This is a genomic window from Streptomyces sp. NPDC021020 (genome assembly GCF_044333285.1).
GTDB lineage: Bacteria > Actinomycetota > Actinomycetes > Streptomycetales > Streptomycetaceae > Actinacidiphila.
Window position 1 is genome coordinate 170258 of the sequence record NZ_JBIRQQ010000009.1, and the last position, 218645, is coordinate 388902.

General features: G+C 73.6%; 192 protein-coding genes, 1 tRNA gene, 2 pseudogenes and 1 riboswitch (1 of these 196 cut by a window edge). Of the genes and pseudogenes, 113 read left to right on the forward strand and 82 right to left on the reverse strand.

The genetic code is table 11. The features are described 5' to 3' along the window. The 6 genes from pyk to ACH4SL_RS26845 form a co-directional block, all read left to right on the forward strand. Nucleotides 1-1045: the 3' portion of a pyruvate kinase gene (gene pyk / locus ACH4SL_RS26820; RefSeq protein ID WP_398449958.1), read on the forward strand. Its footprint begins 398 nt before the window's first position; only the last 1045 of its 1443 coding nucleotides appear in the window; its start codon lies off the left edge, out of view; it ends in the stop codon at nt 1043-1045. Between the two features lie 496 nt (nt 1046-1541). Then, a complete protein-coding gene (locus tag ACH4SL_RS26825; RefSeq protein ID WP_398449961.1) occupies nt 1542-2807 on the forward strand; it encodes a branched-chain amino acid ABC transporter substrate-binding protein in 1266 nt (421 codons plus the stop codon). A 146-nt stretch (nt 2808-2953) separates the two neighbouring features. Continuing rightward, nucleotides 2954-3883: a branched-chain amino acid ABC transporter permease gene (locus ACH4SL_RS26830; RefSeq protein WP_398449963.1), complete on the forward strand. Its 930-nt coding sequence runs from the start codon at nt 2954-2956 to the stop codon at nt 3881-3883. A gap of 4 nt (nt 3884-3887) precedes the next feature. Continuing rightward, nucleotides 3888-5762: a branched-chain amino acid ABC transporter permease gene (locus ACH4SL_RS26835; protein ID WP_398449965.1), complete on the forward strand. Its 1875-nt coding sequence runs from the start codon at nt 3888-3890 to the stop codon at nt 5760-5762. Between the two features lie 8 nt (nt 5763-5770). Beyond that, nucleotides 5771-6754, forward strand: a complete 984-nt coding sequence (locus ACH4SL_RS26840; RefSeq protein WP_398449967.1) for an ABC transporter ATP-binding protein — start codon at nt 5771-5773, stop codon at nt 6752-6754. Next, complete coding sequence (locus ACH4SL_RS26845) at nt 6751-7467, forward strand: ABC transporter ATP-binding protein (protein WP_398449969.1); 717 nt, start codon at nt 6751-6753, stop codon at nt 7465-7467. The genes ACH4SL_RS26840 and ACH4SL_RS26845 overlap by 4 nt, the downstream gene beginning before the upstream one ends. 76 nt (nt 7468-7543) lie before the next feature. Here the strand turns inward: ACH4SL_RS26845 and ACH4SL_RS26850 are convergent, their stop codons facing one another. Beyond that, nucleotides 7544-8107, reverse strand: a complete 564-nt coding sequence (locus tag ACH4SL_RS26850; protein ID WP_398450335.1) for an ANTAR domain-containing response regulator — start codon at nt 8105-8107, stop codon at nt 7544-7546. 205 nt (nt 8108-8312) lie between these two features. On the opposite strand from ACH4SL_RS26850, the gene ACH4SL_RS26855 reads away from it, so the two are divergent. Together ACH4SL_RS26855 and ACH4SL_RS26860 are read left to right on the forward strand one after the other, a co-directional pair. Beyond that, nucleotides 8313-8396: transfer RNA gene (locus ACH4SL_RS26855), tRNA-Leu, on the forward strand. A 64-nt stretch (nt 8397-8460) separates the two neighbouring features. After that, the gene (locus ACH4SL_RS26860) at nt 8461-9099 is read left to right on the forward strand and encodes a helix-turn-helix domain-containing protein (protein ID WP_398449971.1); all 639 of its coding nucleotides are present in this window, start codon (nt 8461-8463) and stop codon (nt 9097-9099) included. 7 nt (nt 9100-9106) lie between these two features. Here ACH4SL_RS26860 and ACH4SL_RS26865 read toward each other — a convergent pair whose 3' ends face one another. Then, complete coding sequence (locus ACH4SL_RS26865; RefSeq protein ID WP_398449973.1) at nt 9107-9580, reverse strand: PaaI family thioesterase; 474 nt, start codon at nt 9578-9580, stop codon at nt 9107-9109. A gap of 87 nt (nt 9581-9667) precedes the next feature. Next, a complete protein-coding gene (locus ACH4SL_RS26870; protein ID WP_398449975.1) occupies nt 9668-11971 on the reverse strand; it encodes an FdhF/YdeP family oxidoreductase in 2304 nt (767 codons plus the stop codon). A 114-nt stretch (nt 11972-12085) separates the two neighbouring features. Here ACH4SL_RS26870 and polA point away from each other — a divergent pair, with 114 nt between their 5' ends. Together polA and ACH4SL_RS26880 are read left to right on the forward strand one after the other, a co-directional pair. Further along, entirely contained in the window at nt 12086-14800 is a 2715-nt protein-coding gene (gene polA / locus ACH4SL_RS26875; protein WP_398449977.1) for a DNA polymerase I, read from the forward strand. Between the two features lie 221 nt (nt 14801-15021). Beyond that, nucleotides 15022-16338: a lytic murein transglycosylase gene (locus ACH4SL_RS26880; RefSeq protein ID WP_398449979.1), complete on the forward strand. Its 1317-nt coding sequence runs from the start codon at nt 15022-15024 to the stop codon at nt 16336-16338. A gap of 646 nt (nt 16339-16984) precedes the next feature. Here the strand turns inward: ACH4SL_RS26880 and ACH4SL_RS26885 are convergent. Continuing rightward, nucleotides 16985-19618: an ATP-dependent RNA helicase gene (locus ACH4SL_RS26885; RefSeq protein WP_398449981.1), complete on the reverse strand. Its 2634-nt coding sequence runs from the start codon at nt 19616-19618 to the stop codon at nt 16985-16987. After that, nucleotides 19615-20448: a class I SAM-dependent methyltransferase gene (locus ACH4SL_RS26890; RefSeq protein ID WP_398449983.1), complete on the reverse strand. Its 834-nt coding sequence runs from the start codon at nt 20446-20448 to the stop codon at nt 19615-19617. Before ACH4SL_RS26890 ends, ACH4SL_RS26885 begins: the two co-directional genes overlap by 4 nt. Before the next feature lie 285 nt (nt 20449-20733). Between ACH4SL_RS26890 and rpsA the strand changes: the two genes are divergently transcribed. The 6 genes from rpsA (at nt 20734) to ACH4SL_RS26920 (ending at nt 26854) form a co-directional block, all read left to right on the forward strand. After that, complete coding sequence (gene rpsA / locus ACH4SL_RS26895; protein ID WP_398449985.1) at nt 20734-22233, forward strand: 30S ribosomal protein S1; 1500 nt, start codon at nt 20734-20736, stop codon at nt 22231-22233. Nucleotides 22234-22394: 161 nt separating this feature from the next. Continuing rightward, nucleotides 22395-23333 carry a PAC2 family protein gene (locus tag ACH4SL_RS26900; protein WP_398449987.1) on the forward strand — a complete coding sequence of 313 codons (939 nt, stop codon included), beginning with the start codon at nt 22395-22397 and terminating at the stop codon, nt 23331-23333. Nucleotides 23334-23388: 55 nt separating this feature from the next. After that, complete coding sequence (gene coaE, locus ACH4SL_RS26905; RefSeq protein ID WP_398449989.1) at nt 23389-24018, forward strand: dephospho-CoA kinase; 630 nt, start codon at nt 23389-23391, stop codon at nt 24016-24018. 85 nt (nt 24019-24103) lie between these two features. Further along, entirely contained in the window at nt 24104-24466 is a 363-nt protein-coding gene (locus ACH4SL_RS26910; RefSeq protein WP_398449991.1) for a tetratricopeptide repeat protein, read from the forward strand. 235 nt (nt 24467-24701) lie between these two features. Beyond that, nucleotides 24702-25850, forward strand: coding sequence for a type III polyketide synthase (locus tag ACH4SL_RS26915; protein WP_398449993.1), 1149 nt, complete (start codon nt 24702-24704; stop codon nt 25848-25850). Then, nucleotides 25847-26854, forward strand: coding sequence for a methyltransferase (locus tag ACH4SL_RS26920; protein ID WP_398449995.1), 1008 nt, complete (start codon nt 25847-25849; stop codon nt 26852-26854). Before ACH4SL_RS26915 ends, ACH4SL_RS26920 begins: the two co-directional genes overlap by 4 nt. Nucleotides 26855-26923: 69 nt before the next feature. Here the strand turns inward: ACH4SL_RS26920 and ACH4SL_RS26925 are convergent, their stop codons facing one another. Together ACH4SL_RS26925 and ACH4SL_RS26930 are read right to left on the reverse strand one after the other, a co-directional pair. Further along, entirely contained in the window at nt 26924-28066 is a 1143-nt protein-coding gene (locus tag ACH4SL_RS26925) for a DegT/DnrJ/EryC1/StrS family aminotransferase (protein WP_398449998.1), read from the reverse strand. A 23-nt stretch (nt 28067-28089) separates the two neighbouring features. After that, entirely contained in the window at nt 28090-28614 is a 525-nt protein-coding gene (locus ACH4SL_RS26930) for a cupin domain-containing protein (RefSeq protein ID WP_398449999.1), read from the reverse strand. 278 nt (nt 28615-28892) lie between these two features. Here ACH4SL_RS26930 and ACH4SL_RS26935 point away from each other — a divergent pair, with 278 nt between their 5' ends. The 4 genes from ACH4SL_RS26935 to ACH4SL_RS26950 all read left to right on the forward strand — a co-directional run bounded on the left by ACH4SL_RS26935 (nt 28893) and on the right by ACH4SL_RS26950 (nt 38219). After that, nucleotides 28893-29990 (forward strand): polyprenyl synthetase family protein, encoded by a 1098-nt coding sequence (locus ACH4SL_RS26935; RefSeq protein WP_398450001.1) that lies wholly within the window; start codon nt 28893-28895, stop codon nt 29988-29990. A gap of 197 nt (nt 29991-30187) precedes the next feature. Beyond that, nucleotides 30188-31810: an AMP-binding protein gene (locus ACH4SL_RS26940; RefSeq protein ID WP_398450003.1), complete on the forward strand. Its 1623-nt coding sequence runs from the start codon at nt 30188-30190 to the stop codon at nt 31808-31810. Nucleotides 31811-31937: 127 nt separating this feature from the next. Further along, nucleotides 31938-35036 carry an AMP-binding protein gene (locus tag ACH4SL_RS26945; RefSeq protein ID WP_398450005.1) on the forward strand — a complete coding sequence of 1033 codons (3099 nt, stop codon included), beginning with the start codon at nt 31938-31940 and terminating at the stop codon, nt 35034-35036. Nucleotides 35037-35144: 108 nt separating this feature from the next. Further along, complete coding sequence (locus tag ACH4SL_RS26950; RefSeq protein ID WP_398450007.1) at nt 35145-38219, forward strand: AfsR/SARP family transcriptional regulator; 3075 nt, start codon at nt 35145-35147, stop codon at nt 38217-38219. 21 nt (nt 38220-38240) lie between these two features. Here ACH4SL_RS26950 and ACH4SL_RS26955 read toward each other — a convergent pair whose 3' ends face one another. Then, nucleotides 38241-38363 (reverse strand): hypothetical protein, encoded by a 123-nt coding sequence (locus ACH4SL_RS26955; RefSeq protein WP_398450009.1) that lies wholly within the window; start codon nt 38361-38363, stop codon nt 38241-38243. A gap of 212 nt (nt 38364-38575) precedes the next feature. Between ACH4SL_RS26955 and ACH4SL_RS26960 the strand changes: the two genes are divergently transcribed. From ACH4SL_RS26960 to ACH4SL_RS26990, 7 genes are all read left to right on the forward strand, one after another. Continuing rightward, nucleotides 38576-40408 carry a BTAD domain-containing putative transcriptional regulator gene (locus ACH4SL_RS26960; RefSeq protein WP_398450011.1) on the forward strand — a complete coding sequence of 611 codons (1833 nt, stop codon included), beginning with the start codon at nt 38576-38578 and terminating at the stop codon, nt 40406-40408. Nucleotides 40409-40525: 117 nt separating this feature from the next. Next, complete coding sequence (locus tag ACH4SL_RS26965) at nt 40526-41458, forward strand: aromatic prenyltransferase (RefSeq protein WP_398450013.1); 933 nt, start codon at nt 40526-40528, stop codon at nt 41456-41458. Nucleotides 41459-41596: 138 nt separating this feature from the next. Further along, on the forward strand, nt 41597-43354 hold the full coding sequence (locus ACH4SL_RS26970; protein ID WP_398450015.1) for an FAD-dependent monooxygenase: 1758 nt from the start codon (nt 41597-41599) through the stop codon (nt 43352-43354). 160 nt (nt 43355-43514) lie between these two features. Beyond that, nucleotides 43515-45056, forward strand: coding sequence for an FAD-binding oxidoreductase (locus ACH4SL_RS26975; RefSeq protein ID WP_398450017.1), 1542 nt, complete (start codon nt 43515-43517; stop codon nt 45054-45056). 106 nt (nt 45057-45162) lie between these two features. Then, nucleotides 45163-46800, forward strand: a complete 1638-nt coding sequence (locus tag ACH4SL_RS26980; protein ID WP_398450019.1) for a prenyltransferase/squalene oxidase repeat-containing protein — start codon at nt 45163-45165, stop codon at nt 46798-46800. 113 nt (nt 46801-46913) lie between these two features. Further along, nucleotides 46914-49004, forward strand: coding sequence for an MMPL family transporter (locus ACH4SL_RS26985; RefSeq protein ID WP_398450021.1), 2091 nt, complete (start codon nt 46914-46916; stop codon nt 49002-49004). Between the two features lie 120 nt (nt 49005-49124). After that, nucleotides 49125-50399: a BTAD domain-containing putative transcriptional regulator gene (locus ACH4SL_RS26990; RefSeq protein ID WP_398450023.1), complete on the forward strand. Its 1275-nt coding sequence runs from the start codon at nt 49125-49127 to the stop codon at nt 50397-50399. Between the two features lie 28 nt (nt 50400-50427). Here ACH4SL_RS26990 and ACH4SL_RS26995 read toward each other — a convergent pair whose 3' ends face one another. Continuing rightward, complete coding sequence (locus tag ACH4SL_RS26995; protein WP_398450025.1) at nt 50428-50955, reverse strand: methylated-DNA--[protein]-cysteine S-methyltransferase; 528 nt, start codon at nt 50953-50955, stop codon at nt 50428-50430. A gap of 104 nt (nt 50956-51059) precedes the next feature. On the opposite strand from ACH4SL_RS26995, the gene uvrB reads away from it, so the two are divergent. The 5 genes from uvrB to ACH4SL_RS27020 all read left to right on the forward strand — a co-directional run bounded on the left by uvrB (nt 51060) and on the right by ACH4SL_RS27020 (nt 58265). Continuing rightward, on the forward strand, nt 51060-53162 hold the full coding sequence (gene uvrB, locus ACH4SL_RS27000) for an excinuclease ABC subunit UvrB (protein ID WP_398450027.1): 2103 nt from the start codon (nt 51060-51062) through the stop codon (nt 53160-53162). Between the two features lie 120 nt (nt 53163-53282). Further along, nucleotides 53283-53861 carry a TerD family protein gene (locus tag ACH4SL_RS27005; RefSeq protein WP_398450336.1) on the forward strand — a complete coding sequence of 193 codons (579 nt, stop codon included), beginning with the start codon at nt 53283-53285 and terminating at the stop codon, nt 53859-53861. Between the two features lie 139 nt (nt 53862-54000). Beyond that, nucleotides 54001-55980, forward strand: a complete 1980-nt coding sequence (locus ACH4SL_RS27010; protein ID WP_398450029.1) for a TerD family protein — start codon at nt 54001-54003, stop codon at nt 55978-55980. Nucleotides 55981-56120: 140 nt separating this feature from the next. Beyond that, entirely contained in the window at nt 56121-57176 is a 1056-nt protein-coding gene (locus ACH4SL_RS27015; RefSeq protein WP_398450031.1) for a TerC family protein, read from the forward strand. A 75-nt stretch (nt 57177-57251) separates the two neighbouring features. Then, nucleotides 57252-58265, forward strand: a complete 1014-nt coding sequence (locus ACH4SL_RS27020; protein ID WP_398450033.1) for a cytochrome c oxidase assembly protein — start codon at nt 57252-57254, stop codon at nt 58263-58265. Between the two features lie 10 nt (nt 58266-58275). On the opposite strand, the gene ACH4SL_RS27025 is transcribed toward ACH4SL_RS27020, so the two are convergent. Together ACH4SL_RS27025 and ACH4SL_RS27030 are read right to left on the reverse strand one after the other, a co-directional pair. Next, entirely contained in the window at nt 58276-58932 is a 657-nt protein-coding gene (locus tag ACH4SL_RS27025; RefSeq protein ID WP_398450035.1) for an MBL fold metallo-hydrolase, read from the reverse strand. Nucleotides 58933-58936: 4 nt separating this feature from the next. After that, nucleotides 58937-59671, reverse strand: coding sequence for a maleylpyruvate isomerase family mycothiol-dependent enzyme (locus ACH4SL_RS27030; RefSeq protein ID WP_398450037.1), 735 nt, complete (start codon nt 59669-59671; stop codon nt 58937-58939). 267 nt (nt 59672-59938) lie between these two features. Between ACH4SL_RS27030 and uvrA the strand changes: the two genes are divergently transcribed. The 11 genes from uvrA to ACH4SL_RS27085 all read left to right on the forward strand — a co-directional run bounded on the left by uvrA (nt 59939) and on the right by ACH4SL_RS27085 (nt 72880). Next, nucleotides 59939-62926 (forward strand): excinuclease ABC subunit UvrA, encoded by a 2988-nt coding sequence (gene uvrA, locus ACH4SL_RS27035; RefSeq protein WP_398450039.1) that lies wholly within the window; start codon nt 59939-59941, stop codon nt 62924-62926. Beyond that, nucleotides 62926-63357 carry a Rieske (2Fe-2S) protein gene (locus ACH4SL_RS27040; RefSeq protein WP_398450041.1) on the forward strand — a complete coding sequence of 144 codons (432 nt, stop codon included), beginning with the start codon at nt 62926-62928 and terminating at the stop codon, nt 63355-63357. The genes uvrA and ACH4SL_RS27040 overlap by 1 nt, the downstream gene beginning before the upstream one ends. Nucleotides 63358-63453: 96 nt before the next feature. Continuing rightward, nucleotides 63454-65631 (forward strand): excinuclease ABC subunit UvrC, encoded by a 2178-nt coding sequence (uvrC, locus tag ACH4SL_RS27045; RefSeq protein ID WP_398450043.1) that lies wholly within the window; start codon nt 63454-63456, stop codon nt 65629-65631. 68 nt (nt 65632-65699) lie between these two features. Continuing rightward, nucleotides 65700-66602, forward strand: coding sequence for an RNase adapter RapZ (gene rapZ / locus ACH4SL_RS27050; protein ID WP_031521021.1), 903 nt, complete (start codon nt 65700-65702; stop codon nt 66600-66602). A gap of 2 nt (nt 66603-66604) precedes the next feature. Next, nucleotides 66605-67621, forward strand: a complete 1017-nt coding sequence (gene yvcK, locus ACH4SL_RS27055) for a uridine diphosphate-N-acetylglucosamine-binding protein YvcK (protein WP_398450046.1) — start codon at nt 66605-66607, stop codon at nt 67619-67621. Next, nucleotides 67612-68589 (forward strand): DNA-binding protein WhiA, encoded by a 978-nt coding sequence (gene whiA / locus ACH4SL_RS27060; protein ID WP_398450048.1) that lies wholly within the window; start codon nt 67612-67614, stop codon nt 68587-68589. Before yvcK ends, whiA begins: the two co-directional genes overlap by 10 nt. Nucleotides 68590-68793: 204 nt before the next feature. Further along, nucleotides 68794-69798 (forward strand): type I glyceraldehyde-3-phosphate dehydrogenase, encoded by a 1005-nt coding sequence (gene gap, locus ACH4SL_RS27065; RefSeq protein ID WP_398450050.1) that lies wholly within the window; start codon nt 68794-68796, stop codon nt 69796-69798. A 192-nt stretch (nt 69799-69990) separates the two neighbouring features. Next, nucleotides 69991-71214 (forward strand): phosphoglycerate kinase, encoded by a 1224-nt coding sequence (locus ACH4SL_RS27070; RefSeq protein ID WP_398450052.1) that lies wholly within the window; start codon nt 69991-69993, stop codon nt 71212-71214. Nucleotides 71215-71232: 18 nt separating this feature from the next. After that, nucleotides 71233-72015 carry a triose-phosphate isomerase gene (gene tpiA, locus ACH4SL_RS27075; protein ID WP_398450054.1) on the forward strand — a complete coding sequence of 261 codons (783 nt, stop codon included), beginning with the start codon at nt 71233-71235 and terminating at the stop codon, nt 72013-72015. 105 nt (nt 72016-72120) lie between these two features. Continuing rightward, complete coding sequence (gene secG / locus ACH4SL_RS27080) at nt 72121-72351, forward strand: preprotein translocase subunit SecG (protein WP_398450338.1); 231 nt, start codon at nt 72121-72123, stop codon at nt 72349-72351. A 193-nt stretch (nt 72352-72544) separates the two neighbouring features. Further along, nucleotides 72545-72880, forward strand: a complete 336-nt coding sequence (locus ACH4SL_RS27085; RefSeq protein ID WP_078862516.1) for an RNA polymerase-binding protein RbpA — start codon at nt 72545-72547, stop codon at nt 72878-72880. Between the two features lie 48 nt (nt 72881-72928). On the opposite strand, the gene ACH4SL_RS27090 is transcribed toward ACH4SL_RS27085, so the two are convergent. Continuing rightward, nucleotides 72929-73816 (reverse strand): MurR/RpiR family transcriptional regulator, encoded by an 888-nt coding sequence (locus tag ACH4SL_RS27090; RefSeq protein WP_398450056.1) that lies wholly within the window; start codon nt 73814-73816, stop codon nt 72929-72931. Nucleotides 73817-73961: 145 nt separating this feature from the next. On the opposite strand from ACH4SL_RS27090, the gene ACH4SL_RS27095 reads away from it, so the two are divergent. The 3 genes from ACH4SL_RS27095 (at nt 73962) to pgi (ending at nt 77792) form a co-directional block, all read left to right on the forward strand. Then, the gene (locus ACH4SL_RS27095) at nt 73962-75119 is read left to right on the forward strand and encodes an N-acetylglucosamine kinase (protein WP_398450058.1); all 1158 of its coding nucleotides are present in this window, start codon (nt 73962-73964) and stop codon (nt 75117-75119) included. A gap of 132 nt (nt 75120-75251) precedes the next feature. After that, nucleotides 75252-76016 carry a sugar isomerase domain-containing protein gene (locus ACH4SL_RS27100; protein WP_398450060.1) on the forward strand — a complete coding sequence of 255 codons (765 nt, stop codon included), beginning with the start codon at nt 75252-75254 and terminating at the stop codon, nt 76014-76016. 108 nt (nt 76017-76124) lie between these two features. Beyond that, complete coding sequence (pgi, locus tag ACH4SL_RS27105) at nt 76125-77792, forward strand: glucose-6-phosphate isomerase (protein ID WP_398450062.1); 1668 nt, start codon at nt 76125-76127, stop codon at nt 77790-77792. A 188-nt stretch (nt 77793-77980) separates the two neighbouring features. On the opposite strand, the gene pgl is transcribed toward pgi, so the two are convergent. From pgl to tkt, 5 genes are read right to left on the reverse strand one after another with little or no spacing between them, the layout of a single operon-like run. Continuing rightward, on the reverse strand, nt 77981-78736 hold the full coding sequence (gene pgl / locus ACH4SL_RS27110; RefSeq protein ID WP_398450064.1) for a 6-phosphogluconolactonase: 756 nt from the start codon (nt 78734-78736) through the stop codon (nt 77981-77983). Beyond that, nucleotides 78733-79788: a glucose-6-phosphate dehydrogenase assembly protein OpcA gene (opcA, locus tag ACH4SL_RS27115; RefSeq protein WP_398450066.1), complete on the reverse strand. Its 1056-nt coding sequence runs from the start codon at nt 79786-79788 to the stop codon at nt 78733-78735. The genes pgl and opcA overlap by 4 nt, the downstream gene beginning before the upstream one ends. Beyond that, nucleotides 79785-81335, reverse strand: a complete 1551-nt coding sequence (gene zwf / locus ACH4SL_RS27120) for a glucose-6-phosphate dehydrogenase (RefSeq protein WP_398450068.1) — start codon at nt 81333-81335, stop codon at nt 79785-79787. Before zwf ends, opcA begins: the two co-directional genes overlap by 4 nt. Before the next feature lies 1 nt (nt 81336). After that, a complete protein-coding gene (gene tal / locus ACH4SL_RS27125) occupies nt 81337-82455 on the reverse strand; it encodes a transaldolase (RefSeq protein ID WP_398450070.1) in 1119 nt (372 codons plus the stop codon). 36 nt (nt 82456-82491) lie between these two features. Then, on the reverse strand, nt 82492-84579 hold the full coding sequence (gene tkt, locus ACH4SL_RS27130; RefSeq protein ID WP_398450072.1) for a transketolase: 2088 nt from the start codon (nt 84577-84579) through the stop codon (nt 82492-82494). Between the two features lie 397 nt (nt 84580-84976). Between tkt and ACH4SL_RS27135 the strand changes: the two genes are divergently transcribed. The 3 genes from ACH4SL_RS27135 (at nt 84977) to ACH4SL_RS27145 (ending at nt 87622) form a co-directional block, all read left to right on the forward strand. Further along, the gene (locus ACH4SL_RS27135; protein ID WP_398450074.1) at nt 84977-85921 is read left to right on the forward strand and encodes a heme o synthase; all 945 of its coding nucleotides are present in this window, start codon (nt 84977-84979) and stop codon (nt 85919-85921) included. Between the two features lie 293 nt (nt 85922-86214). After that, nucleotides 86215-86523, forward strand: a complete 309-nt coding sequence (locus tag ACH4SL_RS27140) for a hypothetical protein (protein WP_398450076.1) — start codon at nt 86215-86217, stop codon at nt 86521-86523. Between the two features lie 67 nt (nt 86524-86590). Next, nucleotides 86591-87622 (forward strand): amidohydrolase, encoded by a 1032-nt coding sequence (locus ACH4SL_RS27145; protein ID WP_398450078.1) that lies wholly within the window; start codon nt 86591-86593, stop codon nt 87620-87622. 128 nt (nt 87623-87750) lie between these two features. On the opposite strand, the gene ACH4SL_RS27150 is transcribed toward ACH4SL_RS27145, so the two are convergent. The 3 genes from ACH4SL_RS27150 to ACH4SL_RS27160 form a co-directional block, all read right to left on the reverse strand. Further along, nucleotides 87751-88758: a heme A synthase gene (locus tag ACH4SL_RS27150; RefSeq protein ID WP_398450080.1), complete on the reverse strand. Its 1008-nt coding sequence runs from the start codon at nt 88756-88758 to the stop codon at nt 87751-87753. Nucleotides 88759-88823: 65 nt separating this feature from the next. Beyond that, nucleotides 88824-89633 carry an ABC transporter permease gene (locus ACH4SL_RS27155; RefSeq protein WP_398450082.1) on the reverse strand — a complete coding sequence of 270 codons (810 nt, stop codon included), beginning with the start codon at nt 89631-89633 and terminating at the stop codon, nt 88824-88826. Further along, nucleotides 89630-90565, reverse strand: a complete 936-nt coding sequence (locus tag ACH4SL_RS27160) for an ABC transporter ATP-binding protein (RefSeq protein ID WP_398450084.1) — start codon at nt 90563-90565, stop codon at nt 89630-89632. Before ACH4SL_RS27160 ends, ACH4SL_RS27155 begins: the two co-directional genes overlap by 4 nt. Nucleotides 90566-90698: 133 nt before the next feature. Here ACH4SL_RS27160 and ACH4SL_RS27165 point away from each other — a divergent pair, with 133 nt between their 5' ends. The 8 genes from ACH4SL_RS27165 to ACH4SL_RS27200 all read left to right on the forward strand — a co-directional run bounded on the left by ACH4SL_RS27165 (nt 90699) and on the right by ACH4SL_RS27200 (nt 97316). Beyond that, on the forward strand, nt 90699-91475 hold the full coding sequence (locus ACH4SL_RS27165; RefSeq protein WP_398450086.1) for a helix-turn-helix transcriptional regulator: 777 nt from the start codon (nt 90699-90701) through the stop codon (nt 91473-91475). Further along, nucleotides 91472-92893 carry a Fe-S cluster assembly protein SufB gene (gene sufB / locus ACH4SL_RS27170; RefSeq protein WP_398450088.1) on the forward strand — a complete coding sequence of 474 codons (1422 nt, stop codon included), beginning with the start codon at nt 91472-91474 and terminating at the stop codon, nt 92891-92893. Before ACH4SL_RS27165 ends, sufB begins: the two co-directional genes overlap by 4 nt. Before the next feature lie 68 nt (nt 92894-92961). Further along, nucleotides 92962-94131, forward strand: coding sequence for a Fe-S cluster assembly protein SufD (gene sufD / locus ACH4SL_RS27175; protein ID WP_398450090.1), 1170 nt, complete (start codon nt 92962-92964; stop codon nt 94129-94131). Next, entirely contained in the window at nt 94128-94457 is a 330-nt protein-coding gene (locus ACH4SL_RS27180; protein WP_398450092.1) for a non-heme iron oxygenase ferredoxin subunit, read from the forward strand. The genes sufD and ACH4SL_RS27180 overlap by 4 nt, the downstream gene beginning before the upstream one ends. Before the next feature lie 7 nt (nt 94458-94464). Next, entirely contained in the window at nt 94465-95229 is a 765-nt protein-coding gene (gene sufC / locus ACH4SL_RS27185; protein WP_398450094.1) for a Fe-S cluster assembly ATPase SufC, read from the forward strand. 26 nt (nt 95230-95255) lie between these two features. Further along, a complete protein-coding gene (locus ACH4SL_RS27190) occupies nt 95256-96503 on the forward strand; it encodes a cysteine desulfurase (protein WP_398450340.1) in 1248 nt (415 codons plus the stop codon). A gap of 13 nt (nt 96504-96516) precedes the next feature. Further along, on the forward strand, nt 96517-96981 hold the full coding sequence (sufU, locus tag ACH4SL_RS27195; RefSeq protein ID WP_398450096.1) for a Fe-S cluster assembly sulfur transfer protein SufU: 465 nt from the start codon (nt 96517-96519) through the stop codon (nt 96979-96981). After that, the gene (locus ACH4SL_RS27200; protein WP_398450098.1) at nt 96978-97316 is read left to right on the forward strand and encodes a metal-sulfur cluster assembly factor; all 339 of its coding nucleotides are present in this window, start codon (nt 96978-96980) and stop codon (nt 97314-97316) included. Before sufU ends, ACH4SL_RS27200 begins: the two co-directional genes overlap by 4 nt. Before the next feature lie 51 nt (nt 97317-97367). On the opposite strand, the gene ACH4SL_RS27205 is transcribed toward ACH4SL_RS27200, so the two are convergent. Beyond that, a complete protein-coding gene (locus tag ACH4SL_RS27205) occupies nt 97368-98972 on the reverse strand; it encodes an MFS transporter (protein WP_398450100.1) in 1605 nt (534 codons plus the stop codon). A 92-nt stretch (nt 98973-99064) separates the two neighbouring features. Here ACH4SL_RS27205 and ACH4SL_RS27210 point away from each other — a divergent pair, with 92 nt between their 5' ends. Further along, complete coding sequence (locus ACH4SL_RS27210) at nt 99065-99709, forward strand: TetR/AcrR family transcriptional regulator (RefSeq protein WP_398450102.1); 645 nt, start codon at nt 99065-99067, stop codon at nt 99707-99709. A 138-nt stretch (nt 99710-99847) separates the two neighbouring features. On the opposite strand, the gene ACH4SL_RS27215 is transcribed toward ACH4SL_RS27210, so the two are convergent. Then, nucleotides 99848-100639, reverse strand: a complete 792-nt coding sequence (locus ACH4SL_RS27215; RefSeq protein WP_398450104.1) for an alpha/beta fold hydrolase — start codon at nt 100637-100639, stop codon at nt 99848-99850. Nucleotides 100640-100750: 111 nt separating this feature from the next. On the opposite strand from ACH4SL_RS27215, the gene ACH4SL_RS27220 reads away from it, so the two are divergent. Then, nucleotides 100751-102553 carry a DUF2264 domain-containing protein gene (locus ACH4SL_RS27220; protein ID WP_398450106.1) on the forward strand — a complete coding sequence of 601 codons (1803 nt, stop codon included), beginning with the start codon at nt 100751-100753 and terminating at the stop codon, nt 102551-102553. A 26-nt stretch (nt 102554-102579) separates the two neighbouring features. Here the strand turns inward: ACH4SL_RS27220 and ACH4SL_RS27225 are convergent, their stop codons facing one another. Further along, the gene (locus ACH4SL_RS27225; RefSeq protein WP_398450108.1) at nt 102580-102975 is read right to left on the reverse strand and encodes a cupin domain-containing protein; all 396 of its coding nucleotides are present in this window, start codon (nt 102973-102975) and stop codon (nt 102580-102582) included. Between the two features lie 52 nt (nt 102976-103027). On the opposite strand from ACH4SL_RS27225, the gene ACH4SL_RS27230 reads away from it, so the two are divergent. After that, nucleotides 103028-103990, forward strand: coding sequence for a helix-turn-helix domain-containing protein (locus ACH4SL_RS27230; protein ID WP_398450110.1), 963 nt, complete (start codon nt 103028-103030; stop codon nt 103988-103990). A gap of 393 nt (nt 103991-104383) precedes the next feature. Beyond that, nucleotides 104384-105364: a 2,3,4,5-tetrahydropyridine-2,6-dicarboxylate N-succinyltransferase gene (dapD, locus tag ACH4SL_RS27235; protein WP_398450112.1), complete on the forward strand. Its 981-nt coding sequence runs from the start codon at nt 104384-104386 to the stop codon at nt 105362-105364. Nucleotides 105365-105383: 19 nt separating this feature from the next. On the opposite strand, the gene ACH4SL_RS27240 is transcribed toward dapD, so the two are convergent. Next, the gene (locus ACH4SL_RS27240) at nt 105384-107039 is read right to left on the reverse strand and encodes a hypothetical protein (RefSeq protein WP_398450114.1); all 1656 of its coding nucleotides are present in this window, start codon (nt 107037-107039) and stop codon (nt 105384-105386) included. Nucleotides 107040-107461: 422 nt separating this feature from the next. On the opposite strand from ACH4SL_RS27240, the gene ACH4SL_RS27245 reads away from it, so the two are divergent. Together ACH4SL_RS27245 and ACH4SL_RS27250 are read left to right on the forward strand one after the other, a co-directional pair. Next, complete coding sequence (locus ACH4SL_RS27245; RefSeq protein ID WP_398450116.1) at nt 107462-108931, forward strand: hypothetical protein; 1470 nt, start codon at nt 107462-107464, stop codon at nt 108929-108931. A 108-nt stretch (nt 108932-109039) separates the two neighbouring features. After that, nucleotides 109040-109546 (forward strand): hypothetical protein, encoded by a 507-nt coding sequence (locus ACH4SL_RS27250; protein ID WP_398450118.1) that lies wholly within the window; start codon nt 109040-109042, stop codon nt 109544-109546. Between the two features lie 89 nt (nt 109547-109635). Here the strand turns inward: ACH4SL_RS27250 and ACH4SL_RS27255 are convergent, their stop codons facing one another. Further along, nucleotides 109636-110076, reverse strand: coding sequence for a MarR family winged helix-turn-helix transcriptional regulator (locus ACH4SL_RS27255; protein ID WP_398450120.1), 441 nt, complete (start codon nt 110074-110076; stop codon nt 109636-109638). Between the two features lie 103 nt (nt 110077-110179). Between ACH4SL_RS27255 and ACH4SL_RS27260 the strand changes: the two are divergent. Beyond that, a pseudogene (locus tag ACH4SL_RS27260) lies at nt 110180-111105 on the forward strand (zinc-binding alcohol dehydrogenase family protein). Nucleotides 111106-111170: 65 nt separating this feature from the next. Here the strand turns inward: ACH4SL_RS27260 and ACH4SL_RS27265 are convergent. From ACH4SL_RS27265 to ACH4SL_RS27285, 5 genes are all read right to left on the reverse strand, one after another. Next, nucleotides 111171-111815: an HNH endonuclease family protein gene (locus ACH4SL_RS27265; RefSeq protein ID WP_398450122.1), complete on the reverse strand. Its 645-nt coding sequence runs from the start codon at nt 111813-111815 to the stop codon at nt 111171-111173. A 302-nt stretch (nt 111816-112117) separates the two neighbouring features. Further along, complete coding sequence (locus ACH4SL_RS27270; protein WP_398450342.1) at nt 112118-113329, reverse strand: TerD family protein; 1212 nt, start codon at nt 113327-113329, stop codon at nt 112118-112120. A 79-nt stretch (nt 113330-113408) separates the two neighbouring features. After that, nucleotides 113409-113627: a DUF397 domain-containing protein gene (locus ACH4SL_RS27275; RefSeq protein WP_398450124.1), complete on the reverse strand. Its 219-nt coding sequence runs from the start codon at nt 113625-113627 to the stop codon at nt 113409-113411. Further along, nucleotides 113627-113854, reverse strand: a complete 228-nt coding sequence (locus ACH4SL_RS27280) for a DUF397 domain-containing protein (protein WP_398450126.1) — start codon at nt 113852-113854, stop codon at nt 113627-113629. The genes ACH4SL_RS27275 and ACH4SL_RS27280 overlap by 1 nt, the downstream gene beginning before the upstream one ends. A gap of 87 nt (nt 113855-113941) precedes the next feature. After that, the gene (locus ACH4SL_RS27285; RefSeq protein ID WP_398450128.1) at nt 113942-114379 is read right to left on the reverse strand and encodes an ATP-binding protein; all 438 of its coding nucleotides are present in this window, start codon (nt 114377-114379) and stop codon (nt 113942-113944) included. A 313-nt stretch (nt 114380-114692) separates the two neighbouring features. Here ACH4SL_RS27285 and ACH4SL_RS27290 point away from each other — a divergent pair, with 313 nt between their 5' ends. Together ACH4SL_RS27290 and ACH4SL_RS27295 are read left to right on the forward strand one after the other, a co-directional pair. Then, nucleotides 114693-115544: a helix-turn-helix domain-containing protein gene (locus tag ACH4SL_RS27290; RefSeq protein ID WP_398450130.1), complete on the forward strand. Its 852-nt coding sequence runs from the start codon at nt 114693-114695 to the stop codon at nt 115542-115544. A gap of 25 nt (nt 115545-115569) precedes the next feature. After that, entirely contained in the window at nt 115570-115779 is a 210-nt protein-coding gene (locus ACH4SL_RS27295) for a DUF397 domain-containing protein (RefSeq protein WP_398450132.1), read from the forward strand. A gap of 41 nt (nt 115780-115820) precedes the next feature. Here ACH4SL_RS27295 and ACH4SL_RS27300 read toward each other — a convergent pair whose 3' ends face one another. Both ACH4SL_RS27300 and tnpA read right to left on the reverse strand, forming a co-directional pair. Continuing rightward, a complete protein-coding gene (locus ACH4SL_RS27300; RefSeq protein ID WP_398450134.1) occupies nt 115821-116462 on the reverse strand; it encodes a nucleotidyltransferase domain-containing protein in 642 nt (213 codons plus the stop codon). Between the two features lie 112 nt (nt 116463-116574). Next, nucleotides 116575-117006, reverse strand: coding sequence for an IS200/IS605 family transposase (tnpA, locus tag ACH4SL_RS27305; RefSeq protein WP_398450136.1), 432 nt, complete (start codon nt 117004-117006; stop codon nt 116575-116577). Nucleotides 117007-117030: 24 nt separating this feature from the next. Between tnpA and ACH4SL_RS27310 the strand changes: the two genes are divergently transcribed. Both ACH4SL_RS27310 and ACH4SL_RS27315 read left to right on the forward strand, forming a co-directional pair. Continuing rightward, nucleotides 117031-118254 carry an RNA-guided endonuclease InsQ/TnpB family protein gene (locus tag ACH4SL_RS27310; protein WP_398450344.1) on the forward strand — a complete coding sequence of 408 codons (1224 nt, stop codon included), beginning with the start codon at nt 117031-117033 and terminating at the stop codon, nt 118252-118254. A 107-nt stretch (nt 118255-118361) separates the two neighbouring features. Then, on the forward strand, nt 118362-118661 hold the full coding sequence (locus ACH4SL_RS27315) for a DUF6087 family protein (protein ID WP_398450138.1): 300 nt from the start codon (nt 118362-118364) through the stop codon (nt 118659-118661). 64 nt (nt 118662-118725) lie between these two features. Here ACH4SL_RS27315 and ACH4SL_RS27320 read toward each other — a convergent pair whose 3' ends face one another. Then, nucleotides 118726-119121 (reverse strand): hypothetical protein, encoded by a 396-nt coding sequence (locus ACH4SL_RS27320; protein WP_398450140.1) that lies wholly within the window; start codon nt 119119-119121, stop codon nt 118726-118728. Nucleotides 119122-119292: 171 nt separating this feature from the next. Here ACH4SL_RS27320 and ACH4SL_RS27325 point away from each other — a divergent pair, with 171 nt between their 5' ends. Next, the gene (locus ACH4SL_RS27325) at nt 119293-119970 is read left to right on the forward strand and encodes a formylglycine-generating enzyme family protein (protein WP_398450142.1); all 678 of its coding nucleotides are present in this window, start codon (nt 119293-119295) and stop codon (nt 119968-119970) included. Here the strand turns inward: ACH4SL_RS27325 and ACH4SL_RS27330 are convergent. From ACH4SL_RS27330 to ACH4SL_RS27345, 4 genes are all read right to left on the reverse strand, one after another. After that, entirely contained in the window at nt 119956-120957 is a 1002-nt protein-coding gene (locus tag ACH4SL_RS27330; protein ID WP_398450144.1) for a helix-turn-helix domain-containing protein, read from the reverse strand. The genes ACH4SL_RS27325 and ACH4SL_RS27330 overlap by 15 nt on opposite strands. A 167-nt stretch (nt 120958-121124) precedes the next feature. Continuing rightward, nucleotides 121125-121559: a pentapeptide repeat-containing protein gene (locus ACH4SL_RS27335; RefSeq protein ID WP_398450146.1), complete on the reverse strand. Its 435-nt coding sequence runs from the start codon at nt 121557-121559 to the stop codon at nt 121125-121127. 56 nt (nt 121560-121615) lie between these two features. After that, the gene (locus tag ACH4SL_RS27340; protein ID WP_398450148.1) at nt 121616-122791 is read right to left on the reverse strand and encodes a macrolide family glycosyltransferase; all 1176 of its coding nucleotides are present in this window, start codon (nt 122789-122791) and stop codon (nt 121616-121618) included. Nucleotides 122792-122986: 195 nt separating this feature from the next. Further along, nucleotides 122987-123469 (reverse strand): NUDIX hydrolase, encoded by a 483-nt coding sequence (locus tag ACH4SL_RS27345; protein ID WP_398450150.1) that lies wholly within the window; start codon nt 123467-123469, stop codon nt 122987-122989. A 132-nt stretch (nt 123470-123601) separates the two neighbouring features. Between ACH4SL_RS27345 and ACH4SL_RS27350 the strand changes: the two genes are divergently transcribed. After that, a complete protein-coding gene (locus tag ACH4SL_RS27350) occupies nt 123602-124366 on the forward strand; it encodes an MgtC/SapB family protein (protein WP_398450152.1) in 765 nt (254 codons plus the stop codon). 20 nt (nt 124367-124386) lie between these two features. On the opposite strand, the gene ACH4SL_RS27355 is transcribed toward ACH4SL_RS27350, so the two are convergent. Continuing rightward, nucleotides 124387-125196, reverse strand: coding sequence for an NAD-dependent epimerase/dehydratase family protein (locus ACH4SL_RS27355; RefSeq protein ID WP_398450154.1), 810 nt, complete (start codon nt 125194-125196; stop codon nt 124387-124389). A 275-nt stretch (nt 125197-125471) separates the two neighbouring features. Here ACH4SL_RS27355 and ACH4SL_RS27360 point away from each other — a divergent pair, with 275 nt between their 5' ends. Together ACH4SL_RS27360 and ACH4SL_RS27365 are read left to right on the forward strand one after the other, a co-directional pair. Next, entirely contained in the window at nt 125472-126404 is a 933-nt protein-coding gene (locus ACH4SL_RS27360; protein WP_398450156.1) for a 5-dehydro-4-deoxyglucarate dehydratase, read from the forward strand. A 1-nt stretch (nt 126405) separates the two neighbouring features. Next, nucleotides 126406-127587, forward strand: a complete 1182-nt coding sequence (locus ACH4SL_RS27365; protein ID WP_398450158.1) for a hypothetical protein — start codon at nt 126406-126408, stop codon at nt 127585-127587. Nucleotides 127588-127842: 255 nt separating this feature from the next. Here ACH4SL_RS27365 and ACH4SL_RS27370 read toward each other — a convergent pair whose 3' ends face one another. From ACH4SL_RS27370 to ACH4SL_RS27385, 4 genes and pseudogenes are all read right to left on the reverse strand, one after another. Further along, nucleotides 127843-128736: a hypothetical protein gene (locus ACH4SL_RS27370; RefSeq protein ID WP_398450160.1), complete on the reverse strand. Its 894-nt coding sequence runs from the start codon at nt 128734-128736 to the stop codon at nt 127843-127845. Between the two features lie 200 nt (nt 128737-128936). Continuing rightward, nucleotides 128937-129440: pseudogene (locus tag ACH4SL_RS27375) on the reverse strand (SigE family RNA polymerase sigma factor); the annotation flags it as partial. A gap of 203 nt (nt 129441-129643) precedes the next feature. Further along, nucleotides 129644-130474, reverse strand: a complete 831-nt coding sequence (locus ACH4SL_RS27380) for a class I SAM-dependent methyltransferase (RefSeq protein WP_398450162.1) — start codon at nt 130472-130474, stop codon at nt 129644-129646. 112 nt (nt 130475-130586) lie between these two features. Next, nucleotides 130587-131357 (reverse strand): IclR family transcriptional regulator, encoded by a 771-nt coding sequence (locus ACH4SL_RS27385; protein ID WP_398450164.1) that lies wholly within the window; start codon nt 131355-131357, stop codon nt 130587-130589. A gap of 141 nt (nt 131358-131498) precedes the next feature. On the opposite strand from ACH4SL_RS27385, the gene ACH4SL_RS27390 reads away from it, so the two are divergent. Further along, nucleotides 131499-133028 carry an aldehyde dehydrogenase (NADP(+)) gene (locus ACH4SL_RS27390; RefSeq protein WP_398450166.1) on the forward strand — a complete coding sequence of 510 codons (1530 nt, stop codon included), beginning with the start codon at nt 131499-131501 and terminating at the stop codon, nt 133026-133028. 221 nt (nt 133029-133249) lie between these two features. Then, complete coding sequence (locus ACH4SL_RS27395; RefSeq protein ID WP_398450168.1) at nt 133250-133714, forward strand: GNAT family N-acetyltransferase; 465 nt, start codon at nt 133250-133252, stop codon at nt 133712-133714. 57 nt (nt 133715-133771) lie between these two features. Here ACH4SL_RS27395 and ACH4SL_RS27400 read toward each other — a convergent pair whose 3' ends face one another. Then, nucleotides 133772-134413, reverse strand: coding sequence for an NAD(P)H-binding protein (locus ACH4SL_RS27400; protein WP_398450170.1), 642 nt, complete (start codon nt 134411-134413; stop codon nt 133772-133774). A 344-nt stretch (nt 134414-134757) separates the two neighbouring features. Here ACH4SL_RS27400 and ACH4SL_RS27405 point away from each other — a divergent pair, with 344 nt between their 5' ends. Continuing rightward, nucleotides 134758-135144 carry a winged helix-turn-helix transcriptional regulator gene (locus ACH4SL_RS27405; protein WP_398450172.1) on the forward strand — a complete coding sequence of 129 codons (387 nt, stop codon included), beginning with the start codon at nt 134758-134760 and terminating at the stop codon, nt 135142-135144. 18 nt (nt 135145-135162) lie between these two features. Here the strand turns inward: ACH4SL_RS27405 and ACH4SL_RS27410 are convergent, their stop codons facing one another. Continuing rightward, nucleotides 135163-136596, reverse strand: a complete 1434-nt coding sequence (locus tag ACH4SL_RS27410; protein ID WP_398450174.1) for an MFS transporter — start codon at nt 136594-136596, stop codon at nt 135163-135165. Nucleotides 136597-136667: 71 nt separating this feature from the next. Between ACH4SL_RS27410 and ACH4SL_RS27415 the strand changes: the two genes are divergently transcribed. The 4 genes from ACH4SL_RS27415 (at nt 136668) to ACH4SL_RS27430 (ending at nt 143711) form a co-directional block, all read left to right on the forward strand. Continuing rightward, nucleotides 136668-137657 carry a GlxA family transcriptional regulator gene (locus tag ACH4SL_RS27415; RefSeq protein ID WP_398450176.1) on the forward strand — a complete coding sequence of 330 codons (990 nt, stop codon included), beginning with the start codon at nt 136668-136670 and terminating at the stop codon, nt 137655-137657. A 30-nt stretch (nt 137658-137687) separates the two neighbouring features. Then, nucleotides 137688-138767 carry an amidohydrolase family protein gene (locus ACH4SL_RS27420; RefSeq protein WP_398450178.1) on the forward strand — a complete coding sequence of 360 codons (1080 nt, stop codon included), beginning with the start codon at nt 137688-137690 and terminating at the stop codon, nt 138765-138767. A 408-nt stretch (nt 138768-139175) separates the two neighbouring features. Then, the gene (locus ACH4SL_RS27425) at nt 139176-140441 is read left to right on the forward strand and encodes an SCO1860 family LAETG-anchored protein (RefSeq protein WP_398450180.1); all 1266 of its coding nucleotides are present in this window, start codon (nt 139176-139178) and stop codon (nt 140439-140441) included. A 216-nt stretch (nt 140442-140657) separates the two neighbouring features. Then, nucleotides 140658-143711: an ABC transporter substrate-binding protein gene (locus ACH4SL_RS27430; protein WP_398450183.1), complete on the forward strand. Its 3054-nt coding sequence runs from the start codon at nt 140658-140660 to the stop codon at nt 143709-143711. Between the two features lie 18 nt (nt 143712-143729). Here the strand turns inward: ACH4SL_RS27430 and cobC are convergent, their stop codons facing one another. The 14 genes from cobC to ACH4SL_RS27500 all read right to left on the reverse strand — a co-directional run bounded on the left by cobC (nt 143730) and on the right by ACH4SL_RS27500 (nt 164161). Then, a complete protein-coding gene (gene cobC, locus ACH4SL_RS27435; RefSeq protein ID WP_398450185.1) occupies nt 143730-144791 on the reverse strand; it encodes an Rv2231c family pyridoxal phosphate-dependent protein CobC in 1062 nt (353 codons plus the stop codon). Beyond that, nucleotides 144775-145674 (reverse strand): sirohydrochlorin chelatase, encoded by a 900-nt coding sequence (locus tag ACH4SL_RS27440; RefSeq protein ID WP_398450187.1) that lies wholly within the window; start codon nt 145672-145674, stop codon nt 144775-144777. Before ACH4SL_RS27440 ends, cobC begins: the two co-directional genes overlap by 17 nt. Continuing rightward, a complete protein-coding gene (cobJ, locus tag ACH4SL_RS27445; RefSeq protein ID WP_398450189.1) occupies nt 145671-148325 on the reverse strand; it encodes a precorrin-3B C(17)-methyltransferase in 2655 nt (884 codons plus the stop codon). Before cobJ ends, ACH4SL_RS27440 begins: the two co-directional genes overlap by 4 nt. After that, nucleotides 148322-149563, reverse strand: coding sequence for a precorrin-6y C5,15-methyltransferase (decarboxylating) subunit CbiE (gene cbiE / locus ACH4SL_RS27450; RefSeq protein ID WP_398450346.1), 1242 nt, complete (start codon nt 149561-149563; stop codon nt 148322-148324). The genes cobJ and cbiE overlap by 4 nt, the downstream gene beginning before the upstream one ends. A 298-nt stretch (nt 149564-149861) precedes the next feature. After that, on the reverse strand, nt 149862-150662 hold the full coding sequence (cobM, locus tag ACH4SL_RS27455; RefSeq protein WP_398450192.1) for a precorrin-4 C(11)-methyltransferase: 801 nt from the start codon (nt 150660-150662) through the stop codon (nt 149862-149864). A gap of 442 nt (nt 150663-151104) precedes the next feature. Further along, nucleotides 151105-151839, reverse strand: coding sequence for a precorrin-2 C(20)-methyltransferase (cobI, locus tag ACH4SL_RS27460; RefSeq protein WP_398450194.1), 735 nt, complete (start codon nt 151837-151839; stop codon nt 151105-151107). After that, the gene (locus ACH4SL_RS27465) at nt 151830-153290 is read right to left on the reverse strand and encodes a cobyrinate a,c-diamide synthase (RefSeq protein WP_398450196.1); all 1461 of its coding nucleotides are present in this window, start codon (nt 153288-153290) and stop codon (nt 151830-151832) included. Before ACH4SL_RS27465 ends, cobI begins: the two co-directional genes overlap by 10 nt. Further along, nucleotides 153284-153880: a cob(I)yrinic acid a,c-diamide adenosyltransferase gene (gene cobO, locus ACH4SL_RS27470; RefSeq protein ID WP_398450198.1), complete on the reverse strand. Its 597-nt coding sequence runs from the start codon at nt 153878-153880 to the stop codon at nt 153284-153286. The genes ACH4SL_RS27465 and cobO overlap by 7 nt, the downstream gene beginning before the upstream one ends. Beyond that, entirely contained in the window at nt 153880-155937 is a 2058-nt protein-coding gene (locus ACH4SL_RS27475; protein ID WP_398450200.1) for a putative cobaltochelatase, read from the reverse strand. The genes cobO and ACH4SL_RS27475 overlap by 1 nt, the downstream gene beginning before the upstream one ends. 220 nt (nt 155938-156157) lie before the next feature. Then, entirely contained in the window at nt 156158-159820 is a 3663-nt protein-coding gene (gene cobN, locus ACH4SL_RS27480) for a cobaltochelatase subunit CobN (RefSeq protein WP_398450202.1), read from the reverse strand. Beyond that, nucleotides 159817-161298, reverse strand: a complete 1482-nt coding sequence (locus ACH4SL_RS27485) for a cobyric acid synthase (RefSeq protein WP_398450348.1) — start codon at nt 161296-161298, stop codon at nt 159817-159819. Before ACH4SL_RS27485 ends, cobN begins: the two co-directional genes overlap by 4 nt. Nucleotides 161299-161306: 8 nt before the next feature. Continuing rightward, entirely contained in the window at nt 161307-162323 is a 1017-nt protein-coding gene (locus ACH4SL_RS27490) for a cobalamin biosynthesis protein (protein ID WP_398450204.1), read from the reverse strand. A 122-nt stretch (nt 162324-162445) separates the two neighbouring features. Continuing rightward, a riboswitch (cobalamin riboswitch) is annotated at nt 162446-162577 on the reverse strand. A 148-nt stretch (nt 162578-162725) separates the two neighbouring features. Then, entirely contained in the window at nt 162726-162938 is a 213-nt protein-coding gene (locus ACH4SL_RS27495) for a hypothetical protein (protein WP_398450206.1), read from the reverse strand. Nucleotides 162939-162949: 11 nt separating this feature from the next. Further along, the gene (locus ACH4SL_RS27500; RefSeq protein ID WP_398450208.1) at nt 162950-164161 is read right to left on the reverse strand and encodes an anion permease; all 1212 of its coding nucleotides are present in this window, start codon (nt 164159-164161) and stop codon (nt 162950-162952) included. 222 nt (nt 164162-164383) lie between these two features. Between ACH4SL_RS27500 and ACH4SL_RS27505 the strand changes: the two genes are divergently transcribed. The 6 genes from ACH4SL_RS27505 to ACH4SL_RS27530 all read left to right on the forward strand — a co-directional run bounded on the left by ACH4SL_RS27505 (nt 164384) and on the right by ACH4SL_RS27530 (nt 171395). Next, nucleotides 164384-165025 carry a class II aldolase/adducin family protein gene (locus ACH4SL_RS27505; RefSeq protein ID WP_398450210.1) on the forward strand — a complete coding sequence of 214 codons (642 nt, stop codon included), beginning with the start codon at nt 164384-164386 and terminating at the stop codon, nt 165023-165025. 425 nt (nt 165026-165450) lie between these two features. Next, nucleotides 165451-166569 (forward strand): alpha/beta hydrolase, encoded by a 1119-nt coding sequence (locus ACH4SL_RS27510; RefSeq protein ID WP_398450212.1) that lies wholly within the window; start codon nt 165451-165453, stop codon nt 166567-166569. Nucleotides 166570-166633: 64 nt separating this feature from the next. After that, a complete protein-coding gene (locus ACH4SL_RS27515) occupies nt 166634-168004 on the forward strand; it encodes a hypothetical protein (RefSeq protein ID WP_398450214.1) in 1371 nt (456 codons plus the stop codon). A 268-nt stretch (nt 168005-168272) separates the two neighbouring features. Continuing rightward, entirely contained in the window at nt 168273-169871 is a 1599-nt protein-coding gene (gene abc-f, locus ACH4SL_RS27520) for a ribosomal protection-like ABC-F family protein (protein WP_398450216.1), read from the forward strand. Nucleotides 169872-170284: 413 nt separating this feature from the next. After that, nucleotides 170285-170506: a helix-turn-helix domain-containing protein gene (locus tag ACH4SL_RS27525; RefSeq protein ID WP_031522969.1), complete on the forward strand. Its 222-nt coding sequence runs from the start codon at nt 170285-170287 to the stop codon at nt 170504-170506. A gap of 91 nt (nt 170507-170597) precedes the next feature. Next, nucleotides 170598-171395, forward strand: coding sequence for an enoyl-CoA hydratase/isomerase family protein (locus ACH4SL_RS27530; protein WP_398450218.1), 798 nt, complete (start codon nt 170598-170600; stop codon nt 171393-171395). A 31-nt stretch (nt 171396-171426) separates the two neighbouring features. On the opposite strand, the gene ACH4SL_RS27535 is transcribed toward ACH4SL_RS27530, so the two are convergent. Beyond that, nucleotides 171427-172311, reverse strand: a complete 885-nt coding sequence (locus tag ACH4SL_RS27535) for a nucleopolyhedrovirus P10 family protein (protein WP_398450220.1) — start codon at nt 172309-172311, stop codon at nt 171427-171429. A gap of 137 nt (nt 172312-172448) precedes the next feature. Here ACH4SL_RS27535 and ACH4SL_RS27540 point away from each other — a divergent pair, with 137 nt between their 5' ends. From ACH4SL_RS27540 to amaP, 5 genes are read left to right on the forward strand one after another with little or no spacing between them, the layout of a single operon-like run. Then, nucleotides 172449-172958 (forward strand): Asp23/Gls24 family envelope stress response protein, encoded by a 510-nt coding sequence (locus ACH4SL_RS27540; protein ID WP_398450222.1) that lies wholly within the window; start codon nt 172449-172451, stop codon nt 172956-172958. Between the two features lie 55 nt (nt 172959-173013). Next, nucleotides 173014-173214, forward strand: coding sequence for a hypothetical protein (locus ACH4SL_RS27545; protein WP_031522979.1), 201 nt, complete (start codon nt 173014-173016; stop codon nt 173212-173214). Then, nucleotides 173214-173582 (forward strand): Asp23/Gls24 family envelope stress response protein, encoded by a 369-nt coding sequence (locus tag ACH4SL_RS27550; RefSeq protein ID WP_398450225.1) that lies wholly within the window; start codon nt 173214-173216, stop codon nt 173580-173582. The genes ACH4SL_RS27545 and ACH4SL_RS27550 overlap by 1 nt, the downstream gene beginning before the upstream one ends. Next, nucleotides 173579-174271, forward strand: coding sequence for a DUF6286 domain-containing protein (locus ACH4SL_RS27555; RefSeq protein WP_398450227.1), 693 nt, complete (start codon nt 173579-173581; stop codon nt 174269-174271). The genes ACH4SL_RS27550 and ACH4SL_RS27555 overlap by 4 nt, the downstream gene beginning before the upstream one ends. Nucleotides 174272-174278: 7 nt before the next feature. Beyond that, the gene (gene amaP / locus ACH4SL_RS27560; protein ID WP_398450229.1) at nt 174279-174875 is read left to right on the forward strand and encodes an alkaline shock response membrane anchor protein AmaP; all 597 of its coding nucleotides are present in this window, start codon (nt 174279-174281) and stop codon (nt 174873-174875) included. Nucleotides 174876-174890: 15 nt separating this feature from the next. Here amaP and ACH4SL_RS27565 read toward each other — a convergent pair whose 3' ends face one another. The 5 genes from ACH4SL_RS27565 to ACH4SL_RS27585 form a co-directional block, all read right to left on the reverse strand. Further along, nucleotides 174891-175652 (reverse strand): SDR family oxidoreductase, encoded by a 762-nt coding sequence (locus ACH4SL_RS27565; RefSeq protein WP_398450231.1) that lies wholly within the window; start codon nt 175650-175652, stop codon nt 174891-174893. 1 nt (nt 175653) lies between these two features. Beyond that, nucleotides 175654-177447: a glycoside hydrolase family 15 protein gene (locus tag ACH4SL_RS27570; RefSeq protein ID WP_398450233.1), complete on the reverse strand. Its 1794-nt coding sequence runs from the start codon at nt 177445-177447 to the stop codon at nt 175654-175656. Between the two features lie 48 nt (nt 177448-177495). Beyond that, nucleotides 177496-178356, reverse strand: coding sequence for an SURF1 family protein (locus ACH4SL_RS27575; RefSeq protein ID WP_398450235.1), 861 nt, complete (start codon nt 178354-178356; stop codon nt 177496-177498). A gap of 83 nt (nt 178357-178439) precedes the next feature. Then, on the reverse strand, nt 178440-178691 hold the full coding sequence (locus ACH4SL_RS27580; RefSeq protein WP_398450237.1) for a hypothetical protein: 252 nt from the start codon (nt 178689-178691) through the stop codon (nt 178440-178442). 104 nt (nt 178692-178795) lie between these two features. Continuing rightward, nucleotides 178796-179788: a DEDDh family exonuclease gene (locus ACH4SL_RS27585; RefSeq protein WP_398450239.1), complete on the reverse strand. Its 993-nt coding sequence runs from the start codon at nt 179786-179788 to the stop codon at nt 178796-178798. A 151-nt stretch (nt 179789-179939) separates the two neighbouring features. On the opposite strand from ACH4SL_RS27585, the gene ACH4SL_RS27590 reads away from it, so the two are divergent. From ACH4SL_RS27590 to moaA, 3 genes are all read left to right on the forward strand, one after another. Then, complete coding sequence (locus ACH4SL_RS27590; protein WP_398450241.1) at nt 179940-180842, forward strand: sterol desaturase family protein; 903 nt, start codon at nt 179940-179942, stop codon at nt 180840-180842. Continuing rightward, complete coding sequence (locus tag ACH4SL_RS27595) at nt 180839-181567, forward strand: lysoplasmalogenase (protein WP_398450243.1); 729 nt, start codon at nt 180839-180841, stop codon at nt 181565-181567. The genes ACH4SL_RS27590 and ACH4SL_RS27595 overlap by 4 nt, the downstream gene beginning before the upstream one ends. Before the next feature lie 121 nt (nt 181568-181688). Then, nucleotides 181689-182678, forward strand: coding sequence for a GTP 3',8-cyclase MoaA (gene moaA / locus ACH4SL_RS27600; RefSeq protein ID WP_398450245.1), 990 nt, complete (start codon nt 181689-181691; stop codon nt 182676-182678). Between the two features lie 67 nt (nt 182679-182745). On the opposite strand, the gene ACH4SL_RS27605 is transcribed toward moaA, so the two are convergent. Continuing rightward, nucleotides 182746-183018 (reverse strand): hypothetical protein, encoded by a 273-nt coding sequence (locus tag ACH4SL_RS27605; protein ID WP_398450349.1) that lies wholly within the window; start codon nt 183016-183018, stop codon nt 182746-182748. Between the two features lie 316 nt (nt 183019-183334). Then, nucleotides 183335-183685: a DUF3099 domain-containing protein gene (locus ACH4SL_RS27610; RefSeq protein WP_398450247.1), complete on the reverse strand. Its 351-nt coding sequence runs from the start codon at nt 183683-183685 to the stop codon at nt 183335-183337. A 259-nt stretch (nt 183686-183944) separates the two neighbouring features. On the opposite strand from ACH4SL_RS27610, the gene ACH4SL_RS27615 reads away from it, so the two are divergent. Further along, complete coding sequence (locus tag ACH4SL_RS27615; protein WP_398450249.1) at nt 183945-184235, forward strand: GlsB/YeaQ/YmgE family stress response membrane protein; 291 nt, start codon at nt 183945-183947, stop codon at nt 184233-184235. A gap of 94 nt (nt 184236-184329) precedes the next feature. Here ACH4SL_RS27615 and ACH4SL_RS27620 read toward each other — a convergent pair whose 3' ends face one another. Genes ACH4SL_RS27620 through ACH4SL_RS27630 form a run of 3 tightly spaced genes read right to left on the reverse strand, consistent with a single transcriptional unit; the run spans nt 184330 to nt 187822 of the window. Next, a complete protein-coding gene (locus ACH4SL_RS27620) occupies nt 184330-184881 on the reverse strand; it encodes an RNA 2'-phosphotransferase (RefSeq protein WP_398450251.1) in 552 nt (183 codons plus the stop codon). A 26-nt stretch (nt 184882-184907) separates the two neighbouring features. Then, nucleotides 184908-186302, reverse strand: a complete 1395-nt coding sequence (locus ACH4SL_RS27625) for a metallopeptidase TldD-related protein (protein ID WP_398450253.1) — start codon at nt 186300-186302, stop codon at nt 184908-184910. Further along, nucleotides 186299-187822: a TldD/PmbA family protein gene (locus ACH4SL_RS27630; protein WP_398450351.1), complete on the reverse strand. Its 1524-nt coding sequence runs from the start codon at nt 187820-187822 to the stop codon at nt 186299-186301. The genes ACH4SL_RS27625 and ACH4SL_RS27630 overlap by 4 nt, the downstream gene beginning before the upstream one ends. A gap of 251 nt (nt 187823-188073) precedes the next feature. On the opposite strand from ACH4SL_RS27630, the gene ACH4SL_RS27635 reads away from it, so the two are divergent. The 6 genes from ACH4SL_RS27635 (at nt 188074) to fabI (ending at nt 192999) form a co-directional block, all read left to right on the forward strand. Then, the gene (locus ACH4SL_RS27635) at nt 188074-188493 is read left to right on the forward strand and encodes a globin domain-containing protein (protein ID WP_398450255.1); all 420 of its coding nucleotides are present in this window, start codon (nt 188074-188076) and stop codon (nt 188491-188493) included. 88 nt (nt 188494-188581) lie between these two features. After that, a complete protein-coding gene (locus ACH4SL_RS27640) occupies nt 188582-189688 on the forward strand; it encodes a globin domain-containing protein (RefSeq protein WP_398450257.1) in 1107 nt (368 codons plus the stop codon). A 46-nt stretch (nt 189689-189734) separates the two neighbouring features. Further along, entirely contained in the window at nt 189735-190259 is a 525-nt protein-coding gene (locus ACH4SL_RS27645) for a DivIVA domain-containing protein (RefSeq protein WP_398450259.1), read from the forward strand. 208 nt (nt 190260-190467) lie between these two features. Beyond that, complete coding sequence (locus tag ACH4SL_RS27650) at nt 190468-191376, forward strand: lytic polysaccharide monooxygenase (protein WP_398450261.1); 909 nt, start codon at nt 190468-190470, stop codon at nt 191374-191376. A gap of 127 nt (nt 191377-191503) precedes the next feature. Then, nucleotides 191504-192223 (forward strand): 3-oxoacyl-[acyl-carrier-protein] reductase, encoded by a 720-nt coding sequence (fabG, locus tag ACH4SL_RS27655; protein ID WP_398450263.1) that lies wholly within the window; start codon nt 191504-191506, stop codon nt 192221-192223. Nucleotides 192224-192228: 5 nt separating this feature from the next. Beyond that, nucleotides 192229-192999 (forward strand): enoyl-ACP reductase FabI, encoded by a 771-nt coding sequence (fabI, locus tag ACH4SL_RS27660; RefSeq protein WP_031523945.1) that lies wholly within the window; start codon nt 192229-192231, stop codon nt 192997-192999. Between the two features lie 470 nt (nt 193000-193469). Here fabI and ACH4SL_RS27665 read toward each other — a convergent pair whose 3' ends face one another. Continuing rightward, the gene (locus ACH4SL_RS27665; protein ID WP_398450266.1) at nt 193470-194168 is read right to left on the reverse strand and encodes a FadR/GntR family transcriptional regulator; all 699 of its coding nucleotides are present in this window, start codon (nt 194166-194168) and stop codon (nt 193470-193472) included. A 22-nt stretch (nt 194169-194190) separates the two neighbouring features. Here ACH4SL_RS27665 and ACH4SL_RS27670 point away from each other — a divergent pair, with 22 nt between their 5' ends. From ACH4SL_RS27670 to ACH4SL_RS27685, 4 genes are all read left to right on the forward strand, one after another. Beyond that, nucleotides 194191-195708, forward strand: coding sequence for a CynX/NimT family MFS transporter (locus ACH4SL_RS27670; RefSeq protein ID WP_398450268.1), 1518 nt, complete (start codon nt 194191-194193; stop codon nt 195706-195708). Nucleotides 195709-195763: 55 nt separating this feature from the next. Next, nucleotides 195764-195886: an SGM_5486 family transporter-associated protein gene (locus tag ACH4SL_RS27675; protein ID WP_251490045.1), complete on the forward strand. Its 123-nt coding sequence runs from the start codon at nt 195764-195766 to the stop codon at nt 195884-195886. A 254-nt stretch (nt 195887-196140) separates the two neighbouring features. Then, on the forward strand, nt 196141-196392 hold the full coding sequence (locus ACH4SL_RS27680) for a hypothetical protein (protein ID WP_398450270.1): 252 nt from the start codon (nt 196141-196143) through the stop codon (nt 196390-196392). A 105-nt stretch (nt 196393-196497) separates the two neighbouring features. Then, nucleotides 196498-197019: a SixA phosphatase family protein gene (locus ACH4SL_RS27685; protein ID WP_398450272.1), complete on the forward strand. Its 522-nt coding sequence runs from the start codon at nt 196498-196500 to the stop codon at nt 197017-197019. Nucleotides 197020-197028: 9 nt separating this feature from the next. On the opposite strand, the gene ACH4SL_RS27690 is transcribed toward ACH4SL_RS27685, so the two are convergent. The 5 genes from ACH4SL_RS27690 to serB form a co-directional block, all read right to left on the reverse strand. Next, nucleotides 197029-197364, reverse strand: a complete 336-nt coding sequence (locus tag ACH4SL_RS27690; protein ID WP_398450274.1) for a hypothetical protein — start codon at nt 197362-197364, stop codon at nt 197029-197031. Continuing rightward, nucleotides 197361-198866, reverse strand: coding sequence for a C2 family cysteine protease (locus ACH4SL_RS27695; protein ID WP_398450276.1), 1506 nt, complete (start codon nt 198864-198866; stop codon nt 197361-197363). The genes ACH4SL_RS27690 and ACH4SL_RS27695 overlap by 4 nt, the downstream gene beginning before the upstream one ends. Continuing rightward, the gene (locus tag ACH4SL_RS27700) at nt 198863-199225 is read right to left on the reverse strand and encodes a hypothetical protein (protein ID WP_398450278.1); all 363 of its coding nucleotides are present in this window, start codon (nt 199223-199225) and stop codon (nt 198863-198865) included. The genes ACH4SL_RS27695 and ACH4SL_RS27700 overlap by 4 nt, the downstream gene beginning before the upstream one ends. A gap of 99 nt (nt 199226-199324) precedes the next feature. After that, nucleotides 199325-200113, reverse strand: coding sequence for a hypothetical protein (locus ACH4SL_RS27705; RefSeq protein ID WP_398450280.1), 789 nt, complete (start codon nt 200111-200113; stop codon nt 199325-199327). A 33-nt stretch (nt 200114-200146) separates the two neighbouring features. Beyond that, nucleotides 200147-201415 carry a phosphoserine phosphatase SerB gene (serB, locus tag ACH4SL_RS27710; protein WP_398450282.1) on the reverse strand — a complete coding sequence of 423 codons (1269 nt, stop codon included), beginning with the start codon at nt 201413-201415 and terminating at the stop codon, nt 200147-200149. Between the two features lie 239 nt (nt 201416-201654). Here serB and ACH4SL_RS27715 point away from each other — a divergent pair, with 239 nt between their 5' ends. Further along, nucleotides 201655-204345 carry an FHA domain-containing protein gene (locus ACH4SL_RS27715; protein WP_398450284.1) on the forward strand — a complete coding sequence of 897 codons (2691 nt, stop codon included), beginning with the start codon at nt 201655-201657 and terminating at the stop codon, nt 204343-204345. A 100-nt stretch (nt 204346-204445) separates the two neighbouring features. On the opposite strand, the gene ACH4SL_RS27720 is transcribed toward ACH4SL_RS27715, so the two are convergent. The 3 genes from ACH4SL_RS27720 to ACH4SL_RS27730 form a co-directional block, all read right to left on the reverse strand. Next, on the reverse strand, nt 204446-205288 hold the full coding sequence (locus tag ACH4SL_RS27720; protein ID WP_398450287.1) for a transglycosylase SLT domain-containing protein: 843 nt from the start codon (nt 205286-205288) through the stop codon (nt 204446-204448). Between the two features lie 267 nt (nt 205289-205555). Next, nucleotides 205556-206569, reverse strand: coding sequence for an S-adenosylmethionine:tRNA ribosyltransferase-isomerase (locus tag ACH4SL_RS27725; RefSeq protein WP_398450290.1), 1014 nt, complete (start codon nt 206567-206569; stop codon nt 205556-205558). A gap of 143 nt (nt 206570-206712) precedes the next feature. Next, on the reverse strand, nt 206713-207420 hold the full coding sequence (locus ACH4SL_RS27730; RefSeq protein ID WP_398450292.1) for an SDR family NAD(P)-dependent oxidoreductase: 708 nt from the start codon (nt 207418-207420) through the stop codon (nt 206713-206715). Nucleotides 207421-207667: 247 nt separating this feature from the next. Here ACH4SL_RS27730 and ACH4SL_RS27735 point away from each other — a divergent pair, with 247 nt between their 5' ends. Both ACH4SL_RS27735 and ACH4SL_RS27740 read left to right on the forward strand, forming a co-directional pair. Further along, on the forward strand, nt 207668-208819 hold the full coding sequence (locus tag ACH4SL_RS27735; RefSeq protein WP_398450294.1) for a GAF domain-containing sensor histidine kinase: 1152 nt from the start codon (nt 207668-207670) through the stop codon (nt 208817-208819). Further along, entirely contained in the window at nt 208812-209462 is a 651-nt protein-coding gene (locus ACH4SL_RS27740) for a response regulator (protein WP_398450296.1), read from the forward strand. The genes ACH4SL_RS27735 and ACH4SL_RS27740 overlap by 8 nt, the downstream gene beginning before the upstream one ends. Nucleotides 209463-209478: 16 nt before the next feature. Here ACH4SL_RS27740 and ACH4SL_RS27745 read toward each other — a convergent pair whose 3' ends face one another. After that, nucleotides 209479-210270 carry a hypothetical protein gene (locus ACH4SL_RS27745; protein ID WP_398450298.1) on the reverse strand — a complete coding sequence of 264 codons (792 nt, stop codon included), beginning with the start codon at nt 210268-210270 and terminating at the stop codon, nt 209479-209481. Nucleotides 210271-210395: 125 nt separating this feature from the next. Here ACH4SL_RS27745 and ACH4SL_RS27750 point away from each other — a divergent pair, with 125 nt between their 5' ends. The 4 genes from ACH4SL_RS27750 to ACH4SL_RS27765 all read left to right on the forward strand — a co-directional run bounded on the left by ACH4SL_RS27750 (nt 210396) and on the right by ACH4SL_RS27765 (nt 213723). Then, nucleotides 210396-211187: an ABC transporter ATP-binding protein gene (locus ACH4SL_RS27750; protein ID WP_398450300.1), complete on the forward strand. Its 792-nt coding sequence runs from the start codon at nt 210396-210398 to the stop codon at nt 211185-211187. Nucleotides 211188-211290: 103 nt separating this feature from the next. Then, nucleotides 211291-211713 carry an NfeD family protein gene (locus ACH4SL_RS27755; protein WP_398450302.1) on the forward strand — a complete coding sequence of 141 codons (423 nt, stop codon included), beginning with the start codon at nt 211291-211293 and terminating at the stop codon, nt 211711-211713. A 144-nt stretch (nt 211714-211857) separates the two neighbouring features. Beyond that, nucleotides 211858-212817 carry an SPFH domain-containing protein gene (locus tag ACH4SL_RS27760; RefSeq protein ID WP_398450304.1) on the forward strand — a complete coding sequence of 320 codons (960 nt, stop codon included), beginning with the start codon at nt 211858-211860 and terminating at the stop codon, nt 212815-212817. 138 nt (nt 212818-212955) lie between these two features. Then, entirely contained in the window at nt 212956-213723 is a 768-nt protein-coding gene (locus ACH4SL_RS27765) for a sulfite exporter TauE/SafE family protein (RefSeq protein WP_398450306.1), read from the forward strand. 77 nt (nt 213724-213800) lie between these two features. Here the strand turns inward: ACH4SL_RS27765 and ACH4SL_RS27770 are convergent, their stop codons facing one another. From ACH4SL_RS27770 to ACH4SL_RS27780, 3 genes are all read right to left on the reverse strand, one after another. Next, entirely contained in the window at nt 213801-214304 is a 504-nt protein-coding gene (locus ACH4SL_RS27770; protein ID WP_398450308.1) for an HNH endonuclease, read from the reverse strand. Between the two features lie 500 nt (nt 214305-214804). Further along, entirely contained in the window at nt 214805-215341 is a 537-nt protein-coding gene (locus tag ACH4SL_RS27775) for a YbhB/YbcL family Raf kinase inhibitor-like protein (RefSeq protein WP_398450310.1), read from the reverse strand. Between the two features lie 62 nt (nt 215342-215403). Continuing rightward, entirely contained in the window at nt 215404-216195 is a 792-nt protein-coding gene (locus ACH4SL_RS27780; protein ID WP_398450312.1) for a sporulation protein, read from the reverse strand. Between the two features lie 111 nt (nt 216196-216306). On the opposite strand from ACH4SL_RS27780, the gene ACH4SL_RS27785 reads away from it, so the two are divergent. Continuing rightward, nucleotides 216307-216942 (forward strand): DNA-3-methyladenine glycosylase, encoded by a 636-nt coding sequence (locus ACH4SL_RS27785; protein WP_398450314.1) that lies wholly within the window; start codon nt 216307-216309, stop codon nt 216940-216942. 63 nt (nt 216943-217005) lie between these two features. Further along, nucleotides 217006-218268: a tyrosine--tRNA ligase gene (tyrS, locus tag ACH4SL_RS27790; RefSeq protein WP_398450316.1), complete on the forward strand. Its 1263-nt coding sequence runs from the start codon at nt 217006-217008 to the stop codon at nt 218266-218268. Nucleotides 218269-218645: the final 377 nt, after the last annotated feature.

Below are 218645 nucleotides of genomic sequence, written 5' to 3' on the forward strand. Positions count from 1 at the left end.
GGACGTCGAGGGGCCGCGGGTGCACACCATGTGCATCGAGGGCGGCCTGGTCTCCGACAACAAGGGCCTCAACCTGCCGGGTGTCGCGGTGTCCGTGCCGGCGCTGTCCGACAAGGACATCCGCGACCTGCGCTGGGCGCTGCGCACCGGTGCGGACGTCGTCGCGCTGTCCTTCGTGCGCTCCGGGCGGGACGTGGACGACGTGCTGCGGGTGATGGCCGAGGAGGGCCGCCGGGTCCCGGTGATCGCCAAGATCGAGAAGCCGCAGGCGGTCGACAACCTCGAAGAGATCGTCGACGCCTTCGACGGCATCATGGTGGCCCGCGGCGACCTGGGCGTGGAGATGCCGCTGGAGGCGGTGCCGCTGGTGCAGAAACGTGCGGTCGCGCTGGCCCGCAGGAACGCCAAGCCGGTCATCGTCGCCACCCAGATGCTGGACTCGATGATCGACAACTCCCGCCCCACGCGCGCCGAGGCCAGCGACGTGGCCAACGCGGTCATGGACGGCACGGACGCGGTCATGCTGTCCGGCGAGACCAGCGTCGGCAAGTACCCGATCGCGACCGTCAAGACCATGGCGCGGATCGTCCGGGCGGCCGAGGAGGACATGCTCACGGCCGGCCTCGCGCCGCTCACCGACTCCTCCAAGCCGCGCACCCAGGGCGGCGCGGTGGCCAGGGCGGCCGCCGAGATGGGCGACTTCCTGGACGCCCGCTTCCTGGTCGCCTTCACGCAGTCCGGCGACACCGTCCGCCGGCTGTCCCGCTACCGCTCGCCGATCCCGGTGCTGGCCTTCACCCCGGAGCCGTCCACCCGCTCCCAGCTCACCCTGACCTGGGGGGTGGAGACCTTCCTCGGCCCGATGGTGCAGACGACCGACGAGATGGTCCGGCAGGTGGACGAGGAGCTGCTGCGGATCGGCCGCTGCAAGAAGGGCGACGTCGTGGTCATCACGGCGGGCTCGCCGCCCGGAATGCCCGGCACCACCAATATGGTCCGGGTCCACCACATCGGTGTCGATGAGCTACCGCCGCGTAATGGGTGAACTCGAAATAGCTCCTGACTTCTTCCGCGCCCCCGCCGGCCACCGCCCGCGGGGGCGCGGTTTTTCGCCCGTCCCCGCCCCTCCAGGTATTTGCCCCTCGACTGCAATTAACGCTGCGTAACGCGCGCGCAATAAACATTCCCGGCGTCCGGCCGCACGGCCCGCCGCGGTCCCGGCCCGCCCTCCCCCGTGGCGGCGGCGCGGCCCGCGGTGGCCCGGGGAGCCTTGCCCCACACGGGAAGTGCGGTTTTCACTCTCCGGGCGCCTCGGTGGCAAGTGGGCTATGTACGAAAAGTCCCATGGAATCTCAAGAGAAGCTCAAGAGTTTCGGATCGGCATAACAAGACAGTCACACTCTTGGCCACACCTATGCCGAATGGCGCGAACCAGGCCTAGAGTCACGGCCAGTCACCGCGCCACCGGATTTGTCAGTTCGGGTTCCGCGCGCGACTTCGGCTTCTCATCAGAGAAGCCGTGTCAGGGGAAAGGACTGACCGTGCGACAGCGTTCCTTGCTGATTCTGACCTCCGTGGTCGCCGCCGGAGCCCTCACGCTCTCCGCGTGCGGCTCGCGCAGCGACGACGACAAAAAGGGCGGGGACAGCGGCGGCACCGGCAGCAGCAGCGCTGCCTCCGGCGACAACATCACGGTGGTAATCGGTGTCGACGCACCGCTCACCGGTGCCAACTCCGCCACCGGCCTGGGCATCCAGTACGGCGTCAAGCTCGCCGTCGACGACGCCAACGCCAAGAAGCTCGTCCCCGGCGTGACCTTCCAGGTCAAGGCGCTGGACGACAAGGCGAACCCGGCCAACGGCCAGCAGAACGCCACGGCGTTCGTCTCCGACAAGAGCGTCATAGCCGCCGTCGGCCCGCTGAACTCCAACGTGGCCCTGACGATGCAGCAGGTCTTCAACGACGCCAACATGGTGGAGATCTCGCCCTCCAACACCAACCCGGCGCTGACGCAGGGCAAGGACTGGGCGTCCGGCAAGAAGGTGCGCGCCTTCAAGACCTACTTCCGCACCGCCACCACCGACGCCAACCAGGGCAACTTCGCCGCCGACTACGCGGTCAACACGCTCAAGAAGAAGAGCGCGTTCGTCGTCGACGACAAGCAGACCTACGGCGCGGGCCTCGCGGCGATCTTCAACGGCAAGTTCGCCTCGCTGGGCGGCAAGGTCGTCGGCACCGACCACATCAACACCGGCGAGAACGACTACTCCACCCTCGTCACCAAGATCAAGAACTCGCACGCCGACATGCTCTACTACGGCGGCCAGTACGACGAGTCCGAGCTGATCACCAAGCAGCTCAAGGCGGCCGGCGTGAACATCCCGCTCATGGGCGGCGACGGCATGTACTCCGACACGTACATCAAGACCGCCGGCAAGGCCGCCGAGGGCGACATCGCGACCTCCGTCGGCGTGCCCGTCGACACCCTGCCCGCCGCGCAGGAGTTCATCAAGGCGTACAAGGCGAACAAGTACCCCGGTGACTACGGCACCTACGGCGGCTACTCGTACGACGCCGCCACCGCCATCATCAAGGCGGTCGGCGACGTGGTCCAGGCCAACGGCGGCAAGCTGCCGGACGACGCCCGCGCGAAGGTCGTCGAGGGCGTGCAGAAGGCCGACTTCGACGGCATCGCCGGCCACATCTCCTTCGACGAGTTCGGCGACACCACCAACAAGCAGCTCACGGTCTACCAGGTCAAGAACGGCAAGTGGGTGGCGGTCAAGTCCGGCGTCTACACCGGCTGACCGACCCGGCACCACCCGGGCCGCGCGGTCGGTCGCACCGACCGCGCGGCCCGCAGCACATCCGGGCCCCGGCGACCCCGCGGGGCCCGCCCCCGGTCCCACCCTGTCACCCGTCCCCGTCCACCCAGCGACATGGAGGCCATGCGGTGCACACCCTGCCGCAACAGCTGGCCAACGGGCTGTTCATCGGCTCGATGTACGGGCTCATCGCCATCGGTTACACGATGGTGTACGGCATCGTCCAGCTCATCAACTTCGCCCACGGCGAGATCTACATGACCGGCGCCTTCGGCGCGCTCGCGGTCTACACGAACCTTCCCGACGGCATGTCCATATGGGCGGCGCTGCCGCTCATGCTGGCCGGCGGCGCCCTCGTGTCCGTCCTGATCGCGGTCGGCGCGGAACGCCTCGCGTACCGCCCGCTGCGGGGCGCGCCACGGCTGGCACCGCTGATCACCGCCATCGGCCTCTCCCTCGCGCTCCAGCAGGCGGTCTTCCTCTGGTACCCGAACGCCACCGCGGGCAAGCACTTCCCGCAGCTGCCCGGTGGCCCGTTCCACGTGGGCTCCGTGGACATCCAGTCCGGTGACATCTTCCTGGTGGCCGCGGCAGTGGTGTGCATGACCGCGCTCGCCGGCTTCGTCCGCACCTCGCGCACCGGCCGGGCGATGCAGGCCACCGCGCAGGACCCGGACACCGCGAAGCTGATGGGCATAGACACCAACCGCATCATCGTGATCGCCTTCGCCATCGGCGGCTTCTTCGCCGCGGTCGCCGGTCTCGCCTCCGGCCTGAAGTACGGCCAGATCAAGTACGACATCGGCTTCCAGGCGGGCCTGAAGGCCTTCACCGCCGCCGTCCTCGGCGGCATCGGCAACATCTACGGAGCCATGCTCGGCGGCCTCGTCCTCGGCGTCGCCGAGTCGTGCTCCTCCGCGTACATCTCCAACATCCCCGGCATGCAGCAGCTCGGCGGCAGCGAGTGGGCCAACGTCTGGGCGTTCGTCCTGCTCATCGTGGTGCTGCTGGTCCGGCCGCAGGGCCTGCTCGGCGAACGCGTAGCGGACAGGGCGTGATCGTATGACCGACCTTCCCACCACCGCACAGGTACTGCCCGTCACCGACCCGGACGGCGTCCGCGTCCTGAGGTACCTGCCGCTGCCCTTCGCCGCGGCGCGGCTGCTGGTGCTGCTCGGCGCCGCGGTGTCGATCGCCTCGACCTTCATGTCGTGGACGTACACCACCGACTTCCCGGGCGACCTGACCGTCAGCGGCTACCCCGGCGGCCTGCAGATCATGACGCTGATCGCCGCGATCCTGACCGCCGTCGTCTCGCTGGGCGCCTTCCGGGTGCCCGGCCTGGGCTGGCTCAACCCGAGCCGCTCGTACAACTCGGTGCTGCTGCTGGCCGTGGGCACGTTCGGCACCACCTGGTACACCGTCATCGACATCGCGGCCAAGCTGCACGGCCTGGCCAACCTCGACCCCGGCGGCTGGATCGCCGCCGCCGGCAGCGCGGTCCTGGTGATCGGCGCGCTCGGGCTGCCCGCCCACCGCCCGCCGCTGGAGGTGGACGACGACTACGCCGAGCCCGGCCTGTTCGCCTCCGCGCGCCTCGTCCGCCTTTACCACCTGCTGCGCGGCCTGCGGGTCACCAACGCCGAGCTCAAGGTGGCCGACCCGCGGCGGCTCAACGTCTGGCTCCAGCGGCTGGCGATCGTCGTCGTCTTCGCGGCCGGGGTGAAGGTCCTCACCTACGGCCTGGCCACCAGCTACAGCGACATCTTCATCGGCTTCATGATCGTCGTCTGCTTCTCCTTCTGGGGCCTGGCCGGCGCCGGGCTCACCCGGCAGTTCCAGCAGATCACCCGGCAGAACAAGATCTTCTCCTCCAGCGCCTGCATCGTCGCGGCCATCGCCTACCCGTTCGTCCAGAACGACGAGCACTGGGCCAACCTCGGCGTCAACATCCTCATCGTCGGCACCGTCGCCCTCGGCCTGAACATCGTCGTCGGCCTCACCGGCCTGCTCGACCTCGGGTACGTCGCCTTCCTCGGCGTCGGCGCCTACACCGCGGCCCTGGTCTCCGGCTCGCAGTACTCGATCTGGTCCGGCACGCAGTTCCCGTTCTGGGCCGCCGCCCTCACCGGAGCCGCCGCGGCCCTGATCTTCGGCGTGCTGATCGGCGCCCCGACGCTGCGGCTGCGCGGCGACTACCTGGCCATCGTCACGCTCGGCTTCGGAGAGATCTTCCGTATCGTCGTCAACAACCTCGACGGCGTGAGCGGCCCGAAGATCACCAACGGCCCCAACGGCATCGCCGTCATCCCGGACCTGTCGATCTTCGGCTACAACCTCGGCAAGACCCACGACGTCGGCGGCTTCGAACTCGGCAGGTTCGCCAACTACTACCTGCTGATGCTGCTGATCACCGTCATCGTGGTGCTGGTCTTCACCCGCGCCGCCGACTCCCGGATCGGCCGCTCGTGGATCGCCATCCGCGAGGACGAGACCGCGGCCACCGCGATGGGCATCAACGGCTTCCGGGTCAAGCTCATCGCCTTCGCCCTCGGCGCGTGCCTGGCGGGCCTGGCCGGCACCGTCAGCGCGCACGTCACCAACTCCGTGGTGCCCACCCCGTACGTCTTCTCCGGCTCGACACCGCCGAACTCCGCCTTCCTGCTCGCCGCCGTCGTCCTCGGCGGCATGGGTACGGTCAGCGGTCCGATCCTGGGCGCGTCGCTGCTCTTCCTGATCCCGGAGAAGCTGGACTTCCTCGCCAAGTACGAGCTGTTCGCCTTCGGTCTCGCGCTGGTCCTGATCATGCGGCTGCGGCCGGAGGGCATCATCGCCAACCGGCGCAGGCAGCTGGAGTTCCACGAGGACGAGGCCACCGCGCCCGGCAAGCGCACCCTCGGCGACGACACCGTATCCGTCGGCACGGCGGGGGCGTGAAGGACACCATGACCACCACCATTCCGCACCAGTCCGCCCCGCGCGACGAGACCGGCGGGCCGCTGCTCCAGGCCAGCGGTGTCGTCATGCGGTTCGGCGGTCTGACCGCCGTCCGCGATGTCGACCTCACCGTCAACTCCGGGGAGATCGTCGGGCTCATCGGCCCCAACGGCGCCGGCAAGACCACCTTCTTCAACTGCCTCACCGGCCTGTACGTCCCGACCGAGGGCACCGTCAGCTACCGCGGCACGGTGCTGCCGCCCAAGCCGCACCTGGTCACCAAGGCCGGCATCGCCCGCACCTTCCAGAACATCCGGCTCTTCGCCAACATGACGGTGCTGGAGAACGTCCTGGTCGGGCGGCACACCAGGACCAAGGAGGGGCTGATCTCGGCGATCATCCGCGGCCCCGGCTACCACCGCGCGGAGGCCGCCTCGCGGGCCCGGGCGATGGAGCTGCTGGAATTCACCGGACTCGCCGCCAAGGCCGACCACCTCGCCCGCAACCTGCCCTACGGCGAGCAGCGCAAGCTGGAGATCGCCCGGGCGCTCGCGAGCGAGCCCGGCCTGCTGCTGCTCGACGAGCCGACCGCGGGCATGAACCCGCAGGAGACCCGGGCCACCGAGGAGCTGGTCTTCGCGGTCCGCGACCAGGGCATCGCCGTGCTCGTCATCGAGCACGACATGCGCTTCATCTTCAACCTGTGCGACCGGGTCGCCGTGCTCGTACAGGGCGAGAAGCTGGTCGAGGGCAGCTCCGAGGTCGTCCAGCAGGACGAGCGGGTCATCGCCGCGTACCTCGGTGAGCCCTTCGACACGGGCGGCGAGCAGGAGCAGCCGGAGGCCGCTCCGGAGCCCACGCCGGAGGCCGCTCCGGAGCCCGCACCGGAACCTTCGCCGGAGCCCCCGGCGGATCGGGAGCCCATGCGGGAGCCGGAACCCGGACCGGAGCCGGAGCAGGCGCAGGACGAGCAGCAGGAGAACGACAAATGACCGCACTGCTCGAAGTGGACAACCTGCGCGTCGCGTACGGCAAGATCGAGGCCGTCAAGGGCATCTCGTTCTCCGTCGAGGCCGGCCAGGTCGTCACCCTCATCGGCACCAACGGCGCGGGCAAGACCACCACCCTGCGCACCCTCAGCGGGCTGCTCCGGCCCGTCGGCGGGAAGATCGTCTTCGACGGGCGCCCGCTGCACCGCGAACCCGCCCACCGGATCGTGGCGCTGGGCCTGGCCCACTCGCCCGAGGGCAGGCACATCTTCCCCAGCCTGACCATCGAGCAGAACCTCCAGCTCGGCGCGTACCTCCGCAAGGACGCCGCCGGGATCACGCAGGACATCGAGCGCGCCTACACGCTCTTCCCGATCCTCGGCGAGCGCCGCAAGCAGGCCGCGGGCACCCTGTCCGGCGGCGAGCAGCAGATGCTGGCGATGGGCCGGGCGCTGATGTGCCGGCCCAAGCTGCTGATGCTGGACGAGCCGTCGATGGGCCTGTCGCCGATCATGATGCAGAAGATCATGGCGACGATCAAGGAGCTCAAGGAGCAGGGCACCACGATCCTGCTCGTCGAGCAGAACGCGCAGGCCGCGCTGTCGCTGGCCGACCACGCGCACGTCATGGAGGTCGGCACCATCAAGCTCTCCGGCACCGGCGCGGAGCTGCTGAACGACGAGGGCGTCCGCAAGACCTACCTCGGCGAGGACTGAGCCGCGCCCGTACGCGAGGGGCCGCACCCGGCGATCCGGGTGCGGCCCCTCGCGTACGGGCCTGACGTCGCGGGCGCTACTCGCCCGCGACCTCCTCGATCACGGCCTGCGCGACCGCCTGCATCGACATCCGGCGGTCCATCGACGTCTTCTGGATCCAGCGGAAGGCGGCCGGCTCCGTCAGGCCGTACTTCGTCTGCAGCACGCTCTTCGCGCGGTCCACGAGCTTGCGCGTCTCCAGCCGCTGCGCGAGGTCGGCCACCTCGTCCTCCAGCGCCCGCAGCTCCTGGAAGCGGCTGACCGCCATCTCGATCGCCGGCACCAGGTCGCTCTTGCTGAACGGCTTGACCAGATACGCCATCGCGCCCGCGTCCCGCGCCCGCTCCACCAGCTCGCGCTGCGAGAAGGCGGTGAGCATCAGCACCGGCGCGAGCTTCGCGCCCGCGATGCGCTCGGCCGCCGAGATCCCGTCCAGGACGGGCATCTTCACGTCCAGGATCACCAGATCCGGGCGGTGCTCCTCGGCGAGTTTGACCGCCACCTCCCCGTCGCCCGCCTCCCCGACGACCGCGTAGCCCTCCTCCTCCAGCATCTCCTTGAGGTCCAGCCGGATCAGCGCCTCGTCCTCCGCGATCACCACCCGGGTGGTCTGCGGCGGTACGTGCGACTGCGCCGCAGACTGCTCGGACGGCTGGTCGGCGGGGCTGTCGGTCTGCTCGCCGGACTGCGCGGCGGACTCGTCGGGGGCGCTCACGGTGCTCCTCGGTTCAGGCGGGGTGCTGCTACTAGAGCCTACCCAGCTGTGGCGGCACCCAGCTACGCGGTAAGCTGATCCCGGTACTCCGGCCGGGTTGGCGCAACAGGTTGACGCGGGAGCCTCAAAAGCTTCTGTCCGAAAGGACATGTGGGTTCGAATCCCATACCCGGTACCCATCACTGTGCGACTTTCGGTAAAGATGTCTTTCTAAAGATCACTGCACAGAGTGAACGCGTATGCGAATCCATGACCCTGCCTGCTACGTATGCGGCGGAGCCAGTCTCGACCTTGCCGCCTACGGCTATCTCCTGGGGCTTTACCTGGGAGACGGCCACATCATCCAGTACGCCAAGCACCGAGTGCCCAGCTTGACGATCACCTGTGACGACCGCTGGCCCGGTCTCATGGACGCGGCCGAGGACTCGATGCGCGCGGTCCTGCCGGGAAACCGCACGTGCCGTGTCAAGTCGACAGGCTGCCACGACGTGAAGATCTATTCCCGTCACCTGTGGTGTCTCTTTCCCCAGCACGGCCCCGGCAGAAAACACGAGCGGGACATCGCGCTCGCACTTTGGCAGCAGCAGATCGTCGATGCCCACCCGTGGGAGTTCATCAGAGGGCTGGTCCACTCCGACGGTTGCAGGGTGACGAACTGGACGGAGCACGTGCGAGGCGGCGAGCGGCGGCGCTACGAATACCCGCGCTATTTCTTCACCAACACCTCCCAGGACATCCGCGGGCTCTTCTGCGCCGCTCTCGATCACGTCGGCGTCGCGTGGACGGTCACCCGTCGAGGCGGCCGACCGCACAACGTCTCTGTCGCCCGCCGGGCCTCCGTGGAGCTCATGGATCTGCACGTCGGGGCCAAGCACTGAGGCAAGGTCACGCCGTCACCGCGGGGGCGGCCGGGCGGAGCATGCAGGTCAGGCGGGCGGTGCAGACGCGCTTGCCGGAGTCGTCGTCGGTGATCACGATCTCGTAGGTGGCCGAGGAGCGGCCGCGGTGGACCGGGGTCGCGGTGCCGGTGACCTGGCCCTGGCGCATGCCGCGGTGGTGGGTCGCGTTGAGGTCCACGCCCACCGCGATCTTGCTGGGGCCGCCGTGCAGCATCGCGCCGACCGAGCCCAGGGTCTCCGCCAGCACCGCGGAGGCACCGCCGTGCAGCAGGCCGTACGGCTGGGTGTTGCCCTCCACCGGCATCGTGCCGACCACCTGGTCCGGTGAGGCCTCCAGGATGCGGATGTTCATCCGCTCGCCCAGGTGGCCGGCCGAGAAGAGCGCCTGCAGGTCGATGCCGAGCCCGGCGTACTGCTCCAGGATCTCCTGCGGGAAACGGGTGACGGTCTGCTCGCCCATGCGCTCGGCTCCGATCGGCCTCTACGTCGCTGCCGTGGTGGGTGTACCGGGCAGCCTTGTCCCTCGTTTTCTACCGCACGGGCGCGGTCACGGGCGTGCCGGGTCGGCCGGGGCGCCCTCGCGGGACCGCTCCAGCCGGATGACGACGGACTTGGCGGCGGGCGTGTTGCTGGTCTCGGCCGTGTGGTCCAGCGGTATCAGCACGTTGGTCTCGGGGTAGTAGGCGGCGGCGCAGCCGCGCGGTGTGGGGTAGTGGACGACCCGGAAGCCGTCCGCGCGCCGCTCGGAGCCGTCCTTCCACTCGCTGACCAGGTCGGCGTACTCGCCGTCGGCCAGCCCGGCGGCGGCCGCGTCGTCGGCGTGCACCAGCACCACCCGGCGGCCTCCCTTGATCCCGCGGTAGCGGTCGTCGAGGCCGTAGATCGTGGTGTTGTACTGGTCGTGCGAGCGCAGCGTCTGGAGCAGCAGCCGGCCCTCGGGCACGGTGGGGTATTCCAGCGGCGCGGCCGTGAAGTTGGCCTTGCCGGTGGCGGTGGGGAAGGTGCGCGAGTCGCGCGGGCCGTGCGGCAGCGTGAAGCCGCCGGGGCGGCGCACCTTGGTGTTGAAGTCGTCGAAGCCGGGGACGACGCGGGCGATACGGTCGCGGATCAGGTCGTAGTCGTGCTCGAACTCCGCCCACGGCACCCGGCTCCGGTCGCCGAACACCGCGCGGGCCAGCCGGGAGACGATCGCGGGCTCCGACAGCAGCTGCGGCGAGGCCGGCGGCAGCCCGCCGCGTGAGGCGTGCACCATGCCCATCGAGTCCTCGACGCTCACGAACTGCGGGCCGGCCGCCTGCACGTCCTTCTCGGTGCGGCCCAGGGTGGGCAGGATCAGCGCGCGGGCGCCGGTCACCGCGTGCGAGCGGTTGAGCTTCGTCGAGACGTGCACGGTCAGCCGGGCGCGGCGCATCGCCGCCTCGGTGACGTCGGTGTCGGGGGAGGCCGCGACGAAGTTGCCGCCCATCGCGAAAAAGACCTTGGCCTGCCCGTCGCGCAGCGCGCGGATCGCCCGCACCACGTCCAGGCCGTGCTCGCGTGGCGGCGCGAAGCCGAACTCCTTCTCCAGGGCGTCCAGGAAGGCCGCGGCGGGCCGCTCGAAGATGCCCATCGTGCGGTCGCCCTGCACATTGCTGTGCCCGCGCACCGGGCACACCCCCGCGCCCGGCCGGCCCACGTTGCCGCGCAGCAGCAGGAAGTTGACGACCTCGCGGATCGTCGGCACCGCGTGCTTGTGCTGGGTCAGGCCCATCGCCCAGCACACCACGACGCTCGACGCGTCCCGCACCATGGTGTGCAGCTGCTCGATCGCGGCCCGCTCCAGGCCGGTGGCGCGCTCGACCTCCGCCCAGTCTGCGGCGCGGGCGGCGGCCTCGTAGTCGGCGAAGCCGTGGGTGTGCTCGGCGATGAAGGCGCGGTCCAGCGCGTCCGCCTCGATCAGCAGCCGGCCCAACGCCCGGAAGAGCGCCTGGTCGCCGCCCAGCCGTACGGGCAGGAAGAGGTCGGTGAGCTTGGTGCCGGGCCCGGCGAGGCCCCCGGCGGTCTGGGGGTTGCGGAAGCGCTCCATGCCCGCCTCGGGCAGCGGGTTGACGGTGACGATTTTCGCGCCGCCGCGCTTGGCCTTCTCCAGGGCCGACAGCATCCGCGGGTGGTTCGTGCCCGGGTTCTGGCCCGCCACGATGATCAGCTCGGCGCGGTGCAGGTCGTCGAGCAGCACGCTGCCCTTGCCGACGCCGAGGGTCTCGGTCAGGGCCGAGCCGGACGACTCGTGGCACATGTTGGAGCAGTCCGGCAGGTTGTTGGTGCCGAACTCGCGGGCGAAGAGCTGGAAGAGGAAGGCGGCCTCGTTGCTGGTGCGGCCGGAGGTGTAGAAGACGGCCTCGTCGGGCGAGCCGAGCGCGTGCAGTTCCTCGGCGATCAGCTCGAAGGCCCGCTCCCACGGCACGGCCTCGTAGCGCTCGGCGCCGTCCGCCAGGTACATCGGCTGGGTGATCCGGCCCTGCTGCCCGAGCCAGTAGCCGCTGCGCCGGGCGAGGTCGGCGACCGGGTGCGCGGCGAAGAAGTCGGGTGTGACGCGGCGCAGCGTCGCCTCCTCGGCGACGGCCTTGGCGCCGTTCTCGCAGAATTCGAAGGTGTGCCGGTGGTCCGGCTCCGGCCACGCGCACCCGGGGCAGTCGAAACCGCCCTTCTGGTTGACCTTGAGCAGCGTGAGCGCCGCCCGCCGGGCGCCCATCTGCGCCCCGGCCGCCTTCATCGTGTGCCCGACCGCCGGCAACCCGGCGGCGGCCTTCTTCGGCGCGCTGACGTGCGGCGCGTCCTGGACGGGATCACCTTCGGGAGCCTTCTTCGCCATACCGACGATCCTGCCACCGATCGGTGGGGGCCGCGCCAGGGGTGCGACGGCGGATCACCGCCCGGGACCCGGCGGAATCCGGGATTGTCGGTGGCGCGTGGGAGGATCGCTCACGTGGCAACGAAAGCATCGAAGACGACGACCGACCGCCCCCGCCTGATGCTGCTGGACGGGCATTCGCTGGCGTACCGGGCGTTCTACGCGCTGCCCGTGGAGAATTTCACCACCGCCACGGGGCAGCCGACGAACGCGATCTACGGCTTCACGTCCATGCTGTCGAACACGCTGCGTGACGAGCAGCCGACGCATCTGGCGGTCGCCTTCGACGTCTCCCGCAAGACGTGGCGCTTCGACGAGTATCCGGAGTACAAGGCGACACGTACCAAGACGCCCGACGAGTTCCGCAGCCAGGTGGAGCTGATCGGCGAGCTGCTGGACTCGATGGGGGTGCGGCGCTTCGCCGTCGAGGGCTTCGAGGCGGACGACATCATCGCCACCCTCGCCACCCAGGCCGAGGAGCTCGGCTACGAGGTCCTGATCGTCACCGGCGACCGCGACTCCTTCCAGCTGGTCAGCGACCACGTCACCGTGCTCTACCCGACCAAGGGCGTGTCCGAGCTGACGCGCTACACCCCGGCGAAGGTCGAGGAGAAGTACGGCCTCACCCCGCGGCAGTATCCGGACTTCGCGGCGCTGCGCGGCGACCCGTCCGACAACCTGCCCGGCATCCCCGGTGTGGGGCCGAAGACGGCGACGAAGTGGATCACCGAGTTCGGCTCCTTCGAGGCGCTGGTCGAGCGGGCGGACGAGGTCAAGGGCAAGGCCGGCGAGGCGCTGCGCGAGCACCTGGACGCGGTCAAGCTCAACCGGCGGCTGACGGAGATGGTCAAGGACGTCGCGCTGCCCGTCGGCCCCGAGGGCCTGGAGCGGGTGCCGTACGACCGCGCCGCGGTCACCGGCGTGCTCGACGTGCTGGAATTCCGCCACGCCAACTTCCGCGACCGGCTCTTCGCCGCCGACCCCGGCGAGGCCGAGGAGGAGGTGGAGGTCGCCGAGGGCGTCGCCGTCGAGGGCACGGTGCTGGCCGCGGGCGACCTGCCGGAGTGGATCGCCGGGCACAGCGGGGTGCCGGTCGGTCTCGCCACCGTCGACACCTGGGCACTGGGCGCCGGCAGCGTCACCCAGATCGCGCTGGCCACCGCCGAGGACGCCGCGTGGTTCGACCCCGCGCAGCTCGACGAGGCCGACGAGCGGGCCTTCGCCGGCTGGCTCGCCGACCCCGCCCGCCCCAAGGTGCTGCACAACGCCAAGAACACCGCCCGCGTCTTCGCCGAGCACGGCTGGACGGTCGACGGGGTGTCGATGGACACCGCGCTCGCCGCCTACCTGATCAAGCCGGGCCGCCGCTCCTTCGCGCTGGACGTGCTGTCGGTGGAATACCTGGGCCGCGAGCTGGCCCCGGTCGACACCGGCAGCGGGCAGCTCGCCTTCGGCGAGGAGGGGGACGAGGAGGGCGCGGCCGCCGCGGGCGCCCTGATGGTGCAGGCCCGCACGGTGCTCGACCTCGGCGAGGTCTTCGGCGCCCGGCTGCCCGAGGTCGGCGCCGCCGAGCTGCTGCACGACCTGGAGCTGCCGACGTCCGCACTGCTGGCGAAGATGGAGCGGGCCGGCATCGCCGCCGACCGGGCCCATCTGGAGGGCCTGGAGCAGCAGTTCGCCGCCGCCGTCCAGCACGCGGTGGGCGAGGCGCACGCCTCGGTGGGCCACGAGTTCAACCTCGGCTCGCCCAAGCAGCTCCAGGAGGTGCTGTTCGGCGAGCTGGGCCTGCCCAAGACCAAGAAGACCAAGACCGGCTACACCACGGACGCCGACGCGCTCGCCTGGCTCGCCGCGCAGACCGAGCACGAGCTGCCGGTCATCATGCTCCGGCACCGCGAGCAGGCCAAGCTGCGCGTCACCGTCGAGGGCCTGGTCAAGACGGTCGCCCCGGACGGGCGGATCCACACCACCTTCAGCCAGACCGTCGCCGCGACCGGCCGGCTGTCGTCCACCGACCCCAACCTGCAGAACGTCCCGGTCCGCACCGACGAGGGCCGCGCCATCCGCCGCGGCTTCGTCGTCGGCGCGGGCTACGAGTCGCTGCTGACGGCCGACTACAGCCAGATCGAGCTGCGCGTCATGGCCCACCTGTCCGAGGACGAGGGCCTTGTCGCGGCCTTCACCTCCGGCGAGGACCTGCACACCACCGTCGGCTCCCAGGTCTTCGGCGTCGGGCGGGACGCGGTCGACGCGGAGATGCGCCGCAAGATCAAGGCGATGTCCTACGGCCTGGCGTACGGCTTGTCGGCCTTCGGCCTGTCGCAGCAGCTGGGCATCGAGGCCGCCGAGGCGCGCGCCCTCATGGAGACGTACTTCGAGCGCTTCGGCGGGGTGCGCGACTACCTGCACCGCGTCGTCGAGGAGGCCCGCGTCACCGGCTACACCGAGACGCTGCTCGGCCGCCGCCGCTACCTGCCCGACCTCAACAGCGACAACCGGCAGCGCCGCGAGATGGCCGAGCGCATGGCGCTCAACGCGCCGATCCAGGGCTCGGCCGCGGACATCGTCAAACTCGCGATGCTGCGGGTCGACGAGGCGCTCACCAAGGAGCAGCTGGCGTCCCGCATGCTGCTCCAGGTGCACGACGAGATCGTGCTCGAAGTCGCCCCCGGCGAGCGGGCCGCGGTCGAGGAGCTGGTGCGCCGCGAGATGGCCGGCGCGTACCCGCTGCGCGCGCCGCTGGACGTGTCGGTGGGTGACGGTCCCGACTGGGAGTCCGCCGCCCACTGAGCCGCGCGCGGCGGGGCGGCGCACTCCGGTGCGCGCCCCGCCGCCCCGGCGACCACCAGATGGACGGGGGGAGAACGGCGGGCGGTGACAAGCCGACCGTGCCCGTTTGCGCACATTTTGAGTACGTCCGGACGGTGGTCACGTGCCGCAAGTTGCCGTAGGGTCGGCGGAGTTGTGGCGCCGGAGACGGCGCACTCCGCACCTGGGAGGGGAAGCACCCTATGGCAGCGCGGCGTTACGGCCGAAGGCTACGCAGGGGAGCGGCCGGCACGGCGGTTGCCGCCGCGGCGATGGCGGCGCTCAGCGCGTCGCAGGCACCGGGGTTCCTCCCGGTCGCCCACGCCGCCCCCGCGCACACCGAGCAGCAGACGCCCGCGGCCGCGCCACCCGGGCCGGCCATCGACGGTGACACGCCCTACATCACCGACATGCCGCCGCTGAACACCCCCACCGGACCGCCGCTGGTCTCCCCGACACCGGGAGCCCCCGGCGGTCCTTCGGTGAACGTCCCCACCGACGGCTCCGGCCTGCCCGCGACCGTGCTCGCCGCCTACCAGCGCGCCGAGGCCTCCGTCGCCGAGAGCGACCCCGGCTGCCACCTGCCCTGGGAACTCCTCGCCGCCATCGGCCAGGTCGAGTCCAACCAGGCCCGGCACGGCGCGGTCGACGCGAACGGCACCACCTACAAGCCGATCCTCGGGCCCGTCCTCGACGGCAACGGCTTCGCGAACATCAGCGACACGGACGGCGGCCGCTACGACGGGGACCCGGTCCACGACCGGGCCGTCGGGCCCATGCAGTTCATCCCCTCGACGTGGGAGCGCTGGGGAGCCGACGGCAACGGCGACGGCAGCGACGACCCGAACAACATCTACGACGCCGCGCTCGCCGCCGCGCACTACCTGTGCGCCGACGGGCGGGACCTCGCGGTGCCGGCCCAGATGGACCGGGCGATCCTCGGCTACAACCACTCGCAGGCGTACCTCACGCTGGTGCGCGCCTGGTACGACCACTTCACGCAGGGCGGGGCGGTCTCCGTGCCCGACGCCCCCGGTACGCCGGAGGCTCCGGCCACGCCCGGCAAGCCGGCCACCACGCCGCCCCCGGCGGAAACCGGCGGCGAGTCGACGACCCCGGTCGACCCCGGCGGCACCGTCACCCCGCCCCCGACGGACGGCGGCACGACGACCCCGCCCCCGACCCTGCCCCCCACGGACGGCGGCACCACCCCGCCCCCCACGGACGGGTCGGGCGACCCGACGACCCCGCCCCCCACGGACGGCGGCACGACGGAGCCCACGGACCCGGCGGACCCGGGAGACCCGACCACGCCGCCCGTCTGCGAGTCCCCGACCCCGACGGACTCGGGGACACCGACCCCGACTCCCACGGATACGGGTGAGCCGACGGACGATCCGTGTGCGACGACGACGCCGACGCCCGAGGAGACCCCGTCGTCCGGGGAGCCGTCCCCTTCGGCCTCGGCTTCGGCCTCGCAGCCGGCGACCGCTGCCGCGGCGGGGTCCTCCGAGAGCTGAACTCTTCCCGGGGGGCGCCCCGGGGTGCCCCTTGCGGTGGCTGCCGCGACCTCCCCCCGGCGGGGGCTGGTCGCGCCGTTCCCCGCGCCCCTTTCCCGCCGGGCTGCCACGTTCCGCTGCCGCGGGACCTTGCGGCCGGTGGGTGGCTGGTCGCGCAGTTCCCCGCGCCCCTGATTTGTTGCCCAGCGCGGCATGCGCAAGCCCCTGACGGGCGCTTTCCCCTGCGGGGGGGGCGGGCTTGCGGGGGAGGGCGAGCGTTTTAGGGGCGCGTGGGGGTACCTCCCAGGCGAAGCTCTGGGGGAGAACGGAGCGCTCAGCCCCCACCGGGGGAGAGGCGGCAGGCCACGGCAAGTGGCAATCACCTGAGCGCGCTCAGCCCCCCACCGGGGGAGAGGCGATCTGCCACGCCAAGTGGCAACCACCCAAGGGGCGCGGGGAACTGCGCGCTCAGCCCCCGCCGGCGGAAGGCAGCAGGCCACGCCAAGTGGCAACCACCCAGGGGCGCGGGGAACTGCGCGCTCAGCCCCCGCCGGGGGAAAGGCAGCACGCCACGGCAAGTGGCAACCACCTGAGCGCCTCAGCCCCCGCCGGGGGAAGCCGCGACGGGACGGGGCAGCTCGGGGGTACCCCCAGCCCCCGCGGATGCTCAGGCGCGGGGGTTGAGGCGGCGCGTAGGGGCCGTGGCGGAGGGGTCCTCCGGCCACGGATGGCGGGGGTAGCGCCCGCGGAGTTCCGCGCGCACCGCGGGGTAGCCGGTGCGCCAGAAGGACGCGAGGTCCGCGGTCACCGCGGCGGGGCGGCCCGCGGGCGAGAGGAGATGGACGAGGACGGGGACGCCCGCGACGCGCGGGGTGTCCGCGAGGCCGAACATCTCCTGGAGCTTCACCGCGAGGACGGGCTGCTCACCCGTGTAGTCGACGCGGATCCGCGACCCGCTCGGCACCTCCAGGCGTTCGGGCGCCAGCTCCGCGAAGCGCGCCGCCTCGCCCGACGCCCAGGGCAGCAGCCGCGGGAGCGCGCGGCCCGCGTCCGTACGCTCCAGGTCGGCGCGGCGGCGGGCGGTGGCCAGTTCGGGGCCGAGCCATTCCGGGGCGCGCTCCAGCAGGGCGCCCTCGGCGACGTCCGGCCACGGCTCGCCCAGCACACGGTGCAGGAACGCCATCCGCTGCCGCAGCTCCACGGCCTCCCGGGACCAGCGCAGCAGCCCCGTGCCCTCGGCGGCGAGCCCGTCGAGGAGGGCGCCGCGCACCGCGTCGGGGCCGGGGGAGCGCAGCGGGACCGACTCCAGCTCCACCGCGCCGAGCCGTTCCACCCGCCGGGCCACCACGTCGCCCTGCGCCCAGCGGACCTCCTCGTACGCCTCCAGGGCCCACGCGGCCGCGGCCCGCGCGGTCGTCCCGTCGGCCACCGCGGCGAGCCGCACCCGTGCCGCCGCCGGGCCCGCGGCACGGTCGGCGACCGCGACGGCCACCCACTCGGCGCCGCCGAGCGCGTCCCCGACGTCCGCGGCGGTGCCGGACACCATCAGGTACCCGCCCCCTGTCCGCCGCCGCGCCAGCCGCTCGGGGAAGGCCAGCGCGACGACGAGCCCGGCGGCGTCGTCGTCACTGAGCACCGGCCGCCGACCGCCGTCCACGGCCCGCCCCGAGGACGCGGCCTCGGCACCGGCTCGCGTGCTGCCGTCCGGGGTCGCCGTCCCGGCCTCGGCCTCGGGACGCGGGGTGCCGTCCGAGGTCGCCGCCCCGGCCTCGGCACCCCCGAGCGGGGTGCTCTCCGTGCGGAGAGCCGCCTCCAGGCGGCGGGATTCCGCGCGCCAGCGGGGGGCGTACGCGTCGGTCGCGCGGCGGGCGGTGTGCCAGGCGGCGGTCAGGTCGGGGCCGTACGCGGTGGGGACCTCCTCGGAGAGGAGGGCGGTGAGTTCGGCGGCGCGGGTGGGGCCGACCGCGGGGGCGGCGTCGAGGAGGGCGCGGGCCAGCCGGGGGTGGAGGCCGAGGCGGGTGAGGCGGCGGCCGCGCGGGGTGGCGCGGCCCGCGTCGTCGACGGCGTCCAGTGTGCGCAGCGTGGCGCAGGCGGCGGCCAGCGCGCCGGGCGGCGGCGGGTCCAGCAGGGCGAGGCCCGTCGCGTCCGGCTCGCCCCAGCAGGCGGCCTGGAGGGCGAAGGCGGTGAGGTCGGCGAGGGCGATCTCCGGCTCGGGCTGCCGGGCCAGCCGGTCGTGCTCGGCCTGCGACCAGCAGCGGAAGACCGTGCCGGGCGCCTCCCGCCCGGCCCGCCCGGCGCGCTGCTCGGCGGCCGCCCGCGACACCCGCACCGTGGTGAGCGCGCCCAGCCCGCGCGCGTGGTCGGTGCGCGGCTCGCGCGCCAGGCCGCTGTCGACGACCGCCCGCACACCCGGCACGGTCAGGCTGGACTCGGCCACCGACGTGGCGAGCAGCACCCGGCGCCGCCCGCCCGGCGCGAGCGCGGCCTCCTGCACGGCGGCCGGCGCCCGCCCGTGCAGCTGGAGCACGTCGACGCCGAGGCCGCCCAGCATCCTGGCGACGCGGGCGATCTCCCCGGCGCCGGGGAGGAAGCACAGCACGTCGCCCTCGGTGCCGGCGAGCGCGGTACGGACGACGGCGGCGACGTGCGCGAGCAGCGCCGGGTCCACGCTCATGCCGTGCGGCGGCCGTACCGGGCGCGGCGGCGGCGCCCACCGGACGGCCACGGGGTGCAGCACGCCCGCCGCCTCGACGACGGGCGCCCCGCCGAGCAGCGCGGACCACGCCGCCGTGTCGGTCGTCGCGGACGCGGCGACGAGCCGCAGCTCGGGGCGCAGCGCGGCGCGTACGTCGAGCAGGAAGGCCATCGCGGTGTCGGCGTCCAGGTGCCGCTCGTGGCATTCGTCGAGGACGACGGTGCCGACGCCGGGCAGCTCCGGGTCGCGCTGGAGGCGCGGGAGCAGCACGCCGGTGGTCACGACCTCGACGGCGGTCGCGGCGGAGACCTTCCGGTCACCGCGCACGGTGTAGCCGACCGTGTCGCCGACCCGCTCGCCCAGCAGCCACGCCATCCGCAGCGCCGCCGCCCGGGCGGCCATCCGCCGCGGCTCGGCGACGACGACCCGCCCGCCGCCCGCCGCGGCCAGCTCCAGCGGCACCAGCGTCGTCTTCCCCGTCCCGGGCGGTGCGGCGAGCACCGCGCACCCCTCCCGCGCGAGCGCGTCCAGCAGTTCGGGCACGACCGCGGCGACCGGCAGCCCCCGCCCCTCCGCCCGCACGGCGAACCGCCCGGCCCCGCTCATACGCCGCCTTCATCCCCGCGGGACGCGGCCACGCACACGAAGATCGCCGTCCCCGGCAGCAGGCGGCCGCGCAGCGGGGACCAGCCGCCCCACTCCTGGGTGTTCCAGTCGGGCCACTCCGGTTCCACCAGGTCGACCAGGCGCAGGCCCGAGGCGGTGAGCGCGCGGACCTGGTCGCCGAGGGTGCGGTGGTGCTCGACGTAGACGGCCAGGCCCCGGTCGTCCTGCTCGACGTAGGGGCGGCGGTCGAAGTAGGAGCCGGACACCGTCAGGCCCTCCTCGTCCGGCTCGTCGGGGAAGGCCCAGCGCACGGGGTGGGTGACGGAGAAGACCCAGCGGCCCCCCGGGCGCAGTACCCGGCGGACCTCGCGGTGCACGCGCGCGACGTCGGCGACGAAGGGCAGCGCTCCGTACGCCGAGCACGCGAGGTCGAAGGAGGCGTCGGCGAAGGGCAGGAAGCCCGCGTCGGCCTCGACGAGGGGGACGGGGGCCTCGTCCGCCAGGCGCCGGGCGTGCTGGAGCTGGCGGTGCGAGAGGTCCAGCGCGACCGGGCGCGCGCCCTGCGCGGCCAGCCAGCGCGAGCACTGCGCGGCCCCGGCGCCGATCTCCAGCACCGCCTTGCCGCGCAGCTCGGCCGCCGGGCCGAGGAGGGCGGCGTCCGCCTCGTCCAGGCCCTCGGGGCCCCAGACGAAGCGGGCGTCGCCGAGGAAGTCGCCGTGCTCGCGCTGGTAGTCGTCGGCGTTGCGGTCCCACCAGCCCCGGCTGGCCCGGCTGCTCTCCGTGGTCCCCGCGTTGCGCCGGGTCGCTTCGGGTTCGGGTCCTTGGATCATGGCGGCAGTCGTCGTACTCTCTGAAAAGACCTGCGGACGGGGGGCTTACGCCGGTTTGGTTCGTTACGCGCCCGGTGGGCTCTTCGTGCATTGACCCTGCCCGGCTGCCCCCGTATGCTACAAGTTGCGCTGCTAGCCTGCGCGCCTCAGACGGAGCAGGCCACGCTCGACACCGCCGCAGTCTCCCGGCCCCCCTTGGGTGGGCCGGAGCCACGGGTGGGACCGAAAAAGGCTTCGGCGTAGCAGTACCTACGACTTACTGTCCGTACCGGAGTCCTTTCCCTAATGACGAGCAGCACCGAGGCCCCTCGTACCACCCCGCAGGTGGCGGTCAACGACATCGGCAACGAGGAAGCCTTCCTCGCGGCGATCGACGAGACGATCAAGTACTTCAATGACGGCGACATCGTCGACGGCGTCATCGTGAAGGTCGACCGGGACGAGGTCCTGCTCGACATCGGTTACAAGACCGAAGGTGTCATCCCCTCCCGCGAGCTGTCCATCAAGCACGACGTCGACCCCAACGAGGTCGTCGCCGTGGGCGATGAGATCGAGGCCCTGGTCCTCCAGAAGGAGGACAAGGAAGGCCGCCTGATCCTCTCGAAGAAGCGCGCCCAGTACGAGCGCGCCTGGGGCACCATCGAGAAGATCAAGGAAGAGGACGGCATCGTCACCGGTACCGTCATCGAGGTCGTCAAGGGTGGTCTCATCCTCGACATCGGCCTGCGCGGCTTCCTCCCGGCGTCCCTGGTCGAGATGCGCCGCGTGCGCGACCTCCAGCCCTACGTGGGCAAGGAGCTCGAGGCCAAGATCATCGAGCTGGACAAGAACCGCAACAACGTGGTCCTGTCCCGCCGTGCCTGGCTGGAGCAGACCCAGAGCGAGGTCCGCCAGACCTTCCTCACCACCCTGCAGAAGGGCCAGGTGCGCTCCGGCGTCGTCTCCTCCATCGTCAACTTCGGTGCGTTCGTGGACCTCGGCGGTGTCGACGGTCTGGTGCACGTCTCGGAGCTGTCCTGGAAGCACATCGACCACCCCTCCGAGGTCGTCGAGGTCGGCCAGGAGGTCACGGTCGAGGTCCTGGACGTCGACATGGACCGCGAGCGCGTCTCCCTGTCGCTGAAGGCGACGCAGGAAGACCCGTGGCAGCAGTTCGCCCGTACGCACCAGATCGGGCAGGTCGTGCCCGGCAAGGTCACCAAGCTGGTTCCGTTCGGTGCGTTCGTCCGGGTGGACGAGGGCATCGAGGGCCTGGTCCACATCTCCGAGCTGGCCGAGCGCCACGTGGAGATCCCGGAGCAGGTCGTCCAGGTCAACGACGAGATCTTCGTCAAGGTCATCGACATCGACCTGGAGCGCCGCCGTATCTCGCTGTCCCTCAAGCAGGCCAACGAGTCCTTCGGCGCCGACCCGGCCTCGGTCGACTTCGACCCGACGCTGTACGGCATGGCCGCGTCGTACGACGACCAGGGGAATTACATCTACCCCGAGGGCTTCGACCCCGAGACCAACGACTGGCTCGAGGGCTACGACAAGCAGCGCGAGGAGTGGGAGGCCCAGTACGCCACGGCCCAGACCCGCTTCGAGCAGCACCAGGCCCAGGTCATCAAGTCCCGCGAGGCCGACGAGCAGGCCGCTGCCGAGGCCGGCAGCGCCGCCCCGGCGGCCGGCGGCGCGAGCTCCGGCGGTTCGTACTCCTCGGAGTCGGACGACAACTCCGGTGCCCTCGCCTCCGACGAGGCGCTCGCCGCCCTCCGCGAGAAGCTGGCCGGCGGCCAGAGCTGACCCACGGCCCAGGGCTGAGGCCCAGGGCCACCGCGGCCCCGCACCCCTTCCGGGGGGTGCGGGGCCGCACCGCGTTCCCCGCCGTTCCCGCCCCGGCGGGGGCGGGAATGGCGGGCCGGAGTTGTTCGTTGTGGTGACAGATAACGAGGAGGACGATCATCGTGCTGGATCCGCAAGGGCTGTACGAGTACGTGCCGGGCGGGGCCGAGGCCGTCGACGAGGCGGTCGGGGACACCGGACCGGTGCTGCTCTACCACTTCGAGGGGTTCATGGACGCCGGCGAGGCCGGCGAGCAGATCAGCGAGCAGCTGCTGGACCGGCTCGACAACCAGCTCGTCGCCCGCTTCGACGCCGATCGGCTGGTCGACTACCGGGCCCGCCGCCCGATCATGACGTTCGAGCGCGACCACTGGTCGTCCTACGAGCCGCCGTCGATCGATCTCTACCTGCTGCGCGACACCACCGGCACCCCGTTCCTGCTGCTCACCGGCTCCGAGCCGGATGTCGAGTGGGAGCGCTTCGCGACCGCGGTGCTCCAGGTCATCGAGCGCCTCGGGGTCCGTATCGCCATCAACTTCCACGGCATCCCGATGGGCGTGCCGCACACCCGCCCGGTCGGCCTGACGCCGCACGGCAACCGGGTCGACCTGGTGCCCGGCCACCGCGCGTGGTTCGACGAGGCGCAGGTCCCCGGCAGCGCGGCCGCGCTCGTCGAGCTGCGGCTCGCCGAGGCCGGGCGCGACGTGCTGGGCGTCGCCGCGCACGTACCGCACTACCTGGCGCGCTCCCCGTACCCGGACGCGGCACTCGCCGTGCTGGAGGCGGTCACCGCGGCCACCGGCCTGGTGCTGCCCGAGATCGCCCACGCGCTGCGCAACGAGGCGCACACGGTGCGGGTCGAGATCGACCGGCAGGTCGCGGAGGGCGACGGCGAGCTGGTCTCGGTGGTGCGCGGCCTGGAGAGCCAGTACGACGCCGTGGCCGGCATGGACAGCCGGGAGAACCTGATCGCCGAGCCCGTCGACCTGCCTTCGGCCGACGATCTGGCGGCGGAGTTCGAGCGCTTCCTCGCCGACCGCGAGGACGACGGCGGGCGCTGAGCCGTACGGGAGGCGGGGCCGACGGCTCCGGGCGGGGCCGGATAGGCTGGCCGGCATGCTGACAGTGGGGCTGACCGGCGGGATCGGGGCCGGCAAGAGCGAGGTCGCACGGCTGCTCGTCTCCTACGGGGCGATCCTGGTGGACGCCGACCGGATCGCCCGGGAGGTCGTCGAGCCGGGCACCGCGGGGCTGGCCGCGGTCGTCGCGGAGTTCGGGCCCGGGGTGCTCGCGCCGGACGGCTCGCTCGACCGGCCGCGGCTCGGCGCGATCGTCTTCGCCGACGAGGAGCGCCGCAGGGCCCTGAACGCGATCGTGCACCCGCTGGTCGGCGCCCGCTCCGCCGAGCTCCAGCAGGGCGCCGGGCCCGGCGACATCGTGCTGCACGACGTCCCGCTGCTCACCGAGAACGGTCTGGCCCCGCGCTACGACCTGGTCGTGGTGGTCGACGCCGAGCCGGACACCCAGCTGGAGCGGCTGGTGCGGCTGCGCGGGATGACGCCGGACGAGGCGCGGGCGCGGATGGCCGCGCAGGCCCGCCGGGCGGACCGGCTGGCCGTGGCGGATCTGGTGATCGACAACAACGGCCCGCTGGAGGCGCTGGAGCCGCAGGTCAAGGCGGTGTGGACGGAGCTGCGCGAGCGGCTGGCGGCCAAGCGGAGCGGCGAGGACGCGCCGCGGCCGTAGCGGGAATGCGGTTGCCGGTCGGCGCGTTGGGTATGTCTGTCCCGACGATCATTCGTCCCCGTGCCCGATGTCAGGGAGGCGGACAGTGCCCGAGCGCACCCCGGAAACCCATGTGATCGACTTCCGCGCCGCCGAGCAGCTGCTCGCGGCGCGCGACCCGCGCGGCGCCGTGAAGCTCCTGGACCCGGTCGTCGCCGCCCACCCGGAGAACACCGCGGCCCGGCTGCTGCGGGCCCGCGCGTTCTTCCTCGCCGCGCAACTGCGGCCCGCGGAGCTGGAATTCCAGGTCGTCCTGGAGCGCGAGCCGGACAACGCGTTCGCCCACTTCGCGCTGGGCCGCACCCTGGAGCGGGCCGACCGCCCCGCCGAGGCCCAGCGGCACTTCCGGCTGGCCGCGGCGCTCGACCCGCGGCCGGACTACCTGGCCGCGGCCCGCTTCGAGCAGTAGCCCGCCTCACCCCCGTCACCACGCGGCGCCCGCCGGAGAGATCCGGCGGGCGCCGCGTCGTGCTGTCCCCCTCCCGGCGAGAGGCGGGCGGTGCGCGGCAAGTCGGCGCCAAGGCGCGGGCAAGCCGGCCGTACGACATTGACACGGCCAAAAACAGAGGGCAGAGGTCAGAGCGCGAAGGCGAGAGGCCAGAGGCAGGGGAATGTCTTCTATTTCTGAGAGGCAGGCGCCGGACATGCCGATCTTGTGCAAGCCCGCGGTGCGCGTACCCGAATACACCATCACCATGGAGCAGACCCTGGAATTCGCCAGGAAAGCCCATGCGGGAAAGCCGCAGCTTCCGCTTGCGCTCCGGCTGATACAGAACACCGGGGTCCGCAAGCGGCACATCGTGCAGCCCATCGAGAAGACGCTCGAACACCCGGGGTTCGAGGAACGCAACAAGATCTACGAGGCCGAGTCGAAGAAGCGCTGCCCCGAGGTCATCGAGGACGCGCTCGCCAACGCGCGGCTGCGCGCCGAGGACATCGACGCGATCGTCTACGTCTCGTGCACCGGATTCATGATGCCCTCGCTCACGGCGTGGCTCATCAACACCATGGGTTTCCGATTCGACACCCGGCAGATTCCCATCGCCCAGCTCGGCTGCGCGGCGGGCGGCGCGGCGATCAACCGCGCCCATGACTTCTGCATGGCGCACCCCGACAGCAATGTGCTGATCGTCTCGTGCGAGCTGTGCTCGCTGTGCTACCAGCCCTCGGCAGACGACATCGGCTCGCTGCTGTCCGACGGCCTGTTCGGGGACGCGGTCGCGGCCGCCGTGGTGCGGGGGCACGGTGACGCGGGCGTCAGCGGTGTGCGGCTGGAGCGCAACGCCTCCTACCTCATCCCGAACACCGAGGAGTGGATCTCCTACGCGGTGCGGGACACCGGCTTCCACTTCCAGCTCGACAAGCGCGTGCCGGGCACCATGGAGCCGCTCGCCCCGGTGCTGCGCCAGCTCGCCGCGGGCTACGGCTGGAACGCCTCCGACCTGGACTTCTACATCATCCACGCGGGCGGCCCGCGCATCCTGGACGACCTCGCGAAATTCCTGGAGGTCGACCGCACGGTCTTCCGGCACAGCTGGAGCACCCTGACCGAGTACGGCAACATCGCCAGCGCCGTCGTCTTCGACGCGCTGCGCCGCCGGTTCGAGGAGGACCGGCCGCTGACGACCGGCGCCACCGGCGTCATCGCCGGCTTCGGCCCCGGCATCACCGCCGAGATGGCCCTCGGCACCTGGACCGACGGCCTCACGTCCGACAGCACGGCATCACACGACGACACCGCGGAGCTGGCCGGCGTGGCCGCGTCGCTCCCGTACGCGGGGAGGATCTCATGAGCGGCGCGGCACACGGCGGGCCCGACTCGCAGCGCATCATGCGGCTGATCAACGGCTACTGGGCCACCGGGATCATGGGCACGGCGGCGCAGTACCGGGTCTTCACCCACCTGGAGGAGGGGGCCGGCACCGCCGGGCGGGTCGCCGAGCGGGCCGGGATCGCGCCGCGCGGCGCGCAGGCGCTGCTGGACGGCCTGGTCGCGCTGGGCGTGGTCGTGGTGGAGGAGGGCCGCTACCGCAACACCCCGGAGGCGTCGGCCTTCCTGGTGGAGGGCCGGCCCGCGTCGCTCACCGGCTTCGCCAAGCTGAAGCTGGGCCACATCGGTTCGATGGCGACGCTGCCCGACGCCGTACGCGACGGCGGGCCGACGTCGAACGTCGTCGTCGAGGTCGCCGACAACCCGCACTGGGAGAACCTGGTGCAGGCCATCGCGGCGCAGTCCGTACCGGTCGCGCACATCGCCGCCGCGGAGCTGGGGCTGGCCGACGCCGGGAAGGTCTCGATCCTCGACATCGGCGGCGGCTCGGGCATCTGCTCGGCCATCTGGCTCGCGCTCAACCCGGACGCCCGCTCCACCCAGATCGACTGGGCGCCGATCAACGCGATCGCCCGCCGGCTGCTGGCCGAGAAGGGCGTGGGCGACCGGGTCGAGCACGTCGACGGCGACTTCCACACCGTCGACTTCGGCAACGGCGAGCACGACGTGGTGGTGTACTCCAACATCGCCCACCAGGAAGGCCCCGAGGACAACGCGGCGGTCTTCGCCCGGATCCGCCGGGCGCTGCGGCCCGGCGGCACGCTCGTCGTCTCCGACTACGTCGTCGACGACGACCGCAGCGGCCCGCCCTTCGCGCTGACCTTCGCCGGCGAGATGCTCATCAAGTCCCGGCACGGCAGCACCTGGCGCCGCGGCGACTACCACGCCTGGCTGACCGCCGCGGGCTTCGAGGACGTCCGCTTCGTGGAGACCTCCTCCCCGACGGTCCTGGTGCTCGCCCGCTGACCGGGCCCGTACCCACGACGAAGCCCGGCCGGATCTCCTCCGGCCGGGCTTCGTCGTGGGAAGGGCGCGTCAGTTCGCGCGCAGGTTGTTCTTCAGCTCCGCCCGCAGCGTGTGCGCGACCTGCTCGACCTGGTCCTCGGTCAGCTCGGCGTGCATCGGGATGGCGAGGTTCCGCGCGAAGAGGTCCGCCGACACCGGGCAGCTGCGCTCCGAGGCGTACACCGGCTGGAGGTGGGTGGCCCAGGCGCCCTGGCCGCAGCCGATGCCCTGGGCGCGCAGCGCGCCGGCGAGCCCGGCGCGGTCCACCCGCGGGTCGAGGGTCACCAGGTAGGACTGCCACGCGTGGGTGCGGTCGGCCGGCACGTGCGGCAGCGTCAGCAGCTCGTCGTCGCCGAGCAGTTCGGCGTAGGCCGCGGCGGCCCTGTTGCGCCGCTGGAGCAGCTCGTCGACCCGGTCCAGCTGCACCTGGAGGATGGCGGCGGCGATGTCGGAGAGCTTGTAGTTGTAGCCGATGTCGGTGAAGACCGGGATCGGCAGGCCGACGACCTGCGCCTGGTCGTAGATGCTGCCGATGCCGAACGACGACCGCAGCCGGGCGTCCGCGCCGATCACCGGGTCGGCGGCGAGCAGCGCGCCGCCCTCGCCGCTGGTGGCGCCCTTGCGGCCGTGGAAGGACAGGCACGCCACCGGCGCCAGCGAGCCCGCCGGGCGGCCCCGGTAGGTCGCGCCGACCGCGCAGGCCGCGTCCTCCACGACGAACAGGCCGTGGGCGTCGGCCAGTTCCATCAGCTCGGTGTAGTCGGCGGGCATCCCGAGGGTGTCCACCGCGATGATGCCGACCGTGCGCGGCCCGACGAGGGCCGCCACGGCCGCCGGGTCGACCGTGCCGGTGTCCGCCCGTACGTCCGCGAAGACCGGGGTCGCGCCGACGTAGCGCACCGCGTGCGCGGGGGCGGGGAAGGTGTAGTCGGCGACGATCACCTCGTCGCCGGGCTCCACGCCGAGCGCCAGCATGGCCAGGTGGAGGGCCGCGCCGCAGTTGCTCACCGCGACCGCGTCGCCCACGCCGTACCGTTCGGCGAGCATGGCCTCCAGGGCCTTGCCGCGCGGGCCCTGGCCGGCCGGCCAGCCGGAGGCGAACACCTCGGCGACGGCGGCGAGTTCCCGCTCGCCCAGGCTCGGGTGCACCAGCGGGATGCTGTCCTTGCTCATCAGTGCCGACCTTTCGTGTGGCGTCACGCCGTGGGCGGGGTGTAGCGGAGCGGGGTGATCTGCTGGACGTCGTAGCGCTTGCGCATGGCCTCCACCGCGCCGGAGTCGACCGTCCTGCCCGCCGCGAAGATCTCGACGATCTCCTCGAAGTACAGCTCGTGGTCGGGCGAGGGGTAGTTGTGGAAGAGCATGCGGGCCGGTTTGTCCGAGGCGTTGCGGAAGGCGTGCGGGGTGTTCGGCGGCACGAACATGCAGGCGCCCTCGGCCGCGCGGACCGCCGTGTCGCCGTCCTTCGACGTCCAGTCGTGCCAGGTGTCCTCGGTCCGCTCGGTCGGCTCGAACGCGAGCAGCTGCAGCTCGCCCTCCAGGACGTAGAAGAACTCCTGCGAGTTGGCGTGGACGTGCGCGCCGACGTCGAACCCCGGCGGCACGACGACCTCGAAGACGGAGACGATGGAGCCGTCCGCGGCGGTGGCCTTGAAGGTGACGTCCTGCGCCTTCGTGACGAGTCTGCGGCCGTGGCCGGGCGGAAGGATGAGACCGCTCATGTGATGTCGCTTCCTCGGGTTCGATGCGGGCGGGCCCGCGCGGCGGAAGGGCGGCGGAGCGCCCCGCGTGCGCAGCCGCGCCCCTGGCCGACCCTCCCGGCCGCAACTAGTCGCCCACTGGTCCCGCGATTGGCGCCGGACCCGCCAAGCCGGGGCCAACCCGCCACGAAGACCGCTGCAAGCGGGCCTGCCGAGAATCCGGTCAGCGGTCCGTCGAGCACATCGGGGACGACTGCACCCGTACGGAATCCAGCACGTGGTGGGATGAGGGGGAAACCATGCCGTCCGCCCTGGGACGAGTTCTGACGGAAGCGGCGACCGCACAGCGGGACGCCGGTGACCAGGAGACCTGCGAGAAACTGCTGGCCCGTGTCGACCGGCGGATCGAGGAGCTGCTGAGCGCGGAGACAGCGCGCTGGAGCGAGGTGGACGCCCGTGTCGCGGTGCCCGTGGGGGCCGTGGCCGAGCTGGTCTCGGCGGGCGGCAAGCGGCTGCGCCCGCTGTTCTGCGTCACCGGCTACCTCGCGGCGGGCGGTGACTCCGCCGACGGCACCGAGGACACCGTCGTCGACGCCGCCGCCGCGGTGGAGCTGCTGCACGCCTTCGCGCTGATCCACGACGACATCATGGACAACTCGCCCAGCAGGCGCGGCGTCCCGACCGTCCACGCCAAATACACCGACGTGCACGCGCTGCGCGGCTGGGCGGGCGAGTCCCGCCGGTACGGCGAGGGCGTCGCGATGCTCGCCGGGGACCTGGCGCTCGCCTACGCCAACCGGCTCGCGGGTACCCTGACCGGCGCCGCCGCCGAGGTGTGGCACGAGCTGGTCGCCGAGATGATCGTCGGCCAGCAGCTGGACATCGCGCTGGCCGCCGAGGTCAAGCCCGACCCGCGGCTGGCCCGCTGGGTCGCGGTCTGCAAGTCCGGCCGCTACACCATCCACCGCCCGCTCGCGCTCGGCGCGGCCATCGCGGGGCGCCCCGGGCTCGACCCGGTCTTCGAGGCGTACGGCGTCGCGGCCGGCGAGGCCTTCCAGCTGCGCGACGACCTGCTCGACGCGTTCGGCGAGTCCGCGGCGACCGGCAAGCCGACCGGGCTCGACCTCGACGAGCACAAGATGACGCTGCTGATCGCCCTGGCCGCGGCCAAGGACCCGCAGGTCGCCCGGCTCGTCGAGGACAGCAGGAACAGCGACTGGAATCCCGCGGAGCTGCGCGCCGCGCTGCTCGCCTCCGGGGTCCGCGCGGACGTCGAGGAGCAGATCGACGCGCTCGTCGCCGACGCCTACGGGGCTCTCGCCGACTCCCCGCTGCCGACCGGCTGGCGGCTGCGGCTGGAGGAGCTGGCCGACATGGTCGCCTACCGCGACCGCTGACCGGGCGCCGCACGGCGCCGTACACCGCCGTGCGGCGCCGCCCGCCCCCCGTACCGCCGCCCGGCCGCAACGGAGCCGCACGGGCGCACATTCGGCACCAAGTCCGGTGCAGGACGCTGTGCTTCACCGGCACCCGAGAACACCGAACCGCCGTCCGCTGCCCTTACCGGAACGAGGCGGGCCCGGAGGGAGATCTGATGGGAAGCACGTTGCTGGACAAGCTGGATTCCGGAACGCGGAGCGCCACGGACCAGGAGTCCCTGCACAAGACCGGCCTCTACCTCGGCGTCGTGCCGGAGCGGGCCGCGCTCGTCCGCGGCGGCACGCCGGTCACGCTCGACCACGACCTCGACGCGCTGCCCGAGGCCGGCCGCCGGCTGACCGTGGCCGGGCTCGCTGGCCACGCCGCCGACTTCGCCAACCGGCTCGCCGCGGCCGGGGTGCGCCCCGGCGGCCACGTGGTGGTCTGCAAGGCCCCCAACTTCGACCTGTGGCTGCTGGCGACCGCGGTGGAGCGCATCGGCGCCGTGCCCGTCATGCTCTCCCACCACCTGGACTCCGCGGCGCTGTCCGCCCTGATGGGCCGGCTGGACCGGCCGCACCTGATCACCGACGCGCCCAAGCTGCGCGCGCTGACCGAGGACGGCGTCGACCTCGACGCGCTGACCGCGGGCGTCATCGGGATCGGCGAGACCGGCCCGGGCGCGACCCGGCTCGCCGACCTCGACGGCGGCACGCCCGTCAAGCCGGTGCTGCGCGGCCTGGACGAGCCCGCCATGATCACCCACACCTCGGGCACCACCGGGCTGCCCAAGCTCGTCGTGCACACCCCGCGGACCATGCGCACCCGGCTGCGCCCGCAGCTCTTCCTGCTCGGCATGATGCGCAAGCGCGGCACCGTCGCCGTCCACATCCCCTTCGGCCACTCCCGGACCTTCGCGGCGCTGTCGCTGTGCTTCCTCAAGGGAATGCCGGTGCTCGCGGTGAACGACGGCAGGCCGGACGCCGTCGCGGAGTTCTTCGTCCAGCACCGCCCCTGGCTCATCGAGGCGCTGCCCAACTCCTTCCTGGCCTGGGAGCAGCTGACCGACGACCGCCGCAGGCCCTTCGCCTCGGTCAAGTACTTCAGCAGCACCTTCGACGCGATCCACCCGCGCACCGTGCGGCGGCTGCTGCACTCCTCCGCGCAGCGCGCGCAGTTCTTCCAGATCTACGGCCAGAGCGAGGTCGGCCCGGCCGCCGGCCGCCCGTACTTCCGGAAGTTCGCGCACCGGATGGACGGCCGCTGCATGGGCTTCGCCCTGCCGGGCAGCGCGAAGGTGCGGGTGGTGAGCCGGGACGGCAAGCGGCCCTCGCAGGCGAACCCCGGCTACATCGACGTCCGCTGGGACGGCATCGCCAAGACCTACCACGGCGAGCAGGACCGCTACGACGAGAACGTGCACGACGGCTGGTGGCGCACCGGGGACGTCGGCTACCGCACCCGCTTCGGCTGCCTGCACATGCTGGACCGGGAGTTCGACACGATCGAGGGCGTCGGCAGCAACCTGGAGGTCGAGGACGACATCCTCGACAAGCTGGAGGAGCTGGCCGAACTCGTCGTCGTGCCGGGACCGGACGCCCAGGCCGTCCCGGTGGTCTGCACCCACCGCGACGAGCCGCTCGACATGGACCGCTGGCGCGCCGCCACGACGGCCTACCCGCAGCTCGCCGAGCCGGTGCAGATCCCGCTGGCCGAGCTGCCGCGCACCGCGACGCTCAAGACCCGCCGGGTCGAGCTGTCCCGGCGGCTGGAGGACGAGCTGGCGAAGCGGCCCTGACCGCCCGCGCCGGGCGCCTCCACCCGCGGCCGGACCGGGACGGCTCCCGGTCCGGCCGCCGCCGTGCGCCGCGACCCACTCCCCGACCCACCCCCGGGTGGCGTCCCCGGATCCGACAGGAGCGACCTTGTCAGAACAGCAGACCGCCGACCCCGCGGAACGGCGCGTCGTGCTCAACGGCGAGGGGCAGCACTCGATCTGGTGGATCGACCGTGAACTGCCCGCCGGCTGGCACGCGGAGGGGACCACCGGGTCGCGCGAGCGGTGCCTCGCGTACATCCAGGAGGTGTGGAAGGACCTGCGGCCGCTGAGCTTCCACGAGGGCCCGCAGCGCCGGGCGCCCGGGGGGCGCGCACGGGCGGCCGGTGCGGCGCCCCCGCCGCCCGGCGGCCCCGCGCCGTCCGCCGGCGGCGCGGCGGCGCACCGCCGTCCGGAGCCGCCGGGGGCTGTGCCGCCGGGGGCCGCGTCGTCCGGGGCCGTGCCGCCGGGGGCTGTGCATCCTGGGGCAATGCCGTCCGGGGCTGTGCCGCCGGGGGCCGTGCCGTCCGGGGCCGCGCATCCTGCCGGTCCCGCGCGGACGGCACGTGGCGGCTCGGCCCAGCATGCCGGCTCGGCCCAGCATGCCGGTGCGGGCGGTGCGGGCGGTGCGGGCGGTGCGGGCGGTGCGGGCGGTGCCGGCGGTCCCGGCGCGTCCGGCGAGGCCGCCGCCTCCGCCCCCGAGCCGCTTCCCGTACTGCTCGCGCGGCAGGCGCGGCGGGAGCCCGGGGCGGTCGCGGTGGAGGGGGACGGCTTCGCCCTCACCTTCGGGGGGCTGGACGACGCGTCCGACCGGTGGGCCCGCTTACTGCGCTCGCGCGGGGTGGGACGCGGCGCCCTGGTCGGGGTCCTCCTCGGCCGGGGCGCCGATCTGCACGCCGTGACGCTGGGCGCGTGGAAGGCCCGGGCCGGCTGCGTACCGCTGGACCCGGACTTCCCCGCGGCCCGGCTGCGGCTGCTGCTCGCCGACGCCGGGGCGCGCGTGCTCGTCACCGAACTCGGCCACGGCGCCGACGGCCTCGACAGCTTCGACGGCGTCGTGCTGTACGCCGACGACCCGGAGGTCGTCCGCGCGCTCGCCGCGCCCCTCGCGGAGGCGGACACGGACGCGGAGCCGCCCGAGCCCCCGGAGCCCGACGACGTCGCGCTGGTGGCCCACGCCCCCACCGTGGCCGGGCGCCCCTACCCCGTCGCCGTCACGCACCGCGGGCTCGCGGACCATGTGGCCTGGGCCGGGCGGGAGCTGGCCGGGGCGCGGGGAGGCGGCACCGCGGTCTTCTGCTCGGTCGCCTCCGAGATGACGGCCACCGGGCTGTGGGCCCCGCTCGCGGCCGGGCAGCGGGTGGTGCTCGCCCCGCGGGCACTGGACCTGGCGCACCTGGGGGAGTGGCTCACGGGGGCCGGTCCCTTCGCCTTCCTGCACCTGACGCCGAGCCATCTCGACCTGCTCGTCCGGCAGTGCGGCCCGGCGGTGGTCGCGTCGCTCGCCGGGACGTTCGTGGTCGCGGGCGGCAGCACGCCCGGCCCCGCCGCGGCGCGGCTCACCGAATTCCTCGGCCGCGGGCGGCTGCTGCCCGCGTACGGCTCGGTCGAGACGTCGTACGGCAGCTGCCCCGACCCGGTACGTCCCGGCGCGGACAGCCGGATCCGGGTGCTCGACGGCGACGGGCGGCAGGTCCCGGCGGGCGAGGTCGGCGAGCTGTACGTGGCCGGTCCCGGTGTGGCCCTCGGCTACGTCGGGCGGGCCGCGCTGACCGCCGAGCGCTTCCTGCCCGACCCGTACGGCCCGCCCGGCACCCGGATGTTCCGCACCGGGCAGCTGGTGCGGCGCACCGCGGCGGGGGAGGCCGAGCCGCTCGGCCGCACCGACCGGCAGGTGTGGATCGGCGGGCACCGCGCCGACCCGGCGGAGGCCGAGGAGGCGCTGTACGACCACCCGTGCGTCGACGAGGCCGTCGTGGTGGGGGTGCGGGCGGCCTCCGGCGACGTCCGGCTCGCCGCCTACGTGGTGCCGCGCCCCGGCGCGCAGGGTCTGGACGCGGCGGCGCTGGCCGCGCACTGCCGGCGGCTGCTGCCGGACCACCTGGTCCCCGCGAGCCTCGCGCTGCTCGGCGAGCTGCCACGGGCCGCCGACGGGCGGGTGGACCTCGCGGCGCTGCCGCGGCCCGGCGGCCCGCTGCTGGACGCCCCGCGCAGGGCCGCGCGCAGCGGCCGGCACCTCGCCTTCGGCGGGCGCCCGCTGGCCGAGCTGCTCGCGGACTGCCGGGTGCCCGGCGCCTCCGTGGCGGTGCTCGACGCGGGCGGCCTGGTCGCGGTCGAGGCCGCGGGCGACGACGGGGAGGGCCGGCCGGTCACCCCGCGCACCGCCTTCCCGGCGGGGGGCCTGAGCCGGCACGTCACGGCGCTGGGCGTGCTGCGGCTGGCGGACGAGGGGCTGCTCGACCTGGACGCGGCCCTGAACGCCCCGCCGGACGCCGCCCCGGACACCGGTGCCCGCCGCCCGACCCTCGCGGACCTGCTGGGCAACCGCTTCGGCGCGGCCGGCGCGGGCCTGCTGCCGGCGCTGCTGGAGGAGGTCACGGGCGAGCCGTTCGGGCTGCTGATGCGGCGCCTGGTGCTGGGGCCGCTGGGCCTGGACGACAGCTGCTTCGGCGGCCCGCCGCCCCGCAGCGGCGGCCGGACCGGCGCCCCGGCGGCGCGCATCGGCCACGACGCGCTGGGTCGCCCGCTGCCGGGCACGCAGCCGGAGCCGGACACCGAGCCGGACGCGGGCACCGCGGAGCTGTGGACGACCGCCGCCGACCTGGCCAAGGTGGCGCTGGAGGTCCGCCGCTCCGCCCACGGCGTCCCGCTCGCCCTGCTCACCGCGGAGACCGCGGCCCGCATGCTCACCCCGAGCCCGGAGGATCTCTACGGGCTCGGCACGATGGTCGACGTCCTCGGCTCCGACACCGAGTTCGGGCACGAGGGGGCGCCGGCCGGCCACTACGCCGTGTCGACGCTGCGGCTGCGCACCGGCAGCGGTCTGGTCGTCCTGGCCAACGGCCGCGCGGGCGAGCTGCTGCGCCGGGAGATCGCCGTCAGGCTGCGGGCCGGACGCCGGCTGACCGAAAGGTCCCGGCCATCGGGTGACGGAAAGTTATGGCTCCTGGAAGAGGCGCAGGGAACGGGTTGGCTGACCGGCACGTAGCGTGAAGTGGCTCAACTGTGTTGTCGAGACGAAAACTTGTACGCAGAATGGCTCTGCAATGTCTCCCGTGGGGGACGGGGCGCGGATGCGCCTCGGGAAGGGGACGGTGTGTCGACCCGGCTATCGTTTCAGGTGCTGGGCCCGCTCAAAGTGAGCGCGGACGGCAGGTCGCTGCAACTGCGCAGCGCGCGGCAGCGAACGATTCTGGCCGTGCTGCTGCTCACCCCCGGGCGCGTGGTATCCGTCGACTCCCTGGCCGAGGCCGTCTGGCACAGCGAACCCCCGGCGACCGCACGCAACCAGATCGCCATCTGCGTCTCCGCCCTGCGCAAGACCTTCCGCGACGAGGCCCGCGTCGAGGGCCTCATCGAGACCGTGCCGCCCGGCTACGTGCTGCACACCGCGGGCCACTACGTCGACGTGGTCGACCTGTACGAGTCGGCTGCCGCCGCGGGGGCGGCAGCCGAGGCGGGCGACCCGGACGCGGCCGCGTCCCGCTTCGAGAACGCCCTGGCGCTGTGGGACGGCCCGGTGCTCGACGGCATGGACGGCGGCTCCCTCACCGAGGTGGTGCGCCGCCTCACCGAGCTGAAGGTCGACCTGGCCGAGGAGTACGCCGCCGTCCAGCTCCGGCAGGGCCGCTACCGCTCCGTCGTGGAGAGCCTGGGCCCGCTGGTCGCCGAACACCCGTTGCGCGAGCACGCCCGGGCCGTCCTCATGCAGGCCTACCACCTGTCGGGGCGCCGCTCCGAGGCGCTCGGCTGCTACCGCGAGGGGCGCCGCGTCCTCATCGCCGAGCTGGGCGTCGAGCCGGGCGCCGAGCTCCAGGAGCTGCACCGCACCGTGCTGGAGGGCGACGGCCCCGCGCCGGTGCGCCCCCCGGCCCCCGCCCCCGCGCCCCCCGCCGTGCCCGCGCCCCTCGCGGTGGCCGCCGCGCCGGAGACCGTCCCCGCGCCCGCGCCGGCCGCGACCCCCGCCGTACCGCACCAGCTCCCGCTGCCGCCCGAGCCGTTCGTCGGCCGGGAGGCGGAACTCGAACTGCTCGGCCGGCTCGTGCAGCCCGCGCTCGGCCCCGGCGGCGGCCTGCCGGTGCGCATCGCGGCGATCTGCGGGGCCGCCGGTGTCGGCAAGAGCGCGCTCGCCCAGCACTGGGCCGACCGCGTCGCCCAGCGCTTCCCCGACGGGCAGATCTACCTGGATCTGCAGGGCCTGCGCACCCACGGCGGGGTCACCCCCGAGGCCGCCCTCGACCGGGCGCTGCGCGCGCTCGGCGTGCCCGGCGCGTCGATCCCGGAGGGCATCCAGGACCGGGCGGCGCTCTACCGCAGCACCCTGGACGGCAAGCGGCTGCTGATCGTCCTGGACAACGCCGGCTCGCTGGAGCAGATCCGCCCGCTGCTGCCCGGCCGCGGCCCCTCCCGCGCGCTCTTCACCAGCCGCGACCCCTTCAACGGGCTGGCCGGCGCGGTCGCCGCGGTCCGTATCGAGCTGCACGGGATGAGCACGACCGAATCCCTCAACCTGCTCGCCGCCACCATCGGCGACCAGCGGGTGGCGGCCGAACCCGCGGCCGCGCGGCGCCTGGTGGACCTGTGCGACCGGTTACCGCTGGCCCTGCGCATCGTCGCGACCCGGCTGCTGTCCGACCACCAGTGGTCGCTGCGCCGGATGGTCGCGCGCATGGAGGACCGCCGGGAGCGGCTGGACGTCGTCAGCCCCGGCGAGAGCGGGGTGCGCTCCAGCCTGTGGCTCAGCTACCGCGCGCTGTCGGTGCAGGCCGCGCGCCTGTACCGGCAGTTGAGCGTGCTCGACGTGCCGGACTTCCCGCCGTGGATCGGCGCGCCCATCCTCGGCGTCCCCCCGGGGGTGTCCGAGGAGCTGCTGCACCAGCTCGCCGGGGCGCAGCTGCTGGAGCGCTGCTCGGTGCGCGGCGGCGGCACGCGCTTCCGCATCCCGGAGCTGATGCGGCTGTTCGCCCAGGAGCGCTGCCTGGCCGAGGACGGTGTGCAGGAGCGCGAGCAGACGCTGGACCGCGTGCTGTCCGCCATGCTCACGCTCGTCTACGCGGCCCAGGAGCAGCTGTACGGCAAGGGCGAGGTCGCCCCGCACGTCCCGGCGCACATCCAGGAGCTGCCCGGCGGCGCGGTGAGCGAGCTGGTGTCCGACCCCATCGAGTGGTTCGAGGGCGAGCGCGAGGCGCTCGGCGCGCTCGTGGCGCAGGCCGCGCGCGACGGCCAGGAGGGCCGCGCGTGGGTCCTGGCCATCGGGTCCGTGCCCTTCTTCGAGACCCGCAACTACCTGGAGGACTGGCGCCGGGCCGCCGACAGCGCCCTGGAGGGCGCGCAGCGCGCCGGTGACACCCACGGCGCCGGCACCATGCTGCGCTCGCTGGGCACGCTCGCCATCTACCAGCGCCGCTACGACGAGGCGCGCGAGCGGCTGCTGACCGCCCTCGACCTGCTGGAGCAGACCGACGACACCCAGGGCCGCGCCATCGTGCGGCGCAACCTCGCCGTCTGCGCCCGCTTCTGCGGCGAGCTGGCCGAGGCCGCGCGCTACTGCGAGGCCTCCCTCGTCCTCTTCCGGCAGGCCGGCGACTCCTCGGGCCTCTCGCACGCGCTGGGCCTGCTCGCGCAGATCGAGATCGAGCAGGGCAACCCCGAGCGCGGGGTGGAGCTGAGCAACCAGGCGATCGAGGTCAGCTACGAGGCCGGGTCGCTGCGCAGCCGCACCCAGAATCTCTACCGGCTCGCCGAGGCGCTGCTCAGCGCCGGGCAGTCGGAGCAGGCCGAGCGGGTGTGCCACGACGTCGTGGGCCTCACCCGCGGCCAGCGTGACCGGCTGGGCGAGGCCCACGCGCTGTGCGTGCTCGGCGAGGCGCAGTGGCGGCAGAACGAGCCGCACAAGGCGCGCGCGAGCCTGCTGCGCGCCCTGCGGGCCGCCGAGGAGGTCAACGACCGCTTCCTCCAGGCCCGGATCACCACCAACCTCGCCTGCGCCGAGGCCCTGTGCGGCGGTACGGGCGCGGACGCGCCCCTGGCCTGGGCCCAGCAGGAATTCCGCTCGCTCAACGCCCCGGTGTGGGTGCGGCGTGCGGGCCGGCTGCGCGAGGTCCTGGAGTCCCACGGCGCCGACAGCCCCGTCGAGGGGCTGGAACTGGCCCGGCTGCTCAGCGGCTGCTGAATTCTCCGCCGGGCTTCCGGATCATGTCCAGGGCAGATCGTTGGTGCCCATACCGGCGCTCAGGACGTTCAGTGCGACGAGCAGCGGCATAAACAGCAGTGCGGAGCCGGCGAACGTGGCTGCGACGGTGCGGAACTTGCGCATGTCTGACTCCCCGTGTGGTGTGAGCAATTCCCCTGTGCAGCATTTCTGGGATCACTTTAGGCGGGCTCGCTTTTGGGGTGATTTCCCGGCGATTTCGGCTACTCGAAATCGACTCGATAATGCGGTAATAGGACGGCCGGATAGGTTGCGGAGGCAATTTCTTACGGGGACATCCAGGGGATGGGGAATGCACTGTGCCGAACATCGCAGGCGTGGCCGCAGCGCCCGCCGAGGGGACCGCGGAGGCAGACCGGGGCGGCGGAGCGAACGGATCACTCGAATTCCGCCTGCTGGGCCCGGTCTCCGTGAGCAGAGCGGGCCAGGCGGTCCCGCTGCCCGGAACGAAAATCCACACCGTACTCGCGGTCCTGCTGCTCGCCCGCGGCACTCTGGTCGCCGACGGCCGGCTGAGCGCCGCATTGTGGGGCGACACGCCGCCGCCCACGTCGAACTCCCAGATCTACACCTATGTGTCACGGCTGCGGAAAGTCCTCGGGCAGCCGGTGCAGATCTCCCGTAAAGGCCCGGGATACGTCCTCGACGTCCGCGACGCCGAGGTCGACCTCTTCTCCTTCGAACGGCTCGACCGCATGGGCCGCCGGGCACTGAAGGAGAACCGCTACGAGGAGGCGGGCCGGCTGCTCGGCAGCGCGCTCGGCTGCTGGAGCGGGCACGCCCTGGACAACGTCACCGAGCATCTGCTCCAGTCCGAGCGGCCGCGGCTGGAATTCCTCCGCGCCGAGGCGCTGGAGCGCCGTATCCAGGCCGACCTGGCACTCGGCCGGCACCGCTCGCTGGTGCCCGAACTGCTCTCCCTGGTGGCCCGCTTCCCCATGGAGGAGAACCTCCGCGCCCACCTCATCACCGCGCTGCACCGCTCCGACCGGCAGGCCGAGGCCGTCCAGGTCTACGGCGAGGGCCGCCGCATCCTCGACGAGCAGCTCGGCGTGGTGCCCGGCCAGCAGCTCAGCCGCGCCTACCTGCGGATCCTGCGCGGCGAGGGCGGCAGCAGCACCGCGCAGCGCCGCCCGCTGGTGGTGCTGCCCGTCCGGGACGGCGCCGTGACCGGCCGCACCACCGAGGCCGCCCGGCTCAGGTCGCTGCTGCTGCGCCGCTCCGCCGGGCCCACCGCGCGGCTGCGGGCCGCGCTCGTCACCGGGATGCCCGGCAGCGGCAAGACCGCGCTGGCCGCCGAGGTCGCGTACTCCTGCGCCCGGGCCTTCCCCGACGGCGTGGTCCACGCCGACCTCCAGGACGCCGAAGGCGCCGCCCGGCCACCCGCCGACGTCCTCGCCGAGCTGCTGTCCGCGCTCGGCGAGAGCGGGCAGGGCCCCGGCCGCGACCTCAACGACCTGGTGCGCCGCTACCGCGCCCGTACCGCGTCCTCCCGGCTGCTCGTGGTGCTGGACGACGCCTCCAGCGACGCCCAGCTCACCGCGCTGCTGCCGGCCGGCACGGACACCGCGCTGCTCGTCACCAGCCGCCGCCGGCTGGTGACCGTGCCCGCCACCTCCACCGTCTCGCTGGAACCGCTCGCCGACGAGGACGCGGTCGCGCTGCTCGCCGAGACCGTCGGCGCCGAGCGCATCCGCGCCGAACTGCCCGCCGCCCGCGACCTGGTGCGCTATTGCGCCGGGCTGCCGCTCGCGGTGCGCATCGCCGGCACCCGGCTCGCCGCCCGCCCGCACTGGCCCGTCGCCCGGCTCGCCGCGCAGCTCGCCGACCCGCGCACCCGGCTCGCCGCGCTCTCCTACGGCGACCTCGAACTGGCCCGCTCCCTCAACCGGGCGCTGTCCCGGCTGAGCCCCGCCACCGCGGCCGTCCTGCCGTGGCTCGCGGCGGTCGGCGGCGGCCCGTTCACCGCCCGGCTGGCCGGCGAGGTGATCGGCCTGGCCGAACCCGAGGACGCGCTGGAGGAGCTCGTCGACGCCTGCCTGCTGACGTCCGAGCCCGGCGGGCCCGCCCTCGGCGAGGACCGCTACCGCTTCCACCCGCTCGTCCTGCTGCACGCCGCCGCACTGCCCCGGAAGGAGCTTCCCCGATGACCCCGCGCCACCACCGTGCGCCCGACCCGCACCAAGCCGGCGGCAAGTCCCGCAAGAGGCCTGATCAAGATGCATGGCAGAGGCTGACCGCCATGAAGCCCATGGGTGGTGACCGCCATGAGTGAGGCGGCTGTGAAGAGTCAGGAGAGCGCCGCGCAGGCGCTGCACTCGGCCATCGAGGAAGCGGCCGGGATCCTGGAAGTGGACTATCCGCGCGACAGGGTGCAGCGCATCCTGGACCTGTACGGCGGGGATCTCGCCCAGGCCGTCGTCGCGTTCCGGGTGTCGACCGGAGCGGGCCGGGCCGGCGAGCTGGACTGCCGGTTCACGGTGCCGCAGGGCACCGACCCGTACGACCTGGCGGTCGGCAGCGGGCTGCTGGAGCCGGCGGACCACCCCGTCTCCCGGCTGCTCGCGGACATCCGCGGCACCTGCCCGGTCGACGGCTACGGCATCGACTTCGGTGTCGTCGGCGGGTTCAAGAAGATCTGGATCGTGCTGCCGCGCACCGACCTCCAGGAGGTCGCCAAGCTCGCCGCCATCCCCTCGATGCCGCCGAGCCTGGGCGAGAGCCTGGACTTCATCAAGCGGCACGGCCTGGGCGACACGGTCGGCCTGCTCGGCATCGACTACCGCCACCGGACCGTCAACATCTACTTCGGCGAGCCCCCGGAGGGCGGCATCGCCCCCGAGGCCCTGCAGGCGATGCTGAGCGAGATCGGCCAGGCCGAGCCCAGCGAGCAGATGCTCCGGCTCGGCCGTGAGATCTTCGGCGTCTACGTCACGCTCAGCTGGGACAACCCGCGGATCGAGCGGATCAGCTTCGCCGTGGCGACCACCGACCCGGCCTCGCTGCCCGTCGAACTCGACGAGCGGATCGAGCTGTTCGTCCGGCACGTGCAGGCCGCCGACCCGACCACCAGGTTCGTGTACGCGGTCGCCTCGCAGCCCGACGGCGAGTACTACAAGCTCCAGTCCTACTACCGCTGGGGCTCCGGCGTGCCGGAGATCATGCAGCTGTCGGAGGGCGCCCTCCAGGACCCGGTGTAGCTCCCGGTCCCGCCTCCCCGCACCCCCGCGGGTGCCCCGCACCGCTTCCCCGGTGCTTCCCGTTTTCCCCGCACCTCCCACGGCCCGGCGCGCGCCATGCGCCCGCCCTGGGTCGTACTTCCGGAAGGACGAAATCCCTTGGCCACCGTAGAAGTTCCGGTACTGATCGTGGGTGGCGGCGGCTCCGGCCTGTCCGCCTCCGTCTTCCTCTCCGACCACGGCGTGGGCCATCTGCTGGTGGAGCGCCGCGCGGACACCTCGCGCCTGCCCAAGGCGCACTACGTCAACCAGCGCACCATGGAGATCTTCCGGCAGCACGGCCTGGCGGACGACGTCCTGGAGATCGGCGCCTCGCCCGAGCAGTTCGGCAAGGTCCGCTGGCAGACCACGCTGACCGGCCAGGGCCCGCTGGACGGCAAGGTCATCCACGAGATGGACGCCTTCGGCGGCGGGAGCCTGCGCGAGTCGTACGAGGCGGCGGGCCCCGTCCTGCCGGTCAAGCTGCCCCAGCTGCGGCTGGAGCCGATCCTGCGCAAGCACGCCGAGGCGCGCAACCCCGACCGCGTCCTGTTCGGCCACGAGCTGGTGTCGCTGGTCGAGGACGAGGGCGGCGAGGGCGTCACCGCCGAGATCCGCTCCGTCGAGAGCGGCGAGACCACGACCGTCAAGGCGGGCTACGTCATCGCCGCCGACGCCGGCCGCACGGTCGGCCCCGCCCTCGGCGTGAAGATGGAGGGCCTGCCCGCGCTCTTCGACGCGACCACCGCGTACTTCTCCGCGGACCTGTCGGCGCACTGGAACGAGGGGACCATCATCACCTGGTTCCTCAACCCCTACCGCGCCGACCTCTCCAGCGCGCTCATCGAGATGGGCCCGACCTGGGGCAAGAACTGCGAGGAGTGGGGCCTGCACCTGCCCCTCATGGGGCTGGACCGCAACGACGAGCAGGCGGTCACCACCCGTATCCGGGAGATCCTGGGCCTCCCCGAGCTGGAGCTGACGCTGCACGAGGTCACCAGCTGGACGGTCGAGGCCGTCATCGCCGAGAGCTACCGCAAGGGCCGGGTCTTCCTGGTCGGCGACGCCGCGCACCGCCAGCCGCCGGCCGTGGGCCTGGGCCTCAACACCGGCATCCAGGACGTGCACAACCTCGCCTGGAAGCTCGCCGCGGTCGTCTCGGGCAACGCCCCCGACGCGCTGCTCGACACCTACGAGGCCGAGCGCCGCCCCGTCGGCCAGTTCAACCTGGGCTGGGCGATGTCCGCCGCCGCGCACCACCAGGTCGTCATCGACGCCGCCGTGGGCATCGGCCCGCACGTGCCGCCGGAGCGCCGCACGCCGGTCTTCTTCGGCTACTTCGCGCCCAGCCCGATGGGCGCCGCCCAGCGCGCCCGGGCCGCGGAGATCTTCGCGACGCACCGCGGCGAATGCCAGGCGATCGGCGTCGAGAACGGCTTCGCGTACATGCAGGGCGCGGTCGTCCCGGACGGCACCCGCCCGCCGCTGCCCGCGCCGCTCGGCGACGTGTACACGCCCACCACCCGCCCCGGGCACCTGCTGCCGCACGCCTGGGTCGAGCAGGGCGGCGCGCGCGTGTCCACCCAGGACCTGGTCGGCTCCGGCCCCGGCTTCCTGCTGCTCACCGGCCCGGACGGGGCGGCCTGGGCGGACGCGGCGGCGCTCGCCGCGGAGAAGCTCGCGGTGCCGGTGACCGTCGTCCCGATCAGCGCCGAGGCCGACACCGACGGCGCCTGGCAGCAGGTGCGCGGCACGGACGGCGCGGGCGCCCTCCTCGTCCGCCCCGACCAGCACGTCGCCTGGCGCGCCGCGGGCGCGGCCGAGGATCCCGCGAGCGCCCTCACCGAGGCACTGGCCACCGTCCTGGGCCAGGCGTAAGCACCCCGCGCGGCGCCCGGACCCCGCGCCGCACGGCCCGGCAGGACGCCCCCGCGGGCGTCCTGCCGGGCCCGCACCGCGCCGTGTCCCGGGCCGCGCGCCCCAGCCGTACGCCCGGCGGCGCTTCATGACCACGCTTCACGACCACGGAAGAAGCACCATGATCAACAGACGATCGTTCCTCGCCGGCACCGGCGGTGCCGCGGTGGCCGCCACGGCCGTCGCCGGCGCCACCCAGGCCCAGGCGCACTCCCAGGGCAAGCCCCGCACCCGGCACGGCGGCACGCCGTGGAGCCGGCTCTCCGACCGGCTGCGCGGGCACCTCGTGCTCCCCACCGACGCCGACTACCAGCGCGCCAAGCAGCTCTACCAGGTCCAGTTCGACGCCACCAGCCCGCAGGCCGTCGCGTACTGCGTCTCGGCCGCCGACGTCGCCGCGTGCCTGTCCTTCGCCGAGACCAACGGCATCCCCGTCGCCGCCCGCAGCGGCGGCCACAGCGCGGGCGGCTACTCCACCACGCCCGGACTGGTCATCGACGTCGCCGGCCTCAACACCGTCGCGCTCGGCAAGGACTCGGTGCACATCGGCCCCGGCGCCCAGCTCGTCGACATCATGGACACCCTCGCCCCCAAGGGCCTCGGCATCTCCGGCGGCTACTGCCCCACCGTCGCCGCGGGCGGGTTCTTCCAGGGCGGCGGCATGGGCCTGTTCACCCGCAGCATCGGCATCGCCGCCGACAAGGTGAACTCCGCGCAGGTCGTGCTGGCCGACGGCCGCACCGTCACCGCCTCCCCGCACTGCAACTCCGACCTCTTCTGGGCGCTGCGCGGCGGTGGCGGCGGCAACTTCGGCATCGTGACCGGCTACGACGTCACGCCCTCGCCGCTCACCGACGTGGCCGCGATCAACCTGGTGTGGACCTTCGACCAGGCGCTCGACATGCTCGACGGCTGGGCCAAGTGGCTGCCCGACGCGCCCTGGACGATCGGCAGCGGCGTCAACGTCACCCTCACCGACGCCGGCCCCGGCACCGTGCCGACCGCCTCGGTCTTCCTCGCCTCGGTCGACACCAGCGCCGCCTTCGACGCCGAGATCGCCCGGCTCGTCTCGCTCGTCGGCACCCCCACCGTCTTCCGGCAGCAGTTCACCGCCCCCTACCGGTCGGTGCTCATGCAGCTCTACTCCTGCACCGAACTGACCGTGCAGCAGTGCCACCGCGCCGACACCGGCGGCGGGCAGATCCAGCGCCCGGCCTTCGGCGCCTGGCGCAGCCGGCTGTTCGAGAAGGGCGACATGCCGCGCGACGGCTGGGCCAAGGCCCTGGCCGCCTTCGACGACCACCGCTACGCCGGCCAGATGCGCCAGCTGCAGATCTCCGCGCTGGGCGGCAAGGCCAACACCGTGGCCCGCGACGCCACCGCGTACGTCCACCGCGACGCGCTCTTCTCGGTCAGCTACCTCACCTCCGACGCCGTCGCGCCGGTCTCCGCGGAGGCCGAGGCCGCCGCGTACACCTTCGTCGACGACGGCTTCGCGACCATCGACCCGTACTCGACGGGCGAGACGTACCAGAACTTCATCGACCCGCGGCTGCCCGACTGGCAGCGCTCCTACTACGCCGAGAACTACTCCCGGCTGGCGAGGGTCAAGCGGAAGTACGACCCCCACCAGGTCTTCCGCTTCGCGCAGAGCGTGCGTTGACCCGGTCCCGGCTCCGCCACGGAGGACCCCTCCGGCGGGGCCGGGCCCTTCCTCCGTCCTCCGCCCACCCCACCCCGGCTCGGTCCGGCCCAGACAGGAGCACTCCATGAAGATTGCCGACCTCGCGCGCCCGGCCCCGCTGCAACTGCCGGACGGGATCGACGCGGACGAGGTGCGCCGGGCCGCCGCCCGGCTCATCGCGCACATCAGCGCCAGGACCGACGCCGACGGCGCGATACGCGAGCACTGCGAGAGCAGAGTGCTGGAGTCGGCCCTCGCACTCTCCCTCATGACCCGCACCGGCCACACCTCGCCCGCCCGCGACCGCCTGCTCGGCTACCTGCGCGCGCACCGGGATTCGCCGGACCGGCTGGAGACGGTGCTCGCCTCGCTCGCCGTCGCCCGCGCCGCCGGCCAGGAGGCCGACGGCGACAGCACCCTCGTCGACACCCTCGCGGCCGGCGTCCTGGCCGCCGCCCCCGGCTTCATCTCGGTGCGCCGCCGCCTCATGGTCTACGCCGTGCTCTCCGTGCTCGGCTGCCCGCTGCCCGCCGACGCCGAACTCCCCGGCGGCGGCGCGGTCCCCACCGACCCGCTGCACTCCTGGGCCGCGGTGCAGCAGGCCTCCATCACGCTGATCATCGCCGGCGCCATGGGCGTGCACGACCGCTCCACCGAGGCCGCCCTGGAGACCCTGCTGGCCACCGACCCCGGCGCCGCGGTGTGGGAGGGCTACGCCCTCATGCACCTGCTGGTGCTCAACGCGCTCGCCGGGGTGCCCGGCCACGAGGAGACCGTGCGGCGCGGCCTGGACACCCTGCTGCGCCACCAGCGCCCCGACGGCGGCTTCCCGTTCGTGCTGGAGATGCACAACTGGTGCACCTCCACCGGCGGCCTCGCCCTGCACGCGGCCGGCGCCGACCCCGTCCTGCTGCGCCGGATGGCCGCCATGCTCGCCGCCCACCAGGGCGGCGCCGCGCACGCCACGCTCTCGCGCGGCAGCACCCTCACCGACGGCTGGTCGATGTCCCCGATCGTCGCGCAGAACGACGTCGACGACACGTCGTGCGCGCTGGAATTCCTCCAGGCCGTCGACCCTGTCACGCACGCCGACGCGATCCGCCGCGGCGTGGACGCGCTGCTCGCCGTCCAGGGCGCCGACGGCGGCTTCCCGACGTACGTCGCCGGCGCCTCCTCCGAGCCGTGCATGACCGCCGCCGCGGTCTGCGCGCTCTCCCCGCACCCCGCGACCGAGGCGGCCCGCACCAGGGCGCTGGCCTTCCTCGCCGGCATCCAGGACGCCGACGGCGGCTTCGAGCCCGGCTGGAGCCGCAGCCGCCTGCACAGCCTCTTCCGGGTCCGCCTCGCCGCCTGCACCGCGGGGCCCGACGACATCCGCGCCGCCGCGATGGCCGCGCGTATCGAGCAGACCGTCCGCGCGACGCAGAACGCCGACGGCGGCTGGGGCATGCAGCCCGGCGACCCCAGCGACGACATCAGCACCGCCTACGGCCTCATCACCCTGTGCTACGCCGACGACCCGCGGCCGGTCGGCCGCGGCATGCGCTGGCTGCTGGAACGGCAGCAGGCCGACGGCGGCTACGCCGGTCCGCCCGACATGGTCGGCCCCCGCCCCTTCGCGTACCACTTCCCGCTCCTCACCGACATTCCGGTGCTGCTCGCCTATGGGCACTTCCGCGCACGGGTACTGGATCCCCTGAGCGAGCTTCAGGGAGTGCGGTGACGGGCCGAGCCCCGTCCGGGATCCTGACATGTGATCAGGGACGCCCGGCACCCTGAGAAATCCGACGCCCCACAGAACACGGAGGAACCGGCATGATGCGAAAACTGGCCGCCTTGCCCAGCGGAAGGGTGGGCAAGTGGGTGGTCATCGCCATCTGGGTCGTCCTGCTGGTTCCCGCGATGATGCTGGCCGGCAAGCTCTCCGACGCCGAGCAGAACGACAACTCGGCCTGGCTGCCCGGCAACGCGGAGTCCACCGCGGTCGTCGCCCGGGTGGAGAAGATCATGCCCGCCGACGCCGTCCCCGCGATCGTCATCTACGACCGCGCGGACGGGGTCACCGACGCCGACATGGCCAAGGCGAAGGCCGACGTCCAGGCCTTCCAGCACATCCACAACGTGGAGGGCCCGGCCCAGGAGCCGGTGAAGTCCGCCGACGGCAAGGCCATCCAGACCGTCGTCCAGGTCCACAAGGACAAGTCCGGCTGGGACGGCCTGGGCAAGGTCGTCGACTCGATGAGCGACATCGGCGACAAGAATCCCGCCGGCCTCGGCTTCCACGTCGCCGGACCCGTCGGCTACGGCGCCGACTCCATCAAGGCCTTCGGCGGCAGCGGCGTGCTCACCACCATCACCGCGCTCGTCGTCGTCGCGATCCTGCTGCTCACCTACCGCAGCCCCTGGCTGCCGCTGCTGCCGCTGATCACCGTCGGCGTGGCCCTGGTCGCGGCCGAAGGCCTCATCTACCTGCTCGCCCAGCACGCCGGACTGGTCATCAACAAACAGACCAGCTTCATCCTCGTGGTGCTCATCTTCGGCGCGGGCACCGACTACGCGCTGCTGCTCATCTCCCGCTACCGGGAGGAGCTGACCCGCGAGGAGGACCGGCACAAGGCCATGGCCGAGGCGCTCTACCGCTCCGGACCGGCGATCGTCGCGAGCGCCGCGACCGTCTCCATCAGCCTGCTGCTGCTGATGCTCGCCCGGCTCAACTCCACCGCCGGCATGGGCCCGGCCTGCGCCATCAGCGTCGCGGTGGGGCTGCTCGCCATGATCACCCTCATGCCCGCGCTGCTGGTCGCGTGCGGGCGCTGGGTCTTCTGGCCGAAGAAGCCCGCCTACGGCGTCGAGGCGGTGCACAAGGACGGCGTCTGGACCCGGATCGGCGCGCGCATCTCCGTCCGCCCGCGGCTGGTGTGGACGGGAACGGTCGTGGTGCTCCTCGCGCTGTGCGCCGGTGTCTTCGGGCTCAAGGCCTCCGGCCTCGCCAACAAGGACCAGTTCACGAACAAGCCGCAGATGGCCGTGGGCGAGCAGTTGCGCGCCGAGCACTTCCCGGCGGGCGACGGCGACCCCGTCTACATCGCCGCCGACGCCGCCGCGGCCGACCGGGTCAAGGAGGCGGTCGGCGCGGTGCCCGGGGTCGCCCAGGTCGCCGACCCGATCGCCAAGGGCGACCAGGCGGTGGTGCTCGCCCAGCTGAAGGACGAGGCGAGCAGCGACGCGGCGCTGGACACCCTGGACCGGATACGTACCGCGGTGCACCGGCTCGACGGCGCGGACGCGCAGGTCGGCGGCAGCACCGCGATCATGGTGGACACCGAGGACGCCGCGACCCGCGACGACAAGGTCGTCATCCCGCTCGTGCTCGCCGTGGTGCTGCTCATCCTGTGCGCCCTGCTGCGCTCGATCGTCGCGCCGCTGCTGCTGATGGCCACCGTGCTGCTGTCGTTCGGCGCGACCCTCGGCGTGAGCAGCCTGGTGTTCAACCACCTCTTCCACTTCGCCGGGGCGGACGCGTCCTTCCCGCTGCTGGCGTTCGTGTTCCTGGTGGCGCTCGGCATCGACTACAACATCTTCCTCGTCACCCGCATCCGCGAGGACGCCGGAAGACTGGGCACCCGCAAGGCCGCGCTGAGCGCCCTGTCCACCACCGGCGGCGTCATCACCTCGGCCGGTGTGGTGCTGGCCGGCACCTTCGGGGCGATGGGCTCGCTGCCCATGGTCTTCGCCGCCGAGCTGGGCTTCACGGTGGCCTTCGGGGTGCTGCTGGACACCATCGTGGTCCGCTCGGTGCTGGTCACCGCGCTCACCCTGGACACCGGCCGGTGGATGTGGTGGCCCAGCGCGCTCTTCCACCGCCGCGACGACGCCCAGCCCGCCGAGGGCGACGCCGGCCAGGTTCCCTCGCTCAGCGGCCGGTGAGCGACACCCCCCGCCCCGGGTCCCGGCGCGCGCCCCACGGCGCCGCCGGGCCCCGCGGCGGGGGCATCCGCATGCGCAGTCCGGGGCATGCCCGGACACGGACTTACGGGGGCTGAATCCATGCGTGCAGAGACGATGGACGGAGAGATCCGCAGCGGCACCGCGGTCACCGACGCGACCGCGGGCAGCGCGCGGCGCATCGCGGAACTCGAACGCGAGGTCCAGGAGCTGCGCCGCGCCAACGAGACGCTGAAGAGCTACGTCAGCAAGGCGCTGGAGCTGGACATGCTGCCGCGGCAGCGGGACGGGCGCGGGGGCGCCGCGGGCTGCGGTACGGCGGCGGGCACGGTCGCGGACACGGCGGCGGGCTCCGGCGGCGGGGGCGCGGACCCTGCGGAAACGTTTCCCGGCAAGCCTGGCGAGCCCGGCCGGCCCGGTGTGCCCGGTGGGCCCGCCTTCCCCGGCATGTCCGGCGCGGCGGGTCCGGCCGGTCCGGCCGATACGCGCGGTGGGCCGGGGCTGCCCGGCCCGTCCGGGATACCGGCCCCGTCCCCCCTGTCCGGACTGTCCGGCGCGTTCGGCGCGGGGCCAGCGGCCGGAGCCGCCGGCAAGGTCGGATTCCTGGTGCTCGGCCCCATCGAGGCGGCCGTCGGCGGCCGCTGGGTGGACCTGGGCGCGCCCAAGCAGCGCGCCGCCCTCGCCCTGCTGGTGAGCCAGGTGGGCCAGCCCGTCTCGGTCGACGTCATGGTGGAGTCGCTGTGGTCGGGCCGCCCGCCGCAGTCGGCGATCACCTCGCTGCACGCGTACATCGCCAACCTGCGCCGCGCCCTGGAACCGCACCGCGCGCCGCGCACCCCCGCCACCGTGCTGTGCACCCGCGGGCGCAGCTACCTGCTCGACAGCCGGGCCGTCGAGGTCGACGCCCACCGTTTCGGGGAGTGCGCCACCGCCGGCTGGCAGGCCCTGGACCGCGGCGACCCGCAGCGGGCGCTGCGGCAGTTCGAGGCGGGCCTCGCGCTGTGGCGGGGCGACGCCTACGCGGAGGTCGCCACCGCCGCGCCCGTCACGCCCGAGGCCGTACGGCTGGAGGAGCTGCGGCTGTCGATGGTCGAGGGCCGTTGCGCGACCCTGATCGCGGTCGGCAACCACGAGCTGGCGGTGCCCGAGCTGGTGGCCTTCACGCAGGGCCACCCCTTGCGCGAGTACGGCTGCGAGCTGCTGAGCCTCGCCCTCTACCGCGCCGGGCGGCAGGCCGACGCACTGTCGGTGCTGCGGGCCCACCAGCAGCGCATGGTGGAGGACCTGGGCATCTCGCCGAGCCCCGCGCTCCAGCACCTGGAGCTGGAGATCCTCCGCCAGGCCCCGGAGCTGCGGGCCCCCGGACGCGTCCAGTAGGCCCCCGTCCGGGGCTCCGGGGCAGGCGTCAGAACAGCGGCGCGGGCAGGACGCCCTCCAGGGCCAGCAGCGAGCGCTTGATCTCCAGACCGCCGCCGAAGCCGCCTATGCCGCCGTCGCTCTCCACCACCCGGTGGCAGGGCACGACGACGGGCAGCGGGTTGGCCCCCATCGCGGTGCCCACCGCGCGGGCCGCGTCCGGCTCGCCGACCCGGTCGGCCAGCTCCCCGTAGCCGACCACCGCGCCGTACGGCACCCCGGTGGCCAGCTCGCGCAGCACCCGCCGCTGGAAGCCGGTGACCAGCGACCAGTCCAGTGGCAGGTCGAAGCCGGTGCGCCGCCCGGCGAAGTAGTCGTCGAGCTGCGCGACGACGGGCGCGAGCCGCTCCGCGTCCTCCACGGGCTCGCAGCCGAGCCGCCGCCCGGCCGCCGCGACGGCCCGCGCGGCCGTCCCCTCGTCGGCCCGGAAGACCACCAGGACCAGGCCCTCCCCGGTGGCCATGAGCAGCAGCGGCCCGATCGGGGCGTCGTACACCGTCCACGCAGCGCTTGTCATGCCGCCAAGACTAGGGGCGGGGTACGACAGTCCGGCCCGGGCCGCCGGAGGGCTGCGCTCCGCGTCCGCGGCCGATTGTCGGTGGGGGGTCGTACGGTGGATCCATGCGGCCCGTTTCAGACATCGAACGCAGTGTGGCGCCCTTCGAGGTCGTCAGCCCCTACCAGCCCAGCGGCGACCAGCCGGCGGCCATCGACGCCCTGGAGCGCCGGATCCGGGCCGGCGAGCAGGACGTGGTGCTCCTCGGCGCGACGGGCACGGGCAAGTCCGCCACGACTGCCTGGATGATCGAGCGGCTCCAGCGCCCCACCCTGGTGATGGCGCCGAACAAGACCCTCGCGGCCCAGCTCGCGAACGAGTTCCGCGAGCTGCTGCCGAACAACGCGGTCGAGTATTTCGTCTCCTACTACGACTACTACCAGCCCGAGGCCTACGTCCCGCAGACGGACACCTACATCGAGAAGGACTCCTCGATCAACGAGGAGGTCGAAAGGCTCCGGCACTCCGCGACCAGCTCCCTGCTGACCCGGCGGGACGTCGTGGTGGTCGCCTCGGTGTCCTGCATCTACGGCCTCGGCACCCCGCAGGAGTACGTCGACCGCATGGTGCGGCTGCGCGTCGGGGACGTGGTGGACCGCGACCAGCTGCTGCGCCGCTTCGTCGACGTGCAGTACACGCGCAACGACCTGGCGTTCACCCGCGGCACTTTCCGGGTGCGCGGCGACACCGTCGAGATCTTCCCGGTCTACGAGCAGCTCGCGGTGCGGATCGAGATGTTCGGCGACGAGATCGAGGCCCTCTACACCCTGCACCCGCTCACCGGCGAGGTGATCACCGAGGACCAGGAGATCTACGTCTTCCCCGCCACCCACTACGTGGCCGGTCCCGAGCGCATGGAGCGCGCCATCGCCGGCATCGAGAAGGAGCTGGAGGGGCAGCTCGCGCAGATGGAGAAGCAGGGCAAGCTGCTGGAGGCCCAGCGGCTGCGGATGCGCACCACGTACGACATCGAGATGATGCGGCAGATCGGCACCTGCTCCGGCATCGAGAACTACTCGCGGCACATCGACGGCCGTGAGCAGGGCAGCGCCCCCGACACCCTCATCGACTACTTCCCGGAGGATTTCCTCCTGGTCATCGACGAGTCGCACGTCACCGTGCCGCAGATCGGCGCGATGTACGAGGGCGACGCGTCGCGCAAGCGCACCCTGGTCGACCACGGCTTCCGGCTGCCGTCCGCGCTGGACAACCGCCCGCTGAAGTGGGAAGAGTTCCTGGAGCGGGTCGGCCAGACCGTCTACCTGTCGGCGACCCCGGGCACGTACGAGATGTCCCGCGCCAAGGAGGGCGTGGTCGAGCAGATCATCCGCCCGACCGGCCTGGTCGACCCCGAGGTCATCGTCAAGCCCACCGAGGGCCAGATCGACGACCTGGTCCACGAGATCCGGCTGCGCACCGAGCGCGACGAGCGCGTGCTGGTCACCACGCTGACCAAGAAGATGTCCGAGGACCTCACGGACTACCTGCTGGAGCTGGGCATCCAGGTGCGCTACCTGCACAGCGACATCGACACGCTGCGCCGCGTCGAGCTGCTCCAGGAGCTGCGGGCCGGCGAGTACGACGTGCTGGTCGGCATCAACCTGCTGCGCGAGGGCCTGGATCTTCCCGAGGTCTCCCTGGTGGCGATCCTGGACGCCGACAAGGAGGGATTCCTGCGGTCCGGCACCTCCCTGATCCAGACCATCGGCCGCGCGGCGCGCAACGTGTCCGGCCAGGTGCACATGTACGCCGACCGCATCACGCCGGGCATGGAACGGGCGATCGACGAGACCAACCGCCGCCGCGCCAAGCAGATCGCGTACAACACCGAGCGCGGGGTGGACCCGCAGCCGCTGCGCAAGAAGATCGCCGGCATCCTCGACTCCTTCGCGCGGGAGGACGCCGACACCGAGGAGCTGCTGGGCTCCGGGCGGCAGCGCTCGCGCGGCAAGGCGCCGGTGCCGGGCCTGTCGGGCGGCAAGGGCGGCGAGAAGCACACCAAGGGCGCGCTGCCCGCCGAGGAGCTCGCGGACCTCATCTCCCAGCTGACCGACCAGATGCACACCGCCGCCGCTGAGCTGCAGTTCGAGGTCGCCGCCCGGATCCGGGACGAACTGGGCGATCTGAAGAAGGAGTTGCGGCAGATGCGGGATGCCGGAATGGCCTGAGTGGGGTGGGAATCGCCGTGCCGGGAGGGCTCGGACGAACCGGGACACGGTCGGGCGGCGTCTTGTTAGGGTGCGGGGCAACAACCGCACAGTCAGGTGACGGGTGAGAGGGGCAAGACCGTGACGGTCAACATGACCAAGGGCCAGAAGATCAGCCTGAGCAAGTCCGACGGGGGCTCGTTGACGGCGGTCAGGATGGGGCTGGGCTGGCAGGCGGCGCCGCGTCGCGGGCTGTTCGGGAGCCGCACCCGGGAGATCGACCTCGACGCCTCCGCGGTGCTCTTCGCCGACAAGCAGCCGGTCGACGTGGTGTTCTTCCGCCACCTGATCAGCGACGACGGTTCGGTCCGGCACACCGGTGACAACCTGGTCGGCGGCGCGGGGCAGGGCGGCGACGACGAGTCGATCATCGTCGACCTGGCGCGCGTGCCGGTGCACGTCGACCAGATCGTCTTCACCGTCAACTCCTTCACCGGCCAGACCTTCGCCGAGGTGCAGAACGCGTTCTGCCGGCTGGTGGACGAGACCAACGGGCAGGAGCTGGCCCGCTACACGCTGACCGGCGGCGGCCCGTACACCGCGCAGATCATGGCGAAGGTGCAGCGCGGGCAGGGCGGCTGGTCGATGACCGCGATCGGCAACCCGGCCAACGGGCGTACGTTCCAGGACCTCATCCCGGCCATCCTTCCCTCGCTCTGACGGCACGTCCGGGCCCCGCGCGAGGCGGCCCGGGCGTACCGCACAGGCCGGCCGGGGGGCCGGCGGCGAGGACGAGGTCCAGTGTCTGCGGCCTGCGGGCCGGGGCAGTTCACTACACAGGAAGACGGGGGCGGCGGTCATGACGGCCGAACTGGTCCGCGGGCAGAACCATCCGCTGCCCGACAACCGGCTGGAGATCCGGGTCACGGCAGGCACACCGGTGGTGGCCGCCGTCACGCTCGGGGACGAGGCCGGGCGCGTCATCGCCGACCGGCCCTGGCTCGCCCACCCCGGCGAGCCCCATCTGGAGGGCGTCGAGGTGCCGCGGCAGGCGGCCGCGGACCACCGCCTCGCGGTCGACCTCGGCGCGATGCCGCCGTCCGTGCAGGTGGTGCACGTCCTTCTCGCGCTGCCCGGCGCCGCCGCCCGTCCGGGCGCGCCCGCCGACTTCGGCGCCACGCCCGCACCGCGGCTCGCGGTCACCCGGCCGGACGGCACCGCCATCGCCGGCTTCAGCATCACCGGGCTCGGCCCGGAGACCGCGCTGCTGGCCGTCGAGCTGTACCGGCGGCAGGCGGCGTGGAAGGTCCGGGCCGTCGGCCAGGGCTACCAGGGCGGGCTGCCCGCACTCTTCCTGGACCAGGGGGTGCCGGACGCGGCGGGTGTCGCGGGCGCCATCCACACCGCGGTGGACCGCGAGCAGGCCCGCTCCGTCGCCCCGCCGCCCGCCGCCGGGCCGCGCGGCGGTACGGCCGCGCCGCGCGGTACGTCCGGGGCGCCAGGCGCTTCCGGGCCCGCCGGGCCTGCGGCGGCGTCCGGCGCGTCCGGCGCGTCCGGGCCTGCCGCGTCCTCCGGCTCCTCCGGTGGGAGGGTCGACTACAGCCACCCGCGGCGCCGCGCCGCGCAGCAGCAGCAGCCGCCCGCCGCGCCGCCCCGGCCGGCCGCGGCCCCCGCCGCGGGGCCGGTGCCGCAGCCGCGGGCCGGCGGCCAGACGCCGCCGCCCCCGCCCGCCAACGCTCCGCATGTGCCGGTGGCCGGGGACGCACCGGGGCGCTCGATGGAGGAGCGGCTCTACAACCAGGTCTGGGGCATGTTCGAGGACCTGGCGCGGTCGGTGGCCGCCTACCGCAGCGCCGCCGACTTCGCGCAGTCCCGCCTGGAGCAGGAGCTCGACCGGCTGCTGGCCGACCCGCGCACCCGCGGCGGCCCGGCGGCCGACGCGGCCCGCGAGGAGGCGCAGGCCCGGCAGGCCGCGCTGGTCGACCAGGCCAGGGAGGTGCTGGACCGGGATCTCGCGCAGCTCGCGGCCGAGGTCGAGGTCGTCGATCCGGCGCTGCCGCCGGAGTTCGCCGGCTGGGAGAATCCGGCCTGGCACGCCTACCGGGTGCCCGACCGGCTGCCGCTCGCGGTGCGGCTGGGCAGCCTGAGCCTGCCCGAGGTGCCGGATCTGCGCATCCCGCTGCTGTCCCGGCTGCCGCTGGAGCGGGGGCTGTGGATCGACAGCGCGGAGAACCGGCGGGCGGCGATGGACACCGCGGTGTCGATCGCGGCCCGGCTGCTCGCCTCGCACCCGGTCGGCAGCTTCGCCGTGCACGCCCTGGACCCGGCCGGCTCGGGCGCCGTCGCCTTCGCCCCGCTGTACGCGGGCGGGGCGCTGGTGCTGCCGCCGCCCGCCGCGGGCATCGCCGGGGTGAGCGGGCTGCTGACCCGGCTGACCGAGCGGGTCGACCTGATCCAGATGGCCCGCAGGGGCGGGGTCGTCGACGAGCTGCCGCCCGGCTTCGACACCGCGGAGCAGCTGCTGATCGTCAACGAATTCCCGTACGGCTTCGACGACCGGTCGGTCAACCAGCTGCGCTACCTCGCGGACGAGGGCCCGTCGGCCGGGGTGCACCTGCTGGTGGTGGCCGACCGGGAGGACGCGTCGGCGTACGGCCCGGTGCTCGACCCGATGTGGCGGGCGCTGCTGCGGTTGACCCCGCTGCCCAGTGACCACCTGTGCGACCCGTGGGTGGGGCACGCCTGGACGTACGAGCCCGCGATGGTGCCGCCGGGCAGCCGGGTGCTCACGGACGTGCTCGGGAGGGTTGCCGCGGCTCGCCCGGCGTATGGCCCCTGACCTGGGCACTTGGTAATCTATTTACCATTCCTTGGGTATTCCTGTACGGTTCTTTGACGTGCCGCTCTTCGTGGTGGCCGCGGCGTCCCCGGACGCTACGGATGCCACGAAGCCCGGCAACCCATCCCGTCGGAGGACCTGTGGACGTCTCCCTCGCCCTCTGGGTGCTGACCATCGCCGGCCTGTGCGCGCTCATCGGCGCGGACTTCCTGATCGGCCGCAAACCCCATGACGTGACCATCCGCGAGGCGGGCCTGTGGACCGCCGTCTGGGTGGTCCTCGCCGGACTCTTCGGCCTCGGCCTGCTGCTCCTCGGCGGCGGGCAGCCGGCCGGGGAGTTCTTCGCCGGATACATCACCGAGAAGTCGCTCAGCGTCGACAACCTCTTCGTCTTCGTCCTGATCATGGGCAAGTTCGCGGTGCCCTCGCGCTACCAGCAGCGGGTGCTGCTGATCGGTGTGCTGATAGCGCTGGTGCTGCGCGCGGGCTTCATCGCCGCCGGTGCCACGCTCGTGGCGAGCTTCTCGTGGATCTTCTTCCTCTTCGGCGCCTTCCTGATCTGGACGGCGTGGAAGCTGATCGCCGAGGCCCGCGCCGGATCCGGCTCCGGCGCCGGCACCGGACCGGACGCGGGGGAGGACGAGTACGAGGAGAACCGGCTGCTGAAGGCGGTCGAGAAGCGCGTCCCCGCGACCGACCGCTACCACGGCACCCGGCTCGTGGTCACCGAGGGCGGCAGGCGGCTGATCACCCCGATGCTCGTGGTGATGCTCGCGATCGGCACCACCGACGTGCTCTTCGCCCTGGACTCGATCCCGGCGATCTTCGGCCTCACCCAGGACCCCTACATCGTCTTCACCGCCAACGCCTTCGCGCTGATGGGCCTGCGGCAGCTGTACTTCCTGATCGGCGGGCTGCTCAAGAAGCTGGTCCACCTGTCCTACGGGCTGTCGGTGATCCTCGGCTTCATCGGCGTCAAGCTGCTGCTGCACGCGCTGCACGAACAGGGCGTGCACGTCCCGGAGATCTCGGTGCCGGTCTCGCTGGCCGTCATCGTCGGCGTCCTGGCCGTGACCACCGCCACCAGCCTGCTGGCCTCGCGGCGCACCGCCCGCGAAGCCGCCGCGCAGGCCGGGCAGCAGGGGGAGGACGGCGACACGCCCGCCGCCGCCCCCGACCGGCGGATAGACGTCTGAGAGCCGCCCTGCGCACCGCCCGCCGTCCGCCGGGGTCTACCGTGACCCCGTAGCGGACGGCGGAAAGGTGCGGATGTGGCGAATTCCCAGGCGCTCCCGGAGTTGACCGGGGCGCGGTATCTGGACGCCTGGCAGCTCGACGGCATCGCGCTGGCCGTCGTCCTGCTGCTCGGCGCCGGCTACGCCTACGGGGTACGCCGCCGGCTGCGCGCGGGGGAGCGGTGGCCGCTGTGGCGGACCGCCGCCTTCTACGTCCTGGGGCTGGGCACCCTCGTCGTCGCGACGATGTCCTCGCTGGCCGTCTACGACCGGGTGCTCTTCTGGCCCGCGGCCGTCCAGAACATCCTGCTGGACCTCTTCGCGCCGCTGGGCCTCGCGCTCGGCGACCCGCTCGGCCTCGCCGACCCGCGCGGGCGGCTGCACCGGGCCTTCTCCTCCCGGCCGGTGCGGGTGCTCACCTACCCGCTGGTCAGCTCGCTGCTGGTGCTCGCCTCCGAGCTGACCATCTACTTCACGCCGTACTTCGCCACCGCGCTGGGCAACCCGGCGGTCCGGCAGCTCATGCACCTGCAACTGCTGCTCACCGGCAGCCTCTTCGTGCTGCCCATGCTCAGCCGTCAGGAACTGCTGCCCCGCTGGTGCTCGCACCCGGTACGGGCCGCGCTGGTCTTCCTCGACGGGCTCTTCGACTCGGTGCCCGGCATCGTCGTGATGACCAGCGGCAGCCTGATCGCCGGCCACTGGTACACCGCCCACCCGCGCACCTGGGGGCCCAGCCTGGAGCACGACCAGATGCTCGGCGGCGGGCTGATGCTGACGCTGGCCGAACTCGTCGGGCTCCCCTTCATCCTGCTGGTCTTCCTGGAGTGGTGGCGCGCCGAACGCCTCAGGACCGCCGAGCTGGACGCCCGCCTCGACCGCGAGGCCCTCGCCGCGGCGGCCCCCGCCGCCGCCACCGGAGCGGCGCCGGCCGCCCCCGCTCCGGCCGCTCCGGTGCCCGCCGCGCCCCCGGCCGTGCCCGAGATGACCCGGCCCTGGTGGGAGACCGACCAGGGCGAGGTGGGCGAGCGCATGCGCCGCCGCCGCTGACCCGGGGGCCTCACCAGCCGCGTTCGCGCCACTCCGCCAGATGGGGGCGCTCGGCGCCCAGCGTGGTGTCGTTGCCGTGGCCCGGGTAGACCCACGTCTCGTCCGGCAGCGCGCCGAAGACCTTCTCCGTCACGTCGTCGAGCAGCGAGGTGAAGGCCACCGCGTCACCGAAGGTGTTGCCGACGCCGCCGGGGAAGAGGCAGTCGCCGGTGAAGACGTGCGGGTGGCCGTGCGGGTCGTCGTAGACCAGCGCGATGCTGCCCGGGGTGTGCCCCACGATGTGGCGGGCGGTCAGCGTGATCCGGCCGACCGTCACCGTGTCGCCGTCGTCCACGAGCACGTCGGTCGGGACCGGGATGCCGTCCGCGTCCTCCCGGCCCGCGTACGTACGCGCGCCCGTCGCGGCCTGGACCTCGCGCAGCGCCTGCCAGTGGTCCTGGTGCCGGTGGGTGGTCACCACCGAGACGAGCCCGTCGTCGCCGACCAGCTCCAGCAGCGTCGCGGGCTCCGCGGCCGCGTCGATCAGCAGCTGCTCGCCGGTCGCCCGGCAGCGCAGCAGATATGCGTTGTTCTCCATCGCACCGACCGCGACCTTGCTGATGATGAGGTCGGTCAGTTCGTGTGCGTCGGCGGGTCCGCCCACCGTCACCTGTCCGCTGTAGGCCATGGCGTCAGCCTAGCGGGGGCAAGGCCGGCAGGGCGTGTCCGGCGGGGTCCACGTCGAGCCCGTCGCCGCCGCCGCGCCCGCTGACCCACGCCAGCAGCGCGTGGGCCGGGCCCGCCGCCGTCACCTCGGGCTCCTCGGCGGCGCCCAGGTCCCACACGGTGCCGGATCCCGTGTCGCGCAGCCGTACCGCCGCCACGCCCTCGTGCGCCGCGAGCCCGTCGACGACCCAGGCCAGCATGCGGTCGGCGAAGGCGGCGGGCAGGTCCTGCGTGCCGTGTCCCGCGGCCAGGTCGACGTGGTGCAGCCGCACCTCGATCAGCCGCCGCCAGGGGACCTCGGCCGCCGCGACGACCCGGCCCGAGCGCATCGCGACCTGCGCCGCCCAGCCCGTCGGGGGCAGCCCGGCGGCCGACGCGGTGAAGCGGTCCGCCGACGCGCGCAGGTCGGCGAGCTGCTCCTCGGGGCTCCTGGCGGCGCCTGCCTCGATGTCGCGGTCGCGGGCGGCCGCGTCGGCGTACATCGGGGTCTCCTCGCCCGTCCGGGCCCAGGTCAGCAGGTTCGTCAGCGCGTCGGCGTTGCGGGCGACGTGGGCCAGGACGTGGCCGCGGGTCCAGCCGGGCAGCAGCGAGGGCTCCGCGAGATCCGCCGCCGACAGCCCGGCGGCGGTGTCGAGCAGGTCGGCGGTGGCCTCGGCCGCCTCGGCCGCATCGTGCTCGGGGTCGGGTCGTTGGACGGTCACGGGCGCTCCCGGGGGATCGGCGTTGTCAGTGGCGTCGGGCAGGCTTGGGGTACGCGCATCAGGTTTCCGTATGCCCCGGGACAGGGGCCGCGACGCCCGCCACACGATCGGGTGAACCTGGCGACACGATCCCGTAAATCGAATGCGCGTGCTATATGGTCGGTGTGTCGCAACCTCCGCGACAGGAAGAAATGCCGCGGGCTCCCCGTTTAGGCTGACTGGGGGGTGACGACTCTCCCCCCGTTTCTAGGAAAGGTGCGCACTGGCGTGGCCGATCGACTCATCGTCCGTGGCGCTCGCGAGCACAACCTGAAGAACGTCTCGCTGGAGCTGCCCCGGGACTCGCTCATCGTGTTCACCGGGCTGTCCGGCTCCGGCAAGTCCTCGCTCGCCTTCGACACGATCTTCGCCGAGGGCCAGCGCCGCTACGTGGAGTCACTGTCCTCCTACGCCCGGCAGTTCCTCGGCCAGATGGACAAGCCGGACGTCGACTTCATCGAGGGGCTGTCGCCGGCCGTCTCGATCGACCAGAAGTCGACGTCCCGCAACCCGCGCTCGACCGTCGGCACCATCACCGAGGTCTACGACTACCTCCGGCTGCTCTTCGCCCGCATCGGCAAGCCGCACTGCCCCGAGTGCGGGCGCCCGATCTCCCGGCAGTCGCCGCAGGCGATCGTCGACAAGGTGCTGGAGCTGGAGGAGGGCAGCCGCTTCCAGGTGCTCTCCCCGCTGGTGCGCGAGCGCAAGGGCGAGTTCGTCGACCTCTTCGGCGATCTGCAGACCAAGGGCTACAGCCGGGCCCGGGTGGACGGCGCGACCGTCCAGCTGACCGACCCGCCGAAGCTGAAGAAGCAGGAGAAGCACACCATCGAGGTGGTCGTCGACCGCCTCACGGTCAAGGACTCCGCCAAGCGCCGGCTCACCGACTCCGTCGAGACCGCCCTCGGCCTGTCCGGCGGCATGGTCATCCTGGACTTCGTCGACCTGCCGGAGGACGACCCGCAGCGTGAGCGGATGTTCTCCGAGCACCTGTACTGCCCGTACGACGACCTGTCCTTCGAAGAGCTGGAGCCGCGCTCCTTCTCCTTCAACTCGCCCTTCGGCGCCTGCCCCGACTGCACCGGCATCGGCTCCCGTATGGAGGTCGACCCCGAGCTGGTCGTCCCCGACGACCAGAAGACGCTCCAGGAAGGCGCCATCGCGCCGTGGACCGGCGGCATGTCCAAGGGCTACTTCGAGCGCCTGGTCGACGGCCTGGCGTCCGAGCTGGGCTTCCGCACCGACATCCCGTTCGCCGGGCTGCCCGCGCGGGCCAAGAAGGCGCTGCTGCACGGCCACAAGTCCGAGATCCGCGTCGCGTACAAGAACCGGTACGGCCGCGAGCGCGCCTACAACGCGCATTTCGAGGGCGCCATCCCCTTCGTCAAGCGCCGCCACCAGGACTCCGAGAGCGACTCCAGCCGCGAGCGCTTCGAGGGCTACATGCGCGAGGTGCCCTGCCCGACCTGCGAGGGCAGCCGGCTCAAGCCGATCGTGCTGGCCGTCACGGTGCAGGACAGGTCCATCGCCGACGTCTCGTCCATGTCGATCAGCGACTGCGCGGATTTCCTCGGCGCGATGAAGCTCGACGCCCGCGACCGCAAGATCGCCGAGCGGGTGCTCAAGGAGGTCAACGAGCGGCTGCGCTTCCTGGTCGACGTGGGCCTGGACTACCTCTCGCTCAACCGCGCGGCCGGCACCCTGTCCGGCGGCGAGGCGCAGCGCATCCGGCTCGCCACCCAGATCGGCTCCGGTCTGGTCGGTGTGCTCTACGTGCTGGACGAGCCGTCCATCGGCCTGCACCAGCGCGACAACCACCGGCTGATCGAGACCCTGGTCCGGCTGCGCGACCTGGGCAACACGCTGATCGTGGTGGAGCACGACGAGGACACCATCAAGACCGCCGACTGGGTCGTCGACATCGGCCCCGGCGCCGGCGAGCACGGCGGCAAGGTCGTCCACTCCGGCTCCCTCAAGGAGCTGCTGGGCAACGACGAGTCGCTGACCGGGCAGTACCTGGCGGGCAAGCGGGTCATCCCCACGCCCGACGTGCGCCGCCCGATCGACCGCAAGCGGCAGCTGACGGTGCACGGCGCGCGCGAGCACAACCTCCAGGACATCGACGTGTCCTTCCCGCTCGGCGTCCTCACCGCCGTCACGGGCGTGTCCGGCTCCGGCAAGTCCACGCTGGTCAACGACATCCTCTACACCCACCTGGCGCGCGAGCTGAACGGCGCGCGCAGCGTCCCCGGCCGGCACACCCGGGTCGACGGCGACGACCAGGTGGACAAGGTCGTGCACGTCGACCAGTCGCCCATCGGCCGCACCCCGCGGTCCAACCCGGCGACGTACACCGGGGTGTTCGACCACGTCAGGCGGCTGTTCGCGGAGACGATGGAGGCGAAGGTGCGCGGCTATCTGCCGGGCCGCTTCTCCTTCAACGTCAAGGGCGGCCGCTGCGAGAACTGCGCGGGCGACGGCACCATCAAGATCGAGATGAACTTCCTGCCGGACGTGTACGTGCCGTGCGAGGTCTGCCACGGCGCGCGCTACAACCGGGAGACCCTGGAGGTGCACTACAAGGGCAAGTCCATCGCCGAGGTGCTGGACATGCCCATCGAGGAGGCGATGGACTTCTTCGAGGCGGTGCCCGCGATCGCCCGCCACCTGCGCACCCTCAACGACGTCGGCCTCGGCTACGTCCGGCTCGGCCAGTCCGCGCCGACGCTGTCCGGCGGCGAGGCGCAGCGCGTCAAGCTGGCCTCCGAGCTGCAGAAGCGCTCCACCGGCCGTACGGTCTACGTCCTGGACGAGCCGACCACCGGTCTGCACTTCGAGGACATCAGCAAGCTCATCAAGGTGCTCTCCGGCCTCGTCGACAAGGGCAACTCGGTGGTCGTCATCGAGCACAACCTCGACGTCATCAAGACGGCCGACTGGGTCATCGACATGGGCCCCGAGGGCGGCAGCGGCGGCGGCCTGGTCATCGCCGAGGGCACCCCCGAGCAGGTCGCCGCCGTCCCGGCCAGCCACACCGGCAAGTTCCTGCGGGACGTGCTGGGCGCCGACCGGGTCAGCGACGCGGCGGTGCCCCAGCCCAGGAAGCGCGCCGCGGCCAAGAGCGCCGCTGCCAAGACCACCGCGGCCAAGGCCACCGCCGCCAAGACCGCGGCCAGGAAGACCGCGGCGCCCCGCAAGAAGGCGGCCAAGGCCTGATGAGCACCGAGCAACTGCCGCCCTGCCGCCGGACGGTCCTGCGCGGGGCAGCCCTCGCCGGGGCCGCCGGCGCGGCCGGGATCGGCCTGGCCGCGTGCGGCGGCAAGACCGGCTCGGCGTCCGGGCCCACCGCACCGGTGGCGCTCGGCCCGTCCGGCGACGTGCCGGTCGGCGGCGCCAAGCTCTACCGCGAGGACAAGGTGGTGGTCTCGCAGCCGCAGCCGGGCACCTTCAAGGCGTTCAGCGCGGTGTGCACCCACCAGGGCTGCGTGGTCGACCAGGTGCAGGGCACCACGGTGTCCTGCCCCTGCCACGGCAGCCAGTTCGACGCCGAGTCCGGGGCCGTGGTCCAGGGACCGGCGACCAGGCCACTGCCCGCCGTCCACGTCACGGTGGCGGGCGGCACGATCACCGCGGGACCCGCGAGCTGACCGGCGGTCGGGCCCGCTCCCGGAATCCGGATCGCACGATTCCGGGAGCCCGAGCCTGACCCCGGTCGGCGGCATCCCGCCAGTAGGGTGGGAGCCATGGCAGACCCCAGCAGCTACCGACCGAAGCCGGGCCAGATCCCCGACTCTCCCGGGGTCTACAAATTCCGGGACGAGCACGGCCGGGTGATCTACGTCGGCAAGGCGAAGAGCCTGCGCCAGCGGCTGTCCTCGTACTTCCAGGACATCACCAACCTGCACCAGCGCACCGCCACCATGGTCACCACGGCGGCCTCGGTGGAGTGGACGGTGGTCGCCACCGAGGTGGAGGCGCTGCAGCTCGAATACTCCTGGATCAAGGAGTTCGACCCGCGCTTCAACGTCAAATACCGCGACGACAAGAGCTACCCGTCGCTCGCCGTCACCATGAACGAGGAATTCCCGCGCGTCCAGGTCATGCGCGGCCCCAAGCGCAAGGGCGTGCGCTACTTCGGCCCGTACGCGCACGCGTGGGCGATCCGCGAGACGGTCGACCTGCTGCTGCGGGTCTTCCCGGTCCGCACCTGCTCCGCCGGGGTGTTCAAGCGCTCCGCGCAGATCGGCCGGCCCTGCCTGCTCGGCTACATCGGCAAGTGCTCCGCGCCCTGCGTCGGCCGGATCAGCCCCGCCGACCACCGCGAACTGGCCGAGGAGTTCAGCGACTTCATGGCCGGCCACACCGGCACGTACACGCGCCGGCTGGAGCAGCGGATGAAGGACGCCGCCGCGGCCATGGAGTACGAGCAGGCGGCCCGGCTGCGCGACGACCTGGAGGCGCTGCGCCGCGCCATGGAGAAGAACGCGGTGGTGCTCGCCGACGCCACCGACGCCGACCTCATCGCCGTCGCCGAGGACGACCTCGAAGCCGCCGTGCAGATCTTCCACGTCCGCGGCGGCCGGGTGCGCGGCCAGCGCGGCTGGGTCACCGACAAGGTCGAGGCGGTCGACACCGCGGGCCTGGTCGAGCACGCCGTCCAGCAGCTCTACGGCGAGGAGAGCGGCGACGCCGGGCAGTCCGGCGGCAGCGGCGGCGTGCCCAAGGAGGTGCTGGTCCCGGCGCTGCCGAGCCCCGTGGAGCCGCTGGCCGAGTGGCTGGCCGAGCGGCGCGGCTCGCACGTGAGCCTGCGGGTGCCGCAGCGCGGCGACAAGAAGGACCTGATGGCCACCGTGCAGCGCAACGCCCAGCAGGCGCTCGCGCTGCACAAGACCCGGCGCGCCTCGGACCTGACCACCCGCTCGCGCGCGCTGGAGGAGATCGCCGCCGCGCTGGACCTGGACACCGCGCCGCTGCGGATCGAGTGCTACGACATCAGCCACCTCCAGGGTGACGACGTGGTGGCCTCGATGGTGGTCTTCGAGGACGGGCTGGCCCGCAAGAGCGAATACCGCCGCTTCCAGATCAAGTCCTTCGCGGGGCAGGACGACGTCCGCTCCATGCACGAGGTGATCTCCCGGCGCTTCCGCCGCTACCTCCAGGAGCGGCAGAAGACCGGCGAGTGGGAGCCCGACCAGCCGCAGGACACCGACGCGGCGGCGGACGGCGAGCCTGCGGGCCCGGACGGCGGCCAGGCGGCCACGGACGGCGAGCACGAAGGCACCGGCAGCGGGCACGAAGGCACGGACGGCCGCGCCGAGCAGCCCGCCGGCCCCATCGACCCGGACACCGGCCGCCCGCGCAGGTTCGCGTACCCGCCGCAGCTCGTCGTCGTCGACGGCGGCAAGCCGCAGGTGGCCGCCGCCCGCCGGGCGCTGGACGAGCTCGGCATAGCCGACGTCTTCGTGTGCGGCCTGGCCAAGCGCCTGGAGGAGGTCTGGGTCCCGGACGACGAGGACCCGGTCATCCTGCCGCGCAGCAGCGAGGGCCTCTACCTGCTCCAGCGGGTCCGCGACGAGGCCCACCGCTTCGCCATCGCCTACCAGCGCAGCAAGCGCACCAAGACGCTCAAGGCCGGCGCCCTCGACCAGGTGCCGGGCCTCGGCGAGACCCGCAAGCAGGCGCTGCTGAAGCACTTCGGTTCGCTCAAGCGGCTGCGCGCGGCGACGGTGGAGGAGATCTGCCAGGTCCCGGGGATCGGCCGCCGTACGGCGGAGACGGTCGCCGCGGCCCTGGCGTCCGCGGCCCCGGCCGCACCCGCGGTGAACACCGCGACCGGAGAGATCATCGAAGACGACGGCCGCCCGGCCGACGGCACCCAGCCGGTGCCGTCCGGGCGCGACCCACGGGGGAAGAGCACATGAACGAGCGGGAATCAGAGCAGGAAATCGACAAGGACGCAGAGCGGGAAACCGAGAAGGACGCAGAGCGTATGACCAGCGCCGCACCGGGCGAGGCCGGCCAGCCGGCCCAGGCGATCCCGGAACTGGTGATCATCTCCGGGATGTCCGGAGCCGGCCGCAGCACCGCGGCCAAGTGCCTGGAGGACCTGGGCTGGTTCGTGGTGGACAACCTGCCGCCCGCCCTCATCCCGACCATGGTCGACCTCGGCGCCCGCTCGCAGGGCAACGTGGCGCGGATCGCCGTCGTCGTGGACGTCCGCGGCCGGCAGTTCTTCGACAACCTCCGCGAGTCGCTCGCCGACCTGGAGACCAAGCACGTCAAGCGCCGGGTCATCTTCCTGGAGGCCTCCGACGAGGCGCTCGTACGGCGCTTCGAGTCGGTGCGCCGCCCGCACCCGCTGCAGGGCCAGGGCCGCATCGTGGACGGCATCAACGCCGAGCGCGACCTGCTGCGCGAGCTGCGCGGCGACGCCGACCTGGTGGTGGACACCTCCAGCCTCAACGTGCACGAGCTGCGCGCGAAGCTCGACGCGCAGTTCGCCGGTGAGGAGGAGCAGGAACTCCGGGCCACCGTGATGTCGTTCGGATTCAAGTACGGCCTGCCCGTCGACGCCGACCTGGTGGTGGACTGCCGCTTCCTGCCCAACCCGCACTGGGTGCCGGAGCTGCGGCCCTTCACCGGGCTCAACGACGAGGTGGCGACGTATGTGTTCAACCAGCCCGGGGCCAAGGAGTTCCTCGACCGCTACGCCGAGCTGCTGCACATCATCGCCGCCGGCTACCGGCGTGAGGGCAAGCGGTACGTGACGATCGCGGTGGGCTGCACGGGCGGCAAGCACCGCAGCGTGGCGATGTCGGAACGACTGGCCCAGCGGCTGGCGGCGGACGGAGTGGAGACGGTGACGGTGCATCGGGACATGGGGCGCGAGTGATCATGGCGGGGCGGCGGTACGGCCGCCGCACCGGTCGTAACGCAGCCGGCCGGCGCGGCGTGCCGCCCAAGGTGGTGGCCCTCGGCGGCGGCCACGGGCTGGCGGCCTCGCTCGCCGCGCTGCGCCGGATCACCGGCGATCTGACGGCCGTCGTCACGGTCGCCGACGACGGCGGGTCCAGCGGGCGGCTGCGCAGCGAGATGGGCGTCCTGCCGCCCGGCGACCTGCGCAAGGCGCTGGCCGCGCTGTGCGGCGACGACGAGTGGGGGAGGACCTGGTCGCGGGTCGTCCAGCACCGCTTCGCCAGCGGCGGCGACCTGCACGGCCACGCGGTGGGCAACCTGCTCATCGTCGCCCTGTGGGAGCAGCTCGACGACGAGGTCGCCGCGCTGGAGTGGGTCGGCCGGCTGCTGGGCGCGCACGGCCGGGTGCTGCCGATGTCCGCCGTCCCGCTCGACCTGCACGCGTCCGTGCGCGGCCACGACCCGGCCGCGCCCGACGCGATCAGCACCGTCCGCGGGCAGGCCACCGTGGCCCTCACGCCCGGCGAGGTGCAGGAGGTCATGGTGGTGCCGGCCGACCCGCCGGCCGTACCGGAGGCCGTGCAGGCGGTGCTCGACGCCGACTGGGTGGTGCTCGGGCCCGGCTCGTGGTTCTCCTCGGTCATCCCGCACCTGCTCGTGCCGGAACTGGCCGACGCGCTGATGACGACGAGGGCCCGGCGGGTGCTCACGCTCAACCTCGCGCCGCAGCCCGGCGAGACGCCGGGATTTTCTCCGCAGCGTCACTTGGAGGTTTTGGGGCGACACGCCCCTAAACTCACCATCGACGTGGTTCTCGCCGACGAGGCCGCCGTGCCCGACCGTGACAGCCTCGACGAGGCAGCGCTGCGGTTGGGCGGCACGGTCGAGCTGGCCCCGGTCGCCGCCCCCGACGGGCCGCGGCACGACCCGGAGTTGTTGGCCGCCGCGTATGACCGGATTTTTCGTATGCGTGGAAGGATCGGCCCATGGCGATGACGGCAGCGGTGAAGGACGAGATCTCCCGGCTTCCCGTCACCCGGACCTGCTGCCGCAAGGCGGAGGTGTCGTCGATCCTGCGCTTTGCCGGGGGGCTCCACCTGGTGAGCGGCCGGATCGTGATCGAGGCCGAGTTGGACACCGGGATCGCGGCGCGGCGGCTGCGCAAGGACATCCTGGAGATCTTCGGCCACTCCTCCGACCTGGTCGTGATGGCCCCCGGCGGGCTGCGCCGCGGCAGCCGGTACGTGGTCCGGGTCGTCGCCGGAGGTGACCAGCTCGCCCGGCAGACGGGCCTGGTCGACGGCCGCGGGCGCCCCATCCGCGGGCTGCCCCCGCAGGTCGTCTCCGGCGCCACCTGCGACGCGGAGGCCGCGTGGCGCGGGGCCTTCCTGGCGCACGGCTCGCTCACCGAGCCGGGCCGCTCCTCCTCGCTGGAGGTCACCTGCCCCGGCCCGGAGGCCGCGCTCGCCCTGGTCGGCGCCGCCCGCCGGCTGCAGATCCCGGCGAAGGCCCGCGAGGTGCGCAACGTCGACCGCGTCGTCGTACGCGACGGGGACGCGATCGGCGCGCTGCTGACCCGGCTCGGCGCCCACGACTCCGTCCTGGCCTGGGAGGAGCGCCGGATGCGGCGCGAGGTGCGGGCCACCGCGAACCGGCTGGCCAACTTCGACGACGCGAATCTGCGGCGGTCCGCCCGCGCGGCGGTCGCCGCGGGCGCGCGGGTCGCGCGGGCCCTGGAGATCCTCGGCGAGGAGGTGCCCGAGCACCTCGCGGCCGCCGGCCGGCTGCGGATGGACCACAAGCAGGCCTCGCTGGAGGAGCTGGGCTCCCTCGCGGAGCCGCCGCTCACCAAGGACGCGGTGGCCGGCCGTATCCGCCGCCTCCTGGCGATGGCGGACAAGCGCGCCTCCGACCTCGGCCTGCCGAGCACCGAGGCGAGCCTCACCGACGAGATGGTGGGCTGAGCCCTCCTCCGCGCAGGGCCCGCCGCCCCCGGCGGTGCGGCCCCCGGGCGGTCGGCACCCCCTCCCGCGGCAGCGGAAAACGCTCGGCCGGGGATGGGCAATGTCACTCGGGCGACACGGGCGAGGTAGGGTCGGACGTGGTCGGGGACATCCCATATTTCGCAGCCGGAACGGATTCCGGCGACTGAGCGAGGAGATCGGTTCGTGACGATCCGGGTAGGCATCAACGGCTTTGGCCGCATCGGTCGTAACTTCTTCCGCGCCGTCCTGGAGCAGGGCGCGGACATCGAGATCGTGGCTGTCAACGACCTGGGTGACACCGCGACCACGGCACACCTGCTGAAGTACGACACCATCCTGGGCCGCCTCAAGGCCGAGGTGACCCACACCGCCGACTCCATCACGGTGGACGGCAAGACCATCAAGGTGCTCGCCGAGCGCGACCCCGCCGCCCTGAACTGGGGCGAGCTGGGCGTCGACATCGTCGTCGAGTCGACCGGCATCTTCACCAAGGCCGCCGACGCCGGCAAGCACATCGCCGGTGGCGCCAAGAAGGTCATCATCTCGGCGCCCGCCTCCGACGAGGACATCACCATCGTGATGGGCGTCAACCAGGACCAGTACGACCCCGCCAACCACAACATCATCTCCAACGCGTCCTGCACGACGAACTGTGTGGCGCCGATGGCGAAGGTGCTGCTGGAGAACTTCGGCATCGTCAAGGGCCTGATGACGACGGTGCACGCGTACACCAACGACCAGCGGATCCTGGACTTCCCGCACAAGGACCTGCGGCGCGCCCGCGCGGCGGCGGAGAACATCATCCCGACCACCACGGGCGCCGCGAAGGCCACCGCGCTGGTCATCCCGCAGCTCAAGGGCAAGCTGGACGGCATCGCCATGCGCGTGCCGGTCCCGACCGGCTCGGTCACCGACCTGGTCGTCGACCTGGAGCGCGAGGTCACCAAGGACGAGGTCAACGCCGCCTTCCAGAAGGCCGCCGAGGGCCAGCTCAAGGGCATCCTGGAGTACACCGAGGACGCGATCGTGTCCTCGGACATCGTCAACTGGCCGGCCTCCTGCACCTTCGACTCCTCGCTGACCATGGCGCAGGGCAAGACGGTCAAGGTCATCGGCTGGTACGACAACGAGTGGGGCTACTCCAACCGCCTGGTGGACCTGACGGTCTTCGTCGGCGGCCAGCTCTGACCTGCCCGACGGCAGCAGCAGACGGCACAGCCGACACGGCACCGCGGATGTGAGGGACAGGGTCCGGCCGGGCGCGACGGAGCGCCCGCGCCGGGCCCTGTCGCCGTGCCGGTGCCCCCCGCAAGCAGACAGGGCAGACCCAGGCAGACCCGGCCGAGCGGCCGGGCCGGCAGACCGGAGTGACCGCAGAAGATGAAGACGATCGACGACCTCATCGGCGAGGGGCAGGTGGCGGGCAAGCGGGTCTTCGTCCGCGCCGACCTGAACGTGCCGCTCGCGGGCGAGACCATCACCGACGACGGCCGGATCCGCGCCGCCGTACCGACCATCACCAGGCTCGCCAAGGCCGGCGCGCGGGTGATCGTCGCCTCCCACCTGGGCCGTCCCAAGGGCGCGCCCGACCCGCAGTTCTCGCTCGCGCCGGTGGCGAAGCGGCTCGGTGAGCTGCTGGGCGAGGACGGCATCAGCACGGTGTTCGCGACCGACACCGTCGGTGACAGCGCGACCGCCACCGTGGCGGACCTGGCCGACGGGCAGGTCGCGCTGCTGGAGAACCTGCGCTTCAACGCGGGCGAGACGGCCAAGGACGACGCCGAGCGCGGCGCCTTCGCCGACCGGCTCGCGGCGCTCGCCGACACCTACGTCGGCGACGGCTTCGGCGCCGTGCACCGCAAGCACGCCTCGGTCTACGACCTGCCGGCCCGGCTGCCGCACGCCGCCGGCGGGCTCATCGCCACCGAGGTCGGCGTGCTCAGGAAGCTCACCGAGGACGTCGCGCGGCCGTACGCGGTCGTGCTGGGCGGCTCGAAGGTCTCCGACAAGCTCGGCGTCATCGACCACCTGCTGGAGAAGGCCGACCGCATCCTGGTCGGCGGCGGCATGGTCTTCACCTTCCTCAAGGCCCAGGGCCACGAGGTCGGCAGCAGCCTGCTCCAGGAGGACCAGATCCCCGCGGTGCAGGACTACCTGGAGCGCGCCAAGGCCAAGGGCGTGGAATTCGTGCTGCCCGTCGACGTCGTCGGCAGCCCCGAATTCCCCGACCTGAAGGCCAAGACGCCGACCTCGCCGGTCACCGTGCCCGTCGACGGCATCCCGGCCGACCTGATCGGCCTGGACATCGGCCCGGAGTCGCGCAAGCTCTTCGCGGCCAAGCTCGCGGACACCGCCACCGTCTTCTGGAACGGCCCGATGGGCGTCTTCGAGCACCCGGACTACGCCGACGGCACCCGCGCGGTGGCCCAGGCCCTCATCGACTCCCCGGCCTTCACGGTCGTCGGCGGCGGCGACTCGGCCGCGGCCGTCCGCATCCTGGGCTTCGACGAGACGGCTTTCGGCCACATTTCGACCGGCGGCGGCGCGAGCCTGGAATACCTGGAGGGCAAGACCCTGCCGGGCCTTGCCGCGCTTGAGGACTGAGGGACTGAGGAAACACCCATGACCGAGCAGAGCCGCACCCCGCTCATGGCGGGCAACTGGAAGATGAACCTCAACCACCTCGAGGCCATCGCGCACCTCCAGAAACTCGCCTTCGGGCTCACCGACAAGGACCTCGACGCCGTCGAGGTCGCCGTACTCGTCCCCTTCACCGACCTGCGCTCCGTGCAGACGCTGGCCGAGGGCGACCGGCTGCGGATCAAGTACGGCGCGCAGGACCTGTCGGCGCACGACTCCGGCGCGTACACCGGCGAGGTCTCCGGGCCGATGCTGTCCAAGCTCAAGTGCACCTTCGTGGTCATCGGCCACTCCGAGCGGCGGCAGTACCACGGCGAGGCCGAGGAGATCGTGAACGCCAAGGTCAAGGCCGCCTACCGGCACGGCCTCACGCCGATCCTGTGCGTCGGCGAGGGCCTGGACGTCCGCAAGGCCGGGCAGCAGGTGCCGCACACCCTGGCGCAGCTGGACGGCGCCCTGAAGGACGTCACCGCCGAGCAGGCGGCGACGATCGTGGTCGCCTACGAGCCGGTCTGGGCGATCGGCACGGGCGAGGTCGCGACCCCCGAGGACGCCCAGGAGGTCTGCGGCGCGATCCGGGCGCGGCTGGCCGAGCTGTACGACCAGCCGACCGCGGACGCGATCCGCATCCAGTACGGCGGCTCGGTCAAGGCGGGCAACGTCGCCGCGATCATGGCGCAGCCGGACGTCGACGGAGCGCTCGTCGGCGGCGCCGCGCTGGACTCGGACGAGTTCGTGAAGATCGTCCGCTTCCGCGACCAGTGAGGTCCGCGGCACTGTGAAGTACCCTGACGGGGCCGAACCGGGAATCCACACGGCTCGGCCCCGTGCCGTTGTCCTGTAGTCGAGAGAGTTGGTCCAGCCGTGGAAATCGGGTTCTCCATCGCCCTCATCATCCTCAGCCTGCTGCTTCTGCTGCTGGTGCTGATGCACAAGGGGAAGGGCGGCGGCCTGTCGGACATGTTCGGCGGCGGCATGCAGTCCTCCGTCGGTGGTTCGTCCGTGGCCGAGCGCAACCTCGACCGGATCACCGTCGTCGTGGGCCTGCTGTGGTTCGCGTGCATCGTCGTCCTCGGCCTGGTCATGAAGTACAAGAACTGACGCACGTCCGACGGCACCCGACGCCCCCCGCGGCGACTCCCGCCCGTCCACAGGGAACTGACGCCTCGTCGCCCCTGCGGCTTACTATGAGGGAACGCCTTCGGGGGGCGGTCGTGTGCCTGCCACTGGACGGCACGTAAGGTCCCCGTAAACTGGCGAACCTCGCAGCACCATCACGCAGGGAGTTACGACCGTGGCAAGTGGCAACGCGATCCGTGGCAGTCGGGTCGGAGCGGGGCCGATGGGAGAGGCCGAGCGCGGCGAGTCCGCGCCGCGTCTCCGCATCTCCTTCTGGTGCTCCAACGGGCACGAGACCCAGCCGAGCTTCGCCAGCGACGCGCAGATCCCCGACACCTGGGACTGCCCCCGGTGCGGCTTCCCCGCCGGGCAGGACGAGGAGAATCCGCCGGCCCCGCCGCGTACGGAGCCGTACAAGACGCACCTCGCCTACGTGCGCGAGCGGCGCTCCGCCGCGGACGGCGAGGCGATCCTCGCCGAGGCGCTGGCGAAGCTGCGCGGCGAGATCTGACACCGCCGCCGGCACCGGCCGTACGGTGCCGGCGCGCCCCGCGGGCCGTCAGCGGCGGCGCGGGCGGCCGGCGGCGTGCGCGTCGGCGATGTGGGCGGTCAGCGCCATGGACGCGGTCGCGCGCTCGTAGGTGAGCTGCGCGACGCGCGCGTACAGGCAGTCCACGATGAGCAGCACCGAGTGCCGGGTGCCGAAGTTGCCGCGCCGGAAGCTGGTCTCGCCGGAGAAGGACGTCAGCGCGACGTCCGCCGCCTGCGCCACCGGTGAGCGCGGGTCGCCGGTCACCGCGACGGTGAAGGCGCCCCGGTCCGCGGCCAGCCGCAGCGGCTCCAGCACCTCGCGGGTGAGCCCCGAGTGCGACACGGCGAGCACGGTGTCGGCGGGCGTCAGCAGCGCCGCGGAGGTCTCCGCGGAGTGCACCTCCGTCCAGGCGTGCGCCGCGCAGCCGATGCCGAACAGCCGGGCCTGTGCCTCGCGCGCCACCATCCCGGAGCCTCCGACGCCGTAGACGTCGATCCTGCGGGCCCTGGAAAGCGCCTGGGCGGCCTTTTCGAGCCCCTCCCGGTCCAGGTGGTCGGCGGTGTGCCGCATGGCCCGCAGATCCGCCTGTGCGACCACGGCTATCACCTGCTCCAGGTCGTCCTCCGGGCCGATCCGCGGGCCCAGCGCGGCCTGCCGGGCGCTCTCCCGGGCCTCCGGCGCCGCCTGGCTGCGGCCCTGCTCCTGCGCCAGCTCGATCAGCAGCTGCTGGTACGACTCCAGGCCCAGCGCCCGGCAGAAGCGCGTCACGGTGGCCTGCGAGGTCGCGGTACGGCGGCCCAGCTCGGCCGCCGACCCCTGACCGGCCGCCGCCGGGTCGGCCAGCACCGCCTCGCCGACCTTGCGCAGCGAGTCGGACATCCGGGGGAGCTCGGAGCGGATCAGTGCGGTGATCATGGCTGCGCCTTTCTCGGTCCTGGCCGCCCCGGTCGCGGTGCGGTACGCCTGCGGCGGGCTTCCGGACCGCCGCGGGGCCGTGGACGCGCCGCGGCCCCGGCGCGGGGCTTGTGCGCGGTGAATCCGTCAACCACCATGCGTGGCGATGAACGAAATCTACAACCGGCGGCTCGTCGTCGGGATCGACGCGGGCGGCACCCGCATCCGGGCCGCGCTCGCGGCGGCCGAGCCGGGCGGCGCGCTCCTGGGCACCGGCTCGGGCGGGCCCGGCAACGCGCTCGGCGTCGGCAGGGCCGAACTCACCGCGCACCTGACCGACGCCCTCGCCCAGGCCGTGCCGCCCGCGGCGCGCGCCCGGGTCGGCGCCGTCCACGGCGGCTTCGCCGGCGCCGCCCCCGGCCTCGGCCCGGACCGCGGCCTCGACCTGGTGCGCACGTGCCTCGGCGACGCCCTCGCCGCCCTCGGCATGGCGCCGGCCGCGGTGGAGATCGGTGGCGACACCGAGGTCGCGCTCGCCGCCGCGCCGGGCGCCCCGCGCGACGGCCTGGTGCTCATCGCGGGCACGGGCGCGATCGCCGCCCGCGTCACCGCCGGGGAGCGCGCGCTGGTCGCCGACGGCCACGGCTGGCTGCTGGGCGACGAGGGCAGCGGCTTCTGGCTCGGCTCCCAGGCCGTCCGCGCCGCGCTGGCCGCCCTCGACGGCCGCGGCCCGGCGACCTCGCTGGTCCGGGCGGTGCTGGGGCACTACGGGGTACCCGCGGCCTCCGGCCCGGGAGTACGGCCGGCGGGCGCGGCCGGGTCGCCGCCCGCCGCGGCCTCCGGGGACAGCGCGCTGGGTGCGGGGATCGCGTACGGCGGTCCGGGCCGCCCGGCAGCCGGGGCGCGGGACCTCACCGTGCCCGTGGGACCGGCGCCGGCGGGTGCGGGCGCGGCCGGGCCCGCGTGGGGCGCCCCCGGGGAGCCGCTCGCGCAGGCGGTCGCGGAGGGCGTCGTCGTGCGGGCCTACGCGGCGGCGCCGGTCGAGTTGGCGCTGCTCAGCCCGCTGGTGGTGGCCGCGGCGGGGGAGGGGGACGCGGTCGCGGCGGGGCTGCTGGCGCGGGCGGCGGAGCTGCTGGCCGGGACCGTACGGGCGCTGCGGCCGCGGGCGGGGGAGCCGCTGGTGCTCAGCGGCGGACTGCTCGGGCCCGGCGGGCCGCTGGTGGCGCGGGTGACCGAACTGCTGGCCGGCACCGGGGTGCGGGTCTTCCCGGTCTCCGACGGCGTGGTCGGCGCGGTCGCGCTGGCCCGGCTGCTGCGGTCTTGACGGCCGCGGTCGGTTGGCTGTTCCATCATGGAGGCGCGTCCCCGGCTCACTGAGCCGAAGATCGCGCAGCCGCACCGTCCTCCGCACGTACCGAACGCACCGCAGGTAATCGCACGCAAAAGGGGTCCGGCCATGGCCGAAGCACATATCAGCGCCGCCACGTTCGCCGACGCCGGCCGGGAAGCGGTCGAGCGGGCCGTCGAGGCCAACAAGGACGCGGTCGCCGCCGCCGGGCGGCTGTTCGCCGACTGCGTCGCCGCCGACGGCGTGATCCACGGCTTCGGCACCGGCCACTCGCAGGCCACCGTGCTGGAGATGGTGGGCCGCGCGGGCGGCCTGATCCCCACCAACCGGATCGGCCTGTCCGACCTCGTGCTGCGCGGCGGCGACGACCGCTCGGTGCTCGCCGACCCGCTGCTGGAGCGCTCGCCGGGCCTGGCCAAGCGGCTGTACGAGCTGGCGACGCCGCGCCCGCAGGACCTGTTCGTGATCGTCTCCAACTCGGGCGTCAACAACTCCGTCGTCGACATGGCCCTGCACGTCAAGGAGGCCGGCCACAAGCTGGTCGCGCTCACCTCGCTCATCCACACCCGGGCCGTGCCCGCCCTGCACTCCTCGGGCCGCCGGCTCGCCGACCTCGCCGACGCCGTCCTCGACAACTGCGCCCCGGCCGGCGACGCGCTGCTGCCGCTGCCCGACGGCGGCGCGCTGTGCGGGGTGTCCACCATCACCTCGGCGCTGCTGGTCCAGATGGTCGTCGCGGAGGCGGTGGGCCTGCTCACCGCGGAGGGCGCGACCGCGCCCGTCTACATCTCGGCGAATCTGCCCGGCGGCTTCGAGCGCAACGCGGTCCTGGAGGAGCACTACGCCGGGCGCATCCACCGCGGCGGTTTCTGACGCCTCCTGACATCGGGTCACCGCAGGCCGCACCGGGTGCCGGGCCCGCGTTCCGCCGCGTCATCAACTAGCGTTGATCCCGCAGCGAGGACGAGGAGAAGTGGACTGATGTCCGAAACCAACGCGCAGGACGGCACGAGCCGCATCCGTCTCGACCAGCGACCGGAGTGGCACGCGCTCGCCAAGCACCGCGACGAGACGGCGGGCACCCACCTGCGGGATCTGTTCGAGGCCGACCCCGGCCGGGCCGAGCGCTACACCCTCCAGGTCGGAGACCTCCATCTGGACTACTCCAAGCACCTGGTGACCGACGAGACGCTGGCGCTGCTGCGTGAACTGGCCGCGGCGACCGGCGTGTCGGAGCTGCGGGACGCGATGTTCCGCGGCGCGAAGATCAACACCACCGAGGACCGCGCGGTGCTGCACACCGCGCTGCGCGCCCCGCAGTCCGCGACGATCGAGGTCGACGGCTACAACGTCGTCCCCGGCGTGCACGCGGTGCTCACCAAGATGGGCGTCTTCGCCGACCGCATCCGCTCCGGCGAGTGGACCGGCCACACCGGCAAGCGGATCCGCAACATCGTCAACATCGGCATCGGCGGCTCCGACCTCGGCCCGGCGATGGCCTACGAGGTGCTGCGCGCGTACACCGACCGCGGCATGACCGTGCGGTTCGTCTCCAACGTCGACGGCGCCGACCTGCACGAGGCGGTACGCGACCTGGACGCGGCCGAGACGCTCTTCATCATCGCGTCCAAGACCTTCACCACCATCGAGACCATCACCAACGCCACCTCGGCCCGCACCTGGCTGCTCGGGCAGCTCGGCGCCGGGGACGACGCGGTGGCCCAGCACTTCGTCGCGCTGTCGACGAACGCGGAGAAGGTCACCGAGTTCGGCATCAACCCGGACAACATGTTCGAGTTCTGGGACTGGGTCGGCGGCCGCTACTCGTACGACTCGGCCATCGGGCTCTCCCTCATGGTCGCGATCGGCCCGGACGCCTTCCGCGAGATGCTGGCCGGCTTCCACCTGGTCGACGAGCACTTCAGGACCGCCCCGCCGGAGCGCAACGCGCCGCTGCTGCTCGGCCTGCTCGGCGTCTGGTACGGCGGCTTCCACGACGCGCAGTCGCACGCGGTGCTGCCCTACAGCCACTACCTGGCGAAGTTCACGGCCTACCTCCAGCAGCTGGACATGGAGTCCAACGGCAAGTCCGTCGACCGCGACGGCAGGCCGGTGGACTGGCAGACCGGCCCCGTCGTGTGGGGCACGCCCGGCACCAACGGCCAGCACGCGTACTACCAGCTGCTGCACCAGGGCACGAAGCTCATCCCCGCGGACTTCATCGGCTTCGCCCGCCCCGTCGCCGAACTCGGCCCGCTCGCCGGCCAGCACGACCTGCTGATGGCCAACTTCTTCGCCCAGACCCAGGCGCTGGCCTTCGGCAAGACCCCGGACGAGGTCCGTGCGGAGGGCGTCCCCGAGGAGCTGGTCCCGCACAAGACCTTCCGCGGCAACCACCCGACGACGACGATCCTCGCCGCGGAGCTGACGCCGTCCGTGCTGGGGCAGCTCGTCGCGCTGTACGAGCACAAGGTCTTCGTGCAGGGCGCGATCTGGAACATCGACTCCTTCGACCAGTGGGGCGTCGAACTCGGCAAGGTCCTCGCGAAGCGGGTTGAGCCCGCTCTGGTGGAAGGAGCGGAGGTGCCGGGCCTTGACCCGAGCACCGCGCACCTGGTCGCCAGGTACCGCGAGCTGCGGGGCCGCTGAGCTTCGCGCTACCGCGCCGGGCAAGCACCAGGGGCGCGGGGAACTGCGCGACAAGCCCCCACCGGGGCGCAGGTCGGGCGCCGACCCGAAGGGTCTCTTCGGTCCGTACCGGACCACCGGCCGGTGGTGGGTTGCTCGCGCAGTTCCCCGCGCCCCTAAAAACGCTCGCCCGGCGCGAAGCGCCAAGCTCAGCCCGGGAGCTTGGCCGCCGCTTCGGTGTCCACCAGCCACAGCGTGCTGGTCAGGCCCCGCGCGGCCGAGGCGGGGGCGTGGAGCGCGCCCGGGTCGGACAACGCGAGGGCGACCGCCTCCGCCTTGTCCGAGCCCGCCGCGAGCAGCCAGACCTCCTGGGCAGCCCGGATCGCCGGGAGCGTGAGCGAGATACGCAGCGGCGGCGGCTTCGGGGAGCCGTGGACGCCGACCACCGTGCGGACGTCCTCGCCGACCGCGGGGTGCTCGGGGAAGAGGGACGCCACGTGGGTGTCCGGCCCGACGCCGAGCATCAGCACGTCGAAGGCCGGCACCCGCGCGGGATCCTCCGGGCCGGCCGCGGCGGCCAGTTCGGCCGCGTAGGCCGCGGCCGCCGCGTCGACGTCGGAGCCGAACGGGCCGTCCGAGGGCGCCATCGGGTGGACCCTGGCCGGGTCCAGCGGGACAGCGTCCAGCAGCACCGCGGCCTGCGTGACGTTGCGCTCCGGGTCGCCGTCCGGCAGGAAGCGCTCGTCGCCCCACCACACGTCGAGCCGCGCCCAGTCGACCGCGTCACGCGCGGGGGAATGGGCGAGGGCCGCGAGCAGCGCGTTGCCGTTGCGCCCGCCGGTGAGCACCACCGAGGCGGTGCCGCGGGCGGCCTGCGCGTCCACGACGCGGGTGATGAACCGGGCCGCGACGGCCTCGGCCATCAGTTCCTTGTCGCGGTGGACGACGACCTGGGGAGCGCTCACTTCGAATTCGCCGCCTTGCTGCCGGACCCGGCGGCCGGAGCCGCCTTCTTGGCCGCCGAGGGGGTCGCCCCGGAGGCGCCCTTGGCGGCGGTACCCGCCTCCTTGCCGCCCTTGGCGGAGGCCCCGGCACCCACGAGGTGCTTGACGCCGAAGTCCACCGTCGCGCGGTATATGTCGTCCGGGTCGAGCCGGCGCAGCTCCTCGGCGATCAGCTCCGAGGTCTCCCGCCGCTTGAGCGCCACGTGCCGGTCCGGCTGGCCCGGCACCGACAGCTCGGCGAGCCGCCCGTCGGCGCGGTCCAGGCAGATGTCGCCGGCCTCGGTGAACAGGTGCACCCCGGTGATGCCGGGCCCGTCCGAGACCTTGCGCTCGACCTCGACGCCCAGCCGGTCGGCGAGCCACAGCGCGAGCAGCTCCGTGCTCGCGTTGTACGCCTCGCCCTCGACGGCCGCCGAGACGATCCGGGCGTGCTTCTGGTCCAGCGCCGCCGCCAGCATGGAGCGCCACGGCGTGAGCCGCGTCCAGGCCAGGTCGGTGTCACCGGGGGTGTAGCTCTCGGCGCGCAGCGTCAGCGAGCCGACCGGGTCCTCCGCGGAGGCCGCGTCGGTGATCCGGCGCTGGGCGAGCCGCCCCAGCGGGTCCTTGCCGGGGTGCTCCGGCGCCTGGTCGGGCCACCAGCACACCACGGGGGCGTCCGGCAGCAGCAGCGGCAGCACGACGGACTCGGCGTGGTTGGCCAGCTCGCCGTGCATACGCAGCACGACGGTCTCGCCGGTGCCGGCCTCGTCGCCCACGACCACCTCGGCGTCGAGCCGGGCGCCCGCCCGCTCCCGGGGGGAGCGGCCGGGGCGCTTGATGACGGCGAGGATGCGCGAGGGGTGCTCGCGCGAGGCCTCGTGCGCCGCCCGCAGCGCGTCGTAGGCGCTGCCCTCGTCGGTGACGATGACCAGCGTCAGCACCATGCCCACCGCGGGGGTGCCGCTGGCGTGCCGGGCGTCGATCAGCCCGGAGTTGATGCGTGCGGACGTGGTGTCCGTGAGGTCGATCTTCATGGCCGGCGCCAGCTCCTGCCGTCTCGTGCGAGCATCTCGTCCGCCTCGGCCGGGCCCCAGGTGCCCGCCGCGTACTGCGCGGGCTTGCCGTGCTTGTCCCAGTACGCCTCGACCGGGTCGAGGATGTTCCAGGACAGCTCCACCTCCTGGTGCCGCGGGAAGAGGTTGGCGTCGCCGAGCAGCACGTCCAGGATGAGCCGCTCGTACGCCTCCGGGCTGGACTCGGTGAAGGACTCGCCGTACGCGAAGTCCATCGTCACGTCCCGCACCTCGGTGGAGGTGCCCGGCACCTTGGAGCCGAACCGCACCGTGACGCCCTCGTCCGGCTGGACGCGGATGACCAGGGCGTTCTGCCCCAGCTCCTCCGTCGCCCCGGTCTCGAACGGCAGGTACGGCGCGCGCTTGAAGATCACCGCGATCTCGGTGACCCGGCGGCCCAACCGCTTGCCGGTGCGCAGGTAGAACGGCACCCCGGCCCAGCGGCGGTTGTTGATGGTCAGCTTGATCGCGGCGAAGGTGTCGGTCTTGGACTTGGGGTCGATCCCGTCCTCCTCCAGGTAGCCGAGCACCTCCTCGCCGCCCTGCCAGGCGTGCGCGTACTGCCCGCGCACGGTGTGCCTGCCGAGGTCGTGGGGCAGCTCGACCGCGCCCAGCACCTTGAGCTTCTCCGCCGTGAGCGCCTTGGGGTGGAAGGAGCCGGGCTCCTCCATCGCGGTGAGCGCCAGCAGCTGGAGCAGGTGGTTCTGGATCACGTCACGGGCCGCGCCGATGCCGTCGTAGTACCCGGCACGGCCGCCGATGCCGATGTCCTCGGCCATCGTGATCTGGACGTGGTCGACGTAGGACCGGTTCCAGATCGGCTCGTACATGGTGTTGGCGAAGCGCAGCGCCAGGATGTTCTGGACCGTCTCCTTGCCCAGGTAGTGGTCGATCCGGAAGACCTCGTTGGGCGGGAAGACGTCGTGCACGATCCGGTTGAGCTCCTGGGCGCTCGCCAGGTCGTGGCCGAACGGCTTCTCGATGACGGCGCGCCGCCAGGAGTCGCCGGTGCCCTGCGACAGGCCGTGCTTCTTGAGCTGCTGCACCACGTTCGGGAAGAACTTCGGGGGCACGGAGAGGTAGAAGGCGAAGTTGCCGCCCGTACCGCGTGCCTTGTCCAGCTCCTCGATCGTGGACTTCAGCGTCTCGAAGGCGGTGTCGTCGTCGAAGTCGCCCTGCACGAACCGGCAGCCCTCGGCCAGCTGCTGCCAGACCTCCTCGCGGAAGGGCGTGCGCGCGTGCTCCTTGACGGCGTCGTGCACCTCCTGCGCGAAGTCCTCGTCCTCCCACTGCCGGCGGGCGAAGCCGACGAGCGCGAAGCCCGGCGGCAGCAGCCCGCGGTTGGCGAGGTCGTACACCGCCGGCATCAGCTTCTTGCGCGACAGGTCACCCGTCACGCCGAAGATGACCAGGCCGGACGGACCGGCGATGCGGGGCAGCCGCCGGTCCAGCGGGTCGCGCAGCGGGTTGTCACCGCGCGAGCCGGCCTCATCGGTCGCAGTGGTCACCTCAGGCCTCCGAAGGAGCGAGCCGTTCGAGTTCCGCCTTGGTGGAGTCCAGCAGGTCGTTCCAGGCCGTCTCGAACTTCTCGACGCCCTCGTCCTCCAGCAGCTGGACAACATCGTCGTACGAGATGCCCAGCGCCGCGATCGCGGCCAGCTCGGCGCGCGACTGCTCGTACGTGCCCGCGATCGTGTTCCCGGTCACCTCGCCCTGCTCGGCGGTCGCCTCCAGGGTGGCCTCCGGCATGGTGTTGACCGTGTTGGGCGCGACCAGCTCGGTGACGTAGAGCGTCGCCGGGTAGTTCGGGTCCTTCACGCCGGTGGAGGCCCACAGCGGGCGCTGCCGGTTGGCGCCGGCCCGCTCCAGGGCGGCCCAGCGGTCGGAGCCGAAGACCTCCTCGTAGGCCTCGTAGGCCAGCCGGGCGTTCGCGACGGCGGCCTTGCCCTTGAGTGCCTTGGCCTCGTCCGTGCCGATCTTCTCCAGGCGCTTGTCGATCTCGGTGTCGACGCGGCTGACGAAGAAGGACGCCACCGAGTGGATCTTCGACAGGTCCAGGCCCGCGGCGTCCGCCTTCTCCAGACCGGTCAGGTAGGCGTCCATCACCTCGCGGTAGCGCTCCAGCGAGAAGATCAGCGTGACGTTGACGCTGATGCCGCGCGCGGTGACGTCCGCGATGGCGGGCAGGCCCGCCTTGGTCGCCGGGATCTTGATGAGCGTGTTCGGCCGGTCCACCAGCCACGCGAGCTGCTTGGCCTCGGCGATCGTCGCCCGGGTGTTGTGCGCCAGCCGCGGGTCGACCTCGATCGAGACCCGGCCGTCGCGGCCGTCGGTCGCGTCGAAGACCGGGCGGAAGATGTCCGCCGCGTCCCGCACGTCGGCGGTGGTGATCATGCGCACCGCCTCGTCCGGGGTCAGCCGGCGCGCCGCGAGGTCGGTGACCTGCGGGTCGTAGAGCGCGTCACCGACGATGGCCTTCTGGAAGATGGCCGGGTTGGTGGTGGCGCCGACCACGTGGCTCTGGTCGATGAGCTCGCCCAGGTTGCCGGTCGTGATACGCCTGCGGGACATGTCGTCCAGCCAGATCGCGACGCCTTCGTCGGAGAGGCGCTTGAGTGCGTCTGTCATGGGAATTGCATCTCCTGGTGTGTCGTGTTACCTGCGTCAGCGATCTGCGGCGGCGAGAGATTCCCGGGCCGCTGCGGCCACCGCCTCCGCGGTGAACCCGAACTCACGGAAGAGCACGCCCGCGCTCGCCGAGGCACCGAAGTGCTCCAGGCTCACCACGCGCCCCGCGTCGCCCACGTAGCGGTACCAGGTCAGCGCGATGCCGGCCTCGACCGCGACCCGGGCCTTCACCGAGGGCGGCAGCACGCCGTCCCGGTACGCCTGGTCCTGCTGCTCGAACCACTCCACGCACGGCATCGAGACGACCCGCGTCGGGATGCCGGCCGCCTGGAGCTCCTCGCGCGCGCCCACCGCGAGCTGCACCTCGGAACCGGTGCCGATGAGGATCACCTGCGCCGGGCCGCCCTCGGCCTCGAAGAGCACGTAACCGCCGCGCGCCGCGTCCTCGTTGCGGTCGTACGTCGGCAGGCCCTGCCGGCTGAGCGCCAGGCCGTGCGGCGCGCCCTTGCCGAACTCCTTCGTCCAGCGCTTCTGGATCTCCCGCCACGCCACGACCGTCTCGTTGGCGTCCGCCGGGCGCACCACGTTCAGGCCCGGGATGGCGCGCAGCGAGGCCAGGTGCTCCACCGGCTGGTGGGTCGGGCCGTCCTCGCCGAGGCCGATCGAGTCGTGCGTCCACACGTACGTCACCGGCAGGTGCATGAGCGCCGACAGCCGGACCGCGTTGCGCATGTAGTCGGAGAAGACCAGGAACGTACCGCCGTAGACACGGGTGTTGCCGTGCAGCGTGATGCCGTTCATCTCGGCGGCCATCGAGTGCTCGCGGATGCCGAAGTGCACCGTGCGGCCGTACGGCTGCGCCTCCGGCAGCGGGTTGCCGGCCGGCAGGAACGAGGAGTTCTTGTCGATCGTGGTGTTGTTCGAGCCCGCGAGGTCGGCCGAACCGCCCCACAGCTCGGGCACGATCGCGCCGAGCGCCTCCAGCACCTTGCCGGACGCGGCACGGGTGGCGACGGACGTGCCGGTCTCGAACACCGGCAGGTGCTCCTCCCAGCCCGCGGGCAGCTCGGCCGCCGCGACCCGGTCGAAGGTCGCCGCGTGCTCCGGGTTGGCGGTGCGCCAGGCGGCGAAGGACTTCTCCCACTCCTGCCGGGCCTCGCGCCCGCGGTCACCGACCGCGCGGGTGTGGGCGATCACCGCGTCCTCGACCGCGAAGTGCTGGTCGGGGTCGAAGCCGAGCACCTCCTTGGTCGCGCGCACCTCGTCCTCGCCGAGCGCCGAGCCGTGCGCGGCCTCGGTGTTCTGCGCGTGCGGCGCGGGCCACGCGATGATCGAGCGCATCGCGATGAAGGACGGCCGCTCGGTCTCCGCCTTGGCGGCGAGCAGCGCGGTGTACAGCGCCTGCGGGTCGAGGTCGCCGTTCTCCAGCGGGGCGACGCGCTGGACGTGCCAGCCGTAGGCCTCGTAGCGCTTGAGGGTGTCCTCGGAGACCGCGGTCTCGGTGTCGCCCTCGATCGAGATGTGGTTGTCGTCCCACAGCAGCACCAGGTTGCCCAGCTTCTGGTGACCGGCCATGGACGACGCCTCGGCGGAGATGCCCTCCTGGAGGCAGCCGTCACCGGCGATGGCCCAGATGGTGTGGTCGAACGGCGAGGTGCCGGGGGCGGCGTCCGGGTCGAACAGGCCGCGCTCGTAGCGGGCGGCCATCGCCATGCCCACCGCGTTGGCGACGCCCTGGCCGAGCGGCCCGGTCGTCGTCTCCACGCCGGTGGTGTGGCCGTACTCCGGGTGGCCGGGGGTCCGCGAGCCCCAGGTGCGGAAGGCCTCCAGGTCCGCCAGCTCAAGGCCGTAACCGGCGAGGTAGAGCTGGGTGTAGAGCGTCAGGCTGCTGTGGCCCGCGGACAGCACGAAGCGGTCGCGGCCGGTCCAGTCGGCGTCGGCGGGGTCGTGCCGCATCACCTTCTGGAAGAGCAGGTACGCGGCCGGGGCCAGGCTCATCGCGGTGCCGGGGTGGCCGTTGCCGACCTTCTGCACGGCGTCGGCGGCCAGGACTCGGGCGGTGTCAACGGCCCGCCGGTCCAGATCGGTCCAGTCAAGGTCTGCGGTGGTCGGCTGCTTGCTCACCCTGGGTCAGGGCTCCTCTCAACAATGTCGAACGCGCCGGTGACGTGGTGCCTACCCGACGCGGCTGAGCCTACCGCCGAGCGCGCTCACCAATTCGATCCTGCCCCCGTACGTCCGAGTTCGCCTCCCGAATCCCGGTGGCGGCTCATATGCCCCGGTTGAACGGCGTAGGGACCACGTACGAACGCCGGACAACAGCGGATGAACGCCCGATAGCGGTCCTCGTCCGGGCGCCGGGAGCCGGGCCCGGCAACACGACCGACCCCGGAAGCAGCCGGGGTATTCCCTACGTCTAGAGTGGCGTGGTACGCGCAGGCCGCACCGTGGCCGGCCCGCTGGCGCAGCAGGCGGGGCCAGGTGTCCGCCGGCCTGCTGGACTCATCTCCTTGGGGTGTTCGTGACGGCCGTCGAAACCCGACCCGCGGGGGTCATCGCGACAGGCCCCGTGCATCGGCCGCTGGCGGCCCGTGTCATGGGCTTCGTGGCACTGACGAAACCGCGGATCATCGAGCTGCTGCTCATCACGACGGTTCCGGTCATGTTCCTGGCCGCGGGCGGCGTGCCCGACCTGTGGCTGGTCGTCGCCACCATGATCGGCGGCTACCTGTCCGCGGGCGGCGCCAACGCGCTCAACATGTACATCGACCGCGACATCGACGCGCTGATGCACCGCACCGAGCAGCGTCCGCTGGTCACCGGGCTCGTCTCGCCGCGCGAGGGGCTGGTCTTCGGCATCGCCCTCTCCGTGGTCTCCACGGTGTGGTTCGCGGTCCTCGTCAACCCGCTGTCCGCGGGCCTGTCGCTCACCGCGATCCTCTACTACGTCTTCGTCTACACCCTCGGCCTCAAGCGCCGCACCGCCCAGAACATCGTGTGGGGCGGGGTCGCCGGGTGCCTCCAGGTCTTCATCGGCTGGTCCGCAGTCCGCAACGAGCTCGGCTGGGCGCCCTTCGTCCTCTTCCTCGTCCTCTTCTTCTGGACGCCGCCGCACTACTGGCCGCTGTCCATGAAGGTCAAGGACGACTACGAGCGGGTGGGCGTCCCGATGCTCCCGGTGGTCGCGGGCAACCAGGTGGTGGCCCGGCAGATCGTCCTCTACAGCTGGGTCATGGTCCTGACCTCGCTCACCCTGTGGTGGCCGCTCGGCGAGACGTCCTGGTTCTACCCCGTGGTCGCGGCCCTGCTGGGCGGCTTCTGGCTGAAGGAGGCGCACGCGCTGCACGCGCGGGCGAAGGCCGGGGTGACGGGCCCGAAGCTCAAGGAGATGCGGCTCTTCCACTGGTCGATCACGTACGCCACGCTGCTCTTCGTCGCGGTGGCGGTGGACCCCTTCCTGCACTGAGCTCTCCCGCTGCCGCGGGGGGTTTGCGGCTGCGCCGCGTGGGGCTGCGGCTGCGCCGCCGGGTGAGCGTTTTTTGGGGCGCGGGGAACTGCGCGCTCAGCCCACCATCGTGGTGCACGTCGTCACCGGCCGAAAGGGGCAGTTCGGTCCGTTCCGGACCACCGGCCGGTGGGGGGTTGCTCGCTCCGTTCTCCCCCAGAGCTTCGCCTGGGAGGTACCCCCACGCGCCCCTGGTGTGCCCCCCCTGCGCAGGGGGAGGCCGGGAATAGCTACCCGCGAGTAGCATGAGCCTCATGGCTGAGAGCAAGGGGACCGGGCGGCTCGCCCGGCAAGCAGCGCGCTTCGCGCGACGGCACGGCGGGGCCGAGGCCACCGTCGAATACATCGGCGCCCGGGGCGCCCGCATCGTGCTGGTCGGGCAGGACGGCGCCTGGGGCGACCTCGTCGCCCCCGGCTACGACACCGCCCGCGACGCGGTGAACGCCGCCGGCCTCACCCTCGCGGAGGATTTCGGGGGTGAACTCGCGGGCCGCGTGAAGACCGGCCCGTACGAGTGGCGAAGGATGGCCGGAATTCAGATCGGCGGCGGGTCCCACACCTGACGCTGTCACGTGCCGCACGGACCATGACCGGGTCGTGACGGCGGGCGGACGGCGAGGGGGGCGGCGGGTGGCCGGGCACCTGGTGGACGCGTACGGCCACGGGGTGCACCCCGGGGACCTCGGCATCGGCGCCTTCGAGGCATGGCTGCCGGGCACCGCCGCGCCGCACACCACGCTCTTCGACAGCCCCGCCGGCTTCGCGGTACGCCGCTGGTGCCCGCCGCTGCTGGGCCTCGAACCGCACTGCGCCCCGGCGCGCTATCTGGCCAGGCGCCGCGAGCTGGGCGCGTACGAGTCCGTACGGCGGCTGCTGCGCGGCACGGGCGTCGGCGCGTACCTGGTCGACACCGGGGAGCCCGGTGAGCTGGTGGCGCCCGGGGCGATGGCGGCGGCGGGCGGCGCGGCCGCGTACGAGATCGTGCGGCTGGAGCAGCTGGCCCAACAGGTTGCCGACACCTCCGGGACGGCAGGGGGCTTTCTGGCCAATCTCGCCGAGTCCGTGCACGGCGCCGCGCTGGGCGGCGCGGTGGGGTTCGCGTGCGCGGCGGAGGAGCTGGGCGGCAGGCCGCCGGGGCCCGCGGAGCTGCGGTACGCCGCCGCGCGCTGGCTCGGCTCCCGCCGGGTGGGCTCGCGGCCGGCCGACCCCGTACTGCTGCGGCACCTCGCGTGGCAGGCGGTCGCGGAGGGCCTGCCCCTCCTGTTGCGGCACCGCCAGGAGGGGCCGGGCGCGGCCACCGCCTTTCTACGGGCCACCTGCGGGGAGGGCGCGGACGTCGTGCTGCTGCCCGGGCCCGGGCCTGCGCACGAGGCCGCGGCCGCGCGGCTCGCGGGGGAGCTGGCTCATGTGTACGTGGGGGTCGGCGGGGACCCGGGGCCCGTGCTCTCGCGGGCGCCCTTCGGCAAGGTGCTGTATGCCGGCGGCGCGGTGGGGCTGGCCGAGCTGTACGTCGCGGCGGCGCGGGGGTTCCGGGCGGCGCTGGAGGGGTTTGCCGCTGCGCGGGTGGCCGCGGGGGAGTGGTCCGCGTCCGACGCGTATCGCGTTGCCGCGCTGGTGGGGGCTGGGAACGCGCGGCGCGTCTTCGGCTTGCCCGCCGCGTGAGGGTTCGCCTGCGGCTGCGGCTGCGGCTCACGGCGTGCGCTCCGGGGTGCCTCTTGCGCTGGTCGCGCGGCCTTCTCGCCGTCGTGGCTGGGCGCGCAGTTCCCCGCGCCCCTGCGGGGCGCTGTGCCTCAGCCGAGGAGGCTTGGCTCGGCCTCTGCGGGCTTCGCGGCGGGCTGTGGGGCCTCTCCCGGTTCGAAATCCGGGCGTTCGCGCATGGCGAGGAGGACGCGGAGGACGGCGATCCACACGAGGCTCGCGCCGAACATGTGGAGGTCGACGAGGGCCGCCGGGAGGTGGGTGAAGTACTGGACGTAGCCGATGACGCCCTGGGCCATGAGGACGGCGAAGAGTTCGGTCACGCGGCGCTGGGGGCCGCGCGGGGCGTCGACCGCGCGCAGGACGAACCAGAGGGCGATCGTCAGGCCGACGACGATCCAGGCGAAGTCCGCGTGCAGCTGGGCGATGGTCTTCCAGTCGACCTCGATGCGCTGGAGCTTGTACTTGCCGCTGGAGTCGCCCGGGTGCGGGCCCGCGCCCGTCACCAGCGTGCCCACCGCGATGAGCACCGCGGACGCGCACGCGAGCACCAGGCCCAGCTGGCGCACCGGCTTGCCGACCAGCGGGCGCGGGGAGGCGTCGCCCTCCGCGACGCGCTGCCAGGTCAGCACCGCGACGGTGATGAGGGCCACGGTGAGCAGGAAGTGCAGCGAGACGACGTACGGGTTGAGCTTGGTGAGGACGGTCAGGCCGCCCCACACCGCGTTGCCGACCACGACCCAGAACTGCGCCCACGCCAGCCGGTAGAGGCCGGTGCGGTGCCGCTCCATCGCGCGGATGGCGATGATCGCCCAGCCGACCGCGGCGCACAGCACGTACGTCAGCATGCGGTTGCTGATCTCGATGGCGTGGTGGATGCCCATCTCGCGGGTGCCGAGCAGGCTGTCGCCGCTGCAGGTGGGCCAGGTCGGGCAGCCCAGGCCGGAGGCGGTCAGCCGGACCGCGCCGCCGGTGATCACGATGACCACGGACATCACCAGGGCGGCCAGGGTCGCCCGGCGGACCGTCACGGGGTCCGGGGTCCACCTGGCGGCGATGAAGGCGAGCGGGTTTCGCGCGATTTCGGGCAGCTTCGGCACGGAGCCATCGTAGGCGCCTCCTTGTGCGCGTTTTCACGAGGGGGCCCGCGGCGCCCGTGAGGGGGCTACTCCCAGCGGAAGAAGCGGCTCGCCGCGGCCAGCCCGACCGCCGCCCACACGGCGAGGATGCCGAGGTCCGCCCAGGGCATCGCGGCGCCGTCCCGCAGGACGTCGCGCAGGCCGTCGGACAGGGCGGACACGGGCAGCAGCTGGAGTACGTCCCGTACGGGGCCGGAGAACTTGTCCATCGGCACGATCACCCCGCCGCCGATGAGCAGCAGCAGGAAGACCAGGTTGGCGGCGGCGAGCGTCGCCTCCGCGCGCAGCGTGCCCGCCATCAGCAGCCCGAGTCCGGAGAAGGCGGCGGTGCCGAGCAGCAGCAGGACGAGCACCGCGAGCGGGTTGCCGTGCGGGGACCAGCCGAGGGCGAAGGCGATCACGACCAGCAGCACGACCTGGAGCAGCTCGGTGACCAGCACCGAGCAGGTCTTGGCGGTCAGCAGCGCCCAGCGCGGCAGCGGCGAGGCGCCGAGCCGCTTGAGCACCCCGTAGCGGCGCTCGAAGCCGGTGGCGATGGCCTGGCCGGTGAAGGCGGTGGAGAGCACGGCGAGCGCGAGGACGCCGGGGGCGAGGAAGTCGACGGACTTGCCCGCGCCGGTGTCGACGATGTCGACGGAGCTGAAGACGAGCAGCAGCAGCGCCGGGATCACGACGGTGAGCAGCAGCTGCTCGCCGTTGCGCAGCAGCATCCTCGTCTCCAGCAGGGCTTGCGCGCGGATCATCGCGGCGGTGCCGGCCGGGCCGGGCCGGGGCGCGAACATGCCGGCGTGCGGGGCGTCCGGCGCGGTGTCCGTGGTGCTCGTGGTGGCGGTCATCCGCGCAGCTCCCTGCCGGTCAGTTCCAAGAAGACGTCCTCCAGGGTGCGCCGCTCCACCGCGAGCCCCTCCGGCAGGACGCCGTGCTGGGCGCACCACGAGGTGACGGTGGCCAGCAGCTGCGGGTCGACCCTGCCCTCGATGCGGTAGCTGCCGGGGCCCAGCTCGGCGGCGGCGCTGTCGGCGGGCAGCGCCTTGAGCAGCGAGGCGAGGTCCAGGCCGGGGCGGCCGGTGAAGCGCAGGGTGCCCTCGGCGCCGCCGCGGCACAGCTCCTCGGGGGTGCCGCGGGCTATCGCGCGGCCGGCGTCGATGATGACGACCTGGTCGGCGAGCTGCTCGGCCTCGTCCATGAAGTGGGTGGTCAGTACGACGCTCACGCCGTCGGCGCGCAGCTCGCGCACCAGATCCCAGGTGGCCCGCCGGGCCTGCGGGTCCAAGCCCGCGGTGGGCTCGTCGAGGAAGACCAGCTCGGGGCGGCCGACGACGGCCATGGCGAGCGCGAGCCGCTGCTGCTGCCCGCCGGACAGCCGCCGGTAGGCGGTGCGGCCGCAGGATTCCAGGCCGAGCCGCTCGATGAGCAGCGCCGGGTCCACCGGATGGGCGTGCAGGGAGGCGGTGTGCCGCAGCATCTCCTCGGCGCGGGCGCCGGGGTAGACGCCGCCGGACTGGAGCATCACCCCGATCCGCGGCCGCAGCGCCGCCCCCTCGGTGACGGGGTCAAGACCGAGGACGCGTACGCTTCCGGAGTCCGGGCGGCGGTAGCCTTCGCACATCTCGACGGTGGTGGTCTTGCCCGCCCCGTTGGGACCGAGTACGGCGGTCACGCTGCCGCGCGGCACGGTGAGGTCGAGCCCGTCGACCGCGGCCTTGGCCCCGTACCGCTTGACCAGACCGGCCACCTCGACAGCAGGGACCCCGGACGCGTTTCGCATGGGACGAGTCTAGGGAGGCGGGGAAGCGGATCGGGCCGCGGGGCGTAATTAGGTAACCCTAAGTGACGCAGCACACCGTGGGTGGCGCCGAGGCGGCTTGCCCGGGCCTGACGAATTACGCAACAATGTGTTTGTGAAATACGTCGGTGGTGCCGCTCACGGGGCGGCGGAGGAGCAGACGACCGGGGAGCGGCGCACCCGCAACCGGGTCGCCCGGTCCATCCTGGACCACGGACCTTCCACCGCGGCCGACCTCGCGGAGCGGCTGGGCCTCACCCAGGCCGCCGTCCGCCGCCACCTCGACGCGCTCGTCGCGGAGAACGTGGTGGAGCCCCGCGAGCAGCGGGTCTACGGCCAGCGCGGCCGCGGCCGCCCGGCCAGGAGCTTCGCGCTGACCGACTGCGGCCGGGACGCCTTCGACCAGGCCTACGACGCCCTCGCGGCCGACGCGCTGCGCTGGATCGCCGAGACCGCCGGCGGCGGGACCGAGGGGCAGGCCGCGGTGTCGGCCTTCGCCCGCGCCCGCGTCGCCGCGCAGGCCGAGCGCTACCGCGCCGCCGTCGAGGCCGCGGCGCCCGAGGACCGCACCCGGGCGCTGGCCCGCGCGCTGTCCGCGGACGGCTACGCGGCCACCACGGCCGCGACCAACAGCGACTCCGGCCCCGCCGGGGAGCAGCTGTGCCAGCACCACTGCCCGGTCGCCCATACGGCCGAGCAGTTCCCCGAGCTGTGCGAGGCGGAGGCCGAGGTCTTCTCCCGGCTGCTCGGGACCCATGTCCAGCGGCTCGCCACCATCGCCCACGGCGACGGCGTGTGCACGACCTTCGTGCCCAAGGCCCCGCAGGTGCCCCGCAGCACCACACCCACCGATCAGGCAACAGCCCGCACGTCCGGGAGGAACCCCGCATGACTGCTCCCACGGAGACCACTCACCCGGAGCTGGAAGGCATCGGCAACTACGAGTACGGCTGGGCCGACTCCGACGTCGCGGGCGCGTCCGCGCGCCGCGGCCTGTCCGAGGACGTGGTCCGGGACATCTCCGGGAAGAAGAGTGAGCCGGAGTGGATGCTGAAGCTGCGGCTCAAGGGCCTGCGGCTGTTCGGCAAGAAGCCCATGCCGACCTGGGGCTCGGACCTGTCGGGCATCGACTTCGACAACATCAAGTACTTCGTGCGGTCCACCGAGAAGCAGGCCGAGTCCTGGGAGGACCTGCCGGAGGACATCAAGAACACCTACGACAAGCTCGGCATCCCGGAGGCGGAGAAGCAGCGCCTGGTCGCCGGTGTCGCCGCGCAGTACGAGTCCGAGGTCGTCTACCACCAGATCCGTGAGGACCTGGAGAGCCAGGGCGTCATCTTCCTGGACACCGACACCGCGCTGCGCGAGCACCCGGAGCTCTTCCAGGAGTACTTCGGCACGGTCATCCCGGCCGGTGACAACAAGTTCGCGTCGCTGAACACCGCGGTGTGGTCCGGCGGGTCGTTCATCTACGTCCCCAAGGGCGTGCACGTCGACATCCCGCTGCAGGCCTACTTCCGTATCAACACCGAGAACATGGGCCAGTTCGAGCGGACGCTGATCATCGTCGACGAGGACGCGTACGTCCACTACGTCGAGGGCTGCACCGCGCCGATCTACAAGTCCGACTCGCTGCACTCGGCCGTCGTGGAGATCATCGTCAAGAAGGGCGGCCGCTGCCGCTACACGACGATCCAGAACTGGTCGAACAACGTCTACAACCTGGTGACCAAGCGCGCCGTCGCGTACGAGGGCGCCACCATGGAGTGGGTCGACGGCAACATCGGCTCCAAGGTCACCATGAAGTACCCGGCCGTCTACCTGATGGGCGAGCACGCCAAGGGCGAGACGCTGTCCATCGCGTTCGCCGGCGAGGGGCAGCACCAGGACGCCGGCGCCAAGATGGTGCACATGGCGCCCAACACGTCGTCCAACATCGTGTCGAAGTCGGTGGCGCGCGGCGGCGGCCGCACCTCCTACCGCGGCCTCATCGAGATCGGTGAGGGCTCGGCCGGATCGAAGTCCAACGTGCTGTGCGACGCGCTGCTGATCGACACCGTCTCGCGCTCCGACACCTACCCGTACGTCGACGTCCGCGAGGACGACGTGTCGATGGGCCACGAGGCGACCGTCTCCAAGGTCTCCGACGACCAGCTCTTCTACCTCATGAGCCGCGGCCTGACCGAGTTCGAGGCCATGGCGATGATCGTGCGCGGCTTCGTCGAGCCGATCGCGAAGGAGCTGCCCATGGAGTACGCCCTGGAGCTGAACCGGCTGATCGAGCTGCAGATGGAGGGCGCCGTCGGCTGACCGCCGGCCCGCCCCCGTACCCGACGACGTTCCCGAGTTCCTCCCGAAAGAGAGCTGTACGACTAGCCATGGCTGACATCACCCCTGCGGGCAGCACCACGGACGGTGCCATCACGGTGGGACAGCCCGCCGACGCCCGGGTCAGCGCGGCCCCGTCCTACGACGTGGCCGACTTCCCGGTGCCGCACGGACGCGAGGAGGAGTGGCGCTTCACTCCGCTGGAACGGCTGCGCGGGCTGCACGACGGCACCGCCGAGGCCACCGGCGCCCTGCGCGTCGAGGTGACGGCGCCGGAAGGCGTCACCGTGCAGACCGTGGACCGCACCGACCCGCGGGTCGGGCGGGCGGGCAAGCCCGTCGACCGGGTCGCCGCGCAGGCGTTCAGCTCCTTCGAGAAGGCCTCGGTCGTCAGCATCCCCAAGGACACGATCCTGACCGAGCCGGTCAGGATCGCCGTCCACGGCGAGGGCGGCACGGTCTTCGGCCACCAGGTCGTCGAGGTCGGCGCCTTCGCCGAGGCCGTCGTCGTCATCGACCACACCGGCGACACCACCTTCGCCGGCAACGTCGAGTACCTGATCGGCGACGGCGCCAAGCTCACCGTGGTGTCCGTGCAGGACTGGGCCGACACCGCCGTGCACGTCGCCCAGCACACCGCGCTCGTCGGCCGCGACGCCGGCTTCAAGTCGGTCGTCGTGACCTTCGGCGGCGACCTGGTCCGCCTCCACCCGCGGGTCGTCTACGGCGCCCCCGGCGGCGAGGCCGAGCTGTACGGGCTGTACTTCACCGACAAGGGCCAGCACCAGGAGCACCGGCTCTTCATCGACCACGACACCCCGCACTGCCGCTCCGACGTCGCCTACAAGGGCGCCCTCCAGGGCCAGGACGCGCACGCGGTGTGGATCGGCGACGTGCTCATCCGGGCCGCCGCCGAGGGCACCGACACCTACGAGCTCAACCGCAACCTGGTCCTCACCGACGGCGCCCGCGTCGACTCGGTGCCGAACCTGGAGATCGAGACCGGCGAGATCGTCGGCGCCGGTCACGCCTCCGCGACCGGCCGCTTCGACGACGAGCAGCTCTTCTACCTGCAGTCCCGCGGCATCCCCACCCAGGAGGCGCGCCGCCTGGTGGTGCGCGGCTTCTTCGGCGAGCTGGTCCAGCAGATCGGCCTGGCCGATCTGGAGGAGCGGCTGATGGCGAAGATCGACGCGGAGCTGGAGGCGTCCGTCGGATGACCACCACCGACGCGTACGTCGCCGTCTGCAAGCTCGCCGAGCTGGAGGAGGACACCCCCCGCCGGGTCGAGGTCGACGGCACCCCGGTGTCCGTCGTCTCCACCGGCGGCGACGTCTTCGCCATCTACGACATCTGCTCGCACGCCAACGTCTCGCTCTCCGAGGGCGAGGTCGAGGACTGCCAGATCGAGTGCTGGCTGCACGGGTCCCGTTTCGACCTGCGCACCGGCCGCCCCTCCGGGCTGCCCGCCACGCGGCCCGTGCCCGTATACCCCGTCAAGATCGTTGGGGACGACGTGCTCGTCTCCGTCACCCAGGAGTCCTGAGTCACCCATGGCCACGCTTGAAATCCACGACCTGCACGTCACCGTCGAGGCCGACAACTCCACCAAGGAGATCCTCAGGGGCGTCGACCTGACCGTGAAGCAGGGCGAGACCCACGCGATCATGGGTCCCAACGGCTCCGGCAAGTCCACCCTCGCGTACTCGCTCGCGGGCCACCCCAAGTACACGATCACCGGCGGCACCGTCACGCTCGACGGCGAGGACGTCCTCGCGATGAGCGTCGACGAGCGCGCCCGGGCCGGCCTCTTCCTGGCCATGCAGTACCCGGTCGAGATCCCCGGCGTCTCCGTCTCCAACTTCCTGCGCACCTCCGCGACCGCCATCCGCGGCGAGGCCCCCAAGCTGCGCACCTGGGTCAAGGAGGTCAAGGAGACGATGGAGCGGCTCCAGATGGACCCCTCCTTCGCCGAGCGCAACGTCAACGAGGGCTTCTCCGGCGGTGAGAAGAAGCGGCACGAGATCCTCCAGCTGGAGCTGCTCAAGCCGCACATCGCGATCCTCGACGAGACCGACTCCGGCCTGGACGTCGACGCGCTGCGCATCGTCTCCGAGGGCGTCAACCGGGTCCGCGAGTCCGGCGAGGTCGGCACCCTGCTGATCACCCACTACACGCGCATCCTGCGGTACATCAAGCCCGACTTCGTCCACGTCTTCGCCGCCGGCCGCATCGCCGAGTCGGGCGGCGCCGAGCTGGCCGACAAGCTGGAGGAAGAGGGCTACGAGTCCTACGTGAAGGGCGGCGCTTCCGCGTGACACTCCCCCCGCCGACCCGGCGGCCCCTGCCCGGCCTCCTGGACACCGAGGCGATCCGCAAGGACTTCCCCGCCCTCGACCGGGTCGTCCACGACGGCAAGAAGCTCGTCTACCTGGACAACGCGGCGACCTCGCAGAAGCCGCGCCAGGTCCTCGACGTGCTGAACGCGTACTACGAGCGTTCCAACGCCAACGTCCACCGCGGTGTGCACGTGCTCGCCGAGGAGGCCACCGCGCTGTACGAGGGCGCGCGCGACAAGGTCGCCGCGTTCGTCAACGCGCCCAGCCGCGACGAGGTGATCTTCACCAAGAACGCCTCGGAGTCGCTCAACCTGGTCGCGAACATGCTCGGCTGGGCGGACGAGCCGTACCGGGTCGACCGGGACACCGAGATCGTCATCACCGAGATGGAGCACCACTCCAACATCGTCCCGTGGCAGCTGCTCTCGCAGCGCACCGGCGCGACGCTGAAGTGGTTCGGGCTCACCGACGACGGCCGCCTCGACCTGTCCGACATCGAGCAGGTCATCACCGAGAAGACGAAGATCGTCTCCTTCGTGCTGGTGTCCAACATCCTCGGCACCGTCAACCCGGTCGAGGCCATCGTGCGCCGCGCCCAGGACGTCGGCGCGCTGGTGCTCATCGACGCCTCGCAGGCCGCCCCGCACATGGTGCTGGACGTGCAGGCGCTCGGCGCCGACTTCGTGGCCTTCACCGGCCACAAGATGGTCGGCCCGACCGGCATCGGTGTGCTGTGGGGCCGCCAGGAGCTGCTGGAGGACCTGCCGCCCTTCCTCGGCGGCGGCGAGATGATCGAGACCGTCTCGATGCACTCCTCCACCTACGCGCCCGCGCCGCACAAGTTCGAGGCCGGCACCCCGCCGATCGCCCAGGCCATCGGGCTCGGCGCGGCCGTGGACTACCTCACCGCGATCGGCATGGACAAGATCGCCGCGCACGAGCACGCGCTCACCGAATACGCGCTGGAGCGGCTGCGCGACGTCCCGACGCTGCGGATCATCGGCCCCGACACCGCGCAGGACCGGGGCTCGGCGCTCTCCTTCACGCTCGGCGACATCCACCCGCACGACGTGGGCCAGGTGCTCGACGAGCAGGGCATCGCCGTCCGGGTCGGCCACCACTGCGCGCGCCCGGTCTGCCTGCGGTACGGAATTCCCGCGACCACGCGAGCGTCGTTCTATCTGTACTCCACCCCGGCCGAGGTCGACGCTCTGGTCGACGGGCTGGAGCAGGTCAGGAACTTCTTCGGGTGATGGCGGTGCTGCTGTGAAGCTGGACTCGATGTACCAGGACGTGATCCTGGACCACTACAAGCACCCGCACGGGCGCGGCCTGCGCGAAGGCCAGGCCGAGGTGCACCACGTCAACCCGACCTGCGGGGACGAGATCACCCTGCGGGTGCGGATGGACGGCGAGGTCGTCGGCGACGTCTCGTACGAGGGCCAGGGCTGCTCCATCAGCCAGGCCAGCGCGTCCGTCCTCAACGACCTGCTGGTCGGCAAGGAGCTGGCCGAGGCGCGGAAGATCCAGGAGACCTTCCTGGAGCTGATGCAGTCCCGCGGCCAGATCGAGCCCGACGAGGCGATGGAGGAGGTGCTGGAGGACGCGGTCGCGTTCGCCGGCGTCTCGAAATACCCGGCGCGGGTCAAGTGCGCGCTGCTGAGCTGGATGGCCTGGAAGGACGCGACGGCGCAGGCGCTGTCCGGCACCACCCCCGAGGAGACCGCATGACTGACGGCACCGAGGTCGCGCTGAAGCCGGCCTCCGAGGAAGAGATCCGCGAGGCGCTGTACGACGTCGTCGACCCCGAGCTGGGCATCGACGTCGTCAACCTGGGCCTCATCTACGGCATCCACGTCGACGACTCCAACGTCGCCACCCTGGACATGACCCTCACGTCCGCGGCCTGCCCGCTCACCGACGTGATCGAGGAGCAGGCCCAGACGGCGACGGAGGGCATCGTCTCCGACCTGAAGATCAACTGGGTCTGGATGCCGCCGTGGGGCCCCGAGAAGATCACCGACGACGGCCGCGAGCAGTTGCGTGCCCTGGGCTTCAACGTCTGAGCTGCCCTCTGCGCAGGGCGGTGCTCATCAGGGGCGCGGGGAACTGCGCGCTCAGCCCCCACCGGGGTGCGGGTCGTCACCGGCCCGAAGGGGCAGTTCGGTTCGTGCCGGACCACCGGCCGGTGGTGGGTTGCTCGCGCAGTTCCCCGCGCCCCTACGGGGCGCCCCGCGCTCGCGGATGGCCAGGGCCATCAGGCCTGCCGCCAGGCAGAGGACGCCGGCCACGGCGAAGACCACGTTCGTGGCGTGGACGAACACCGCCGCGGCGGCGGGCTCCGCGCCAGCCCTCGCCGAAGCAGCGGCACCGTGAACACCCTCGTGGGCAACGATCGCTCCGTACAGCGCGAACCCGAACGACGTCCCCAGCTGCTGGGCGAACCGCAGGGACCCCGTCGCGACCCCGAGGTCCGCCGGGTCCACGGAACTCTGCATGTACTGCAGGCCCAGGCCGAGTGACTGCCCGATCCCGATGCCGAGCACGAAGCAGCCCGCGCCGATCAGCCAGTAGCTGGTGCCCGTCCCTATCCGGCCGAAGGCAATGAGCACCACGGCCTCGAAGAGGCCCGCCGCGACCAGCAGATACTTGAACTTGCCCAGCGTGTCGACGATGGCCTTGGCCACCGGCACGGACGCCAGCACCCCGGCGGCGATGCACGCGGTCAGCAGGCCGGCGCGTCCGGTGCTCAGACCGCGGCCGATCTGCAGATAGCCGTTGACGTAGAACAGGCCGCCCGCGACACCGACCCCCGCGACGAGCGAGACGGGCATCATCATCCGGAAGACGGGGTTGCGCAGCAGGGTGAGCGAGACGAGCGGCTCCGGCGCGACGAGGCTGCGCCACACGAAGCAGCCCGCGAGGAGCACCGCACCCGCGCCCAGCGCCGCGACCGGCGCCGACGACCAGGCGTAGCGGCTGCCGCCCCACTGGGCCACGAGCAGCGCGCACGCGCCGAAGCCGCCGAGCAGCGCGGCGCCGAGGAAGTCGATCCGGCGGCGCACCGGGCGCTCCGGCAGCCGCAGGGCCAGTGCGAAGACCGCGAACGCCGCTGCCGCGACGGGCAGGTTGACCAGGAAGACCCAGTGCCAGTTCAGGCTGTCGGAGATCAGCCCGCCGAGCGTCGGCCCGAGGGCCATGCCGATGCCGAACATGACCGCCGCGCCGACCCCGACGGCGTTGGACGGTTTGACCGTACGGTCCGGATCGCCGTCGTCGTCGCGGTCGTCGAAGAGGGTGCCGGTCAGGACGAGGGTGATGGCGGTGAGCCCGCCCGCGCCGAGCCCCTGCACGGTGCGGGCGGCGATCAGCTCGGTGAGCGTTTGCGAGACGCCGCAGCCGAGCGAGCCGGCGGTGAAGAGCCCCAGCGCGACGAGCAGCAGCGGCTTGCTGCCGTACTCGTCGGCGAGCCTGCCGTAGAGGGGTACCACGATGCAGTCGGCGAGGGCGTAGCACGAGGTCAGCCAGGGCAGCGCGGCGATGCCGTGGACCGGGTCGAGATCGGCGACGGTCTTCCACGCCACGGCGGACACGATGTTGATGTCCAGGATGGCCAGCAGCAGGACGGTGATGGCGGCCGCGCCCACCAGCTTGACCTGGCGGGTGTTCATCAGCAGGACCGGCCCGTCGTACACGGGGGCCCAGGTGTTCTTGTCTCCCATGCGAATTACACTAGGTGTAAAAATGCTCGAAGGCAATCTTTGTAGTGAGTGTAATAGTCAACCGGGGCGAACATTCTTGGTAGAATCCGGCCATGGCTGACGAACTGGGGCTGCGGGAGCGCAAGAAGCTGCGGACGGGCGAGCGCATCTCCGAGACGGCGGTCGCGCTCTTCCTGCGGGACGGCTTCGACCGGGTCTCCGTCGCGGATGTCGCCGCGGCCGCCGAGGTGTCGAAGAAGACCGTCTTCAACTACTTCCCGACCAAGGAGGACCTGGTCTTCCACCCGCTGCGGGACCATGTGGACGAGCCCGCCCGCGTCGTCAGGTCCCGGCGGCCCGGCGAACCGCCGGTGGCCGCGTTGCGGCGGCACTTCCTCGCGGGCCTGGCCGCCTCCGACCCCAACACCGGGCTCGCCGACTACCCGCAGTTCCTGGGCTTCCAGCGCATGGTCACGGAGGCGCCCAGCCTGAAGCTGCGGCTGATGGAGCAGTGGATCCGCAGCGAGGACAGCCTCGCGCAGGCGCTCGCCGAGGCCCTGGGCGCGGCGGAGGGCGACGACCCGTCGGGGGAGGTCGTGCCGCGCGTGCTCGCGGGCCAGGCCCTCGCGGTCCAGCGGGCCCTGACGGTACGCAACCTGGAGCGGATGCTCGCGGGGGAGCGGGCCGCCGACGCCCTCGCGCAGGCCACGGCGGAGGCGGAGCTGGCGTACGGGCTGCTCGCGAAGTCCTTCCCCTGACCCGGGCGGCGGGCGGCGGGCGGGTGCCGACGCGGCCGGCGACGAACTCCGGCGAGGGCCTTCGCCCGACCCGGGCGGCGGGCGGGCGCCGATGCGGCCGGCGCCTGACCCCTGCGGTGGGCGGTGGGCGGCCCCGCCTCAGCCGGCGAGCGTGTCGAGCAGGGCCGCCAGCTCCGCCGGGCCCTCGACATGGGCCAGGTGGCCCTGGTCGGGCAGTTGGTGCACGGCGGCGCCCGGCACGAGCGAGCGGACGTCCTCGAAGGCGGTCCCGTACGGGGCCAGGCCGCGGTTGCGCGCGCCGATGATCAGGTCGACGCGCTCCGCCCGCCCGCCCAGGGCCCGCGGCTGCGCGGCGTTGAGCGCGGCGATCTCGGCGTACAGCGGCTCGCTGAGGCGGCGCAGCACCTCCCAGGTCGCCCGGTCGGCGCGCAGCTCCTCGACGTACTGCGCGGAGAAACCGGAGATCCGCCGGTTGACGATCTCGACCGCCCGGTCCAGGTCCGCCGCCGCGTCCGCGGCCCTCAGCTCCTCCAGCGCGTCCGCTCCGAAGGGCCGGACCACCGGCTCGTACCCGATCAGCTGCCGGACCGGGCGCTCCTCGGCGGCCAGCAGCGCGACGAGCGCCCCGTAGCTCCAGCCGAACACCGCCCGCGGCTCGCCGAGCGCGTCGAGGACGGCGCCGAGGTCGGCGACCTCGGTACGCAGCGAGTAGCCGTCGCCCAGCGGCCCGGACGGGGCGCGGCCGCGCCGGTTGACGACCGCGACCGAGGGCCAGGCGGTGAGCGCGCCGGCCACGTCCCGCCAGCCCTGCGCGTCGCTCATCACGCCGGGAAGTACGAGCAGACCGGGCGCGCCCGGCTCCCCGTACACCTCGACGGTGACCCAACTGCCGCCGGACACCGGGACCTTGTGCCGTATCGCGTGCTCCATGCGGCCATTGTGGCCCACCGGCCTCGCGGTCCTCGCGGCGGGAGGGGCGTTGACGTGCGCGGCAGTAGTTGCGAAAGTTGTCGCAACATCGGCGTCGGGAGGGCGGTCCCCATGGGCAGCGGTACGGATGGCGGAGCGGGCGGCGCGTCCGCGCGGGCGGAGATGCAGGGCTACGCGCGGGAGCTGGCGGACGCGCTGCCGCCGTACGCGAGCCCCGGCGGGGCCAGGATCCGGCTCGGCGTCAACATCGCCCACCACCCCGACACCGCCGCCGACTTCGAGGGCTACGCCCGCCCGCTGTGGGGCCTGGCCCCGCTCGCCGCGGGCGGCGGCGACTTCGCGCACTGGGACCTGTGGGCGCGCGGGCTCGCCGCGGGCACCGACCCCGCCCACCCCGAATACTGGGGCGAGCCGCGGGACATCGACCAGCGCACGGTGGAATCCGCCGCGCTCGGCTTCGCCCTCGCCCTCGCCCCCGACAAGCTCTGGGACCCGCTCAGCGGCGCCGAGAAGGACCGCGCGGGCGCCTGGCTCGCCCGCTTCCTCGACGCCCGCACCCCGGACAACAACTGGAACTTCTTCCCCGTCATGGTCTCCCTCGGCCTTGACCGGGTCGGCTACGCCCACGACCGCGACGCCCGGCACGCCCGCCTGGACCGGCTGGAGACCTACGCGCTCGCCGACGGCTGGTACGCCGACGGCCCCACCCCGCAGCGCGACTACTACATCCCCTGGGCCATGCACTTCTACGGCCTCATCTACGCCGCCCTCGCCGGTGACGAGGACCCCGCCCGCACCACCCGCTTCCGGCAGCGCGCGGGCGAATTCGCCCAGGGCTTCCGGCACTGGTTCGCCGCCGACGGCTCCGCCGTGCCGTACGGGCGCAGCCTCATCTACCGCTTCGCGCAGGGCTCCTTCTGGGGCGCCCTGGCCTACTCCGGCTCCGACGCGCTGCCCGCGGGCGAGGTCAAGGGCCTGCTGATGCGGCATCTGCGCTGGTGGCGCGACCGCACCGGCAGCATCGCGCCCGACAAGCTGCTCAGCATCGGCTACGGCTACCCGCAGCCCGCCGTCGCCGAGCAGTACAACGGGCCCGCCTCGCCGTACTGGGCGATGAAGGCCTTCCTGCCGCTCGCGCTGCCCGCCGCCGACCCCTTCTGGGCCGCCGAGGAGCAGCCGCTGCCGGACGACCTGCCCGGCACCCTCGTCCAGCCGCCCGCGGGCGCGGTCCTCTCCCGCTCCGGCGGGGACGTCACGCTGCTCAGCGGGCTCCAGCAGAACACCTGGGCGCGCGGCGGCCCCGCCAAATACTCCAAGTTCGCCTACTCCACCCGCTTCGGCTTCAGCCTCCCGGCCGGTGACCTCGGCCTGGTCCACGGGGCGTACGACTCGGTGCTCGCCGTCAGCGACGACGAGGGCGAGCCCGTGCACTTCCGCGTCCGCGAGACGTGCGAGGAGCCCGAGGCCCTCGTCGAGGACGGCACCGTCCGCAGCACCTGGCGGCCCTGGGCCGACGTCGAGATCACCACCTGGCTCACCGCCGCGGGCCCCTGGCACCTGCGCACCCACCGCATCCGCAACGGGCGCGCCCTGCACACCGCCGAGGGCGGCTTCGCCGTCGACCGCGACGGTACGGGCACCCGCCGCGAGACCACCCCGGGCCGGGCGCTGGCCGCCGGACCCGCGGGCGACCTCAGCGGCCTCGCCGACCTGCCCGAGCCCGGTGCAGCGCCGCGCGAGGGCCACGTCGTCGAGGCGCTCCCCGGCACCAACGTCCTGGCCGTCCGCACCGCGATCCCCACCCTGCTGGCCCACCTCCCCGCGGGCGAGCACTGGCTGCGCTCCGCCGTCCTGGGCGCCGGGCCCGAGCAGGCGGCGGCGTGGGAGGCCGGGCCGCCGGCCGCGCGGTACTGACGGGCCGGCCGCTCGGCGGTGACGGGTCAGAGCGCGAGGGGGTGGCCGGTCGTGGCGTCCACGTGGTCCGGCACCTCCTCGTGACTGTCGCCCACGGTGAGCGTGCCGGTGGGCTCCAGCACCATGATCGACGCGCCCTCCGCGGAGGACGGGCAGTGCTCGACGCCCCGGGGCACGGTGAAGACCGACCCCCGGGGCAGCACCACCGTGCGCTCACCGGCAGGCTCGCGCAGCGCGATGCTCAACTCCCCGTCCAGGACCAGGAAGAACTCGTCCGTGTCGTGGTGCGCGTGCCACACGTGCACGCCCCGCACCTTCGCGACCCGCACGTCGTAGTCGTTGACCCGCGTGACGATCCGCGGGCTCCACAGGTCGTCGAAGGAGGCGAGGGCGGCGGCCAGGGCGGTGGGTTCAGTCGTCATGCCGATCATCCTCGGGCAGCGCGAACCGCCGCGGCAGTGCTAGGAATCGCATATGCCGCAAGGATCCTCGCACCGTGTCGTCGTCCTCGTCGACGACAACTCCAACCCCTTCGAACTCAGCTGCGCGATCGAGATCTTCGGCCTGCCCAGGCCCGAACTCGGCCGCGACCTCTACGACTTCGCGCTGTGCGCGGCCCGGCCGCAGACCCGCATGCGGGACGGCTTCTTCACGCTCGGCGGCGTCGCCGGACTCGACGCGGCCGACACCGCGGACACGCTGATCGTCCCCAACCGGCCCGACGTCGAGGCGCCCCGGCCCGCGGCCGTACTCGACGCAATACGCCGCGCGCACGCCCGCGGGGCCCGGATCGTCGGCTTCTGCAGCGGCGCCTTCACCATGGCCGAGGCCGGCATCCTCGACGGGCGCCGCGCCACCGCGCACTGGCGCTGGGCGCACCTCTTCCGGGCGCGCTTCCCCGCGGTGCGGCTCGAACCCGACGTGCTCTTCGTCGACGACGGCGACATCCTCACCGCGGCGGGCAGCGCCGCCGCGCTGGACCTCGGGCTGCACGTGGTCCGCCGCGACCACGGGGCGGAGGTCGCCAACGCGGTGAGCCGGCGGCTCGTCTTCCCCGGCCACCGGGACGGCGGGCAGCGCCAGTTCGTCGAGCGCCCCGTGCCCGAGCTGCGCGACCACTCGCTCGGTCCCGTCCTCGCGTGGGCCCTCGAACACCTCGACGCGCCCCTGACCGTCGCCGACCTCGCCGCACGCGCCGCCGTCAGCCCCGCGACCCTCCACCGCCGCTTCCGCGCGCAGCTCGGCACCACGCCGCTCGCCTGGCTCACCGGCGAGCGCGTCGCCCTCGCCTGCCGCCTCATCGAACGCGGCGAGCCCCGCATCGACGTCGTCGCCCGCCGCACCGGCCTCGGCACGGCGGCCCACCTCCGGGACGTGCTCCGCCGGGTGACGGGACTCTCCCCGTCGGCGTACCGCGCCCGCTTCGGCGCGGCGTGAGGGCGCTCCGGGCTGCGCCTTGCGGTGGCGTACGCGACCTTCCCGCCGCGGGGGCTTGTCGCGCAGTTCCCCGCGCCCCTGGTTTGTTGCCCTGCGCGGCATGAGCGAACTCTTGCCACGCAGGGTGAGCGTTTTCAGGGGCGCGTGGGGGCACCTCCCAGGCGGAGCCTGGGGGAGAACGGAGCGCTCAGCCCCCACCGGGGGAAAGAGGGCATGCCACGCCAAGTGGCAATCACCTGGGGGCGCGGGGAACTGCGCGCGTAGCCCACCACCGGCGGAAGGTCGCGTACGCCACCGCAAGAGGCACCCCGGGGCGGAGGGGCGGGCCCCGGGAGGGGCTGGTCGCGGCGGGCCGGGTGCGGGGACGGGGGAGGCAAGCGCTAGCGTCGGGGTATGAATGACTTCCGCGCCTCCGGCGCCCTCAGCGTCGGACTTGCGACCGTCGCCGACGACGGCACCGTGCTCGACACCTGGTACCCCGCTCCGCAGCTCACCGCGGAGCCGGGCCCCGCGGGCACCACGCGGCTGACCGCGGACGAGGCCGCCGAGGCCCTGGGGAGCGCGGCGCCCGCCGCGCTGGGCCCCGACCCGCGCCGCGGCGTCGAGGTGGTCGCCGTCCGCACCGCCATCGCGTCCACCGACGACAAGCCCCTCGACGCGCACGACGCGTACCTGCGGCTGCACCTGCTCAGCCACCGCCTGGTCCGCCCGAACCAGCAGAATCTGGAAGGGCTCTTCGGCGTCCTGGCCAACGTCGCCTGGACGTCGATCGGCCCCGTCCCGGTGCCGCGGCTGGAGGCTGCCCGGCTCGCGGCCCGCGCCGAGGGCCTGCACCTGTCGGTGTACGGCGTGGACAAATTCCCCCGGATGACGGATTACGTCGTCCCGTCCGGCGTGCGCATCGCCGACGCCGACCGCGTCCGGCTCGGCGCGCACCTCGCGTCCGGCACGACCGTGATGCACGAGGGCTTCTGCAACTTCAACGCGGGCACCCTCGGCTCGTCGATGGTGGAGGGCCGCATCTCGCAGGGCGTCGTGATCGGCGACGGCTCGGACATCGGCGGCGGCGCGTCCATCATGGGCACGCTGTCCGGCGGCGGCACGCAGATCGTCTCGGTCGGCGAACGCTGCCTGCTGGGCGCCGAGTCGGGCCTTGGCATCGCGCTGGGCGACGACTGCGTCGTGGAGGCCGGCCTCTACGTCACCGCCGGCACCCGCGTCACCCTCCCGGACGGCGAGATCGCCAAGGCCGTCGAACTGTCCGGCGCCGACAACCTCCTCTTCCGCCGCAACTCCACCACCGGCAAGGTCGAGGTCCTCCCCCGCACCGGCTCCTGGGGCGGCCTGAACGCGGCCCTCCACGCCCACAACTGACCCGCAGGGACGGCGGACGTCACCGCCCGCAGGCGGCCCCCTGCCCCTGCGGGTCGGTGACCGCGACATCCTCCATCCGCACGCTGAAGGACCGGGCCCGGTCAGGATCCCAGGCCCACAGCCGATCCCCGTCGCCCCCGAAGGTGAGCACGGCGTGGCCGGTGGGCACGGGACCGTCCCACACCGGGATGTCGGGCGCGAGCGGCTTCACGCACATCAGACGCCCGTGGAGACCGAAGTACGGTGCCGGGTCGCGGCCCGCGCGGGCCGCCGCCGCGGTCCGGTTCGCCGCGCTGTCGGCCTGCTGGAGGCCCACCAGGAGTGCCGTTCCGACGTAGACCACGGTGAGCAGCGGGACGAAGAGCCACACCAGATGCGGCGTGACGACGAGCTGGTGGAAATGCCGGGCCCATCCGGCGGCGCTCAGGAAGAACAGCGCGAAGGCCGCGGCGACCAGCACCGGTTTGAGGGCCACCACGTAATCCGAGCCGACCTCCATCGGCACCGACCCGGCCGGTATGCCGAAGGTCTCGTCGAGGTAGACGGTGTACATCAGGTGCCCGAACCAGGGCAGCACGAGCGCGGCGGGCGCGAGGCTCAGCGGCAGGATCCAGCTGGCGTTGCGGCTGAACCACGAGTGCGCCAGGGCCAACCAGACGCCCCAGCCGACGAGGCCGCCCACGACGACCACCGCCACGGCGACCACCTGCTGCCGGGGCGGTCCCGGCGCCAGCCGCTCCACGACGAACCCCGTCACCGATATGAGCACGCTGCCCGCCAGGCCGTACGCCCAGACCCGTGACCGCGGTCGACGCAGCGGCGCCGGTGGTTCGGGGACGATCACGCTGCCCAGCGGACCGGCCAGGCCGAACACGGGCAGCAGGGTCAGCGCCTTCCACGGAGGCGGCGCCGCGTAGGCGGCCATGCCCGCGACGAGCAGCGCCAAGGCCGCCAGGCCGAACAGCACCGACTGTTCCACGGTTTTGTGCCTGCGCGCGGTCTCGTCGGGGAAGCGCGTGACGCCCCGGCCGCCGAGCGGTACGCGGATGACGTGAGTGCCGGGGCTGTACCGCTCGTCGCCCAGGGTGCGTGTGGCCAGCGCCGCTTCGGCCGTCGCGGACATCGCGCGTCCGGGCACGCTCAGCATGCCCTCCAGCTTCGGGAAGCCGTTGCGGACCCACCACGAAGTGAGCCGTTGCACACGCGTGCTGCCGTATGTCGGGCTGCGGTGGATCCGGTAGACGGGCTGGTTCCGGTGCGGCTGGCGGACGAGTGCAGCTTGCTGGACCCACATCCCGACCTTGTTGCTCGCGGCCAGCCGTTCCACGTGCCGCACCGCCGCTTGCACCGCTCCGCGCTCCGCCCCGTACAGCCGGGCCTCGACGACCAGGACGACGTCCCCGGCCGCCGTGGCGAGCTGCTCCTCCGCGGCTGCGCGGCGTACCGGCCAGCCGCGTTCCTCCAGCAACTGCTGCGCCAGCTCGCGATGATGCGCCTGGTCCACCACGTCCACCAGCATCAGGACACGGCGGTTGAACGGGCCCTGGGACAGCGGACCGGAAGGACCGGTGACCACCGGCGGCACGACGGACGCAAGGCCCGGAGCGCGCGGTGCCGGGACGGCGCGCGGGCGTGCGGCATGCCACCACCGGCGCAGTGCGGTGAACCGGAACACGACTGGCCTCCCTCCGGGTGGAACGGTGATCGCGGGACGTAAGGGACAGTGTGCCGCCACCCACTGACACCCGGGCTCCGGGCGGCGTCGCCCCTGCGGCGCGGCACCGCCCGCGCGGCCCCACCCCCCTAGGGGGTGGCGTGTGGGTCTGCGCGGCGTCGCGTGCCCCGGTGCGCACATCTTCCCCCTGCCTTCGGCGGGAGGTGCCCCCAGCGTTGTCCTCGGTCGACAACTCCCCCTGAGGCTTCGCCCCGGGGGGACCCCAACCGCGTTGCCTCCCTCCTCCGCCTTGCAGCTGCACGCACCGGACCCCGCTCCTTCCTCCACGCAGACCCACACGCCACCCCCTAGGCTGAGGGGGAGCAGAGCGGTGCGGGTTGCCGCCGCAGATGTGGCCGATCGCCGAAGAGGGAGCCTTCCCGATGTCCGCAAGTCCTTTCGTCCTGCCGCCGGTGCGGCTGCTTCCCGAGGGCGACCTCGCCCGGTCGGCGCTGGACGTGCCGCTGCTGGAGCGGGCGCTCCGGCTGGCCCGGTGGGCCGCGCCCGAGCGCGTGGTGGACGCGGCGGGGGAGCTGCTGGAGGCCGATCTCGTCGTGGCCGCCGGGGAGTTGGGGCTCTCCCTGGAGGAAGCCGACACGCTCGGCGAGACCGCGCAGGCGTGGGCCGCCGCCGTCGACTCCGGGCTGCTCGCCCTGGAGATCGAGGAGGAGGCCGAGGAGTCCACCCCGCAGGGCGAGGCCGCCGGGCGTGCGGTGCCGGGGGAGAACCTGGACGCCGTGGCCGCCGGTGAGGTGCAGGACGTGCTGGACGCCTGGCTCGCCACCGCCGAGTCCGCGCTCGCCGAGGCTGCCGCCCCGGACCTGGAGAGCCTGCACGACTCCGAGGAGGGCGAACTGCCCGAGTGGGACCCGGAGGCGGAGGCCGACTTCCTCGACACCGCGCTGGCCAACCTCTACACGCTCGCCGCCCTCGACGACGGCTCCGAGTCCGTGCAGGGCGCCGTACCGCTGCCCGTCCTCGCCGCCTCCCTCGTCGTGCCCGACGAGATGGAGCAGCCCAGCGACGCCGTCCTCGAAGAGGTCACCGAGGTCATGCTGCGCCTCGACGACCACTTCCGGCTGCTCGCCCCGACCGGCCTCGTCGACTACCAGCCGCTCGACGACGCCCTCATCGAGGACGAGGACGATCCCGGGCTCCCCGAGCCCGGCGACGACCTCGACCCCGACGAGATCTCCCGCTACGGGCTCGTCCGGCTCACCCCGCTCGGCCTCTACGGCCTGCGGCAGCTCCTGCTGGACGCCGGCGCGTCCGCCCCCGTCGTCGGCGACCTCGCCGGCGCCCCCGGCGCCGAACTCCTCGACGCGCTCGCGGGCTACCCCGACCGCCTCGCCCGCGCCGAGGCGGAGGGCTGGCTCGCCGACCGCAAGCCCGCCGAGGCGGCCCGCGAGCTGCTCGCCGCCGCCCGCGGCACGGACGACGGCGCCCCTTCCCGGCGGCTCATGTGCCAGCAGACCCTCACCCTCGTCGGGGCCGGGGCGGAACCCGCGATCCGCGAGGTCCTCGACGACCGCCAGCTCGGCGGGCTCGCCCGCGTCTGGCTCACCGAGAGCGGCGCGCAGGACGTCCCGGCGCCCGACGCGGAGATGGTCTACTGGCTCACCGTCGACACGCTCGCCGCGCAGCTCGCCGCGGGCGACGACCATGAACTCCTCTCCGAGCTGGTCGCCGACCTCGTCGCCCGCCACGACGGCTTCTTCGACGCGGCCTGGCGCGTCGACCACCCCGCCACCGCGGACGTCCTCGAAGCGATGGGCCAACTCCACCCGGACCGCCGCTCCGCGAAGGCAGCCCGCAAAGCCGCATTCAAGGCCCGCTCGCGCGAGGCCCACTGACCTTCCCCCGCGGGGCGGCGCGCCCGCGGTGGCGCTCCGCTCGGAGGATTCGAGTCCGGCCACGGACCGGGTTCCGTGGCCACCTCCCCGCCAGACTCAGGAACACCTATGGCCGAGACGCTGATAACGACCACATTCGTCACCACACCGGCGACAGTGCTTCGCTCGTACCGGGCCTGCGCCCGGCAGGGGTACCTCCAGCGACTGGCCGTCACCTCCGGTCTCGTGGCAGCGGGGGCTGCTCTGGTGGTTGTCGGGCTCGTCGCCGTGCCCCGGATCGCCCCGGCCGGTGGAGCACTCATGCTCTTCGGCGGGGGGTTCTTCCTGCTGCGCGAGCGTTCTGTCCGGCGGCAGTTGGCGCCCTACCTGAAGGGGAACCGGGAGGTCACCGTCACCATGACGGACACGGAATACCGCACTCAGGGCGAGGACCGGGCCACCTCGCGGACGTGGACGACGTTTCGGAGCGTCTCGCGGGTCGGCGACTTCTGGGTGTTGCGCCTGTCCCCGCAGATGGCCATGGGCCTGCCCGTCGAGGCGCTGGACGAACAGCAGACAGCCGCCTTCCTCGAACTGCTGCGGGAAAAGGGACTGCACACGGCCCTGGCCCCCTGAGCCGGTTGCCGGGGAATTCGCATCGGCCGAGCCGCGGCCGCCCCGGAGTTCGCCGCCGGGGCGGCCGTACGCGTACCGGCCGCGAGGGGTCATGCCACGCCGCTGACGCGCCGCAGCATGTCGAGGAACTGCGCGCGCTCGGCCGTCGAAAGAGGCTCCAGCAGGCGGTCGTTGGCCTCCTGGCCGGCCACCGTGCAGTCGGCCAGGCGCTGTTCGCCCGCGGCCGTGAGGCGTACCGCGTTCTTCCGGCGGTCCGCCGGGTCGGGTGCGCGGACGACGAGGCCGGCCGCCTGGAGGTCGTTGAGCACGCCGACCACGTCCTTCGGGTCGAGCGCGACGGCCCGGCCCAAATCGGCCTGGGCGACCGGCCCGAGGTCGGCGAGGGCCGACAGGACCACGTGGTGCCACATCTTCATGTCGTGCCGCGCGAGCGCGTCCGCGACCAGCGCCCGCCCGCGGGCCGCCGCCCGCCCGAGCAGCCAGCTGGGGAGGCCGCGGATGCTGCTGGGGGCCTGCGGATTCTCCGTCATGCCCGGCAGCATACGAGAAAACGTTGGACATCCCCATGACTTTGGGATTACCGTTGGGATCTCCAACGAATGCTCCACGGGTCACGACGGGGGTCGATCGCGCATGCGGCGTATACGGTACGAGGACGGCGGCGCGCCGGACGGCGGGCTCTTCCTGGAGGAGGTCCCGGTCCCGGAGCCCGCGGCCGGCGAACTGCTCGTCGAGGTCGCGGCGGTGGGCGTCACGCTCCCCGTCGTCCGCAAGGTGCGCGCGGGCGGCCCGCCCGTCCCGCTCGGCGGCGAGGTCGCGGGCGAGGTCGTGCGCGTGGGCGAGGGAGTGACCGGCTTCGCGCCCGGCGACCGCGTCACGGGCCTGTGCTTCGGGCACGGCTACGCCGACTTCGCGCTGCTCAACTCCGCGATGGCGGTGCGCGTTCCGGCGCAGGCGTCCGCGCGGGAGGCGGTCGCGCTGGTGCGCAGCGGGGTCGTCGCGCTCGGGGCGCTGGAGGCCGCGCAGGTGGCGCGGGGCGAGTCCGTGCTGATCACCGCTGCCGCGAGCGGGGTCGGCCATCTCGCCGTGCAGCTCGCCCGGTTGCGAGGCGCGGGCCGGGTCGTGGGGGCGGTGGGCGACCCGGCGAAGGCCGATTTCGTCCGCTCGCTGGGCGCCGACGACGCGGTGGCGTACGGGGATTCGGTGTGGGGCGAGCCGTACGACGCCGTACTCGACGCGGTCGGCGGGGAGTTGCTGGGACCCGCGGTCCGCGCGCTCGTGCCCGGTGGGCGGCTCGTCGCGTACAGCTCGGGCGGCGGCACGATCGAGCGTACGACCTGCTGGCGGGCGGCAAGTCGGCGATCGGCTTCCAGATCGCGCGGGTGGCGAGGACGCAGCCGGAGCGGTACGCGGGCTGGGTACGGGAGTTGTGGCGGCTCTTCGCGGCGGGCACGCTACGGCCCGCCGTGCACGGGGAGTTCGCGCTCGCCGACGCGGGCCGGGCGCACGCGGTGATCGAGGCGCGGGCGAACCGCGGCAAGGTCGTGCTCGTGCCGTGAGGCTCCTGCGGCGTCACGGCCGCCCCGGGTACGCCGCCGGGGAGGCCGTAACGATTCTGCCCGTGTCAGCAGCCGTTCAGGATCGAGCTGAGCTTCGTCTTCTCGGCGCTGTCCACGGTGAGGCCGTAGTAGTGCTTGACCTGCACCCAGGCGCGCGCGTAGGTGCACTGGTAGGAGGCCTGCGGCAGCCACTCGGCCGGGTCGCGGTCGCCCTTGGAGCGGTTGGAGGACGCCGAGACGGCCAGCAGCTGCGGGCGCGTCACGTCGTTGGCGAAGGCCTGCCGCTGCGCGGTGGTCCAGGCCCAGGCGCCGGAGCCCCAGGCCTCGGCGAGCGGCACGAGGTGGTCGATGTCGAAGGAGGACGCGCTGGTCGTGGTCACCCCGTCGTAGACGCTCTTCCAGGTGCCGGCCGTGGCCTTGCACGAGCTGTCGGTCGTCACGCCGGTGCCGTCCCGCTTCAGGACGTACTCGCGGGTGTCGCAGGTGCCGGAGATGGTGATCCAGGTCGGGAAGAGATCCCGGTTGTACGTCGAGCCGTGGGTCTCGGCGGTGGCCGTCATGCCCGAGAGGTAGGAGCGGGCGGTGGAGGCGGCGATGGGTGTGGGCAGTGCGGCCGAGGCGCTGCCGCTGCCGGCCAGCAGGGCGGTGGCGGCGAGTGCGGCGGTGCCGGCGGTGGCGGCTATGCGGTGGGCAAGACGGTGCGTGGACATGGCTGATCGCTCCCGGGGCTAGGGGGGTTGAGGGTGCGGGGGCGTACTCACACCAGCGTCCCGGCCCGGGGTCTATGCGGGTAGATGCGAAGCGGTAAAATTTAGGTGGCCATGACACTACGGGGAGTGTGCGGCCCCCGGCGCACCACCGGACGGCCCAGTTCCGTAAGCGGAATTGGGCCGTCCGGTGGGTGTGGCGGCGCGTCAGGAGCGGTGGGGTGCGCTCGCGCCCGGCGGGGCGCGTCGGGACGCGCGGGGCGCGTTTGCGACCCGCCGCCTGGACGCCCTTTGCTGCTCGCCCGTCAGAGTGCGGCGGCGCCCGGCTGGACGAGGGCCCTGGCGGTCTGCCCGTCGGCGAAGGTGCCGAGCGCCGTCATGTCCCACTCGCCGGAATACTGCCGGACGAGCTTGGCCATCAGCACGCCCGTGCGCGGCTCGCTGCCGGTGAGGTCGAAGCGGACCAGCTCCTCGCCGGTGGCGTCGTCGAGCAGCCGGCAGTACGCCTTGGCGACGCCGTCGAAGGTCTGCCCCGAGTAGGAGTTGACGGTGAAGACCAGGCCCGTCGCGTCCTGCGGGAGGCGGCCGAGGTGGACCACGATCGTCTCGTCGTCGCCCGAGCCGTGGCCCGTCAGGTTGTCGCCGGAGTGCTTGATCGCGCCCTTCTGGGCCTTCTTGTGCCCGAAGTAGCACGTCTCCAGGTGGTTGCGCTGCGCGCCGTACACGATGACGGACGCGTCCAGGTCGATGGCCCGGCCGCCGTACGCGGGCTCCCAGCCGAGGCCCATGCGGACCGAGGACAGCAGCGGCCTGCCCGCTTTGACGAGGGAGACGGTCTCGTTCTTGCGGAGGTTGACGCGGCCCTTGTCGAGGCTGATCCGCGCGGGCGGGGCGGGCGGCGCGGCGGGCGCCGCCGGGGGCGCGGACGGCGGGGGCGGCGGCAGGTGGGTGGCCGCGGGGCCCGCGGGGGGAGCCTGCGCCGCGGGCGGGGCGGGGGTTTGCGCGGCGGGGGCCTGGGCGGCGGGCTCCTCCACGCTGACGCCGAAGTCGGTGGCGATGCCCGCGAGCCCGTTCGCGTACCCCTGCCCGACCGCGCGCACCTTCCAGGCGCCGCCCCGGCGGTAGACCTCGACGACGACGAGCGCCGTCTCGGGCCCGAGCCCGGTGGGGGCGAAGGTGGCGATGACGGCGCCGTCGTCCGCGCCGCGCACGGTGGCGGTCGGGACCGTGCCGGAGAAGGCGCCGCCGCCGTCGATACTCGCGGTGACGACGACCTTCTCGATACCGGCGGGCACGAGCGTGGTGTCCACGGTGATGGAGTCGGGCGCGCCGCCCCCGCCCGCGCGGTGCGTCACCCCCGGGCCGCCCTGCGGCTGGTTGTAGAAGACGAAGTCGTCGTCGGAGCGCACCTTGCCGTCAGCGGCGAGCAGCAGGCCCGAGACGTCCAGCCGCACCGGCGCGCCGACCTCGACGGTCACACGGGGTACGGGCAGCGGCACATTCGAGCCAGGGGTCATTGCGGTCATGTCCGGTTAACGACCGGCCCGTCTTTGCGGTTCCATTACCTACCGCCGTCCGGGTACGCCCCCCTGGGTGCTACGCCCCCAGCCCGCCCGCCGCGGCGGCCCGGACGAACCCGGCGAACGCCTCCGGCGGGAAGAGCAGGGCGGGCCCGTGCGGGTCCTTGCTGTCGCGCACGGCGCGGGTGCCGTCGGGGAGGGTGGCGACCTCGACGCAGTTGCCGTTGTTGCCGGAGTAGGACGACTTCACCCAGGCCAGTCCGGCGGCCGAGGCGGATGTGCTGTGCGGGTGCATTATGCGTTCCTCCCGCCGAGGCGGCTGTTCGTCGCGGCGGCGGCGAAGTCGTCGAAGCCATTCTGGGTGAAGAGCAGGGCGGGCCCGTGCGGGTCCTTGCTGTCGCGCACGGCGCGGGTGCCGTCGGGAAGGGTGGCGACCTCGACGCAGTCGCCGTTGTTACCGGAGTAGGACGACTTCACCCAGGCCAGTCCGGCGGCCGAGGCGGACTCGATGTACGGCTGCATGGCTCATGCATGTCCTCGCGGGCCCCGCCCGAAACCGGAGCTTCGGCGCACACCGGTCGCCCCCCCCGGCGGGGGGCGACCGGCTGGTCAGGCCCTGCCGTCCGTGCAGACGGCCCAGACCATCTTTCCGATGCCCTCGCGCTCGCTCACGCCCCAGCGTCCGGCGGTGATGCTGTCCACCAGGGCCAGGCCACGGCCGGACTCGTCGTCCGGGGTGGGGGTACGGGGCGCAGGTGCACCGGGGTTCGCGTCGTGAACCTCGATGCGTACCGCCGCGTCCAAGCGCTCGAAGCGGGTCCGGATGACGTGCCCGCGCGGCTCGCGGGCGTGCTGGACGCTGTTGGAGACCAGCTCCGAGACGACGAGAGCCGCGTCGTCGGCGAGGTGGGGCAGGCTCCACGTGTCCAGGCTGCTGACCAGCAGCCGCCGCGCCCTGCCCGCGGAACGCGGCCCGTGCGGCCAGGACTTCTCGACGACGAGGGGCGGATTCCCGTCGGCGCCCGGCCCCGGTGCGCAAGCGGTCATCGCTCGGCCCTCCTGCCCTCGCCGGGGCGGTGACTATGCTCGTACATGTCGGCGCTCCTCAAAAAGTGTTGGCCACGCCCCCGGACCGGTCGCATCGGTCGCGGGGGTCTTTGCGTGCGTCGGCGGCCGGTGCGCGCGCAGCGCTTGGCTGAGCGCACATCAGCGAGCCGCCATTGCAGGCCAGTTGGCCGATCGGAAAATCCAGCATGCGCCGGACGATGGCCCCTTCGCAACCGAATCGCCTGGGAATTGTTCCAACGGCACCCAGGCGCTAGCCTTTTCATCCTCGTTCGTGAACACGAAGGGAGGGCCAGTGGCTGAGTCACGCCCGACCGTGCGACGCCGTCGCCTCGCCACTGTTCTGCTGCGCCTGCGGGAGGAGGCAGGCAAGACCCCTGAGGAAGCCGCCGACCGGATCGGCTGCCACCGCAGCAAGATCAGCCGCATCGAGAACGCCCACCTCGGCGTCTCGCTCGGTGAACTCCGCGATCTCCTGACCTTTTACGGCGTCGACGACCCCGAATACGTCGAAGGCCTGGTCGACATCGCCCGCCGCAGCCGGGAGCGCGGCTGGGTCCAGCAGGTGTGGGACGAACTCCCGTCGTACGCCGACCACATCGACTACGAGCAGACGTCGAACTACATCCGGTCGTTCCAGCCGCTGCTGATCAGCGGCCTGTTCCAGACGGCTGATTACGCCCGGGCGTTGTATCGCGCGAACCCCGCGATGCTCAGCGACGAGAGGATCGAGCAACTGGTCGCCATTCGCATGCAGCGCCAGGAGATGCTCGACAGCGAAGCTGCTCCCCGTATCTGTCTCATCGAAGGCGAAGCGGCACTTCGAGGGAACGTCGGTGCGGGAAAGACCATGGCCGGGCAGCTCGACCAGCTTCTGGCTCTCGCGGAGCGCCCCAACATCACACTCCAGATGCTGCCGTTCAGTGCGGGCGCACATGCCGGTCTCACTGGAGGGTTTGTGCTGTTCAGCTTCCCGAACCCGGCGTTTTCCGAGGTCGTGACCGTCGAGCACCGTACGGGCACGGTCTATCTGGAGACGCCGGAGGAGACTGACACATATAACCTAACCTTCGACTCGCTGAGGTCAGCCGCCCTGAGCCCGACGGACAGCCGCGCCCTGATACTCCGGGTCAAGGAAGAGCTGTAGACCACGGGAAACAGGGGTACGCACCATGCTCGCAACGGAGTTGAGCGACGCCGTCTGGCGCAAGAGCAGCTACAGCGGGGGCGACTCCGGTGGCGGAGAGTGCGTGGAGGTCGCCGGGCTTGCCGGGCGTACGGCCGTACGGGACAGCAAGGACGCGGAAGGCCCCGCGCTGGTCTTCCCGGCCGCGTCCTGGGCCGCCTTCGTCGCCGACGTCAAGGCGGGGCACATCGCCTGAGGCCCTCGCGTACGAGGGGCTTATCGGCGGAGGGCGGTGGGCTACAGGTCCGCCGCCCAGGGGTGGCCCGGGTGGATGCGGGTGAGAAGCGCGGTCAGGGTTTCGCGTTGGGTGGGGGTCAGGCGGGAGGCGGTCGCGGTGAAGTCCGCCTGGTCCTTCGGGCGGAGGTGCTTGGCCTTGAACAGCAGGACCAGCTCGGGAGCCAGGTACGGGATGCCGCTCCGGGTGCGGAGGATGATGTCGCGGTAGGGGAGGCGGACGGTCTCGTCGCGGCGGCAGATCCAGGTGTCGCCGTCGTGCGGTTCGCGGAAGACGTCGAGCAGGTAGTTACCGGTGGCCGGGTCGCGGAGCCAGGTCTGGTGGACGGTGGCCAGCGTCTCCGGGGTGGGATCCTCCCAGATCCGGCCGCTGCCCACCGCGTCGAAGACGTACTCGGGGAAGCGGCTGCGCACTTCGGGGAAGCCTGCGGCCGGGATCGCGATCTCGATGTCCCCGTGGGCGCGTGTCTGCTTGCCGTGGAAGAGGTCGAGCGCCCAGCCCGCGACCACGCACCAGGGCGTGCCGACGCCGACGAGCCGCCGGGCAACCTCGTCAGGAGTCCAGCAGGACGACCACCTGGCGGGGAGGGCTTCGATCTCTTCGGGTGACAGTTCGGTGCCACCGCTGGGTAGTTGCTCGCTCACCACAGAAATCTACCTTTGATCTTGGCCAGTGCTCCGCCCTTCAGGGCGGGGGTGAAGGCCATCTCAGAACTGCTCTGACCCGCGCCATGGGCACGGGTCAGCACTGTTTTCCTCAGCTCACGGGGCGCTTCTGCTTCTCGATGTACTGCTTGACCACGGTCAGCGGTGCGCCCCCGCAGCTTCCGGCGAAGTAGGAGCCGGACCAGAAGTGTCCGCCCCACAGGTATCGGCGCACGTGGGTGTCGTACTCCTTGCGGAGCAGCCGGGCGGATACGCCCTTGAGCGAGTTGACCAGTTTGGAGAGCTGGACCTTGGGCGGGTAGTGCACCAGAAGGTGCACGTGGTCGTCCTCGCCGTTGAACTGCTTCAGCTCGGCTTCGAAGTCCGTGCACACCTCGCGCATGATCTCTTCGCACCGCGTCAGCATGGCGTCGGTCATGGCCTTGCGTCGGTACCTCGTGACAAAAACCAAGTGAACATGCAGGTTGTGGACGACGTATCGTCCGGTGCGTACATCGGGATTAGGATTCCATCGTGGTGACATAAACCAAAGGGTAAAGTGATCGACATGCAGCTCCGGTACAGCTTCCGCGTGTACCCGAGCGCCGGTCAGCGCATGGCGCTGGCGCGGGCGTTCGGGTGCGCTCGGGTCGTCTTCAACGACGCCCTTCGCGTCCGTGAGACCGCCCGCGCCGCCGGACTGCCGTTCGTTCCCTCGGGGGAGCTGTCCAAGCAGCTCACCGCCGCGAAGAAGACCCCCGAGCGGGCATGGCTCACCGAGGTCTCGTCGGTCGTGTTGCAGCAGTCCCTGAGGGACCTGGACATCGCCTACAAGAACTTCTTCGACGGCCTCAAGGGCAAGCGCCCGCGCATGGGAGCGCCCCGGTTCAAGTCCCGCAAGGACAACCGGCAGTCGATCCGGTTCACTGCGAACGCCGGATGGAAGATCACGGCCGGTGGCAAGCTCCGGCTCCCCAAGGTCGGCGACCTGGCCGTGAAGTGGTCCCGCGCCCTGCCGTCCACCCCGTCCACCGTGACGATCATCAAGGACGCGGCCGGAAGGTACTTCGCTTCCTTCGTCGTGGAGACCGATCCCGAGCCGCTGGCCGCCACGGACGGCGTGGTCGGCATCGACCTCGGTCTGACGCACTTCGCGATCCTCTCCGACGGCACGAAGATCGACAGCCCCCGCTTCCTGCGCCGGGCCGAGAAGAAGCTCAAGCGCGCACAGCAGAACCTCAGCCGCAAGGCGAAGGGAAGCAACAACCGGACCAAGGCCCGCATCAAGGTCGCCCGCGCCCATGGCGCGGTGGCCGATGCGCGGCGCGAGTTCCACCACCAGCTCTCCACCAAGCTGATCCACGAAAACCAAGCGGTCGCGGTGGAAGACCTGGCGGTCAAGGGACTTGCCCGTACGCGTATGGCCAAGTCCGTCCACGACGCCGGATGGTCGGCGTTCGTGACGATGCTGGAGTACAAGGCCGCGAAGTACGGCCGCACCTTCCACCGCATCGGCCGCTTCGAGCCGACCTCTCAGGTGTGCTCGGCCTGCGGCGTCAAGGACGGCCCCAAGCCCCTGCACATCCGCGAGTGGACCTGCGGAGCCTGCGGGACCGTCCTTGATCGGGACATCAACGCGGCGGTCAACGTCGCCAAGGCCGCCGGACTGGCGGTATCAGCCTGTGGAGCGCGGGTAAGACCGAGACTCGTCCCGGCACAGCGTGAAAAAACAGGAACCCACCCGAAGACGAGCCGGACATCCGGCAGCCAGGCGGGAATCTCCGTCTTTTAGGGCGGAGAGGATGTCAACGGACCCGGCAGCGGAGGCGCCCTTCGGTCAAGGGCCGCCGGCGCTACCCTCCTCGGGGGGCGGGCTGTCGAGCCGTCAGGAGAATGCGCATGGAGGACGAACCGCTGTCCGAGTGGGCCGAGCGGCGGGACGCGCGGGTCGGGCGGTTGCGGGCTGTGCCGCTGGTCAGCGGGGACGTTCCGCGCGGGGGGCATCTCAACCCCGACGCGCCGCGGGCGATTCAGCGGTGGAACGGGCATACGTGGGAGCCGTACGCCGTGGTGGCCGGCCTGGCCGCGGCGCGGCGGCTGCTCTATCCGGGCGCCGAGGCGCCGCCCGCCGCGCCCGGGGTGCTGCCCGCGCCCACCGGGCGCCATCGCAAGCCGCGCACCGCACCGCCCGAGGGCTGAGGGCCCGTGCCCCGGCACCGGGGGGTTGGTGCCGGGGCGCGGGAGCAGGGTGGCCCGGGGTGGGTTATCCGAGCCAGCGCTGGTCGTCGATGGTGTAGTAGTCGCTGTTGGCCTGGTAGGTGGGGACCGAGGCGCCGGAGTACAGCGAGAAGTCGGAGCCGTTGCAGTTGTTGTGGCTGGAGCCGGTCAGGAAGTAGATCTGGACCGTGCCCTTCCACCACCAGCCGGACAGGTAGTTATCCGTGGCGGGAGTGGGGAAGCAGTGCCCCACCCACTGGCCGTTCTGGTTGGACCCGTAGACGTAGATCGAGTAGATGTTGGCGATGCTGTCGCGGAAAAGGATCTGCTGTCCGTTGCTCGCGGCGGACGCGGTCCCAGCACTGCTGACGACGGCGGCGCCCACCAGCCCCAGCGTGGCGGCGGTGGAGGCTATCCATGTGCGGATCGACTTCCTTTTCATCGTTTTCCCCCAGTCGTGTCGTCGGAAGCCGCGGTCCCCGTGCGCAGGCGCACGGACGGCTCCCGTTGTGGTCGGGTCGAGCCTAGGTACGGGCGGATCTCGGGGATGTGCCGTGCGTGCAGTGATCCTTGACGATGCGTGCGGGGACGGTCGGCGCCGTAGGGTGGCCGGATGGACGTGCAGGTGGGGGACGGGACGGTCGTGGTTCCGGCCGGGCGGGTGACGCTGTCGGACCGGCGCACGCAGCGGAGCTGGACGGTCGGCGTCGCGCCCTTCCGGATGGCGGCCGTGCCCGTCACGCAGGCGCTGTACGCGGAGGTGACCGGACGGCGGCCGAGCACCGCGCAAGGCGACCGGCTGCCGGTCGAGGGCGTCTCCTGGGCGGACGCGGTCCGGTTCTGCAACGCGCTCTCCGTCCGCGAGGGGCTGGCCCCGGCGTACGGCGTTCACGGGGAAGCGGTCGAGTGGGACGCGGGCGCCGACGGCTACCGGCTGCCGACCGAGGCCGAGTGGGAGCACGCCTGCCGCGCGGGCAGCACCGGGCCGCGGTACGGGGAGCTGGACGCGATCGCCTGGTACGACGGGAATTCGGGCGGGCGGATCCGGGAGGTCGGCGGCAGGCAGCCGAACGCCTGGGGGCTGCACGACATGCTGGGCAACGCCTGGGACTGGTGCTGGGACGTCTACGACGCCGAGGTCTACGGCTCCTACCGGGTGCTGCGCGGGGGCGGTTGGGCCGACGCGCACTGGAGCTGCCGGGCCTCGGTACGGCGGCGCAGCCACCCGGCGTACCGGATCGACGACGTCGGCTTCCGCGTCGCGCGTTCCGCGGGCTCAGCGGCGTCCTGACGGCTCGGCCCGCGCCGCCGACGCGCGGTAGGCCTGCGGGGTCGTGCCGTACGCGGCGCGGAAGGCGCGGCTGAAGGCGGCGGCGTTGGGGAAGCCCCAGCGGGCGCCGATCGTGTGGACGGGGTGGCGGCGCAACCGCGGGCAGGCCAGGTCGGCGCGGCAGCGTTCCAGCCGGCGGCGGCGGATCGAGGCCGCCACGCCCTCGCCGCACGTGTCGGCGGCGTGCTCCTGGAAGAGCGTGTAGAGGCGGCGCAGCGAGATGTGGTGGTGCTCGGCGATCGCCCGCGGGGTCAGGCCCGGGTCCGCGAGGTTCTGCTCGATGAAGGCGTCGATGCTGCGCAGCAGCACATGGGTGCGGACCGCGGTAGGCGGCTCGGCCTCCGCCCCCAACTGCTCGATCAGGCACGTGGTGGCCAGCTCCACCGCCACGCCGCCGAGCCTGCCGAGGTCCTGCGGCCGGACGCCGGGCCCGTTCCCGGCGACGGCGACCAGGAACTGCGCCAGCACCGCGCCCATCCCCGCGCCGCCCTCCACCCGCCGGGCGAGCAGCCGCTCGGCCTGGCGGCCGGCGAGCGGCATACGGGCCTTGGGTATCTGCAGGACGAGCGCCTCGACGCCCGCGCCGTCCAGGCCCGAACGCGACTCGTACGGCCGGGAGGTGTCCCACAGCACCATGTCCCCGGCGCGCAGCTCCGCCTCGCCCGCGCCCTGCGCGTACCAGGCCGCGCCGCGCGTCACCAGCCCCAGCTGGTACTGCTCCGGATCCCCGCGGCGGATCAGCGCCGGGGTGCGGCGGGAGTGCAGCGGGGAGAACGCGAACCGGGAGAGCTGGGCGGGGCCGAGGTCCAGGAGGGCGCCCTCGGCGTGGAAGGCGGCGGGGTCCGGGGCGGAGAAGGCCGACGGCATCAGGGAGGTGGAGATCGTCTCCACGAACCAGTCGAACCTGTCCGGCGCCGGCACGTCCAGCGCCGTCACCCCGTGCCACATCGCAGGATCCCCCGTCCCTCGCATCCCCGCCCCGGGCGCAACATTGCCCGGACGCTTACGCAGTCTGCCGGACGGTCTGCTGCTTTCGCCCGCAGGCCGTCCGGGATGTCCGTCACACGTCAGCGCACGTCAGGCCGTGCGGACACGTCGACGCCGTACAGCGCACGTCAGGCCGTGCCGCCTTCCGCGGGCGGCCAGCCGATGACGTCCTCCAGACGGATGCCGCCGAGGGCCGCCCCGTCGAGGCGGACCCCGGTGGTGTCGGTCCGCCCGTGCGGCGGCACGCCGGTGAGGACCCGGCCGAGCGCCGCGCCGGTGAGGTCCGCGTCGCGCAGGTCGGCACCGCGCAGGTCGCACCCGGACAGGCGCGCGCCGCGCAGCGACGCCCCGCGCAGGTCCGCGCCGCTCAGGTCGCAGAAGGTGAACGAGCAGCCGTCGAGCGTGGCGTGCCGCAGGTCCGCGCCCGCGAAGGAGCAACGGGTGAAGCGCTGTTGCGCCGTGCGGGCGGAGACCAGGTCCTGTGCGGCGAAGTCCTCGCGGGTCAGGGACGCGTAGCGGGGGAGCGCGGCGAGCCGCTGCCGCGCGCCGGGGAGGTGGGCCATGGCGACAGCCTGCCAGCCCCGCCCGGCGCGGGCTCGCGGATTTTCCCCGCGGGACGTCAGTTCAGCACGGCCTCGACGAGGTCGGCGGCCCGGGAGGTGCCGCCCTCGGAGCGCGCGGCGGCCTGCAAGGCGGCGGATCGGCGGGCCACTTCGGGGTCGGCGGTCAGGGTGAGCAGGGCGGCGCGCAGCGCCTCGGCGGTCGCGTCGGCGGTGTCGATGCGGCGGGCGACGCCCAGCTCCACCAGGCGGTCGGCGTTCATGAACTGGTCGACCGCCTGCGGGACGGCGATCATCGGGACGCCCGAGAGCAGCCCCTCGCTGCACCCGCCCATGCCGGCGTGCGTGACGAAGGCGTCCGCCTGCGCCAGGACCGCCCGCTGCGGCACCCAGGAGTGGACCTCGGTGTTGCGCGGGAGCGGGCCGAGTTCGGCCGGGTCGGTGTGCTTGCCGATCGACAGGACGACGTGCCAGCCGGGCAGGTCGCCGTACGCCGCGAGGCACTGCCGGTAGAACTCCGGCTGCCGGGTGTAGGCCGAGCCCAGCGAGACCAGCAGCACCTTCGACGCGCCCGCCGGGCGCGTCCAGGCGCCGGCGTCCTCCGCCGGGTCGAAGCACGGGCCGACGAAGGTCACCGCCTCGGCGTCCACCTTGTCGGCGTGCGGCTGCATCGCCCGCGTGATGAGCGCGAGGGCCCGCCGGGGGCGGCCGGAGAAGGCGTCGACGTCGGTGGTGGTGGCCCCGCATCCGGCGAGCCAGCCGGCGAACCGCTCCCGGTACGCGTCGGCGCCCGGCAGCTGCCGCAGGTACGCTCCGACCTCCTCCTCGTAGCCCTCCCAGCCGACCATCGCCGGGGAGAGCTGCACCAGCGGCCGGCCCTGCGCCTCGGCGAGGGCGCGTGCGGCGTAGGCGCCGATGTCGTACAGGTACACGTCCGCCGGGTCGGCGTCGTAGACGGCGCGCAGCCGGGGCAGTGCCTGGACGGAGTCGTCGAGGAAGAGGCCCATCGCGGCGATGGGGTCGTCGGGCCAGTCGTTTGCGGCGACCGGCAGCGTGGAGGGGCAGGGCACCAACTCGGCGCCGGTGGTGGCGACCAGGTCGGCCACGGCCGGGTCGTTGGCGTACGTCACGCGGTGGCCGCGGGCGACCAGCTCGCGGATGACGGCGACGCTGGGGAGGATGTGGCTGACGGCGGGGATGCCGACCATCGCGATATGGGCACGGCGACGGGTCATGGATGATCAACTCGCTTCGGATCTACGGGGGATGGGCATGACAGGTGCGCGCACCGGCCCGCCGGAGACCTCCGGAAGGGCCGGGCGCGGGGGCGGGGGATCGGGGCGCTGCCCCGGCCCGCGTCAGCCGTAGATCTGCTGCATGAAGAACATGCCCGCGAGCCTAACCACCCGCGGGCGACGGGCGCACGCCGATTACCGCGGACCGGCCGCCCCGGCGTCCCGCGGTCTGCCGGAGGCCGGGCGGTCGAGGGCCAGCGCGATCCCGATGTCCACCCGCTCGTCCCGCGGCAGGCCCGCCACGTCCGCCAGGCCCACCCACGCCGCCCGGTCGCTGGACCCGCCGACCTCGTCACGCAGTTCCCCGCCGGTGATCCGGGCCGCGTAGAAGACCCGGAGGCTGTGGAATTCGGCGCCCGCGCCCCGGGAGGGCGGAGCGGGCACGACCCGGGTGTGCATACCGAGCAGAGCCTCGATCTCGACGGCGTACCCGGTCTCCTCGCGCACCTCCCGCACCGCGGCGTCGTACGGATCCTCGCCGTGGTCGATGCCGCCCCCGGGGACGGACCAGAGCCGGTGCCCGGGGCGCTCCGGATCGACCCAGCGGGTCAGCAGGACCCGGCCGTCACGGATGCACACGGCACAGGAACTCACCCTCAGGGAGTGGGTGTTCGGCATGGCGCCAGCCTACGGGGGGGGGCGGGTCGCCCGCGGATCGGCGACGGGGTCCGCACCGTGATCACCGGGACGCGCGCGACGCGACAGCCGTGTACCCGGTGCCCGGGACGGCGGCCGGAGTAACGTGGTCCGATGCACACTTGGCAACCCATGGCGTCCGTCGTGTGGGATCCGGACGGCGGGCAGGGGGTGCGGCAGCTCGGGGAGTTGGGGCTGGCGCTCGTGCTCTCGACGCTGATCGGGCTGGAGCGGGCGGTCCAGCAGAAGAGCGCGGGGCTGCGCACGCACACCCTGGTCGGCGTCGGGGCCGCGCTGTTCATGGAGGTCTCGCAGCACGGCTTCGGGACGGTGCTCGGCCATGAGGGCGTGACGCTGGATCCGTCGCGGATCGCGGCGCAGGTCGTCAGCGGGATCGGCTTCATCGGCGGCGGGCTGATCTTCGTACGGCGGGACGCCGTACGGGGGCTGACGACCGCGGCGACGATCTGGCTGACCGCCGCCATCGGCATGGCCTGCGGCGGCGGCCTGGTGCTGCTCGCGGTCGCCGCGACCGCCGGGCACTTCTTGGTGGTGCGGGTCTTCCCGCTGGTCACCGCGCGCATTCCGGCGGTCGCCGGCCCCGGGCAGACGGATCTGCGGATCTCCTACCAGGTCGGCACCGGGGTGCTGGCCCGCATCCTGGAGCGGTGCACACGGGCCGGTTTCCGGGTCGTGGAGGTGCACGTCAACCGGGCGCCGTGGGCCGACCGGGAGGACGGGCGGGCCGCCGCACCGGGCGCCGCGGAGGTCGAGCTGTCGATCGAGGGCACGGGGGACGTCCCGCTGCTGGTGACGGACCTGTCCGAGATGGACGGCGTGGTCGGCGTGTCGTCACCGGCGGAGGGCAGCGAATACTAGCGGCGGCGGCCGCCCGGGCCTCAGTACGGCCAGATCGGCGGCTCGGTGCAGAACGCGCCGCCCAGGTTGGCGTGCGCGGGGTCGTCCGCGTCCAGCTCGCCCTGCTCGGCGACGAGCTTCGCGGCGAAGACCTCGGAGTCGTCCTGCGGCTCGTAGCCGAGGGCGCGGGCCGGGTCGAGGTCCCACCACAGGCGGGTGTTGGCCGAGCTGCCGTAGACGACGGTGTGGCCGGTCACGTCGGCGGTGAGGGCCGCGTGCAGCAGCCGGGCGCCGTCGGCGGGGCTCATCCACACCGAGAGCATCCGCACCGTGGTGGGCTCGGGGAAGCAGGAGCCGATGCGGATCGAGACCGTGTCCATGCCGTGCCGGTCGGCGTAGAGCTGCGCCAGGTCCTCGCCGAAGCACTTGGACAGGCCGTAGAAGGTGTCGGGGCGGCGCGGGGTGTTGAGCGGGATGAGCGGGTCGTCGCCCTGCGGGCGGGGGGTGTAGCCGACCGCGTGGTTGCTGGAGGCGAAGACGATCCGCCCGACGCCCTCGGCGCGCGCGGCCTCGTAGAGGTGGTAGGTGCCCTCGATGTTGGCCTTGAGGACCTTGTCGAAGGTGGACTCCAGCGAGATGCCCGCGAGGTGCACGATCGCGTCGACGCCGCGGACGGCCTCGCGCAGCGCGGCGGTGTCGGCGAGGTCGGCGGTGATCGCGTCCGGCTCGTCCTCGATCGGGAGCATGTCCAGGAGCCGCAGCTCGTAGCCGTAGGAGGGGAGCAGGCCGCGCATGAGGGTGCCGAGGCCGCCGGCGGCGCCGGTGAGCAGAATGGTGCGGGGAGCGGGCATGTGGGGTCTCTCCTCGGTCTCGGGTCTCACCGGCCACTGGGGCCCGGGGCGGTGCGCGGGGGTGGAGCTGGTCCCGCCGTGGCCTCCGGCGGCGCCGCGGTGAGTATATCCATGGCCGCGATTCATGTATATGGACATCGATCACGCCGGGTCCACCCGTCTGACCTGCGTCCGTCGGCTTGACCCGCGTACGGATGCTCGCCTAGCGTGGCAGCGTTCACGAATATGGACGTGAATCAGATGAGCGCACAGACCCGGACCTTCAGGGGGACCCGATGACCGCACCCTCACTCGCCGAGCGTCTCGACGGCCTGCTGTTCTTCCCCGTGACGGCCTTCGGCCCGGACGGCGCCCTGGACCTCGACGCCTTCCGGGCCCATGTGCGCGCAGGGGTGGACGCCGGTGCGGCGGCCGTCTTCGCCTGCTGCGGCACCGGCGAATTCCACGCGCTCACGCCCGCGGAGTTCGCCGCGTGCGTGGCCGCCGCGGTCGAGGCGGCCGAGGGCCGCGTCCCGGTGCTCGCGGGCGCCGGGTACGGCACCGCGCTGGCCGCCGAGTACGCCGCCCTGGCCGAACGGGCGGGCGCCGACGGGCTGCTGGCCATGCCGCCGTACCTGGTCGTCGCCGACCAGGAGGGCCTGGTGCGGCACTACACCGCGCTCGCCGCCGCCACGAGCCTGGACGTCATCGTCTACCAGCGCGACAACGCCGTCTTCACCCCCGCCACGGTCGTCGAGCTGGCCAAGGTGCCCAACATCATCGGCCTCAAGGACGGCTACGGCGACCTGGACCTGATGCAGCGCATCATCAGCGCGGTCCGCACCGAGCTGCCCGGCCACGACTTCCGCTACTTCAACGGCCTGCCCACCGCCGAACTCACCGGCCTGGCCTACCGCGGCCTCGGCGTCACCCTCTACTCCTCGGCCGTCTTCGCCTTCTCGCCGGAGATCGCGCTCGCCTTCCACCGCGCGCTGACCACCGGCGACGACGCCACCGTGGACCGGCTCATCGACGGCTTCTACCGCCCGCTGGTCAACCTCCGGGGCAAGGGCCGCGGTTACGCCGTCTCGCTGGTCAAGGCCGGGGTGCGGCTGCGCGGCCTGGACGTCGGCGAGGTCCGCCCGCCGCTGAGCGAGCCCGCGCCCGCGCACATCAAGGAGCTGGCCGAACTCATCGAGCGCGGCACCGCGCTGCTCGGGGAGCGCTGACATGCGCGCCTCCGCCTTCGTCTACCCCTGGGACGTCAACGGCGACCCGGCCGCCGCCGAGCGCATCGCCGGCCTCGGCGTCGCCCAGGTGACGCTGGCCGCCGCCTACCACTCCACCCGCGCGCTCACCCCGCGCCACCCGCGGCACCGTATCGTCACCGCCGAGCACGCCGCCGTGCTCTACCCGGTCGACGAACGCCGCTGGCAGGGACGGGAGTTGCGTCCTTACCCGGCGGGTGACTGGGCGCCGGGCGACGCGTGGGGGAGCGCCGCGGAGGCGCTGCGCGCGGCGGGCCTCGAGGTGCACACCTGGGTCGTGCTCGCGCACAACTCCCGGCTGGGCGCGGAGCATCCGGACACCTCCGTCGTCAACGCCTACGGCGACCGCTACCCGTGGGCGCCCTGCATCGCCCAGCCCGCCGTCCGCGGCTACCTGCTCGACCTCGCCGCCGAGGCCGCCGTACGCCCCGGCGCCGCGGGCACCGAACTGGAGTCGCTCGGCTGGTACGGGCTCGCGCATCTGCACGCCCACGACAAGATCGGCGGGGTGCCGCTCGGCGACGCCGCGCAGTACCTGATGTCACTGTGCTTCTGCCCCTCCTGCCGCGCCGGTTACGCCGGGCTCGGCGCCGACCCGGACGAACTCGCCGCGGACGTACGGGCCGCGCTCGTACCCGTGTGGGACGGGGAGGCAGACGCGAAGGCGGGCATCGAGGCGCTGCTCGGCCCGCGGTGGACCGAGCTGACGCTCACCTGGCGTACGCGGACGGCGGGTTCGCTGCAGGAGCAGGCCGTGGCCGCGGTACGGGCCGCCGCCGCGCCCGGCTTCCAGGTGCTCATGCACGCCGACCCGGTGCCGTACCGCTGCGGCGCCAACGCCGGGGTGGACGCGGTGCGCATCCTCGCCCAGGTGGACGGCCTCGTACTGCCCTGCCCGGGCGGTCAGGCCGGCGCCGCGGGCCGCGAGGCGGTGCTCGCGCCCGTCGCCGCGGAGGCCGGGCCGGACACGGTGGTGGCCGCCAACTTCACGGTGGTCTCCGGCATGGGCGGCAGCCCCGGCACGCTGGCGGCCGACGCGGCGCACGCCGCCGAGCTGGGCGCGACCCAACTGCGGCTCTACCACGCGGGGCTGGCCAGCCGGGAGGATCTGGCGGCGGCCCGCGCCGCCCTGCACACGGGTTGATCGTGTGCAGGGCGGGGGATGCCGGGGAGCGGCGATCATGGGGGTACCGCCGCGCCCCGGAGCTTCTCCTGAGGGGGAAGCGTGCTGGGCCGTGCACCCCCAAGTCGCCGCCGGGGCGCGGGAGGTTGCCGCGGATCGACAAAATATTTCCGGCAGATTTCCCCCTGCGGCACTTGCGCCGTCCGCGCCACCGCGCAAGTGCCACCGCAGGCACCAAATCCCCCTGAAACGCCCGCCGTCGACCGCGGCAGCGGGTCAGAAACCGCCGCCGACCGTCACCGAACCGCCCGAGGCGTAGCCGACGGTGGCGGTGTAGCGGTCGCCGTCCGTGCCGCCCTGCCCCGGGTCGTGGGTGAACTGCCCGGCGAAGTTGTACGTGTCGGCCGGGAGCGTCTGCCCGGCCGCCAGCGTCCAGCGGTAGACGATGTAGTCCGCCTCGGTCGTCACCTTGACGCTCACCTGCGTGGCGTCGGTCCACGACGCCGAGTACGTCTCGCCGTTGACGCGGGCGATCCGCAGCTCCACCGCCAGCGAGGTGATCGGCTTCTGCGACGTCAGCTGCACCTCGCTCTCCGTCCAGTACGCGTCGCTGTTCGAGCCGAGTACGCCGTTGGACTGGAGCGGCCCGCTGCCCTGCGGCAGACCGGTGCCCTGCGAGGGCGCGCCGGAGGACTGCGGGGGCGAGCCCGGGACGCTCGGCGGCGCGGCCTGGAGCGGCGGCGCGGTCGTGCCGCGGCCCGAAGTGCTGTGCGGCCCTGGCGACTTGCGGTGCGCGGGGGCCGTGGTGGTCTGCCGCTGGACGGGCACCCGGTGCTCACCGCTGCCGGCGGTGTCCGAGGCGGTCGGGGAGGGCTGTGCGGGGTCGGCGCTGTCCGACGTCACCGAGGAGTGGCCCGGCTGGCCGGTGCCGGTGACGGCGCCCACCGCGAGACCGCCGATGCCGATCGCGCCCGCCACCGCCGCGGTCACCGCGGTGACCCGCATCCACGGCGCCGCCACCGGCCGGTCGTGGCCGCGCGCGGCGGACTCCGGCGCGCCGTTCCCGGCGCCGTCCGCGGTCATCGCGTGCTCGACGCGGGCCAGCATGCGCTCCCTGTCGGGCCGGTGGGCGTGCGCGGCCTCCCGCAGCCGCTCCGGCAGATCGGTCATCACATTCCCCGTCCCGTACGAGTACGAGCACGAGTCACATGACCCGCCGCACCCAGCAGTTGTGTCCCCGGGCCCATGTCGCCGGGGGAGCCGCCCGCCGCGCCGACCGAGGTGTCCGGCCGTCCGGTACGCGGCAGTCGTGCCGGGCCCGCAGGACCGCTCGCGGCCGCCGAACCCGGTCCCTGCACCGTACCGGTATCGGATGTCCGGGGTTGCAGCAGCCTTTCCAACTCCGCGATACCGCGGGACGTCTGGCTCTTGACGGTGCCCACCGAGATGCCCAGCGCCTCGGCCGTGTCGCGCTCCGACAGGTCGAACGCGTGCCGCAGCACCACGCACGCCCGCTTGCGGAACGGCAGCCGCTGCAGCGCCTCGCGCAGGTCCAGCACGGCGGGGAGGTCGGGGCCGTCGGTGCGTTCGGGGCGCTGCGACCAGAAGAGCGCGATCCGGCGCCGCTCGCGTACCGCGCTGCGGATCCGGGAGCGGGCGAGGTTGGCCACCACACCGCGCGCGTACGCCACCGGGTGCTCGGTCGCCTCGACCCGGTCCCAGCGGCGCCACAGGGCCACCAGCGCGTCCGCCGCGAGATCGTCGGCAGCGTCCGCCTCACCCGTCAACAGGTGCGCCAGCCGGGCGAGTTCGGCGTAATGCCGTTCGAAGAACGCGTGGAACGCGGCGGAGTCGTCGTCGACGGCAGTGCCCACGGTCACCTCTTCCTGCCCGGACCTCCCCGCCACGGCGCGGCGAGAGCGTAGCAGCGACAAGAGGCTCTGGGCAGAGGTTGGGAATCATCGATTCCCGGCGGTAACCGCTGGTGAACGCGTTGTGATGGAGCGTGCGCGGGATGCTGCCGCAGGACCGTGCCAGTGGCATCCCGGAGCCCTCGAGAGGGCCCCGGGATCCGGCGTCAGCCCGTCGCGCGCTCGCAGCGCTGGACGCGGGTCACCAGCTGGAGCTCGAACTCGCCCGATGCCGTCTCCGGGCGGGACCTGAGGTAGTCCAGGATGCGGGCGACGGCCGCCTCCCGCTGCGCCGGCTCCATCACCAGCAGATGCGAGTGGGTCGCGGCCGTCGCCGTCAGCGTCTCGGCGGTGCGCACCATCACGTGCGGGAAGTCGGCGTCCTGCGCGGGGGAGAAGGCCGGATGCGGGTCTATCCGGCGCGCCGGGCTCTTCTGCCAGCCGAGGAAGGACACCTGGCTCGGCGAGATCTCACCCAGGCCCGCGATCCAGCCGACCCGGTCGTCGTCGGCGTTGGACAGCGTCGCCAGCACCCCGCCGGGCCGCAGCACCCGGGCGATCTCGGGCAGCGCGCGCTCCTGGTCGAACCAGTGGATGGCCTGGCCCACGACCACCGCGTCCACCGAGCCGTCCGCCAGCGGTATCCGCTCGGCCGAGCCGGCAAGCGCCGTGGCCCGCGGCAGCCGCTCGCGCAGCGCGTCCAGCATCCCCGCGTCCGGCTCCACCGCCGTGACCCGGTGGCCGAGCGCGAGCACCTCGCGGGTCAGCTTGCCGGTGCCCGCGGCGAGGTCCAGCACGTCCAGCGGGCCGCTGCCGCCGCGCCGCGCGAGCACGGGCGCGAGGGCCCACGTCACCGCCTCGGGCGGGTAGCCGGGGCGGTGCTCGTCGTAGTCGGCGGCGACCGCGCCGAAGGACGAGGCGCGCCGGGCGACCCACTCCTTCACCTCGGCGTCCCCTGCCGGGGCGCCGCTGTCGTTCCCGTTCGTAATGATCCCCATGTTCACGAGCCTACGACCGCGGGCCCGGGCCCTGTCCGGGGGATCCCCGCCGTTCCCACGAAGGGGGCACCGCGGGCTGGCGGGGTTTGGCGGCGGCCCTGGCGGCGGGCCGTCAGAGGCGGCGGGTCGCCAGCAGCAGCCGGTCGCGCGCGTCGAACAGCGCGTCCTTGATCATCTGCTCGTGCCCGGACGTGAGCCGCGCCACCGGCACCGAGCAGCTGACCGCGTCCCGCGCGGGGGTGCGGTAGGGCACCGCGATGCCGAAGCAGCGCAGCCCCAGGGTGTTCTCCTCGCGGTCCACCGCGAAGCCCTGCTCGCGGATGACCGCCAGCTCCTCGATGAGCTTCTCGCGGTCGGTGTGGGTGTGCTCGGTGAGCGGCTCCAGCGTCTCCGGCAGCAGCCCCCGCACCTGCTCGTCGGTGTACGTCGCGAGCAGCGCCTTGCCGAGCGAGGTGGAGTGCGCGGGCAGCCGGCGGCCGACCCGGGTGAAGGGCCGCAGGTAGTGCTGGGACTGCCGGGTGGCGAGATAGACCACGCTGGTGCCGTCGAGGCGGGCCATGTGGATGGTCTCGCTGGTGTCGTCCGACAGCCGGTCCAGGGTGGGCCGGGAGGCGGCCACGACCTCGTCGCCGTCGATGTAGGACGTGCCGACCAGCAGCGCGCGCACGCCGATGCCGTACCGCGTGCCCGTCGCGTCGGTCTCGATCCAGCCCAGGTCGACGAGGGTGCGCAGCAGCATGTAGAGGCTGGACTTCGGGTAGCCGACCGACTCCTGCACGGCGGCGAGGCTGTGCATGCCGGGCCGTCCCGCGAAGAACTCCAGCAGCTCCACCGTGCGGACCGCGGACTTGACCTGGGAACCGGCTCCCTCGGCAGCAGCCATGCGCTCGACCCCTCTTGTTCGGCCGGGAGCCGCGGACGTAGGCTCCCCTTGCAGGTTCACATCTAAAGACGTCGTTCAGTATAGAGAACAAGCTGCCGGTGCAGCAGTGTCGTGCGGTACGGAAATGTGGAGGTTATCCCGGTGGCAGTACCAGTCTGGAGCGTCGACCCCCGGAGCGGGAAGCAGCGCGAGCAGGTCGCCGTCGAGGCCACGGCCGAGGACGTGGACGCCGCCGTACGCGCCGCCGCCGCCGCGGTCCCGGCGCTCGCCGACCGAAGCGTACGCTCCCGGCTGCTGCGCGCCGCCGCCGGGGCGCTGGAGGAGGCGGCCGAGCGGGTCATCGCCGCCGCCGACGCCGAGACCGCCCTCGGCGTGCCCCGCCTCACCGGTGAACTCGCCCGTACCGCCTTCCAGCTGCGGACCTTCGCGGACGTCGTCGACGAGGGCGCCTACCTCGACGTGATCATCGACACCCCCGACCCGGACGCCAAGCCCATCCCGCGGCCCGACCTGCGCCGGATGAAGATCCCGCTCGGCGTCGTCGCCGTCTACGCGGCCAGCAACTTCCCGCTCGCCTTCTCCGTGCCCGGCGGCGACACCGCGAGCGCGCTCGCCGCGGGCTGCCCCGTCGTCGTCAAGGCCCACCCCGACCACCCCGCGACCTCCGCGCTGTGCGCCGAGCTGCTGCGCGGCGCGGCCGTCTCCGTCGGGCTGCCCGCCGACACCGTCGTCCTCGTGCACGGCTTCGCCGCCGGTGTCGAGCTGGTCCGCCACCCGCTCGTCGCCGCCGCGGGCTTCACCGGCTCCGTGCCCGGCGGGCGCGCGCTGTACGACGCGGCCGCCGCCCGGCCGCGCCCCATCCCCTTCCACGGCGAGCTGGGCAGCCTCAACCCGGTCGTCGTCACCGAGGCCGCCGCGGCCGAGCGCGCCGAGCAGATCGGCACCGGCCTGGCCGGGTCCTTCACGATGGGCGTCGGCCAGTTCTGCACCAAGCCGGGCCTGGTCCTCGCCCCCGCGGGGGACGACGGCGACCGGCTGGTGGCCGCGCTCACCGGCGCCGCGGGCACCGCCCCCGCCGGAGTGCTGCTCGACGGCCGGATGCGCACCAACTTCCTGGCCGGCGCCGCCGCCCGCGCCGCGCTGCCCGCCGTGACCGCGCCGGTCGCCCCCGGCGAGGACGGCGAGCTGGGCGTACGCCCCGGCTTCCTGACCGTCGCCGCCGCCGAACTGGCCGCGCAGGGCGCCTACGACGCGCTGCTGGAGGAGTGCTTCGGGCCGCTGACCGTCGTCGTACGGTACGGCACCGCGGACGAGCTGGCCGCCGTGCTCGACCGGCTGCCGGGCAACCTCACCGCGACCGCCCACCTCGGCGCCGCCGAGGCCGCCGAGCAGGGCGGGCCCGCCGCGGCGCTGCTCACCCGGCTCAGCGCCCTCGCGGGCCGCGTCCTGGTCAACGGCTGGCCGACCGGTGTCGCCGTGACCGCCGCCCAGCACCACGGCGGGCCCTACCCCGCCACGACCTCCACCTCCACCTCGGTGGGCGCGACCGCCATCGAGCGCTGGCTGCGCCCGGTCGCCTACCAGGACACCCCGCCGGCCCTGCTGCCCCCCGAGCTCCAGGACGCCAACCCGCTGGGCATCCCCCGCCGGGTGGACGGCAAGCGCGGCTGAGCGCTGCGCTGCGCTGCGCTGGAGCGGGTTGCGCGGCCGGGCAGGTCGGTCCGGGCGGCCCGGCGGCCCGATGTCCCGCACCCCGGAAGCGCCCGCCCGGCGGCGCGGGCCCCGGCGGCGCCCGCCCGGCGGGGGATGGCCAGCGGGCCGCCGGGCCGCCACGGCTCCCGCCGTACGGGCCGGGTCCGCGGGTGCGGATCCCGCCTGGTTGGATCGGGCCCATGAGCACTCCGCACGAACCCGCCCTCCGGCCCGCGACCCGCGCCGACCTGCCCGCCGTCCTCGCCCTCATCGCCGGGGAGGACGGCGTGGTCGACCCGGCCGCCGTCGAGGTGACCGACGCCCACGAGCGGGCCTTCGCGTCGATCGAGGCGGACCCGCGCAACGAGGTCCTGGTCCTCGCGGAAGCCTCCGGCGACGTCGTCGGCTGCCTCCAGGTCACCCGCATCCCCGGCCTCGGCAAGGGCGGCGCCGAGCGCGCCCTCATCGAGGCCGTCCGCATCCGCGCCGACCTGCGCGGCGCGGGCCTGGGCCGCACCCTCATCCGCCGCACACTGGACCGCGCCCGCGAACAGGGCTGCGCGCTGGCCCAGTTGACCAGCAACAAATCCCGCACGGACGCCCACCGCTTCTACACCTCCCTCGGCTTCGAGGCGAGCCACGAGGGCTTCAAGCTGCCGCTCTGAGGCGCAGCTGTCCCGCCCGGCACCGCGACTTCCCACCCCGCCTCCGGCAGCGGCCGGTTACGTCACCACGAGGTGGGTGCGGTGGTGGCGGGGGTCCGCGGCCTCGTCGAGCAGGGCCAGGGCGAAGTCGGCGTACGTGACGCGGGCCGCCGGGTCGGTGTGCGGGCGGTGCTCGTAGCGGCCGGTGGGCTCGGGGGCGTCGTGGACGAAGTCGCCCGCGGGGGCGAGGTAGAGCCAGTCCAGCGCCGTCGCCTCGGCACGCAGCGCGGCCAGGCCCGCCGCGTGGGCCGCGCAGAACGGGCGGAATTCGGCGGGGAATCCGGGGGACTCCAGCTGGCTGGTGCCGTCCGGGCCCGGGAGTACGGCGGACAGGCCCACCGTGACCAGGCGGCTCACCCCGGCCTCGGCCAGGCCCGCGGCCAGCGCGCGGGCCGCGGCGGGGAAGAAGGCCCCGGGGTCGGTGCCCTCGCCGTACACGGCTGCGGTGTTGAGCGCCGCGTCGTGCCCGGCCGCGAGCGCGGCGACGGCCGCCGGGTCGGTGACGTCCCCCGCGGCGAGCCGTACGCCCCCGGCGGCGAGCGCCGGGTGGCGGGACGGGTCGCGGACGACCGCCGTGACACGGTGGCCGCGGCGGCGTGCCGCGGCGACGGCCTCCCGGCCGGCCCGGCCGCCGGCCCCGAAGACGATGTAGTTGCCCATCGGCGGAATACCCCCTGCTGTTGACGTGGCTTGAGATGGTGCGGTGCTGCGCGACTGCGCGTTGCCCGGGAAACGTAGCCGCGGGGGCAGTTACCTCCCGGATACCGCCGAGCCGCGTAGCCGCAGACCCGCACGACCGCCGTACCGCCGCCCGTACCGTCCGTCCGCCCTCGGCCGTGGGCGGCAGACCTGCACGACCGCCGTACCGCATGGCCCTGCGCGACCGCGCCACCGCGCCACCGCCCCGCCGGGCCCGCACCGCACCGCGGGCCGACCCGTACCGTCGAGTCGGGTCCGTACCGCCGCGGACCCCGTCCGTACCGCCCCACAGGAGGAGAGAGCCCGTGACGCCCCGCCCGCCGCTGCCCGCCGACCTGTTCGACGAGGTGTGCCCCTCCGCGCTGCTGCCCTTCCGCTTCGGCGACAAGTGGGCGCCGCTGGTGCTGGCGTGTCTGGAGGGCGGCCCGCGGCGCTTCTCGGAGCTGCGCGTCCCGTTGGGCCGCGTCACGCCGAAGGTGCTCACGCAGTCGCTGCGCGGCCTGGAGCGGGACGGCTTCGTCTCCCGCACCGTGCACACCGACCCGCGGCAGGGCGTGGACTACGCGCTGACGCCGCTGGGCCGCAGCCTGCTGGAGCCGCTCGCCGCCGCGTGTGCGTGGGCGGCCGAGCACTGGGACGAGCTGCTCGACGCCCACGAGCGCGGCACCGCACGGGAAGCCGCCACCGGGTGAACTGCCGGGCGGGCGGCGTCAGTCGCGCGGGCGCAGGGCCACCGCCGTCGCCGCCGCTGCGGCCAGCACCAGGCCCGCGGCCACCAGCAGGCTCTCCCGCAGACCGGGCATGAAGTGCGCCCCGGCCACCAGCGAGCCGAAGAGCGCGACGCTCAGCGCCCCCGCGACCTGCCGGGCGGCGTTGAGCACGCCCGCGGCCAGCCCCGCACGCTCGGCGGGCACCGCGCCCATCACCGACGCGGTGAGCGCCGGTACGGCCAGGGCGCCGCCCACGCCCAGCGGGACCATCAGGAACGCCACCGCGAGCGTCGGGGTGTGCCGCCCCACCGGCAGCAGCGCCAGCAGGCCCGCCGCCATGACGAGTTGGCCGACGACCATCGGCAGGCGCGGCCCGAAGCGGTTGGTGACGCGGCCGGACAGCACGTTCACCGTCGAGATGAGCAGCGTCATCGGCAGGAACATCAGGCCCGCCGTGAGCGCCGACTCCCCGCGCACCTGCTGGAAGTACAGCCCCAGCACGAAGAACATGCCGAAGAAGCCCACGCTGAGCGCCGCGCCCGACGCCACCGAGGCGGAGAAGGCGGCGCCCCGGAAGAGGCCCAGCGGGACGACGGGGTGCGGGTGCCGGGTCTCGGCGACGACGAAGGCCGCCCCGGCGGCGACGGCCACGCCCGCCGCGATCCAGCCGCCCGTCCCGCCCTCGATCACCGCGAAGGTGAGCGCGCTCAGCGCCAGCACCGCGGTGACCTGGCCGGGCACGTCGAGGGGCGCCGGGCGGCGCTCACCGCGGGCGCCGCGGGCCAGCGCGAGCGTCACCACGGCGAAGGGGAGGTTGACGTAGAAGATGGACCGCCAGTCCCAGGCCGTGGTGAGCACCCCGCCCACGACCGGGCCGAGCGCCACCGCCGTCGAACCGCCCGTCGCCCACACGGAGATGGCGCGGGTGCGCCTGACCGGGTCCGCGTAGGCCTGCCGCACCAGCGCCAGCGAGGAGGGCAGCATCACGGCCGCCGCCGTGCCCTGCACCACGCGCGCCACGATGAGCACCGTGAGACCGGGCGCGAGGCCGCACGCCAGGGACGACAGCGCGAAGACCAGCACGCCGCCCCCGAAGGCCCGGCCCGCGCCGATCCGGTCCGACAGCGCGCCGGTGGACAGCATCAGCGCGGCGAAGGCGAGGGTGTAGCCGTCGACGACCCACTGGAGCGCGGACAGCCCGCCGTGCAGGTCGTCCCCCATCGCCGGGAGCGCGACGTTGACGACGGAGGCGTCGAGGGTGATGAGGAAGAAGCCGAGCAGGGCGGCGCCGAGCATCCGCCCGGGGGACGCGGGGGAAGCAGGCGTCGCGGCCGGTGCGGGTGACGCGGGTGGCGCGGGCGGCCGCACGGCCGGGCCCCGCTCCGCGGTGGCGGACGGGACGCGGGCCGAACGCGAGGTGTGATCCGGTGACATGGGCACCAGCCTCCCCGCGGGGCCGGGCGTACAGTAGTGGCCAGAATGCCAAAGGACCGGAGGTTCTGGCCATGGTGCCGACCGTGCAGGAGGCGACGCCGCAGCCGCGCCCGCGGCGGGTCGTGGTGATCGCCGCGGAGCCCGTCTCGATGTTCAACCTCGCCGTCCCCGACATGCTCTTCGCCCGCGTCGAGATCGACGGCCGGCCCGGCTACGAGGTCGAGCTGTGCACCCCCGACCCCGGGGCCGTCCGCACCAACGGGCCCGCCGAGATCCTCATCCGCAGCGGGCTGGACGCCGTGGACGGCGCCGACACCGTCATCGTCCCCGGCACCGGCTCCCGCGAGGAGCCCGACCCGCGCATCCTCGCCGCGGTGCGGCGCGCCGCCGCGTCCGGGGCCCGGATCGCCTCGATCTGCTCGGGCGCCTTCCTGCTCGCCGAGGCGGGCCTGCTCGACGGGCGGCGCGCGACCACGTACTGGATGCTCACCGAGGAGTTCGGCGAGCGCTACCCGACCGTGGACGTCCAGCCCGACGTGCTCTTCGTCCAGGACGGCCGGCTGCTCACCTCCTCCGGCTACGCCGCCGGCATTGACCTGTGCCTGCACATCATCCGCACCGACTACGGGTCCGCCGTCGCCAACAGCGTCGCCCGGCACGCCCTGGTGGCGCCCGTACGGTGCGGCGGGCAGGCGCAGTTCACCGAGACGCCGCTGCCCGCCGTGACCGGCACCTCCTTCGCCGACACCCGCGCCTGGGCCATGACCCGGCTCGACCAGCCGCTCACCCTCACCGACCTCGCCCGGCACGCCGCCGTCAGCGTGCGCACCCTCAACCGCCGCTTCCGCGCCGAGACCAGCGTCAGCCCGCTCCAGTGGCTGCTGCACCAGCGCATCCAGCGGGCCCGCGAACTGCTGGAGACCACGACCCTGCCGGTCGACCAGGTCGCCCGCGCCAGCGGCCTGGGCACCGCCGACTCGCTGCGCCAGCACCTCACCCGCCGCGTCGGCCTGACCCCCAGCGACTACCGCGCCGCCTTCAGCCGACTGCCCGCCGCGTGAGGACGGGCGGCGGACCCGTACAGTGCCCCCATGGGTGAGGTGCTGCACATCACGGGCCGGATCCTGACCGGGCCCGACGAGGCGACCGACGAGCTGTGGGTGGTCGACGGCCGGATCACGTACGACCGGCCCGCCACCGAGGCCGTGACCGTACGCGGCTGGGCGCTGCCCGGCCTTGTCGACGCGCACTGCCACGTCGGCCTCGACCACTACGGCGCGGTGGCCGCCGAGACTTCCGAGAAGCAGGCGCTCGCCGACCGGGACGCGGGCGCGCTGCTGCTGCGCGACGCGGGCTCGCCCAGCGACACCCGGTGGGTCGACGACCGCGCCGACCTGCCCCGCATCATCCGCGCCGGACGCCACATCGCGCGCGCCCGCCGCTACATCCGCAACTTCGCGCACGAGATCGAGCCCGGTGACCTGGCCGCGTACGTGCGGCAGGAGGCGCGGCGCGGCGACGGCTGGGTCAAGCTCGTCGGCGACTGGATCGAGCGCGAGGCGGGCGACCTCACACCCTGCTGGCCGAAGGACGCGCTGGTCGAGGCGATCGCCGCCGCCCACGAGGAGGGCGCGCGGGTCACCGCGCACTGCTTCGCCGAGGACACGCTGCACGACGTCGTCACGGCGGGCATCGACTGCGTCGAGCACGCGACGGGCCTCACCGACGAGACGATCCCGCTGCTCGTCGAGCACGGCGTGGCCATCGTGCCCACGCTCGTCAACATCGCCACCTTCCCGGACCTCGCGGCGAGCGGCGAGGCCAAATACCCCCGCTGGGCGGACCACATGCGCCGCCTGCACGCGCGCCGCCACGAGACCGTGCGCAACGCGTACGACGCCGGGATCGCCGTCTACGCCGGTACGGACGCGGGCAGCAGCCTGCCGCACGGCCTCATCGCGGCCGAGGTCGAGGAGCTGGTCACGGCGGGCCTGCCGGTGACGGCGGCGCTGTCGGCGACGACCTGGCAGGCCCGGGAGTGGCTCGGCCGCCCGGGTCTGGAGGAGGGCGCCCCGGCCGACCTGGTCGTCTACGACGCCGACCCGCGCGCGGACATCCGGGTGCTGGCGGCACCGCGCCGCGTCGTCCTGCGCGGCGCGGTGGTGGCCTGAACGCCGTGACGGCGCGGCGGCGCACGGCCTGAACGCCCTGAACGCCCGCCCGGTACGCGGGGTTTGAGACCTCCTTCGGACGATACGCGAGCGCCGCGCACGCGCGGGCGCACGTCTCTGCCCGCCCGGGCGTCGGCCCCGGACCATATGCGCGCCGGGGTCTCCCATGTCACCGCCGGTGGGGCGGGGTCCGCGGCCCGGTGGGCGGTATGTCCGCACCACCGTGTCCCGCGCTCCAGGAATCCCACCGGAAACCACCCTTTTGGGTGAACTGGCGTCGCGTAGCCGCGCATTCACTCTCAGTGCGTAAGCATTACTGGCCGAGCCCCCGGTCAGCTGTCCCCAACTCGCTTACGGCCGGGGGGAGTCCGAATACTTCCCGATGTCTTCCGTGGGGGTCCCACACCGATGTACCGCACCACCAACACCTTCCCGCTGCCCGTCCGCCGCCGCGCCGCCGCCGTCGGAGCCGCCGTCGCCCTCGCCGCGGGCGCCGCGGTCCTGGCGCCCGGCGCGCAGGCGGCCCCGGCCGGCGACCCGCACGGCGGCGCGTCCACCGCCGCCGTGCTGCGCGCGGGCCTGGACGTGTCGCTGCTCGGCAAGGCGGTCGACGTGCCGGTCGACGTCGCGCTCAACGACGTGCACGCACCCGCCGACGCCAAGAAGACCGCGCTGACCGTCACGGTCGGCAAGGGCGTGGAGAACGGGCGCGGCATCAGCATCCTGCGGGCCGACGTCGCGACGTCGAAGGCCACCGCCGACGCACACAAGGCCGAGGGCTACGCCAACGTGGCCCACGCCCAGGTGCACGTCCCCGGCCTGCCGCTGCTGGCGCTGGTCAAGGCCGACGCCATCACCTCCACCGCGACCTGCGAGGCGGGCCGCAAGCCCACCGCGCACTCCGAACTCGCGGGCCTCACCGTGCTCGGGCAGCGGATCAACCTCGGCGCGGTCGGCACGACCGAGCTGACCGTTCCCGGCGTCGGCCACGTCAGCCTGAACCTGACGCAGACCACGACCACGTCCACCACCGCGGCGGCGACCGCGCTGCGGCTCGCGATCCACCTCAACCCGCTGAGCCTGGGCGTCGCCGAGATCAGCGGCGAGGTCACGCTCGCGCAGGCCACCTGCACCGCCCCGCGCACCGGCGGCACCACCGGCGGCTCGACGTCCGGTTCCACGTCGGGTACGACCTCGGGCTCGACGTCCGGCTCCACCTCGGGCACCACGTCCGGTACGACGGCGGGCTCCACCTCCGGCTCCACCACCGGCACGACGTCCGGCACCTCCGGCAGCACCACCACCGGCAGCACGAACGGCGCCACCACCGGGTCCACGTCCGGCTCGACCACCGGCTCGACCACCGGCTCGACCTCGGGCTCGACCTCCGGCACCTCCGGGAGCGCCACGTCCGGCACCTCCGGCAGCGGCGGCACCTCCGGCTCGGCGTCGGGCACCTCAACCGGCGCCTCCGGCTCGGCCGGTACCTCGGGCACCTCCGGTGCGGTCGTCCAGACCGGCCCCGACACCGGCAACCTGGCGGAGACCGGCGCGAGTTCGGGCATCCCCTACATGGCGGGCGGCGCGGTCGCCCTGCTCGTCGCGGGCGCGGGCGCGTACCTGCTGACCGCCCGCCGCCGCCGGGGCGCCGGGGCGGCGGACCCGCAGGACTGACGCGCGGGCCGAACGTCACCGCCGCGCGATAGCAAGGTCACAACGGGGGAACGAAAGCCCCGGGGGCGGCGCCGGACCACCGGCGCCGCCCCGTAGGCTGTGCGGGCGGCCGGAAGTCGTCCACGGCCGGGGCAGGTCGGCGTACGTCTTGCGCAACCCGGCGCCGGGGGCGGTGGATTCGGCGGGTGGTGGAGTGCAGAGGCGGACGGGGCGGGAATGACTGACGGGCTTTTCGCGGGGCGCTACCAGCTGGCCGAACTGCTCGGCGCGGGAGGCATGGCGCGCGTCCACCGAGCCCAGGACACCCGGATGGGCCGGACCGTCGCCGTCAAGACGCTGCTGCCGGACCTGGCCGACAACCCCGACGCGCGCCGCCGGTTCGCCCGCGAGGCGCAGGCCGCGGGCTCGCTCAACCACCCCGGCATCGTGACCGTCCACGACCAGGACGAGATACGCGAGGGCGACGAGGTCGTGCCCTACCTCGTCATGGAGTTCGTGCCCGGCGGCACCCTCTCCCAACTCCTGCGCCGCCGGGTGTTCTTCCCGCCCGAGCGGGCCGTGCGCGTCGTCTGCGACATCCTCGACGCCCTCGCGCACGCGCACAGCCACGGCACGGTCCACCGCGACGTGAAGCCCGCGAACGTGATGGTCACGCCCGAAGGCGTCGTCAAGGTCGCGGACTTCGGCATCGCCCGCGTGCTGGACACCGACTCCCGGCTCACCACGACGGGTTCGGCGATCGGCACCCCGAGCTACATGTCGCCCGAGCAGATCAACGGCGCCGAGGTCGACGCCCGCAGCGACGTCTACGCGGTCGGCTGCATGCTCACCGAACTCCTCACCGGCAAGCCGCCGTTCACCGACGGCAACCCGATCAACCTCATGTACTGGCACGTCCACACCGCGCCGCCCGCGCCCTCGTCGCGCAACCCGCGGGTCCCGCCGGAGCTGGACGCGCTCGTGCTCGCCGCCCTCGCCAAGAACCCCGCCGACCGGCACGGCGACGCCAGGGTCTTCCGCGACCGGCTGCGCGGCTGGCTGGTCTCCTCCGGCAATGCGGGGCTGCTCGCCGGTCCTGCGATCCCGGCCTCCTTCGACACGGCGACGACCCCGCTCTCGGCTGCCAAGCCCCCCTACGGGCCCGCGGACGACGCCGCCGACGCGGCCAACTCCGGTGCCGCCTCCGGCGGTTCGGGCGCGCCCCCGCCCTCCACCCCGCCGCCCTCGACGCCCCCGCCCTCCACCCCGCCCCCTGCCACCGGCGGATTCGGCTTCGCTCCCGTCCCCGGCCCCAGCACCCCGCCGCCGCCCACCCCGGCCGAGCACCCGGCGTACGCGCCGCGCCCGCAGGTGCCGCTCCCGCCGCCGTATCTGCCGTCCACCCCGCCGCCCTTCAACAGGCCCGGCAATTCGGGGGAGTTCGACCCGGCGCGGCGCGCCCGGCGGCGCTGGACGACGGCCGTCGCGGCGGTGGCCGTGGCCGCCGTCGGCGTGACCGTCACGCTGCTGTACGGCCCGCTCGGCGGCAAGCACCACGACAAGGCCGACCCGACCCCCACGCCGTCCACCCACGGCCCGACCGTCACCGCCCAGCCCGCCAACCTCGCACGGCACGGCGGCAAGGCGGGCACCGGCTACAACGGCGGCCTCGACGGCGTCGTCAACGCCTCCGACCGGAAAGGCGGCACCCTGCGGCTCGCCGCCGCCTACCCCGAGGACGGGATGCTTGACCCGGCGATCGTCTACACCCAACCGTCGTGGAACCTCCAGCGCCTCTTCGAGCGCAAGCTCGTCGACTACGCCCCGGACCCCGGCCCCGCCGGGCGCAAGCTCCTGCCGGACCTCGCCAAGGACACCGGCACCGTCAGCAACGGCGGCAAGACCTGGACCTTCCACCTCAAGGCGGGCCTGAGGTACGAGGACGGCAGCGCCATCACCTCGCAGGACATCAAGTACGGCATCGAGCGCACCTTCGACCGGGACGTCTTCATCGCGGGCCCCGCCAATTTCGTCGAACTCCTCGACGAGGGCCAGCACTACCCCGGCCCGTACAAGGACACCGACCCCGACCGGCTCGGCCTGAAGTCGGTCGCCACTCCCGACGACACGACCATCGTCTTCACCCTCGCCCAGCCCTTCGCGGACTTCCCGTACGTGCTGGCGATGCCGATGGGCGCGCCCGTCCCGCGCAAGGTCGACACCGGCAACGGCACCGGCTACCGCGACCAGCCGCTCTCCAGCGGGCCTTACAAGATCGAGAGCTACCAGCGGGACAAGTCGGTGCACATGGTCCGCAACACCGAGTGGGACCAGTCCACCGATCCCGTACGCTCCGCCCTGCCCGACGAGATCGACCTCACCATCTACTCGGCGCAGGACGCCGTCGAGAACGCGCTGCTGTCCGGCGACGCCGACATCGACCTCCAGTCCCAGGCGCTGTCGGACGGCACCCGGGCCAGGGTCACGGGCGACGACGCCCTGCACGCGCAGACCGACCTCGCCTACGACAGCAGCACCCGCTACATCAGCCTCCAGACGGCCGTCGCGCCCTTCGACAAGCAGCCCTGCCGGGCCGCCGTGCAGTACGCCGTCGACCGGGTGTCCGTCCGCACCGCCCTGGGCGGCGCGAACGCGGGCGACATCGCCACCACGATGCTGCCGCCCACCGTGGACGGCTTCGACCCCGACGCCCACCCGTACGGCGACAGCACCGGCAAGAACGACACCACCAAGGCGCGCGAGCAGCTCGCGGTGTGCGGCAAGCCGAGCGGCTTCAGCACCACGCTCGTCGGTGCCGCCAACAACCCGACGACGCTCGCGGCCATGATGGCGGTCCAGCAGTCGCTGAAGAACGCCGGTATCGCGGTCAACGTCAAGCAGGTCCCCCTCGCCGACCTCTACTCCGCCCTCGACTCGCCGACCAAGGTCAAGCAGAACGGCTGGGGCATGGTCATGAGCGCCTGGGCCGCCGACTGGCCCAACGGCGGCGGCTTCCTGCGCACCCTCGTCGCCCCCGGCAGCCCCACCAACTACGCGGGCGTGAACGACCCGGGCCTGGACCTCGTCATGAGCCGGGGCGAGAGCGCCGACGCCCCGGAGAAGTCCACCGCGGCCTGGCGGGAGGCCGACGAGAAGATCATGGCGGACGCCGCCCTCGTCCCCCTCGTCCACGGGCGGCACCTGGTCTTCCGCAGCAGCAGGCTCACCAACGTCTACGAGCACGAGGTCTTCGGCGCGCCCGACCTGACGGCGCTGGGCCTCGCCAACTGACCCCGGGCGGTGGGGCGGTCAGGCCCGCAGCGCCGCTCGCAGCGCCGCGGCGAAGGCGTCGGACGTCGTCCGGTCCCGCACCGCGACCCGCAGCCACCGCGGGCCCAGGCCCGGGAAGGTGTCGCCCCTGCGCACCGCCCAGCCGTCCGCCCGCAGCCGCTCCCGTACGGCCGCCGCGTCCGGCAGCCGCAGCAGCACGAAGGGCGCGGCGGGCGCGGTGCCCGCGACCGTGACGCCGGGCACCGCGGCCAGCAGCGCCAGCAGGTGCGCGCGGTCCGCCGCCGTCCGCACCGCCGCCGCCTCCGCCTCGGCGAGCGCGGCGGGTTCCGTGCACGCCTGCGCCGCCACGAGCGCCGGGGCCGACACCGCCCACAGCGGCTGCGCCCGCTCCAGCGCCGCGACCGGCTGGCGGCCACCCAGCACATAGCCGATCCGCAGGCCCGCCAGACCCCAGGTCTTGGTCAGGCTGCGCAGCACCAGCAGCCCCGGCACGTCCCGCGCCGCCGCGAGCGACTCGCCTTCGCCCGGCACCGAGTCCATGAACGCCTCGTCCACCACCAGGGTCCGCCCAGGCCGCGCCAACTGCCGCAAGTCCGCCGCCGGATGGAGCACGGACGTGGGGTTCGTCGGGTTGCCGACCACCACCAGATCCGCCTGCTCCGGCACCGCCGCCGGGTCCAGCCGGAAGCCGTCCGCCGCCGTCAGCAGCACCCGGTGCACCGGGTGGCCCGCGGCCCGCAGCGCCGCCTCCGGCTCGGTGAACTGCGGGTGCACCACCACCGCGCAGCGCGGCCGCAGCGCCCGCGCGAGCAGCACGAACGCCTCCGCCGCGCCCGCCGTCAGCAGCACCTCGCGGGCGTCGGCCCGGCCGTGCCGCGCCGCGACCGCGGCCCGCGCCGCCCGCCCGTCCGGATAGCGCGCCAGGTCCGCGAGCGAGTCCGCGATCCGCGCCGCGAGCCACGGCGGGGGCGTGCCCGTGCGGACGTTGACGGCGAGGTCGACCAGGCCCTCGGCCGTCTCGCGGTCGCCGTGGTGGCCCAGGTCGTACGCGTCCGCGCCGTTCTCAGTGGGAGTGCGCATGCCCGTGCCCGTGGGTGTGGGACGGGTCGTCCGGGTGGTGGTGCGGCTGCTGCGGGCGGCCCACACGGTCCTCGAAGCCGGGCATCGCCACCCGGTAGACGCAACTGTCGCAGTTCATCCGCAGATCGCCCGCGACCGCCTCCCGGTAGCGCTCCATCACCAGCGCCGCCAGCTCCGGTTCGGGCCCGATGACATCGGCGCACCGCACGTCCACCGTGCCGTTCGCCGCCGCCCATCCGGCGGCCTGCGCGCGTACCCGGTCCGGCAGCACACCCGCGAACAGGAAGTACGGCAGCACCACGACCGTCCGCGCGCCCAGCCGCGCGCAGCGCTCCAGGCCCGCGGCGACCGAGGGCTCCGCGAGCGACACGAACGCGGTCTCCACGCCCGCATATCCGCGGCCCTCCCACAGCAGCCGGGCCGCCTTGAAGACCTCGGCGTTCGCGTCCGGGTCGGTCGACCCGCGCCCGACCAGCAGCACCGTCGCCGCCGCCCGCCCGGTGCCGGTGGCCGCCAGCACCTCGTCCACCCGTCGCTCCAGCACCGCGAGCAGCCCCGGGTGCGGGCCCAGCGGGCGGCCGTACGCGAACGACGTCCCCGGGTGCCGCTGCTTCTCGCGGGCCAGCGCCGCCGGGATGTCGCCCTTGGCGTGGCCCGCCGAGACCAGCACCAGCGGCACCGCGGCGAAGTCCCGTACACCCGCGGCGACCAGGGCCGCGACGCTGTCGGCGAGCGGCGGCGGGGACAGCTCGATGAAGCCGCCGCCGACCGGCAGGTCCGGGTGCGCGGCGCCCAGCCCCTCGGTGAAGGACCGGAAGGCCTGCGCACCGGCGGCGTCACGGGTGCCGTGGCCGACGAGCAGCAGGGCGGGGGCGGTTGTCACCGGTCGTTCTCCTTGGTGGTGCGGTAGGGGGTGTAGAGCAGCGCGTTGAGCGCGGCGGCGGCCACCGCGGAACCGCCCTTCTCCGAGACGTTGCTGATCGCGGGCAGGCCCGAGGCCCGCAGGTGCTCCTTGCTCTCCGCGGCGCCCACGAAGCCGACCGGCAGGCCGATCACCAGCGCGGGCGCCGCGTCCAGCGCGATCAGCTCCTCCAGGGCGGTCGGGGCGCACCCCACCACCCACACCGCGCCCGGCCCGACCTCGGCGTACGCCAGCCGCACCGCGTGCGCGCTGCGCGTCAGGCCGTCCGGCCCGGCGGTGGCCTCCTTGAGGCGGCACACCACCCGGCGCCCGGTGATCCCGGCCGCCACCATCTCGACGTCCGCGACGACCGGGGCCCCGGCGTGCAGCGCCGCCTGCGCCGCGGCGAGTTGCGCCTCGTCCATGACCAGCTCCTCGGCGTACCCGAGGTCCGCGCTGGCGTGCACCACGCGCTCCACGACCGCGCGGCGCAGCGGCGTCAGGCCGGAGGTGTCCAGCCGGGTGCGCAGGATGCGGTACGACTCCTGCTCGATGGGGTGCACGATCCGCCGTGCGGGGCTTGCCGGTTCGGCCGCCGGGCGCGGTGGTAGGGGCGGGTTCGCGGGGCGGGGCGGCGCCGCGGGCCGCGGCGGGGCGGACGGGCGGGGCGGCGGCGGGGACTGCCAGCGGTAGCCGCGCGGGGTCACCATGCGGCCCGCGACCACCCGGGAGGCGGTGTTGCCGACCGTCACGACGGTCATCATGTCGACCGTCGCCGGGTCGAGGCCGCTCAGCGTCGTGACGGTCACCCGCTCGCCCGGCCGGGACGCGGACCGTACGACCCCCACCGGGGTGCGCGGCGCGCGGTGCTCCGCGAGCAGCGCCAGCGCCTTCGGGAGCTGCCAGTCGCGGCCGCGGCTGCGCGGGTTGTAGAACGTCACGACCAGATCGGACTCCGCCGCCGCCCGCACCCGGCGCTCGATCACCTCCCACGGGGTGTGCAGGTCCGACAGGCTGATCGACACATGGTCGTGCCCGAGCGGCGCCCCCAGCAGGGCCGCCGCCGCGAGCGCCGCGGTCACGCCGGGCACGCCCACCACGTCGATGTCGTCCGCGGCCTCCGCGAGCGCGGGCGAGGCCATCGCGTACACGCCCGCGTCGCCGCTGCCGACCAGCGCGACCGCGTGCCCCGCGCGGGCCTCCGCCACGGCGGTACGCGCCCGTGCCTCCTCCGCGCCCAGGCCCGACTCCAGCACCCGGGTGCCCGGCCGCAGCAGGTCGCGTACCTGCTCGACGTACTGGTCCAGGCCCACGACCACCGAGGCGCGCCGCAGCTCCGCCGCCGCCCGCGGGGTGAGCAGATCCCGGGCCCCCGGCCCGAGACCCACCACCGCGAGCCGCCCGCGCGGCCTGCGGCGGGCGACCGCGGCGGTGGCCATCGCCGACTTCCGCTTCTCGACGGCGAGTTCGCCCCCGGGCCCGGCCGCGAGCAGCGCCGCCGCCTCCGCCACGGAGGGCGTCCCCACGGCGGCGAGCGGCGCGTCCGAGGGGTTCGGTACCTCGACCCCGGCGAGGTCCGCCGCCGCGAACGTCAGCAGCGGCACGCCGAATTCGGCGGCGGCCCCGACGATCCCCGCCTCCTCCTTCTTGGCCTCCACGGTGGCCAGGGCCCACACGCTCCTCCGGGCGAGCCCGGCGCCGTCCAGCGCACTCCCGACGAGTTCTACGACCTCCTCGACGCCCACCTCGCGCGACCCGCCGACCCCGACCACGAGCGACGGCGGCCTGACGTACACGGCCCGCTCGCCGTGAGCCCGCACCTCGTCGGTGACCTCGACGAGGTATTGGGGGCTGCCGCCCTCCGCGGCGGGAGGGGTTCCCGGGTCGCGCCGGGTGGGCGCGGGCGCCGCCTGCCGCTCACCTTCTTCCGCCGCGGCGGCGGGAAGCGGGGGAGTGGTGTCCGGCGGTGCCGAGCCGTCCTCGGCCGCGGTGGGTTCGGCACCGCCGGGTTGCGCCGTTTCGGTGCTCGCCGTTGCGGCGGGAGGATTTCCCGGCTCGGGCCGGGTGGGCGCGGGAGTCGGCTGGGGCTCGTTGGTATCCGGCGCGGTGCCGGGAGGGGCTGCCGCGGTCCCCGGCCACAGGTGGAGGGGAAGGGCGGGGAGAGGCCAGGTGACGGGGCTCAGGAGGTGGACGGGGGTGCCGTCCAGGAGGGCGCGGGTCACTGCGGGGATTGCGCCCTCCGCCGGGTAGGGGAGGGCGTCGAGCGCGGGCGTGCCGGTCACGTCCGTCGCGGTCGTCACGACCGGCTCGGCCCCGAGCACCTCGCCGACCTCCGCGGCGAGCGCGTTCGCCCCGGCCGCGTGGCCGCCGAGGAGGGCGACGGCGTGCCGGTGCGCCTCGTCCACCGTCACGACCGCCGGATCCCCGGACTTGGACGTCAGCAGCGGCGCGAGCACCCGTACGGCCGCCCCCGTCGCGAGGAAGACCACGAGCGCGTCGCACTCCGCGAACGCCGCCGCGAGCCGTTCGCCCACCGGACCGTCGTCGTAGCGGCGGGTGCGGCCGGGCCAGGCGGCGGCGAGCCGCTCGCAGCCGGTCCTGCCCGCCGCGGTGGCATGGATGAGCCCGATCACGCGGGTGCTCCTTCTTCTCTGTCAGGGGCGCCGGGCCGCCGTTCGGCCCACAGCACGAACACCGGGTTGGCCGCGGCGAGCCGGGAGACCCCGCCGGGCAGCGGCGCGAGCCGCGAGGACTGGAGCAGCACCCCGCCCACCGCGAAGCCTTCCGCGCCGAGCGCGGCCCGTACCTCCGCGACCCGGTCGACCGCCGCGAGCGTCACCACGACCGCCCGGCGCGCCCGCGCGGCACACGCGGCGACCACGGCGGCGACATCGTCCCCGCCGCCGCCGACGAACACCGCGTCGGGGTCGGGGAGTTCGCCGAGCACGGCGGGCGCGTCGCCGAGCACGGCCGCGACGTCCACGCCGTGCGCGGCGGCGTTGGCCCGCACCCGGGCGACCGCGTCCGCGCATCTGTCGACGGCGACGACCGCCGCCCCGAACCGCGCGCACTCCACGGCCACCGAGCCGGACCCGGCGCCGACGTCCCACACCAGCTCGCCGGTGCGCGGCCCGAGCCGGGCGAGGGCGAGCGCCCGTACCTCGAACTTGCTGATCATCGAATCCCGGTGGGCGAACGCCTCCTCCGGCAGCGCCCACCCCGCGGGCGCGGGCGGCGGACCCGCGACCGTCACGGCCGGACCGACCGGCAGCCCCGGCCGCAGGCTCAGCACGACGCTCACGGCGCCGCCCCACTCCCGCTCCGCCGCCTCCCGCGGGGAGACGGCCACGACGGATTCGCCGTCCGAGCCCAGCCGGGAGGCCACGACGAGCCGCCGGTCCGCACCGGCGCGGTCCAGCGCGGCGCCGATCTCCGCGGGTCCGGCGCCGGGGCCGGTCAGCACGGCGGCCTTGCCGTGCGCGAGGCACACATGGACCGCGGTCCGCAGCGCCCGCCCGTGCGCGCTCACGACGACGGCGTCGTCCCAGCTCAGCCCGACCCGGGCGAACGCGGCGGCGACGGACGCCACGGACGGCCGCACGTCGAGCGCCGCCGCCCCGAACCGCTCGCCCAGCGCCCGCACGATCCCGAAGTGCCCCGGGTCCCCGGACGCCAGCACCACGACCCGCCGCCCGGCGGCCACGTACTCCCCGACGACGTCCAGCGCGGGCGCGAGCGCCCCGAGCACGATCCGCCGTGCGGCGGGCGGCAGTTCGGCGGCAGCCAGGTGCCGTGCGGCGCCGACGACCAACTCGGCGTCCCCCGCGACGACGACTGCCTCCCCGCCCGTACCGCCACCGACGACGGTGATGAGCGGGACCGCGCGGGGGGCCTGGGCGCCGGTGCCCCGGTCGTCCGCGGCGGCGTTCCCGCGTGCGAGGGGGGCCGCGTCGGTGCCTGTCCGGCCGGAGGCGACGGGGGTGGGACGTGGTCCGCGCAGGTCGTCGCGGCTGCCGGGTGCGCAGGTGTCCGCGTCGTCCGGGCCGGGCGCGGCCGGTGACGCGCGTACGACGTCGGGCCCGCCCGCGGGCAGGGGTTCGGGGCCGCCGTCCTGCCCGGCCGCGGCCGTACGCCCGTCGGGGCCCGGCACCCGCGGCTCGGCCGCTCGCTCAGTCACGGGGTGCCCGCAGGTCGCGGCGGGCGGTCGGGTCCGCGCGGCGGAAGCCGTGAAAGTGGCCCGGGTGGTAGAGGTGGGAGCGGGTGCCGGAGGACGCGAGGGCGGGGCCGACGAGGAAGAGGGTGTGCTTCCAGAGGCGGTGCACCTTGACCGTCTCCTCCAGCGTGCCCACCGTGCAGTGCAGCAGCAGCTCCTCCGGCCACGTCACCTGGTGTGCGACGACGACCGGCGTGTCCGTCGGGTAGCCGCCCTCCAGCAGCTCCGCCGCGAGCTGGCCGCTGCGGGCGGCGGACAGGAAGACCGCCATCGTCGTGCCGTGCCGCGCGAACTCCCGGACCTCCTCGCCCGGCGGCATCGGCGTCTTGCCGCCGCCCAGCCGGGTGAGGATGACGGACTGCGCGACCCGCGGGATCGTCAACTCCCGTCCGGCGCGCGCCGCGACCGCCGAGAAGGACGACACCCCCGGCACGATCTCCACCTCGACGTCCAGCTCCGCGCAGCGGTCCACCTGCTCCTGCGTGCCGCCCCACAGCGCGGGGTCGCCGGAGTGGACGCGCGCGCAGCGCAGGCCCTCGCGGGCGACGCGCCCGTAGACGGCGACGACGTCCTCCAGCGACATCCCCGCCGAGTCCAGGATCTCCGCCCCCTCGCGGGCGTGCTCCAGCACCGCCTCCTGCACGAGGCTCGCCGCCCAGATGACGACGTCCGCCTCGGCGATGGCCTTCGCGGCGCGGAAGGTGAGCAGATCGGCGGCACCGGGCCCGGCCCCGACGAAGGTGACCTTGCCCCTCATCGGACACCCCCGCCCGCGGCGCGGGTGGTGCGCGGCCCGGCGGCTGCGGCGCGCGCCCTGGTGGCGTCCGGGCGCGCGTCCGCCCCGTCCGGCGTGCCCGCCGCGGGTGACGGACCGGGCGTAGGGCGTGAGATGCCCGGCGCGCGAGCGGCGCGCAGCGGTCCGGCCCCCGTGGCGGCGCCCTCGCGCGATCGGCCTACCGCCGCCCAGGGCATCCTGCGTGCCGCGTGTGACGGTACGGGTGTCGGACGCGCGGGGCGTGCCGCAGGGGTGCAGAGCGGACCGGCGGTGGCGTGCGCGTGCGGTCCGGCGGTCGGCGGCGGGGTTGCCGTGGTGGTGCGCAGCGGTCCGGCCCCCGGCGGGGCGATCGGCTCGGCCCTCGCCGTAGGCGTGCCGGGGAGCCCCCGCGCTCCTGCCGTGCTCAGCGCGCCGCAGGCGATGTTCACAGCTTTCCTCCTCGTCCGTCCCGCCGTGCGGGGGCGATCAGGGTCGACAGGTACGGCAGCGGGCCGCTGCCGGTCAGCTCCGCCGCGGGGCGGATGGACTCGTCCGGCAGGCCCAGGGCGCTGCCCCACACCGCGTCGGCGGTGCGGCCGGTGGCGGCCAGCGCCGCCGCGACCTCGGTGGCCAGGCGGCCGAACTTGTAGGCCACCACCGTGCCCGGGCCCTCCAGCGCGGCCTTCAGCACGGTGGCGCCCGCCGTCACCGGGACGAGCGTCAGCGGCTCCGTGCCCTCGGCGAGCACCGCGCCGCTGCGGGCGGCGAGGTCCTGCATGGCCGTAATGCCGGGGACGGTCGCGACCGTCAGGCCCGGGACGAGCCCCGCGACGGTCTGGGCGAGGTAGGTGAAGGTCGAGTAGACGTTGGGGTCGCCGATCGTCGCGAAGGCGACCGTGCCGTGGGTACGGAGCAGGTCCGCGACCCGCGCGCCCGCCGCGTCCCACGCGGCCTCCCGGCGGGACCGGTCGGCGCGCTCGTTCAGCGCGAAGACGACGCGTACGACGCGCGCGGGCTCCACGTAATGCAGCACCGTCGCCTCGGCGCGGCCGGTCTCGCCGGTGTCCATCACCGGCACCACCACCGCGCCCGCGGCGCGCAACGCGGCCACGCCCTTGACCGTGACCAGCTCGGGGTCGCCGGGGCCGACCCCGACGCCGGTCAGACGCCTCACGTCCATGTGGCACACCTCTCGGTGAAACGGGTCGCGAGCGACGGCTCGCCGGCCCAGTGCAGATGCAGATAGGAGGCGTGCACGGAGCCGTCCACGAAGCCCTCGGTACGGCGCTCGGGGTGCGTGAGGCCCCACGCGGGGGCGGCCCCCGACTCCGGGGTCACCGTAGTGCGGTGGAATTCGTGCCCGCGCACGCGCGTGCCGGCCGCGGCGAGCGGGCTGTCGCCGAGCGCGACGGCCTCGCGGTAGCCGAGCGTGAGCGTGCCGGTCATCGCGGCGGAGGTGGGCAGGCGGCCGCACATGGGGTGGCCGTCGAGGTCGCGGGCGAGGTAGAGCAGGCCCGCGCACTCCGCGGCGACGGGGCCGCGGAAGCGGGTGATCTCGTCGCGGAGGCGGGAGTTGGCGGAGAGTTCCGCCGCGTACATCTCCGGGAAGCCGCCGCCGAGGACGAGGCCGCGGGTGCCTTCGGGGAGGGCCTCGTCGGTGAGCGGGTCGAGGGCGACGACGTCCGCTCCGGCGGCCCGGAGCAGTTCCGCCTGCTCGGCGTAGGAGAAGCTGAAGGCCGCCCCGCGCGCGATGGCGACGACGGGGCGCGGGTGGGGTTCTTCCCCTGACCCGCCCCTTCCCGAAACCGGGGTGGCACCCCGGACCCCGCCCGGGGCTCCGCCCCGAACCCCGGTCCTCAAACGCCGGACGGGCTGGATTTCGCCCCCGCCCCGGGAGAGGGCGACCTCCGCCGTCGCCTCCCACGGCGGAGCCGTCAGCGGCGGGGCCGAGCGCGCCAGCGCCAGCAGCATGGCGAGGTCGCAGAACTCGCCCACCCGCGCCCCCGCCGCGCGGACGAACGCGCGGGCGGCGGCGTCGCGTTCGGCGGCGGGCACGAGCCCCAGGTGCCGGGAGGGCACGGCGAGTTCGGCCTCGCGGGGGAGCGCGCCCGCGCACGGGACGCCCGCCTCCTCCAGCGCCTCGCGCAGCATCCGCTCGTGCCGCGGCGACGCCACCTTGTTGAGGACCACCGCCCCCACCCGCACCCGCGGGTCGAACGTCGTGAAGCCGTGCACGAGCGCGGCCACCGACCGAGACTGCGCCGACGCGTCGACGACGAGCACGACCGGCGCCCGCAGCAGCGTCGCGACCTGCGCGGTGGAGCCCAGCTCACCGCGGCCCGCGGCGCCGTCGAACAGGCCCATGACGCCCTCGACCACGGCGAGGTCGCAGCCCCGCGCGGCGTGCCGGAAGAGCGGGGCGACGCGGTGCTCGCCGCACAGGAAGGGGTCGAGGTTGCGGCCGGGGCGCCCGACGGCGAGCGCGTGGTAGCCGGGGTCGATGTAGTCGGGGCCGACCTTGTGCGGGGAGACGGCGTGGCCCGCTGCCGCGTACGCGGCCATCAGGCCGGTCGCGACCGTGGTCTTGCCGGAGCCGGACGCGGGCGCGGCGACGACGAGGCGGGCTACCACTCGATGCCCCTCTGCCCCTTCTGGCCCGCGTCCATGGGGTGCTTGACCTTGGTCATGTCGGTGACGAGGTCGGCGGTGGCCACCAGCTCGGCGGGCGCGTTCCGCCCGGTGATCACGACGTGCTGGCTCCCGGGCCGCTCCCGCAGCACGGCCACGACCTCGGCGGTGTCGACCCAGCCCCACGTCATCGGGTACGCGAACTCGTCGAGCACGTACAGCCGGTACGTCTGCGCCGCCAGGTCGCGCTTGACCTGCTCCCAGCCCTCCCGGGCCGCCTCCTCGCTGTCGTCGAGCGAGCGCTGCACCCACGACCACCCCTCGCCCATCTTGTGCCAGGCCACCGTGCCGCCCTCGCCGGAGGCGCCCAGCACCCGCAGCGCGCGCTCCTCGCCGACCCGCCACTTCGCGGACTTCACGAACTGGAAGACCCCCACCGGCCAGCCCTGATTCCACGCCCGCAGCGCGAGCCCGAAGGCGGCCGTCGACTTCCCCTTGCCCGTGCCGGTGTGCACGATCGTCAGCGGCCGGTTGCGGCGCTGCCGCGTCGTCAGGCCGTCGTCGGGGACGGAAGCGGGCTGTCCCTGCGGCATTACGCGGCCCTCCGGAAGTCCTTGACCAGGGACGACACCGTCTCGGCCCGCAGTTCGCCGAGCGTCACCGCGACCCCGCCGAGGTCGGCGGCGAGCGTGCCCGCGAGGCCGAGGCGTACCGGCCCCGACTCGCAGTCCACGACGACCGCGGCCGTCCCCGTCGCCGCCAGCAGCCGGGCGGCGCGGGCGGCGTACGCGAGCGGCTCCGGGCCGCCGGTGGCCCGCCCGTCGGTCACGACGACGAGCAGCGCGCGCCGCGCCGGGTCGCGCAGCCGCTCGACGCGCAGCACGTCGTGCGCCTTCAGCAGGCCCGCGGCGAGCGGGGTGCGGCCGCCGGTGGGCAGCCGTTCCAGCCGCGCGGCGCCCGCGTCGACCGACGACGTCGGCGGCAGTGCCAGCTCGGCGTCCTTGCCGCGGAAGGTGACCAGGCCGACCTTGTCGCGCCGCTGGTAGGCGTCCAGCAGCAGCGACAGCACCGCGCCCTTGACCGCCGACATCCGCTGCCGGGCCGCCATCGAGCCGGACGCGTCAACGGCGAAGAGCACGAGATTGCCCTCCCGGCCCTCCCGGACGGCCTCCCGCAGGTCGTCCGCGCGGACGACGATCCCGGGGCCGCTGCGCCCGCGCGCCCGCTGGTGGGGGGCCGCGGCCTGCACGGTCGCGGCCAGGTGCAACTTGCCGAGGGCGCCGCGGGGGCGCCGGGCGCCGGTCGTACGGCCGTGCGCGGTACGGGCGCGGGAGCGGCGCCCGGCCGCGCCCTCGCCGAGGCCGGGCACGGTCAGCGGCCTGACCCGGAAGGGTGCCTCGGCGGCGGCCGCGGGCTGCTCGCGGGGGGAGCCGGGGCCGGGGGCGCCTTCGGCGTCGGGGGCGCCGGAGCCGGGGGCGGCGGGGCTCTCCGCGGGGGAGTCGGGGGAGTCGGCGGCGTCGGGCGGGCCGTCCGCGGGCTGCGGCGGGATGCCGCCGCCTCCGCCGGGGCCGTTCCCGTCGCCGTCGGGGTCCGGGTCGTCCGGGTCCTTGTCGGGCTCCGCCTCCGGATCGGGTTCGGACTGCGCCGCGGCCTCGGCGAGCGCCTGGTCGAGGGTGTCCTCGTCGAGGCCGGGCGCGTCGAAGGGGTTGCGGCGCCGCCGGTGCGGCAGCGCGAGCAGCGCCGCCTGCCGGATGTCCTCGGCGAGTACGACCGTGCGTCCCGCCCACGCGGCCAGCGCGGTCGCGGTGCGGGCCATCACGATGTCCGCGCGCATGCCGTCGACCTCGAAGGCCGCGCAGGTCGCCGCGATCTGCCGCAGCGCGGAATCCCCGAGCCGCACCTCGGGCAGCAACGCCCGTGCGGCGGCGATGCGTTCGCGCACCTCCCGCTCCTGCGCCGCCCAACTGTCCGCGAAACCGGCGGGGTCGGCGTCGTACGCCAGCCGCCGCCGGACGACCTCCACCCGCTCGTCGGTGTCGCGGGACGCCGCGACCTCCACGGTCAGGCCGAAGCGGTCCAGCAACTGCGGGCGCAGCTCGCCCTCTTCGGGGTTCATCGTGCCGACGAGCAGGAAGCGGGCGGCGTGCGTGACGGACACGCCCTCGCGCTCGACATGGCTCGCGCCCATCGCGGCGGCGTCCAGCAGCAGATCGACCAGGTGGTCGTGCAGCAGGTTGACCTCGTCGACGTAGAGGATGCCGCGGTGCGCGGCCGCGAGCAGGCCCGGCTCGAAGGCCTTCACGCCCTCGGCCAGGGCGCGTTCGAGGTCGAGGGCGCCGACGAGGCGGTCCTCGGACGCGCCGACCGGCAGCTCCACGAGCCGTGCGGGGCGCTCCAGGGCGCCCCCGTCCGCCGGGTGCGGGCCGTCCGGGCACGCGGGGTCGGCGGACCCCGGCTCGCAGGAGAACCGGCAGCCGGGGACGACGCGGACGGCGGGCAGCAGCGCGGTCATCGCCCGCACCGCGGTCGACTTGGCGGTGCCCTTCTCGCCGCGCACCAGCACGCCGCCCACCGCGGGCGAGACCGCGTTGAGCACGAGCGCGAGCCGCAGCTCCTGTTGGCCCACGAGGGCACTGAACGGATAGGTCACGCGTCCTCCTCCACCTGATCGCGGCACCCCGCCGCACTGATCCCCACCGCCGCCGGACGCGGGCCCGGTCTGCCCTGCGATCTGCGTCTCCCTTTGCGGGCCATCGTTCCGCCCGGCTGGGGGTCCCCCCACCGCAGGTAGGGGGAGGGGGCGCGCAAGGGACCCGCACCCGGCGACGGTGGGAAGCACGGCGGCGCGTAGCCGCCCCGCGGGGTGCCGCTCATGACTCGCCCTCCAGGTCGCCCTCCAGGGCGAGATAGGTCTCGCGCAGACGCGCAAGGGTCTCCGGATCCGGGGCCGCCCACAGGCCCCGGTCCGCCGCTTCGAGCAGCCGCTCCGAAATCCCCCGCAGCGCCCACGGGTTGGACTTCCGCATGAAGTCCGCGTTCTCCGCGTCGAAGACGTACTCCGCGGCGAGCCGCTCGTACATCCAGTCGTCCACGACGCCCGCCGTCGCGTCGTAGCCGAAGAGGTAGTCGACGGTCGCGGCCATCTCGAAGGCGCCCTTGTAGCCGTGCCGCCGCATCGCCGCCATCCAGCGGGGGTTGACGACGCGGGCGCGGAAGACGCGGTGGGTCTCCTCGCCGAGCGTGCGGGTGCGGATCTGGTCGGTGAGGGCGCTGTCGCCGACGTACGCCTCGGGGGAGGCGCCGGTGAGGTGGCGGACCATCGCGACCATGCCGCCGTGGTATTGGAAGTAGTCGTCCGCGTCGACGAGGTCGTGCTCGCGGGTGTCGACGTTCTTCGCGGCGACCTGGATGCGCCGGAAGGCGGCCTCCATGTCGCCGCGCGCGGCGCGCCCGTCGAGGCCGCGGCCGTACGCGTAGCCGCCCCACACCGCGTAGACCTCGGCGAGGTCGGCGTCGGAGCGCCAGTTGCGGGCGTCGATGAGCGGCAGCAGGCCCGCGCCGTACGCGCCGGGCTTGGAACCGAAGATGCGGGCGGTGGCGCGCCGCCGGTCGCCGTGCGCGGCGGTGTCCTCGTCGGCGTGCGCGCGGACGTAGTTGGCGTCCGCGTCCTCCTCCAGCTCGGCGACCGTCCGTACCGCGTCGTCGATGAGCGCGACGACGTGCGGGAAGGCGTCCCGGAAGAAGCCGGAGATGCGCACGGTGACGTCGATCCGCGGTCGGCCCAGCTCGGCGGCCGGGACGACCTCGAAGCCGGTGACGCGGCGCGAGGCGTCGTCCCACACCGGGCGGCAGCCCAGCAGCGCGAGGATCTCCGCGATGTCGTCCCCTTGCGTGCGCATGCAGGAGGTGCCCCACACCGTCAGGCCCACGGACTTCGGGTAGGCGCCGTGGTCGGCGAGGTGCCGGGCGAGCAGCGACGCGGCGAGCGCGGAGCCGACGTCCCACGACAGCCGGGACGGGATCGCCTTGGGGTCGACGGAGTAGAAGTTGCGCCCGGTCGGCAGCACGTTGACCAGGCCCCGGGTGGGGGAGCCGGACGGGCCCGCGGGCACGTAACCGCCGCGCAGCGCCCGCAGGATGTGCCCCAGCTCGTCACTGGTACGCGCCAGCCGCGGCACGACCTCCGTCGCGGCGAAGTCCAGCACCCTTACCGCCGCGGGGACTTCGGCGTCCAGCACCTCGCGTACGGTCGCGGCCGCCGCGTCCGGCGCCCAGCCGCGCGCCTCCATCGTCTCCGCGAGCCGCCGCGCCACCTGCTCCAGCAGGTCGACCGCGTCGGACGCGGTACGCGCGGGCCCCTCCGCGAGCGCCGTCAACGCCGCCGGTACGGCGAGGTGTTCACCGGGAGCGGCCAGCAACTCCTTCTCCACAAGACCGACATGCTCGGCGAGCGCGGCCCGCAGGCCCGGCAGGGCGCCGCCCTTGCCGCCCCACACCTGGGCCGAACGCAGCACCGCCAGCACGAGGTTGACGCGCGCCTCGGCGACGGGACCCGCGCCCAGGATGTGCAGGCCGTCGCGGATCTGGACGTCCTTGATCTCGCACAGCCAGCCGTCGACGTGCAGCACGAAGTCGTCGAAGTCGTCCTCGCCGGGCTGCTCGTCGACGTGCAGATCCCGGTGCAGCTCGGCGGCCCGCACCAGCTCCCAGATCCGGCCGCGGATCGCCGGGGCCTTCGTCGGGTCCAGGTCGTTCACCAGGGCGTATTCGTCGAGGAGTTGCTCCAGCTTGGCGAGGTCGCCGTAGGAGTCGGCGCGCGCCATCGGCGGCACCAGGTGGTCCACCACGGTCGCGTGGCCGCGCCGCTTGGCCTGCGTGCCCTCACCCGGGTCGTTGACGATGAAGGGGTAGACGAGCGGGATCTCGCCGAGCACCGCGTCCGGCGCGCACCCGGCGGACAGGCCGAGTCCCTTGCCGGGCAGCCACTCCAGCGTGCCGTGCTTGCCCAGGTGCACGATCGCGTCGGCGCCGAAGGTGTGGTCGAGCCAGCGGTAGGCCGCCAGGTAGTGGTGCGACGGCGGCATGTCGGGGTCGTGGTAGATCGCGATCGGGTTCTCGCCGAAGCCGCGCGGCGGCTGGATCAGCACCACGACGTTGCCGAAGCGCAGCGACGCCAGCACGATGTCGTCGCCGTCCACGTAGAGCGAGCCCGGCGGCTCGCCCCAGTGCTCCAGCATCGACGCGCGCAGGCCCTCGTCCAGCCGGTCGAACCAGCGCCGGTAGTCGGCGAGCGGCACCCGGGCCGGGGCGGCGGCCAGCTGCTCCTCGGTCAGCCACTCCACGTCGTGCCCCCCGGCGGCGATCAGCCGGTGGATCAACTCGTCGCCGTCCGCCGGGTGTTCACCGGTGTCGTAACCGGCCGCCCGCAGTTCCTCCAGCAGCCGCACCGCGGAGGCGGGGGTGTCCAGGCCCACCGCGTTGCCGACCCGGGAGTGCTTGGTGGGGTAGGCGGTGAAGACCAGCGCGATCCTCTTGCCCGCGTTCGGGGCGTGCCGCAGGGCCGCGTACCGTACGGCGATGCCCGCGACGCGCGCGGCCCGCTCCGGATCGGCGACGTACACCGGCACATCGCCCTCGCCGGTCTCCTTGAAGGAGAACGGCACGGTGATCAGCCGCCCGTCGAATTCGGGGATCGCCACCTGCATCGCCGCGTCCATCGGCGACAGTGCCGCGTCCGACTCGCCCCACGCCTTGTGCGACGAGGTCAGGCACAGGCCCTGGAGCACGGGCACGTCGAGCCCGGCGAGCGCGCCGATGTCCCACGCCTCGTCGTCGCCCCCGGCCGACGCGTCGGCGGCGACCGTGCCGCCGGACGCCAGCACCGTCGCCACGATCGCGTCCGCCCGGCCCAGCAGCGCGAAGAGCGCGGGATCCGCGCCGCGCAGCGAACCGCAGTACACCGCCAGCGCGTTGGCGCCGCGCGCCTCGACCGCCGCGCACAGGGTGTCCACGAAGGCGGTGTTGCCGGACAGTTCGTGCGCCCGGTAGAAGAGCACCGCCACCGTGGGGCGCGCCGGGTCACGGCCCCGGTCGTCGCCGTGCACCCCGAACTGCGGCATGGGGCAGGGCGGTTCAAAGCCCTCGCCGCTCATCAGCACGGTGTCGGACAGGAAGCGCGCCAGCTCCGCCAGATTCGCCGGGCCACCCTCCACGAGGTAGCGCAGCGCCTGCGCGACGACACCCGCGGGCACCGTCGACAGCGCCATCAGCTCCGCGTCCGGCACGCTCTCGCCGCCCAGCAGAACCGACGGCACCCCGGACGCGGCGATCACCGCGAGCCCTTCTTCCCACGCCCGGCGCCCGCCCAGCAGCCGCACCACGACGAGGTCGGCGCCCGCCAGCAGGCCGGGCAGGTCCGAACCCGGGTCCACCCGCGAGGGGTTGGCGATGCGGTAGGCCGTCGCCCCGCCGGTGGCGGCGCGGGCGGCGAGCAGGTCGGTGTCGGCGGTGGACAGCAGCAGAACGATCGTCATGGTGCCCCCGGTGGGACGAAGGGGAGGCCGGCGGGCGCGCCGTCCTCGATGAGCCGCAGCAGCGCGGCGGTGTCCAGGTGCTCGGCGACCAGGTCGGCGAGCCGGTCGAGCTGCGCCTCGCGCAGCGCGGCGAAGTCGGTGTCCGGCGCGGGCTCGAAGGCGCGGCCCGCGACGCCCGCGACCTCGCGCAGGAAGGCCCGGCGGAAGCCGTCGGATTCCAGCGAGCCGTGCCAGTGCGTGCCCCACACCGCGCCGACCCGCAGCCCGTCGAGGAACGGCTCGCCGCCGGAGCCGAGTTCGGCCACGCCGTGGTGGATCTCGTAGCCCTCGACGGGCTCGCCGTACGCCCGACCGGCGGGCCGGGCCAGCGTCTTGGCGGCGGCGAAGCGGATCCGGGCGGGCAGCAGGCCGAGGCCGCGGACCGTACCGGCCTTCGACTCGACGTCGTCCTCGATGCGTTCGGCCAGGATCTGGAAGCCGCCGCAGATGCCCAGCACCGGGCGGCCGGCCGCCGCGCGGCGTTCCACCGCCGCCGCGAGGCCGCGGGCCCGCAGCCACTCCAGCGCCCGCACCGTGCCGCGGGTGCCGGGCAGCACGACCAGGTCGGCGGCGGCCACCTCGGACGGCCGGTCGGTGAAGCGCACCTCCACGCCGGGCTCGGCGGCGAGCGCGTCCAGATCCGTGAAGTTCGACATCAGCGGCAGCGGCACCACCGCGACCCGCAGCGTCTCGCGCCCGTACGGCTCGCCCGCGGCGTGCTCGCGGACGTGCAGGCCGTCCTCCTCGTCGATGACCAGGCCCCGCGCGTACGGCAGCACGCCCAGCGTCGGGCGGCCCGTCAGCCCGCGCAGCATCTCCAGGCCCGGCTCCAGCAGCGTCACGTCGCCGCGGAATTTGTTGACGACGTAGCCCGCGAGCAGCGCCTGCTGCTCGGGCGGCAGCAGCGCGGTCGTCCCGAAGAACGCCGCGAAGACGCCGCCGCGGTCGATGTCGCCCACCAGCAGCGCGGGGAGCTTCACACGGTGCGCCAGGCCCAGGTTGACGATGTCGGTACGCCGCAGGTTGATCTCCGCGGGGCTCCCGGCGCCCTCGCAGACCACCGCGTCGTACGAACGCGCCAGCTGCTCCAGGCAGTCGGCGACGACGTCCACCAACTCGCCCTGGAAACCGCCGTCCCCGTGGTAGCCGCGGGCCGACATCTCGCCCACCGGCCTGCCCAGCAGCACCACCTGGCTGCTGCGGTCGCCGCCCGGCTTGAGCAGCACCGGATTCATCAGCGCGGACGGCTCCACCCGGGCGGCCTGCGCCTGTACGGCCTGGGCCCGCCCGATCTCCGCGCCGTCGCGCGTGACGAAGGAGTTGAGCGACATGTTCTGCCCCTTGAAGGGGGCGACCCGCACGCCCTGCCGCACCAGGAAGCGGCAAATCCCCGCGGTGACGACGCTCTTGCCCGCGTCGGACGCGGTGCCCGCGACCATGAGGCCCCTCACGGCGCCTCCCCCTGCCGGGTGTTCGGCACCGCCGGTCCGCTCGTACGGGCTGCCCGGCGTCGGGGCGGGAAAGAAACCGGCCCGCGGCCGCCCACCAGCGACGGCAGCACGCTCACCGCCAGCGCCAGTGCCGACACCCGGCGGGACAGGACGACCGCCCGCTCGATGTCCGCCGCACCCGGCGGCGGGAATTCCGCGCCCAGGACGGCCCGGTGCTCGATCCGGCCCGCGTAGGAGAGGGTGCCACCCAGACGGACGCGCAGGGCGCCCGCGAAGGCGGCCTCCACCGGGCCCGCGTTGGGGCTCGGGTGGGCGGCGGCGTCGCGGCGCCAGGTGCGCCAGGCGGCGCCCGGGTGCGCTCCCGCGAGGACGGCGAGGGCCGCGGTGAGGCGGGCGCCGGGCCGGCCCACCGCGTCGTCGAAGCGCGCCGCGGCCCAGCCGAACCGCAGATGGCGCGGGGAGCGGTGGCCCACCATCGCGTCCAGCGTGTTGGCGGCGCGGAAACCCGCGAGCCCGGCGGGGCCCGCGGCCGCGCCCCACACCAGCGCGCCGACGACCGCGTCCGAGGTGTTCTCGGCGACGGACTCGACGACCGCGCGGGCGATCCCGGCGGCGTCCAGGTGCTGCGGGTCGCGCCCGCACAGGTGCGGCAGCCGGGCCCGGGCCGCGTCGAGGTCGCCCGCTTCGAGCGCGGCGCCCACCGCCCGGGCCTCGCGGGCCAGCGAGGTGCCGCCGAGCACGGCCCAGGTGCAGGCCGCGGCCAGCGCGGTGGACGCGGCGGGGGAGCGGCGGGCGGCACGCGCCGCGAGCCCGGCGGCGGACGCCGCGGCCCCGGTGCACAGCGCCGCGTACACGGCACCGGTGAGCCGGTCGTCACGCCACATCCGGCGCTCCAGCGCACCCGCCACGCGCCCGAACGCCGCGACCGGGTGGCCGCGGCGCGGGTCACCCGCGACGAGATCGCCGAGAAAGCCGAGTGCGGCGCCGTACGCGTAGGTGCGATCGGCACGCATGGCTCAGACCGCCGTCACACCTCGGGGGGACGGAACGGAGCAGATCGGTGGGGGAGTGGCGCCGGGCATGGCTGTTGTCCTCACTCAGGGTCCGCGCCCTGGTTCGACGTGACCGGCGGTGAGAGTCTCCTGGCTCCCGGATCTACGCACTCCCGGGTCTTCCAGCCGGCGAGCCGGCCGTGACGTACGGGTTCGGGAGTGCACTCCCCGGTGACAGTGGCGGGACCGCGCCGGATTCGCACCGGACTTCCTCTCCTGCCGCCGTATGGCATCCGGCAGTCCACCACGGCCGCAACGACCGCGTCAACCTGCCCTTGACCTGCGGCGACGGAGTGTGGTGAGGTCCACACCCCGCCGCCGGGCAGTGGTGTTCAGCGCGGTGCTGAGCGCGGCGCGCGGGCGCTACTTGGCGACGATGAGCCAGATCCCCCACGCGACCGCCGCCGCGCACGCGGCGAAGCACGCGTAGGCGCCGCCGCGCGCGGCCAGGCCGCCGGGTCCGCCCGCCGGCCGGGACAGGCCGACGACGCCGAGGGTGAAGACGCCGACCAGGCCGACGGTGGACAGCAGCGTGACGACCAGGACCGAGCCGAGGGCGTGCCAGTCGATGCTCATTCGGGACTCCTTCAGACCGTCGCGGTGGGGGCGGGGGTGCCGGCCGGCGGCGGGATCACGGCGGCGATGGCCGCGGTCACCGCGCCCTGCGGCTCGGGGACTCCCGCCGTGTCGTCGGCGACCTCGTCGTTGACGTTGGCGTGCGTGACGGGCCTGCGGCGCGCCGCGTGGCGGATCGCGGCGCACACCGCGAGCCCCAGCACGGCGACCGCGGCCACCCCCCAGTTGCCCTGGTCGGCCAGCAGCGCGGCGCCCGCGCCGACCAGCCCGGCCGCGGGCAGCGTCAGCGCCCACGCGGCGACCATCCGCCCCGCGGTGCTCCAGCGCACCACCGCGCCGCTGCGGCCCAGCCCCGCGCCCATCACCGAGCCGGAGCACACCTGCGTGGTGGACAGCGCGAAGCCCAGGTGGGACGAGGCCAGGATGGTGGCGGCGGCGCCGGTCTGCGCCGCGAAGCCCTGCTGCGGCTGGATGTCGGTGAGGCCCTTGCCCATCGTGCGGATGATCCGCCAGCCGCCGATGTACGTGCCCAGCGCGATCGCCGCGCCCGCCGAGACGATGACCCACAGCGGCGGGTCGGAGTGCGGGGCGACGACGCCGCCGGTGATCAGCGCGAGGGTGATCACGCCCATGGTCTTCTGCGCGTCGTTGGTGCCGTGCGCGAGCGAGACGAGCCCGGCCGAGGCGATCTGCCCGGCGCGGTAGCCCTTCGCGGTCGCCCGCGGGTCGGCCTTGCGGTCCAGCCGGTAGCTGAGCCGGGTCGCGACGAAGGCGGCGAGGCCCGCCACGAAGGGGGCGGCGAGCGCCGGGATCAGGACCTTCATGACGACGGCGTCGCCGTGGACGCCGTGCCGACCGACCGCGACCAGGGTCGCGCCGATCAGCCCGCCGAACAGCGCGTGCGAGGAGCTGGAGGGCAGCCCGGCCAGCCACGTCAGCATGTTCCAGACGATCGCGCCGACCAGCGCGGCGAAGATCATCTGCGGTCTGACGCCTGCGGACTCGTCGATGATGCCGCCGGAGATGGTCTTGGCGACCTCGACGGACAGGAAGGCCCCGACGAGGTTCAGCACGGCGGACATGGCCACCGCCGTCCTCGGCTTGAGGGCCCCGGTCGAGATGGTCGTGGCCATCGCGTTGGCGGTGTCGTGGAAACCGTTCGTGAAATCGAACGCGAGAGCGGTGGCGATGACGATTCCGATCAGGAGCGTCATGTGTTCCATGGACCCAGGCAATCGTTCGATCGGACAGTGGCGAGCCGACCGTACGGACCGTTCATGAACGGGAGGTGAACTGGTGGGGGACGCGTGGTGCCAACATGACAGGCCGATGAATGGAGCACCAAGAGTGACCGTCGGTACGGTATACAAACGGTGCTACAACCGCGGGGGCGCGGGGGGCGGTGATAATGCCCGTGCCGGGGCCCGGAAACGAAAGGATTCACCGTGCAGGATGCTGTCGCCGGGGCGTGGGAGGACGTCGTCGCCGCGGCCCGCCGCAGCGTCGCCGACGGGCTCGTCGTCGGCACCTCCGGCAACGTCTCCGCCCGGGTCGGCGACCTCGTCGTCGTGACGCCCACGGGCGTGCCGTACGAGCGGCTGCGCCCCGCGGACGCCGTCGCCGTCGACCTCGACGGGCGCCAGGTGCGCGGCGAGCTGCGCCCCACCAGCGAGCTGCCGCTCCACCTCGCCGTCTACCGCGCCACGGACGCGGGCGCGATCGTCCACACGCACGCGCCGCACGCCACCGCCGTGACCCTTCTCACCGACGAGCTGCCGCCCGTCCACTACATGGCCGCGGCGCTCGGCGGGCCCGTACGCGTCGCGCCCTACGCCCTCTACGGCACGGACGAGCTCGCGGCGGGGGCGGTCGCCGCGCTCCGGGGGCGCACGGCGTGCCTGCTCGCCAACCACGGCACCCTCGTCCACGCGGCGTCGCTGGCGCGGGCCTACGAGCACACCGCCCAGCTCGAATGGATGAGCCGCGTCTGGCTCCTCGCGACCTCCGCGGGCCGTCCGCGGACCTTGTCCCCGGACGACCTCAGCGCGGCGTCTGCGGCTCTCGCCGCGTACGGCCAGCCGCGCTGAGCTGCCCCTCGCGGTGGGTGCCGCGACCTTCTGCCGGTGGTGGGTTGCTCGCGCAGTTCCCCGCGCCCCTTCGCGCCCCGGGCTGCCCCCGGAGGTGCATTACGCGATCGTCCGCGCGTGGGGGCTTGTCGCGCAGTTCCCCGCGCCCCCAGGTGATTGCCACTTGGCGTGGCACGGTGCCTTTCCCCCGGTGGGGGCTGAGCGCGCAGTTCCCCGCGCCCCTAAAAACGCTCACCCTGCGCGGGAGAAGCTCGCGCATGCCACGCAGGCCGGCAAACCAGGGGCGCGGGGAACTGCGCGACCAGCCCACCACCGGCGGACGATCGCGACGGCCACCGCAAGTGGCAGCTCAAGGGCGAGGCCGGGTCACCCGGCGGAGGGCTTCCGGATGGCCGGAGGCGCATGCGCGCGCGACACTGGACGGGATGCGACTGAGAACCGCCGTGGCGACAGCCACGACCGTGCTGGGTGCCGGCACCGCCGCCCTCGTGGTGGCCGGCCGGTACGGCTCCCGCTTTGCCCTGCGGCCGCCCGCCGAGGGCCCCGCCCCGGAGGGCGCGGTGACCGTGCACGCGGTCACCGAGGACCGCGTCACCCTCACCCGCACCGCCGCCTCCGCGCGCCGCGGCGTGTACGGCCTCACCGCGGACACCGGCCTGCACGCCATCGCCGGCGACGTCGTGGACAGCACCGCCTACGCCGTGACCCGCAAGCTGCTCGCCGTCCCGCACGGCTCCCTCGACCAGGGCACCGCCGTCCGCCTCACCCCGCAGGTGCACCGCGGGGACCCGCGGACCGCGCTCGGGCTGGACTTCACCGAGGTCGAGGTCCCGGGCGAGCTGGGCCCGCTGCCCGCCTGGTATCTGCCGGGCGCCCGCAGCACCTGGGTGATCACCGTGCACGGCCTCGGCGCGACCCGCGAGCACGCGATGAACGTCCTGCCGACGCTGCACCACCACCGCTTCACCCAGCTCGTGCTGGGCTACCGCGGCGACCCGGACGCCCCGCGGCCCGCGGACGGCATCGGCCACCTCGGCCGTACCGAGTGGCGTGACCTGGACGCGGCGATGCGCTACGCGGTCGAGTACGGCGCCGAGCGCCTCGTGCTGTACGGCTGGTCGGTGGGCGCCACGATGGCCCTGCACGCCCAGCGGCTGTCGGCGGTACGGGCCCGGGTCGCCGGTCTCGTGCTGGACTCGCCGGTGCTGGACTGGCGGGCCACGGTGTCCGCGGCCGCGGAGTCGCACGGCCTGCCCGCCCCGCTGACCCAGCTCGCGGTGCGCGCGGCCGAGGGCCGCCGGGTGCAGCCGCTGCGCGAGGGCACGGCCCCGGCCGACCCCGCGCCGCCCACCGTCCCGACGCTGCTCTTCCACGGCCCCGACGACACCCTCGCGCCCTGGGACGCCTCCCGCGAACTCGCCGCCCGGCACCCGGAGTCGGTGCTGCTGCACACCGTCCGCGGCGCCCAGCACGGCGCGATGTGGAACGCCGACCCGGCCGGTTACGAGGAGACGCTGCGGCGCTTCCTCACCCCGCTCATGTGAGCGCGTCACCGCGGGAATCCCCGCCCGATTGGGAATCTGGGCCCGCTCGTACGAGACTGCTCAGGTGACGTCCCGTAGCCCGCGAGACACTCCGCTCCGCCTGGTTCCCCGGCGGCCGCTCACCGCGGCCCGCAGGACCGCGACAACGCGCAGGTCGCGGCCTGCCCGACCGCCCGAAGGCACCCCTCCGCTGCCGGATCTCGCCCGGCTCGCCCGGGCCGAACTCGGCGCCGCGGTACGGCTCGCGCGCTGGGCGGGCACCGGGCCGGGCACCGCGGGACCGACCGGCATACTCTCCGCCGAGGCGCTCGACCGCGCCGCCGCCGACCTGGACCTGACGCCCCGGCTGATCCGCACCGCGTGGGACCACGCCCGGCTCTCCGGCCTGATCGAACTGCACGGCGGCGCCGCGGTGCCCGGCTGGCGGCTGCGCGCCTGGGACAGCGACGACACGGCGGTGCTGCGCGGCTGGGTCGCGCTCTTCGACGCGTGGTCGCTCGCCCACCCCTTCCTGCCCGGCGAGAGCACCGGCCCCGATCCGGCGCTGGTCGCCGAAGTCATAGAGGCCGCGCCGCAGTTGCTGTCCTTCCTGCACCTGTCCAACGGGCCGGTCCCGATCGACACGCTGCTGGACCTGCTGCGGCAGCGCGTCGCCGAACTGCGCACCGAGCGGCACGAACCGCCCGCCGACGGCGCCGGCGACCCGCTGCCGACGCTGCTCGACTGGACGCTCGACGCCGTCGCCCGGGTGGGAGCGCTCCAGCCGCGCGACCCCGCGCGTCCCGACGAGGTCGCCCTCACCCCGCTGGGCAGCTGGGCGGTGTGGGTCAAGCTGGAGCAGATCTGCGTTGCCGCGCAGGGGCCCGCCGGGCACATGGAGCAGTCCGCCCCGACGATGCTGCGGGCCTGCTCCCGGCTCTCGCCCGGCCCCGCCCGCGCGGAATACCGCGCCTGGCTCGCCGCGCGTCCCGTCGCGCCCGCCGTCGCCGAACTGCTCGACACCGCCCGCGGCGACGACGCGCTGCTGCGCGGGCTCGCCTTCGAGGCGCTGCGGGTCGTCGGCGACCCCGCGGAGCCCGCGGTGCGGGCGGTCGTGGACGAGCCGGTGCTCCGCCCGTACGCGGTCCTCTGGCTCGCCGAACTCGACGGCGACGACCCCGACACCGCGACGGCCCTCCTCACCCGGGAGGAGGCGACGTGGCTGTGGGTGGACACGGCGGCCGCGGTCGCCGACCACGGCGAGGACCACCTGCTGGTGAGCCACCTCGACACCGCGGTCCAGGGCTCCGTCCGCGGCCTCCTCGAAGAGGTCCGCGACGTCGGCCACCCCCGCACCGTCCAGGTCCTCGTCGCCCTCGCCGCCGCCCACCCCGACCCCGCCCTGGCGAAGGCAATGCGCAAGGCCGCCTTCCAGGTCCACACAGGCACGCCCTGACCTGCCCCTTGCGGTGGGCGCCGCGATCTTCTCCCGGTGGTGGGCTGGTCGCTCCGTTCTCCCCCAGGCTCCGCCCGGGAGGTGCCCCCACGCGCCCCTAAAAACGCTCACCCTGCGCGTAGAGGGCAACCACCAGGGGCGCGGGGAACTGCGCGAGCAACCCCCCACGCACCGTAAGGTCGCGAAGCCCACCGCAAGGTGCACCCCGGGGCGCCCCCCGCCGCCGGGCGGCAAAAGGGAGAGGGGAGCGGGCCAGTAGACTGGCCTCGTGATCACCGCCACCGGCATCGAGCTGCGCGCCGGCGCCCGCATCCTCATCGAGTCCGCCTCCTTCCAGGTCGCCAAGGGCGATCGCATCGGTTTGGTCGGCCGCAACGGCGCCGGGAAGACGACCCTGACCAAGGTGCTGGCCGGCGAGGGCCAGCCGGCGGCGGGGAGCGTCGCGCGCTCCGGGGAGGTGGGCTACCTCCCCCAGGACCCCCGCACCGGCGACCTCGACGTCCTCGCCCGCGACCGCATCCTCGGCGCCCGCGACCTCGACGTCGTGCTGCGCAAGATGCGCGAGAACGAGGAGCGGATGGCGAACGGGAAGGGCGCCACCCGCGAGAACGCGATGAAGAAGTACGCCCGCCTGGAGACGGAGTTCCTCACCAAGGGCGGCTACGCCGCGGAGGCCGAGGCGGCGACCATCGCGGCGGCGCTGGGCCTGCCCGACCGCATCCTCGGGCAGCAGCTGCACACCCTGTCGGGCGGCCAGCGGCGCCGCGTGGAGCTGGCCCGCATCCTCTTCTCGGACGCCGACACCCTGCTGCTGGACGAGCCGACCAACCACCTCGACGCGGACTCGGTCAGCTGGCTGCGCGACTACCTCAAGACGTACCGCGGCGGATTCATCGTCATCTCGCACGACACGAACCTCATCGAGACCGTCGTGAACAAAGTCTTCTATCTCGACGCGAACCGCGCCGGGATCGATGTCTACAACATGGGCTGGAAGCTCTACCAGCAGCAGCGGGAAGCCGACGAGAGGCGCCGCAAGCGGGAACGCGCGAATGCGGAGAAGAAAGCCGCCGCGCTCAATTCCCAGGCCGACAAGATGCGCGCGAAGGCCACCAAAACCGTCGCGGCGCAGAACATGGCGCGGCGCGCGGACAAGCTGCTCTCCGGCCTGGAGGCGGTGCGCGTCTCGGACAAGGTGGCCAAGCTGCGCTTCCCGGACCCGGCGCCCTGCGGCAAGACGCCGCTGATGGCGAGCGGTCTGTCGAAGTCGTACGGCTCGCTGGAGATCTTCACCGACGTGGACCTCGCGATCGACCGCGGTTCGCGCGTGGTGATCCTGGGGCTGAACGGCGCGGGCAAGACCACGCTGCTGCGGCTGCTGGCGGGGGTGGAGACGCCCGACACGGGCGAGGTGACGCCCGGCCACGGCCTGAAGCTCGGCTATTACGCGCAGGAGCACGAGACGCTGGATCCGGACCGCACGGTGCTGGAGAACATGCGGTCGTCCGCCCCCGACACCGATCTGGTGGACATACGGAAGATCCTCGGCTCCTTCCTCTTCTCCGGCGACGACGTGGACAAGCCGGCCGGTGTGCTGTCCGGCGGCGAGAAGACCCGGCTCGCGCTGGCCTCGCTGGTCGTGTCGAGCGCCAACGTGCTGCTGCTCGACGAGCCGACGAACAACCTGGACCCCGCCAGCCGCGAGGAGATCCTGGGCGCGCTGCGCACCTTCACCGGCGCGGTCGTGCTGGTCACGCACGACGAGGGCGCCGTGCAGGCGCTGCAGCCGGAGCGGATCATCCTGCTGCCCGACGGCGTCGAGGACCTCTGGGGCCAGGACTACGCGGATCTCGTCGCGCTGGCCTGACAAGCCGCCCGACGAGTCGCTCGACAAGCCGCCCGACGAGCCGCCTGACAAGCGCCGCGCTCGCCGGATGATCATGCCCATTGGATCATTCGGCCCACCGCGCGTCCGTCATCTGTGTGAGTCCGGCTGGTACTCACGCGCACCCCGCGCCATGCGCGGGCGTCTCATGGCGATCAGTGGTGTGACATCGGCAAACACCTTACGGATGCCCGCTGACCTGCTGCTCTTGTGCGGGAAGCGTTCACGGCCGGGAATTCTGCGGCGAAAATCGCGCGCCGCGGAACGTTCTTCGGCGGCTATCGCGGGATTCACGCGGTGAATGTCCCGTGACAGACCTTGTCGAATGGGTGGCCAGGAGAGCGCTTAGGGGTGATCATGAGAGTCCATAGCGCACTTCCCTGGAGGAGGCACGGGTGGCCGAGACTCTGAAGAAGGGCAGCCGGGTGACCGGCGCCGCGCGCGAGAAGCTCGCGGCAGACCTGAAGAAGAAGTACGACTCCGGTGCGAGCATCAGGGCGCTGGCCGAGGAGACCGGCCGGTCCTACGGCTTTGTGCACCGGATGCTCAGCGAGTCCGGCGTGACCCTGCGCGGTCGCGGCGGAGCGACACGGGGCAAGAAGGCCGTCACCGCCTGACCCGCGGGCGCCTCCCGACCCTGCGCGACTGCGTGCCGAGCCGTTGGTTACTCTTCGGTAATCACGTACGCGGTCCGTTCGGAGGTCACTGATGCCCCAAGACACCATCCTGCTCGAACGCGACGGAATCCGGCTGGCGCTGGACGGCACCGGCACCGTCGCCACCATCACCCTGTGCAATCCGGCCAAGCGCAACGTGCAGTCGCCCGCCCTGTGGCAGGCGCTGACCGAAGCGGGACGGTTGCTGCCGGGGCAGGTACGGGTCGCGGTGCTGCGCGCCGAGGGGCCGTCCTTCTCCGCCGGACTCGACCGGCAGGCGTTCACGCCCGAGGGCTTCGACGGCGGGCCGTCGTTCCTCGATCTCGGGCGCGGCGACGCGGGCGAGCTGGACGCGACCATCGCCGGGTACCAGCAGGCCTTCACCTGGTGGCGGCGCACCGACCTGATCACGGTCGCCGCCGTCCAGGGCCATGCCATCGGGGCCGGATTCCAGCTCGCGCTGGCCTGTGACCTGCGGGTGTGCGCCGACGATGTGCAGTTCGCCATGCGCGAGACCAGCCTGGGCCTGGTGCCCGACCTCACCGGCACCAAGCCGCTCGCCGAGCTGGTCGGCTACGGCCGCGCGCTGGAGATCTGCGTCACCGGGCGCTTCGTGCACGCGGACGAGGCCGAGCGCACCGGGCTCGCCAACCTCGTGGTGCCCGCCGCCGAGCTGGACGCCGCCGTCGCCGACCTGGCCGCCGCGCTGCTCGCCCCGCCGCGCGACGCCGTCAACGAGACGAAGGCCCTGCTCCGTACCGCGCGGACCCACACGGAGGACGCGCAGTACGCGGCCGAGCGCGCCGCCCAGGGGCGGCGGCTGCGGGATCTGGCGGGCGCGGCGGAGTAGCCGGGCAGCGGATCGGGCGACCCGCCCCGGCTCACTGCGTGCCGGTCACCACGACCGCCGCGGAGACCGGGCCCGGGGCGCCGTCCGCCGCCGCGGCCTTGACGGCGGCGGCCACCGCCCGTGCCACCGCGTACGGGCGGTTCCCCGCCGCCACCGCCAGCTGCACCTGCACCCGGCGGCCGTCCGGCGTGTCGCGTACCCGCACGCCCGTGCCGAAACCGGCCAGCCGCCGGGACAGCCGCAGCACGCCGGGCACCGCGAGCGCGGCCGCCGCCACCCGGTCGGCGGGCCCGCCCGCGGCCCCGTCCGTGACCTCCGGCGGGCCCTCGCCCTCGACCACCACGCCCTCCAGCGCCGTCTCCAGCGCGGGCAGTTCCTCCAGCAGCCCGGTCACCGCGAGGTCGACCGAGCGCACCGGCACCCCGAGGCCCTCCCGGGCGGAGGCCCACAGCGCGGCCCGCAGCCGCTCCGCGGAGCGCGGCAGCGGCTCGTCCAGCGCGGCCGCGAAGTCCGCGGTGATCCGCAGCGGCCCGTACGGCAGCGCGCCCACCGGCGCGGCCCCTCCGGCCCTGCCCGCGACAGCCCCTGACGCACCCTCGCCCGTCGTCCCGTCCGAAGCCCCGCCCGCCGTCCCACCCGGCAGCTCGCCCGGCGCTCCACCTGGCACCTCGCCCGAAGCCCCGCCCGGCGCGCCCCCTGACCCGCCGTCCGCCGCGTCGTCCGCGTCGTCCGCGTCGTCCAGTTCCACCGCCAGCGCGCCCAGCCGTACGCCCGGCAGCGCGTCCGCCACCCGGCGCAGGGCGGCGACGGCGGCGTTCTCGGTGATCCAGGCGGAGTCCGCCGCCTCGCCCAGCGGCAGCAGGCGTCCCAGCGCGACCTGTTCCCGTACCGTCCTGGCCAGTCGGTCCATGGTCACCAGGTCTCATCCCCTTCCGGCGTGCTACCACTCGATCGGGGGTGTGGCGGTCCCCTCTGGGCGCATCCCCGGAGCGCTCCGGGGCATGCGCACATAGTGTGGTGCACGGAGCAGCCCAGACGAAGGGACGACTCGCGATGACGGACAGCGGGCAGTACAACCGGCCGGAGCCCGAGGGCTCGTCGGCCGCAGGCGACGGCGGGCGGACCCTCGACAAGGGGACGGCCGGCGGCGCGCCGCGCAAGGCGCTCGGCGACCCCGCGAGCCGGGGCCGCACCACCATCGCGGACGGCGTGGTGGAGAAGATCGCCGGGCTCGCCGCGCGGGACGTGGTGGGCGTGCACGCCATGGGCACCGGCCTGTCCCGGACGTTCGGCGCGGTGCGCGACCGCGTCCCGGGCAGCACACGCTCGGCGACCCGCGGCGTCAAGGCCGAGGTCGGCGAGGTGCAGACGGCGCTGGACCTCGACATCGTGGTCGAGTACGGCGTCTCCATCGTCGAGGTGGCCCGCGCGGTGCGGGAGAACGTCATCGCGGCGGTGGAGCGTATGACCGGCCTGGAAGTGGTCGAGGTCAACATCGCCGTGGGCGACGTCAAGCTGCCCGACGACGACGATGACGACGACCGTGAGCAGCGGGTCCAGTAGTGGCCACTGCCCGGCACCCGGCACCTGAAGCGGCAAGACGGACCTGGAGCGGACGATGAGCATGGCGGTGATCGGCCTCGCGGCCGGCATGGCACTGGGGTTCGCCGGGTATTTCGGCGGCTTCGGCGCCTTCCTCGTGGTGGCGCTGCTCGGCGCGGTCGGCTTCGTCGCGGGCAAGTTCTTCGACGGGGACCTCGAACCGGGGGACTTCTTCCGCACCAGGGACCGCGACCGCGACCGTGACCGGCGGCGCTGATGGCGTCGGCGGTTCCCGGACAGCTCCCCGCGGCCGACCGCGGGGCGCTGCGTATCGCGGACCGGGTGGTCGCCAAGATCGCCGCCCAGGCCGCCGGTGAGGTCCTCACCGGCGCGCCGGGCGCCGATCTGGTGCCGCGCGACGCACGCCCGCACGCCTCGGTGTCCGTACGCAAGGACACCGCCCGGCTCCGGCTGACCCTCGAACTCGGCTACCCGGCGAACATCGGCGCGGTCTGCGGCGCGGTCCGCCGCCATGTCACGGGGAAAGTCGAGTCCCTGACGGGTATGGATGTACCCGAGGTGGCCGTCGAGGTGGAGCGGCTGCACTCCACGGCGGCCGAGCGGGACGAGGGGAGGGTGGAGTGAGCGACGACAGCGGCAGTCACGAATACCGCCCGCAGGAACCGAACCAGTCCGACGAGGAGAACGCCCGGACCAGTATCGGCCGGCGGACCCTCGTCGAGCCCTACGCGGTGACGTCCGGGCTGCCCGGCGGGGGAGAGGGCCCCAAGGTCCGCCGCTTCTGGGCGGGCCGCCGCTTCCCCGCCGCGCTCACCGCCGCGTTGGGGCTGGGGCTGGCGGGGCTGTTCCTCTACGACATCGCGTCGGTGCGCGCCGACCGCCAGGCGATGCAGTGGCGCAAGACCCTCGCCGACCAGCTCGCCACCCGGCACCTCGACAACGTCTGGATCATCCTCGGCGCCGCGGTCTGCGCCGCCCTCGGGCTGTGGCTGCTGATCCTCGCCGCGACCCCCGGCGAGCGCGGCCTGCTGCCCATGGCGCGCAACGGGGCGGGCGGCGTACGCGCCGGGCTCGACCGGCGCGCCGCCGCACTCGTGCTGCGCGACCGGGCGATGGAGGTCTCCGGGGTGCGCTCGGCCCGCGTCGAGGTCGGCCGCCGCCGGATCAAGGCCCGCGCCTCCTCCCACTTCCGCGAACTGGAAGAGGTGCGCGACGATCTGACGGCCGCGCTCGGCGAGGCCGTACGGCAGTTGGGGCTGGCCCGGTCGCCGCATCTGCACATCCACCTCCACCGGGCCGAGAAGAAGGGGTGAGGGCGCCGTGCGGACGACCGTCAACCGGGTGCTGCTCGCCCTGATCGGGCTGATCCTGCTGGTGCTCGGCCTGTCGGTGCTCGTCGGCAGCCTCGACCTCCAGCGTCACTGGGGCTTCACGATGCCCGGCTGGTGGCCCTTCACCGGGCCCAAGGACGTGCTGCTCACCGACCGCAGCAGGACCCGCTACCGCTCCGACGGCTGGTGGTGGCCGGTCGTCTTCGCCGTGCTCGGCGTGCTCTTCCTCGCCGGCCTGTGGTGGCTGCTCGCGCAGTTCCGCACCCGGCGGCTGCGGCAGATCAGGATCGACAGCGGCGACGGCCAGGGCGCGCTGCTGCGCGGCCGCGCCCTGGAAACGGTGCTGCGCGCCGAGGCGGAGGACGCGGACGGCGTCGAGTGGGCGGGAGCGCGGCTCACCGGCCGCCGCGGCTCGCCCGAGGCCCGCCTCGTCCTCGGCCTCGAACCGCGCGCGACCCCCGAGGACGTCGTCGCCGGCCTCGACTCCCGTGTCCTCGACCGCGCCCGCACGTCCGCGGGCCTCGACGAACTCCCGGCCGAGGCGCGGCTGCGCCCGGTCCGCCACCGCGCCTCCCGGGTCACCTGACCCGGGACACCCGCCTCACAGCGAGTGCAGCGCCCCGCCGTCCACCGGGAGCATCAGGCCCGTCAGGTAGGAGGCCGCGGGGGAGAGCAGGAAGGCGGCGGCGCGGCCGAACTCCTCGGGGGTGCCGTAGCGGCGCAGCGGGATACGGGCGGCGTTCGCGGCGCGTGCGGCGTCGGGGTCGCCGCCGAGGGAGTCCAGTTCGCGCACCCGGTCGGTGTCGATGCGCGCGGGGAGCAGGCCGACGACCCGGACCCCGCGCGGGCCGACCTCCGCGGCGAGGGTCTTGGCGAAGCCGGCGAGCCCCGGGCGCAGCCCGTTGGAGATCGCGAGCCCCGCGATGGGCTCGCGGACGGAGCCGGAGAGCACGAACCCGATGACGCCGCCCTCGCCGAGGCAGGCCGCGGCGGAGCGGGCGAGCCGTACCGCCCCGAGGAAGACGGACTGGAAGGCGGCGAGCCACTGCTCGTCCGTCATGTCGGCCGCGGCTCCGGCGGGCGGCCCGCCGACGCTGATGAGCACCCCGTCGAGCGCCCCGAACCGGGTGCGGGCGGTGGCCAGCAGCGTCTCCGCGGTCGCCGGGTCCGCGTTGTCCGCGACGACGCCGAGCGCCCGCTCGGGCCCGCCCAGCTCCGCCGCGGCGGCGTCCACCGTCGCGGCGGTGCGCCCGGAGACGACGACCTTCGCACCCTCCGCGGCGAGTTCGCGGGCGGCGGCGAGACCGAGGCCGCGCCCGCCGCCCGTCACCACGTACACCCGGTCCTTGAGTCCGAGGTCCATCTCAGGGCGTCCTTCCGTCGAGTCCCGTGAGGGCGAGCGCGGTGTTGACCAGGCCGACATGGCTGAACGCCTGCGGGTAGTTGCCCAGCTGGCGCCCGGCGACCGGGTCCCATTCCTCGGCGAGCAGCCCGACGTCGTTGCGTACGGACAGCAGCCGTTCGAAGAGTGCGGTGGCCTCGTCCGTACGGCCGGTGGCGTGCAGCGCGTCGGCGAGCCAGAACGAGCAGGCGAGGAAGGCGCCCTCGCCGCCGGGCAGCCCGTCGACATTGCCGGCGCCGGGGGAGTAGCGGCGTACGAAGCCCTGGTGGTCCAGCTCGCGGCGGACCGCCTCGACCGTGCCGGCCACCCGCCGGTCGCTCGCCGGCAGGAAGCCGACCTGCGGGATCAGCAGCGTGGCCGCGTCCAGCTCGGCGGAGCCGTAGGACTGCGTGAAGGTGTTGCGCTCGGCGTCGTAGCCCTTCTCGCACACCTCGGCGTGCACCTGCATGCGCATGGAGCGCCAGCGGTCCGCGTCGCCGCGCAGCGTGGGGTGCGCCTCCAGGGTGCGCACCGCGCGGTCCGCCGCGACCCACGCCATGACCTTGGAGTGCACGAAGTGCCGGCGCGGGCCGCGCACCTCCCACAGCCCCTCGTCGGGCTCGCGCCACTTGCCCTCCAGGAATTCCATGAGGGCGCGCTGCAGATTCCAGGCGTGCGGCTCGTCGCGCAGGCCGCTGTTCCTGGCCAGGAAGAGGGAGTCCAGCACCTCGCCGTAGACGTCCAGCTGGAGCTGGCCGGCCGCGGCGTTGCCGACCCGCACCGGGGCGGAGCCCGCGTAGCCCTTGAGCCAGGGGATCTCGTACTCGGTCAGCCGCCGCTCGCCCGCGATGCCGTACATGATCTGCAGGTCGGCCGGATCGCCCGCGACCGCCCGCAGCAGCCAGTCGCGCCAGGCCTGCGCCTCGGTGAGGAAGCCGCCGGAGACCAGCGCGTTGAGGGTCAGGGCGGCGTCGCGCAGCCAGCAGTAGCGGTAGTCCCAGTTGCGCACCCCGCCGATCTCCTCGGGCAGCGAGGTGGTGGCGGCCGCGGCGATGCCGCCGCTGGGCGCGTAGGTGAGCGCCTTGAGGGTGATCATGGAGCGCAGCACGGCGTCCCGCCACGGTCCCTCATAGCAGCACTTGGCCGACCACTGCTCCCAGTCCTCGACGCTCTGGTCCAGCGCCTCGAAGGGGTCCGTCCGGCGCGGTTTCCCGGAGTGCGAGGAATGCCAGGTCAGGACGAAGGCGACCTTGTCGCCGGCCGCGACGGTGACGTCCGCGTACGTGCGCATGTCCTTGCCGTACATCGGCAGCGGCGGCTCGGTGCGCAGCCATACGGCGTCGGGCCCGGCGACGGCGACCCGCTGGTGGTTGGTGCGGCGCACCCACGGCACGACGCTGCCGTAGTCGAAGCGCAGCGTCAGCTCGCTGCGGACGGCGACCTCGCCGGACACGCCCTCGACGATGCGTACGAGGTCGGGCGCGTGGTCGCGCTGCGGCATGAAGTCGGTGACCTTGACCGTGCCGTCCGGGGTGTGCCAGACGGTGTCCAGGACGAGGGTGTCGCCGCGGTAGGAGCGCTCGCTGCACTCGTCGGAGGTGCCGTCCAGCGGGGCGATCCGCCAGCGGCCGTTGCCCTCGTCGCCGAGCAGTGCCGCGAAGCACGCGGCGGAGTCGAAGCGCGGCAGGCACAGCCAGTCGACCGATCCGTCCCGGCCGACCAGCGCGGCGGTCTGGAGATCGCCGATGAGTGCGTAGTCCTCGATACGTCCTGGCACGGCCCCGCCTCGTCGCTTCCGGTCCTGGTGTCGAGTGTGCTGGTGCGGCTAGCGCGCCGCTACCGGAACGCTGCCTTCCGGCTCCTGCGGCTCGGCCGGCTGCGCGCCCTGCTTCGCGCGCTCGGCGAGGATCTCCGCGCGCTGCCGGCGCAGCAGCACCACCCAGCCGACCGGCACCATCGCGGTGAACAGCCACCACTGGATCGCGTACGCCATGTGCGGGCCGATGCTCTGGTGGTCCGGCTCCGGGACGCGCCCGGGCTGCCCGGGGCCGGGCTTCGGCGAGGTGGACACCAGCTCCAGGTAGCCGCCGAGCACCTGCGCCTGCAGATGGCCGGCGTTCTTCACCTGCGAGCCGGCGATGAGCATGATCTGCCGGTCGGGCAGGCCCGTGCGGTTGCGGATGCCGGTGGCGGAGCTGGTCTCGTCCGGGCGCAGCCGCCCGACGACGGTGACCTCGCCGGACGGCGGCGGGGTGATCTTCGGGAATTTCACCGGATCGTCGCCGGGCGCGATCCAGCCGCGGTTGACCAGCACCGCGCGGCCGTCGTCCAGGATGAGCGGGGTGATGACGTGGTAGCCGACCTGCTCGCCGCCGCCGGAGGAGTCGTCGGAGCCGGAGTTGCCCGCGGTGCGGTGCCGGGCGACGACCTCGTGCGCGGTGTCGTAGTGGCCGCGCGCGGTGACCGTCTTGTAGAGGTCCTTGTGCGGTACCTGGAAACCGGGCGAGGTCACCGACTCCACCGGGACCGGCGCGGCCTTGAGGGCCGCGGCGATGAGGTGGTTGTTGGCCACCCGGTGCTCGTGCCGGTGCAGCTGCCAGAAGCCGAGTCTGACCATCACCGGCATCAGCACGAGGCCGACGAGGGTGAGGACGACCCATTGGCGGGACAGCAGGAAGCGGTACACCCCACGACGGTACAACCCGGCCGCGGAGCGCCCGCGGGGAGGGGTCCGCGGGCGTCCGCGCGTACCGGCCGGCAGCCGGGGCCTCAGGCCGGGGCGGGGGTCTCGACGTGGTCGACGATGCCGGTGGCGCCCTCCGCGGCGGCGCAGTGCGCGCAGCAGTAGAAGTGGCCGTCGGCCTCGACGCCGTGCCCGAGGATCTGCACCCGGCAGTGCTCGCAGATCGGCGCCAGCCGGTGGGCGGCGCACTCGAAGCAGTCGAAGACGTGCACCGCGCCCTGCGCGTGCACCTCGAAGGTCATCGCATAATCGTTTCCGCAGACTTCGCATCGTGCCATGGGGCACAGGCTGCGGTCCGCGGCCGTCCCGGGCAACGCGCGCGTGGGCGTGTTGCCCGCCTGCCACCCGGACGGCGGCCGGGTGGCCGCGTGGGCCGGTAGCGTCAGCCGTGCACGTCCCGCGCCGGGGTGACCGCCTTGAGCAGCTCGGTGAACTCCCGTTCGTCGATCACCGGAGTCCCGTACTCCCGGGCCCTGACCACCTTGCTCGCCGGCGAATCCGGGTCGTTGGTGACCAGCAGGCTGGTGAGCCGGCTCACCGACGACGCGACGTGCAGCCCCGCTTCCGTCGCCCGGTCCTCCAGCAGTTCGCGGTCCGTCCCGGTGTCGCCGGAGAAGGCCACCCGCATCCCCTGCACCAGCGCCCCGCCCGCCGCGAGCCGCCCCGGGTTCGGGTAGGGGCACACCGGGCGCTTGCGGGCCGGCCGCCAGCCGGAGCGCGGGCCCGACCCGTACAGCCGCCCGTAACGCGGCGCCGGCACCGGGGAGTCGACCCACTCGGTCAGCGGGCGGCACGCGTGCAGCGGCAGCGGCAGCCCGGCGGCGGCCGCCAGGTGCAGGCTCGGCCGGAAGGCCTCGGCGAGCACCCGGGCGTCGTCCAGGGCGTGGTGGGCGCGCTGCTGGACCACCCCGTAGTGCGCGGCCAGTGACTCCAGCTTGTGGTTGGCCAGCGGCAGCCGCAGCTCCTTGGACAGCACGATCGTGCACAGCCGCTGCTCGACCGGCGCCGCCGACCGGGCGCGGGCGTACTCGCGGGCCAGCATCGACCAGTCGAAGACCGCGTTGTGCGCCACCAGCACGCGGCCCGCGAGGCGTTCGGCCAGCTCGCCCGCGACGTCGGCGAAGAGCGGGGCGTCGGCGAGCGCGGCGGCCGTCAGCCCGTGGATCCACACCGGGCCCGGGTCGCGCTGCGGGTTGACCGGCGAATACCAGTGGTCCTCGACCTCCCCCCGGGCGTCGAGGCGGTAGACCGCGGCGGACACGATCCGGTCGTCCCGGCCGAGACCGGTGGTCTCGACGTCGACCACGGCGTAGCCCGCGGGGTAGTTCTCGGGCCAGGGCGCGGGCAAGGGCGGGGCGGTCGGGTTGTCCAGCATGGTGAGGAGGATACGGCGCCGCGCCGACAGTGGATCATCCCCGTCCGGCCGGCGGGACCGCGCGGCGCCCCCGCGGGTTGACGCGTACGCATCCGTACTAATCGGTAACAACCTCTGGTGCCCGCCCGGGACCTGCCTCTATGGTGCGCGCATGCCGCAACTGCCCGATGTCGTGCTGTGGTCGATACCCGCCTTCGTGCTGCTCACCGTCGTCGAGGTGATCAGCTACCGCATTCACCCCGACGAGGACGCGGCCGGCTACGCGGGCCGGGACACCGCCGCGAGCCTGTCGATGGGCCTGGGCAGCCTGCTCACCGACGCGTTGTGGAAGATCCCGATCGTCGCCGTCTACTCCGCCCTCTACGCCCTCACCCCGCTGCGGGTGCCGGTGCACTGGTGGACGGTGCTGCTGATGCTGCTCGCGCAGGACTTCTTCTACTACTGGTCGCACCGCGGGCACCACGTCATCCGGCTGCTGTGGGCCTGCCACGTCGTGCACCACTCCAGCCGCAACTTCAACCTCTCCACCGCGCTCCGGCAGCCCTGGACGAGCCTGACCTCCTGGCCGTTCTACCTGCCGCTCGTCGCGCTCGGCGTGCACCCCGCGGCGCTCGCCTTCTGCTCGTCGGTCAGCCTGGTCTACCAGTTCTGGATCCACACCGAGCGCATCGACAAGCTGGCCCGGCCGCTGGAACTCGTGCTCAACACGCCCTCGCACCACCGTGTCCACCACGCCTCGCAGGGCAGCTACCTCGACCGCAACTTCGGCGGGATCCTCATCGTCTGGGACCGCCTCTTCGGCTCCTTCACCGCCGAGACCGAGCGCCCCGTCTACGGCCTGACGAAGAACATCGCGACGTACAACCCGCTGCGCGTCGCCACCCACGAATACGCCGCCATCGCGCGCGACCTCGCGAAGGCGAGCAGCTGGCGCGACCGGCTCGGCCACCTTGTCAACGGCCCCGGCTGGGCCCCGGCCACCGCCCCCGCCCCTGCCCCCGCCCCGGCACCGGCCGAGCCCGCCGCCACCCGCGCCCCGGAGGCCGCGGCATGACGCAGGGCACGGCAGAGGGGACGGCACAGGGCACGACACCGCCCGACGCCGAGCGGGCGGCGCGCGTCATCGTGCTCTTCGCGATGCTCGCGGCGCTGCACATGACCGCCGTGACCGAGCACTTCGACGTCCTGCGGGTGGTGACCAAACCGCTGCTCATGCCCGTCCTCGCGTGGTGGGTGCACTGCCAACGGGGCCCGCGGCTGCTGGTCGCCGCGCTGCTGTGCGGCTGCGGCGGGGACGTGCTGCTGGACGTCGGCGGCACCGTGCCCTTCCTGCTCGGCATGGCCTCCTTCGCCGCCGGGCACATCTGCTACCTGCGGCTCTTCGTCCGGCTCGGCTCCTTCGACGGCCCCCGCACGGCGGTACGGCTGCGGTGCGCCGCGTACGGCGTGGTGTGGGCCGCGCTCGTCGTGGCCCTGTGGCCCGGACTGGACGCCGGGATGCGCGTCCCGGTCGCCCTCTACAGCGTGCTGCTGACCGCGATGGCGGCGGGCGCGTACGGCGCCGGGCCGCTCGCCCGCGCGGGCGGCCTGCTCTTCCTGCTGTCCGACAGCCTCATCGCCACCGACCTCGCGGACTGGCCGCTGCTGCCCGGCCACGGCGCCTGGGTCATGGCGACGTACCTGGCCGGGCAGGCGCTGCTGGCCCTCGGCGTGGTCGCCACCGTACGCGGCATCGTGCTCCGGCGGGACTCGGCCGCCGCGGCGCCCGCCCGCTTGTAGCGCCCGCCCGCTTGTAGCGCCAGCAAACGTGCCCTTCCGCCTGGTCAGAGCCTTGTCGGCGCCACCCCCTAGGCTGGAGGGGACGGCGGCGCGACCAGGCGCCCGGAGGGAGGCGGAGCCCGTGCTCATCGACACCTACGGACGCGTGGCCACCGACCTGCGTGTCTCGCTCACCGACCGGTGCAACCTGCGCTGCACGTACTGCATGCCGGAGGAGGGCCTGGCCTGGCTGGCCAAGCCGGACGTGCTCAGCGACGACGAGATCGTCCGGCTGGTGCGGATCGCGGTGACGGAGCTGGGCGTCACCGACGTCCGCTTCACCGGCGGCGAGCCGCTGGTGCGCCCCGGCGTCACCGGCATCGTCGAGCGGTGCGCCGAACTCGACCCGCGCCCGCGGCTGTCGCTCACCACCAACGGCATCGGCCTGGCCCGTACCGCCACCGCGCTGCGCGCCGCGGGCCTGGACCGGGTCAACGTCTCGCTCGACACCCTGCGCCCGGACGTCTTCCGCACCCTGACCCGCCGGGACCGGCACGCCGACGTCCTCGCCGGCCTCGCCGCCGCGGCCGCCGCGGGCCTGGCCCCGGTGAAGGTCAACGCGGTGCTGATGCGCGGCGTCAACGACACCGAGGCGCCCGACCTGCTGCGCTGGGCCCTCGACGAGGGCTACGAACTGCGCTTCATCGAGCAGATGCCGCTGGACGCGCAGCACGGCTGGCAGCGCGCGGGCATGGTGACCGCCGAGGAGATCCTGGCCGCGCTGCGCACCCGCTTCGACCTCGCCCCCGAGGGCGGTACGGCACGCGGGTCCGCGCCCGCCGAGCGCTGGGTGGTGGACGGCGGCCCCGGACGGGTCGGCGTGATCGCCTCCGTCACCCGTCCGTTCTGCCGTGCGTGCGACCGTACCCGGCTCACCGCCGACGGCCAGGTGCGCAACTGCCTGTTCGCCCGGGAGGAAACGGATCTGCGCGGGGCGCTGCGCGCGGGCGCCTCGGACGCGCGGCTCGCGGAGCTGTGGCGGGCGGCGATGTGGGGCAAGAAGGCGGGCTCGGGCCTGGACGACCCGGAGTTCCTGCAGCCCGACCGCCCGATGTCGGCGATCGGCGGCTGAGCGGGACGGCTCGGCCGGGTGGCTCAAGGCATCGGGGCGCAGCCCGTGCGGCTCAGGCCTGCGGGGCTCAGGCCTGCGCGGCCGGGCGACTCTCCCACTCGGCGAGCGTCACGACGTCCTTGAGGAAGCCGCGCATGCCGAGGAACTGCGTCAGGTGCTCGCGGTGCTCGTCGCACGCCAGCCAGGTCTTGCGCCGCTCCGGGGTGTGCAGCTTCGGGTTGTTCCACGCCAGCACCCACACGGCCGGCGCACGGCATCCCTTGGCCGAGCAGATCGGCGTCTCGTCGTTCACGCCACCCAGTAAACCCCACGTCCCGCGGCACCCGGCACGGGCCGACATGCGTGCGGACATGGCGACGCCGGGCAGCCACGGGGGGAGCCGCCCGGCGTCGGTCCGTCGCTCCGACGGGGGATGCGGAGCGCCTAGGCAGTATGTCATGCACTGACGCGCTCGTGGAGTGGAACGTCATCACCGATCTGAGCTTTTCTTGAGGTTTCGCTCACGTGTCCGGATGTGCCGCGCACCGGCCTGTGCGCCCGCCCGTGTACCGGTGCGCGGGAGGGCGTGCGGGACGTACGGGAGAGGCGCGGGAAAGGTGCGAAACCGGACACGCCGGTGAGGGAAGGTCAGTGCTCGCGCCGCGGAAACCGGCAGGTCACGCCTCGGGCACGGGCTCCGCGTCCCGCTCGGCCCCCAACTCCACCCGGCTCGCCTCCAGCACGGGCGTGCTCGGCGGCGGGATGTACGTGGTCGTCGGCGCCTTCGGGGTGTTCTCCCGCCCCGCGTTGGCGATGACCACCGCGACGTACGGCAGCAGCACGCCGAGCACCAGCATCGCCCAGGCGAGCGGCCGCTCGACGTTCCACAGGATGACCGTGAGCAGGACGGACAGGGTGCGGATCGTCATCGCGATCATGTAGCGACGCTGCCGCCCGCGTACGTCCTCGGTCAGCCCGGTCCGCGCCCCGGAGATCCGGAAAACCTCGGAACCGCCCTGCTTCCGCATCCACCCACCGCCCAGTCGAGGGGCCCGGTCCCGCTGCTCACGGCTGGCAGCGCGCCGCGCCGGCCCCGCACCACGGTACGCGCCGCCCGCCGCCCGCCACAGAGCGGGGCGCCATCCGGGCGTACGGTCCCGCCGCCTTCCCGGAGTTTGGCGCGATCCCGCCCCCCGGCGCCCGACATGCGCCGCATCCGCCCGCGGCGGAGACTGACGGCACGGTACGCGGGGACACCGCGCGCCCGGCGAACGAGGAGGCGGCGGCATGGGCTGGCTGTGGGCGATCATCGTCGGACTCGTGCTCGGCCTGATCGCCAAGGCGATCCTGCCGGGCCGGCAGGTGCTGCCGCTGTGGCTCACCGTGCTCTGCGGTATGGGCGGCAGCCTGCTCGGCAACGGCGTGGCCGGCTGGCTGGGCGTCCGCGACACCAAGGGCATCGACTGGACCCGGCACGTGCTCCAGCTCGTCGGCGCGATCGTGCTGGTCGCGGTCGGCGACGCGGTGTGGGCGGCGCACAAGGCGAACCAGCGGCGCCGCCGTACGATGACGCGCTGACCGGCGGACCCGCTGACCGGCCGACCCGCTGAGTGGGCCCGTCCCCGTACCTCCGACGGCGTACGCGCCCGGGCCCGTACGCGTACGCCGACCGTCAGGACGGCAGCAGCCGCAGCCGCTCCGGCGGCACCGGGCCGCTCAGCCACACCCCGTTGGCGCTGCGCCGGAAGACGTGCCCGGCGGCGGCCAGTCCCGCGGCGTCCACCGCGAGCACGGCGGGGCGGCCGTGCCGGGCACCCACCCGTACGGCGGTCTCCCGGTCGGCCGAGAGGTGGACGTCCTGCCGGGACATCGGCCGCAGCCCCTCGCGCAGCACGATCGGCAGCGTCGCGGTCGCCGTGCCGTGGAAGAGGACGTCCGGCGGCACCGCGGGGGCCAGGCCCAGGTCCACGGCGACCGAATGGCCCTGGCTCGCCCGGATCCGCCGGCCGTCCTCGGACAGCGCGTACCGCTTCTTGTTGTTGGTCTCGACCACGTGCTCCAGCTCGGCCCGGCTCAGCCGCCTGCCGTGCGCCGCGCAGGCGGCGAGCAGCACGTCGACGTCCACCCAGCCGCCCTCGTCGAGCGTCACCCCGATCAGCTCCGGCTCGTGCCGCAGCACCCGCGCCAGGAACTTCGACGCCTTGACCGTCCTTTTCTCGTCCATCTCCCCTTGTCCCCCCGGGGGGCCGCTCAGACCCCCTGGCTCACCGAACTCATGTTGAAGTCCGGGATCCGCAGCGCGGGCGCCGCGGCCCGGGTGAAGTAGTCGCTCCATTCGCGCGGCAGCGTCCGCTCGGTGCGGCCCGCCTGGGACGCGCGGCCCAGCAGGTCGACGGGCGACTCGTTGAAGCGGAAGTTGTTCACCACCCCGGACACCTCACCGCCCTCCACCAGATAGACGCCGTCCCTGGTCAGCCCGGTCAGCAGCAGCGTGGCCGGGTCGACCTCGCGGATGTACCACAGGCACGTCAGCAGCAGCCCGCGCTCCGTCCCGGCGACCATCTCGGCCAGCGACTGCTTGCCGCCGCCCTCCAGGACCAGGTTGTCCGCGGGCGCCGCCACCGGCAGCCCGGTCAGCTGCGCGCTGTGCCGGGTCGTCGGCAGATGCCGCAGCGTGCCCTCGTGCACCCAGTCGACCGGGGCGACGGGCAGCCCGTTGTCGAAGACCGACGCGTCGTCGCCCGAGGAGTGCGCCACCACGAAGGGCGCCGCCTCCAGGCCCGGCTCGCCCGGGTCGCTGCGCAGCGTCAGCGGCAGCGCCGACAGCCGCTCGCCGACCCGGGTGCCGCCGCCCGCCTTGCTGAAGACGGTGCGGCCCTCGGCGGCGTCCCGCGCGCCGGACGACCACAGCTGGTAGATCATCAGATCCGCGACCGCCGACGGCGGCAGCAGCGTCTCGTAGCGCCCGGCGGGCAGCTCGATCCGCCGCTCCGCCCACGCCAGGCGCTGCGCGAGCTCGGCGTCCATCGCCAGCGGGTCGACGTCGCGGAAGTCCCGCGTCGCACTGCCCGCCCACGCCGAGCGCGCGGCGTCCGGCGACTTCGCGTTGACCTCCAGGGTGCCGGTCGGCTGGTCGTGGCGCAGCCGCAGCCCGGTGGAGGTGCCCAGGTACGTCGACGTCATGGAGTGGTAGGCGAAGCCGTACAGCAGCCGCCCGCCCGCGCGCGCCGCCCCGAAGGCCTCGCCCAGCGCGGGCGCGAAGGCCGCGAAGACCTCCGAGCCGGTCTCGGCGGGCGGCGCGGTGAAGTCCGCCGCCTGCGGCACCCCGCTCACCAGCGGCTGCGCGTCCTCCGCGGGCCCTGCCTGGCGGGCGGCGGCCTCCGCGGCCCGTACCAGCCCCTCCAGGTCGTCCGCCGTCACCGCGGAGCGCGACACCACACCGGAGGCGGTGCCCTGCGCGCCGTCCACGGTCGCGATGACGGTCAGGGTGCGGCCCCGCGTCACGCCGTTGGTGGTGAGCGCGTTGCCCGCCCAGCGCAGGTTGGCGCTCGACTCCTCCTCGGCGATGACCACGCACCCGTCCGCCGCCGACAGGTCGAGCGCCCGCTCGACGATCTCGTGCGGCTTGCTCGCTCCGGAAGTCACCGGCCCGCCTCCTGCGTCGTGTTGAGGATGTTCACGCCCGTGAAGAGCGCCGACGGGCAGCCGTGGCTGACCGCGGCGACCTGCCCCGGCTGCGCCTTGCCGCAGTTGAAGGCGCCTCCGAGGACGTAGGTCTCGGGTCCGCCGACCCGCTCCATCGACCCCCAGAACTCGGTGGTCGTGGCCTGGTAGGCGAAGTCCTTGACCTGGCCGTCGAGGCGGCCGTTCCGGATCGCGTACGCCCGCTGACCGGTGAACTGGAAGTTGTAGCGCTGCATGTCGATCGACCACGAGCGGTCGCCGACCACGTAGATGCCGCGCTCGACGCCGCCGATCAGGTCCTCGGTCGAGGGGCCGTCGGGGGCCGGCTGGAGGGAGACGTTGGCCATCCGCTGGACGGGCACATGGCCGGGGGAGTCGGCGTAGGCGCAGCCGTTGGAGCGGTCGAAGCCGGTGAGCCTGGCGATGCGGCGGTCGAGCTGGTAGCCGACCAGGACGCCGTCCCTGACCAGGTCCCAGGACTGGCCGGCCACGCCCTCGTCGTCGTAGCCGATCGTGGCCAGGCCGTGCTCGGCGGTGCGGTCGCCGGTGACGTGCATGAGCGGCGAGCCGTACTTCAGCGAGCCGAGCTGGTCGAAGGTGGCGAAGGAGGTGCCGGCGTAGGCGGCCTCGTAGCCGAGCGCGCGGTCCAGTTCGGTGGCGTGGCCGATCGACTCGTGGATCGTCAGCCACAGGTTGGACGGGTCCACGACCAGGTCGTACGCGCCGGCCTCGACCGAGGGCGCCCGCATCTTCTCGGCCAGCAGCGCGGGGATCCCGGCCAGCTCGGCGTCCCAGTCCCACCCCTCGCCGGTCAGGTACTCCCAGCCCCGGCCGGCCGGCGGGGCGAGCGTGCGCATCGAGTCGAAGTCGCCGGTGTCCGGGTCGACGCTCACGGCGGTCAGCTGCGGGTGCACCCGCACCCGCTGCTGGGTGGTGGTGGTGCCGGCGGTGTCGGCGTAGAACTTGTTCTCGTGCACCGCGAGCAGCGACGCGTCCACATGGCTGACCCCGTCGGCGGCCAGCAGCCGGGCGCTCCAGTCGGCCAGCAGGGCGGTCTTGTCGGCGTCCGGCACCTCGAACGGGTCCGTCCGGTACGCCGACACCCAGGTGCGGTCGGCGTGCACCGGCTCGTCGGCCAGCTCCACGCGCTCGTCGGACCCGGCGGCGGCGATGACCTGCGCGCTGAGCTTGGCCATCGCCACGGCCTGGCTCGCGACCTTCGCCGCCGCGTCCATCGTCAGGTCCACGCCGGAGGCGAAGCCCCAGGCCCCGCCGTGCACGACGCGTACGGCGTAGCCGAGGTCGGTGCTGTCGGAGCTGCCCGCGGGGCGGGCGTCGCGCAGCCGCCAGTGCGCGCTGCGCACCCGCTCCAGGCGGAAGTCGGCATGCTCGGCGCCCAGCGCGCGGGCTCTGGCGAGTGCCGCGTCGGCCAGCGCGCGCAGCGGGAGCGCGAGGAATGCCGGATCGACGTCACGGTCCAACTGTTGGGGCACGGCGGACTTCCCTTCGCATCGGCCTGTCCGCAGTGAATCATGGCCCGTCGCCCACCGGCTCCGCCACAGCATTGCACCGGCCACGGGCGACCCCATTTGCGCGAGCTGTCCAGAAGGATGCGTGGATTGTGGGCGATATCGGAGAGGCAACGGTCTGTCAAGATGCAGGTTTGGTCGTTCAGTTGTTCAGGTGTCCCAAACTTGTTCGACTCCCGCGCCTCTGGCTAGAGTCGGCCGCCATGACCGCAGACCTCTCCCTGATCCGCAGCAGTTTCAAGGTTGTGGAGCCCCACGGTTCACAGGTGACCGGGTATTTCTACGAGCACCTTTTCGCCAACAACCCCGCGGTGCGACCGCTTTTCGCCCCGCACATCGACGAGCAGCGCGACCGCCTGTGGGCGGCGCTGGGTGCCCTCGTCACCAACATAGACAACACCGAGACCCTGGTCGGCATGCTCCAGAACCTGGGGCGCCGGCACGCGGGCTACGGCGCGCTGCCCGAGCACTACCCCGCCGTCGGCGCCAGCCTGATCGCGACCCTGCAGCACTTCGCGGGCGACGCGTGGACGCCCGAGATCGAGGAGTCGTGGGTGGCCGTCTACGGCGTCATCAGCAGCACCATGATCTCCGCGAGCGAGGAAGCGTCGGCCACGGCCTGACGCGGCCGACGGCGGCTCCACCGCGGGCCGCCGCCCGGCTCCGCCGGTCTGCAAGAACCCCCGAAACACCAGCCACCGGAGGGTGGTCGTGAGCGATTCCCAGGCGCTGAAAGATTCCTTCGCCCTGGTCGGCAAGTCAGGGGACGAAGTACCCCGGTACTTCTACTCCTACCTGTTCCTCATCGCGCCGGAAGTCCGGCCGATGTTCCCGGTCAACATGGGCCTGCAGCGTGACCGCCTGGTCAACGCCCTCGGTCAGATCGTGTCCGACGTCGACGATCCCGACGCGCTGGTCCCCTTCCTCCAGCAACTCGGCCGCGACCACCGGCGCTTCCAGGTCGTGGCGGAGCACTACGAGGCGGTCGGGCGGGCGCTGCTGGCGACGCTGGGCTACTTCCTCGGCGAGGCGTGGACCCCCGAGCTGGAGAAGGGCTGGACCGAGGCGTACACCGTCGTGGCCGGCGCCATGATCCAGGCCGCCGAGAGCGACAGCGCCGTCAACCCGCCGTGGTGGAACGGCGAGGTCATCGGGCACGAGCAGCGCGGCTTCGACCTCGCGGTCGTCACGCTGCGCCTCGACCAGCCCATGCGGTACGCCGCCGGGCAGTCCGTCATGGTCGAGACGCCGATGCTGCCCAGCACCTGGCGGTCCTTCACCCCGGCGAACGCGGCGCGCGCCGACGGCCTGCTCGAACTGCACGTCCGCTCCATCGACGGCGGCCTCGTCAGCCCGGCCATGGTCTACCGGCTGCGGCAGGGCGACGTGCTGAAGCTGGGCGCCCCGGTCGGCGAGCGGCTGACGCTGCGCCGGTCGGCGGGCCGCGACCTGGTCCTCGTCGCCGGCGGCACCGGCCTCGCCCCGCTGCGCGGCCTCATCGAGGAGATCGCCTGGCACGGGCCGCCGCGCCGGGTCGACCTCTTCTTCGGGGCGCGCGACGCCCACGGCCTGTACGACCTGCCGATGCTGCGGCAGCTCGCCCAGGCCAACCCCTGGCTTCGGATAACACCGCTGGTCGGCCTGGACGCGGGCACGTTCGAGAACCGCAGCATCGCCGAACCCGTCCTGCGGGCCGGCGCATGGCACGGCCGCTCGTTCTACGTGTGCGGCTCGCCGTCCATGGTGTCAGCGACGGTGCGCGATCTGGGACACGCAGGCGTCCCTCACGACCTGCTGCACTTCGAAGACGTTCGGTGATCGGAGACGCGTGAACGAGACAGGAGCACGTCCGGCGGACCGCCCGGTGACGCCCGAGGCACTGCGGTCGATGACCTTCCCCCGCGCCCCGCTGACCCGCCGCGGCTACAGCGAGGACGCGGTGCACGACGCCCTGCGCCGCGCCGCCGCGACACTCACCACGGTCATGGAGGAGAACGACCGGCTGCGCACGGACATGCAGCGCCACCGCGACTGGATCCGGGCCAACAACATCGGCGACGGCAGCAGCCCCACCGGGGTGCCCACCGTGGACGCGGTCCTCCAGCAGGCCCGCGCCCAGCAGTCGGCCGAGCAGACCGTCGTCGCCGCCCGCGAGCAGGCCCGCACCATGCTGCGGGCAGCCCGTATGCAGGCCGAGGCGGTCCTCCAGCAACTGCGCGAGCACGGGGGCGGCGAGGGCACCCAGGAGGAGACCGAGCGGCTGCTCACCTATCTGCGGCAGATCGCCCAGTCCCTGACCGTCACGGTGGACCAGTACTCGACCAAGAGCACCCCGCCCGCGCCGTCCACCGCCGCCCCGGCCGGCGGCGGCAGCCGGCACGGCATCTGACCCGGGACCCCCGGGCCGGCGGGGCGCGTCACGCGCCGTCGGCCCCTCCGGTGCGCGCGCACCCTCCCCGGTGTGCGCGGCCCGGACCGTGCGGCCGAACTGCCGTGACGGACACAGACCTTGGCATGGTCCAGACCAATCCCTATGCTTCGACCTGCCGCCCTCGTGTGTCCCCCCGCAGCTCTGCCGCACGACAAGGAGCCCCCACATGTCCGTACGCCGCAAGGCCGCCGCCGTGGCCGCCGCCGGCGCCGCGACCCTCGCCGTCGCCGCCCTCACGCCCGGCACCGCCAGCGCGCACGGCGCGCTCAACACGCCCGTCAGCCGGATCGCCGCCTGCTACGCCGAGGGGCCGGAAACCCCGAAGTCCCAGGTGTGCAAGGACCTCGTCGCCGACAGCGGCACCCAGCCGCTCTACGACTGGAACGAGGTCAACATCGCCAACGCCGACGGGCAGAGCCGCAGCATCATCCCCGACGGCCACCTGTGCTCGGCCAACCGCGACAAGTACCGCGCGCTGGACTGGGCCCGCACCGACTGGCCGGCCACCCCGGTGCAGGCCGGGCAGACCGACGTCAGCTTCCGGGTCACCGCGCCGCACCGCGGCGTCATGACGCTCTACATCACCAAGCAGGGCTACGACCCGACCCAGCCGCTCAAGTGGTCCGACCTCGACGACACCCCCGTCGCGACCTACACCACCGAGGTCACCGCGCCCGGCTACTACACCTTCACCGCGAACCTCCCGGCCCGCACCGGGCGGCAGCTGATCTACCAGGTCTGGCAGCGCACCGACAGCCCCGAGGCCTTCTACGGCTGCGCCGATGTCGTCTTCGGACAGACCGCGGCCGCGGCGAAGGCGGCCACCTCCGACGTCGCCCAGGCACCGACCGACGCGCAGATCGCCGCGGGCGCCGCGCGGTCCACCGTCGCCCACCACGGCCACGGCGGCGACGCGCCCGTGACCGCCACCACGGGCACCCTCGCGACCAGCAACGCCGCCCAGAGCACCAGCACGCTGGAGGCCGCCCTGTCGATCAGCGCGGTCGCCGCGAGCGGCGCGGTCGGGCTGCTGGTCTACAGCCGCCGCCGGGCCGCCGCCCGCCTCGGCGACTGACGGCCGCCGGCCGGCCCTGTAGGAATCCCACAGGGCCGGCCGGGGCAGCCTGTCAGGGGCCGATTCCCCGGATCGGGTCCGCGACCGATAGCTTCTCAGGGAGATTCTCGACCTGAGGAGTGATCCGTTGAGCCGCTCGGTTCTCGTCACCGGAGGAAACCGGGGCATCGGCCTGGCCATCGCCCGGGCTTTCGCCGACGCGGGCGACAAGGTCGCCATCACCTACCGCTCCGGCGAACCGCCGGCCGACCTCGTCGCGCTCGGGGTGCTCGCGGTGCGCTGCGACATCACCGACGCCGAGCAGGTCGACCAGGCCTACAAGGAGGTCGAGGCCGCGCACGGCAACGTCGAGGTGCTGGTGGCCAACGCCGGCATCACCCGCGACCAGCTGCTGATGCGCATGTCCGAGGACGACTTCACCGCCGTCCTGGACACCAACCTGACCGGCACCTTCCGGGTGGTCAAGCGCGCCAACCGCGGCATGCTGCGGGCCCGCAAGGGCCGGGTCGTGCTGATCTCCTCGGTGGTGGGCCTGCTCGGCCAGGCCGGGCAGGCCAACTACGCCGCCTCCAAGGCCGGCCTGGTGGGCTTCGCCCGGTCGCTGGCCCGCGAGCTGGGCTCGCGCAACATCACCTTCAACGTCGTCGCACCCGGCTTCGTCGACACCGACATGACCCGGGCGCTCACCGACGAGCAGCGCGCGGACATCATGGCCCAGGTGCCGCTGGCGCGCTACGCGCAGCCGGAGGAGATCGCCGCCGCGGTGCGTTTCCTGGCGTCCGACGACGCCGCGTACATCACTGGAGCCGTCATCCCCGTTGACGGCGGATTGGGCATGGGTCACTGACCACCATGAGCGGAATCCTCGACGGCAAGCGCATCCTCGTCACGGGTGTGCTGATGGAGTCCTCCATCGCCTTCCACACCGCCAAGCTGGCGCAGGAGCAGGGCGCGGAACTCATCCTGACCGCCTTCCCCCGGCCCACGCTCACCGAGCGCATCGCCCGCAAGCTGCCGCGCCCGGCCAAGGTCGTGGAGCTGGACGTGACGAACGCCGAGCACCTGGCGGGCCTGGAGGACGTGGTCCGCGCGGAGCTGGGCGGCCTCGACGGCGTCGTCCACTCGATCGGCTTCGCCCCGCAGGACGCGCTGGGCGGCAACTTCCTCAACACCCCCTTCGAGTCGGTCGCGACCGCCATGCACGTCTCGGCGTTCTCGCTGAAGTCGCTCACCATGGCCTGCCTGCCGCTCATGCCGGAGGAGGGCGGCTCGGTCGTCGGCCTGACCTTCGACGCGAAGTTCGCCTGGCCGCAGTACGACTGGATGGGCCCGGCCAAGGCCGCGCTGGAGGCCACCTCCCGCTACCTGGCCCGCGACCTGGGCAAGCGCAACATCCGCTGCAACCTGGTCTCGGCCGGCCCGATCGGCTCCATGGCCGCGAAGTCCATCCCCGGCTTCGCCGAGCTGGCCGGCGTCTGGGACCACCGCTCCCCGCTGGCCTGGGACATGTCCGACCCCGAGCCCGCCGGGCGCGGTGTGGTCGCCCTGCTGTCGGACTGGTTCCCCAAGACGACCGGCGAGATCGTCCACGTCGACGGCGGCCTGCACGCCATCGGCGCATAACGCTCGCCGCGGGGCGTTCCCGTACGGGGGCGCCCCGCCGGGCGGGCCCGGCCCCCGGGCCGCATCGGCTGCGCCGGGACTTGCCCGCCTGCGGCGGCTGCCGTGGTGCGAGGGCGCTCCGCGCGTGCGCGTGTGCCGGGCTGCCGGAGTACATGGTGCCGTCCCACTTCGTGGGCGCTCCGCGCGTGCGCGTGTGCCGGTCGTCGCCGAACGCGAGCGCATCGCCTGGGCGCCCCGCGCACGTGCCGGTGTGGGCCCCGCCCCGCCGTCGCCGTCTTGGGAAGGGCGCCCCGCGTGCAGGGCGCCCCGCGTGTGCCGGTCCGGCTCCGCCGCCCGGGCCGTGCACTCGGCGCCGCGGGGCGCGTCGGCTTCCGCAGGGAGGCGCGTCAACTTGCTGCGTGCAGCCGCGGCACGCCGGGTCCGGGTCTGGGGCCGGGGTTGCCGGGCCGGCGTCGTGCGGTGGCGGCTCGTCAGCCCGCCGCGGTGCCCGCCGCCGTGGTGCGGAAGCGGCAGTGGAAGGCGTGGGCGCGGGCCTCGGACGCGGCTTGCTCGCTGTCGCCGGCCCGGATCGCGGCGACCAGCCGCGCGTGGTCGAGGTGGTCCTCGGGGCGCAGCCGGGGGCCGACGTCCGCGCGCAGGAAGTCCCGCAGCACCTCGCCGAGGTCGGCGTAGAGGGCGGTCAGCACCTCGTTGTGCGAGCTGGCGACCACCGCCAGGTGCAGCGTCGCGTCCGCCGCCACGAAGGCCTCCTTGTCGCCGGAGTCCCAGGCCCGCTCGCGCCGCTCCAGCAGCGTGTCGAGCTGCCGCAGGTCCGCCTCGTCGCGCCGCTCGGCGGCCAGCGACGCCGCCGACGCCTCCAGCGCCCGGCGCAGCTCGGCGATGTGCAGCGGCTCGGCGTCCGCGAAGCGCCGCTGCATCACCCCGGCCAGCTCGCTGGTCGCCACCACGTACGTGCCGGAGCCCTGCCGGATGTCGAGCAGGCCGTTGTGCGCGAGCGCCCGCACCGCCTCCCGGACGGTGTTGCGCGCCACCCCCAGCCGCTCGACCAGCTCGGGCTCGGTGGGGATACGGCTGCCCACCGGCCACGCGCCCGAGGTGATCTCGGCGCGCAGCCGGGCGATGACCTGGTCGGCGAGCGTGGCGGGTCGGGGCACGGGTCCGAGATTCATCCCATCATTCTATGATGGACTCATGCGTGACGACGAACCCCGCCCCCGCACCGCCTCCGACGACCCCGCCGCACAGCCCGGACAGGCGCCCGGCGCCGCCCGCCCGGCGGCTGCCGCGGACCCCGGCGCAGCCCGGGACCACGCCGGATCGGCCGCCGGGTCCGGGACGGGGGCGCTGCCCCGCGCCGCCCGCGGGGGCGCCGCTGTGGCCACCGCGGCGCCCGCCGCCGGCAGCGCCTCCACGGAGCCGGGGGCCGGGGGGCCCGCGGACGGGCCCGTCCGCGGCAACGGCGCCGCTCCCGCCGGGCCGGGGGCCGGGGCCGGCACCGCCCCCGCCGTCTGGATACGGCGGCTCGCCGTCGCCGGGCTGCTGCTCGCCGCGGTGAACCTGCGGCCCGCCGTCACCAGCCTCGGCCCGCTCATGAAGGAGGTCCGCTCCGGCCTCGGCATGAGCGGCGCCATGGCGGGCCTGCTCACCTCCGTGCCCGCCGCGTGCTTCGCGCTCTTCGGCTTCGCCGCGCCCCGGCTGGCCCGCCGGCGCGGGCCCGGCGCGGTCGTCTTCGCCGGCATGGTCGCGATCACCGCGGGCCTGCTGCTGCGCCCCTTCGCGGGCAGCACCGTGCCCTTCCTCGCCGCGAGCGCCCTCGCGCTCGCGGGCATCGCGGTGGCCAACGTGCTGATGCCCGTCATCGTCAAGCGCTACTTCCCCGACCGGGTCGGCCCGGTCACCGGCCTGTACTCGATGGCCCTCTCGCTCGGCACCGCGCTGGCCGCCGCCCTGTCCGTGCCGCTCACCGACGCCATGGGCCACGGCTGGCGGCTGGGCCTGGGCGTGTGGGCCGCGCTCGCCGCCGTCGCCGTCGTGGTGTGGCTGCCGCTGGTGCGCGACCGGTCCGCGGTCCCGCAGCAGGCCGCCACCACAGGGAAGGCCCCGGCGCGGTCGGCCGCCGCGGGGGAGCAGGGCCGGATCACCCGCAGCCGCACGGCCTGGACGATGGCCGCGTTCTTCGGCCTCCAGGGCACCTCCGCGTACGTCACGATGGGCTGGATGCCGCAGATCTTCCGGGACTCCGGCATCTCCGCCGGCCAGGCGGGGCTCCTGCTCGCGCTCACGATGGTGCTGGGCGTCCCGCTGTCCTTCGTGCTGCCGCCGCTCGCCGCCCGGATGCGCTCGCAGGGGCCGATCGTGCTCGTCCTCGTCGCCTTCCAGGTCGCGGGCTACGCGGGTCTGTGGGCCGCGCCCGCCGCCGCGCCCTGGGCGTGGGCGCTGCTGCTGGGCGTCGCGAACTGCGCGTTCCCGCTCGTGCTGACCATGATCGGGATGCGCGCGCGCAGCGGCGCCGGCGTCGTACGGCTGTCGGCCTTCGCGCAGAGCACCGGCTACCTGCTGTCGATCCCCGGCCCGATCCTGGTGGGCGCGCTCAACCAGGCCTCGGGCGGCTGGGGGCTGCCGCTCGCGATGATGCTCGTCCTCGCGGTGCCGCAGGCCGTCTGCGGCGTGCTGGCCGGGCGCAACCGGCACATCGAGGACGAACTGTGACCCTCTCTGCGACCCCGCTTCCGGCCCGCACAGACTCCGGTGCCAGACTGGTCGCATGCCCGTACTCGAACCGAATCCCCCGCAGCCGCAGCGCCGGCTGCTGACCCTGTTCGGACTCATGATGGGGGTGCCCGCGCTCGTCGCCGTCGTCGCGATCATCGCCGCACGGATGGGATGACCGGCCTCCTCCTCCCGTGGTGAACGGCGCCGTGCGCCGGCCCCGCGGCCGACCTCCCGTCAGCAACCCTGAGCCGACCCTGAGTCGGAGGTGGGGACAACCCCACCATCCATGGGGGGTCAGGCTCAGGGGCACATGGGTGGACGGCCGGATGGGTACCGGGGGCGCGTGACCGTAGCGTCGTGGTTGTCAGGCCGGCCCGCGCCGGCCGGCACACCCCGGCAGCCCGACGGCACACCACGGAGGCGGTCACCGTGACCACGCAGTCCCCCCACCTCTACGCCCGGCAGACCCCGGCCGCGCCCCGCACCGCGGGCCGCCGCGCGCCCGGCGCGGTGCAGACCCGGCTGCCGTGGTGGGCGGTCGCGCTCCCCGCGGTCGCCTTCGCGGTGCTGCTCCTGCTGATCACCGGCGCCCGCGCCGACACCGCGGCCGCCGCCCCGGCCGGTGACGTGTTCTCGCACGCCGCGAGCGCCGTGTCCGGGCTCCTCGGCCACCTGACGTGACCGCCCGCCCCCGGTCCGCGCCCGCCGCCGCGCCTGCCGGGCGGCCGCGCCGCCGATCGCGCCCATCCCGCGCCTGACTGCGGGTTTTCTGGAAAGCTGAAGGGCATGACCGCCGATTCACCCCGCACCCTGGTCCTGCTCCGGCACGCGAAGGCCGACTGGCCGAACGTCCCCGACCACGAGCGGCCGCTGGCCGAACGCGGCCGGCTGGACGCCCCCGCCGCCGGACGCCGCCTCGCCGACGACGGCATCGCCCCCGACCTCGTCCTGTGCTCCACCGCCGCCCGCACCCGCGAGACGTGGAAGCTCGCCGCCCACGAGATGCCGCACCGCCCCCGCACGGTCTACGAGGAGCGGCTGTACGAGGCGAGCCTCGGCGATCTGCTCGCGCTGCTGAACGAGACGCCGGACGACATCGGCTCGCTCCTGGTCGTCGCCCACAACCCGGGCATGCACACGCTGACCGAGGCCCTCACCGGCAGCGCCGACAGCGCGGCCCTGGCCCGCGTCAAGCAGGGCGGGTTCCCCACCGCCGCCTTCGCCGTCCTGACCTTCACCGGCCGGTGGAAGGACGTCGAGCACGGCGTCGCCCGCCTCGCCGCCTTCTGGGCCCCGCACGAGGCCTGAAGCCCGGACCTAGGCCCTGGGCCCGGCGTCACCCTCCGTGCTCACGCGGTCCAGCACGATGTGGACGCGGTGCTCGACGTGCGCGACGCGCCAGCGCTTGCCGAGCAGGTCGACGGTGCTGCCGGCCACCAGCCCCGGGTGGTCCGACACGGTCTCGCCCTCGCGGTAGACCCGCAGGCCGCCGGCCGGCGCGGCGGCGGCACCGGCGGACGTACGGGCCACGACGAGGTGGATCCGGCCCCGGTGCCGCACGAAGTACGGCACGTGCCAGCGCACCGACCAGCGGTCCGGCGGGTAGCTGCCCTCGGGCGGTGTGGAGGGCTCGCGGCGCGGCTGATCGCTCACGGGATCTCGAACTCCTGCGGATCGACGAAGTATTTGTCGAACTGCTCCTGCGAGACGACGACCTCCGGCGACGGGCTGCCCCAGGGGTTGCCCAGCACGATCTTCCCGTCGCTGGTGAAGCGGCGCACGTAGTAGGCGTGGTCGGTGTGGTAGCCGTCCGGAAGGTCCGCGGGAGGGTTGTCCTCGTCGCCGTCCGGGGTGAGGACCGTGATGGCCTTGCCCGAGTCGAAGATCTTCTTCAGGTCGGCGATGCTCTTGTCCTCGTGCTTGCCGATGCCCAGGAAGCCGCCGGTCTTGATGTCGCTGCCGGAGTGCCCGGTGAGGTAGGGCACCGACTTGCCGGGGTTGTTGTTCTCGATGCCGCCGTAGCCCTTGTCGCCGCCGAAGGCGATCGCGAAGGCCTTCTCGTAGTAGCCCGGCCAGGTGTCGCCGCTGCCGGTCGCGGACACCGGGTAGCCGTCCCCGTCCACCAGCAGGTCCGGCGTCACCGTCACCCAGCGGAAGTTACCCCGCTGGTCCCAGACCCGCACGCTCACCGTGCCGTTGGGGTTCTGCTTGATGCCGTCCTGGAGGAACTTCGGGTCGCGCTGCGCGACCGAGCACAGCGAGGAGAAGTACCAGCAGTCGCCCAGGCCCCGCTGGTGGATGTCGTCGACCGACACCCCGTCGGCGATGAGCGGGTCGGTGGGCACGCCCCAGTGCAGGCCGGAGGCGTTGACGCCGTTCTGGGTGTTCTCGCCGTCCTTGTACGCGCCGGTGCCGGTGAAGTCCGGCTGGAGGCCGGGGAAAGCGGCGAGGAACTTGTCGAAGTTCTCCGGGCCCAGCCGGGACAGCAGGGTGTCCAGGGTGGCGTCGCGTACGTCCGCGTCCACGCCGTTGGAGTCGAAGGGGTTCCAGCCGGAATCCCCGTGGTCGTTCATCAGCTCGTTGTAGTGGGCGAGGTCGGCGGGGGAGGCTTTGGTGATCACCGCGTCCAGCTCCGCCGACGTCAGCCCGGTGAGGGTGGCGGCGAGCTTGTCGAGGTCGTCGGTGTCGCCGTTGACGCCGAAGTCGGTGTGCTGGAGGGCCTGGAGGGCCTTGAGCGCCGCGTCGACCTTCTTGCCGTCGGGCGCCTTCTCGTCGAGGAAGACCGACGCGGCGTCCACCGGGTAGCCGGCCGCCTCGAAGACCTGGACGCCCTTGAGCTGGGCGATCCGGCGCTTGATCTCGCCCTGCATGGTGCCGAGTTCCGACGTGAGCTTCGCCGGGAGCGGGGCGTTCGGGCCTGAGGGCGCGGCGGTCTGGTTCGGCAGCGGGGGCCACAGGACCCCCGGGAAGACGGTGACGAGCTGCTGGAGGGCGGGGTCGTTGGAGGCCTTCTGGCCCGGCGGCAGATTCTGCTGGGCGCCGTTGAGCAGGGTGGTGAGCTGCTGGTGCAGGCCCGCCGCGTGCCCGGCGAGCGTGTCGAGGGTGCCCGCGAAGGTGGTGAGCTGATCGGGGTCGAAGCCGTGGAAGTCCGTCACTTGGGGCCGCTCGCCGGTGTGCCCGCGGCGGACTTGCTCTTCGCCTGCGCCTCCAGGTCGGTCGCCGCCGACTCCCACCGGGCGGCGTCCGCCGTCAGCGAGGTGGCCATGGAGTGCAGCGAGCTCTGCCGCTGCGCCAGCGTCGTCGTACTCCGGTCGGCGTACGGGCCGGTCCACATGGCGCCGGCGGCCGGAGCGCCGCCTGCCACGGAACTGCCGGGCCTCGGCCGGGCCTTGGCCACCGCGCCGTCCAGATAGCCGCTCAGCGACTTCGCCAGGGCGCGGGCCTGCCGGGCGTGGTCGCGCAGCGCGGTCGCCCGCTGCCTCAGCACGACCGGATCGTCGTCCCCGTAGCCCATGGCCAGCCTCCCCCGCGGCGATGTCGACGGGCCGTCAGCGCGTCACGGCCCGCCCGGGAGCCTAGCGGGCACCGTCCGGTTCCTGCTACCGGCCGGTTCTCATGCCTCCCGCGCGGTGAGCGTGACGGCCGTGCCCGAGGTGAGCGGCCCCACGCTCAGCAGTACGCCGCCGATCTCCACGGTGTCGCCCGCGCGCAGGGCGAGGTACTTCGCCACCGTCGTGCCCGCGCAGTAGACGTCCAGCCCGGCGGTCCCGCCCGCCGGGTCGGCGTACGTCGCGACGGCCATCAGCCCGGCCGCGGTGTCGTGCGGCCGGTGCACCCCGAGCACCAGCGGGCGGCCGGGCGCCGGGAGGTCCGCGGTGCGCGCGGCGCGGGCGGCGGGGTCGGTGGAGAAGCACAGGGCGCGCAGGGCCGTCTGGTCCTTGCCCGCGGCCACCGAGGTCAGGGCGGCGGGCTTCGCCGCGGCCGCGGTCCGGTCCGCGGCCGCGCGGGGCAGCAGGACGACGCGGTAGGTGCAGATCTGCGCGACGGTGTAGGCGTGGCCCCGCAGGGTCACCTCGCCGCCGGGCCGGACCTTCACGGTCTGCTGGGTGGGCCCCACCGGGGGCTCCGCGACGGTGAGGGTGGCGGTGCGGGTGGTGCCGTCAGCGGTCGTCCCGGCGGGGCTCCCGGGGAATGCCACGAAGAGGCCGCTGCCGTCCGGCAGCGGGACCGAGCCGCCGCGCAGCACGTGCAGGCCGTCCGCCGGGGCGGTGCCGGAGCACACCGGGCCCCGGTCGGGGGGCGGCGCCGGGTCGGCCTTCTTCCCGCCGCCCCCGCCGCACGCGGTCAGGGCGGCGGCCAGTGCCACCGCCGCGAGCCCGCCGAGAACCGCCTGACTCCGCATGCCCCACCCCCTCGTCGCCGAGAGCGTAGCGGGTCAGTCGGTGGGTACGCCGTCCAGCGCGTCGGCGGCCTCGATCTCCTCGCGGGTGATGCCCAGCAGGAAGAGCACGGTGTCCAGGAAGGGCACGTTGACGGAGGTGTCGGCGGCCTCCCGGACGACCGGCTTGGCGTTGAAGGCCACGCCGAGACCGGCCGCGTTGAGCATGTCCAGGTCGTTGGCGCCGTCGCCGATCGCGACCGTCTGGCTCAGCGGCACCCCGGCCTGCTCGGCGAAGCTGCGCAGCAGCCGCGCCTTGCCCGCGCGGTCGACGATCGGCCCGGTCACCCGCCCGGTGAGCCGGCCGTCGGCCACCTCCAGGGTGTTCGCCGCGGCGAAGTCCAGCCCGAGCCGCTCCCGGAGGTCGTCGGTGACCTGCGTGAAGCCCCCGGAGACCACACCGACCTGGTAGCCGAGCCGCTTGAGCGTACGGATCAGGGTCCGCGCGCCCGGCGTCAGCCGCACCTCGGACCGCACCTTGTCCACCACCGACACGTCCAGCCCCGCCAGCAGCGCGACCCGGGCGTGCAGCGACTGCTCGAAGTCCAGCTCACCGCGCATCGCGGCGGCCGTGACCTCGGCGACCTGCGCCTCGCACCCGGCGTGCGCGGCGAACAGCTCGATGACCTCGTCCTGGATCACGGTGGAGTCGACATCCATGACCACCAGCCGCTGCGCCCTGCGCTGCAACCCGGACGGCACCACCGCGACGTCCACCCCGCGCGCGGCGCCGGCCACCGCGAGCGCGGAGCGCAGCGCGACCGGTTCGGCGCCCGACACGGCGAATTCCACCGCCGTCACCGGGTATTTCCCCAGCCGGAAGATTCGGTCGATGTTTCCGCCGGCGCCGGTGATGACGGCTGTTATGGCCGCCGTGGTTTCCGCGGTGAGCGGCCGCCCGAGCACCGTGACGTGCGAACGCCCTTCGCGGCGCGGCCTGTTGTCCCCGATGCCGGAGATGATCTCGGCCTCCATGCCCAGGCTCTCCGCCCAGCTGTGCACGGTGGCCCGCAGGTCGCCCTCGCTGCCCGTGCCGGGCGCGGGGGTGGTCACCAGCGCGCACAGCATCATGCGGCCGCGGGTCACCACCTGCTCGATGTCCACCACGTCCACGCCGTACGCGGCGAGCGTGTCGAAGAGGCCCGCCGTGGTGCCGGGGCGGTCCTTGCCGAAGATCTTGACCAGCAGGGTCGGCACGTCCTCCGCCGGAACGGGGGCGGCGGGCGTGACCGGTGCGGCGGATGCGGTCCGCGAGGCGTCGTCCATGGTCTTTACACCGTATCCGCACCGCGCGCACCTCTCACCATCCGTCCCGCGTGCCGGACACTGTGCCGAACGCCGTGCCGGACGCCGCCGCCGGTTCTCCGGCGCGGTTGTCCGGATTCGGTTGCGGGAACGGGTCCGGGAGGGCGCTTTCTGTTACGAGACCGGGGCCTGCGATAGTTCCTCCCGATGTCCGCTATCCCTAGACTCCTCTGCACGGGGGACAACTCGGGGGACGAACAATGGGGTTTGGGGTGCCAGAACTCGTACTGGAATTGAACGGCAGGACCTGGACGCTCGATGCTTCCCGGTCCTACAGCCTCGGGCGCGACCCGCAGAGCGATCTCGTCTGTGACGACCCGCGGGTCTCGTGGCGGCACGCCACGATCCGCCGCGCGGAGCGGGGCTGGGTGATCGAGGACCAGGGGAGCACCAACGGCACCTTCGTGCACGGTCAGCGGATCCAGACCACGGATCTGGGACCGGGCACCGCGATCAACCTGGGCAACGCCACCGAGGGCCCGCGGCTGAGCTTCTCCGCCGTGCAAGCCGCGCAGGCCCCGCAGGCCGCACCGCCCGCCCAGGCCGCACCGCCCGCCCAGCAGCAGGCGGCCCACCAGCAGCCCGCCGCCCAGCACCAGCAGCCGCCCGCCTACCAGGTGCCGCAGCCGCAGGGCTTCCCGCAGCAGCCCCCGGCGCAGCCGCAGGCCTTCCAGCAGTCGGCGCCGCCGCAGTACGCGCCACCGCCGCAGGTCCAGCAGGTGCCGCAGCAGCAGGCCGCCCAGGGCTACCCGCAGTATCAGCAGGCCCAGGCCGCCGCAGCCCCGGCGTACCAGCAGGCCGGCGGGGGCTGGCCGCAGCAGCCGCCGGCCCCGCAGGGCGTACCGCAGCAGCAGCCGCCGCAGGGGGCGCGTCCCGGCTACGGCGACCGCAGCCCGACGACCTTCCACCAGCTGGCCCTCGGCCGGGTGATGCGCATCGGCCGCGCGCTGGAGAACGAACTGGTCGTCTCCGACCTCCAGGTCTCCCGCTACCACGCGGAATTCCGCGCGCACCCCGACGGCCGCTACGAGATCGTCGACCTCGGCAGCCACAACGGCACGTACGTCAACGGCCAGCCGATCCAGCGGCATCTGCTCGGCCCGAACGACATCGTCGGCGTCGGCCACTCCACCTTCCGGCTGGTCGGCGACCGGCTGGAGGAGTTCGTCGACACCGGCGCGGTGTCCTTCTCCGCGCGCCGCCTGTCGGTGACCGTGCCGCACGGCAAGACGACCAAGACGATCCTCAAGGACGTCTCCTTCGGGGTGCCGGAGAAGTCGCTGATCGGCGTGATCGGCCCGTCCGGCTCCGGAAAGTCGACGCTGCTGCGCGCCCTGACCGGCTACCGGCCCGCCGACCAGGGCGAGGTGCTGTACGACAACCGCAACCTGTACAAGCAGTTCGCCGAGCTGCGGCAGCGCATCGGCCTGGTCCCGCAGGACGACATCCTGCACAAGGAACTCCAGGTCAAGACCGCCCTGCGGTACGCCGCCAAGCTCCGCTTCCCGGGCGACACCGCGCCGGTCGAGCGCGAGGCGCGCATCGACGAGGTGCTGCGCGAGCTCAAGCTCGACATCCACGCCGACAAGCGCATCACGTCGCTGTCCGGCGGCCAGCGCAAGCGGGTGTCCGTCGCGCTGGAGCTGCTCACCAAGCCGTCGCTGATCTTCCTGGACGAGCCCACCTCGGGCCTCGACCCGGGCATGGACCGCGACGTCATGAAGCTGCTGCGGGGCCTGGCCGACGACGGCCGCACGGTCCTGGTGGTCACCCACTCGGTGGCCGAGCTGGCGCTGTGCGACAAGCTGCTGGTCATGGCGCCGGGCGGCGCGGTGGCCTACTTCGGCCCGCCGGACGAGGCGCTCAACTTCTTCGGCTACGACAACTGGGCCGACGTCTTCTCCGCGTTCGAGACCTACCGCGACTACGACTGGATGGGCCGCTGGCGCGGCTCGCAGCATTACCAGACGTACGCCGCCGACCTGGATTCCGCCGCGCCGCAGGCCGCGCACTACATCCCGAGCCAGGCCGCCCGGCCGCCCAAGCCGCAGGGCTGGGGCTCGCAGCTGGTGACCCTGGTCCGCCGCTACCTGTCGGTCATCGCCTCCGACCGCGGCTTCATCGGGCTGATGCTGATCCTGCCCACCGTGCTCGGCATCGTCAGCCTGCTGATCCCGGCGAAGTCCGGCCTCGGCTACGGCCCGCACATCCAGAACCGGGACGCGGGCACGATCCTGATGATCGTCGCGGTCGGCGCGTGCTTCGCGGGCGCCGCCAACTCGGTCCGCGAGCTGATCAAGGAACGCGTCATCTACGAGCGCGAACGCGCCGTCGGCCTGTCGCGCTCGGCGTACCTGATGTCCAAGGTCATCGTGCTCGGCCTGATCACCGCCCTGCAGGGCGCGATCATCTGCGGCATCGGCTTCGCCCCGCGCGACAAGATGCCCGCCGAGGGCGTGGTCCTGCACGGCCACCCGGCCATCGAGATGACCCTGGTCGTCATGGCCTTCGGCTTCACCTCGATGATGGTCGGCCTGATCATCTCCGCGCTGGTGAAGACGGCGGAGAAGACGATGCCGCTGCTGGTGATGTACGCGATCGTGCAGATCGTCTTCACCGGGGTGCTGTTCCAGATCTACGGCAAGCCCGGCATGGAGCAGGTGGCCTGGCTGATGCCGGCCCGCTGGGCGGTGGCCGGCGCAGGCTCCACCGCGGACCTCAACGCGCTGCTGCCGTGGGACCAGACGGGCAAGACCGTGGACACGCTGTGGAAGCACAGCGCGGGCATCTGGACGCTGGACGTCGTGGTGCTGCTCGCGATGGCGGCCCTGTGCGGCGTCGCCGTGGCCCGGCTGCTGCGCCGGCACGAGCCCGAGGTGATGCGCAAGTAACCGCCGGATTCCCGGCAGGCGGAAGGGCGGTGGGACTCCTCGGAGTCCCACCGCCCTTTTCCTTTGCGGCCTTCACGGACGGCCCGTACGGAAACGCCGCTCAGTACGCGGAGTTGACGTTGTCCATTCCGCCGTAGACGTGCCAGGCGTAGTTGCACGCGGCGGCGATGTTCGCGACCGGGTTGTAGACGTTCCACGACGTACCGGAGACGTGGTAGGCGTTGAAGGTCGGGTCGATGGTCTGGAGCAGGCCCTTGGAGGGAATGCCCTTGGCCGCGTTGGAGTCCCACAGGTTGATGGCGTTCGGATTGCCGGAGGACTCGCGGATGATGTTGCGGTAGATGCCGTTGTAGGTCGGCACCGGGATGTTGTGCGCGGCCAGTACGGCGCGGGCCTCGCGAATCCAGCCGTCGAGGTTGTCGGGGTAGACGACCTTCGCGACCGGGGCCGCGGTCGCGACCTTCTTCGGGACGGCCTTCGTGACGGTCTTCTTCGGGGCGACCTTGGTGACGGCCTTCTTCGGCGCCGGCTTCACCGCGGTGCGGTGCTCGGAGCGGTTCGCGGCGGCCTTGGCCCTGTCACGGGCGGCGGCGTCGGCGGCCGCCTTCTTCTTCGCGGCCTCGGCGGCGGCCTTCTGCTCGGCCGCGGTGTCGGCGGCGGCCTTCTGCTGGGCGGCGAGGGCGTCGGCGGCCTTCTTCTTGGCCGCGCTGTCCTCCTGGATCGCCTTCTGCGAGGCGAGCCCCGCCTGCGCGTCGAGGTCCTTGACCTGCTGGCCGTTCTCGACCGCAAAGCCGGTCGCCTCGCCCTTGGCCTCAGCGGTCCCGCCGGTCACCTGGAGACCGGTGACGGCCAGGACAACAGCGGTCGCGGCGGCGGCACCGGCCGCCGTGATCTTGTGCTTCTTGGACAGTCGGCCGATCTTCGGGATCGTGGGGAGCTGCATGGAATGACCTCTTCCGGTTGCGGACCTGAGAATTCTTAAGGGCTCGCAAAACGGGGGTCAATGAAGGCGGCTACGATTCGCATTCGTAGGTGGCGGCCGAAGGGAGTGCCCGGTGCCGGGAAAATCCCCTGGGGCTTCCGGGGTGTTATTCCACTAGGGTGCTTAGTATGTGACGCAGCTCCTGTAGGTCACCTCACACGGCCGCACCCCCGGGGTCGCTGGGGGTGACCGCGGGGGTGCTTTATGTGAGCCTTATTGGGGTGCTCTTTACGGCAGCAGCAGGTTCACGTCGCCGAACTCGTGCCACAGGTAACGCTCCTGGAGCGCGGCGGCGTAGACCCGCTCCAGCAGCGCGTCCCCGGACACCGCCCGCAGCATGAGCAGATGCGAGGCCTCCGGCTCGTGCAGCCCGGTCAGCAGCCCGTCCACGGCGCGCACCCCGCGCTCCGGGGTGACGACCAGCTCCGTCCACCCCGCGGCCGCCCGCACCGTGCCGCGCCCGTCCGCCGCCGACTCCAGCGCGCGCACCGCCGTCGTCCCCACCGCGACGACCCGCCCGCCGGCCGCCCGCGCCGCGTTGACCTGCCACGCGGTGGCCGCGGGTACGGCGTAGGGCTCGGCGTACGGCGGCTCGTGCGCCTCGGCGGAGGCCACCCCGGTGTGCAGCACGATCGGCGCGATCTGCACCCCGCGGCTGACCAGCTCGGTCACCAGCGGCGTGGTGAAGGGCCGGGCCGCGCTCGGCATCTCCGCCGAGGCCCGGCCGTCCGCCGAGGGGCGGGCGAAGACCGTCTGGTAGGCGGAGAGCGGCTGGTCGCGCTCGGTGTAGCCGTAGCGGATGGGCCGCCCGTACCGGTGCAGCCGCGGCACCGGGTCGGCCATCGAGGGCGACGCGACCCACAGCCGGTCGGCGCCCGCCACCAGCGGGCGGTCCAGCACCAGCTCGCCGCCGCCGCGCAGCCGCAGGGCCGCGCCCGCGGGGCCGCCCGCCCGGCGCAGCGTCGAGCCCCGCCCGTCGGGGGTGCGGACCTCCACGACCCAGCGCCCGTCGTCCCGGCGGGTCGAGAAGTGCACCACCACCGGCTCGCCCGCCAGCTCCGCGTCGAGCGCGGCCGGCAGCGTCCTGGAGGTGTTCACGACCAGCACGTCACCGGCCCCCAGCAGCCCCGGCAGTTCGCGGAAGGAGTGGTGCCCGACCGCCCCGGTGGAGCGCTCCCCGACCAGCAGCCGCACGGCGTCCCGGCGGGCCGGCGGGGCCGCCGCGAGCGACTCCGGCGGCACCCGGAAGTCCCGCAGGATCTCCGGAGCGGTGGAAATGTCCGAATAACCACCTTTTCGGGAGGTGCGGAGTGAATCCTTATCGACCGTTTTCGCCCTGTTTGTGGCAGTGTCTGTGCCGCGCTCCCGGCTCGCCGTCGTCGCCATCACGCCCCCCGCAGACCCGAGGCGCTGTAGCGCCCGCTCGGCGCGCCCCGCTCCAGCAGCCGCAGCAGCACCGGCGCGACCTCCTCCGGCAGCGGGCGCTCCCCGAAGTCCGGGTCGTCCGGCACCGCCGCCGCGTACAGCTCCGTCCGCAGGTCCCCCGGGTCCACCGCCCACACCCGCAAGCCGGGCTCCTCCACGGCCAGCACCGCCGAGAGCTGGTCCAGCGCGGCCTTGCTCGCCCCGTAGCCGCCCCAGTCCCCGTACGCCTCCACCGCCGCGTCGGAGCTGACGTTCAGCACCGCCCCCGAGGCCGCCCGCAGCGCCGGCAGCGCCTCCTGGACCAGCGCGAGCGGCGCGGTCACGTTGACCTCCAGCGCCTGCCGCAGCCCCGCGAGCGGCAGCTCGGCCAGCGGTACGAGCGGCTCGGCGCCCAGCGCGCTGGCGTTGTTGACCAGCAGGTCCACCCCGCCCAGCTCGTCCGCCGCGGCCACCAGCGCCGCCCGGTGCTCCGGATCGGTCACGTCCCCCGGCACCGCCCGCACCGCCCCGGTATCCCCTCCGGGATCCCGCTCCAGCTGCGCCGCCGCCGCCCGCAGCGCCGCCGCGTCCCGCCCGTCCAGCACCAGGGACCAGCCGCGCCCCGCCAGCTCCGCGGCCAGCGCCCGCCCGAGCCCTCTCGACGCCCCCGTGATGATCGCCACCGGCATGGTTCCGCCCTCGCTTCGTGATCGACGCCTTCCGCCGCGCCCGCCGGAGCGCTGTCGCCCCGCCACCGCGGCCACCGGCCCGGCCTGCCGCCGGACCCGCGCCCTCACCGTAGGAACGCCGCGCCGCCCGCCGCGTCGGGCGGCCGCCCTACCCCGCGCGGTCACAAGGGCGTAGGACGAAAGTGCCGCGCGCCCCTCCGCCCGGCGCCGCATCCGGCCCGTGACCTGCCGCCGGTACGGTGGAGGCATGTCGGACAGGCCGCCCAGAGGCGGGATAGAGGCGGTCAGCGCCGCCGTACTGGCGATGAACCGCCGGCTGGAGGTGCGCGAGGTCCTCCAGACCATCGTCGCCTCCGCGCGCGAGCTGCTGGCCGCCGAGTACGCCGCGCTCGGCGTGCCCGACGACCACGGCGGCTTCGCGCAGTTCGTCGTCTCCGGCGTCAGCGACGAGCAGTGGAAGGCCATCGGCCCGCTGCCCCGCCAGCACGGCATCCTCGCCGCGATGCTGCACGAGGCCACCCCGCAGCGGCTCGACGACGTACGCGACTTCCCCAGCTTCGAGGGCTGGCCGCGCCGCCACCCGGTGATGCGGGACTTCATCGGCATGCCGGTCCTGGACGGCGAGGAGATCCTCGGCGCCCTCTTCCTGGCCAACAAGGTGTGCGAGAAGCGCCCCGCCGAGCGGCACCACTTCACCCAGGAGGACGAGGACCTGCTGCGCATCCTCGCCGACCACGCCGCCATCGCCCTCACCAACGCCCGGCTCTACGAGCGCAGCCGCGAACTGACCCTGGTGGGGGAGCGGGCCAGGATCGCCCACGAGCTGCACGACGCGGTGTCGCAGAAGCTCTTCTCGCTGCGCCTGACCGCCCAGGCCGCGACCTCCCTCATCGGCCGCGACCCGGAACGCGCCAAGGAGCAGCTGCGCGAGGTCGCCCAGCTCGCCGCCGAGGCCGCCGACGAGCTGCGCGCCGTCGTCGTCGAGCTGCGCCCGGCCGCGCTGGACGACGACGGGCTCGTGGCGACGCTGCGTACCCAGGCCGACGTCCTCAACCGCGTGCACTCCGCCAAGGTCACCTTCGAGTGCCGCGCCGTCCGCGCGCTGCCCGCCTCGCAGGAGGAGGTCGTGCTGCGCGTCGCCCAGGAGGCCCTGCACAACGCGCTGCGGCACGCGGGCGCGAGCCGGGTCGCCGTCCGGCTCGAAGGCCGCGGCAAGGGCGTCCTGCTGCACGTCGGCGACGACGGGTGCGGCTTCGACCCCGACTCCGTCCGCAGTGCCGGACGGCACTTCGGGCTGGTGTCCATGCGGGACCGCGCGGGCGCCGTCGGCGGCAGCCTGAGCGTGCAGTCGGCGCCCGGCAAGGGCACCGTCATCGAACTGGAGGTGCCCGGTGGCTGACAGTGTGATCCGCGTCCTGCTGGTCGACGACCACCAGGTCGTACGCCGCGGCCTGCGCACCTTCCTGGAGGTCCAGGGCGACATCGAGGTCGTCGGCGAGGCCGCCGACGGGCAGGAGGGCGTCGACCGCGCCCGGGAGCTGCGGCCCGACGTGATCCTGATGGACGTCAAGATGCCCGGCACGGACGGCATCGAGGCCCTGCGGCTGCTGCGCGACGCCGGCAGCGGCGCCCGCGTGCTCATCGTCACGAGCTTCACCGAGCAACGCACCGTCGTGCCCGCGCTGCGCGCCGGAGCCTCCGGCTACGTCTACAAGGACGTCGACCCGGTCGCGCTCGCCGACGCCATCCGCTCGGTGCACGCCGGGCACGTCCTGCTCCAGTCCGAGGTGGCCGGCGCGCTGCTCTCCCAGGACCAGGGCGGCACCGGCTCCGGGCAGGGCCGCGGCAACACCCTGACCGACCGGGAGAACGAGGTGCTGGCCCACATCGCCGACGGCCGCTCCAACCGCGAGATCGCCCGCGCGCTGGTGCTGTCGGAGAAGACGGTCAAGACGCACGTGTCCAACATCCTCATGAAGCTGGACCTCGCCGACCGCACCCAGGCCGCCCTGTGGGCCGTACGCAACGGCGTCGGGGACTGACGCGGGCCGCTCCCGCTCAGCCGCGGCGCCGCTCCGCCTCCTCCACGTACGCGTTGTACGCCGCCACCTGCGCGCGCCGCGCCGTGCGCTCCACCGGGCGCAGCAGATCCGCGCGCGCCGCGATCTGCGAGGCGCTGACCGCCGCGCCGTGCCCGCCGCCCGCGATCTCCACCAGCGCCGCGACCCGCTGCGCCAGCTCCAGCACCCGCACCGCCCGCGGCGGATACCCCGGCGCCAGCACCTCCCGGCCGCGCTCGGCCCGCGCCCGGTAGGCCTCCAGCGCCGCGTGCGCGGTCGGCCCCCCGGTGCCCGCCACGTCCAGCGCCGTGAGCGCCGCCGTCGCGTCCCGCAGCGCCTCGGCCAGCTCCCGCTCGGCCTCGCCCAGCGACGGGACGTCGGCCGGCGGCGCGTCCCGTACCGGCAGGCACCGCCACTCCACCTCCACGTGCACATCGCCCGCCGGGCCCGCCTCGTGCACCTGCGGCACCAGGCCCAGCGCCACCGCGCCCGCGGTCAGCACCGCCTCGCCCGCCTCCAGCGCCAGGTCGTTGAAGTCCGGCGGGCCGGTCAGCCCCAGCGGGTGCCCGGCCACCGGCAGCGCGAGCCGCAGCCCGGTCACGCCCAGCGCCCGCAGCCGGCCGAGGCCCAGCGTCAGGCCCACCGGGCCGTTCTCCCCGGGCAGGCCCGCCATGCGGTGCACCGCGTCGTCCGCCACGATCCGCTGCGCGACGTCATCGGGGGCGGCAAGTCCGGCAAGCAGGGCATTTCCCCATGCGGTCAGCCGCCCTGAACGAGGTTCATCAAGCATGCCCCCAGCCTATGGACTGGACCGGTCGTGCGGTGGCGTAAGTTTTCTCCCAAGGGGTCACCTCCGCGGACGTGCCGGACCGGCACCACCGGAATCACGAGACTGCAATGGGAGACAACGCGCTCATGAGCGATGTGCTGGAGCTGGTGGACGTATCCGTGGTCCGCGACGGACGCGCTCTGGTGGACCACGTCTCGTGGTCGGTCGCCGAGGGCGAGCGCTGGGTCATCCTCGGGCCCAACGGCGCGGGCAAGACCACGCTGCTCAACGTCGCCTCCAGCTACCTCTTCCCGACCAACGGCACCGTCTCGGTCCTCGGCGAGAAGCTCGGCAACGTCGACGTCTTCGAGCTGCGCCCGCGCATCGGCATGGCCGGCGCCGCGATGGCCGAGAAGATGCCGCGCCGGCAGACCGTCCTGGAGACCGTGCTCACCGCCGCCTACGGCATGACCGCGACCTGGAACGAGGGCTACGAGAAGGTCGACGAGGACCGCGCCCGCGCCTTCCTCGACCGGCTCGGCATGAGCGACTTCCTGGAGCGGAAGTTCGGCACCCTCTCCGAGGGCGAGCGCAAGCGCACCCTGATCGCCCGCGCGATGATGTCCGACCCCGAGCTGCTGCTGCTCGACGAGCCCGCCGCCGGCCTCGACCTCGGCGGCCGCGAGGACCTGGTCCGCCGCCTGGGCCGGCTCGCCCGCGACCCCATCGCGCCCGCCATGATCATGGTCACCCACCACGTCGAGGAGATCGCCCCCGGCTTCACCCACGTGCTGATGATCCGGCAGGGCAAGGTCGTCGCCGGCGGCCCCATCGAGACCGAGCTGACCTCCCGCAACCTCTCCCTGTGCTTCGGCCTCCCGCTCGTCGTCGAGCGCCGCGGCGACCGCTTCACCGCCGCCGGGCTGCCGCTGTCCTGAAGCCCCGCCGCGCGCCGGGCGCACGCACCCGGCGCACGTCCCGCACCCGGCTTTCACCGACGCGTACTGCCCCAACCCCTGCGCAGGGCCCTACGATTGACCCGTGGACGCATGGGTGTGGTGGCTGATAGCCGCAGTGGGACTCGGCATCCCGCTGGTGATCACGGCGATGCCGGAGTTCGGCATGTTCGCGGTCGGCGCGCTCGGTGGCGCCGCGGCGGCGGGAATGGACGGCGGGATCGTCGCCCAGGTCATCACCTTCGTGGTGATCTCGGTGGCACTCCTGGTCTTCGTCCGCCCGCTGGCCTACCGCAACCGGCAGAACGCCGGCCAGCGCAGCGGCATCGACGCGCTCAAGGGACGGCAGGCCGTCGTCCTGGAGCGGGTCGACAGCGGCGCCGACGGCCGGATCAAACTCGCCGGTGAGGTGTGGTCGGCGCGCGCGCTGGAGGACGGCCGGGTCTTCGACCCGGGCGAACAGGTGGACGTCGTCGAGATCGACGGGGCGACCGCCGTCGTCATGTGACGGCACCGGCGGGGCAACCGCCGTCCGCGGACCGGCAATTCGCCGAACCGGCCCGCGGCGGGCAGCTGCTCTGCCAAGATCGATCATGTCGGAGTTACTGGAGTCACACCGTATTTCCGCCGGCAACCGGTGCGGGGAGTGGACATGCAGCCCATCATCATCGTCCTGATCATCCTGGTGGTGCTCGTCTTCATCGCGCTCATCAAGACGGTCCAGGTCATTCCGCAGGCCAGCGCCGCCATCGTCGAGCGCTTCGGCCGCTACACCCGCACCCTCAGCGCCGGGCTGAACATCGTGGTGCCCTTCATCGACACCATCCGCAACCGCATCGACCTGCGCGAGCAGGTCGTGCCCTTCCCGCCGCAGCCGGTGATCACCCAGGACAACCTGGTCGTCAACATCGACACCGTCATCTACTACCAGGTGACCGACGCCCGCGCCGCGACGTACGAGGTCGCCAGCTACATCCAGGCCATCGAGCAGCTGACCGTCACCACGCTGCGCAACATCATCGGCGGCATGGACCTGGAGCGCACCCTCACCTCCCGCGAGGAGATCAACGCGGCGCTGCGCGGCGTCCTCGACGAGGCCACCGGCAAGTGGGGCATCCGCGTCAACCGCGTCGAGCTCAAGGCCATCGAGCCGCCCACCTCCATCCAGGACTCGATGGAGAAGCAGATGCGCGCCGACCGGGACAAGCGCGCCGCGATCCTCACCGCCGAAGGTGTCCGCCAGTCGCAGATCCTCACCGCCGAGGGCGAGAAGCAGTCGCAGATCCTGCGCGCCGAGGGTGAGGCCAAGGCCGCCGCGCTGCGCGCCGAGGGCGAGGCGCAGGCGATCCGCACCGTCTTCGAGTCGATCCACGCGGGCGACCCGGACCAGAAGCTGCTGGCCTACCAGTATCTGCAGATGCTCCCGAAGATCGCCGAGGGCGAGGCCAACAAGCTCTGGATCATCCCCAGCGAGCTCAACGACGCCCTCAAGGGCCTCGGCGGGATAGTCAACCTCCCCGGCGTCGGCAACGGCGGCAACGGTGGCAACGGCGGCCAGGGCGCGACCGCCCCGGCCCCCCGCCGCGAGGCCGCGCCCTTCGACAAGGACTGACGGCAGTCCGTACGGCCGGGCCGCCAGGGGAGGGAAGACCGCCTGACGGCGGCACCGCGCTGTGACATGATCACAGCACTCCCCTCGACCGGGCAGCACCGGCGGGGAGGAGGCGCACCGACCACGGAGAGCCCACACATGTCCCCACTCGAAGCCCTTGCCGTCCTCGCCGCAGGAGTCGGCGCCGGCACCATCAACACCATCGTCGGATCCGGCACCCTGCTGACCTTCCCGGTCCTCGTCGCCGTCGGCCTGTCCCCTGTCACCGCCAACGTCTCCAACGCCCTCGGCCTCGTCCCCGGCTCGATCACCGGCGCCATCGGCTACCGGCGCGAACTGACCGGACAGCGCGAGCGGTTGATCCGCCTCGGCGCGGTCGCCCTGGTCGGCGGCGCCACCGGCGCCGTCCTGCTGGTCACCCTGCCCTCCAAGGCCTTTCACGCCATCGTGCCGGTGCTCATCGCCGCTGCCCTGGTGCTGGTCGTCCTCCAGCCCCGGCTCAGCCGCGCCGTCCAGGCCCGCCGGGAGCGCCAGGGCAGCACCGCCCCCCTGCACGGCGGCGTGCTGCTCGCCCTCGGGATGTTCGTGGCCAGCGCCTACGGCGGCTACTTCGGCGCCGCCCAGGGCGTGATCTACCTGTCCCTCATGGGCCTGATGCTCGACGAGACCCTGCAGCGCATCAACGGCCTGAAGAACGTGCTGGCCGCCATGGTCAACGGCGTCGCCGCGGTGCTCTTCATCTTCGTCGCCGACATGGACTGGGCCGCCGTCGGGCTCGTCGCCGTCGGCGCGACCATCGGCGGCCTCATCGGCGCCCGCGTCGGCCGCCGGCTGCCGCCCGCAGCGCTGCGCGGCCTGATCGTGGTCGTCGGCCTCGCGGCCATCGTGCAGCTCATCCTCAAGTAACCCCGCGCGCACGAAGGCGGCCGGCCCCGTCGTCCCCGACAGGCCCGGCCGCCCCCACCCGCTCACGCCCTACCGGCTCACGCCGTACGGGCCAGCCACTCCGGCAGCGCCGCACGGTCCCGCACACCCAGCGCCAGCAGCAGCGCGTCCGCCGGCGTCGGCTCGAACGGCTGCGCCAGCAGCCGCATCCCGGCCTGCTCCGGCGTACGGTCCGCCTTGCGCTGGTTGTCCTCCGAGCAGGCCGCGACCGTGTTCAGCCAGGTGTCGGCGCCGCCGTGCGACTTCGGCACCAGGTGGTCGACCGTCGTCGCCCGCCGCCCGCAGTACGCGCACCGGTGCCGGTCACGCACCAGCACCCCGCGCCGCGACCACGGCGCCCGTTGTCGGAAGGGCACCCGTACGTACCGGCACAGCCGGATCACCTGCGGCACCGGGATGTCCACCTGGGCGGCACGGAAGCGCAGACCCGAATGCGCCTGCTCGACGACGGCCTTGTCCTGCATCACCAGGACCACCGCGCGGTGCAGCGACACCGTCGACAGCGGCTCGAAACTCGCATTCAGCACCAGCGTCTCACGCATTTCCGCCCACCTCCCGGCTCCGCTCCGCCCCTCGGCGAAGTGGCTCCACTGTGCCCGTGCGTTTGCCGCACGGACAACGCAATTTCCCCTCGGGGGACAGGAGATGACCGCGGAAGGAGGACGCGGCAAAAAGCCGGGGAACACTCCGCCCCGGGAGCCGGGAGGACCCGAGCCCCCGGAAACGGGAAAGACCGCGCCCCGGACGCCGTGAGGAGGTGGAATCCCCGGCATCCGGAGCGCTCCGGCCGACGCGGACGCCCGGTCCGGATGACCGGGGCCCGGCAGGCGGCGGAGGGCGCGTGGTACCGCCCAGCGCCACACCCCGCCGCCCCCGCCGAAACGGTGCCGGCCTGCCCGGCGTCGAGCCGCGCCACCCGGGCGCATGACCGGGGGCACCGGCGAACCGGGCACCCACCACTGTGCGGTGGGGCGGCCACGGGACGCAACGCATTAACCGCGGCCCGCGCCGACCGCCCGCCACGGCAGGCGGGCGCGGCCGCTCAGCCGCCCGCGACCTCGTACTCGGCAATCAGCGCCGCCCGCGCCAGCGTGTGGAAGCGCAGGTTGAAGCCCACGACCGCGGGCGACGCGCCCGCGTCCGCGCCCAGCTTCTCCTGGTCCACCGCGTAGACGGTGAAGACGTAGCGGTGCGGACCGTCCCCGGCCGGCGGCGCCGCCCCGCCGAAATCCCGCGTCCCGTAGTCGTTGCGGGCGTGCACCGCACCGTCCGGCAGCCCCGCGAAATCCCCCGAGCCCGCACCCACCGGCAGCTCCGTCACCGACGCCGGGATGTCGAACAGCACCCAGTGCCAGAAACCGCTGCCGGTCGGCGCGTCCGGGTCGTAGCACGTCACCGCGAAGCTCCTGGTCTCCGCCGGGAAGCCCTCCCACCGCAGATGCGGCGAGACGTTGCCCTCCGCGTAGACCTGCTCGTCGGGGAGCACCCCCTCGTGCGTCATCCCGTCGCTCACCACGGTGAACTCCGGCACCTGCGGGTGGAAGTCATGGGGGAGCGGTCGCCGCGCTTGCTCGGACACCTCGACACCTCTCGATTCGATCATCGGTCTCGCACCAAACCTGCGGGTCCGAGCGTAGGACCCTAGAACCAGTTCCGCTTCGCTCCCACCTCGGCCAGCCACTGATGGAGGTAGTCCGCCCAGTCCGTGTGCTCAAAGGACTGCATGTTCATCACGAAGGAGCGGTGCGTGTCCCCACCGGTGAAGGCGCCCTTCTTGTCCATCTCCAGCACCACGTCCATCTCGTTGCCGTCGGCCACGAAGGTCAGCTCCACCTCCTTGAGCCCGCGGTACTGCTCCGGCACCTTGAACTCGATCTCCTGGTAGAACGGCAGCCGCTGCCGCGTCCCGTGCACGCGCCCCTTCTCCAGATCCGCGCTGTGGAAGCGGAAGCCCAGCCGCCCGAAGGCCTCCAGCAGCGCGTCCTGCGCCGGCAGCGGATGCACGTTCACCGGGTCCAGATCGCCCTTGTCGACCGCCCGCGCGATCTGCAGCTCCGTCGTCACCCCGATCTTCATCCCGGTCAGCTGCCGCCCCATGAACATCGTCACCGGCGTCTCCCACGGCACCTCCAGCGCGAACTGCAGGGTGTGCACCGCCCGCGGCTGGATCACGAACTCCCCGCCGACCTGCTGCGTGTGGAACTCGATGTTCTGGTGGTATTCGGTGTCCTCGCCCTGGGCGTTCCTCGTCTCCACCTCGACCCGGGCCTGGAGCCCCACCGTCACGCCCTGGATCCGCTGGTCGACCGAGCCCCCCTCGATCCGCACCTCGCCGTGGATCACCCCGCCCGGCGTCACGTCCGCCTGGTGCAGCTCGGTCTCCACCGACGCCCCGCCCGCGCCCAGACTCGCCATCATCTTCCTGAAGCCCATAACGGACACCCATCCCCTTCGTTTTGCCGTGCCGTGCACAGATCTTGGCGAACACTACGAACGCAGCGCACCCCGGGGTGGTTCCACCCCGCTCCGGTACGCTTCCGGACCGTGATCACCGCACCCGAGCGGGCCCCGCTGGACCGCGCCTTCTTCGACCGGCCGGTCCTGGAGATCGCGCCCGACCTCCTCGGCCGCGTCCTCGTCCGCACCACCGACGACGGCCCGATCGACCTGCGGCTCACCGAGGTCGAGGCCTACGACGGCCCGAACGACCCCGGCTCCCACGCCTACCGCGGCCGTACCGACCGCAACGCCGTGATGTTCGGCCCGCCCGGCCACACCTACGTCTACTTCACCTACGGCATGTGGCACTGCCTGAACCTGGTCTGCGGCCCCGAGGGCAAGGCCGCCGGGATCCTGCTGCGCGGTGGCGAGGTCACCGCCGGCGCCGACCTCGCCCGCCGCCACCGCCCCACCTCGCGCAAGGACACCGACCTCGCCCAGGGCCCCGCCCGGCTCGCCACCGCCCTGTCCGTCGACCGCGCCCTCAACGGCGCGGACGCCTGCGCCCCCGGCGGCCCCTTCCGCATCCTCACCGGCACCCCGCCCGACCCGGCGGCCGTCCGCACCGGCCCGCGCACCGGCGTCGGCGGCGCCGGAGCCGCCCACCCCTGGCGCTACTGGATCGACGGCGACCCCACGGTGAGCCCTTATCGCGCGCACGCCCCGCGCAAGCGGCGGTAGCCTGCCAGGGCGCGGAGCAGCAGCTCGGCGCGCCCACCAGCAGAACCAAGGAGACACGAAGCCGTGACGGACATCGTCGACGACCTGAAGTGGCGCGGGCTCTTCTCGCTGTCCACCGACGAGGACGCCTTGCGCAAGGCACTCGCGGACGGTCCCGTCACCTTCTATTGCGGCTTCGACCCGACGGCGCCCAGCCTGCACGTCGGCCACCTCGTCCAGGTCCTCACCGTGCGCCGCCTGCAGCTCGCCGGCCACCGCCCGCTCGCCCTCGTCGGCGGCGCCACCGGCCAGATCGGCGACCCCCGCCCGACGGCCGAGCGCACCCTGAACGACCCGGAGACGGTCGCCGCCTGGGTCGGCCGGCTGCGCGGCCAGATCGAGCCCTACCTCTCCTTCGAGGGCGACAACGCCGCCCTCATGGTCAACAACCTCGACTGGACGGCCGGCCTGTCGGCGATCGAGTTCCTGCGGGACATCGGCAAGCACTTCCGCGTCAACAAGATGCTCACCAAGGACGCCGTCGCCCGCCGACTGGAGTCCGAGCAGGGCATCAGCTACACGGAGTTCAGCTACCAGCTCCTCCAGGGCATGGACTTCCTGGAGCTGTACCGCCGCTACGGCTGCACCCTCCAGCAGGGCGGCAGCGACCAGTGGGGCAACCTGACCGCCGGCCTCGACCTCATCCACCGGCTGGAGCCGGGCGCCGACGTGCACTGCGTGGCGACCCCGCTCATGGTCAAGGCGGACGGCACCAAGTTCGGCAAGACCGAGGGCGGCGCCGTCTGGCTCGACCCCGAGATGACCACGCCCTACGCCTTCTACCAGTTCTGGCTGAACCAGGACGACCGGGACATTTCCACCTACCTGCGCATGCTCAGCTTCCGCAGCCGGGCCGAACTGGAGGAGATGGAGCAGCTCACCGCCGAGCGCCCGCAGGCCCGCACGGCCCAGCGCGCGCTCGCCGAGGAGCTCACCACCCTCGTCCACGGCGCCGACCAGTGCGCGGCCGTCATCGCCGCGTCAAAGGCGCTTTTCGGCCAGGGCGATCTCGCCGAACTCGACGAGCCCACCCTGGCCGCGGCCCTCAGCGAGCTGCCGCACGCCCAGGTGACGGAGCCCGCCCCGATCGCCGACCTGCTCGCCCTGACCGAACTCGTCCCGAGCAAGTCGGCGGCCCGCCGCACCATCAAGGAGGGTGGGGCCTACCTCAACAACGCCAAGGTCACGGACGAGGACGCCACCCCCACGCGGGACGACCTGATCCACGGCCGTTGGCTCGTCCTGCGCCGCGGCAAGCGCAACCTGGCGGCGGTCGAGGTCCGCTGACGACCGCGCCGGCCGGGGTCGGCACCGGTTCCGGCGGGACGTGGCCGGAAAAATACGTTTGAACGGCGGCCGAGCTTGACTCGGCCGCCACATGTACGTAACGTAGTCCGAGTCGCCAAAACGACCCGGAGATCTGGTTCACACCAACTCCAGCCGGGGCGGCCACCCAACTACCAACGCCTACCCCCTCAGCGGGGCGGTTTTCGGTGTCCCGAAAATCGAAATGCTGAGCGGAAAACGGCCGATTATGAATCGGCTGGGGAGTCCGGTAAGCTGGGAAACACGAAGGGAAAGCCCGGAGGGGCCGGTGAAACGGTCTCGAAGGAAGCTTCCGTTCCTTGAGAACTCAACAGCGTGCCAAAAGTCAACGCCAGATA

Bases quoted from the DNA above. Each gene is read 5' to 3' on its own strand.
- ACH4SL_RS26835 (WP_398449965.1), top strand. From the start codon at position 3,888: ATGACCGACCTTCCCACCACCGCACAGGTACTGCCCGTCACCGACCCG.
- ACH4SL_RS26840 (WP_398449967.1), top strand. From the start codon at position 5,771: ATGACCACCACCATTCCGCACCAGTCCGCCCCGCGCGACGAGACCGGC.
- ACH4SL_RS26845 (WP_398449969.1), top strand. From the start codon at position 6,751: ATGACCGCACTGCTCGAAGTGGACAACCTGCGCGTCGCGTACGGCAAG.
- ACH4SL_RS26860 (WP_398449971.1), top strand. From the start codon at position 8,461: ATGCGAATCCATGACCCTGCCTGCTACGTATGCGGCGGAGCCAGTCTC.
- ACH4SL_RS26865 (WP_398449973.1), bottom strand. From the start codon at position 9,580: ATGGGCGAGCAGACCGTCACCCGTTTCCCGCAGGAGATCCTGGAGCAG.
- ACH4SL_RS26870 (WP_398449975.1), bottom strand. From the start codon at position 11,971: ATGGCGAAGAAGGCTCCCGAAGGTGATCCCGTCCAGGACGCGCCGCAC.
- ACH4SL_RS26880 (WP_398449979.1), top strand. From the start codon at position 15,022: ATGGCAGCGCGGCGTTACGGCCGAAGGCTACGCAGGGGAGCGGCCGGC.
- ACH4SL_RS26885 (WP_398449981.1), bottom strand. From the start codon at position 19,618: ATGAGCGGGGCCGGGCGGTTCGCCGTGCGGGCGGAGGGGCGGGGGCTG.
- ACH4SL_RS26890 (WP_398449983.1), bottom strand. From the start codon at position 20,448: ATGATCCAAGGACCCGAACCCGAAGCGACCCGGCGCAACGCGGGGACC.
- rpsA (WP_398449985.1), top strand. From the start codon at position 20,734: ATGACGAGCAGCACCGAGGCCCCTCGTACCACCCCGCAGGTGGCGGTC.
- coaE (WP_398449989.1), top strand. From the start codon at position 23,389: ATGCTGACAGTGGGGCTGACCGGCGGGATCGGGGCCGGCAAGAGCGAG.
- ACH4SL_RS26915 (WP_398449993.1), top strand. From the start codon at position 24,702: ATGCCGATCTTGTGCAAGCCCGCGGTGCGCGTACCCGAATACACCATC.
- ACH4SL_RS26920 (WP_398449995.1), top strand. From the start codon at position 25,847: ATGAGCGGCGCGGCACACGGCGGGCCCGACTCGCAGCGCATCATGCGG.
- ACH4SL_RS26925 (WP_398449998.1), bottom strand. From the start codon at position 28,066: ATGAGCAAGGACAGCATCCCGCTGGTGCACCCGAGCCTGGGCGAGCGG.
- ACH4SL_RS26930 (WP_398449999.1), bottom strand. From the start codon at position 28,614: ATGAGCGGTCTCATCCTTCCGCCCGGCCACGGCCGCAGACTCGTCACG.
- ACH4SL_RS26935 (WP_398450001.1), top strand. From the start codon at position 28,893: ATGCCGTCCGCCCTGGGACGAGTTCTGACGGAAGCGGCGACCGCACAG.
- ACH4SL_RS26940 (WP_398450003.1), top strand. From the start codon at position 30,188: ATGGGAAGCACGTTGCTGGACAAGCTGGATTCCGGAACGCGGAGCGCC.
- ACH4SL_RS26955 (WP_398450009.1), bottom strand. From the start codon at position 38,363: ATGCGCAAGTTCCGCACCGTCGCAGCCACGTTCGCCGGCTCCGCACTG.
- ACH4SL_RS26965 (WP_398450013.1), top strand. From the start codon at position 40,526: ATGAGTGAGGCGGCTGTGAAGAGTCAGGAGAGCGCCGCGCAGGCGCTG.
- ACH4SL_RS26975 (WP_398450017.1), top strand. From the start codon at position 43,515: ATGATCAACAGACGATCGTTCCTCGCCGGCACCGGCGGTGCCGCGGTG.
- ACH4SL_RS26980 (WP_398450019.1), top strand. From the start codon at position 45,163: ATGAAGATTGCCGACCTCGCGCGCCCGGCCCCGCTGCAACTGCCGGAC.
- ACH4SL_RS26990 (WP_398450023.1), top strand. From the start codon at position 49,125: ATGCGTGCAGAGACGATGGACGGAGAGATCCGCAGCGGCACCGCGGTC.
- ACH4SL_RS26995 (WP_398450025.1), bottom strand. From the start codon at position 50,955: ATGACAAGCGCTGCGTGGACGGTGTACGACGCCCCGATCGGGCCGCTG.
- uvrB (WP_398450027.1), top strand. From the start codon at position 51,060: ATGCGGCCCGTTTCAGACATCGAACGCAGTGTGGCGCCCTTCGAGGTC.
- ACH4SL_RS27010 (WP_398450029.1), top strand. From the start codon at position 54,001: ATGACGGCCGAACTGGTCCGCGGGCAGAACCATCCGCTGCCCGACAAC.
- ACH4SL_RS27025 (WP_398450035.1), bottom strand. From the start codon at position 58,932: ATGGCCTACAGCGGACAGGTGACGGTGGGCGGACCCGCCGACGCACAC.
- ACH4SL_RS27040 (WP_398450041.1), top strand. From the start codon at position 62,926: ATGAGCACCGAGCAACTGCCGCCCTGCCGCCGGACGGTCCTGCGCGGG.
- uvrC (WP_398450043.1), top strand. From the start codon at position 63,454: ATGGCAGACCCCAGCAGCTACCGACCGAAGCCGGGCCAGATCCCCGAC.
- rapZ (WP_031521021.1), top strand. From the start codon at position 65,700: ATGACCAGCGCCGCACCGGGCGAGGCCGGCCAGCCGGCCCAGGCGATC.
- yvcK (WP_398450046.1), top strand. From the start codon at position 66,605: ATGGCGGGGCGGCGGTACGGCCGCCGCACCGGTCGTAACGCAGCCGGC.
- whiA (WP_398450048.1), top strand. From the start codon at position 67,612: ATGGCGATGACGGCAGCGGTGAAGGACGAGATCTCCCGGCTTCCCGTC.
- ACH4SL_RS27070 (WP_398450052.1), top strand. From the start codon at position 69,991: ATGAAGACGATCGACGACCTCATCGGCGAGGGGCAGGTGGCGGGCAAG.
- tpiA (WP_398450054.1), top strand. From the start codon at position 71,233: ATGACCGAGCAGAGCCGCACCCCGCTCATGGCGGGCAACTGGAAGATG.
- ACH4SL_RS27090 (WP_398450056.1), bottom strand. From the start codon at position 73,816: ATGATCACCGCACTGATCCGCTCCGAGCTCCCCCGGATGTCCGACTCG.
- ACH4SL_RS27095 (WP_398450058.1), top strand. From the start codon at position 73,962: ATGAACGAAATCTACAACCGGCGGCTCGTCGTCGGGATCGACGCGGGC.
- ACH4SL_RS27100 (WP_398450060.1), top strand. From the start codon at position 75,252: ATGGCCGAAGCACATATCAGCGCCGCCACGTTCGCCGACGCCGGCCGG.
- pgi (WP_398450062.1), top strand. From the start codon at position 76,125: ATGTCCGAAACCAACGCGCAGGACGGCACGAGCCGCATCCGTCTCGAC.
- opcA (WP_398450066.1), bottom strand. From the start codon at position 79,788: ATGAAGATCGACCTCACGGACACCACGTCCGCACGCATCAACTCCGGG.
- tal (WP_398450070.1), bottom strand. From the start codon at position 82,455: ATGACAGACGCACTCAAGCGCCTCTCCGACGAAGGCGTCGCGATCTGG.
- ACH4SL_RS27140 (WP_398450076.1), top strand. From the start codon at position 86,215: ATGGCTGAGAGCAAGGGGACCGGGCGGCTCGCCCGGCAAGCAGCGCGC.
- ACH4SL_RS27155 (WP_398450082.1), bottom strand. From the start codon at position 89,633: ATGACCGCCACCACGAGCACCACGGACACCGCGCCGGACGCCCCGCAC.
- ACH4SL_RS27160 (WP_398450084.1), bottom strand. From the start codon at position 90,565: ATGCGAAACGCGTCCGGGGTCCCTGCTGTCGAGGTGGCCGGTCTGGTC.
- sufB (WP_398450088.1), top strand. From the start codon at position 91,472: ATGACTGCTCCCACGGAGACCACTCACCCGGAGCTGGAAGGCATCGGC.
- sufD (WP_398450090.1), top strand. From the start codon at position 92,962: ATGGCTGACATCACCCCTGCGGGCAGCACCACGGACGGTGCCATCACG.
- ACH4SL_RS27180 (WP_398450092.1), top strand. From the start codon at position 94,128: ATGACCACCACCGACGCGTACGTCGCCGTCTGCAAGCTCGCCGAGCTG.
- sufC (WP_398450094.1), top strand. From the start codon at position 94,465: ATGGCCACGCTTGAAATCCACGACCTGCACGTCACCGTCGAGGCCGAC.
- ACH4SL_RS27200 (WP_398450098.1), top strand. From the start codon at position 96,978: ATGACTGACGGCACCGAGGTCGCGCTGAAGCCGGCCTCCGAGGAAGAG.
- ACH4SL_RS27205 (WP_398450100.1), bottom strand. From the start codon at position 98,972: ATGGGAGACAAGAACACCTGGGCCCCCGTGTACGACGGGCCGGTCCTG.
- ACH4SL_RS27210 (WP_398450102.1), top strand. From the start codon at position 99,065: ATGGCTGACGAACTGGGGCTGCGGGAGCGCAAGAAGCTGCGGACGGGC.
- ACH4SL_RS27215 (WP_398450104.1), bottom strand. From the start codon at position 100,639: ATGGAGCACGCGATACGGCACAAGGTCCCGGTGTCCGGCGGCAGTTGG.
- ACH4SL_RS27220 (WP_398450106.1), top strand. From the start codon at position 100,751: ATGGGCAGCGGTACGGATGGCGGAGCGGGCGGCGCGTCCGCGCGGGCG.
- ACH4SL_RS27225 (WP_398450108.1), bottom strand. From the start codon at position 102,975: ATGACGACTGAACCCACCGCCCTGGCCGCCGCCCTCGCCTCCTTCGAC.
- ACH4SL_RS27230 (WP_398450110.1), top strand. From the start codon at position 103,028: ATGCCGCAAGGATCCTCGCACCGTGTCGTCGTCCTCGTCGACGACAAC.
- dapD (WP_398450112.1), top strand. From the start codon at position 104,384: ATGAATGACTTCCGCGCCTCCGGCGCCCTCAGCGTCGGACTTGCGACC.
- ACH4SL_RS27245 (WP_398450116.1), top strand. From the start codon at position 107,462: ATGTCCGCAAGTCCTTTCGTCCTGCCGCCGGTGCGGCTGCTTCCCGAG.
- ACH4SL_RS27250 (WP_398450118.1), top strand. From the start codon at position 109,040: ATGGCCGAGACGCTGATAACGACCACATTCGTCACCACACCGGCGACA.
- ACH4SL_RS27255 (WP_398450120.1), bottom strand. From the start codon at position 110,076: ATGACGGAGAATCCGCAGGCCCCCAGCAGCATCCGCGGCCTCCCCAGC.
- ACH4SL_RS27265 (WP_398450122.1), bottom strand. From the start codon at position 111,815: ATGTCCACGCACCGTCTTGCCCACCGCATAGCCGCCACCGCCGGCACC.
- ACH4SL_RS27270 (WP_398450342.1), bottom strand. From the start codon at position 113,329: ATGACCCCTGGCTCGAATGTGCCGCTGCCCGTACCCCGTGTGACCGTC.
- ACH4SL_RS27275 (WP_398450124.1), bottom strand. From the start codon at position 113,627: ATGCACCCGCACAGCACATCCGCCTCGGCCGCCGGACTGGCCTGGGTG.
- ACH4SL_RS27280 (WP_398450126.1), bottom strand. From the start codon at position 113,854: ATGCAGCCGTACATCGAGTCCGCCTCGGCCGCCGGACTGGCCTGGGTG.
- ACH4SL_RS27285 (WP_398450128.1), bottom strand. From the start codon at position 114,379: ATGACCGCTTGCGCACCGGGGCCGGGCGCCGACGGGAATCCGCCCCTC.
- ACH4SL_RS27295 (WP_398450132.1), top strand. From the start codon at position 115,570: ATGCTCGCAACGGAGTTGAGCGACGCCGTCTGGCGCAAGAGCAGCTAC.
- tnpA (WP_398450136.1), bottom strand. From the start codon at position 117,006: ATGTCACCACGATGGAATCCTAATCCCGATGTACGCACCGGACGATAC.
- ACH4SL_RS27310 (WP_398450344.1), top strand. From the start codon at position 117,031: ATGCAGCTCCGGTACAGCTTCCGCGTGTACCCGAGCGCCGGTCAGCGC.
- ACH4SL_RS27315 (WP_398450138.1), top strand. From the start codon at position 118,362: ATGGAGGACGAACCGCTGTCCGAGTGGGCCGAGCGGCGGGACGCGCGG.
- ACH4SL_RS27320 (WP_398450140.1), bottom strand. From the start codon at position 119,121: ATGAAAAGGAAGTCGATCCGCACATGGATAGCCTCCACCGCCGCCACG.
- ACH4SL_RS27325 (WP_398450142.1), top strand. From the start codon at position 119,293: ATGGACGTGCAGGTGGGGGACGGGACGGTCGTGGTTCCGGCCGGGCGG.
- ACH4SL_RS27330 (WP_398450144.1), bottom strand. From the start codon at position 120,957: ATGTGGCACGGGGTGACGGCGCTGGACGTGCCGGCGCCGGACAGGTTC.
- ACH4SL_RS27335 (WP_398450146.1), bottom strand. From the start codon at position 121,559: ATGGCCCACCTCCCCGGCGCGCGGCAGCGGCTCGCCGCGCTCCCCCGC.
- ACH4SL_RS27340 (WP_398450148.1), bottom strand. From the start codon at position 122,791: ATGACCCGTCGCCGTGCCCATATCGCGATGGTCGGCATCCCCGCCGTC.
- ACH4SL_RS27345 (WP_398450150.1), bottom strand. From the start codon at position 123,469: ATGCCGAACACCCACTCCCTGAGGGTGAGTTCCTGTGCCGTGTGCATC.
- ACH4SL_RS27350 (WP_398450152.1), top strand. From the start codon at position 123,602: ATGCACACTTGGCAACCCATGGCGTCCGTCGTGTGGGATCCGGACGGC.
- ACH4SL_RS27355 (WP_398450154.1), bottom strand. From the start codon at position 125,196: ATGCCCGCTCCCCGCACCATTCTGCTCACCGGCGCCGCCGGCGGCCTC.
- ACH4SL_RS27360 (WP_398450156.1), top strand. From the start codon at position 125,472: ATGACCGCACCCTCACTCGCCGAGCGTCTCGACGGCCTGCTGTTCTTC.
- ACH4SL_RS27365 (WP_398450158.1), top strand. From the start codon at position 126,406: ATGCGCGCCTCCGCCTTCGTCTACCCCTGGGACGTCAACGGCGACCCG.
- ACH4SL_RS27370 (WP_398450160.1), bottom strand. From the start codon at position 128,736: ATGACCGATCTGCCGGAGCGGCTGCGGGAGGCCGCGCACGCCCACCGG.
- ACH4SL_RS27380 (WP_398450162.1), bottom strand. From the start codon at position 130,474: ATGGGGATCATTACGAACGGGAACGACAGCGGCGCCCCGGCAGGGGAC.
- ACH4SL_RS27385 (WP_398450164.1), bottom strand. From the start codon at position 131,357: ATGGCTGCTGCCGAGGGAGCCGGTTCCCAGGTCAAGTCCGCGGTCCGC.
- ACH4SL_RS27395 (WP_398450168.1), top strand. From the start codon at position 133,250: ATGAGCACTCCGCACGAACCCGCCCTCCGGCCCGCGACCCGCGCCGAC.
- ACH4SL_RS27400 (WP_398450170.1), bottom strand. From the start codon at position 134,413: ATGGGCAACTACATCGTCTTCGGGGCCGGCGGCCGGGCCGGCCGGGAG.
- ACH4SL_RS27410 (WP_398450174.1), bottom strand. From the start codon at position 136,596: ATGTCACCGGATCACACCTCGCGTTCGGCCCGCGTCCCGTCCGCCACC.
- ACH4SL_RS27415 (WP_398450176.1), top strand. From the start codon at position 136,668: ATGGTGCCGACCGTGCAGGAGGCGACGCCGCAGCCGCGCCCGCGGCGG.
- ACH4SL_RS27420 (WP_398450178.1), top strand. From the start codon at position 137,688: ATGGGTGAGGTGCTGCACATCACGGGCCGGATCCTGACCGGGCCCGAC.
- ACH4SL_RS27425 (WP_398450180.1), top strand. From the start codon at position 139,176: ATGTACCGCACCACCAACACCTTCCCGCTGCCCGTCCGCCGCCGCGCC.
- ACH4SL_RS27430 (WP_398450183.1), top strand. From the start codon at position 140,658: ATGACTGACGGGCTTTTCGCGGGGCGCTACCAGCTGGCCGAACTGCTC.
- cobC (WP_398450185.1), bottom strand. From the start codon at position 144,791: ATGCGCACTCCCACTGAGAACGGCGCGGACGCGTACGACCTGGGCCAC.
- cobM (WP_398450192.1), bottom strand. From the start codon at position 150,662: ATGAGGGGCAAGGTCACCTTCGTCGGGGCCGGGCCCGGTGCCGCCGAT.
- cobI (WP_398450194.1), bottom strand. From the start codon at position 151,839: ATGGACGTGAGGCGTCTGACCGGCGTCGGGGTCGGCCCCGGCGACCCC.
- cobO (WP_398450198.1), bottom strand. From the start codon at position 153,880: ATGCCGCAGGGACAGCCCGCTTCCGTCCCCGACGACGGCCTGACGACG.
- cobN (WP_398450202.1), bottom strand. From the start codon at position 159,820: ATGACGATCGTTCTGCTGCTGTCCACCGCCGACACCGACCTGCTCGCC.
- ACH4SL_RS27485 (WP_398450348.1), bottom strand. From the start codon at position 161,298: ATGGTCGCGGGCACCGCGTCCGACGCGGGCAAGAGCGTCGTCACCGCG.
- ACH4SL_RS27490 (WP_398450204.1), bottom strand. From the start codon at position 162,323: ATGCGTGCCGATCGCACCTACGCGTACGGCGCCGCACTCGGCTTTCTC.
- ACH4SL_RS27495 (WP_398450206.1), bottom strand. From the start codon at position 162,938: ATGAGCATCGACTGGCACGCCCTCGGCTCGGTCCTGGTCGTCACGCTG.
- ACH4SL_RS27500 (WP_398450208.1), bottom strand. From the start codon at position 164,161: ATGGAACACATGACGCTCCTGATCGGAATCGTCATCGCCACCGCTCTC.
- ACH4SL_RS27510 (WP_398450212.1), top strand. From the start codon at position 165,451: ATGCGACTGAGAACCGCCGTGGCGACAGCCACGACCGTGCTGGGTGCC.
- ACH4SL_RS27530 (WP_398450218.1), top strand. From the start codon at position 170,598: ATGCCCCAAGACACCATCCTGCTCGAACGCGACGGAATCCGGCTGGCG.
- ACH4SL_RS27540 (WP_398450222.1), top strand. From the start codon at position 172,449: ATGACGGACAGCGGGCAGTACAACCGGCCGGAGCCCGAGGGCTCGTCG.
- ACH4SL_RS27545 (WP_031522979.1), top strand. From the start codon at position 173,014: ATGAGCATGGCGGTGATCGGCCTCGCGGCCGGCATGGCACTGGGGTTC.
- ACH4SL_RS27550 (WP_398450225.1), top strand. From the start codon at position 173,214: ATGGCGTCGGCGGTTCCCGGACAGCTCCCCGCGGCCGACCGCGGGGCG.
- ACH4SL_RS27565 (WP_398450231.1), bottom strand. From the start codon at position 175,652: ATGGACCTCGGACTCAAGGACCGGGTGTACGTGGTGACGGGCGGCGGG.
- ACH4SL_RS27580 (WP_398450237.1), bottom strand. From the start codon at position 178,691: ATGGCACGATGCGAAGTCTGCGGAAACGATTATGCGATGACCTTCGAG.
- ACH4SL_RS27585 (WP_398450239.1), bottom strand. From the start codon at position 179,788: ATGCTGGACAACCCGACCGCCCCGCCCTTGCCCGCGCCCTGGCCCGAG.
- ACH4SL_RS27590 (WP_398450241.1), top strand. From the start codon at position 179,940: ATGCCGCAACTGCCCGATGTCGTGCTGTGGTCGATACCCGCCTTCGTG.
- ACH4SL_RS27595 (WP_398450243.1), top strand. From the start codon at position 180,839: ATGACGCAGGGCACGGCAGAGGGGACGGCACAGGGCACGACACCGCCC.
- ACH4SL_RS27605 (WP_398450349.1), bottom strand. From the start codon at position 183,018: ATGTCGGCCCGTGCCGGGTGCCGCGGGACGTGGGGTTTACTGGGTGGC.
- ACH4SL_RS27610 (WP_398450247.1), bottom strand. From the start codon at position 183,685: ATGCGGAAGCAGGGCGGTTCCGAGGTTTTCCGGATCTCCGGGGCGCGG.
- ACH4SL_RS27615 (WP_398450249.1), top strand. From the start codon at position 183,945: ATGGGCTGGCTGTGGGCGATCATCGTCGGACTCGTGCTCGGCCTGATC.
- ACH4SL_RS27620 (WP_398450251.1), bottom strand. From the start codon at position 184,881: ATGGACGAGAAAAGGACGGTCAAGGCGTCGAAGTTCCTGGCGCGGGTG.
- ACH4SL_RS27635 (WP_398450255.1), top strand. From the start codon at position 188,074: ATGACCGCAGACCTCTCCCTGATCCGCAGCAGTTTCAAGGTTGTGGAG.
- ACH4SL_RS27650 (WP_398450261.1), top strand. From the start codon at position 190,468: ATGTCCGTACGCCGCAAGGCCGCCGCCGTGGCCGCCGCCGGCGCCGCG.
- fabI (WP_031523945.1), top strand. From the start codon at position 192,229: ATGAGCGGAATCCTCGACGGCAAGCGCATCCTCGTCACGGGTGTGCTG.
- ACH4SL_RS27665 (WP_398450266.1), bottom strand. From the start codon at position 194,168: ATGAATCTCGGACCCGTGCCCCGACCCGCCACGCTCGCCGACCAGGTC.
- ACH4SL_RS27670 (WP_398450268.1), top strand. From the start codon at position 194,191: ATGCGTGACGACGAACCCCGCCCCCGCACCGCCTCCGACGACCCCGCC.
- ACH4SL_RS27675 (WP_251490045.1), top strand. From the start codon at position 195,764: ATGCCCGTACTCGAACCGAATCCCCCGCAGCCGCAGCGCCGGCTGCTG.
- ACH4SL_RS27685 (WP_398450272.1), top strand. From the start codon at position 196,498: ATGACCGCCGATTCACCCCGCACCCTGGTCCTGCTCCGGCACGCGAAG.
- ACH4SL_RS27700 (WP_398450278.1), bottom strand. From the start codon at position 199,225: ATGGGCTACGGGGACGACGATCCGGTCGTGCTGAGGCAGCGGGCGACC.
- ACH4SL_RS27705 (WP_398450280.1), bottom strand. From the start codon at position 200,113: ATGCGGAGTCAGGCGGTTCTCGGCGGGCTCGCGGCGGTGGCACTGGCC.
- serB (WP_398450282.1), bottom strand. From the start codon at position 201,415: ATGGACGACGCCTCGCGGACCGCATCCGCCGCACCGGTCACGCCCGCC.
- ACH4SL_RS27715 (WP_398450284.1), top strand. From the start codon at position 201,655: ATGGGGTTTGGGGTGCCAGAACTCGTACTGGAATTGAACGGCAGGACC.
- ACH4SL_RS27720 (WP_398450287.1), bottom strand. From the start codon at position 205,288: ATGCAGCTCCCCACGATCCCGAAGATCGGCCGACTGTCCAAGAAGCAC.
- ACH4SL_RS27730 (WP_398450292.1), bottom strand. From the start codon at position 207,420: ATGCCGGTGGCGATCATCACGGGGGCGTCGAGAGGGCTCGGGCGGGCG.
- ACH4SL_RS27735 (WP_398450294.1), top strand. From the start codon at position 207,668: ATGTCGGACAGGCCGCCCAGAGGCGGGATAGAGGCGGTCAGCGCCGCC.
- ACH4SL_RS27745 (WP_398450298.1), bottom strand. From the start codon at position 210,270: ATGCTTGATGAACCTCGTTCAGGGCGGCTGACCGCATGGGGAAATGCC.
- ACH4SL_RS27750 (WP_398450300.1), top strand. From the start codon at position 210,396: ATGAGCGATGTGCTGGAGCTGGTGGACGTATCCGTGGTCCGCGACGGA.
- ACH4SL_RS27760 (WP_398450304.1), top strand. From the start codon at position 211,858: ATGCAGCCCATCATCATCGTCCTGATCATCCTGGTGGTGCTCGTCTTC.
- ACH4SL_RS27765 (WP_398450306.1), top strand. From the start codon at position 212,956: ATGTCCCCACTCGAAGCCCTTGCCGTCCTCGCCGCAGGAGTCGGCGCC.
- ACH4SL_RS27770 (WP_398450308.1), bottom strand. From the start codon at position 214,304: ATGCGTGAGACGCTGGTGCTGAATGCGAGTTTCGAGCCGCTGTCGACG.
- ACH4SL_RS27780 (WP_398450312.1), bottom strand. From the start codon at position 216,195: ATGGGCTTCAGGAAGATGATGGCGAGTCTGGGCGCGGGCGGGGCGTCG.